This window comes from Telluria sp. LT2P34 (assembly GCF_059685915.1).
Genome location: NZ_JCASIN010000003.1, coordinates 1 through 224,666 on the forward strand (window position 1 = coordinate 1; position 224,666 = coordinate 224,666).

Sequence of the window (224,666 nt, forward strand, 5' to 3'; positions counted from 1 at the left end):
ATAGTCATCGAACTAAGGCAGCATTATCCCTTGCCCGGCCTGCTTAAGCTCGCTGGCCTGGCGCGCAGCACCTTCTACTACCAGCAAAAAGTGGCGCAGGTCGAGGATAAGCATCAGAGTGTGAAGAAGCAGATCGGTGCGATCTTCGCGCGCCATCAGGGGCGATACGGCTATCGACGCATCACCGAAACGCTCCGGCAACTGGGCCAGAAAATCAACCACAAGACGGTGCAAAGCTTGATGGGACAGCTGGGCCTTAAATCTCTCGTTCGACCCAAGAAATACCGCTCGTACAAGGGCGAAGTGGGGTGTGCTGCCCCGCACGTCCTGAAGCGGAAATTTGAAGCAACGCAGGCCAATCAGAAGTGGGTGACAGACGTCACTGAGTTCAATGTCGCCGGGGAGAAGTTGTACCTGTCTCCAGTCATGGATTTGTACAACGGTGAAATCGTCGCGTTCGAGACTGCCAGGCGTCCAGCGTTCGAACTTGTTGGTGCCATGCTCAACAAGGCACTAGCAAAGCTCAAGGCCGGCGAACGGCCGATGCTGCATTCGGATCAGGGGTGGCAATACCGAATGCCAGCATTTCAGCGGGCTCTGCGAGAAAAGAATGTCCAGCAAAGCATGTCTCGCAAAGGCAACTGCCTGGACAATGCAGCGATGGAGAGCTTCTTTGCCGTCCTCAAGTCAGAGTTCTTTTACCTGAACAAATTCAGCAGTTTCGACGAACTGCAAACCGGCCTCAGGAAGTACATCCACTACTACAATCACGACCGCATCAAGATGAAACTAAAAGGGCTGAGTCCTGTGCAATACAGAACCCAGCCCTTGGCCGCCTAGCAAACTTAACCGTCCAACTTTAGGGGGTCAGTTCATGCTGGCCCGGTTTTTTTTCGTCCCCGTTTTTTATCCTCGTTTATCGCAAGGGCAGGCGCCCGCCGAACGGCAGCCGCGCCGCCAGGCGCAGGAAGCAGGCCTCGAACCACCACTTTCGCTGTTCGGTTAGCTGGCCCGCCAGCCAGGTGCAGGCGACGATCGTCAGCGCCAGCGCCGCCACGTCCACGACGCTGTCGCGCGCATGCGGGTAATAGGTCATCCACAACTGCATCACCAGCGCATGCGCTAGGTAGAGCGTGAAGGTGTAGGAGGCGAGGGCGCGCACTGGACGCTCGATGCGCAGCAGGCTGGAAAACACCGCGCTCTTCGCGCACAGGAAGTTGACGACGACGAGCATGCAGACCAGGTAGTCGGCCAGGTAGCGGTCGGCGCTTTTCAGGGGCAGGCCGGGGAAGGGCCAGGTGGCATTGGCCAGCGAACGCAGCGCGAAGTCCGTGCCCGATACCTTGAACAGGACCAGCAGCGCCAGCGTGGCGCACCAGCCGGCCAGCGCCAGCGGGCGCTTGATGACCAGTGTTTTCTGCCAGCGGTACACCAGTACGCCGCTGCCCCATACCGGCAGCAGCAACCACAGTTTCGGGCCCATGAGCAGCAACAGCGAAGCGGCGACCAGGATGCGGCGTCGCCCGCGCAGGTAGAACAGCGCGCCGAACAGCACGTAATACCAGACCTCGTAGCCGAGCGACCAGTAGGGCCCCAGCAGCGGCGGCGGCTCGGAAATGGTCCACAGTTCGCCCATGAACAGCAGGTGCAGTGGCAGGTAGAGCCAGGGCTTGGCAAGCTGGTAGAAGTGGTCCCGGGGTATCACGCCGCTTGCGGCCATCACCACGGTGGCAAAAAAGGCCAGCAGCAGGACCGGCAGCGCCACCGAATAGATGCGGGTGCAGCGCGCCACGCAATAGGCGCCCAGCCCGCCGTCCTTGCGCTCGGTCGTGTAGGCGATCACGAAGCCGGACAGCACGAAGAAGATCACCACCGATTCACGGCCGAGATTGAGCAGCAGCGAAGCATGCCTGGCGTCGATCGCTCCGTAGTAGATGAAATGGCTGGCCACGACCAGCAGTGCCGCGAGCAGGCGGCAGCAGTCGAGGTAAAGCGACAGGGGTCGGGAGAGGGGTGGAACCGGGTGTGCCATAGGAGTGCCTGGTTATGCAGCTGCAATCATAGCGCATGCAGTACCGCAACATGCCAAAAAAACAACAACTCACTGGCAGCAGCTTACTGAAAGAAACGCTATGTGTGCAACTGTGCGCAGAATTCCCGCAGCATCTGCTCGCCTTCGGGCCAGTCTCCATAGCCGGCGTCGGTATTGACATGGTCGGCGGCGCCGATTTCGACATAGCGGCTGCCCCAGGCCGCGGCAAGGGCCTGCGCACGCTCGCGCGTGACGAAAGGGTCGTCGGTACTGGCGAGAACGATGCTGGGGAAGGGAAGGGGAGACAGCGGGATCGGGGCAAAGCCATTCGCGTCGATCGGATACGACGGCGCTTCGACGTCGCTCGGGGCGACGAGAAAGGCGCCGGCCGCGCGCAGGGGCGAGCTTGAAGCGGCCCAGTGCGCGGCCAGGATGCAGCCCAGGCTGTGCGCCACCAGTACCGGCGCGCCGTCGCAGCTGGCGACGGCGGCATCCATTTCGGCGACCCATTCGTCGCGGCCGGGATTGTTCCAGTCGCGGTGTTCGAGGCGACGCCATTGCGGATGACGGGCATGCCACAGCGATTGCCAGTGCCCCGGGCCGGAATTCCACAGGCCGGGCAAGATCAGCACATCCTTCATCGGGTCATCCATGGCAGCTCCGCATTATGTGTCAGGCCATTCTACGCGTGCTCACAGGGCGGTGCGCAGCGCGAACAGTTCCGGAAACAACACCACGTCGAGCATCTTGCGCAGGTAGCTCACGCCCGCGGTACCGCCGGTGCCGGTCTTGAAGCCGATGATGCGCTCGACGGTGGTCACATGACGGAAGCGCCAGAAGCGGAAAGCCGTCTCCAGGTCGACCAGTTTCTCGGCCAGTTCGTAGAGCGCCCAGTGCTTGTCCGGCGCCTGGTAGACCGCGAGCCAGGCCGCTTTCACCGATTCGTCGTGTTCGGTCGGCAGGGTCGGGTCGCGCGCCAGGCGTTCCTGCGAGATGCCGAAGCTGCTCCGCGCCAGCAGGTGAATCGCTTCGTCGTAGACCGAGGCGGTATGCAGCTCGCGTTCCAGGATGGCATGCGCCGCCGGGTTCTTCTCGTGCACGCCGAGGAGCGCGCCGTTCTTGTTCCCGAGGATGAATTCGAGTTCGCGGTACTGGTGCGACTGGAAGCCGGACGAAGCGCCCAGGTAGGGCCGGATCGCCGTGTATTCCGAAGGCGTCATCGTCGCCAGCACGTCCCAGGCATGCACCAGCTGGTCCATGATGCGGGCCACGCGCGCCAGCATCTTGAAGGCCGGATCGAGTTCGCCCGCGCGCAGGTGGACCCGCACCGCCGCCAGCTCGTGCAGCATCAGCTTGACCCAGAGTTCGCTGGTCTGGTGCTGGATGATGAACAGCATCTCGTTGTGGTTGGGCGAGAGCGGATGCTGGGCCGACAGGATCTGGCCGAGGCCCAGGTAGTCGCCATAGCTCATCGACTCCTTGAAATCCATTTTCGCGCCGTGCCAGTCGGCGGCCTTGTCCTGGTCGTCGTTCATGTCACGGCACCGCGCTCTGCGGCGACATCGTAATCTTCGCGCTCGAGGATGTCGTGCAGGATCGCGACCGCATCCCAGACGTCGACGAAACGCGTGTACAGGGGCGTGAAGCCGAAGCGCATGATCTGCGGCTCGCGGTAGTCGCCGATCACGCCGCGCGCGATCAGGGCCGCCATCACGGCGTAGCCGTGCGGGTGGGTGAAGCTGACCTGGCTGCCGCGGCGCGCGTGTTCGCGCGGGGTCACCAGGCCGAGCGGGTGGCCGGCGCAGACGGATTCGACCAGGTCGATGAAGAGGTCGGTCAGCGCCAGCGACTTGGCGCGGATCGCCGCCATGTCGGTTTCCTCGAACACTTCCAGGCCGCATTCCACCAGCGCCAGCGACAGCACCGGCTGGGTGCCGCACAGTGCGCGGCCGATGCCGTCGACGGGCGCAAACCCGGGCGCCATCGCAAACGGCGTGGCGTGGCTCCACCAGCCGGTGAGCGGGTGCCGGAAACCGGCCTGGTGGCGCTCGGGCACCCAGATGAAGGCCGGGGCGCCGGGACCGGCGTTCAGGTATTTATAGGTGCAGCCGACGGCGAAGTCGGCGTTCGCCGCGCGCAGGTCGAGCGGCACCGCGCCGGCCGAGTGGGCCAGGTCCCAGACGACCAGGGCGCCCGCGGCCTGCGCTTGGCGGGTCAGCTCCGTCATGTCGTGCTGGTAGCCGGTGCGGTAATTGACGTGGGTGAGCATGACGACGGCGCAATCGGCGTCGATCGCGCTCGCCAATTCCTCGCTTGAATCGACCAGGCGCACGCGGTAGCCGCGCTCGAGCCAGCTGGCCAGGCCTTCGGCCATATAGATATCGGTCGGGAAGTTGCTGCGCTCGGTGACGATGACCCGCCGCGCCGCCTGCGCACCCTCGGCCTGCATCCGCAGCGCGGCGGCCAGGGCCTTGAACAGGTTCAGCGAGGTGGTGTCGGTGACGACGACTTCGCCGGCGCCGGCGCCGATCAGGGGCGCCAGCCGGTCCCCCAGGCGTTTCGGCATGTCGAACCAGCCGGCCGTGTTCCAGCTGCGGATCAGGTCCTGGCCCCATTCGAAGGCGACCACCTCGTGGGCCCGGGCCAGCGCCGCGCGCGGACGCGCGCCAAGCGAATTGCCGTCCAGGTAGATGACGCCGTCCGGCAAGTCGAAGCGTTCGCGCAGGGGCGCCAGCGGGTCTTGCGCATCGCGCGCGAGGCAGTCGGCGCGCGAGCTGAGGCCACTGAGAATGCGGGTAACTGAGGTGTCGTTCATAGTCCCTTCGAGGATCGTGGGCGGGGAAGCCGTTCGGGCGGGAGTGTAGCAAGAAAATTATTTTGCCAACAAGCCTAAAGTTCCGGCGGCAGCGGCCGTTAAAGAAGTACAGGCGGTGCAGTAGAGGGCGATGAAAAAATATTCAAAAATATTTTCGAAAAACCCTCAAGTTCTTGCCAACGCTGCCGTTAAAGGTTCAGAGCGGCAGGAAACAAGTCTGAAAAATAGTTCGGAACAGCCCTAAAGTTCTTCGTTTGGTTGACGTAAACCAACACATGGGCAGGTCGCCGGAAAAGTCCGGGCAGGAAAAACGACCCAGCTTGCATCATCGAATTTGCCTCCGTTTCATAGGAGCGCCTCCTCCATCCGCCAGGGTTTGTCAGACAAACTCCTATGGCGGATTTCGTCTTTGGCGGACGCCAAATACAGCGTTCGTCCGATTCCGGAAAAGTTTCCATACAGTCAGAATCTATCTCACTGGCAACACACACGGTGCCAGAGATAACGATAGACGGAGAATGGAAAATGACTGCAAACGACATGATGGCTGAAATCCGCGATGCCAACCTGAGCTACCTGATGCTGGCCCAGCAAATGATCCGCAGCGACAAAGTCACCGCCATTTTCCGCCTCGGTATCTCGACCGACATCGCCGACCTGATCGAAGGCATGAGCAATGCCCAGATCCTGAAGCTCGCCGGCGGCAACATGATGCTGGCCCGCTTCCGCTTCGACGACACCGCCATCCTGTCGATGCTCACCAGTCACACCAAGGACCGCGCCCTGGCCCAGTCGCACGCCGCCATCCTGATGGCCGGTCAGCCAGCCGAAGAAATTGCCTAAAAGATCGCTGGGCGGGAGTCCGGTGGTGTAGGATGATCGGACTGAAGCGGAGCGGTAATGAGCAAAAAAAGCGTCGTATCTGAAGCGCAGGAAATCCAGCTTGCGATTGAACTGATCAACCTGGGAGCGCGCCTGCAGCTCCTCGAGAGCGAAGTCTCGCTGTCGCGCGAGCGCCTGATCAAGCTGTACAAGGAACTGAAGGGCATGTCGCCCCCAAAAGGGATGTTGCCGTTCTCGACCGACTGGTTCCTGACCTGGCAGCCGAACATCCATTCCTCGCTGTTCATCAACATCCACGACTTCCTGATCGAACATGCCGGCGCTACCGGTGTCCAGGCCGTGATGAAAGCCTACAAACTCTACCTCGAACAAATGCCGGCCGAGCCTGGCGAAGAGCCGCTGCTCTCGCTGACCCGCGCCTGGACCCTGGTGCGTTTCTTCCAAAGCAACATGCTGGCGCTGGCGTCTTGCAACAAATGCAAGGGCAAGTTCGTCGTCAACGCCTTCGACCTGAACGGCGATTACCTGTGCGGGCTGTGCCACATGCCTTCACGCGCCGGCAAGACGCGCAAGGCCAAGGATGCGGCCAATGCCGAAGCCGCCCGGGTCGAAGCCGAAGCCGAAGCCCGCCAGGGCGGCAGCCAGGGCCACGCGCCCGCGCCCGATTGTTGAACCCCGATTCCTGACGATGGCCGGTTTGCCCTCGCTGCGCGCCTTGCTGTGCCAGGCGGCAGCGTTTCCGCTGACCCTGGCCAGCGTCTACCTGCTGGCACGCGCCGGCGCCCAGCCTTCCTATCTCGCCGCTGCGCTGCTGCAGGGCGCGTTCGCCGCCTTGCTGACCTGGCGCTGGCGACTTGCCCCGTGGTGGATCGCGATCGGCGGCCTGTTTCCACTGGCGCTGTTCGGCGCCGCCACGCTCGCGCTGCCCCCCGGCCTGTTCCTCGGCATCTTTCTCTTCATGCTGCTGCTGTACTGGTCGACCTTCCGCACCCAGGTGCCGTATTACCCGTCCGGCAAGTCGGCCTGGGCGACCGTGGCGGAGCAGCTGCCGCAGGGCAGGCCGATCCGCGTGATCGATATCGGCAGCGGCCTCGGCGGGCTGGTGCTCGACCTGGCGCGGCGCCGGCCCGACGCCGAGGTCACCGGGATCGAGCTCGCGCCCCTGCCGTGGCTGGCAAGCTGGCTGCGCGCGCGTGCCGGCGGCAGCCGTGCCCGTTTCATCCGCGGCGACTACGACAGCCTCGATTTCGGCAGCTTCGACGTGGTCTTTGCCTACCTGTCGCCGGCCGCCATGAGCGCGCTGTGGCGAAAGGCGCAGCGCGAGATGCGCCCCGGCAGCATGTTGATGAGTTACGAGTTCGGCGTCGAGGGTCATCCCCCGACCTTATCGCTCTGTCATCACGATACGGGCCGGACTCTTTACATATGGCACTTTTAAGAGACACAAGCGGCCTTTTTACTTGCCCGTAGGCTATTCTCAAGCTATTGTTTCAGATGCAGTAGTTCCGCAAGTAAATATTTTTTCTGAGACAACTTTTCTCGAAAACGCGACTTCCCTGGCCCATGCCCAGGCCATGTACCGGTCACCATCGGCCGTCTTCTGGAGCACTATTTGTTAGTCATTATTGGTTACGTCATCGTGTGCGCCTCGGTGTTCGGCGGCTTCATCCTCGCCGGCGGCCACGCGGCCATCCTGTTCCAGCCGATCGAGCTGTTGATGATCGGCGGCGCGGCGGTCGGCGCTTTCTTTGTCGGTAACAATAACAAGTCGATCAAGGCGACCATGAAGGCGCTGCCGGGCCTGTTCAAGGGTTCGCCGTACACGCGCGAGATGTACATGGAGCTGATGTCGCTGCTGTTCGACATACTCTCGAAAGTGCGCAAGGAAGGCCTGATGTCGATCGAAGGCGACATCGAAGCGCCGGAAGCGAGCCCCCTGTTCTCGAAATACCCGCTGGTGCTGGCCGACCATCACATCATCGAATTCATCGCCGACTACCTGCGCCTGATGGTCTCGGGGAACATGGACGCGTTCCAGATCGAGAACCTGATGGACAACGAAATCGATACCCACCACCACGAAGGCGCGGTGCCGGCCCACGTGATTGCCAAACTCGGCGACGGTTTGCCGGCCTTCGGCATCGTCGCCGCCGTCATGGGCGTGGTGCACACGATGGAATCGGTGGGCATTCCGCCGGCCGAACTGGGTATCCTGATCGCGAAAGCCCTGGTCGGCACCTTCCTCGGCATCTTGCTGGCCTACGGTTTCGTGGCGCCGCTGTCGAGCCTGGCCGAGCAGAAGCTGGACGAATCCTCGAAGATGTTCCAGTGCGTGAAAGTCACGCTGCTGGCCAGCCTGAACGGCTACGCACCGGCGCTGGCCATCGAATTCGGCCGCAAGGTACTGTATTCGACCGAGCGCCCGACGTTTGCCGAGCTTGAAGAGCACATCAAGAAGTCGAAGAGCAAGTAAGGGGAGCATCTGATGGCCGATGAAGGAATGCGCCCGATTATCGTCAAGCGGATCAAGAAGACCGCTGGCGGGCACCATGGCGGCGCCTGGAAGATCGCCTACGCCGACTTCGTGACGGCGATGATGGCCTTCTTCCTGCTCATGTGGCTGCTGGGCTCGACCTCCAAGGGCGACCTCGACGGCATTGCGGAACACTTCAAGAACCCGCTGAAGGTGGCGATGGAAGGCGGCTCCGGCTCCGGCGACAGCTCCTCGGTCATCAAGGGCGGCGGCACCGACCTGACGCGCCGCAACGGCCAGGTCAACAAGGGCGATACCGAGACCAACAAGAAGACCTACGACCTGAACGCCGCCAAGGCCGCGCTCGAAAAGGCCGAGGGCGAGCGCCTGAAAACGCTGAAAGCAAAGATCGAGTCGGTCATTGAAGCGAATCCCCTGCTCAAGAAATACCAGAACCAGCTGCTGCTCGACATCACCAGCGAAGGCCTGCGCATCCAGATCGTGGACGAGCAGAACCGCCCGATGTTCGCGCTGGCCAAGGCGACGCTGCAGCCCTACACGGGCGAAATCCTGAACGTGCTCGGCTTCGTGCTGAACGACGTGCCGAACCGGATCGGCCTGTCCGGCCACACCGATTCCACGCCGTATTTCAGCGACGCCGGTTACAGTAACTGGGAGCTCTCGGCCGACCGCGCCAACGCCTCGCGGCGCGCGCTGGTCGTGGGCGGCCTGGCCGACGAGAAGATCCTGCGCGTGGTGGGCCTGGCGGCGGCGGCGCCGCTCGACCGGGCCGACCCGTTCAACCCGATTAACCGCCGCATCAGCATCATCGTGATGAACAAGCGCACCGAAGACGCGGTGATGCGCGACGCGGCCACGCTCGACGTGCCTGGCGCGGACGGCAAGGCGGCCGCGCGGGCGGTAGCCGCAGCGCTGCCACCGGCGACGAAATAAAGCGCGCGACAGGAATCGAGGAACATGATGGCAAGAAAAAAGATTTTAGGCTCGCACGTGAAGCGCCTGCTGTCGGGCGTGTCCACGCACGGCCGGCGCCACCTGAGCGAGGTCGAGACCGACCTGCGCCAGACCGAGCTGCTGCTCGAGGAAGCGGTCGACAAGCTGACCACGAGCTTCATGGCGATCCACCAGGCGGTGGGCGCGCGCCAGGAAGCGATCGACCGCCTGCTGGCCGGCGGCACGCCGAGCGCCGAGGATTCGGCGCAGCTGGCCGCGATGTCGGGCGAAATCGGCACCCACGTCAATTCGGCGATCACCAGCATGCAGTTCCAGGACATGACGAGCCAGCTCATCGACCGTACCCTGAAGCGCGTGACGGGCCTGCGCGAATTCCTCGGCACGCTCGACGAACACGGCGCGGACATCCGGCCCGAGACGGGCAGCGACGAAATCGTCGAGCGCCTCGGCAAGGTCAGCATGGCGCTGGCGATCCAGTCCCTCGAACTGCGCAGCGTCCTGCGCAAGTCGGTCGAACAGCAGCATCTCGAAAGCGGCGATATTGAACTGTTCTAAGAGCGTTCCAGCAGTGTTTGACAAATCGCGCGCAACCCACACTACGAAAAGAGCAGGAGCACAACATGGCTAAAACAATTCTCGCGGTCGACGATTCGAGCTCGCTGCGCCAGATGGTGGCGTTCAGCCTGAAAGCGGCCGGTTACCAGGTTCTTGAAGCGGTCGACGGCCAGGACGGCCTGGACAAGGCTAGAAACCAGGTGGTCGACCTGGTGCTGACCGACCAGAACATGCCGCGCATGGACGGCCTGACCCTGATCAAGCACCTGCGCGGCCTGCCCGAGTACCAGAAAGTGCCGATCCTGATGCTGACCACCGAGTCCTCCGACGAAATGAAATCGAAGGGTCGCGCGGCCGGTGCGAATGGCTGGCTGGTCAAGCCCTTCGACCCCCAGCGCCTGATCGAGGTCGTCAAAAAAGTCATCGGCTGATCGCATGCCGCAGCATCGAATGCACCAGGTTTTTTGCAGGGTTTCACCATGACGATCGACATCAGCCAGTTTTACCAGGTCTTTTTCGACGAAGCCGAAGAGCTGCTCGCCGAAATGGAGCGGCTGCTGCTGGCCGTCGACGTCGCCGCGCCCGATGCCGAAGACCTGAACGCCATCTTCCGCACCGCCCACTCGGTCAAGGGCGGCGCCTCGACCTTCGGCATCACCGACATGAGCGAAGTGACGCACGTGCTCGAGTCCCTGCTGGACCGTATCCGCAAGGGCGAAATGGCGCTCACGGCGCAGCACGTGGACGCTTTCCTGGCCGCCAAGGACACGCTCAAGATGCAGCTCGACGGCCACCGCAACGGCGCCCCCGTCGACCAGGACAGCGTCGCCAATGTGCGCATGATGCTGCACGACCTGTCGGAAGGCCTGGTGCCGGCCGCGACGATGGTGGCGCCATCCTTCCTGCACGCCGAGCCCAAGGCCCAGGCCGTGGCCGGCGAAGGCGCGCGCCGCTACCGGATCGAGCTGCCCGTGGTCGAGCAGCGCGACGTGAATGCGCTCGTGGACGAACTCGGCCTGATGGGCCGGGTATCGGTCACGCCGCTCGGCGGCGGGCGCAGCGCGCTGGTGATCACGACCCACGAGAGCCTGGACGACGTCGTCGCCATCTGCTCCTTCGTGCTCGACCCGAACGACCTCAAGATTTTCGAGGCGCCGCCCCTGACGCCGGAACAGCGGGCGCTGGAAGCGCTTGAGCGCGCGCGCATCGAGGACGAGCAGGGCTACGGCTTCTTCGACCTGGCCGACGAGCAAGCGGCGCCGCCCGCGGAAGTGTCCGACGACGAACGCGGCTACGGCTTCTTCCAGCCGATCGAGCAGATCCGCGCGCTGGCCGGCGTCGATGCCGCGCCGGCGCAGGCGCAGGCCAGCGTGGCCGACAAATTCGTCGAGAGTGTCGACATCGTCGAAAAGAAGGCGGCCAGGCGCGACGAGAAGGGCGCCGAGTCGTCCTCGATCCGCGTCTCGGTGGAAAAGGTCGACCAGCTCATCAACCTGATCGGCGAACTGGTGATCACCCAGGCGATGATCGAGCAGCGTTCGAGCGGGCTTGACCCGATGCTGCACGAGCGCCTGCTGTCCTCGGTCTCCCAGCTCACGCGCAACACCCGCGAGCTGCAGGAAGCGGTGATGTCGATCCGCATGATGCCGATGGACTTCGTGTTCTCGCGCTTCCCGCGCATGGTGCGCGACCTGGCCGGCAAACTCGGCAAGAAGGTCGACTTCATCACGCACGGCGCCGCGACCGAACTGGACAAGGGCCTGATCGAGCGCATCGTCGACCCGCTGACCCACCTGGTGAGGAACAGCATCGACCACGGCATCGAACTGCCGGAAATCCGGCGCGCCGCCGGCAAGTCCGACGCCGGGCGCCTGTTCCTGTCGGCCGGCCACCAGGGCGGCAACATCGTCATCGAAGTGGCCGACGACGGCGCCGGCCTGAACCGCGAGCGCATCCTCGCCAAGGCGGCGCAGAACGGTATTCCAGTCAGCGACAACATGCCCGACGCCGAAGTCTGGCAACTGATCTTCGCGCCAGGCTTTTCCACGGCCGACGTGGTGACCGATGTCTCGGGCCGCGGCGTCGGTATGGATGTTGTCAAACGTAATATCACTTCCATGGGCGGCTCGGTCGACATCCGCTCCGCCCGTGGTTTCGGCACCACGATTTCCATCTCTTTACCGCTGACACTGGCCATTTTGGATGGAATGACGATACGTTGCGGTACGGAAATCTATATCCTTCCATTAGGCTATGTCGTCGAGTCGCTGCAGCCGCGCCGCGAAGACCTGCGCGACATCGCCGGGCGCGGGCAAGTGCTGAAGGTACGCGGCGAATACCTGCCGCTGATCGCACTGCATGGCGTGTTCGGCATCGACGCCCGCGTGACCGATCCGGCCGAGGGCATTGTCGTCATCCTCGAATCCGAGGGCCGGCGCGCCGCCTTGCTGATCGACGACCTGGTGGGCCAGCAGCATGTGGTCGTGAAGAACCTGGAGGCGAACTACCGCAAGGTGGCCGGCATTTCCGGGGCGACGATCCTGGGCGACGGCGGCGTCTCGCTGATTCTCGACGTGGCGGCGCTGGTGCGCTCGTCGCGCCAGCTGGCCGGCGACGCCATCGCCTGAAATGCAATTGAAACTACGTTGAACTAAGTTACTAACCAGGAAAACACCATGTCCATGTCCATGAGCCAAACCATTTCGAATGCCACCGACGGCGCCGGCAGCGAATACCTTGCCTTCACGCTCGGCCTCGAGGAATACGGCATTGACATCCTGAAAGTGCAGGAAATCCGCGGCTACGAAGCGGTCACCCGCATCGCCAACGCGCCCGAATTCATCAAGGGCGTGATCAACCTGCGCGGCATCATCATCCCGGTGGTGGACATGCGCATCAAGTTCAAGCTCGGCACGCCGACCTACGACCAGTTCACGGTGGTCATCATCCTGAACATCGCCGGCCGCGTGATGGGCATGGTGGTCGACAGCGTCTCGGACGTCACCACGCTCACGCCCGAGCAGGTCAAGCCGGCTCCGGACCTGGGCACGACCTTCAGCGCCGACTACCTGATCGGCCTGGGCACGATCGACGAACGCATGCTGATCCTGGTCGACATCGACCGCCTGATGTCCTCAAGCGAAATGGGCTTGATCGATTCCAAGCTCGCTGCATAAGGGCACCGAGCAACCGCCGGCCCCTCTGGCCGGCAACAATGAAGGCAAACCACAGTGCCGTTACAGAAATCCGATACGGTCAAGGAATTTGACTTCAAGCGCGCCGACTTCGAGCGCGTGCGCGCCCTGATCTATAGCCGTGCCGGCATCTCGCTGGCCGACAGCAAGCAGGAAATGGTCTACAGCCGCCTGGCGCGGCGCCTGCGCGCGACCGGCATCCAGTCCTTCGCCACCTACCTCGACGAACTCGAAGCGGGCCGCATGAAGGAGGAGTGGGAGTCCTTCACCAATGCGCTGACGACGAACCTGACCTCGTTCTTCCGCGAAGCCCACCATTTTCCGCTGCTGGCCGAGCATGCGATGGCCGTGCGCGGACGCGAGAATGTGAGTGCGAACGCGCCTTTGACGATCTGGTGCTCGGCCAGTTCCACCGGCGAAGAGCCGTACTCGATCGCCATGACGCTGTGCGAGGCCTTCGATACCCTGACCCCGCCGGTGCGGGTGATCGCCACCGATATCGATACCAGTGTGCTGGCCACGGCAAGCGAAGGCATGTACGGGCTCGACCGGATCGAAAAACTGGCGCCCGAGCGCCTGAAGCGCTTTTTCTTGCGCGGCAAGGGACGGCACGAAGGCATGGTGCGCGTGCGGCCGGAACTGCGCCAGCTGGTCACCTTCCGCCAGTTGAACTTGCTTGGCGAGAATTGGGCCTTGAAGGAACCCTTCGACGCCATTTTTTGCCGCAACGTGATGATTTACTTTGATAAGGAAACGCAGCGCAAGATCCTGGCGCGCTTCGTGCCCCTGATGAAGCCGCACGCGCTGCTGTTCGCGGGCCATTCCGAAAATTTCCTCTACGTTTCCAACTCGCTGCGTCTGCGCGGCAAGACAGTCTACGAACTTAACGAAGGTCGCGGCTAGCGCCAGGCTCGGGCACTCCCTCATGCATCCCAATCACCAGTTCGCCACCAACGTCTATTACGACCGCACCTTCGATTGCGAAGCGGCGAAGATCCTGCCGGGCGAGTATTACTACACTGGCAGCAACATGCTGATCGTGACCGTGCTCGGCTCCTGCGTGTCGGCCTGCATCCGCGACCGCGTCACGGGTCTCGGCGGAATGAACCACTTCATGCTGCCCGACGGCGGCGGCGACGCCGGCAGTCCGGTATCGGCCTCGATGCGCTACGGCACCTTTGCGATGGAAATCCTGATCAACGACCTGCTGAAAGCCGGCGCGCGGCGCGAGCACCTGGAAGCGAAAGTGTTCGGCGGCGGCGCCGTACTGAGGGGCTTCACGGCAATGAATGTGGGCGAACGCAATGCCGCCTTCGTGATGCAGTTCCTGAAAACCGAACGCATCCCGGTGCTGGCCGAAGACTTGAACGACATCCATCCGCGCAAGGTGTATTTCTTCCCGCGCACGGGCAAGGTGTTGGTCAAGAAACTCATGCAAACCCGGAACGACACGCTCGCCAAACGCGAGCTCGACTATGCCAAGCGGCTCAAGGTCGAGCCGGTCGGCGGCGAGATCGATTTGTTCTGACAACCTGGGATATGACGATGAAAATTAAGGTCCTGATCGTCGACGACTCGGCCCTGATCCGCAGCGTGATGAGCGAGATTGTCAATTCGCAGCCGGACATGGAAGTGGTCGCCACGGCGCCCGATCCGCTCGTCGCGCGCGAACTGATCAAGCAACACAACCCGGACGTGCTGACCCTCGACGTCGAGATGCCGAAGATGGATGGCCTCGACTTCCTGGAAAAACTGATGCGCCTGCGTCCGATGCCGGTGCTGATGGTCTCCAGCCTGACCGAGCGCGGCTCGGAAATCACGCTGCGCGCGCTGGAGCTGGGCGCCGTCGATTTCGTCACCAAGCCGAAGCTGTCGATCCAGGCCGGCATGCGCGAGTACACCGAGCTGATCGCCGACAAGATCCGCGCCGCATCCAAGGCGCGCGTCAAGCGCGCCAGCGCCAGTTCCGCACCGACGACCGCCTTGCCGCAGCTGCGCAGCCCGCTGACTTCGTCGGAAAAACTGATCATCATCGGCGCCTCGACCGGCGGCACCGAGGCGATCCGCGAATTCCTGATGCAGATGCCGTCGGACTGCCCGGGCATCCTGATCGCCCAGCACATGCCGGAAGGTTTTACGACCTCGTTCGCGCGCCGCCTCGATTCGCTGTGCAAGATCCGCGTGATCGAAGCGGCCGGCAACGAACGTGTCCTGCCCGGCCACGCCTACATCGCTCCGGGCCACTCGCACCTGCTGCTGACCCGCTCCGGCGCCAACTACATGACCAAGATCGAGCAAAGCGAGCCGGTCAACCGGCACCGGCCCTCGGTCGACGTGCTGTTTCGCTCGGCAGCCTTGGCGGCCGGCAAGAACGCCGTCGGCGTGATCCTGACGGGCATGGGAAAAGACGGCGCTGCTGGTATGCTGGAAATGAAAAACGCAGGCGCGCAGAATTTCGCCCAGGACGAAGCGTCCTGCGTCGTCTTCGGCATGCCGCGCGAAGCCATTGCCATCGGCGCCGCCCACGAAGTGGCCCCCTTGACGGCGCTGCCGGGACTCGTGCTCGGCCATATGGCGGCGCACGGCGGCCGAGCGTTGCGTGTTTGATCCGGATCGACTCTTTTCCGCCGCTTTTATCGCCGTACGGCAACAAAACTGCTAGACTTGAGCTTGCTTGACTCAAGCCACACTAACCAAAGTAAGAGAATCAACGGAGTAATTCATGGCAGATCCAAAGATGCGTTTCCTGGTTGTTGACGATTTCTCGACGATGCGCCGCATCGTCCGGAATCTGTTGAAGGAACTGGGTTACGCGAACGTCGACGAAGCGGAAGACGGCGTCATGGCGCTGGCCAAGCTGCGCAGCGAGACTTTCGACTTCGTGGTCTCCGACTGGAACATGCCGAACATGGACGGCCTGACCATGCTGCAGAACATTCGTGCCGATCCGGCGCTGGCCAAGCTGCCGGTGCTGATGGTGACCGCCGAAGCGAAGAAGGAAAACATCATCGCGGCGGCCCAGGCCGGCGCCAGCGGCTACGTCGTCAAGCCGTTCACCGCGGCCACGCTCGACGAAAAGCTGAACAAGATTTTCGAGAAAATGGAAAAGGCGTAATCATGCTCCAGCCAAGCGCCGAGGCAGTGTCGCACGAGGAAGTGCTGTGCCGGGTAGGCCACATGACGCGCACGCTGCACGACAGCCTGCGCGGCCTGGGCCTGGACAAGCTGGTTGAAAAAGCGGCGAGCGACATTCCGAACGCGCGCGACCGCCTCGACTATGTGGCGCGGCTGTCGGAGCAGGCCGCCAAGCGCGTGCTCGACGCGACCGACACGGCCAGCCCGCTGCAGGACGCGATCGAAAGCCGCAGCGCGGAGATCGGCAGTGCCTGGCAGGCGTTGCTCGACAGCGGTACGGCCGGCGAGTCGGACTGGAAAGCCCTGGCTGAGCGCAGCGTCAAGGCGATGGCGGAAAACGAGCGGGCGGCAACGGCCACCCGCGCCGAGCTGATGAACATCATGCTGGCCCAGGATTTCCAGGATTTGACGGGCCAGGTGATCGGCAAGATCACCTCGATCGCGCAAGACCTCGAAAAACAGCTGGTGCAGGTGCTGATCGATTTCGCCCCGAGCGAAATCAAGCGCGACCTCGACAATGGCCTGTTGAACGGGCCGCAGATCAAGCCTGAGGGCAACGTCGAAGTCGTGGCGAACCAGGGGCAGGTCGACGACCTCCTCGACAGCCTGGGCTTCTAGGAGCGCCTAATAAAACCCTCATGACGGCGTTGCATCGTCTCGCCGTACTAGCGTACTGTCTTCGACGACGCGCCTTGCCCTGAGCATTTTCTTAGGCGCCCTGTTTTTTTCGCGACTGTATCCATGCAACACACTAATTACATTGTTCGCGAACCGCTGCTCGATTCTGCGCAGCGGGTCATCGGTTACGAACTGCTGTGGCAGCGGGGCGGCCTGCCGGTTCCCGACGCCGAGCTGGAAACCCTGGTCGGCTTCGTTGCCGAGCACGTCCAGCACGAGGAGCACGGCTGGCTGCTGCGCGACAAGCAGCTTTACCTCGACGCCGTCCCGGCCATGCTCTCGACCGACGCGCTGTTCGCGCTGCCGCCCGAGCACACCGTGCTGTCGCTGCAGGCACGCCACCTGATGGACCCGCAATCGCGCGCCGCGATCCAGGCCGTGCGCACCGGCGGCGTCGGCATCTCGCTGCGCGGGCTGGAACCGAAACACATCACCAAGGCGCTGGCGCCGTACGCCTCCCACGTCGAGATGCGCTTTGCCGGCATCAACGTGGCCGAGCAGGCGCGCAGCTATGCGGCGGCGAAGGGATCTAACCTGCGCATGCTGGGCCGCCCGGTGAGCAACTGGATCGACTACGACGCCTGCGCCACGCTCGGCCTGGACGCCTTCGTGGGCAAGCTGCACCTGACGCCGCGCCCCGGCAACACGGTCACGGGCCTGAACCCGGGCCAGACCATCATCCTGCAGCTGATGCAGATGGTGCAGAACAACGAGGACATCCCCAAGCTGGAAAGCGTGCTCAAGCGCGACCCGGCACTCACCTACAAGCTGCTGCGCAACATCAACTCGGCCGGTTTCGGCGCCGGGCGCGACGTGCAGTCGATCCGCCAGGCCATCAGCCTGATGGGCTATGCGCCGCTCTACCGCTGGCTGACCCTGCTGCTGGCCGGCGCCAGCGAAAGCGGCTATTCGCCGGTGCTGATGGAAACGGCCGTGGTGCGCGGCCGCCTGACCGAGCTGCTCGGCCTGCACACGCTGCCGAAAGGCGAGGGCGAAAACCTGTTCGTCGCCGGCATGTTTTCCCTGCTCGACCGCCTGCTCGGCCTGCCGATGCAGCAAGTGCTGGAAACCATCCCGCTGCCACCCGAAGTCGTGCGCGCCCTGCTGCGCCGCGAAGGCATGTACGGGCAGTATCTGGCCCTGGCGGAAGCCTGCGAGCTCAGTTCGAACCTGGTCGGCTCGCTGGCCGAGTCGCTCGGCCTGACTCCCTACGATGTCAACAAGGCGCACCTGTCGGCGCTGGCCTGGGCGCAGGCGGTGACGCAGTAGGGTTTGTGCTGTTCATGTGGGCATTGAACGCGTGAGCGGGGGACCGCCCACCCTACGTCGAGCTTGACTGTAGGGTGGGCGGCTCTGCCGCTCACGCGTTCAAGCACCGCCTGAACACCCGGCGCGCTCAACGCCCCCGATTCGACGTCACCAGCCGCTCCAGCGTCTGCCGCATCTGCATTTCGATGTTGTCGATGCTGCAGCCGACTTGCACCTGCTCGCCCAATAGAAAACTGCGGAAAGGCCGCAGCAGGCGAATCTCGAGGTCGGCAACGATCGCCAAGGCCGGGCCCAGTTGCAGGTGCACGCCTTTCAGTTTGCGGCCCAGGTGCAGCTCGGCGGCCTGCTCGGGGGTGGCGCGCAGGCCGACGCCGCCGACCGAGTAATCGCATAGCGGCAACTCGAATTGCTTGTTCATCAGCGTGAACGTGGCCGCATGGCTGCCGTTGACCGGGGTGTCGAGGCGGGGCGCGGCGCGCCGGTTCAGGACCAGGCAGGTGTCGGGGAACACGGCGGGCACCAGGTTCGGCTGGCCGGGCGCGCTGCCCCAGCCGCTGTCGAGGTCGAATTGCAGCTTGGCGTTGCCGCCCAGGGCGGCGACGAAAGTCGCGCGGCCGGGCGCGAGTACGCCATCGCTGGCAATGTCGAGCACGAAATGCGGCTCTTCCGGATCGACCGAGGCGATGCGCGCCAGCAGCGGCTCGACCTGGCCGGCGGGGAAGATGGTGATCGGCTCGCCCGACTCGGCCAGCGTCGCCAGCGTTTCGCCGATGTCGAAGGGGTCGCGCATTTCATGCGGCGACATGGTCGGCGCGATGCGCGCCAGCTGGTCGCCCGGGCGCGGCACGCCCTTGCGGGGCGGACGGGGAGGGTGGTCTGTCACGGCGGTAGTCATGGGCTGCATGGCCTCAGATTTCGAGGTTGTCGATCAGGCGCGTCGTGCCGAGCTTGGCGGCTGCGAGCACGACCAGCGGCGTGCCTTGCGCCAGGTCGCCGGCCGAGGGCGGCTGCAGGTCGATGCGCTTGCGTACCGAAATATAGTCCGGCTTCCAGCCCCGTGCGGCCAGTTGCGCCATCGCTTCGCGCTCGACCGAGAAGATGTCGAGGTGGCCGCCGCGGATCTCGTCGGCGACGAAGTTCAGGCCCCGGTACAGGGCCGGCGCCTCGGCGCGTTCCTCGGGCGACAGGTACATGTTGCGCGACGACAGGGCCAGGCCGTCCTCGGCGCGGTAGGTTTCCGCACCGATGATTTCGGTCGGCAGGGCGAACTGGCGCGCCATGTTGCGTACGATCATCAGCTGCTGGTAATCCTTCTTGCCGAACACGGCCACGCGCGGCTGGACGCAGGAGAACAGTTTCGTGACCACCGTGCACACGCCGCCAAAAAAGCCCGGACGGAATTCGCCTTCCAGGGTATTGCCCAGCATGTCCGGCGGCTGCACGCGGTATTCCTGCGGTTCCGGATACAGGTCTTTCTCGGTCGGCGCGAACAGCACATACACGCCTTCCTTTTCCAGCTTCTCGACGTCGGCCTGGAAGGTGCGCGGATATTTTTCGAAGTCTTCGTTCGGGCCGAATTGCAGGCGGTTGACAAAAATCGAGGCAACGACCGGGTCGCCGTGCTTGCGTGCCAAGCGCATCAGCGACAGGTGGCCTTCGTGCAGGTTGCCCATCGTCGGCACGAAAGCGGTGCGCAGCTGGCCGCGCATCTGGTCGCGCAGCTCCTCAATGGTCGTAATGATTTTCATGTGTGTGGAGGCTTAAAAGTGAAAATGTGCTGGACGGTCTGGCTGGCTCATGCCGGCGAGTATGCCAGTCGCACGTAAATCGGCGCGAACGGTTCGGCCTGGGTAATCTCGACCAGGGTTTCCTTGGCCAGCTCGAGCAGGGCAACGAAGTGCACGACGACGATCGGCACCGACGCTTGTCCTGCGAACAGCTCGCCGAACTCGACGAAGCGTTGCGACTGCAGCGTGCGCAGGATGGCCGACATGTGCTCGCGCACCGACAATTCCTGGCGCCCGATCCGGTGGTGCTGGGTCAGCTTGGCGCGGCGGATCACGTCGAGCCAGGCGCGCTGCAGGTCGTAGGGGTCGACCACGGGCAGGACCGGCGTCAGGCTCTGCTCCACGTGCAGCGATGGCCGCTGGAAATCGCGTCCTTCCTGGGGCAGCGTGCCGAGCGTCAGCGCGGCGGTCTTGATCTGTTCGTATTCCAGCAGGCGCCGCACCAGTTCGGCGCGCGGGTCGCCGCCATCGTCGACCAGCTCGTCCTGCCGCTTGGGCAGCAGCATCCTCGACTTGATCTCGATCAGCATCGCAGCCATCAACAGGTATTCGGCAGCCAGTTCCAGATTGCTCTTGCGGATCTGCTCGACATAAACCAGGTATTGCAGGGTGACCTGCGCCATCGGGATGTCGAGGATGTTGAAGTTCTGCTTGCGGATCAGGTAGAGCAGCAGGTCGAGCGGCCCCTCGAAAGCGTCGAGAAAGACCTCGAGCGCATCCGGTGGAATGTAGAGGTCGGTGGGCATGCGCAGCAGCGGCTCGCCGTACAGGCGCGCAGTGGCCGCCAACGTGGCGGCGGCGGCGACATCGTCGAGGCCGGAGGGATCGGATGGCAATGTTTCCGGCGCATCCGGCGCGGCCTGTTCCGGCAGCATGCCCGTCAGCCTTTACACCTTGTTCTGGTAGGGATAGGCCCCCTGGCGCAGGCGCGACTGCTTCAATCGCTCTTCTTCGTCGAGCGAGATCGGCAGCTTGTCCCACAGCAGCGAACGGCCTTCCTGCTGGCGCTCTTCGATGCCAGGGGTGGTCGATTTCAGTTCATCGATGAACTTGGTATGGTCGGACACGTATCCGTTAAATTTAGGCATGAGAGTAAGTAGTCAGTCGATGTGGGTTCAAGGATGCAGCGCGTTCAGCTGGCGCGCGATGATGTCATGGTTCAGCCACAGTACCGGCGCAATTTTTTCCGACGCGCCATGGAACATCAGCGGCCCGGCGCCTTCCAGCACGAGCGAGGACAGGTGATCGGTGATCAGGGCCTTGCGGTCCTTGTGCAGGTCGGTAATCGCTTCCGAGGTGCCGATCATGACGTCGGCCAGCGCCGGGGTATTGTCCATCGGCCAGGCTTCGAAATTGCGGAACTGGGCGCTGGTCGGGTCGTTGTTATAGCCTTCGATCATGTCGAGCAGCGACTGCAGGGAAGTGCCTTCGCCCAAAAGTTCCTGGCAGATTGCCCATTGCTTCTCTGCCCATTCTCCGCCGCCTTCTTTTTTGAGCGCGGTCAGCAGCGGGAACAGCGACAGTTCGACACCGACGAAAATGTCGGACGAATTGGTGCGGATTTCCGGGCAGTTGAAGACGGTGGCAAGCACACCGGACTTCCAGGCGGCCTGGGCGATGCTTTCCAGGCGCATCTTGGCATAGCCCTGGGTGTAATTCGTGTAGGTCTGCCACCGGTACTGCCCGCCGATCAGGATCTCGGTGCCGTGGTAGCCGTAGGCCGTGTAGCGCACTTCGCCGCCCGCGGCCGTCACGCGCTCGCGGATCGCGCTCGAGGCGTCGATCAGGTATTTCAGCGTGTTGGCGCTGACTTCGTCGAAGTTCATCAGGATCAGCTTGCCGAGATCGCTGTCGAGCAGGGCGCGCGAAGACATGAAGCGCTCACCGCGGCCTTTGTAGATGCGGTTGGCAATGGCGAGGAACGCCTTGATCCGGGGAATGCCGCCGGCCATGGTATGGGCGAAGAAGACATTCGCGCCTGCCGGGACCAGTTTGTCGACCTCGGCCATGACCTGGGCGGCCGAGCTGGTGAAGCGGCGCACGCCGGCTTCGCGGCAGCGCTCGATCTTTTCCCAGTCCAGCTTGTCTTCCTGCCAGCCCTTCAGGGTCACGCCGGACAGCATTTCGGTCGGGTTCTGCTCGCCTTCGGGAGCGTCCATGTCGAAGCCGGCCATCAGCGGCACATTGATGATGCGCCCGCCGAGCTTTTCTTCGGCTTCGAGCAGCTCTTCAGCGTTGAGCGCGCGCAGGGCGCCGGTCTCGTCGCGGCGGCCGACGGTGATGCCGACCATGGTCATGCCAGCCTTGCGCGCCTCATCGATCAGGCCGTTCACATAGCCGCGGCCGAACAATTCGCCGAACAGGACGAAGACGTCGCCCTTGCGAAACACGTTGGCCTGCGGGATGTGGCGGAGGGGAGACAATTCGGTCATTTTTTTGGCTACCTATCAAGGGTTTGAAGGGGCGTTAGTCTGAAAGCGTGTTTCTTTTGGGAACGCCCGCATTATAACGCCGCCGCAAGGGTGTCAGCGGATGCGCATGCCGGGAGTCGCGCCCGGCATCGGGTCGAGCAGGTACAGGCCCGGGTTGGTCTTTTCGTCCGCCGCCGAGGCGCACAGCACCATGCCTTCGGAGACGCCGAATTTCATCTTGCGCGGCGCCAGGTTGGCGACCATCACCGTCAGTTTGCCGATCAGGTCTTCCGGCTGGTGCGCCGACTTGATGCCCGAGAACACATTGCGGTGGCGGCCTTCGCCCATGTCGAGCGTCAGGCGCAGCAGCTTGCTCGATCCCTCGACGTGTTCGCAGTTGACGATCTTCGCCACGCGCAGGTCGATTTTCGTGAAATCGTCGATCGTGATTTCGGGAGCGAGTTCTTCGATCGTGTCCTCGTCACTGTCAACCGGGGCCAGGGCGGCGACCGCCAGCGAGGCGTCCGACACGACCGCGGCCGGCTTGTCGAACAGGCTTTCGACCATCTTGGCGTCGACGCGCTGCATCAGGTGGCTGTAGGCGCCGATGCTGCGGCCCAGCATCGTGCTGTGCACCAGCTCGCCTTCGGTGTCGGCCCAGCTGAAGGACGCGTCGCCCAGGAATTCGGCCACGCGCGCGGCCACTTGCGGCAGCACCGGCGAGAGCATGATGGTGAGCTGGCGGAACAGGATCAGGGCGGCGGTGCAGACATCGTGCAGCTCGGCCAGCCTGGTCTCGTCCTTGGCCAGGATCCATGGCTTGTTCTCGTCGACGAACTGGTTGGTGACGTCGGCGATCTCCATGATCTCGCGCAGTGCGCGGCCGTAGTCACGCGCTTCGAAGGCGGCGGCGATATTCGCCTGGCGCGCCGTGCCGTGGAAGTACAGCGCTTTCGCGATCCACGATTTGGCGTTGTCCGACAGGTCCGAAGCGAGCTTGCCGTCGAATTTCTTGGCGATGAAGCCGGCGCAGCGGCTGGCGATGTTGACGTACTTGCCGATCAGGTCGCTGTTCACGCGGGCGACGAAATCCTCGCCGCTGAAGTCGAGGTCCTCGACCTTGGCATTGAGCTTGAAGGCCAGGTAATAGCGCAGCCATTCCGGATTCATGCCCAGTTCCAGGTAGCGCAGCGGCGAGATGCCGGTGCCGCGCGACTTCGACATCTTTTCGTTGTTCACGGTCAGGTGGCCGTGCACCGCCACTTTCAGCTTGTCGATGATCGGGTGGCCGGAGAAATTCAGCATCGCCGGCCAGAACAGCAGGTGGAAGGAGACGATGTCCTTGCCGATGAAGTGAACCTGCTCGGACGCGGGATCGTTCAGGAAAGCGGCGAAGTCGAGACCCTGCCTGTCGAAATAATTCTTCAGGGACGCCAGGTAACCGACCGGCGCGTCCAGCCACACATAGAAGAATTTGCCCGGCGCATCGGGAATCGGGATGCCGAAATAGGGCGCGTCGCGCGAAATATCCCAGTCGGCCAGTTTTTCGCCGGACTCGCCCAGCCACTCGGAGACCTTGTTGACCATTTCAGGCTGCAGGCGGCCCGGGGTATTCAGCCAGTCCTTGAGGAAATGGAAGCAGCGCGGGTCGGACAGCTTGAAGAAATACTGCTCGGAGGGCTTCAGGATCGGGGTCGAGCCGGTGAAGACCGAGAAAGGATTGACCAGTTCGGTCGGCTGGTAGGCGGCGCCGCAGACTTCGCAATTGTCGCCGTACTGGTCTTTCGCGCCGCATTTCGGGCATTCGCCCTTGATGTTGCGGTCGGCGAGGAACATGCCCTTGACCGGGTCGAAGAAGCGGTCGACGGTTTTGGTGACGATCAGGCCGGCATCGCGCAGGCGGCGGTAGATGCCGTGGGACAGCTCGACGTTTTCCGGCGAATCGGTCGAATACCAGTTGTCAAAAGCAATATGGAAGCCGTCCAGGTACTGGGCGCGGCCGGCGGCGATCTTCGCCACGAATTCCTGGGGCGTGATGCCTTCCTTTTCGGCGGCGATCATGATCGGCGTGCCGTGGGTGTCGTCGGCGCAGACGAAGTGCACCTGCCTCTGAACGTCGCCGTCGCGCTGCATTCGCTGGAAGCGGACCCAGATGTCGGCCTGGATGTACTCCATCATGTGACCGATGTGGAAGGCGGCGTTGGCGTAGGGCAGTGCGGTAGTGACGAACAGCTTGCGGGTCATGGTCGAAACGCTCGGTAGGATAAAAAAGAAACCATTTTACCAGTGGATAGCCGCAAGAACCTATCCCAGCAGGGGCTGTGGCCGGGTTCGCGTCATCGGATAAAAGCGCGGCGCAGGAAAATCCTGCTTTTTTTGCTACACTGCGCTCATCACATTCGGAGAAACACATGAGCATCACTGCGGACGACGTCAAGGCGGCATTGTCGAAGGTTATCGATCCCAATACCGGCAAGGACTTCGTGTCCTCGCGGTCCATCAAGAACATCCAGGTCGACGGCGCCGATGTTGCGCTCGACCTCGAACTCGGTTACCCGGCCAAGAGCCAGATCGCCGCGCTGCGCGCTGCGGTCGTGAACGGCGTGAAAACCATCCCGGGCGTGGGCAACGTCAGCGTCGCCGTGCAGGTCAAGATCCTGTCGCATGCGGTGCAGCGTGGCCTGAAGACCATGCCGAACGTGAAGAACATCATTGCGGTCGCTTCGGGCAAGGGCGGCGTCGGCAAGTCGACCACCGCCGTGAACCTGGCCCTGGCGCTGGCTGCAGAGGGCGCCAGCGTCGGCATCCTGGATGCCGACATCTACGGTCCGTCGCAGCCGACCATGCTCGGGATTAACGCGCGTCCGGAAAGCCTGGACGGCAAGACCATGGAGCCGCTGGAAAACCACGGCGTGCAGGTGTCCTCGATCGGCTTCATGATCGATCCGGACGAGCCGATGGTATGGCGCGGCCCGATGGTCACCCAAGCGCTGCAGCAACTCCTCGACCAGACCAACTGGCGCGACCTCGATTACCTGATCGTCGACATGCCGCCGGGTACCGGCGACATCCAGTTGACGCTGTCGCAAAAGGTGCCGGTCACGGGCGCCGTGATCGTCACCACGCCGCAGGACATCGCCCTGCTGGACGCGCGCAAGGGCCTGAAAATGTTCGAGAAGGTCGGCATTCCGATCATCGGCGTGGTGGAAAACATGAGCACCCATATCTGCTCGAACTGCGGCCATACCGAAGCCATCTTCGGCCAGGGCGGCGGCGAAAAGATGTGCCGCGACTTCGGCGTCGACTTCCTCGGCGCGCTGCCGCTGACGATGGCGATTCGCGAGCAGGCCGATTCGGGCCGCCCGACCGTGGTGGCCGATCCGGACGGCGCCGTGTCGGCCGTGTACAAGGCCATCGCGCGCAAGGTGGCGGTCAAGGTCGCGGAAAAAGCGAAAGACATGACCAGCAAATTCCCTACCATCGTCGTCAAGAACGATTAAGTTCCCGCACAGCCCGACCGCCCGCCACCCTCTGCGGTGGGCGGCTCGACCCTTCAAGCCGCGTTCAAGCACAGCAAACACCGCGCGACGTGCCGTGTCGCCGACCCGCCACAACTTCGCCCGTCAAGCGCGCTGCATGATTTTCGTTCTTGTGTCTGCGCAAAAATAAAGTCTGTAGGAAACTTGCTTCCTACACTGGCGTTTGATCTCACTCGCCGGGGCCGCTTGCGGCCAGACCAAGCACACATGAACAGCACCTGCGCCAGGTGGAGCGACCGTTACCTGGCCGCCACCCATTGGTTCATTCCCGCCGACTGCCTTGGCGGCCCGGCAGCTGCCCGCCTGCGCGCCGAAAACGTCGTCAACGCCGCGCTGCTGGCGGGCACCGTGGGACCCTTCTATGCGCTCGCCTACCATCTGCTGGGCTTCAGCGCGGCGGCGCTCGAGATCCTGCTGTGCTGCGCCTGCATGCTGGCTTCGCCGCTGCTGCTGCGCGCCAGCGGCAGCGTGCGCGCCGCGCGCGAACTGTTCCTGTGCGCGCTGTTCTTCAACTTTACCTGGCTGAGCTATCACCTGGGCGGCATCGGCGCGCCGACCGCGAGCTGGCTGATCACGGCGCCGCTGGTGGCGATGTTCCTGGGCGGTGTCGCCAGCGGCCTGTGCTGGCTGGCGCTGAGCTGCGCCGCCGCGATCGCGATCTATGCTCTGCCCGGCGCAGGCCATGCGCTGCCCGGCAATCCGGTGTCGAACATGGCGCTGCTTTACCTGGCCTGCCACCTGGGGCTGTTCGTGGTGGTGCTGGTGTTCGCCTTGCTGGTCGAGCTGACCAAGACCCAGGGCTTCGTCAAGCTCGAGCAAGCGCTGGGCACCATTAACGAACTGGCGATCCGCGACGAGCTGACCGGCGTGCATAACCGCCGTTACCTGATGAGCCTGATCGACAAGGAAAAGGAACGCAGCGACCGCAACGGCCGGGCTTTTTGCCTGTGCCTGCTCGACATCGACTTTTTCAAGCGGGTCAACGATACCTGGGGCCACAGCGCCGGCGACGCCGTCCTGCGCGCCTTTGCCCGCACCGTGCAGGCGCAGGTGCGCGGCAGCGACTGTTTCGGCCGTTACGGCGGCGAGGAATTCATGCTGATGCTGCCCGAGACGCCGGTCGTCGACGCCCTGGTGCTGATCGAGCGGGTGCGCGACGCCATCGAGCAGCTGCGTTGCCTCGAGGGCGGCAGCGAGATCGCGCTGACGGTGTCGGTCGGCGTGGCCGAGTACCGCATGGGCGAAGCGGTCGCCCATGCGGTCGCGCGTGCCGACGAGGCGCTCTACCTGGCCAAGTCGAGCGGGCGCAACCGCGTGGTATGCCATGGGCGCGACGATGCCCAGGGTCTGCTGGCGCCATGCGGCAGCGCAGCTGGGGTATTCACCTTGCCCGATCGGCAGGACCTAGGCGCCAGTGTCGGACGCCTGCTCGACAACGTGCATTGCGACCAGTTGACGGGCCTCCTGAACCGGCGCCTGCTGCGCGACCGCCTGCGCCACGCGATGGACCGGGCCAACCGCAACCGGCGCCTGGTCGCGCTGCTGCTCCTGAATATCAACGGTTTCAAGGAAGTGAACGACGCCCTCGGCTACGAGGCCGGCGATGCGCTGCTGGTGCAGGCAGGACGCATGGTGCGCGAATGCCTGCGCGATTGCGACACGGTGGCGCGCTGGAGCGGCGACGAGTTCGTGGCCCTGCTGGAAGACCTGGGCGCCGAGACCGATGCGCGCCAGGTGGTGGAAAAGATCCTCGACCGCTTCGGGCTGCCGCTGACGCTGGGCGAGCGCGAATGCTTCATCACCCTATCGGTCGGGGTGGCCCTGTATCCGGCGGCCGACTGCGACCTCGACATGCTGCTCAAGCGCGCCGACATCGCCATGCGCGGCGCGCGCGCCTGGGGCGAAAACAGCGTGCAGGTGTATTCAAGCGCCGCCTGCGAGCCGAAAAGCGAGCGCCTTGCCCTGAAAAACGGCCTGCGCGATGCACTGGCGCGCGGCCAGCTCTTCCTCGAATACCAGCCCCAGGTCGATCTGGCCACGCGCCGCATCAATGGCGTCGAGGCGCTGCTGCGCTGGCAGCACCCGGCCTACGGGCGCATCGCCCCCGGCCGCTTCATTGCGCTGGCCGAGGAAACCGGCATGATCGTGCCGATCGGCGACTGGGTGCTGCGTACCGCCTGCGCCCAGAACCGGGCCTGGCGCGAGGCCGGCTTCCCCGCCGTGAAGATGGCGGTCAACCTCTCGGCGCGCCAGCTGCGCTCCCCCGGCATGGCGGCGCGCGTGATGGAGATCGTGCGCGAGGCGCGCATGCCCCCGGGCTGCCTCGACCTCGAGATCACCGAAGGCGTCCTGATCGACGACGTCGAGGCGAACCGCAAGGTGCTGGACGAACTGCGCGCGGCCGGGGTGCTGGTGTCGATCGACGATTTCGGCACCGGTTACTCGAGCCTGAACTACCTGTCCGAGCTGCCTGTCGACATCCTGAAAATGGATGGCATGTTCGTGCGCCGCCTCGGCGCCAGCCTGCGCGCCCGGCCGTATGCGATCGCCGAGACGATCGTGGCGATGGCGCACCGGCTCGAGCTGAAAGTGATCGCCGAATGCGTCGAGACCGCCGAGCAGCTGGCCGACCTCGACGCGATGTGCTGCGACGAAGCGCAGGGCTACCTGTTCCACCGCCCGCTGCCGGCCGAGGGGGTGGGCGCATTGCTGGCGCGCCAGGCGGCCGCTGCCGAGGGCCCGGCTGCCGGGCCAGCCGAAGCGCCGGCGGCGAGCCTGGCCTGAACTGTCTTACCCCTTCCTTATCCATCGTCGAGGAAACCACCGTGAACGAGCAAACAATCGTGTTCGAAGGCGCCGCCGACATCGCGGCGCTGCAGGCCTGCGGTGCGCTGCGCGGCAGCACCAAAGGGTTCGCGCAGCCGTGCGGCCCGGACCTGATGCGCCGGGTCGAGCCCCTGGATGACTGGTGCGCCCTGCGCGCCGCCTATGGCCTGTGGCAGAACGGGCGGTCGTTCGAGGGCGCGCCGGCGGCCGAGGCCTGCGTGCGCGATGAAGGCGCCGACTCCAGCACGGCCACGCGCGGCGTGAATTTCGCGTCCAGTGATTATCTGTCGCTCGCTTCGCACCCGGCCGTGCGCGAAGCGGCCGCCGCGGCGCTGCACGACGCCGGGCCGCACAGCGCCGGCGCCGCCGGCCTGCTCGGCAACGGCCGCCTGTCGCTGGCGCTGGAGGCGGCGCTGGGCGCGCTGCTGCAGCTCGAGCACCTTACCCTGTTCCCGAGCGGCTGGGGCGCGGTCTTCGGCGCCGTCACGGCGCTGGTGCATGCGCGCGACTACATCGTCATCGACGAGCAGGCCGGCGCTGCGCTGCGCCAGGCCGCCGGCGCGGCAACCCGCAACGTCGTGCCGCATCGCCACCTCGACACCGGCCACGTGCGCGAGCTGCTGGCGGCCATCCGCGCGCGCGACCTCGACAACGGCATCCTGGTGGTTGCCGAAGGCCTGTTCGGCGTGGATGCCGACGTGCCGGACCTGCCCCTGATGCAGCACCTGTGCCGCGAATACGGCGCCACCCTGCTGGTCGACGTGGCGCACGACCTGGGTGCGACCGGCCCCGGGGGCGCCGGCTCGCTGGGCCAGCAGAAAATGCTGGGCAAGGCCGACCTCGTGGTCGGCGCCTTCTCGAAAACCTTCGCCGCCAACGGCGGTTTCGTGGCGAGCAGGTCGCGCGCCGTGAAACGCCAGCTGCAGCTGTTCGCCGGACCGTATTCCGCCTCGAGCGCGCTGTCGCCGGTGCAAGCGGCCTGCGTGCTGGAAGCCTTGCGTATCGTTCGCAGTGCCGAGGGGGAGGTCTTGCGCGCGGCGCTGCTGAACAATGCCGTGAACCTGCGCGCGCACCTGGCGGAGACCGGCATGCGCTGCCTCGGGCTGCCGGCGCCGATCGTGCCGCTGTGGATCGGCAGCGAGCAGGTGGCGCGCCTGGCCGGGCGCGCGCTGGCGCGCGAGGGCGTGTTCGCCGACGTGCTCGAGTTCCCCGGTGCGGCGCGCCTGCGCATGCAGGTCATGGCCGGGCACCGGCCCGCCCAGCTGCGCCACGGCGCGCGCGCCATCGGCTCGGCCGTTGCCGGCGCCGGCGCCGCGCTGGGCGTCGAACCGGCCTGCGCACCGCAGGGCTACAGGCGGCGCGGCCCCTGAAAAAGAGGAGGGGAGCACCGGAAGCGCCACGGCGGCCGCACCCGGCACATCAAGGTAAAATGGCCGTTTTCTCATTTCGGCTTTCACCATGACCGTCCGCACTCCCGTCCGCACCCGCTTCGCCCCCAGCCCGACTGGCTATCTCCACCTCGGCGGCGCGCGCACCGCGCTGTATTCCTGGGCCTATGCCCGCCATTTCGGCGGCACATTCATCCTGCGCATCGAGGACACGGACCTCGAACGCTCGACGCCGGAAGCGGTGCAGGCGATCCTCGACGGTATGCAGTGGCTCGGCCTGGCGCACGACGAAGGCCCGTTCTACCAGATGCAGCGCATGGACCGTTACCGCGAGGTGGTGAAAGGCATGCTCGACGCCGGCACGGCCTACCTGTGCTATTGCTCGCCCGACGAAGTCGAAGCGATGCGCGAGCGGATGCGCGCATCCGGCGAGAAGCCGCGCTACGACGGCACTTGGCGTCCGGAAGCGGGCAAGACCTTGCCTGCCGTGCCCGAGGGCGTAAAACCCGTCGTGCGCTTCAAGAATCCGCTGGACGGCGAAGTGACCTGGAACGATGTCGTCAAGGGCCCGATCACGATCGCCAACAAGGAACTCGACGACCTGATCATCGCCCGTCCCGACGGCACCCCGACCTATAATTTCTGCGTGTCTGTCGACGACTGGGATATGCAAATCACGCACGTGCTGCGCGGCGACGACCACGTCAACAACACGCCGCGCCAGATCAACATCCTGCGCGCGCTCGGCGCCGAGCTGCCGGAATACGGCCACCTGCCGATGATCCTCGGCGCGGACGGCCAGAAACTGTCCAAGCGCCACGGCGCGGTCAGCGTGATGGATTATCCGGAGCAGGGCTACCTGCCGGAAGCGATGCTCAACTATCTGGCGCGCCTGGGCTGGAGTCATGGCGACGACGAGATCTTCTCGATGGCGCAGTTCACCGAGTGGTTCAACCTCGAGCACCTGACCGCCTCCGCCGCCCAGTTCAATCCGGAAAAGCTGGCCTGGCTGAACAACCACTACATCAAGGCCGCCGACAACGAACGCCTGGCCGGGCTGGTGCGTCCGAAAATGACGGGCGCCGATGTCGATGGCGCGCCAAACCTGCCTGCCGTGCTGGCCCTGGTGAAGGACCGCGCCAACACGATCAACGAACTGGCCGATGCGGCGATGCTGTTCTACCGCCAGCCGCAGCCGGATGCGGCCCTGCTGGCCCAGCACCTGACGGATGCCGTACGCCCGGCGCTGGCCGCTTTTGCCGAGCGCTGCCAGAGCGTCGAGTGGACCAAGGCGGCGCTCGCCGCAATGCTCAAGGAAGTGCTGGCGGCCCATGGTCTGAAGATGCCGCAGATCGCCATGCCGCTGCGCCTGCTCGTCACCGGCCAGCTGCAAACCCCGGCGATTGATGCGGTGCTGGAACTGTTCGGGCGCGAGGTCGTCCTGGCCCGCGTCACGAAAGGCATGTGATCGTCAAATCGGTATTTGCGTAATGCAAGAACCCCCGCTATAATGCTCGCACTTCAGCAGTACGGGGGGTATAGCTCAGCTGGGAGAGCGCTTGCATGGCATGCAAGAGGTCAGCGGTTCGATCCCGCTTACCTCCACCAATTCCTGAAGTGTTGTGAGTAGTAATAACGGTAGTTCCAGGGTCCCCATCGTCTAGAGGCCTAGGACATCACCCTTTCACGGTGAGTACCGGGGTTCGAATCCCCGTGGGGACGCCAAGGTTTTGGCAGAGTGTGTCAGAAGCTGCGCCAGCGGCAGCGGTAGTGGAAGTGAAGCGTTAAAAGCAGTATGTTATGATGTTGTTTGCCCGTGGGGGGTATAGCTCAGCTGGGAGAGCGCTTGCATGGCATGCAAGAGGTCAGCGGTTCGATCCCGCTTACCTCCACCACGTAGCCACAGTAGTCCAGCAAGATCGGCAGTCCAGGGTCCCCATCGTCTAGAGGCCTAGGACATCACCCTTTCACGGTGAGTACCGGGGTTCGAATCCCCGTGGGGACGCCAAGAATTTGGCAGGTGTAAGTTAACAGAGTAAAGTAGTGCAAACAGTTTTAGGTCCCCATCGTCTAGAGGCCTAGGACATCACCCTTTCACGGTGAGTACCGGGGTTCGAATCCCCGTGGGGACGCCAGTCAGCAGTAGCAGTACAAGCGATAGCAAAAGCCGCCTCGAGCGGCTTTTGCTTTTTTGCGTTGAATGTTCCTTTCCCCTTTCGTTTGCCTTACCAGCCCTGCGGCGGCATGCCGCCCATCGGGAAGCCGAGACCGAGCGATTGCAGGCCCAGCGGCGCCTGGCCGAACATCTGCGGCATGCCGGCGTAGACCCCGATGCCACCGTCTGCCCCCGGGCCACCCGCCATCGCGCCGATCATCGTCTGCCACGACATGGCCTGCTGGCCAGGTATCAGGGGCAGGCCAAGCGCGGACGGCGCATCGGGCAGGCCGCTGCCGATGCGGGCGGCGTCGCCCAGCGTGACCCTGCGCGCACTCATCCGGATCACCTGGAACAGCCGCTCCACCCGTTCCGGCGAGCGTGCCCGCGCCATTCCCTGGAATTCCGGCCGGTGCGCCAGGATCAGCGCCGCCAGTCCGGTGACATGGGGCGCCGCCATCGAAGTACCGTCCCAGGCCGCAAAATTATTCGGCGGCACTGCCGAAACGATCGCCACGCCGGGCGCGCATACATCCACCTGGGGACCGAAGCAGCTGAAGCGGGCTGTGAAGTAACCCTGGGCGTCGACGTCCGGTCCGATGGTCTCGCCGTGGTAGCTGTCGGCAGGAAATTCACCAAGCTTGCCGATGGCCGACACCGCCAGAACATGCGACGAAGCCGCCGGATACTGCACAGGGCCGCTGGAATTGCCCGCCGCCGCGATGCAGGCGACGCCGGCCTGTTTCGCCCGCACGATCTGGCGTTCGAGCGCTTCCGAGAATGCGCCGCCGCCCAGGCTCAGGTTGACCACGTCGATCTCGTGCTCGATGCAGTATTCAAGGGCCTCGATGAGTTGGCTGATCTGCCCGCCCGGGAAGAGCTTGCAGACATGGATCTCGGCGTCCGGAGCGAAGCCGCGGATGCCCCAGGCCGGATCGGCCGCGCCGATGACGCCGGCGCAATGCGAGCCATGGCCGAGCGTGTCCTCGGTCCAAGTGGTCGGGTCGACGCGCTTGTTGACGATGTCGAAGCCGGCGCCGATCCGGTTCAAACTGCCGTGGGTGGTGGCCGCGCCGGAATCGACGACCGCGATCTTGACGCCGCGGCCGCGGAACTGCGGCGGCAAGCCGTCGAGCCGCATGGCGCGCGCGCCCCAGCCCGTCGCGTTTTGCTGCGGGAAGTTCGGCAGCGTCGGCGAATCCGACAGCGCGTGCAGCAGCACGATGTTCGAGGCATTGAGGCCGATATCGGGGTCGCGCTGGTAGAAGCTCCAGTAATCGGCGCGCGGCTTTACGTACAGCCCGCTGATCGCGTGCGGATCGTCGCCGTACAGGCGCAGGCGCACGCTGCCGTCGGCGCCGGTCACGCCGGTGGCAGGCAGCATGCCGCCGAACAGCGAGACCTCGGCGTCGGCCAGCGGCGAGCCGTTCTGGCCGAGCACGACGAGCGTTACCTCGACGCTCGGGCCGTTATATGGCGTCAGCGAGGACACGAGGTCGGGCCGGCGCAGCATCGGGTCGGACAAGTACAGGTGCTGATCGCGTTCGACCAGCAGGCGCCCGCCGCCGCGCTGGAGCAGTTCGCCCGCCTTCTGGTCGGTCATGCGCGCGACAAGGATGCCTTCGCCGGCGCCATCGGCGGCGGCGGCGCCGATGGCGCTGCGTGCGCCGACGGTTTCCACCACGTCGATGTCGGGATTGGCCTGCAGCGCCTGTTCCACCACCGACAGGGACAGGGGCGCGATGCCGAGGGCGGCCATGTTCATGGGACTCAGGCTCGAGGCGAGCTGGCGCGGCGCAACCAGGTATTTTTTCTTGCGCTCGACGACGGCCCGGCCGGGTCCGTCAGGGGTGGGTAGGGAGCTTGCGCCCTCGCTGCCCTCCGGCGTTGAGGCGGGGCGGTCCGGCGCTTCTCCGGCCCCGCCAATGGGAGTTTTTGGCATGTCGATGTCCTTTCGATCACCTGCCGCCAGCGTCAGAACAGGGACAGCGGGCGGTCGGGTTCGATCATCAGTTGATGGAGGGTGCGCTGCCTGAGCAGCTCGATCGTCGTGGTGTCGCATTCGACGACGACGGTATGTGGCGGGCCTGAGGGCGGGCCAATCGTGTCCACCAGGCGCACGGCGGCGTCGTTGCGGATGCTGTCGATAAAACTGAGGAGCGCGCCGTTGTCTTGCGCGGCGCGCACGATATAGCGTTCCTGGGAAGCGGTGTCGCCGGAGATCGGCATCGGGCGGTCCTCCGTTATCCCCTTCCGCGCCCGAAGGCGGACGGGAGGGGGAGTCATTCATAAGGTGAGGGGTATGCGATCGTTGTCCCGCTTACCCGCCGCGGGCAGTGCCCGCCCGCGGCGGGCGCGTGCTCAATGGACGGTTTGCTGGCTCGCCAGCTGCGCTTGCTGCGCCTGGGCGTAGGCGCTCCACGGATCGGCCGAGAACGGCAGCATGCTGCCGAGCTGGCCGGCGATGCCGCCGATGGTGCTGCCGAGCTGCTGGTTGCCCAGCTGGCTGCCGATGAAGCCGCCAACCGGCTGTGCATACTGGCCGATCATGTTGCTCAGCCAGCCTTGTGGCGCCAGTTGGCCTTGCCCGGTCTGCTGCTGTGCTTGCTGGGACAATTGCTGCTGCAGGACGGCAGCCTGTTGCTGCACCTGTTGCAGCGCCTGTTGCAGCTGCTGGTGCTGCATCTGCAGTTGCTGCAGCTGCTGCATGATGGCGGCCTGCTGGCCTCCACCCTGTGCGTCGGCCGAGAATGGCAGCAGGCCGCCGAGGCCCGACAGCCCGCCGACAACATTGCCCAGGGTTGCGTTGCCGGTGACGCTGCCGAGCAGGTTGCCGGCCGGCTTGCCGTATTTCTGGATCAGGCCGCCGAAAAAGCCCTGCGGCGCCAGTTGCTGTCCTCCCTGCTGTTGTTGCAGCTGCTGCAGCTGTTGCATTTGCTGAAGCTGTTGCAGCTGCTGGAGCTGCTGGAGTTGCTGGAGCTGCTGCTGCTGCTGCTGCTGCTGCTGCTGCTGCTGCGCAGCAGGATCGGCGCCGAATGGCAGCAGGCTGCCGCCGATGCCGCCGGCGACTTCGCCGATGCGGCTGCCGAGGTTGGGATTGCCGAAGATACCGCCAATCCCGCGGCCGATCGCGTTGCCGATCGGTGCACCAAACATTCCGCCGAACAAGCCCTGAGGCCCGAACTGAGGCTGTCCCATTCCTGGTTGTTGAAATTCGTTCATGCTGCACTCCCTGGTTTCGGATGCGGCTGCCGGCAACAGTACCGGCGCTCGGCACGCGTCTGCGTGCCCGGCTGATGTTCATTCCCCTTACGCACCTGCTGCAAGCGGCCGCGTAGATGGCGTGGGCGTCCCGGTAAGGTCGGGCGCGCACGGAGGGCAGGGTAGTGGCGCGGAGCGCCCGTCTCCTGCAGGTAGCAATTGGACTAAGGTGGGGCAGCGAAGTTTGGGCGACAGCGACGCAATTCGTTCATCCGTCGTCTGCTTTGCGCTAGCGCAGAAAAAGGTGAAACAAGCCAGGTCCATCGCCGCCGCGACCCATCCAGGAACGCGGCCCGGATCGGTTAAAATGCGCTTCAGGCCGGCCCTACCGTCTTTCACCTTCACCACATGCACGTTTCCCACCATCCCCACCGCATTTCGCTGGCCATTTTCTGCACGGTTGTCGACAACTATGGCGACATCGGCATTTGCTGGCGCCTGGCGCGGCAGTTGCAGAGCGAGCACGGCGTCGCGGTCACACTCTGGGTCGACGACCTCGCCAGCTTCCGCCGTATCTGTTCCGAAGTGGACCCGGCTGCCGGCGAGCAAACCGTGCAGGGCGTGCTCGTGCGTCACTGGCATGGCCTGGAAGGAAGTTACACCCCGCAGGACGTCGCCGATATCGTCATCGAATTTTTCGCCTGCGATATTCCCCCCGGTTACATCGACGCGATGGCGCAATGCCTGCCACGGCCGGTCTGGCTCAACCTCGAAGGGCTGAGCGCCGAAGAATGGGTCGAAGGCTGCCACCGGCTCCCTTCGATGCATCCGCGCCTGAAACTGACCAAGCATTTTTTCTTCCCGGGTTATACGGCGCGCACCGGCGGCCTGCTGCGCGAGCGCGCGCTCGATACCGCGCGCCAGGCCTTCCTGTCCGATCCGCGCCAGGCCCGGTCCTTCCTGGCCGGACTGGGACTGGCGCAGTCCGAGACCGATGCGCTGAAAGTGTCCTTGTTTTGCTACCCGCATGCCCCGGTGGCCGCGCTGTTCGAGGTGTGGCGGGCAGGCGCGGAGGCGATCACCTGCCTGGTGCCCGAGGGCGTCGCCGCGCAGGCGGTGGAAGATTTTCTCGGCGCCGAAGGCGTCGCCGGCGTAGTAGCGACGCGCGGCGCGCTGACGGTACGCGTCTTGCCCTTCCTGGCACAGCCCGATTACGACCGCCTGCTCTGGGCCTGCGACCTGAACTTCGTGCGCGGCGAGGATTCCTGGGTGCGCGCCCAGTGGGCCGGCAAGCCCTTCGTCTGGCATATCTATCCGCAGGACGACCAGCTGCATCACAAGAAACTGCGCGCTTTCCTTGGCCGCTACAGCGCCGGACTCGACAGCGTGGCGGCGTTTTCGCTGCACTGGAACGGAGTGGTGGAGGAGGGCGACCTGGCCGCCCTGTGGCATGCCCTGCGCGCCGACGGCGCCGGCATCGAGGCGCGGGCTGCTGAATGGCACACCGAGATGGCCAAGAACGGCGACCTGGCCTCGAACCTGCTCTCCTTTGCCTCTTCACTATCGGCGTCACCCCGGTAGGCAGGCCAGGCGTTACGTGATATCATGCCCGGTTACTGCAACCCCTTTTTTTAGATTACTCAGACTCCTATGAAACCCGCAAAAGAGATCCGTGTCGGCAACATCATCATGGTTGATGAAAAGCCTTTTATCGTGCTGCGTTCTGACGTCAACGGCTCGAGCCGCACGGGCTTCACCTACAAGTGGAAGATGAAGAATCTTCTGACCGGCGCCCCGCTGGAAAACGTGTTCCGCGGCGACGACAAGTTCGACGTCGTCGTCCTCGACAAGAAGCCGGTCACCTACTCGTACTTCGCCGATCCGCTGTACGTCTTCATGGACGCCGACTACGAACAGTTCGAAATCGAAGAAGAGAACCTGGGCGACGCGATTCACTACCTGAAAGACAGCATGGAATGCGAAGCCGTGTTCTATGACGGCAAGGCCATCTCGGTCGAACTGCCGACCACGATCGCGCGCAAGGTCATCTATTCGGAGCCTGCAGTCAAGGGCAATACTTCGGGCAACGTCCTGAAGGAAGCGAAGATCGAGAACGCCATCGAAGCCCATCAGCACATCGTCATGGTGCCGCTGTTCGTGAGCCAGGATGACACCATCGAAATCGATACCCGCACCAACGAATACAAGCGCGTGGTCCGCAACTAATTTGCCACCAAGTCGCAACCAGGTCATCACTGACCGGCTTGCCCGCCGCCTGTAAAGAACGCTGCCCTCACCGGCAGCGTTTTTTTTCGTCCATGCATTGCCGCACTGCTATGCTAATGCTTTCATATAAAACAAGGGGAGACGCATGGACCGCAGGGATTTCGTTCGACTGGGTGTGGCCGCGGGAGCCGTTGCCGGCGCCGCCAGTTCTGCCGGCGCGGCGCCGAAACGGGCAGCCGCTGTTGATGACTTGCTCGATGCTGGCGTGCGCGAGCAGTCCGCCGCGATGGCCGCCGGCAAGCTGAGCTCGCAACAGCTGGTCAAGCGCTACCTGGCCCGGATCGCCGCCATCGACAAGGCCGGCCCGCGCCTCAATTCCGTCATCGAACTCAATCCCGACGCGCTCCGGATTGCCGCCGAACTCGACCGTGAACGCGGCGCCGGCAAGCTGCGCGGTCCGCTGCACGGCATCCCGGTCCTGCTCAAGGACAACATCGCTACCGGCGACCGGATGAGCACGAGCGCCGGGTCGCTGGCCCTGGCCGGCGTACGCGCCAACCGCGACGCCTTCATCGTCGAGCGCCTGCGCGCCGCCGGCGCCGTCATCATCGGCAAGACCAACCTGTCGGAATGGGCGAACATGCGCTCGACCCATTCGGTCAGCGGCTGGAGCGGACGCGGCGGCCAGACCCGCAATCCGCATGCGCTCGACCGCAACACCAGCGGCTCGAGTTCCGGTTCCGGGGCGGCCATCGCCGCCAGCCTGGCCACGCTGGCGGTCGGCACCGAGACCGACGGCTCGATCGTCTCGCCGTCCTCGAGCTGCGGCATCGTCGGCCTGAAGCCGACGCTCGGGCTGCTCAGCCGCAGCGGCATCATCCCGATCGCGCACTCGCAGGACACGGCCGGCCCGATGACGCGCAGCGTCGCCGATGCCGCCCTGATGCTGGCGGCGATGACCGGCGTCGACGCGGCCGATGCGGTAACCGGGGAAAGCCGGGGCAAGGTCGCCGACTATGCCGCGGCCCTGCGTACCGACGGGCTGCGCGGCAAGCGCATCGGCGTCGCCCGCAATTTCTTCGGCGGCAGCACGGCCATCGACGCGATCGTCGAAAAGGAACTCGCCGTGCTCAAGGAGCAGGGCGCGATCCTGGTCGAGGTCAAGGTGCCGAACACCGACAAGTACAACGAAACCGAAGTCGAAGTGCTGCTGCACGAATTCAAGCCGGACCTGGCGGCCTATCTGGCAGCCTACGCGCCGCACGCGCCAATCAAGAACATGGCCGACGTAATCGCCTTTAACATCAAGAATGCCGACCGCGAAATGCCGTATTTCGGCCAGGAGCACCTGATCGCCGCCGAAAAGCGGCCAGGTCTCGACGCCAAAGCCTACCGCGAAGCGCTGGCCAACAACCTGCGCTACTCGCGCGAGGAGGGCATCGACAAGGTCATGCGCGAGCACAAACTCGACGCGCTGGTGGCGCCCACCGGGGGCGTCGCCTGGCTGACCGACTACATCAACGGCGACCATTACGGCATGAGCTTCTCGTCGCCGGCCGCGGTGGCGGGCTATCCGCACATCACGGTGCCGGCCGGCTTCACGCGCGGCCTGCCGGTCGGGCTGTCGTTCGTCGGCGGCGCGTACAGCGAAGCGACGCTGATCGGCATGGCCTATGCCTACGAGCAGGCCAGCATGCGCCGGCGGGCGCCGGTGTATCCGGCCTCGGTGAACATCCGGGCGTAAAAAAAACGGCCCGGGAAATCCGGGCCGCTCGCCTGACCTTGCCGGCCGCCGGCTTACCCGCGCTTGGCCCGTTCGTAGGCCGGGCCCCACAGCGGGTGACCCTGTTCGCCCGACTCCAGCGTGAAATCCGGATCGATCTTGAAGGCCCGCTCGAAGGCTTCTTCGCACTGCTTCGGGCGCGAGGTCACGCAATAGCTGAAGGCCGTGTATTTCAACGCCGTCACCCGCGTGCGCGCCGGGGCGTCGCGCAGCTCGTTGGCGCCGAGGCGGCGGATCGCGCCATTGAAGTCGCCCTCGTTGTAGAGCCGGATGCCTTCGCGCAGCGCCACTTGTTCGGCCTGTGCTTCGGCACGCGTTTCCGCACGCGTTTCGGCGCGCGCGTTGCGCTCGCTGTCGCGCCGGATTGCACGGCTGTGCTCGCGCTCGGCCTCGCGCTTGACGGCATTCTTGTGATCGCGTTGCGGCTTGGTCTCGAACAGGGGTTCGAGCTGGGCGCAGCCGGTCAATGCGCCTGCCGCCAGCAGGATGCACAAGCAGCGTGCGTGGAGGGTGTGGGTCATGGCAACTCCCTGTTTGGCGCGGTCGTGAAGTCATGCGTGATCGTGGTCGATTCGCGCGATCCGGCGTCGACGGTCAGGACGTGATCCGGGAAATTCGGATTGACGATCTGGATCGTGTGCAGGCCCTTGCCCAGCGTCAGCCGCTTGACCGGCGGGCTGACGCCGCGGTCGATGCCGTCCACGTAGACCGTGCCCCAGGGCTTGATGACCAGCTTGTAGGTGGTGCCGTTGACGACGGCGTCGCCCGGCCTGGCCGGCGCCGCGGTGGGTGCCGGTGGCGGCGCGGAAGCCAGCGCTCCCGGCGCCGCTTCCGGCGCCGCTGCAGGCAGGGTGGGATCGCCCGGGACCGGAACAAGGTCGTCCGCGGGCGCAGCCTCGGTCGCGGCGGCCGTGGGCGCCACTACCGTCTCGCCCGGCTCCAGTCCGCGCACGGCGGGTTCGGCCGGCGGCAGCGACTGCGCCGCCACCTCGTCCGCCTTGCGCTGTTCCAGATAGGACACGAGGGCGGTGCCGCCTGCGAGCAGCACGATCGCGGCGCCTGCGACCCAGCCCCAGCGCTGCAGGCCGGACCTGGCGCGCGGCGGCGCCGATGGCGCGCGGGTACGGGCAGCTTCCTCGCTGAGCCGCGCGGCGGTAGCCGCTTCGAGCGTGGTGGCCGGCTTCGCGGATGCGGTATTGCCGAGCGGGCCGGGAACGGGGGCGCTGGCAGCGGCGGGCGTGCGCAGCAGCGGCTCGGTGGATGGGGCGGGGACCGCCCCGGCGCCGGGCAGGTTCGCCGGCGGCTCGGCGCGGCGCTCGGGAACGGCTGCCTGTGCTGCCGCGGCGCCGGTCACGGCGTCGGTGGCGGATGGGGTATGCAGGCGTGCCGGTTCGGGCGCAGGGGGAGCCTCGGGCGCCGGGCTCGGGGCCTGGGTCGACGCATGGACCGGCGCATCGCCGCTGCCGGCCTCGATGCCCAGCAGGGCGCGCATGTCGTCGGCCGTTTTCGGGCGCAGGCGCATGTTCGGCCCCAGGCAGCGGTCGAGGCCGTTCGTGAGCGTGCTGCTGTAGTTGTCGTAGAGGCGCGGGCCGAGCGGCCCGTCCGGCGGCAGTTCGGCGGTGATGGCGTAATGCACCACCAGCGCCAGCGCATGCAGGTCGGCCGCCAGGGTCGTGGCGCTCGCGGCGCCGACGTCTTCGGCGGCGGGCAGCAGCAGCGGCTCGTTATTGGCGAGCATCACGATCGTGTCCGGCGAGATCGGGCGATGCGGGGCGCCGGTCGCGTACTGCCGCTCGATCGAATCGAGGGTGCGGCGCAACAGGTCGCGGCACCAGGCCTCGTTGATCAGCGCCGGGCTGTGCTCGACAATATCGCGGACCGTGCGGCCGTCCGCGAAGGGAGTATAGATGGTGGTAGTTGGGCTGGTCATTTTGCTAAAGATTTATTTTTAGCAAATATGCCAGATTTACGCCAAGCGCGTCGCTTTTGAAGCAAACGTGCGCAACGGAGCGCCGGTTTTATACGTCGAGGAAGCGCATCTTGAAGCTTCGGCCTTTGAAGTTGCCGAAGTCCGGTCCCAGGCGGTTGCCGGCGTTGAGTTTCCGGAACGCGTCCTGGGCAACCTCGCGTGCGAGGGCGACATAGGTCTGGAATTCGGTGACGTTGATCTTGCCGACCTGCTCCTTCGTCAAGCCGGCGTCGCCGGTGAGGGCGCCCAGCACGTCGCCGGGGCGCAGCTTGTCCTTCTTGCCGCCGGCGATGATGAGGGTGGTCATCGGCGCCGGCTCAGCAGGCAGCACGCTGTCGCCCAGGTCGTCGACCTTGTACCAGTCGAACTCCGTATCCTGGTACTGCTCGATCAGGCGCACCCATTTCTTTTCGTTCGGCGCGCACAGGGAAAGGGCCAGGCCGGTTTCCTCGCCACGGCCGGTGCGGCCGATGCGGTGCACGTGGACTTCGGCATCCTTCGAGACGTCGACGTTGATGACGGCTTCCAGGTTGGCGATGTCGAGCCCGCGCGCGGCCACGTCGGTTGCCACCAGCACCGAGCAGCTGCGGTTGGCGAACAGGATCAGGATTTCGTCGCGTTCGCGCTGTTCGAGTTCGCCGTACAGGGCCAGCGCCGAAAAACCCTGCTCGCGCAGCGCGTCGGCCAATTCGCGGCAGTGCGCTTTCGTGTTGCAGAAGGCAAGCGTCGAGACGGGACGGTAATGGCGCAGCAGGCGCGCCACGGCTTCGTCGCGGTTGTCGAAACCGACTTCATAAAAGCGCTGCTCGATCTTGCTGGCGTCGTGCTGGGACTCGACCGCGATTTCCATCGGGTCGTTCAGGAAGCCGGCAGTGGCGTGGCGGATGTCGTCCGGATAGGTAGCCGAAAAGAGCAGGGTCTGGCGGCGCTGCGGGCAGGCGCTGACGATGCCGGCGATCTCGTCGAAGAAGCCCATGTCGGTCATGCGGTCGGCTTCATCGAGCACCAGGGTCTGCACCTTGGAGAGGTCGAGCGTGGCGCGGCCCAGGTGGTCGCGGATGCGGCCCGGCGTGCCGACCACGATGTGGGCGCCATGTTCGAGCGAAGCGATTTGCGGGCGCATGGAGGTGCCGCCGGTGAGCGTGAGGATCTTGACGTTGCCGACGCCGCGCGCCAGGCGCCGCAGTTCGCCGGCCACCTGGTCGGCCAGTTCGCGCGTCGGGCACAGCACCAGGCCCTGGATCGCGAACCAGGCTGGATTGAGCTTGTGCAGGATGCCGATGCCGAAGGCGGCGGTCTTGCCGCTGCCGGTCTTGGCCTGAGCGATCAGGTCGCGCCCTTCGAGGACGGCAGGCAGGCTGGCGGCCTGGATGTCGGTCATCTCGTGGTAGCCGAGGGCGCCGAGGTTATCCAGGAATGGCTGCGCCAGCGGCAGTGCGGAAAAAGAAGTGGTCGGTGTTGTCATCGGGAGTCCGGCGCCCAGACCGGCAGGCCGGTCAGATCAAGGTTATCGTCGCGGCGCCAGACTGGCAGGCCGGTGGTGTCGGTTTCTTCGAACAGGGACGTCTGTTCCTGTTTCATGGAGGTGCGTGGGGAACGTGCTGTGGTGCGCGGAACTTCCCCGGCGCCGGCTTCGAGCGGGGCGGCCGGTTCGAAACCCGGCAGATCGATCGTTGCGTTATCTTTCTTGTCTCTCATCCGGCGTCGCTAGGCCCAGAAAACAAAAGCCCAACTGCAAGAGTCGGGCTCGGGGTATTACTCAGTTCGAACTAGTGTTTGGTTGCGGGGACAGGATTTGAACCTGTGACCTTCGGGTTATGAGCCCGACGAGCTGCCAGACTGCTCCACCCCGCAGCGCTATTGTACTGCTTCGCGCGCCAGGATGCAAATGTCTGTGCAAATTAGTCGCTTGCGGGGCTTGATGCGCTCCGCAGCCGCCACAAGGAAGTGATTTCGCGCGAGCGTGCGGCGTGCAGCGGATCGTCCGCATCGGAGGCTTTGGCGTGCGTCGGGCGCACGTCGTCGCGGACGATCACGGCCAGGCCGGCGTCGGCGATCCATGCCGACAGCTGCGCGCGCGAGCGCAGGCCGAGGTGCTCGGCGAGGTCGGACAAAATCAGCCAGGCTTCGCCAGCGGGCGCCAGGTGCGCCTTCACGCCCGCGAGAAAGCCGCGCAGCATGCGGCTGTCCGGATCGTAGATCGCGTATTCGATGGCGGAACTGGGCTTGCCCGGCAGCCAGGGCGGATTGCAGACCACGATATCGGCCCGGCCCTCGGGGAACAGGTCCGCTTTGACTATCTCGACCTGGCCTGCCAGTCCGAGACGATCGATGTTTTCGCGCGCGCAGCCCAGGGCACGGTCGTCCATGTCGGTCGCGACGATGCGTTTGATCCCACGCCGCGCCAGCACGCTTGATAACACACCTGTACCGGCGCCGATATCGAAGGCGACGGCCGCTGTCGAAGGCAGCGGCGCGCGCGCCACCAGGTCGACGTATTCGCCGCGCACTGGCGAAAACACGCCGTACCAGGGATGGATCCTTGCGTCCAGCGCGGGAACCGGCACGCCCTTGCTGCGCCACTCGTGCGCGCCGATCAGGCCGAGCAGCTCGCGCAGGGAAATGACGAAGGGTTCGCTGGCCGCGCCATAGGCCTCGTTACAGGCCTGGCGCACGTCCGGCGCGCGGCGCAGTGGAATCGTGTAATCGGCATCGAAAGGAATCACCAGCATCGCCAGCGTACGGGCGCGCTGCAGCTGCGCCAGGCGGTGGCGGTGGAAAGACTCGGTCAGCGTCGGCGCGACTTTATCGCCCTTTGGACGTTTTGCGCGCGCGCCCTTGTGGTCGATCCGGCGCGCCAGCGCCTGCAGCAGCTGGCGCGCATTTTGGAAGTCGCCGCGCCAGAGCAGGGCAGTGCCGTCGAGGGCGAGGCGGTAGGCCGTGTCCGCGGCCATGGTGTCGTCGGCGATGACGACCTTTTTCGGCGCCGGCCAGCCACTCTCCGAGCGCCACAGGGCCGAGCGCTTGTCTGTGCCGGCTTCCCCGCCTTCGATCCACTCGATGCGCGTCATATTAATGGTGGTGCTGCCAGTTGGCGGCGTCGCCCGCTTCGAGGAAGGACTTGACCGCCTGCGGGCTGCCAGTGGCATGGCGTTTCACCTCGCCGCAGCCGCAGATGCCCTGGTAAGGCTGGATGTGCGAGCAGGCCGACACTTTTTGCAGGTAGACGGTGACGGGTTTGGCGCACTTGGCGCATTTGAAGGTGAGGGTGCGGGCGGGTTTCATGGTGTTTTGGCGTAGATGGGCAAAGGCGGCATTGTACAACGGCGCGTTTTTTGGCTTATACGCCCACGCTGACGGCGCTGCTGCCGCCGCCGGTCGGCCGCACCTGGATCTTGGCCGCGATCCGCTCCGTCATTTCATGCACGTGCGAGATCACGCCCACCTTGCGGCCCATCGACTGCAGCGCGTCGAGGGCGTCCATCGCGATGCCGAGGGTCTCGCTGTCGAGCGAGCCGAAGCCCTCGTCGATGAACAGCGACTCGACCCGCACCCGGTTCGAGGACAGCGAGGCCAGGCCGAGCGCCAGGGCCAGCGACACCAGGAAGGATTCGCCACCCGAGAGCGAATTGACCGAGCGGATTTCGCCGCCCATGTCCTGGTCGCGCACCATCAGGCCGAGCGAGGGCGCGCCGGCGTTGTCGACCCGCTCCAGGCGGTAGCGTTTCGCCAGTTGTCCGAGGTGGCTGTTGGCGTAGCCGAGCAGCACGTCGAGCGTGAACTGCTGGGCGTAGTTGCGGAATTTCTTGCCGTCGGCCGAGCCGATCAGCTCGGACAAGCGGCCCCAGCGCTGTTCGATGGCCTGCTGGCACTCGATTTCCGCCAGCATCGACTGCGCCCTGGTGCGCCGCTCGTCGTCCTGGGCCGCCTGCAGGCGTAGACCGGTGGCCCGTTCGTGGACGGCGCTGCGCTCTTCCAGCACCGCTTCGAGTGCGTCGGCGACGGCTGCTGCCTCGAGCATCATGCCATCGGGCGCCACACTTTCCTGGTGCAGGTCGCGCTGGGCCTTGCGCTCGGCCAGCACGGCCTGCGCCCTTGCCAGCGCCGCGTCGAGTTCGGCCAGCGCGCTGCGCTCCTGGGCCAGCCAGGCGGCGCCCACCGCCAGCAGGCTGGCCAGCTGCGCCTGGTTGGCGACCGGCTCCAGGTCGGCGTGGTGGGCGGCGTAGTCTTCCAGCCAGTCGGCCAGGCGCGCGCCGGCGTCGCGGGCGTCGTCCTGGAGTGCGCCGATGCGCTCCTGGGCCTGGCTCAGGGTGCTGCGCACGCGGGTCTCGCGCTGGGCGGCCTCGTTCGAGGCCGCCTGGCGCAATGCCAGGGCTTCGCGTGCGCCGGTCACGGTGCGGCGCAGGCTTTGCTCGACCTCGCCCACGGCGTGGCCGTCGAACAGGGCGGCGCGCGCCAGGCGCCGCTCGCGCAGTTCGGCGTCGCTGCGCTCGAAGGCCGCCAGGGCGGCGGCGGCGGCGGCGGCCGCGTGCTCGGCGCGCACGGCCGCTTCGCGCGCGTTCGACGCCAGTGCCGCCAGCGCGGCGCGCTGCTCGGCCAGCCCGGCCGCTTGCGTGCTCCATGCACCCGCTTCATTCGCGCGCGCCGCTTGCCAGCGGGCCGGATCGCGGCGCCAGGCATCCTGCCAGCCATCGCCGGCAAACCCGGCCACCACAGGATCGAGCTCGGCCAGCAGGGCGGCGAGCGCCGCGCGCTCGCGTTCCAGCTGGGCGGACAGGGTCTTGTGCTCGATCTCGAAGTTCGAGAGGCCGTTCTGGGCGGCTCCAGCCAGCTCGGCCAGGCGCAGCTGCTCGGCATTGGCCGCGTCGAACGCGGCCTGCGCGGCCTCGCGCGCGTGCACCGCCTGGCGCGCCGCCTGCTGGCGCGTCTCGATCGCGTCCAGGGCTTGCTGCACGGCGGCGTTTTGCGCTTCGAACCAGGGCTGGCGCGCGCCCGCGGGCGGCGCTTCCGGGGCCAGCGGGCCGGCGCTCCAGGCGGCGTCGAGCTCCTCGAGCTCAAGCAGCAGCGCGGCGCTTTCCTTGCCGAGCGCGGCCAGCCGCTCATCCAGGGCGTCAAGCTGCGTGCGCCGCCTGGCCTGGTCGCTCAGGTTGTTCTGGACCGCCGCGCGCCGTTCGGCCAGCTGGGCGCGCAGCATGTCGAAGACGGCATGCAGGCGTTCGTCCTGGTGCGCATACGGATGGGTTGCGCTGCCGCAGACCGGGCAGGGTTCGTCCTCGACCAGCGCGGCGCGCAGGTCTTCGACCTTGTCGGCGACCGCCCGTTCGGCCGCGCCGAGCGCAGCTTCGGCCTGGTCGGCGGCGGCGGCCAGCGCCGCGGTGGCGGCCAGCGTGGCGGCAAGTCCCGTGTCGGCCTCGCGGCGCGCCGCTGCCGTCTGTTCGCGTTCGGCATCGATGCGGGCCAGGCGTTCGCGCGCCAGGTGCAGCTGTTTCGCGATGCGCGCGGCGGCCGCCAGGGCTTCGCGCCGTGCATCGAGGCGCTGGCGTTCGGCGTGCAGGGCGTCGAGGTCGAAGCCGGCCAGGGTGGCGACGGCCCCCTGGCGCGCGGCATCGAGTGCGGCGATGCGGCTGGCGCCGTGGCGGGCGGATTCGAGCGCCGCTTCGAGCGTGGCGGCCGCGTTGACGCGCGCCCGCTCGAGCTTTGCCAGGGCGGCGATATTCGCCGCCTCTGCGCCGGCCGCCTGCGCCGCCTGGCCGAACAATTTGTCCCAGCGCGGCCATTGCGCGGCCAGGGCCTCGTGCTGGCGGTGCGCCGCCAGCCATGCAAGGCTGGCGTTTTCAGCGGCGCGGGTGCGTGCCAGCTGGGCGTCGGCCTCCAGCAGCGCCGCGCGCGTGGCGGCGGCTGCGCGCGCGGTGTCGTCGCGTGCTGCCGCCAGGGTGGAATGCGTCTCGAGCAGGGTGGCGACGGTGGCGTCGAGCGCCTTGGCCGCATCGAGTTGGGCGGCGGCCTGCGCCTGCGCGGCTTCCGCCGTTTCCAATGCCAGCGTCGCGGCCTGCACCCCCTGCGCGGCCTGGCGCGCCGCTTCCTGGACGCGCGCCAATTCCGCCTGGCCGTTCGCCAGCGTCGTCTCGAGCTGGACGCGCTCGGCCTCGAAACGCGCCAGTTCGGCCATCAGCGGGCGCGCAGTTTGCACTTCTTCGAGGGTGGACAGGCGCAGGCGGCGTTCATTCGCCGCCGCCACCGCCGCGCGCCCCTCCTGCAGCAGGTGTTCCGCCTGCGCTTCGTTCTGGCGCAGCCGTTCGCTTTCCTGGTGCCAGCGCAGCTGGGCTTCGAGCAGGGCGCGCCGGACGTCGACCGCCTGCAGCGCGGCGTCCGCCGCCGCGCGCTCGGCGTCGAGAATCTCGCGCGCCTCGAATGCCAGCGGCGCGTGGTCCGCCAGGCGCGAGGCCAGGCGCCGCACGGCGTCCTGCTCCAGCTTGTAGCGCTCGTAGGCGCGCTTTGAAATGGCGCTGTAGACGGCGCTGCCGGTGAGTGTTTCCAGCAGTTCGCCGCGCTCGTTCTCGTCGGTTTTCAAAAAGGCCGAAAACTCGTTCTGGGCCAGCAGCACCGAGCGCGTGAACTGCTCGAAGGACAAGCCGATGCGCGCCGCGATTTCGGCCTGGGTTTCGGTCTTGGTGCTGCCCAGCGGCGCCAGTTCCGGCAGCCGGTGCAGAGTCTGGTTCGAGGCCTGCAGCAGGCCGCTGACCTTGTTGCGCGAGCGCCGCACGCTCCAGCGCGCGCGGTAGCGGATGCCGTCGTTGCCGACGAAATCGACTTCGGCATGGCCCTCGGCGGCGCCGCGCCGCAGCAGGTTACGGGCGTCGGTGGTCGAGACGCTTTCGCCGCCGGCGTCGGGCAGGGCCCCGCGGCTGCTCTTCCATTGCAGGCGCGGCGTGTTGCCGTACAGGGCCAGGCAGAGGGCGTCGAGCAGGGTGCTTTTGCCGGCGCCGGTCGGGCCGCAGATCGCGAACAGGCCGCTCGAGGCCAGCGGCTCGCTCTCGAAGTCGACCGTGAACTCGCTGGCGAGCGAGGCCAGGTTGCGCCCGCTGATGCGCAGGATCTTCATGTGCGCTCTCCATCGCCCGGCAGCATCAGTTCGGCGAACGCCGACAACTGATCGCCCGGCGCATCCTCGCCGAAGCGCTGCTGCCACAGGCGGCGGAAGATGTCGTCCGGCTGCAGCTGGGCCAGCTGGTCGAGCGTCAGGGCGTCGTGGCCATCCTGCGCGGCGACGAGCTTGCGCGTCGGTTCGATCTTCGCCAGGCGCAGCGCCTTGCCGGCGATCGCCGCCTCGACCTGGGCGCGCAGGCTCGGCTCGGGGCCTTCGAGCAGCACCCGCACTTCCAGGTAGGGCCGGCGTTCGAGCGGCAAACCAGGCTCCGGCTCCAGGTTCTCGAGCGCGGCCAGCACCTCGGCCAGCGGCGCCGGCTTGGGCGGGACCCGCAGCAGCTCGACCGCGCGCGGCACGTACAGCGGCGTGACTTCCTTCGCCACCGCGCCGTCGAGGTCGATGCGCAGCACCTGGTGCTGGTAGCCGACTTCGGCGAAGGACAGCGGCAAGGGGCTGCCGCAATAGCGCAGGTGCTCCTTCTTGCCGACGCGCTGCGCCAGGTGCAGGTGGCCGAGCGCGGCGTAGGCGATGTCGGGATCGAACATCGAGGCCGGCAGCGCTTCGGTGCCGCCGATGACGATGCGGCGCTCGGAATCGACCGAGGACTGCCCGTCGACCATGTGGCAATGGCCCATTACCAGGATCGCCTGGCCGGGTTCGCGCCGCGCCTGCGCCAGTGCAAAGGCTTGCTGGTAGAGCAGGGCGATGCCATTCAGGTAGGCGTCGCCCTCGGCGTCGGCGCGCGGCACGTCGCCCGGGCGCAGGAAAGGAATGCCGAGGCACCAGGCCTTGACTTGTCCGGCGCGGTCGCGCAGCGGCACCACCAGGCGCTCGAGGTCGATCGCGCCGTCCGGCCCGCGCACCACGTTGCCGATCACGACGGTGCCGTGTGCTTCCAGCAGCGGACCGGGCGCTTCCAGCCGGCCCGGCGAATCGTGGTTGCCGGCGATCACGACAATTTGCAGGTGCGGCGTGCGCGACTTCGCCCGCTGCAGGAAACGGTAGAGCTGGCGCTGGGCGGCCGACGAGGGATTGGCGTTGTCGAAAATGTCGCCCGCGATCAGCAGTGCGTCGGCCTGTTCCCGCACGATGGTATCGAGCAACCAGTCGAGGAAGCACTCGTGCTCGTAGCTGCGGTCGTAATTGTGCAGGGTCTGGCCGAGATGCCAGTCTGAAGTGTGCAACAGCCGCATGGGAGTCGAAATCTGGGGAAATTGGGAGTCGGCTGCACTATAACGCAGCCACGACGCAGCTTCAAAAAAAATCCGGAACGGGCGCGGCCCGGCACGGGAATCTCATTAGAATCATTGCATGAGCGGATTAATCCTGTCGATCGGCGCCGCCCGCGCCCTGCACCTGGCGGCCCAGGGCCTGTTGCAGCCGCGCCGGTGCAAGGCGACCAAGGCCGATGTGCTGAATGCGATCCGGCGCATGGGCCTGTTGCAGATCGACACCATCAACGTGGTGGCGCGCAGTCCGTATTTCGTGCTGTGGAGCCGGCTCGGCGACTACGCCCCCGCGTGGCTGGACGAATTGCTGGCGGAGGGCAAGCTGTTCGAGTACTGGGCCCACGAAGCCTGCTTCATTCCGAGCGAGGATTATGGACTCTACCGCCACCGCATGCTCGATCCGGCCGCCATGGGCTGGAAATATTCAGGCGCCTGGATGCGCGAGCGCAGCGGCGAAGTGGCGGCGCTGCTGGCGCATATCCGCACCCACGGTCCGGTGCGCTCGTCGGATTTCGAGCGCACCGACGCCAAGGCAGGCGCCAAGGGGGAAAACTGGTGGCAGTGGAAGCCCGAAAAGCGTTCGCTCGAGGGTTTGTTTACTTCCGGCGCCCTGATGGTGGCGCGCCGCCACCATTTCCAGCGCGTCTACGACCTGGCAGAGCGCGTACTGCCGGGCTGGGACGACGCCCGCATGCCCGCATTGGCAGAGGTGCGGCGCGCTTTCGTGCTGCAGGCGGTCAAGGCGCTGGGCCTGGCGCGCGCAAGCTGGATTCCCGACTATCACCGTACCCGGCGCCCGCATGTCGACCTGGCGGCGCTGGTGACGCAAGGCCTGCTGTTGCGCGTCCGCGTCGATGGCTGGGACGAGCCGGTGTATATCCACCCGGATCACGCCGGGCTCGCCGCGCAAGCTGGCGCCGGCGCCTTGCGGCCGAGCCTCACGACGCTCCTGTCGCCCTTCGATCCGGTGGTCTGGGACCGGCGCCGGGCCCTGGAACTGTTCGGTTTCGATTACCGGCTCGAATGCTATACGCCGGCGGCGAAGCGCCGTTACGGCTATTTCACCTTGCCGCTGCTGCGGCGCGGCGTGCTGGTCGGGCGCGTCGACGCCAAGGCGCACCGGAAAACCGGCGTGTTCGAGGTGAAAACGGTGTGGTTCGAGCCGGGCCTGCGCATGAGCGACGCGCTGCTGCGCGACGTGGCGCAGGCCTTGCTCCGCTGTGCGCGCTGGCATGCCTGCCCGGCCGTGCAGCTGGGCCGCACCGAGCCTGCCGGGCTGGCGCCGGCCCTGGCCGCGGCCATCGGGATGGCTGAAAAAGCGCTAACGCGCGTGGCCGCAGCCGGTTGACTCACTGGCATCTCGCGATCGCGGAGTTTGCGCAAGATCAAACCCAGCATGTCGGCGCTCCCTAAACTACTAGTTCTTTCAGGCTGAAGAATAGAAAAACAAACAACGGCCTGTCCCAAAACCAGTATGTCCAGCCGGGCTGTGCCCCTTCCGGGGAGCATTTGCCTGCGTTGACGACGTCGAGAGGAGACTGAATGCTTACCGCCACCTACACGCTCATTGCCCTGTCTGTCGAGCAAACAAACATGCGCGTCGGCCTGCACGCCGTCGAGCAGCTCGTGCAAAAAGGCTACACACGCCGGAGCGCGCTCACCACTGGCCAGGCCGAGTATGTGTGCGACACGCTGCGCCGCCTGTATGAACAATGTCATCGCCGCAAGTTCGACAAATTCCTGATGCCGGCCCTGCGCCGCGCCGGGGCCGGCGCCAATCCGCTGCTGTGCGAACTCGACATGCTCAGCCGCAGTGCGGCCGAGGCGCTCGACACGGCGTGCAAGCTGCTGAGCGAGGGCGTCGACAATGAAGAGCGCGTCGATGCGTTCTGCCTGGCGGTCGAGCGTTTTTGCGCCGCGCTGACGGTGCGCTTTGAACGCGAAGAGCGCGAACTGTTCCCGGTCGCCCGTGCCGCAATCGCCGGCGACGCCTGGTTCGCGGTTGCCAACCAGATGCTGGCGCACGACGCGTATGCCGAGGAGCACCGCGGCCGGCCGGCGCCGCCGGCCAGCCGCCCGGCGCGGGTCGAACGGGTTCACCGCCAAGGTCCGCCCTTGAGCCTGGCGCACTGAGCTTTGCCCACCGAGCCGGGGCGCGCCTGCCGGGTGCGGTAGAAAAGCTGTCATCGTTCTTTGCTATGATGAGGGTTTTGAAACTGCGACTTCATCATGTTCGAATTCCTTTTCAAGCGTCAGGGCGACAAGACCGGTGGCAAGCCCGTGGGCAAAGTCCAGGGCAAGGCCGACGCCAGACCTGAAGGCAAGCCGGACGGCAAGCGCCCTGGCAAGCCCGAGGCCGCCGCCACTGCGCCGGTCGAGGCCGCAGCCGGCCAGCGCGATGCCAAAGCAGGACGCGAGCAGCAGGCCGAACAGCTCCAGCAGCTGAAGTCCCAGGGCGGCGACGAATCCGGCGTCGTCGACTTCATTCTCCATTCCGATTACGCCGAACTGCGCCTCGCCGCGGCCGAGCTGCTGCACAGCCGCAGCGCGCTCGAACGCGTGCACACGGCCATGCGCAACATCGACCGCCGTGTCGCCAAACTGACGCAGTCGCGCCTGGACGCGATCCGCCACCACGAAGCGGAACTCGCCCGTGGCCACGCGATGCTGGAACAGGCCAGGGCACTGCTGCAGGACGAACACCTGACACCGAACCAGGTCGCCGACCTCGACCGCAAGTGGGCAGTCATCGCCGCCCCCGAATTGCAGGACGCCTTCGCCCCGGTGCGCATGGCTCTGGGCGCGCGCCTCGAAGCGCAAGTGCAGCTGCAGCGCGCCATGATCGATCGCCTGGCCGCGCTGCGCCGCCTCGATCCGGACGCGCTCAATGCCGCCGAACTGGCAGCCATCCTGGAGCGCATGGCGCAGGAACAGGAAGCGGCGCTTGCTCACCCGGAACGGATTTCCCTGCCACGCGCGCTTGTCGCCGAGCTCGCCATCGAGCAGGCGCGCGCGCAAGGCCTGCTGGCGACGCTGGAACAGGCACGGGCGGCGCTGGCCGCACGCGAGGCCATGCTTGCCGAATGGCAGGCCCAGCCGGTAGAAGAGTTGAGCGCCGAGACCTTGCGCCGCGCCTGGCAGGCATTGCCGGCGCCGGCGCCAGCGCAAAACGCGGCCACGGCCGCACTCCAGGAACGCTTCGATGCCTTGCTGGCGAGTCTGCCGCAAGCAGCGCACAAGCCACACGACAAGCCACGCGCTCAGCCACGTGATCAGCCGCGCGAGGGCGCCCGTGCGGCGCGCGGCGCCAGGGCCACGGCCGACACGGTGCCTGAGGACGGCGACGCGGTGGACGCCAGCACGCACGAGGCGCATGTGGGCGCGGGCGAAGACGGCGCGCATGCCGCCGAGGCCCGGCCCGGCCAGGAAAAAAGACGCGGCGCCGACCAGGCCTTCCTCGACACGCTCGACGCGCTGGAAGCGGCCCTGCAGCAAGGCTCGCTGGCCCATGCCGCTGAACTCGACAAGGTGCTCAAGGAGAGCAAGGGCAAGGGCATGCGCCTCACAAGCGAGCAGTCCGACCGCCTGGCGCACCTGCGCGCCGAGCTCAAGCGCCTGTCGGACTGGGCGCGCTGGGGCGGCAATGTTTCGCGCGAGGAACTGATCAAGACCGTGGAAGCGTTGTCGACCCAGAAGCTGGCGATGGCCGAACTGGCGAAAAAGGTCGGCAGCATGCGCGAGCGCTGGAAGGCGCTCGACAGCCTGTCCGGCGCCGCCCCGAAAAGCCTTTGGGAACGTTTCGACCAGGCCTGCACGGTGGCCTATGCCCCGGCGGCCGCCCATTTCAAGCACCTGGCCGACGAGCGCCATGCGAATGCCGCGCTCGGCGAAGCGCTGGTGCTGGAAGCCAATGCCGAAATCGCGCGCCTGCAATCCGGGGACGCCGACTGGAAGCACGTGGCCGGCACCGTCCAGCGCCTGCGCCTGACCTGGAGCCATTTGGGCGCCATCGACCGCAAGGACAAGAAACGCCTCGACCAGCAATTCGCGGCCGCCCTCACCACGCTGCAGGGGCCGCTCGAAGAGCAGCGCAAGGCCGAGATGAGCGGACGCGAACAACTCATCGACGAGGTCGCCGCGCTCGACCCGCAGGACCGCCACGCCATCGACCGCCTGCGCGAAATCCAGGCACGCTGGCAAGAGCATGCACGCGCGCTGCCGCTCGAACGCAAGGCCGAGCAGGCGCTGTGGGCGCGCTTTCGCGCCGAATGCGACGCGCTGTTTGCCCGGCGCAAGGACAGCGTCCATGCGGCCGACATCGAACGGCGCGCCCACGAAACTGTCAAGGAAGCGATCAGCGCGCGTCTGGAAGCCGCCGCGCCCGAGGTCACCCCGGCCGGCGCCGGCAAGCTGCTGCGCGAGGCGGCCGCCGAATGGCAGGCCATCGGCCCGGTGCCGCGCGCCCACGAAGCACGCGTCGAAAAACGCTACCACGAGGCCGTCGCCCGGGTGCAGCACCACGCCGACCTCGCACGCCGCGCGGCCGGCTCCGCACTGGCCGGCGCCCTGCGCGACAAGCTGCGCGCCTGCCAGGAGCTGGAAGCCGCCGTCGCCGAGCTGGAGCAGGAAGTCTCAAGCAGCGCCTGGCGCCAGCGCTGGGCCGCCTTGCTGCCTGCCGGACCCGAGTACGACCCCGTGCTCGAGGCCCGCTTCGCAGCGGCCCTGTATGCCGTCGACAGCGACCGCACAGCCTATGCGCGCCTGCTCGAAGACAATCGCACGACCCTGCTGAACGAGTTGCTGCGCCAGGAAGTCGCGGCCGGGGTCGACAGCGGCGCCGAATTCGCACGCGAGCGCCTGAAACTTCAGGTCGAAGCCTTGCAGTCGACCCTGAAAAGCGGCGCGGTCAAACAACACGGCGCGCATGGGCCGGGCCAGCGCCACGACGGGCTGCATGCCGTGTGCGCGCTGCCGGCGCTGGCCGACGAGCGCACCGCGCTGCGCGTGGAGCAGCTGGTGATGCGGATGGGCGCCAAATGAGCGCCGTCAGGGTGCAAACCGGGGACTTCGACCTCGGCCTGGAACTGGCGCGCCTGCGCGAGGGCGATCCGCGCGTCGGCGCCGTGGTCAGTTTCGTCGGCACCGTGCGCGACATGAACGAGGGCGCTGCCGTCTCCACGCTCGAACTCGAACATTACCCCGGCATGACCGAACGGGCGCTGGAAGACATCGTCGACCAGGCCAGGGCGCGGTGGCCGCTGTACGACGCGCTGGTGATCCACCGGGTCGGCCCGATGGCGCCGATGGAGCAGATCGTGCTGGTGGCCTGCAGCGCGGCGCACCGCGGCGAGGCCTTCGCCGCCTGCGAATTCATCATCGACTACCTGAAGACGGACGCGCCGTTCTGGAAGAAGGAGCAAACGCCGCAAGGGGCGCGCTGGGTCGACGCCCGCATCTCCGACGACAGCGCCAAAGCCAAGTGGGCGGCAGCCTGAACTGGCTTGCGGTCGCGGCGGTGGGCGGCGGCGCGGCCGTCGGCGCCTGGCTGCGCTGGGGACTCGGCCTGTGGCTCGCCAGCGCGCACGCCCAGCTGCAGGCCGGCACCCTGGCGGCCAACCTTGTCGGCGGCTACCTGATCGGGATCGCACTCGGCTTTTTCTCGAGCCACCCGCATCTGTCGCCGGAGTGGCGCCTGTTGCTCGTCACCGGCTTCCTCGGCGGCCTGACCACCTTTTCCAGCTTTTCCGGCGAGTCGATGACGCTGCTGCAGCGCGGCGACTACGGCTGGGCGGTGGCCCACACGATACTGCACCTGGCCGGGTCGCTCCTGCTGTGCATCGCCGGTTTTGCGACCTGGCGCGCCCTGCGCGGCTGAAACGGGCCGGGCACGCTTCAGTTCGTCATTCGATTGAACACTTCGCGCGCCGCCAATCCACCGCCGCCGATCAGCAGGGTGAAATAGATGATCGTGACGATGTTGCTGATATGGCCCAGCAACACGCAGACGCCATCGCGCTGCAGCAGGCCGATGGCGAAGAACAGCAGCGCCACGGCCGGGAAGGTATTGCTGAACGGGATCAGGCCGAAGGGCATCATCAAGAGCACGGCGCCCAGGATCAGTGACGCGTTGTTCAGGTGCTGGATCGGGCCGTTGGCCACCAGCCAGTGGATGCGATTCGGGCGGCTCACGCGCTCGAGCTTTTGCAGCCAGGGCAGGGCCTTGCGCAGCAGCGGGCGCAGCTTTCTGGTGGCGATGGTGCGGTGCTTGATTTTCGACGGGATCCACAGGTCGCGTCCGGACAGGCGGCTCACCCCGATGAGCAGGATGGCGGCGCCGAACACCGTGCTTACGCCGGGAATCGACACGGGAATCAGGAACACCAGCGTCAGCAGGGCGGTCAGGATCAACAGGCCGTCGTTGCCGACCTGATGGATCAGTTCGCTGAGCGTGATGCCGCTGCGGGGCATCGAGCGGACCAGGGCGCGCAGCCGTTTAGAAACGGGTTCGTCCTGGGTGATGTTGTCGTCGTCGTTAGGCATGTTGTCGGTCCGGGGTTGCAGCTGGTGGAAGTCGGGCAACAGTATAACGAGCGCAGGCGCCTGACGCGGAACATTAGAAAAACACGAAGTTTCCTGACGCAAAAATGCGACGGCCCTTTGTAGGACGATGCTGACTGCGGCACGGCCGCATCTTGAAATGCGGCGCGCCATCCCAATTTGTTTCCTAGTTAAGATAATCCTCTAGGGAGCACAAAATGCGGCAAGACAAATTGACGACCAAGCTGCAGGAAGCGCTGGCGGATGCCCAGAGCCTGGCGGTCGGCAACGACAATCAATATATCGAACCGGTGCACCTGCTGGTCGCCCTGCTGAACCAGGACGACGGTGGCGCCCGCTCGCTGCTGCAGCGTGCCGGCGTGAATGTCGGCGCGCTCGGCACGGCGCTGAAGAACGCTGTCGAGCGCCTGCCGAAGGTCTCTGGCACTGGCGGCGAGACCCGGGTCGGGCGCGAGCTCGTGGCCTTGCTCAACCTCGCGGACCGCGAATCGCAGAAGCGCGGCGACCAGTTCCTGTCTTCCGAAATGATCCTGCTGGCGCTGACGGAGGATAAATCCGACGCCGGCCGCCTGGCGCGCGAGCACGGGCTGGCGCGCAAATCGCTGGAATCGGCCATTTCCGCCGTGCGCGGCGGCGAGAACGTCAGTTCGCAGGATGCCGAGGGCCAGCGCGAATCGCTGAAAAAATACACGCTTGACCTGACCGAACGCGCCCGCATGGGCAAACTCGACCCCGTGATCGGCCGCGACGACGAAATCCGCCGCGCCATCCAGGTGCTGCAGCGCCGCACCAAGAACAATCCGGTGTTGATCGGCGAGCCGGGCGTCGGCAAGACCGCCATCGTCGAGGGCCTGGCCCAGCGCATCGTGAACGGCGAAGTGCCCGATTCCCTGAAGGGCAAGCGCGTGCTCTCGCTCGACATGGCGGCGCTGCTGGCCGGCGCCAAGTACCGCGGCGAATTCGAGGAGCGCCTGAAAAGCGTGCTCAAGGAGCTGGCCCAGGACGAGGGCCAGACCATCGTCTTCATCGACGAACTCCACACCATGGTCGGCGCCGGCAAGGCCGAAGGCGCGATGGATGCCGGGAACATGCTGAAACCCGCCCTGGCGCGCGGCGAGCTGCACTGCGTCGGCGCCACCACGCTCGACGAATACCGCAAGTATGTCGAAAAGGACGCCGCGCTCGAGCGCCGCTTCCAGAAGATCATCGTCGACGAGCCGACGGTGGAGGCGACGATCGCCATCCTGCGCGGCCTGCAGGAGAAATACGAACTGCACCACAAGGTCGAGATCACCGACCCGGCGATCATCGCCGCGGCCGAACTGTCGCACCGTTATATCAGCGACCGCTTCCTGCCGGACAAGGCGATCGACCTGATCGACGAGGCGGCGTCGAAAATCAAGATCGAGATCGACTCCAAGCCGGAAGTGATGGACAAGCTCGAGCGCCGCCTGATCCAGCTGAAGATCGAGCGCGAAGCCGTGCGCCGCGAGACCGACGAAGCTTCGCAGCGCCGCATGGAGCTGATCGGCGAGGAGATCGCGCGCCTCGAGCGCGAGTACAACGATTTCGAGGAAATCCTGAAGGCGGAAAAGGCCGCGGTGCAGGGCACGACCCATATCAAGGAAGAGATCGAGCGCATCCGCTTCCAGATGGAGGAAGCCAAGCGCCAGAGCAACTGGCAGGTGGTCTCTGAGCTCCAGTACGGACAGCTGCCCCAGCTCGAAGCGCAACTCAAGCAGGCGGAGGAGGCGACCTTGCGGGCGGAAAGCGACGGCAGCGCCAAGCCCAAGCTGCTGCGCACCCAGGTCGGCGCCGAGGAAATCGCCGAAGTGGTGTCGCGCGCGACCGGCATTCCCGTGTCGCGCATGATGCAGGGCGAGCGCGACAAGCTTCTGCACATCGAGGAAAAGCTGCACGAGCGCGTGGTCGGCCAGGACGAAGCGATCGAGGCGGTGTCGGATGCGATCCGCCGTTCGCGCGCCGGCCTGTCGGATCCGAACCGCCCCTACGGTTCCTTCATGTTCCTGGGGCCGACCGGCGTCGGCAAGACCGAACTGTGCAAGGCCCTCGCGTCCTTCCTGTTCGATACCGAGGAGTCGATGATCCGCATCGACATGAGCGAATTCATGGAGAAGCATTCGGTCGCCCGCCTGATCGGCGCGCCGCCGGGCTATGTCGGCTACGAGGAGGGCGGTTACCTGACCGAAGCCGTGCGCCGCAAACCCTACAGCGTGATCCTGCTCGATGAAATCGAAAAGGCGCACCCGGACGTGTTCAACGTGCTGCTGCAGGTACTCGACGACGGCCGCATGACCGATGGCCAGGGCCGCACCGTCGACTTCAAGAACACGGTGATCGTGATGACCTCGAACCTCGGTTCGCACAAGATCCAGTCGATGGACACCGACGAGCCGGCGGTGGTCAAGATGGCGGTCATGGCCGAGGTGCGCGGACACTTCCGTCCGGAGTTCATCAACCGCATCGACGACATCGTGGTCTTCCATGCGCTGGACGAAAAGAACATCGGCGCGATCGCCCGCATCCAGCTGCGCAGCCTGGAAGAGCGCCTGGCGAAGATGGAAATGACGCTCGACATCGACGAGGACGCGCTGCAGAAAATCGCCGATGCCGGTTTCGATCCGGTGTATGGCGCGCGGCCTTTGAAGCGCGCGATCCAGCAGCAGATCGAAAATCCGCTGTCGAAAGCGATCCTGTCGGGCCGCTTCGGGCCGAAGGACAGGATCGCCGTGCGGGTGCGCGGCGGGCAGCTGGCCTTCGGCGACGAGCCGGTGGTGGAGTTGGCGAAGTAAGCCGCTTGTAAGCACAAGCAAAGGAGCGCAGCGATGCGCTCCTTTTTTTTTCGTCAAATCGATGCACCATTTTGGGGCGCACTGGAGTGTTTTAAAAAAAACAAGCAAATCCGGAACGTCATACAATCAATTCTGCATGTTTCGTCAGTGCTCCACTGCCGCTACGACCCATTTTTGAGAAGGAAAGACGATGCCCGACTTCGATTCAAACCGGCGCCAGCTGCTGAAAGCGTCCGCCGTGGCCGTCGGCGGCGTCGCCGCCGCCGCCCAGCTCGCGCCCAACGCCGAGGCTGCCGCCGTCGCACAGGTAGCAGCTCCTGGCGCTCCCGCAACGATGAGCATCCGGCTGCGCGTGAATGGCGCCGAACACCAGTTGATGGTCGACCCGCGCACCACCTTGCTCGATGCGCTGCGCGAGCGCCTGCACCTGACCGGCAGCAAGAAGGGCTGCGACCAGGGCCAGTGCGGCGCCTGCACCGTGATCGTCGACGGACGCCGGGTCACCTCCTGCCTGACCCTGGCCGTCATGCAGGAAGGCCACGAGATCACCACCATCGAAGGCCTCGGCAACGCCGCCAACCTGCATCCGCTGCAGGCGGCCTTCATCAAGCACGACGGCTTCCAGTGCGGCTTCTGCACGCCGGGCCAGATCTGCTCGGCCGTCGGCATGCTCGATGAAATGCGCGCCGGTGCCCCGAGTCACGTGACGGCGGACCTGAACGCGCCTGTGCAGGCCAGCCCGATCGAATTTCGCGAGCGCATGAGCGGCAACCTGTGCCGCTGCGGCGCCTACTCGAACATCCAGGAAGCGATCGCGGAAGTTGCCGGCGTCGCCTCGGGTGCACCATCGGCCGCGCCGCGCGGGGGGATGAAAGCATGAAATCATTCACCTACGAACGCGCCACTTCGCCGGCGCAAGCCGCGGCCACGGCCGCGCGCATCCCTAATTCGCGCTTCATTGCCGGCGGCACCAACCTGCTGGACCTGATGAAGCTGCAGATCGAAACGCCGGCCCACCTGATCGACGTCAACGACCTCGCCCTCGACCGGATCGAGCCGACATCGAACGGCGGCCTGCGCATCGGCGCTCTGGTGAGGAACAGCGACCTGGCCGCCGACGCCCGCGTGCGGCGCGACTACGGCGTGCTGACCCGCGCGCTGGTGGCCGGCGCCTCGGGCCAGCTGCGCAACCAGGCAACCACCGCCGGCAACCTGCTGCAGCGCACGCGCTGCCCGTATTTCTACGATACCAACCAGCCCTGCAACAAGCGCAAACCCGGCAGCGGCTGCGGCGCGCTGCAGGGCTTTTCGCGCCTGCACGCGATTGTCGGCCAGAGCGAGCTGTGCATCGCCACCCACCCGAGCGACATGGCCGTCGCCATGCGCGTGCTCGACGCCCAGGTGGAAACCGTGAGTCCGGACGGCGCCACCCGCGTGATCCCGATTGCCGACTTCCACCGTCTGCCCGGCAAGACGCCGCAGATCGACCACAACCTGAAACCGGGCGAGCTGATCACGGCTGTGACCTTGCCGGCGCCGATTGGCGGCATGCAGGTCTACAGCAAGGTGCGCGACCGGGCCTCGTATGCTTTTGCGCTGGTGTCGGTGGCGGCCATCGTGCAGCGCGACGGCAGCGGGCGCATGGCGCTGGGCGGCGTCGCCCACAAGCCCTGGCGCGTCGAAGCGGCCGAAGCGTCCATGCCGCGCGGCGCCGAAGCCTATGCGGCCGCCTTGCTGGCAGGCGCACGCACGACCGAGCACAACGCATATAAAGTACCGCTGGCGACGCGCGCGATCGCTTCAATCATCGCCGACGCAAAAAAAGGGTAAGCCATGAAATTCAACGATCCCGCAAGCACCAATCCGATCGACCAGTTGAAGGTCGTGGGCCAGCCGATCAGCCGCATCGACGGTCCCCTGAAAACCACGGGCACCGCGCCCTATGCCATGGACCGCCACGACGTGGTGCCGAACCAGGCCCACGGCTATATCGTCGGTTCGGCCATCCCCAAAGGGCGCATCGTCTCGATGGACATGACGGCGGCGAAAGCGGCGCCCGGCGTGATCGCCATCGTCAACGCGGCGAACGCCGGCAAGCTCCACAAGGGCAATTTCAACACGGCCCTGCTGCTGGGCGGCCCGCGCATCGAGCACTATCACCAGGCGGTGGCGCTGGTCGTTGCCGAAACCTTCGAGCAGGCGCGCGCCGCCGCCCACCTGCTACGCATCAATTACGAGCGCGACGCGGGCGTGTATGACCTGGAAGCGGTGCGCAACAAGGCCGCCGCGCCGAAAAAGGACAGCTCGGCCGAAACCAGGGTCGGCAACTTCACGGGCGCCTTTGCCTCGGCGCCAGTCAAGCTCGATGCCGAATACCATACTGCCCATGAGTCGCATTCGATGATGGAGCCGCACGCCAGCGTCGCGGCCTGGGACGGCGACCGGCTGACCCTGTGGACCTCGAACCAGATGATCGCCTGGGGCAAGGGCGACGTGGCCAAGACCCTGGGCATCCCGAAAGACAAGGTGCACCTCATGTCGCCGTACATCGGCGGCGGCTTCGGTTCCAAGCTGTTCGTGCGCGCCGACGCCGTTCTGGCCGCCCTCGGCGCGAAAGCGGCGCGACGCCCGGTGCGGGTGACGATGCAGCGCGCGCTGATCCCGAACAACACCACCCATCGCTCGGCCACCATCCAGCGCATCCGCATCGGCGCCACGCGCGAGGGCAAGATCACGGCCATCGCCCACGATACGGCGTCCGGCAACCTGCCCGAAGGCAGCCCGGAAAACGGCTCGACCCAGACCCGCACCCTGTATGCGGGCGAGCACCGCATGACCTCGAACCGCGTGGCCAGCATGGACCTGCCGGAAGCGAACGCGATGCGCGCCCCCGGCGAAGCGCCCGGCATGGCGGCGCTGGAAATCGCGATGGACGAGATGGCGGAAAAGCTCGGCATCGACCCGGTGCAGTTCCGCATCCTGAACGATACCCAGGTAGTGCCGGACAACCCGGAAAAGCCGCCGTCAAACGACCCGCAATCGAAGAAGCCCGAAGAAAAAAAGAAGCACAACCCGCATCCGCCGTTCTCGCAGCGCCAGTTCATCAAATGCCTGCAGACGGGCGCAGAGCGTTTTGGCTGGAACAAGCGCTCGGCCAAGCCGGGACAGGTGCGCGACGGGCGCTGGCTGGTCGGCGTCGGCATGGCCGCGGCCATCCGCGACAACATGCTGACCAAATCCGCGGCGCGCGTGCGCCTCGACCGGCGCGGTTTCCTGACCGTGGAAACCGACATGACCGACATCGGCACCGGCAGCTACACCATCATCGCGCAAACGGCCAGCGAGATGATGGGCGTGCCGATGGAGCGCGTGAAGGTGCGCCTGGGCGATTCCAGCTTCCCGGCGTCCTGCGGTTCGGGCGGGCAGTGGGGCGGGAATAATTCGACGGCCGGCGTCTATGCCGCCTGCATGAAGCTGCGCGAGGCGGTTGCCAAGGGCGCCGGCTTCGACCCGGAACGCGCCATCTTCGCCGACGGCCTGGTGCGCGCCGGCGACAAGAGCATGCCCCTGGCCCAGGCCGTGGGCGAGCGCGAACTGGTCGCGGAAGACATGATCGAATACGGCGACATCAGCGAGCGCTTCCAGCAGTCGACCTTCGGCGCGCATTTCGTCGAAGTGGGCGTCGACGCCGTCACCTGCGAAGTGCGGGTGCGGCGCATGCTGGCCGTCTGCGCGGCCGGGCGCATCCTGAACCCGAAAACGGCGCGCAGCCAGGTGATCGGCGCGATGACGATGGGCGTGGGCGCGGCGCTGATGGAGGAACTGGCGGTCGACAAGCGCCTCGGCTTCTTCGTCAACCACGACCTGGCCGGCTACGAGGTGCCGGTGCATGCCGACATCCCGCACCAGGAAGTCATTTTCATCGACGAGACCGATCCGATGTCGTCGCCGATGAAGGCCAAGGGTATCGCCGAGCTGGGCATCTGCGGCGTGGCGGCGGCGATCGCCAACGCCGTCTACAACGCCACCGGGGTACGTGTGCGCAGCTATCCGGTCACCCTGGACAAGCTGATCACGAAGATGCCGCTGTCGGTGTAAGCGTGACAAAGGGAGAGATTCTATCGGTTCGGTTCGAGTAAGATGTTGCAATTCTGAAATTACTCCACCACCCGGATCTCTCCATGCATCGACATCGTAGTCTGGCAGTGCTCGCCTGGGCCTGCCTGTCATTATTGGTCGCGTGCGGCGGCGGTGGCGGTCCGGTGGATCAGGTTCCCGTTGTTCCGCCGCCGATCGTCGTGATCAATCCGCCGCCGGCCCCGGGTGAAAGCTCGCTCATTCCTGAAGCCGGCCCGCTTGGGGCGGTCCTCCATGCTGACGCGGCGCCGCTGCGCGTCTTGCGCGCCGGTGCGGTGTGGTCTTATCGCGGACTGGACCAGACCGGTGGCAGTTCACCGGCCGACAACCTGATTTATTCCAACAAGGTCAGCCTGGCCGGTTCGGATGACCTGGGATATGTTTAGCATGGCACCAACGTGTTCAACGACGGCGTCGACCAGACTGAGGGCCTGCGCTTCGACCGAGGTGCGTACACGGCCAGCCTGATCGCGGAATTGTCGGAAAACGGCCCGCGAATCGCCGAAACGGTCGCCGAGTTGCGCAGTCCGGTCCGGGTCAACGACCTGTACGGAAGCTTCGAGCGCAAGAATGTCGATATCGGCAGTGACCTCGACGGCGACCGCCTGAACGAAACGGCCACACTCGCGATGTATTCGCGGGTCATGGGCAGGGAGAGTGTCGACCTGCCCAACCGCCGCGGCGTCGAGGCCGTTCGCGTGGACGCGACGCTGCGCGTTCGCCTGACGCCCAGCACGACCCGGATTGCCTTGCCCGTGTATGAGGTCGTTCAGAGCACCTGGTATGCGCCGGGAATCGGCGTCGTCAAGCGGCGGCTCGAAGAGCCGAACGACACCGACGGCCTGCCCAACAGAGTGGTCACGGAAGTGCTGGAAAACTGGGACGGGCTGACCGAAGGCCTGGGATACCTGCCGACGCAAGTGGCCGCGGCGCCGCCATCCTCGGCGCTGGCCGGCAGCGCATTGCAGTTTCCGATCGACGCCGTCGGCTTCGATACCCACGCGGTCGTGGCCGGCTACCTGCCAGAGCGGCCAAGCTCGCTCGGCATCGTGCTGGCCCAGATCGACGCACGCGGGGTGATGGTGGCCGCCCGCAGCTACGCGATGGGCGAGCTGTTCCCGGGCGCCCCCTGGGTGGTCCAGCCGCGCCTGGTGCGTAGCGGCAACGAACTGCGCTTGTTTGCGCAGCTGGGCAACAGCGCTGTGGGCATGCTGGCGCTCGACGCCACCGGCCAGCGCATCCTGCGCCCGCCTGTCACCCTGCTGACCGATTCCGCCATGACCCTCGACTACGACCGTATCGGCTACCGGGTAGTGGCTGACGGCGCCGGCTTCTGGCTCGCCTGGCTGCGCTCCACCCAGGAGCCGGACGGACGCTACTTGCGCTCGACCCTCGCTGCCCGCTTCGGCGACGATGGACAGGCGCGCGGTGCTCCGCTGGTCGTCATGGAGCCGGTCGCCGCCGACATCCACAACCTCAGCATGGCCATCGATGGCAAGCAGCTTGGCCTGTCGTGGTACGAGGGCAACCTGCCGGCGATCCGCCGCCGACTGGCCACGATCGACACCGGCAGCATGGTGCTGTCGCGCAGCACGCTCGACCTTCCCGAAGAAGCGTGTCTGGTGGCCAACATGATCAGTTTGCAGCCTGGACTGGCTATCACCTGCTGGAAGAACAATCTTTCGCCCCTGTCGGCCGCTCGCGTCGACGCCAACGGCCGGCTGCTGCTGGCCAATGGCACTGGATTGGCGGGGGAGGCGTTCAAGGCGCCCTGGCTTGACTCCCTCAACGGCGGTGCGTTCGGCTCCGGGGGTACTGGCGAACTGAACGTGGTTGCCAGGCAGTTTGCGCCCTATTGGCCGGGCGACTCCGCCGACGGCTTCAACACCGTCTTGCGTTCGAATAGTGGCGGCGGCCCGCTGGCGGCGAGCGAACCGGTGCTCCTGGCGAGGCTGCGAGAGCCGACCGGCGATGTGATCGCCACGCTGCAACTTGGCAATCGCCTGCTGCTGCTCGGCAATGGCAATAATGCTTACCTGACCACCACGCTTGTCTGGCTGGCGAAGTAAGCCCTGCTCGGCCGGCGCCTCGCCTGCAGGCGCGCCGGCTTTTGACTACACTGGCTGTCTTCGTCTTTTTAATTGGTCGGCAACCCCATGAGTACAACAAGCCTGCGCCAGGATGCGCGTGTGATCGGCCTGGTCGGTGTTTCGCACGGGGTGTCGCACTTTTTCCACCTGATCCTGGCGGGCTTGTTTCCCTGGCTGAAGACGGCGTTCGCCTTGTCGTATGCCGAGCTGGGCCTCTTGATGACCGTGTTTTTCGTGGTCTCGAGCGTCGGCCAGGCCTTGTCGGGCTTCGTCGTCGACCGCGTCGGCGCGCGCCGGGTGCTGTTTGCCGGGCATGCCCTGCTGGGGATCGCGGCGCTGCTGCTGGCGAGCGCGCCCAACTACGCGGTCTTGATGCTGGGCTCGCTCCTGGCCGGCTGCGGCAATGCCGTGTTCCACCCGGCGGGCTATACGCTCCTGAACCACAACGTGTCGAAGGAGCGCTTGCCCCATGCCTTTTCGGTGCACGGTATCGCAGGCAATATCGGCTGGGCCGCCGCGCCGCTGTTCCTGGCAGGTATCGCTACGCTCTCGAGCTGGCGCATCGCGCTGCTCTCAAGCGCCGCGATTCCGTTTTGCATGCTGGCGATCCTGCTGCTCAACAGCAAAGCCCTCGCGGCACGCGCCACGCCGCAGCCGCAAGGCCCGCAGGCGGCCGGTGGTTCCTTCGCTTTCCTGCGCCTGCCGCAAGTGTGGATGTGTTTCGGTTTCTTTTTCCTGACCTCGGTGGCGCTGGGCGGCATCCAGGCCTTTTCGTCGACCAGCCTGATTGCGCTGTACGGCATTTCCCTGGCGACGGCAGCCAGCGCCTACACCAGCTTCATGCTGTCCTCGGCGCTGGGCATGGTGGCCGGCGGCTTCCTGGCTACCAAAACCCACAACCACGGACGCACGATCGCCATTGCCTTCGTGGTCGCGGCCGCGCTCGCGCTGCTGCTCTCAAGCAGCAGCGTGCCGGGGCCGATGGTGGTGGTCGTGATGGGGGCGATGGGCCTGGCGATGGGAGTGGCCGGGCCTTCGCGCGATTTGCTGATCCGCGCCGCCGCGCCGCCAAACGCGAGCGGACGGGTGTTCGGCATCGTCTATTCGGGCCTGGACAGCGGCATGGCCCTCGGCCCCTTCCTGTTCGGCACCCTGATGGACGACGGGCAACCGGCTGCGCTCTTCATCGGCGTGGCGCTGTTCCAGACGCTGGCGATCGCCACCGCCGTGGGCGCGGGCGCGAACGGCCGCGCACCGCTGCCGCAGAAGGCCTGAGCAGCTTCAGCGGCGCCTGCGCCAGGCGATCAAGGCCAGGCCGGCCAGCATCAGGGCGAAGGTTTGCGGTTCCGGGATGGACGTTGGCGGCACTGTCCCGTCCGGCGGTGGCGGGGCGACACCGGCGGGAACATCCAGGGACATCAGGCTACCGATCTTGTCGCCCCTGCTGTCGAGGAAGTTGACTTTCAGGTGAGGCTGGTCCAGGTCCGGGGCGCCGGTGAAAGCAAAGCTGAACAGCATGTTGTCGGTCAGCCGGATCGGAGCACCATAGATACACAGCACTTTGTCGTCCGCATTCTTGCCGCCGCCCTCACAACCGTTCGCGTTGAGTTCGCTTGAATCCAGTTGCCATGCCGCGGCGCCTGCCGGTGCGCCGACGAGCGAAACGCTGTCGAAGCGGCCCACTTCCTTGACGCCGATGGCACCGAGCGTGCGGGCGCCGGCCCAGTCACCGCTGCGTTTTGCCGCATCGATTTCCAGGGTCAGGACGTTCTGGCTCCAGGTCGTCGTGAAGACCACGTCCTGGAAGCGCAACACGCCGGCCTGAGCCGAACTCACTAGGGTAGTGGCGGCAAGCGCCAGGATCAGCTTGCGAAAAGTCGTTTTCAAAATACATTCCCTCTGATTAGGCGCTGGTGTTCCTGCGCTCTGTTGTTGTAAGTACTAGCTAGAAACATGCTGCACGGAAAGATGCTGTAGGTCAACAAATTACAAAGAAAAGAAACTAAAAAGTTCGAATTGCAAGATTGTGCAAACCTTTCGTCTCGTTTCCGCACGAAAATTCGCCGTAATGCCCTGGACCATCATTTCACCATGTGAAATATAGCTTCCACTGGGTGACAAGCTGCAGCACGAATGCAGGTCCTGCGATTCTCATTCTGAGAAATTTCTTTCCGCATCGTGAAATATAAATTCCAAGTCATTGTTTTTAAATAGAATAAAAATAATCAGCTGTCTTATATAAGACCTATTGTGCTCTGCACAACCTGATCTATGATTTGTCTCAGGGATTTCATTTCGCAATTAAGCAGTTTTCACTATCAGGAGAATCAAATGGCAACTCGTGAACAGCAAATCGCAGCCCTGAAAACCGACTGGGAAACCAATCCACGCTGGAAGGGTGTCGTGCGCAACTACACGGCCGAGGATGTGGTGCGCCTGCGCGGCTCGCTCCAGATCGAGCACACCCTGGCCAAGCGCGGCGCCGAAAAGCTGTGGGATCTTGTCAACAACGAGCCCTTCGTCAACGCCCTGGGCGCCCTGACCGGCAACCAGGCGATGCAGCAGGTGAAGGCCGGCCTGAAGGCCATTTACCTGTCGGGCTGGCAAGTCGCGGGCGACGCCAACGTGGCCGGCGAGATGTACCCGGACCAGTCGCTGTATCCGGCCAACTCGGTGCCGCTGGTGGTGCGCCGCATTAACAATACCTTCCAGCGCGCCGACCAGATTCAATGGTCGGAAGGCAAGGACGACATTGATTACTTCGCACCGATCGTGGCCGATGCCGAAGCCGGTTTTGGCGGCGTGCTCAACGCCTTCGAGCTGATGAAGTCGATGATCGAAGCGGGCGCCGCCGGCGTGCACTTCGAAGACCAGCTGGCCTCGGTCAAGAAATGCGGCCACATGGGCGGCAAAGTGCTGGTGCCCTCGCGCGAAGCGGTCGAAAAGCTCACCGCCGCGCGCCTGGCGGCCGACGTGATGGGCACTTCGACCCTGGTCATTGCCCGTACCGATGCCGAGGCGGCCGACCTGCTCACGTCCGACGTCGACCCGATCGACCAGCCATTCTGCACCGGCGAACGCACCGTGGAAGGTTTCTACAAGGTGCGTCCGGGTATCGACCAGGCGATTTCGCGCGCGCTGGCCTATGCCCCGTTCGCCGACCTGGTCTGGTGCGAGACCGGCAAGCCGGACCTGGCCTTCGCCAAGCAGTTCGCCGATGCCGTGCACGCCAAGTTCCCGGGCAAGATGCTGGCCTATAACTGCTCGCCTTCGTTCAACTGGAAGAAGAACCTGGACGATGCGACCATCGCCAAGTTCCAGAAAGAACTCGGCGCGATGGGCTACAAGTTCCAGTTCATCACGCTGGCCGGCTTCCACTCGCTGAACTACGGCATGTTCAACCTGGCCCACGGTTATGCGCGCCGCGGCATGTCGGCTTTCGTGGAGCTGCAGGAAGCGGAATTCACCGCTGCCGAGAAGGGCTTCACGGCGGTGAAACACCAGCGCGAAGTCGGCACCGGTTATTTCGACGCCGTGACCCAGGCCATCCAGCAGAACCAGAGCTCGACCACGGCGCTGCATGGATCGACCGAGGACGAGCAGTTCTTCGACGAGAAGAAAGTCGCTTAAAGAGCGCTGGCACGTCACTCCATAGCGGCCCGGCGTCCAGCCGGGTTGCACCCCAGCCGCAGCGGCACACGCCCTGCGGCTTTTTACATTTACGCGCGATTATTTTGGCTGCGTGCGGTTGTAGTGGATAATGGCGACAATTGCGCCGCCCGCTCGGCGGCATCTGCATCTACCCTATTTTTTTGGAATTTCCCCTATGTTGAGCTACCGCCACGCCTTTCACGCGGGTAATCACGCCGACGTCCTCAAGCACTTCGTCCAGGTGCAGCTTCACCTGTACATGAACCAGAAGGACACGGCCTACACCTATATCGACACCCATTCGGGCGCCGGCGTGTATGCGCTCGACAGTTCGTTCGCGACCAAGAAGGCCGAGTTCGATACCGGTATCGGTCCGCTCTGGTCGCGCACCGATATCCCGCCGGCGCTGGCCGACTACCTCAACCTGGTCAAGGGCATGAACCCGAGCGGCAAGATGCGCTACTACCCGGGCTCCCCCTATGTGGCCGACCAGATGACGCGGCCCGACGACCGCCTGCGCCTGTTCGAACTGCATCCCGCCGACAGCAAGATTTTGGCGGAAAACTTCCGCAAGGTCGAAGCGCACAAGGCGGAGCAGGGCGAGCGAGCGCGCGGCCGGCGCGTGATGATCGAGCGCGGCGACGGCTTCCACAGCATGAAAGCCCTGCTGCCGCCGCCATCGCGCCGCGCGCTGGTGCTGATCGACCCGCCCTATGAAATGAAGGACGATTACCGCAAGGTGAAGGATGCGATCGAGGATGCGCTCGGGCGCTTCCCGGCCGGCATCTATGCCGTCTGGTACCCGCTGCTGCAGCGCATGGAATCGCGCCAGTTCGCCGACCGCCTCAAGCGCCTGCCGGCCAAGGAATGGCTGAACGTGACGCTGACGGTGTCGACCCCGGGACCGGATGGTTTCGGCCTGCACAGCAGCGGCATGTTCATCCTGAATCCGCCGTACACGCTCGAGCCGCTGCTGCGCGAGACCCTGCCTTACCTGGTCAAGGTGCTGGGCAAGGATGCGGGCGCTACCTTCGTGATCGAGCGCGGCACCCAGGTCACGGGTGCGGCATCGGGCCGGGTCGGCGCCGGCGGCGCGGCGCGCCAGCCGGTCGGCAATGCACGCCGCGCCAGCCCTTTGTCGGGCACGGGCAGCCTGCGCTTGCCAGGCCAGCCTTCGGTGCAGCGGATGGCCGAGGAAGCCGCGGCCGCGGCCGACGCGCGCCGCCCGATCGGCGCACCGAGCGCCAAGCTTGCCACGCCCAACACACGTGCCGACGCCAGCACCGCCTCCAAGGTGGAAGCGGCCTCGCGTGCCAAGCGCTTTTCACGCCCGGTGGCGGACGGGGCGGCTCCACGCGCACCCGCCGCACGGCCGCAGGCGAGCGGCGCGGCTGGCCGGCCGGCGACCCCGCGGCCCGCTGGCGGCGGCGCCGCTCCGGCGCGCTCGCGCAAGCCACGCTGAGCCGAAGCCTGTCAAGCGCCGGCTCTGCCGCTAGTCAGCTCCGTATAGTGCATCCGACACGGCGCGTGCGCGCAACAGCGCACGCCGGCCGCCCGCCCGATTTCGATGTAAAAATGTAAAGATTGACTATTTTGGTGTATAGTCGACGAGGTGTGCGAGTACGTGCGCCTGCTGTCGCGCCTGCCGCGCGACAATTGTTTTCAGGAGCTTCCATGCATGCCGAAGTAAGGGCAGTATCGGCCACGATACCGTCCGACGAATTTTTCCTCGCGCGTCAGCCGATTCTCGGCCGCGACCAGCATCTGGTTGCCTTTGAGCTATTGTTTCGCGCTGCAGGCGAGCACGATGACGCGCGCCTGACCGACGGCGCCGCCGCAACCGCCGCCGTCATTTCCCACGCCTCGCAGCTTGGGTTGTCGCAGGTGGTCGGGGAGAAATTGGCATTCGTGAACGTCGATGAAGTCGTCCTGATGAGCGATTTTGTCCGATTCCTGCCTCCGAATAAGGTTATCCTCGAAATCCTCGAGACCGTCAAGCCGACCCAGCCGTTGCTGGCCCGCGTGGCCGAGCTGAAACGGCTCGGCTTCAAGTTCGCGCTGGACGACGTGGTCGAGCACACCAGCGAGGTCGAGCAGCTGCTCCACCTCGTCGATGTCGTCAAGATCGACCTGCAAGGCGTGAGCGTCGAGGCCCTGGGCCCGCTGGTGGCGTCGATGCACGCGGCCGGCAAGAAGCTGCTGGCTGAAAAGGTCGAAACGCAGAGCGAGTTCCGCCTGTGCCAGGAGCTCGGCTTCGATTTTTTCCAGGGTTATTATTTTGCCCGGCCCGATATCCTCAGCGGCCGCAAGATTGCGCCTTCGAAACTGGTGATCCTGCACCTGCTCGAGCTGATCAACAGCCCGGCCGACAACAGCGTGATCGAAACGGCCGTCAAGCGCGATGCGCTGATCAGCCTGAACCTGCTACGCCTGGTCAACAGCCGCGCCGCGGGTCCGGAAGACCGGATCGAATCGGTCGCGGAAGCATTAAGCAAGCTCGGCCGCAAGCAGTTGCGCCGCTGGCTCGAGATCCTGATGTATACCACCTCGGGCAATCCGGACGAACTGGCCTCGCCGCTGCTGCAGCTGGCCACCACGCGCGGCAAGCTGCTCGAGCTGATGTCGCTGCAGGTGCGCCCGGGCGACATTGTCGGCGCCGAACGCGCCTTCACGGTGGGCATCATGTCCCTGGCCGACGCGCTGTTTTCGATGCCGATGGCCGAGGTGCTTGACAATGTCGAGCTGGCCGCCGACGTGCGCGCCGCGCTGCTGGAACGCGCCGGCGACCTCGGCACCATGCTCGACCTCGTCGAGCGCCTGGAAAAAGCCGATACCGACCGCCAGTTCACGGCCGCCCTGCGCAAGCTGCAGCTGAGCTCGAAACAGGTGCGCGAGATCGAGCTGGCGGCGTTTGATTGGGTCCGCGAGCTGGTGAGCGAAGCGTAGGGGTCATCGAGGCCACTGGCCTCGACCACCCCTACGCCAAAAACAGGAACACCGTCGGCTTCTTGTGAAAGTCCGGCGCCTTGCCCGCCGCCAGTTGCGCCTTCCACTTTGCCGCCGTCAGCGTGCGGATCGATTCGCTCGGCAGCGAGAGGTCGGTGGCCACGCACACGAGCGTGCCCGGCTGGCAGCTGCTGACCAGGGCCTCGAGCATCTGGCCGTTGCGGTAGGGCGTCTCGATCAGCAACTGCGTCTGTTTTTCGCTCCGCGAGCGGGTTTCCAGTTCGCGGATGCGCTTGCTGCGGGCGGCGGCGTCGGTCGGCAAATAGCCATTGAAGGCAAAACTTTGGCCGTTCAGGCCGCTTGCCATGACCGCCAGCAGCAACGAGGACGGCCCGACCAGCGGGCGCACCGTGATCCCGTTGGCGTGCGCCAGGCGCACCAGGTCGGCGCCGGGATCGGCCACGGCCGGCACGCCGGCCTCGGAGACCAGCCCGGCGTCTTCGCCTTGCAGCAGCGGCTGGAGCAATTGCTCCAGCATCGAGGCGGGTGTGTTGACGTTCAGTTCCGCGATCCGGATTTCCTGCAGCGCCGTGGCCAGCGGATGGTCGATGGCGACGAGTTTTAAAAAGGCGCGCGCGGTTTTCGCGTTTTCAGCGACGAAATAGCCGAGTTGCGAGGCAATTGCCTGCACCTGGCCGGGCAGGACGTGGGACAGGGCGCCGGGAACGGCGTCGGTGGGGCCAAGGGTATTCGGGATCAGGTAGAGGGTGCCGGGCATTGGTTCGTTAGTGAAGCTTGGTTAAGAGTTGCGGATGCCGAAGAAAGCGACCCCGGCGCGGCGCAGCATGCCGCTCAGGGCGATCAGGGGCAGGCCGGTGAGGGCGGTCGGGTCGCTCGATTCGATGCGCTCGAGCAGGGCGATGCCGAGCCCTTCGTTCTTGGCGCTGCCGGCGCAGTCATAGGGCTGCTCGATGCGCAGGTAGGCGTCGAGCTCGGCATCCGGCAGGTCGCGAAAGCGCACGAAGACCTGCACGTTTTCGCGCTGGGCCAGCCTGGCCGCCTCGACGGGATCCGTGACGCGTCCATCCCACAGGCACAGCGCCGTGTGGAACACGACTTCGCGCCCGCGCATGGTTTGCAACTGCCGCAGGGCGCGCGCGTGGTCGCCGGGTTTGCCGATCTGTTCGCCGTCGAGCGTGGCGACCTGGTCGGAGCCGATGACGAGCGCGCCCGGATGCAGGCGGGCGATCGCGCCGGCCTTGGCCTGCGCCAGGCGCAGCGCGGTCGCCTCGGGAGCTTCGCCCGGCGCCGGGGTTTCGTCGATCTGCGGCGCGATCGCCTCGAAGGGAAGCTGCAGGCGTTGCAGCAGTTCGCGGCGATAGGCCGAGCTCGATGCAAGGATCAGGCGCGGCTGGGTAGAACTTGGTATCATGTCGGACCGTCTCGGATCGATGCTTTGCAGGCCTGCAACGGCTGTGCCGCTGCGGGCCAAAAAAACGCGCCAAGCCTTTGACTAGGCGGGGATAAGCCTGTTATTATCGCAGGTTTTCCGGGGACGTTTTCTGCAATGAGCGCTTTTGTCATCGACGCCTTTGAGTTCTGCCGTACCAAAGGCTATCGCGAAGGAGTGACCCCGGTCACGGAAATGTCCCGCCTGGCAGCCGATTGCGCCAATAATACCGGCGAGATCTCCTGGTCGATCCAGGGCGGCAGTACCCCGCAAGGCTATCCGACCATGGTCCTGTCCGTGGCCGGTCCGGTCCAGTTGGTATGCCAGCGTTGCCTGGCCCCGTTCGACTACCATATCGATTCGTCGACCCAGCTGGTTTTGGGGCGCGACGATGCGGAAGCCGACAGCTTCGAGGAAATCCTCGACGACGACAGCGTCGACGTGATCGTCGGCAGCCATGCTGCCGATATCCGCGAGCTGCTCGAAGATGAAGCCCTGCTGGCCTTGCCGCAGGCGCCGAAACACCAGATTTGTCCCGACACCAGTGTGCTTGACACCCTGAAGTCTGAAAAGGTCTCGCCCTTCGCCGGCTTGAAGACCCTGAAATCCGAATAAGCCAATTGGCAGCAAGTAGTTAGCAGTTGTAGTCAACGCGTGCACAGTCGAGTATGTCAGGGCAGCGTTTTAAACATGCCGGTAATCGTGAGATTGCCGGTTGGATACTCGATGTGCATGTTTTTGCAAATCGATTGTGTTAGAATTTTCGAACTTTAGTATTAGGAGTCATCATGGCAGTTCAGCAGAACAAGAAATCCCCTTCGAAGCGCGGTATGCACCGTTCGCACGATTTCCTGGTTGCCCCCAACCTGGCAGTCGAGCCGACCACCGGTGAAACCCACCTGCGTCACCACATCAGCCCGAACGGCTTTTACCGTGGTCGCAAAGTCCTGAAGACCAAGAACGACGAGTAATCGCCGTCTTGTTTTTCGTACCATGAAAGCGGTGCAACGTATGTTGAGTGCGTGGCGCCGCTTTTTCTTTGTACCCGGTGCACCTTGTGCGCCCTCACGGCTGCCTCAGCGCTTGTCAGGCGCCGTCATCGCGTCCCGGCGCGCATGCACCCAGCCGCTCGCCACGTGCGATTCGCGGTTTTACCCCACAGATGACAATTAAAATATCCATCGACTGCATGGGCGGAGACCACGGTCCTTCCGTCACGATTCCCGCAGCGTTATCGTTCCTGAAACAGCAGCCCGAGGCCGAACTGATCCTGGTTGGCCTCGAAGACGTGCTGCGTGCGGAACTGAAAAAACACCATGCCGGCGCCAATCCGCGCCTCTCGGTCCGTCACGCTTCCGAAGTGGTGGCGATGGACGATCCGGTCGAAGTCGCGCTGCGCCGCAAGAAGGATTCCTCGATGCGCGTCGCCGTCGAGCTGGTCAAGGACGGCAGCGCCCATGCCTGCGTCTCGGCCGGCAATACCGGCGCGCTGATGGCGGTGTCGCGCTACGTCCTGAAGACGATGGCCGGCGTCGACCGCCCGGCGATCTGCTCGATCCTGCCGAACCAGAAGAATGGCCCGACCTACATGCTCGACCTCGGCGCCAACGTCGATTGCGAGCCGCACCACCTGCACCAGTTCGCGATCATGGGCTCGGTCCTGTTCTCGGCGATGGAAGGCGTTGCCAGGCCGACCATCGGCCTCCTGAACGTCGGCACCGAAGAGATCAAGGGCAATGAGGTCGTCAAGAATACCGCGGCCCTGCTGCGCGCCGATCATGCGCGCGGCGTGCTGAACTTTTACGGCAACGTCGAGGGCAACGACATCTTCAAGGGCACGACGAATGTCGTCGTCTGCGACGGTTTCGTGGGGAACGTTACCCTGAAAGCCATCGAAGGCCTGTCGCGTTTCATGAAAACGGTGTTCAAGCAAAGCGCACTGTCGATGCTGGGCGCGCTGATCGCCCGCGGCGCGCTGAAAAAGCTGAACCCGGAGCGCTACAACGGCGCTGGTTTACTGGGCCTGAAGGGCCTGGTCTTCAAAAGCCATGGCGGCGCGAATGCCTATGCCTTCGAATGGGCGCTGAAACGCGCTTTCGATGCGGCGAAAAATAATGTACAAGAGCAACTGTCGACGATGATCGCCGATTTGATGCCAGACACGCCCGGCGCCCAGCGCCAGGGTTGATCCATAACGGAATAACACCGAAACACGACGACGGATGGGTGGAGATGCAATGACTGTCTACAGCAAAATCATCGGCACCGGCAGTTATCTGCCGGCACGCAGGGTCAGCAACGACCAGCTGGCTGTGGAGCTGGCCGAACGCGGCATCGAAACCTCGGACGAATGGATCAGTTCGCGTAGCGGTATCTCTGCACGCTACTACGCCGCCGCCGACCAGAACTCGTCGGACCTCGCCGTCCTGGCCGCAGGGCGCGCGCTGGAAATGGCCGGCAAGACGGCGCAGGACGTCGACATGGTGATCGTGGCCAGCTCGACCCCTGACTTCCAGGGCAGTTTCCCGAGCACCGCCTGCATCGTCCAGCGCAAACTCGGCATGACCAACCACAGCGCAGCCTTCGACGTGCAGGCCGTCTGCAGCGGCTTCGTGTACGCGATGGCCACCGCCGACGCCTTCATCAAGGCCGGCATGCACCGCACGGTGCTGGTGATCGGCTCCGAAGTGTTTTCGCGCATCCTGAATTTCGACGACCGCACCACCTGCGTGCTGTTCGGCGACGGCGCCGGCGCCGTGGTGATGGCGGCCTCGAACGAGCCGGGCATCCTGGCGGCCAAGCTGCATGCCGACGGTACCCATTCCGACATCCTCTCGATTCCCCCGAATCCCGCCGGCAGCCCGGCCAGCGGCGGCTTCCTGCACATGGACGGCCAGGCCGTCTTCAAGCTGGCGGTCACGGTGCTCGAGGAAGTGGCGACCGAAGTGCTGGACGCGGCGCAGATGAAGGCGTCGGATGTGGACTGGCTGATCCCGCACCAGGCCAATATCCGCATCATGAAGAGCACCGCCAAGAAACTCGGCCTGCCGCTCGATCGCATGGTGGTGACGGTGGACGAGCACGGCAATACCTCGGCCGCGTCGATTCCGCTGGCGCTCGACCTTGCAGTGCGCGATGGTCGCGTCAAGCCGGGCGACAATGTCTTGATGGAAGGCGTCGGCGGTGGTTTCACCTGGGGCGCGGTGTTGGCACGCATGTAATCACGTACTAAAGGAAAAATAACAAGATGAGCACATTCGCATTCCTGTTCACCGGCCAGGGCGCGCAAGCGGTCGGCATGCTGAACGGCTTCGCCGGCAACCCGGTGGTCGCGCAAACGGTCGCCGAGGCGTCCGACGCGCTCGGCATGGACCTGGGCCGCCTGATCGCCGAGGGCCCGAAGGAAGAACTCGACCTCACCACCAACACCCAGCCGGTGATGCTGACCGCGGCCGTGGCCGTGTACCGCGCCTGGATCGCCGCCGGCGGAGCGGTGCCATCGGTCGTCGCCGGCCACAGCCTGGGCGAATATTCGGCGCTGGTCGCCGCCGGCGTCATCGATTTCAAGGATGCGGTGCCGCTGGTGCGCTTTCGCGCGCAGTCGATGCAGGAAGCGGTGCCGGTCGGGCAGGGCGGCATGGCCGTCGTGCTCGGTTTATCCGCGGACGAGGTGCGCGCTGTCTGCCTCGAAGCTGCCCAGGGCGAGGTGGTCGAAGCGGTCAACTTCAACGAGCCGACCCAGATCGTGATCGCCGGCCATGCCGCCGCGATCGACCGCGCCTGCGAAATCGCCAAGGCCAGGGGCGCCAAGCGCGCCATGAAGCTGTCGGTTTCCGCCCCGTTCCACTCGTCGCTGCTCAAGCCCGCCTCGGACCGCCTGCGCGATTACATGGCCGGCTTGAGATTCCACGCACCCCGCATCGATTTGATCAACAATGTCGACGTGGCGATCGTGAAGGATCCGGAAGCGATCAAGGACGCCCTGGTGCGCCAGGCGGCCGGCGCCGTGCGCTGGGTCGAGACGATGCAGAAGATGGCCGCCGCGGGCGTCACCCAGGTGATCGAATGCGCGCCAAGCAAGACCCTGATCGGCATGGCCAAGCGCATCGATCCGGTGCTGGCCGGGGAAGCGCTGCTCGACCAGGCTTCGCTCGAGCGGGTGCTGGCAAGTATCAACGCTTCGTAATAGAAAAGAACAGGAATCACATGAATCTGGATAAACAAGTCGCCCTCGTCACCGGCGCCTCGCGTGGTATCGGCAAAGCCATTGCACTCGAACTGGCACGCCAGGGCGCCACCGTCGTCGGCACCGCCACCAGCGACGCCGGCGCCGAAGCGATCAGCGCTTATCTCGCCGAATTCGGCGGCAAGGGCGTCGTGCTCGACGTCACCGACGCGGCGCGCTGCACGGCCGTCGTCGACGAGGTACAAAAGACCGTCGGCCCGCTTGCCATCCTGGTCAACAATGCCGGCATCACCCAGGACAACCTGGCCATGCGCATGAAGGATGAAGAGTGGGACAGCGTGATTGCGACCAACCTGACGGCCGTCGGCCGCCTGTCGCGCGCCGTCCTGCGCGGCATGATGAAGGCCAAGCATGGCCGCATCATCAATATCACCTCGGTGGTGGGCTCCTCGGGCAACCCGGGCCAGATGAATTACGCCGCCGCCAAGGCCGGCGTGGCCGGCATGACGCGCGCCCTGGCGCGTGAAATCGGCAGCCGCAACATTACCGTCAATTGCGTGGCGCCGGGCTTCATCGACACCGACATGACCAAGGGACTGGGCGAAGGCCAGCACGAAGCGCTGCTGACCCAAATTCCGCTGGGCCGCCTCGGCCAGCCCGAAGACATCGCCCATGCCGTGGCTTTCCTGGCCGGCCCGACCGCCGCCTACGTCACCGGAACCACGCTGCACGTGAATGGCGGCATGTACATGAATTAAGGATGAGCATTGCCGAACAGGAAAAATGGTGCGCACGCTTGAGCATGCCTCATTTTAATTGGCGGCAGGTTCTCATCTTTTAGCAGGAGTTTCGGCCGAATTAGCGTCAGACGCCGAAAATAGTTTTTCAGTGCGCAAACCTGATAAAATGCGCGCACTTTCCGCAACACATACCTAATGGAGCTATAACATGTCGGATATCGAACAACGCGTTAAAAAAATCGTCGCTGAGCAACTGGGTGTTGCAGAAGCCGACATCAAAATCGAGTCCTCGTTTGTCGACGACCTCGGCGCAGATTCCCTGGACACCGTTGAGCTGGTGATGGCCCTGGAAGACGAGTTCGAAATGGAAATCCCTGACGAGCAGGCTGAGAAGATCACCACCGTCAAGCAAGCGATCGACTACGCGACCGCACACGTCAAGGCTTAAGCTGTTATAGTTTCCGGGAGATTCGCTTGAGCCGTTCACGCAACCGCCGCGTTGTCATTACCGGCCTGGGCTGCATTTCACCAATCGGCAACACGATTGCCGAGGCGTGGGATGCAGCGCTGGCTGGCAAGTCAGGCATTGCCAACATCACCAAGTTCGATGCGACGCCGTTTTCGACCCGTTTTGCGGGCGAAGTCAAAGGCTTCAATATCGAGGATTACCTCCCCGCCAAGGAAGCCCGGAACATGGATACGTTTATCCATTTCGGGATGGCAGCGGGCATCGAGGCGCTGCAGGATTCGGGACTCGAAGTTACTGAAGAAAATGCCGACCGTATCGGCGTGATTGTCGGCTCCGGCATCGGCGGCTTGCCGCGGATCGAAGAGCAGAAGGACGAGTACGACAAGCGCGGCCCGCGCCGCATTTCGCCCTTCTTCGTACCGGCATCGATCATCAACATGATCTCGGGCGATCTTTCCATTAAATACGGCCTGCGCGGTCCGAACCTCGCCATCGTCACGGCCTGTACCACGGGCCTGCACTGCATTGGCGCGGCTGGCCGCCTGATCGAATACGGCGATGCCGACGTGATGATCGCAGGCGGCGCCGAATCGACCATCTCGCCGCTGGGCCTGGGTGGTTTTGCCTCGGCACGCGCACTGTCGTCGCGCAACGACGACCCGGCCACGGCCTCGCGTCCCTGGGACCGCGACCGCGACGGCTTCGTGCTGGGCGAGGGCGCCGGTGTCATGGTGCTCGAAGAGTACGAGCACGCCAAGGCGCGCGGCGCGAAGATCTATGCCGAGCTGCTGGGCTTCGGCATGAGCGCCGATGCCAACCACATCACCGCGCCGATGGAAGACGGCAGTGGCGCCAGCCGTTGCATGGTGTCGGCCATGAGCAATGCCGGCATCAATCCGGACCAGGTGCATTACGTCAATGCACACGGCACCTCGACGCCCCTGGGCGACCTGGCGGAAGTGCAGGGCATCAAGCGTACCTTCGGCGACCATGCGCACAAGCTGGTGGTCAACTCGACCAAGTCGATGACCGGCCACCTGCTGGGCGGCGCCGGCGGCATCGAGTCGGTGTTCACGGTGCTGGCGATCAAGAACCAGGTATCGCCTCCGACGATCAACCTGTTCAACCAGGACCCGGCTTGCGACCTGGATTTCGTGGCCAACACGGCGCGCGACATGCAGATCGATTACGCCGTCAAAAATTCCTTCGGTTTCGGCGGTACCAACGGTACCCTCGTGTTCGCCAAGGTGTAAGGGCCGGAACGGGAGCATGCTCCCGGTCTGAACCTGTCGCGCCCGGTCTTGTCTAACAAATCGGGCGCCTGACCCTGCCGCATCCCGCGCGCGGCAGGCGTTCCGCTTCTCCATTCTTCTCCTATGTCACTTGCCGTGTCCGCGCGCATCGCGCCGTCACGCAGCCTGCGCACGATGCTTGCGCTGTTTGCGCTGGCCAACCTCGTCGCAAGTCTGGTTGTCGCTTTCATCACACAGCAACAGTTCGTCGGCGCTAGCGTATCCGCCGTGTTTTTCCTCGTTGCAGGACTGCTTTCCCTGCACGGATGCCTTAGCGCGACAAAGACGCACCGGATTGATGTATCTGGAACCGGCGCCATCCGCCTGACGGTACAACAGGAGATGAGGGCCGAGGTTTTGGCCCCAAGCGGAATCGTCGTCATGCTGTTGCCTGAAACGCTGGTCTGGTCGCACATCCTGCTATTGCATCTGAGCGATGTGCATGGAAAAAGAACGGTGGTGCCGGTGCTGCACGACAGCCTGCCACCCTCCGACTACCGGGCACTGCGGGTCGCAATTGGCCACGTGTACGGGCGCGTCGCGCCGGCGGCAACGACGAACGAAATACTTTGAACTTATTGCAACCAGCCAACTCTTAGCATTGGGGAGGCCTCGAGAACCGTAGCGAGCGGAAGGGCTGCTGGTCAAGAAGCGCAGTCGTACGAAGGTACGACGAGCTATCGCCTTGGCAGCGCAGACCGGTAGACCGACGCGCAGTAGGTTATCGAGGTCTCCCCCGGGGTGGGGCGGCCGAGGGGCGTCTCAGTGACAACAGAACGCGAGGGTGATCAACTGCTGGTCGAACGCGTCCAGGCCGGTGACCGGCAGGCGTTCGATTTGTTGGTGGCAAAGTATCAGCGCAGGCTGATGCGTCTGGTGTCGCGCCTCGTGCACGACCCTGCCGAAGCGGAAGATGTTGTGCAAGAAACCTTTATTAAAGCGTTTCGGGCTCTGCGGCACTTTCGTGGCGAGTCGGCGTTTTATACTTGGCTATATCGCATAGGAATTAATACAGCAAAGAATTTTCTGGTCACGCAAGGCAGGCGCGCGCCGACCTCGACCGAGGCAGATTCGGAACGTGCTGAGGGGTTTGACGATGCGGACAGCTTGCGCGACATAAACACACCCGAATCGGTGTTGGCGAGCAAGCAGATCGCGTACACGGTCAATGCAGCAATGGAAGCGCTACCGCTGGAACTGCGGACGGCGATTGTCCTGCGCGAAATTGAGGGTTTAAGCTACGAGGAAATCTCCGAAGTGATGGCCTGTCCAATTGGCACGGTGCGCAGCAGGATTTTCAGGGCGCGCGAAGTCATAGCCGAGAAACTGAGGCCTTTGCTTGACTTTCCCACTGACAAACGTCGGTAGGTAGCGATGATCGCAAGGCGAAAACCTTGCTCTTTCAGGGTTTTCGGAAACCTGGGTATTTTTGGTAATTTTGGATCACGCAGCCACTGATGGAACCACCGATGGACACGAACAAGAAAAACCGCGAGCGTATCTCCGCCCTCTGTGACGACGCGCTGCCAAAAGACGACCACGAACTTGCCAGCGCCGCGCTCCTGACAAGCGAGGGGCGGGCAGCATGGGAAGTCTATCACCTCATCGGCGACATGCTGCGCACCGGAGAGTCCGCCGACTTGTCGCCGGGTTTTTCGAAGCGCCTGGCTGCCCGCCTTGCCGCCGAGCCGCTGCACCCGCGCCGCGCTGCCAGTACCGAAGCCGAACATGCTGGCAAGCCGGCGGTGCTGGCCGCATCCTCGCCATCCTCCTGAGGCGGTCCACGCTGCACAAGCGGCCGCGCTCCCCTGAGCGGGACAGGCATGGCGGCGATGCCTTGCCCGGGCTGGCGTGACCCGCATCTGACCCTTCCTCGCATCACAACTCTGCGCGACAAGCCATGGGGTTTCGGCTTACCATAAGGTCAATTTCCGTCCTTATTCCTGACTCCCATGACAAGCAAATTCCCTCGCCTAGTCCTGTCGGCCCTGCTGTTGGCGTGCGCCGGCCTGTCCACCCCTGGCGCCGCGATCGGCGCCGCACCCGTTCCCACGCCGGTGGTGACCGGCTTGCCGGACTTTTCCGACCTGATCGACAAGGCCGGGCCGGCGGTGGTCAACATCCGCACGACCGAGCGGGTGCGCAGCGGGCAGGGTGGTCCGGGCGAGGAGGAAATGCAGGAATTCCTGCGCCGTTTCTTCGGCCAGCCGATTCCGCGCCGGCGCTCGCCCCAGCCGCAGGGAGAGCAGGAGGTGCAGCGCGGCGTCGGGTCCGGCTTCATCATTTCCGATGACGGCTATGTGCTGACCAATGCCCACGTCGTCGATGGCGCCGACGAAGTGACGGTCACGCTGACCGACCGCCGCGAGTTCAAGGCCAAGGTGCTTGGCTCGGACCGCCGCTCCGATGTCGCCCTGTTGAAAGTCAGCGGCGCCAACCTGCCTTACCTGCGCACGGGCGACTCGAGCAAGATCCGGGTCGGCGAGTGGGTGATCGCCATCGGTTCGCCTTTCAACCTCGACAATACAGTTACTGCCGGCATCATTTCCGCGAAATCGCGCGATACCGGCGAATTCCTGCCCCTGATCCAGAGCGACGTCGCCGTCAATCCCGGCAATTCGGGCGGGCCCCTGATCAATATGCGTGGCGAAGTCATCGGCATCAATTCGCAGATCGCCACCCTGTCCGGCGCCTATAACGGCATTTCCTTCGCCGTGCCGATCGACGAAGTGATGCGCGTGGCTGACCAGCTCAAGAAAACCGGCACCGTCACGCGCGGGCGCCTTGGCGTACAAATCAGCGAGGTGACGCGCGACGTCGCCGAGTCGCTGGGCCTGGGCAAGGCGCGCGGCGCCGAAGTGTCGATGGTCGAGCCGGGCGGCCCGGCGGAAAAGGGCGGCATCAAGGTCGGCGACATCATCCTGAAATTCAATGGCCAGGCCATCGAAACAACGCGCGATCTGCCGCGCATCGTGGGCGCCTCGAAAATCGGCACGCGCGCCACCGTGACCGTGTGGCGCCGCGGCGCCCAGCTCGACGTGCCCGTCACCATCGTTGCCCTCGAGGACGAGAAAACGGCTGCTGCCAAGCCACAGCCGAACAAGCCTGCCCCGGGCGCTGCGACGAACGCGCTCGGCCTGCAAGTGACGAACCTGACGGCCGAGCAGCGGCGCACCTTGCGCGTCGAGGGCGGTGTCGCGGTCGAGGCGTCCGCGGGCAGGGCGGCCACGGCCGGCATCCGGGCGGGCGACCTGATCCTGCAGGTGAACAACGTCGAGATCAAGGACGCGGCCCAGTTCAACGCGCTGGCGGGCAAACTCGACCCGAAGAAGAGCATCGCGGTGCTGGTGCGGCGTGACAACGTCACGCAGTACATCGTCATCAAGCCTGCCAGGTAAGGGCGTTCGCCTTGACGTTTACCTTATATTCGCGCAGCTGGTGCCACCTTTGCGAGGACATGCTGGCCGCCTTGCAGGCCATGGCGCCGCCGGGCCGGCCCTTCGAGGTCGACGTCATCGACGTCGATGCCGACCCGGTGCTCGAAGCGCGCTTCAACGAGCTGGTGCCGGTGCTCTACGGCCGGCTCGACGAGCCTGAGCTATGCCATTATTTCCTCGACGAAGCCGCCGTGCGGCGGTATATCGGACAGAACCGCGGATAAAGCGCGGACCAAGCGCCGATGAACCGGGCTTTCTACCTCGAAATCCGGTAAAATGCAGGGTTGAAAAAAGCCCCCGTCGCTGTCGCGGCGGCTTCTCAGCTTAATATCCGTTGCACTCAGTTGAATTCAGGCGCTCGCCTGGGGTAGACACGACCCCCGATGGAGCGCTTTTTTCGTATTGCGCCGGCAGTTTCGGCGCCGGCCGGCCACCCGCCTGCGGCCTCGCCCCTTTTTGGTTTTGAGCTTTGTTAATGAACAACATACGTAACTTCTCCATCATCGCCCACATCGACCACGGTAAATCGACCCTGGCCGACCGCATCATCCAGCTGTGCGGCGGCCTGTCGGACCGAGAAATGGACGCGCAGGTGCTCGACTCGATGGACCTGGAGCGCGAGCGCGGCATTACGATCAAGGCGCAGACCGCCGCCCTGCAATACAAGGCGCGCGACGGCCAGGTCTACAACCTGAACCTGATCGACACCCCCGGCCACGTCGACTTCAGCTACGAAGTCTCGCGCTCGCTGTCGGCCTGCGAAGGCGCGCTGCTGGTCGTCGACGCGTCCCAGGGTGTCGAGGCGCAGACGGTGGCCAACTGCTACACCGCGCTCGACCTGGGCGTGGAAGTGGTGCCGGTCCTGAACAAGATCGACCTGCCGCATGCCGATCCTGACAATGCCAAGAAGGAAATCGAAGACGTCATCGGCATCGATGCTTCGGAAGCGGTCATGTGCTCGGCCAAGTCCGGCCTCGGCGTGGAAGACGTGCTGGAAGACCTGATCAAGCGCGTGCCGCCGCCGACAGGCGACGTCGACGCGCCGCTGCAGGCTCTGATCGTCGACTCCTGGTACGACCCGTATGTCGGCGTCGTGATGCTGGTGCGCGTCGTCAACGGCACGCTGCGCCCGAAAGACAAGATCCTCCTGATGGCGACCGAATCGGTGAACCTGGTCGAAAGCATCGGCGTCTTCACGCCGCGCTCGGTCTCGCTGCCTTCCCTCTCCGCCGGCCAGGTGGGCTTCATCATCGCCGGCATCAAGGAACTGAAGGCGGCCAAGGTGGGCGACACGGTCACCCTGGCGAATCGTCCCGCCGCCGCGCCGCTGCCGGGCTTCAAGGAAGTCCAGCCGCAGGTCTTCGCCGGTCTGTTCCCGGTCGAAGCGAACCAGTACGACGCGCTGCGCGATTCGCTCGAAAAGCTCAAGCTCAACGATGCTGCGCTGATGTACGAGCCGGAAGTGTCGCAGGCGCTGGGCTTCGGCTTCCGCTGCGGCTTCCTCGGTTTGCTGCACATGGAAATCGTGCAGGAGCGCCTCGAGCGCGAATTCGACATGGACCTGATCACCACCGCGCCGACCGTCGTGTACGAGGTCGAGATGCGCGATGGCAGCATCATCCGCGTCGACAATCCTTCGAAGATGCCCGAGCCCTCGAAAATCAACGAAGTGCGCGAACCGATCGTCGACGTCAATCTGTACATGCCGCAAGAATATGTGGGCTCGGTGATGACGCTGTGTAACGGCAAGCGCGGCCTCCAGATGGACATGGCCTACCACGGGCGCCAGGTCAAGCTGCATTACGAAATCCCGATGGCCGAGATCGTGCTCGACTTCTTCGATCGCCTGAAATCGACGTCGCGCGGCTATGCCTCGATGGACTACGAGTTCAAGGAATACCGTTCGGCCGACGTGGTCAAGGTCGACATGCTGATCAACAGCGAACGGGTCGACGCGCTGGCGATCATCGTGCACCGCGCCAACGCGCCTTACCGCGGACGCCAGGTGGCCGCGAAAATGCGCGAACTGATCCCGCGCCAGATGTTCGACGTGGCGATTCAGGCCGCCATCGGCGCCACCATCATCTCGCGCGAAAACGTCAAGGCGCTGCGCAAGAACGTGCTGGCGAAATGCTATGGCGGCGACATCAGCCGCAAGAAGAAACTGCTTGAGAAACAAAAAGCCGGTAAAAAACGGATGAAACAGGTAGGTTCGGTGGAAATTCCACAAGAAGCCTTCCTCGCCATCCTCCAAGTGGAAGACAAATAAACTATGCAATCGATCCTGGCGAATTTCGCGCTCATTCTGCTCGTGCTCATGGTGATCACGGGCGCCATCTGGTTCTGGGACGTCTTCGTGCTGTCCAAACAGCGCCGCGCCGCGGCCAACGCCGCACTGGCCGAGTACGATGCACGCGCCGCCAAGCTCACCAGCGAAGGCATCAAGGTCGAGAACAACAAGCGCGCCTCGATCGAAGCGGCCTTCCTGCGCCAGCCAACCTGGGTCGAGTACTCCGGCAGCTTCTTCCCGGTGATCGCCATCGTGTTCTTCCTGCGCTCTTTCCTGTGGGAGCCGTTCAAGATCCCGTCGAGCTCGATGGTGCCGACCCTGGAGATCGGCGACCTGATCCTCGTGAACAAGTACACCTATGGTATTCGCCTGCCGATCATCAACAAGAAGATCGTCGAGCTGAACAATCCAGAGCGCGGCGACGTCATGGTCTTCAAGTATCCGAAGGACATGACCCAGGATTACATCAAGCGCGTCATCGGCGTGCCCGGCGACACCATCACCTACGAAAACAAGCGCCTGACGGTGAACGGCAAGCCGGTCGAGTACACGCCGCTCGACGACTATCTCGATTCCGACAATCCGGTCTACCACAAGCATTTCATCGAAAAACTGCCGGGCAGCCAGCACCGCATCCTGAATTCGGAACCGGCGCGCGCCTTCAACCTCGACGCGGTGGAGAACTTCCCGCAACGCGAAGCCTGCGACTATTCGTACGATAAATTTACCTGTATCGTACCGGCAGGCAATTACTTCATGATGGGCGACAACCGTGACAACAGTGCGGACAGCCGTTATTGGGGTTTTGTTCCCGACAAAAATATCGTCGGCAAGGCTTTCCTGGTGTGGATGAACTTCAGCGATCCGAAGCGCATCGGCAGCATCCAGTGAAGCGCACCGGCGTCGCCAAGGAAACAATATGCGAACAAATATGATCAGCAGGCTGCGCGAGCGGAAACAATTGGGCCTGAACCGGCAGCGGGGTTTCTCGCTGAGCGGTCTGATCGTCGTGCTGATGGTGCTGGGCCTGTTCGTCGTGCTGGCCATCAAGATCGTGCCGTCCTTCCTCGAATACCGTTCGGTGCGCGACGGCATTGCCCGGGCCAAGGCCGCAGGCGGCTCGGCTGTCGAAATGCAGCAGGCTTTCGACAAGTTTGCTGAAATCAACGACGTCGATGCCGTGCGCGGCCGTGACCTGGTCATCAGCCGCGACGGCGCCAGCCCGGAAATCAGCTTCGCCTACGAGAAACGCATTCCCTTGCTGGAAAACGCGACCCTCGTCATCGATTACGAAGGCACGACCGACGCGAGCGGCGCCGTCGCGGCAAAGCCTGCTGCTGGCGACTGAGCACGCCAGGCGTCAAGGCCGCAGCGGCCGGCCTGTCCCTGCGACAGGCGCGTGCCTGCACGCCTGCACGCCTGCGCGCCCCCATACGCCACCAGCGCGGCCCAGCCCGCGCAGTCCACCGGACAGGCGCCGCCGACCGCGGCGTTCGTACTAGAATGAACCCATGATGAATCTTCAGCTATTGCAAACGCGCCTAGGTTATACGTTCCGCAGTGCCGCCCTGTTGCAGCAGGCGCTGACGCACCGCAGCCATAGCGCCTTGCATAATGAACGCCTCGAATTCCTCGGCGATTCCATCCTCAACTGCGTCGTCGCCTCGATCCTCTACGAGCGCTTCACCCACCTCGACGAAGGCGACCTGTCGCGCCTGCGCGCCAACCTGGTCAAGCAGCAGTCGCTGTTCGAGATCGCGCAGAAACTGGAACTGTCGCAGTTCCTGCGCCTGGGCGAGGGCGAACTCAAGTCAGGGGGCTTTCGCCGTCCGTCGATCCTGGCCGATACCCTCGAAGCCCTGCTCGGCGCGATTTTTCTCGACGCCGGCTTCGAGGCCGCGCGCGACACCATCCGCGCCTTTTATATTCCGCTGCTCGACACGGTCGATCCGCGCACGCTCGGCAAGGATGCCAAGACGCTGCTTCAGGAGTTCCTGCAAAGCCGCCGCATCGCGCTGCCGACCTATAACGTGATCGCTACCCACGGCGCCGCCCACAACCAGGAATTCGAGATCGAATGCCTGGTCCCGAAGCTGGGCATCCAGGTCTTCGGCCGAGGCGGCAGCCGCCGCGCCGGCGAGCAGGCCGCGGCCCGCCTTGCCCTCGAGACGGCCGAACTGGCGCTGCGCAAGACCCCGGCCGCCAGCCGCAAGGCCAAGCCGCGTGCCGCCCAGCTCAAGCTGGCCGGCATTGCCACCATCCAGGGCGACGAGAAGGACGATGCATCTGATGCAAGACCTGACGCTGCCGTTGCCGCTACCTCCGCCCCCATCAAACACGCATGAACGACGTTATGAATACCGAAAACAATCCTGCCGAGAACACGCCTGCTCCAAACGACATGCCTGACCATGGGGAAAGAGAACTCCCGGCGGTCGACATCAATTCCTTTTTCGCCGACCGCAAGGATGCCAGCGGCGGCACCTCGGTCGAGGGCTTTCGTTGCGGCTATATCGCCATCGTCGGCCGCCCGAATGTCGGCAAGTCGACCCTGATGAACCAGCTGATCGGCGCCAAGGTGTCGATTACCTCGCGCAAGGCGCAGACCACGCGCCACCGCATCACCGGCATCCAGACCGTCGACGATGCCCAGTTTATCTATGTCGATACGCCGGGCTTTCAGACGCGTCATTCGAATGCACTGAACAAAACCCTGAACAAGACTGTCTCGAACACGCTCACGGCCTCCGACCTGGTGCTGTTCGTCATCGAGGCCGGCAACTTCGGCCCGGCCGACCAGCAAGTGCTCGACATGCTGCCGAAGAACGTGCCGGTGCTGCTCGTGATTAACAAGTCGGACCGCATGAAGGACAAGGCGACGCTGATGCCGTTTGCCCAGAAAGTGGCGGCCCTGTGCGACTTCACCGCCATCGTGCCGGTCTCGGCCAAGATGCGTTTCCAGGTCGATTCGCTCGAGCGCGAGATCCGCAACCACCTGCCGGAAAATCCGCCCGTGTTCGGCCCGGACGACATCACCGACCGCAGCGAAAAATTCCTCGCCGCCGAAATCGTGCGCGAGAAGGTGTTCCGCCTGCTGGGGGATGAACTGCCTTACACCAGCACCGTGATCATCGAGCAGTTCCTCCAGGAGGGTAATCTGCGCCGCATTTTTGCTGCCATCCTGGTCGAGCGCGATACGCATAAATCGATGATTATCGGTAACAAGGGCGCCCGCCTGAAGGAAATCTCGACCCAGTCGCGCCTGGACATGGAAAGGCTGTTCGACGGCCCCGTGTACCTGGAGATCTGGGTCAAGGTCAAGTCCGGCTGGGCCGACAACGAAGCAGGCCTGCGTGCCTACGGTTACGAGTAAGCACCGGGCATCAGCCGCATGACGAGCCTCGACGCCGATACCGACAAGCCAGACGCCCCAAAGGTGCAGCCAGAGGTGCAGCCAGAGGTGCAGCCAGCGGGCAAGCTCGTCGTTCCTGGCGGCCCGCCGGCCCCGGTGCGGCGCCAGCGTGGGCCGGTGAGCCAGATTCGCATCAATGGCCAGCCGTCGTTCGTGCTGCACAGCTATCCCTACAAGGAAACCAGCCTCATCGTCGACTTGTTCACCCGCGACCATGGCCGCATCGCGGTGGTGGCCAAGGGCGCGAAACGGCCATTGTCGAAGCTGCGCGGGGTGCTGCAGACCTTCCAGCCGCTGTCGGTGTCGTGGAGCGGCAAGTCCGAACTGCGCACGCTGATCGACGCCGAATGGGTCGGCGGCATGCTGCCGCTCGAGCGCACCGCACTGTTATGCGGCTTCTACCTGAACGAATTGCTGGTCAAGCTGCTCGCGCGCGACGACCCGCACCGCGCCTTGTTCGACCATTACGTGTCCACGCTCAATGAGCTGGCGCATGGTGAACCGGCACAAATCGCCTTGCGAAAATTCGAACGGGCCTTACTTAAGGAAACAGGGGTCGCCGCCGACCTCGGCCGTTGCACGACCACGCGCGAGGCGGTGCTTGCCGCCAGCGACTACGTCGTCGACCCCGAGCGCGGCGCCCGTGAAGCGCGCGACTCCGATGTCTGGCCGGTGGTGTCCGGGAAAACCCTGCTCGACATGGAAAGCGAGGAGTATGGCGACCCGGCCACGCAGAGCCAGAGCAAGCAGCTGATGCGTTTCCTGCTGGCGCACCACCTGGGCGGCACGCCGCTCAACACGCGGCAGATTCTGATCGATTTGATGCAGTTATAAACCTTCTAATAAAACATGAGCTTCCTGCAACCCGCCGGCCCGGTCATCGACCTGGGCGTCAACATCGACCACATCGCCACTGTGCGCAATGCGCGCGGCACCGCCTACCCGGACCCCTTGCGCGCGGCGCTGCTGGCCGAGCAGGCCGGCGCCGACCTGATCACCCTGCACCTGCGCGAAGACCGGCGCCATATCCGCGATGCCGACGTCGTCGCGATGCGCCCGCAGCTGGCCACGCGCATGAACCTGGAAGCGGCGGTGACCCAGGAAATGATCGACTTCGCCTGCCAGGTGCGCCCGCAGGACGTCTGCCTGGTGCCCGAGCGGCGCGAGGAAGTCACCACCGAAGGCGGGCTGGATGTGATCCGCTATTTCCACGAAGTCGAAACGGCAGTAAAACAGCTGAAAGGCGAGGGCATCCGCGTGTCGCTGTTCATCGACGCCGATGCGGCCCAGATCGAAGCGGCCGCGCGCACCGGCGCCACCGTGATCGAGCTGCATACCGGGCGCTATGCCGAAGCCGAAGGATCGGCGGCGCTGCATGAACTCGAGCGCATCAAGGCCGGCGTGGCGGCGGGCAAGCGCCATGGCCTGGTCGTGAACGCGGGCCACGGCCTGCACTACACCAACGTGCAGCCGGTCGCCGCGATCCGCGACATCGCCGAACTCAACATCGGCCACGCGATCGTCGCCCACGCCCTGTTCGCCGGCTGGGAAAACGCGGTGCGCGAGATGAAGGCCATCATGGTGGCCGCACGCCTGGGCGTGTCGCTGGGGGCGCAGTGATCTACGGCATCGGCACCGACATCGTCCAGATCTCGCGGGTCGAGGCGGCGCTGGCGCGCAACGAGCGCTTTGCCGAGAAAATTCTGGGCCCCGAGGAACTCGACAAATTCCGGGCCCGGCGCGAGCGCAGCGAGGTGCGCGGCCTGCGCTTCCTCGCCACCCGCTTTTCGGCCAAGGAAGCTTTTTCCAAGGCCATTGGCCTGGGCATGCGCATGCCGATGACCTGGCGCTCGGCGCAAATGCTCAACGCGCCGAGCGGCAAGCCGGTCATCGTGTGCAGCGGGGCGCTGGAAGAATTCATGCGGCAAAATAAACTGAGCGCACAAGTGACGATCAGCGACGAGGCCGACTACGGAGTCGCCTTCGTCATCGTCACCCGCGACGAAACGACATCCTAAGCAAACACCAGGCAAGTGACAGACCAGTGACCCAGCAAGTGCCATCCCCCGAGCTGCCGGAGAACCCGGCGCCCAGCAAGGACGTCGCCCAGCAAGTGGCGGAAGCGCCCGTGGCCTATGTGGCGGCGGGCGGATCGGCCATGCCCGCTCCGCATCGCAGCGAGGACAAGCCGGCGCGCACCAGGCCGCCGAAGACCAAGCCAGCGGTGGAACCGCGCGCCCGTCCCGACACCTGGCAGGTCGTGAAGGAAGAACTCACCACGACCCTCAGGGCCGACAGCGCCGACCCGGTCCAGCCCGGCAGCTCGGCGCGCGAACAGGTGCTGGCGATCGTTGCGAAACTGCCGGACCTGCCCGGCGTGTACCGCTATTTCGACGCCAACCACAACGTGCTCTACGTCGGCAAGGCGCGCAACCTGAAGAAGCGCGTCTCGAGCTATTTCCAGAAAAACCTGTCCAGCCCACGCATCGCGATGATGGTGGGCCAGATCGCGCGCCTGGAAACCTCGGTGACGCACAGCGAGGCCGAAGCCCTGATCCTGGAAAACAACCTGATCAAGGCGCTCAAGCCCCGTTACAACATCCTGTTTCGCGACGATAAGTCTTACCCCTACCTGAAAATCACGGGCGGGGATTTCCCGCGCATGGCCTATTACCGCGGCGGGCTCGACAAGAAGAACCAGTATTTCGGTCCTTTCCCGAGCGCCTGGGCGGTGAAGGAATCGATGCAGATCCTGCAAAAGGTGTTCAACCTGCGCACCTGCGAGGACAGCGTCTTTGCCAACCGCACGCGGCCCTGCCTGCTGCACCAGATCGGCCGCTGCAGCGCGCCCTGCGTCAAGCTGATCGCCAAGGATGAGTACAAGGTAGACGTCGAAAACGCCGCCAAGTTCCTGCGCGGGCGCCAGACCGAGGTCATGGAAGACCTGCAGCAAAAGATGCACGGTTTTGCCGAAAAGCTGATGTTCGAGCAGGCCGCCGGCGTGCGCAACCAGATCCAGTCGCTCTCGCGCGTGCTGCACCAGCAGAGCATGGAAACGACCGGCGACGCCGACGTCGACGTGATCGCCGTGGTGGTGCAGGGCGGGCGTGCCTGCGTCAACCTGGCCATGGTGCGCGGCGGGCGCCACCTGGGCGACCGGGCCTACTTTCCGACCCAGGTTGCCGAAGCGATTGCCGAGGCCTCGATCGAATGCGAAGTGCTGGCCGCGTTCCTGGTCCAGCATTACACGGATAAATTTATTCCGGGCACGCTGATTCTGAACATCGAATTCGACCAGCCGGAACTGATGGTGGCGCTCGCCGAGCAGTGCGGGCACCGGATCAATCTGATCTTCCAGCCCCAGGGCCAGCGCCGCCAGTGGCTCGAGCTTGCGCAAAAGGGGGCGGAGATCTCGCTGGCGCGGCTGTTGTCCGAACAAGGGTCGCAGCAGTCGCGCACGCATGCGCTGGCCGAGGCCCTGTCGCTGGACGCGAGCGACCTCGACACCCTGCGCATCGAGTGTTTCGACATCAGCCACACGGCGGGCGAGGCGACCCAGGCATCCTGCGTCGTGTTCCATCACCACGCCATGCAGAATGCGGAATACCGGCGCTACAACATCAACGACATCACGCCCGGCGACGATTACGCGGCCATGCGCCAGGTGCTGATGCGTCGCTACGAAAAGGTGGCAAGCGGCGACGGCGTCATGCCCGACGTCGTGCTGGTCGACGGCGGCAAGGGCCAGGTCGAGATGGCGCGCCAGGTGCTGGCCGAACTCGGCCTGGACATCGGCCTCATCGTCGGCGTCGCGAAAGGGGAGGCGCGCCGGGTCGGCCTCGAGACCTTGATCTTCGCCGATGGCCGCGCCCCCCAGGAACTCGGCAAGGAATCGGCCGCCCTGATGCTCGTCGCCCTGATCCGCGACGAAGCGCACCGCTTCGCCATCACCGGCATGCGCGCCAAGCGCGCCAAGACGCGCCAGGCTTCGCGCCTCGAGGAAATCGAAGGCATCGGCGCCAAGCGCCGCCAGCGTCTGCTGGCGCGCTTCGGCGGCCTGCGCGGCGTGGTCGACGCCAGTGTCGAGGACCTGTGCCAGGTCGAGGGCATCTCGACGGCGCTGGCGGAAGAGATTTACCGGCAGCTGCACTAGCTCAACTGGTTTATAAAGCAATACCCATGTAGACTAGCGGCGCACGCATTTCTCAACGGTAAACCAGTTCAAGACCTTATGCCTTTTAACATCCCGATTCTCCTGACCTGGTTACGCGTAGCACTGATCCCCCTCGTTGTCGGCGTTTACTATCTCCCCACGCACTGGCTTCCGGTAGCCGACCGCAACCTCGCGGCGACCCTGGTCTTCATCGTCGCCGCCATCACCGACTGGTTCGACGGCTTCCTCGCGCGGCGCTGGAACGAAACCTCGGCCTTCGGCGCCTTCCTCGATCCGGTGGCCGACAAGCTGATGGTGGCCGGCGCCTTGCTGGTGCTGATCCAGCTCGACCGGGTGAACGCGATCATCGCCTTCATCATCATCGGCCGCGAAATCACCATCTCGGCCCTGCGCGAATGGATGGCCGAACTCGGCGCGCGCAAGTCGGTGGCGGTCAATTCGCTGGGCAAGGTCAAGACGGTCGCGCAGATGGCCGCGCTGCCGATGCTGCTGTTCCATGATCGCCTGTTCGGCCTGGACATGCATTACTGGGGCGTCGTGTTCCTGTGGATCGCGGGCGTGCTGACGGTGTGGTCGATGTTCTACTACCTGCGCCGGGCCTGGCCTTTGATCAAGGAAAAGAGCGGCAGCCTGGAAAATTAATGCTCTGTCATCCTTGACGTACGGATCAGATCATCTATAATGCTTGCCTGTTGTGACGAGATCGCGGCAAGCGAAGACGAAGCGGGAGTAGCTCAGTTGGTAGAGCGCAACCTTGCCAAGGTTGAGGTCGAGAGTTCGAGCCTCTTCTCCCGCTCCAGTGTTTGCAGTGAAGTCGGCAGTACCGGGTTAGCTTGGAAATTGACACAATTTCTGCGATAATCCTTTGTCTCCAGTAGGCGGGAGTAGCTCAGTTGGTAGAGCGCAACCTTGCCAAGGTTGAGGTCGAGAGTTCGAGCCTCTTCTCCCGCTCCAGTTATCTGGGGCAGTAGTAAAAATAGTCGTACAACACTCCGTGCGGGAGTAGCTCAGTTGGTAGAGCGCAACCTTGCCAAGGTTGAGGTCGAGAGTTCGAGCCTCTTCTCCCGCTCCAGTAAGGCGTGTCGATAGCAGGACTCCCCAGCGGGAGTAGCTCAGTTGGTAGAGCGCAACCTTGCCAAGGTTGAGGTCGAGAGTTCGAGACTCTTCTCCCGCTCCAGAATTCAGAGAAGACATTTTCTCATGTTGAGTTGGCATATAACCCGCCAGCGCAGCAGCAGTACCTTACCCCATGGCGAGGTAGCAAAGCGGTTATGCAGCGGCCTGCAAAGCCGTCTAGACGGGTTCGACTCCCGTCCTCGCCTCCAGAATGCTTCGACAAAATCGCCGCTTGCCGGCGATTTTGCATTTCTGCACTCATCGTGTACTTCGCGCAGGACATTGCTTCTTCTATTGACGTGAGACATGGTTCGCCGGCACCAGCATCATAAAATTGTTTCTGGCGAGGTAGCAAAGTGGTTATGCAGCGGCCTGCAAAGCCGTCCAGATGGGTTCGACTCCCGTCCTCGCCTCCAGACAACGAAACGCCCTGCATTGCTGCAGGGCGTTTTTTTTCGCACGTCGGTTACCCAAATTTCTGCTTGCATCAAACGCTCTAACGCGCGCCGTTTGCTATTTAATGCATGTATGAGTACGGGATTGTGCACGCACCGCTGTAAGTATTGATCTCGCTAGTTAGCCAAAAATTGGATTAGGCTATATATCGCCCGGTTAGGATCATAAAATTTGAGGTAGTGATGATGGATGTTGGTCGCTAAGTCAGGAGCATGCGCAGGCGAACCAGCAGGTGATTCATAACGGGCTACCAAAAGGCGAGCCTAAATCTGGGTTGAACAATTGATCGCGCTCGCCTATTGCGTGGAACGACACGTAAATTGGAGCAAGCGACCTATGGGGCTTTTCGTTCCGAAAGAGCTGAAGCAAAACGCACGAAGGCGAATGAGTCAAAGGATACATATATCAGACCCATGGCTAACAAAGCAAAAAGAAGGGCCGTTCGATAAGGCGCTTTTGTTTTGGAGCTACCCAGTGTTTTTCGTCGCGCTCGTATATACAAAAAATAAGCAGCAATAACCGAACAGAATGCCAAAATCGTACATATCCACCAAGGTACCCAAATATTAACTCTGGTCAGTAAGTCCATCTCTTTCCCTTAGTTTATAGCGCAGCATGATTTTCCGCCCTTACTCCATGCCTTTAGTTGATCACGAATAATCGCCTTCTCTTTAGCGATTTCTCGGTAATTGTGCTCGCGTAGACTTGGCGTCATTTTTGTTCCGACGCCAGGGCGGCTGTCGTATGAGCGCTGGAACTCGTCTGCTTTTGCTTGAGGCAAATACTTTACAAAATCGATGATCTGAGAATCGCTACATTTACTTAAGTCGAATCCGAATTCCTTCGCATGTTCCCTCGCAGCGCTCACAACCGTCGCGTTAGGGATATAGAACGGAATTTTTACCAAGCCAAGGGGATCACTAAAGGACAAGGGATTGGCTTCCACATAACTATATGTATTGATTCCACCAAGGAGGCCGGTCGGGTCGGACTGTATGTATCTGCCGCTTCGGGGATCGTAATCCCTGAAATAGTTGTAATGAAGCCCTGTCTCTGCGTCATAAATTTGCCCAGGAAAGCGCGGGTTGTACGTAAATTTTTCTAAGGGAAGCACAGGCGTTTCTGGTTGATATAGGCCAAACGGATCTGCACGATCCCAACGCCAGACGATCTTGTGGTCGGCGGCACGCGTAATGACACGGGGAGTATTTAAATGGTCGGAATATATATGGTGGATGCTAGAATGTGCCTCTAATGCTGTCGGAGGCGTGAGTATCGCAACTGGCAAATTGTCGAGATACACTGTTTCCTGAATTGCAGTGCCACTTCCGTTGTATTCACCTAACAGCTGTCCTCGCTCGTCATACATATAATAGACTGCACTTCCAGTTGGATTCGCCTTGGAAACACGTTCGCCCAAGCCGTTATATCGATATATGGTCGTGACACCATCTACACGTGCGCTGTCGAGTCGCCCACTTGCGCCGTAGTTATAGACAGCCGTGCCGTCGCTCGTAATATTACCGGCCGCGTCATACAAATAAGTCTTAGCCGGCGTGGGTCCGCTTGCCGCGTTGAGCCTGTTACTTGTGCTGCTGACAACGTATGCATGGGCCGCCGTGCTGAACCGGGCCCAGGTGCGGTTGCTGTTCCTGTCATAGCTAAATGACTGATTCATCCCAGCGGCGTTGACATGCGTAAGGCGGTCAACGTCATCGTAATAGTACCGCTGGTCACTTACGTAGGCTGCCGGACCGCCGCTGTGGGTAGCTGCGGTAATACGGCCCTCGGCATCATAGTGCAACGTGCGAATGACGCCGGCATTGTCGGATTGACCAAGCGGGTAGCTGACCAAGCGGCGCTGCAGGTCATACTGGCGCTGATAGGTGCGTTGGATGGCGGCTGTGCTATTACCCCATACCCAGCTTGCAACTGGACCGAAGGGCCGGTACTTGATATCGAACAGAAGTGGGACTGCCGAAGACGAATTCACGGCTACCAAGCTGAGGCTCTGGACTTTCCCACCAAGGCCGTACGCGAGCTTGATGATGTTCCCGCTCGGATAGGTGATAGACGTCAGATGGCCCGTTTCGTTGCCGCTATTGCCGTAGGCGTAAGTGACGCGGAGTGCGTGTGCGCCCTGGCCTGAACCGACGTCTTGCGTCCTTGACAGCAGGCGTCCGAATCCGTCATACGTGAAGACGGTTCGACCTGAGTTATCGTCTATTGAAGTTAATTGGCCTGCTGCGCCAGTGCCGGGAGGGCCGTACTCGAAACGCGTCGTGCCGTGTCGTGTCATCCGTCCTGAGGTATCGTAGTCGAAAGTGGTGGCGACACTGCGTGCATCGCGAACCGCCTCAACATTGCCCACGTTGTCAAAAGTGATCGAAGTGGTACCCGTGTCCGGACTAACTGTCTCTATCTTCTGGCCAAAGGCGTCATGCTTGTAGCGGGTAGTGAGGGAGCGCGGGTCCGTCACGCTTGTCAGCAAGTCCTGATGGTTGTAACCATAATCGACGATATGAGGCTTATCGTTCGGCGCTGCCGCAGGTGACAGTTCGCGTACCAGGCGGTCGAGGAAATCGTAGCTCCGCGTGGTCAGTCGTCCGAGGCGGTCGGTTCGCGCCGTAAGATTGCCATTTTTGTCGTACTGGATTGTTGCACCGGAGTCATGCGGATGAGCCTGTTCACTCTGTATGCGCCCTAGGGCGTCAAAAGAACGTGTCACCTGCCACGCCAAATTGCCGCCAGCGTCTCGGCCAATTTCCTTCGTAATGTTTCCGAGTCCATCGAGATCGTAATGTATGGTGTTGCCCACATCGTCGCTTACGTCAGTCAGGCGGTGCGCTGCGTCATATGTCCAGCGCATGCTAACGTCATCAGGCCCGGTTGCGCGGACCAAGTTTCCAACTCCGTCGTATTCGAAATCGTAGGACTCAGCAGCTCCGGCAGCGTCACTGGTAGTGGTGCTAAGCAGGCGCTGACGCGTGTCAAAGTGCCGGATGACGGTCTGTCCGTTTGTATTGAGGATACGGGTCGCTAGTCCATCGACGTTGTATTCGCGGTATTCAACTGTCCCAGTGCCGCTGCCGGTGACGGTGGCAAGATCGCCAGCGGCATGGGTTTCGGTGGTGTCAGAGTAATAGGTGAGCACCTTTTTGCTCGATTGGCCTTGCGCATCGGCAGGCCCCGTTTCTGACAGTAGCTTGCCCTGAGCATCGTATGTATAACGAGTAACGCGAGGCTGTCCGACCGGCGTCCCTCCAAAGCCGCGTTCGCCATTTACGTCTGAAGTCCCTTGTGCCGTGGTAGCGCATAGTAAAGGCAAAGGTTTGCCGCCCAGCAGCTGTGCGCCGGCTGCACAGTCGGCGATGCGGCCGTCTGAATCTAGCTGGCCATTGTACGTGTAGGTGGTAATCAGATTAGGTTCCGCTACAGCGGCGTGCATGCTGAAGTCTGGGTGCCACCGGGTAGATGTACGCCGAAGGCTCGGTTTTGTCAGCGCTAGACCTGCACTGATTGGACACGCGTCAGCAGCTGTGTAACCGCTAATTCGGTTCGTTTCGAGCCCCCGGGGTTTTTCATTAAGATAGCAGGTCTTGTTGCCGTTGAAGTCAATCTGGCTCTTTATTTGGCCAAGCGCATCTGGGGCCAAGGTTCGCACCCCTGCACTGCAGCCTGATCCGGCTGGCTGACTCTGGCTGGTGGCCAGATTAAATGAGCCCATGGTCATCAAACCTATCTTGCGTTCCGTACCTAATGGATCGGTAATAACGCGTGTTTGTGCGTCTGGATAAGAGAAATTATAACGATTTGCGCCGAGCGCATGTTCCGATAGTGTAGCGCGGCCATTCCCGTCATATGCATAGTTGGCAAAGCGGTTGCCATTTTCGTCGGTGATACCGGTTAGCAAATAGGGGTTTGAGGTCGTTTCATAGTGATACTCTCGAGTGCTAAGGCGAACGCCGGACTGGTCGAAATGCTCAACGGCGATCAAGCGTTGAAATCCAGCGAGCGAAGGAAAATTTGCCTGGGCTGGCGAATCGTATTTGTAGCGAACCGTACTGTTTGCCGAGGTAATGGAAGTGACAACATTTCCTTCTCCCCAGCTGAGCTCGAGCTTCCGACCGTACGCGTCCGAGATGGTCCTAAGTTGAAGGGTAGCGGGGTCGTATTCGTAACGCTCGGTGACGCCGTTTGACAATTGGGAAATAGTCAATAGATACGATATCTTGCTCCCGTCGCTGTTTTTCATCTGCACAAACCTGTCGGTCCTGCCATCTTTTGTTAGCAGCCACTCGTCATGGGCTGGGTTCACCGAAACCAGCGTTGCTGTCTTGTCGTGGCGCGACTGGAATGTATTCCCCACGCCAGGCAGGAACTCGAAAAACGAACCATCCCCTAGGGTGCCTTCGATCATTAACGGCGTACCGCCGTTTGCAGCACTTAATTTAGCGGTGATCGTGAGATAACGGTCAAACGGGAATGACCAGCCTAGGCCGCTCGAATGTCTTGCGCCTCCTGTACGCAGCGTACGGTACGTCCGGTTAATGTGTAACGCTCCCGCTGATGTACCTTTGAAATCAATATCAGTTTGAACCTTGGCGCCAGTTGACACGACAACAGGGTTACCGACGGCGAACCCTGGTGTGCCGGGAGTGCAACTCAAAGGAGCTGGCGGCTCCTCTGATATGTGGTCCCATCGGATACACACACCTGGCGATCTGGAAACATATCCCGGCTTGCAGATAAAGACGGTAGTACCATACCAACGAACATCTCCAGCATTCAAGAAATGAGAGTACTTGCATTCATACATTAATCCAGGGACCCCTACAGGACGTATGTCGACCAGTGGCGTACCCATATGATTCTTGGCAATTTGAGTGCATGCTTCTACCGGATTGGCTGCATAAGTGCGGTTGCCATTTCCAAAAAATGACCATCCCAGGACGCCGTCATTCTGTACACCAAGTGATTGCGCCGGCTTGGCTAGTCCTACCGCGACGACGATGCAAGCTTCCAGCACTGTCACGATTCGCCTGAACAAGCTGGCGAAAGGAAATGATAATTTCATAGAGTTCCCGAGATTAATTATCAGGCACTGATGTGCGAATAACTAACACTAAGCGAGGGAACAGACTTCGATATTGCGTATAGGCAACTAAAAGCTAGCCGAAAGCGGATGCGTTAATGATAATTACGGAAAGTTCCTGCGACGAATTGCTACATTGATCGTCGATCAAAGTTTTAACCCTGCCGTGCAGCCGCTCGGTTCCGTACACGTAGCAGGGCTTGTCTTCAACCATGAACAAGGTGGCTTTGCCCAGCGCGAAATCACACCAGCTCATAACGCCCCCGATAGGGACGAAACCCGATCCTGCGCTTGAATTCGCGCAGGCCGGGCTGCGCGCCGAGGAAAGTGTCGTACATGAAGTAATCGACCTCGCCTTCTTCGATCAGGCGGCAGACGATGGTCGATAACAGCAGGTACATGATGCCGTCGCTGTTCTTGTAGCCCATCAACTGATCGGTCGATACAAAATTACCGTAGCGAAGCGTGCTGCAATACGCGCTCAGGCGTCCTTGCGCATCGAAGACGCCGTAACACGCACCGTGGACCGGATTGTCGTAGCGCGTTTTCTTGACGAGATAAGCGCTGTCCATCGGCCGTCCCTGGCGCTCGTCGCACGAGGTGTGGATGGCATGGATCTCGTCGATATGCGCGTTGCGGTCGATCGGGCGCAAGCGGTAGCCGCGCGCCTGCGCCTTCCTGCTTTTATGCCCCGCATAATCCTTGCGGCGCACGGTGTCCAGGTAACGGCTCGCCTGGCCGGCAAATGCCCTCAGGTCGATCAAGGCAATGCCCATCGTCTTGTTGCGGAAAATTTTCAGGCGCGGGTGACGCCGCGTGAAGTTGGCATGGGCACGCCGGATCTCGTCCGGGTGCAGGCTCTGGTCGAAACGCAGGCGTGCTACCGGCAGGCGCACGAGTTGCGCCGCGACGCGGGCATGTTCCACCAGCTTTGTGACGAGCTCAGGCGTTTCCATAAGTGATCCTCATGTCGGGCATGCACGGTGCGCGCACTGCAATCGGCGAGGGGGAGGCGCGAAACTTGATCAGCCTGTCAAGTCAGAGTCGCAGGAAACTGAACAGTTCCCCGGCGACGCCTGATCTCACGCAAACGACGCCTGCTGCCCGGCCGGCACGCGGCGATCGGACGCAGCTGCCCGACATGTCGAGGAAGGGATGCTCATTGATAGGGGAAAGAGAAGGCGGCCGCAGCGGGCCGGCCGCATCGCCGCGGCCCGGACCGGGCCGCGGCGTGACGTCAGTAGGACATCGGTACCCGCAGCATCAGGCTGACGTCCGGCGTATCGCGCGTCAGGCCGGCGCCGACGGCGACGCTGAGCGTCTTCTTCTCGCTCAGCCGGTAGGAGTAGCCGATCAGCAGCGTGCCGAGCTGGGTGCGTACCGAGCCCGGCACCGTGCGTCCGGACTGCTTGGTGCGCGCCACCGAGTTGTGGTCGTAGCCGACGCTGAACGACGCCTTGTCGTTAAGCGCCAGGCCCATGCCGAAGTTGAAGCCGAACACGCCGCCCGGCGCGATTTCGCCGAGCGATTCCTGCTCGCCGCCAAGCACCGTGCGCGAGACCTCGCGCTTGAAGTTGTGCAGGTAGCTGAAGCTGCCGAAGAACACGGCCGGATCCGAGGGGAACAACCAGGTCAGGCTCGGCTGAATCGAATAAAAGCCGGAACCGGTCGGCAATTCGAGCGGCAAGCCGGTGCCGGTGATGTTTTCGCCGATGCAGCGCCGCTGGCAGTCGGTCGTGACTTCGAACGGGTCCTTGCCGGTGCGCGACTTGAAGCGCAGGCCGCCGATGAAATAGGGCATGTCGACGCCGCCATTGTTGAGCTGGTAGCGTGCCGCCAGTTCGACGTCGCCGAGCGCCTTGCCGCTGGTCTCGAAGGCGCGTTCGACGGCGGTCCCGGTGAACACTTCGCGGCTGACGGTGGCGTCGCTGCGGTAAACGTAAGGCAGCTTGGCTTCGACTTCGATACGGTTGGTGAGGCCGGTGCGCAGGGTCGCGGTGGCGGTGGTCGTGTTGCGCTTGACCTCGCGCACGTCGATCAGGCCGATCAGCAGGGCCGGGATTACCGTGTAGCCGACCAGGGCCACGCGGTTGCTCGACGAGTAGCCGTACTGGATGGCCGGCTCGAAGATGTATTTGCCGCGCTGCGTCAGTACGCCGGGCTGCTCGAAGATCGGGGCGACTTCGCGCGCGCGGCCATCGCCGCTGGGGGCGCGGCCGACGGCGGCGGCGCCGCTGGCGGGCCTCGGCGCGTTGGCTGGCGCGCCGGCGGGCGCAGCCGGGGGCGTCGGCGCCGCCAGGGCCGCCGTGGCCGGGGTTGCCTGCGGCGCCCCACCGGTGCCACGGGCCGCGGCCAGCGCTTCCTGCGAGAGAATCGGCGCGGTGCTTCCTGCAAGCAGCGGCGCCGGTGCAGCTGGCGCTGCCTGTGCTTCGCTACGGCGGGCCGTGCGCGCGTCGCGTTCGAGTTCGTCGATACGTGCACGTTGCGACTCGAGTTGCTGGCGCATCGCCTTGACCTGTTCGACCAGTTCCTCGACCGATTGCGCCTGCGCCGGGAAGGCGCACAGCGCCGCGCTGACGGCCATGGCGCCGATACATAGCGCCGGTTTGTTCTGCATAAATGACTCCCTGAAGGGCGCCGTCAGCGGGGTGCGACGGCTGTTGTCAAAACATTATTCAGGCTTGTGCCGAAATTGAGCGCACGTAACACTCCGGCGGTATTTACGGTGGCGTTGATGGCGGTCCGGTTCTGTATCAGCTGGTCGTTCAGGGTGTTCTGGATCAGCGTCCCGCCCAGCAGGCCGGACGCGTCCTGCGTCACGGAGCGCACGTCGCCATTCTGGATCAGGCGCAGCTGGCCGAGGGCCTCGCTGGAGATGCTGCCCTGGCCGCTGGCCAGTTTGCCGATGTCGCCCAGCTGCATTTCGGTACGTTCCACGACATTCCCGTTGATCGTCACCAGCCGCTCCAGCCCCAGGGTGACAACCAGTCCGCCGGGCGTGATGAAGCCGCCGCGCGCTTCGTCCAGGCTGGCCTCGGCGACGGCATTGGCGGCGGTGAACAGGCCGGCTGGCGCTCCGGGGGCCGGCGCTCCGGCGGGGACCGCGTCCGCTGCCAGGGCCGTGAGCGGCAGCAGCAGCAGGAAGGGCATGACAAGGTGGAGCCGCATGATGATGGTCCTCGCAAACTTAAAAATCGCCGGGGCCGAACTTCGGCAACCCGTAGGTGGACTCGAAGGCGCGGCTGGCGCCCTCGCCGAGCGGGGCGCGCGGCGCATTGCGCCAATCCGCCGCCTGGTTGAAGCCCGGTTTGATCGGTCCTTCGTGCACCACGAACAGGATCCGGTTGGCCCAGATCGATTCGAAACGTTCGCGCGCCATCACGCGGGTGCCGCGCGACGGGTCGCCGAGCAGGATGCGGCCTTCGTCGAAGCCCTTGATGACGACGAAGTGCTGGTAGCCGTTGTCGGAAATGAGGACGATGGCCGGCAGTTTCGCTTCGATCAGTTTGTCGAGCGGCAGCTGGAAGCCGTTGGCGGTAAAGCCGCGGCTCTTCAGGAAGCGCTGCATGTCGAGCAGCGAAAAGCCTTCGCGGCGGATCTTTTGCTGGTCGCCGCCCGTGAACATGTGCTGGAAAGCCTCCTGTTCGCTGGTCGGCGTGGCGTAATGGTGGGTCAGCAGCGTGGCCAGCGCGGCCGAGCCGCAGCTGAAGTCGTACTGCTGGCGCAGCGTCGCCTGGAAGCGCAGGTCTTTCATGCTCTTGACGGGCATGCCGACGCGCATCCCGCTCGGCAGCGACAGCTCGGCGGCGCTGGCGGAAGGGGCGGCGCCGGGTCCGAGCACGAGGGCCGCGAAAAAAACAAGCGTACGCAAGCTCATTGGAACTGCAGGTTGATGACGGTGGCGTTCTGGATCAGTACGTTGGCGCCGCTGTTCTGGATTACCACGGGAATGCCCGACATGTTCGCAAACGAACCGGCGTCGATGGTGTTTGATCCGGTGTTGACGTTGACCGCGCTGTTGTTGGCGACATCGCCGTTGAGCCTGGTATCGTTGAACACCGTGTCGGCGCGTCCTCGTTCGCCATCCAGTTTTCCGAGGTCGACTGCCTCGACGGTCTGGCCGCCGATGGACAGGACATTGGCGTTCTCCCTGGACGCCGGCGCGGACAATACCCCGATGGCGCCCGCTGCCGGCACGCCGGTCAGCTCGTGCGCGCCCAGCAGGGCGGGTCCGGCCGGTTCGATCGCCGCGGCCGGTACGCCCAGGCTGGCCGCCAGTGCAAATACAAACATCTTGTTCATTTTGTCTCCCTGAATCCGAAGACAGCCGCGCCGGAGGGCGTGGCCGTCTTCGGGATTGTGCTGCTCTAGGTCTTGCTCGCCATCAGAGAATTACGGGCCGACAGCCAGGTTGCTCTGGACGTTGACGCTCTGCTGGATCAGGGACGAGAAGCCGTTGTTCTGGCTGATCACCATCACGCCGGCAGCGGACTGGCCGACGCTGGTCATGGCGTTCGACATGTCGAAGGCGCCTGCGCTGACGGTGTTGGTGCCGCCCGCGCCGCTCGTTGCCGAGCCGCCTGCGCCGCCGGTGCCGGTGCCTGCGGTGTTGGCGCCGCTCGCGCCGCCCATGCCGCCGGTACCCGTGCCGCCCGCGCCGCCTGCGCCGCCGTCACCGGCAGTGGCCGCACCCGAAGTGGTGGAACCGTTGGTAGCGCTGCCCGAGGTCGCTGCGCCGCCGGACGAACCCGCGCCGCCGGTGTTCGATGCCAGGCCGGTCGAGCCGCCTGCGCCGCCCGTGCCTGCCGCTGCGCCGGCGCCGCCGGTGCTGGTGCCGGCCGTGGCCGAACCGCCGGCGCCGCCTGCACCGCTGGTGCCGGCGCCGGAGGCGCCGCCAGTGCTCGACAGGGCCGCGCCTGCGCCGCCGCTACCGCCGGTGGCGGTGCCGCCCGCCGCGCCCGAACCCGAGGTGTTCGTTGCCATCGCACCCGAACCTGCGGTGCCGCCGCTGCCACCGGCAGCGCCTGCGCCACCCGCGCCGCCAGCTGCGCCCGAACCGCCGGCGCCGCCGGTGCCGGTGCCTGCCGAAGCGGTGTTCGAGGCGCCGGTCACGGTGCCGCCGGTGCTGCTGGCGGTGCCGGAGTCAGCGGCGCCACTGGTGCCGCCGCCCGTATCCGAGGTGCCCGCGCCGCCTGCGCCGCTGCTGGCCATGTTGCCGCTGCCGGTAGCGCCGGCGCCGGCCGAGTCGCCGCGTGCCGAAGCATCGCCCACCGACACCATGCCGCCTGCCGCGCCACGGCCGCCGGATGCGCCTGCGCCGCCCATGCCGCCTGCTGCACCGGCTGCGCCGTCGCCGCCTGCCCCGCCCGACGCCATGCCGGTCGAGCCGCCCATGCCGCCATTGCCCGCCGCCACACGGCCCGAATTACCGCCGTTGCCGCCGGAGTTGCCATGGGCTGCGCCAGCCATGCCGCCGGTGCCGGCGCCGCTCATGCCGCCTTCGCCGCCGACGCCGCCGCCGGCGTTACCGCTCGAGCCACCCCGGCCGCCGTCGCCGCCTGCGCCGCCCGAAGCACCGGAACCGCTCGATGCGTTCGAAGCGAGGCCGCCCGCGCCGCCGGAACCCGCGCTTGCCGTGCCGGCCATCGCGTCGCCGGTGCTGGCGCTGCCGCTGCTGGCACGGCCGCCGGCCGAGCCGGTTGCTGCCTGGCCGCCGCGGCCTGCTGCGCCGGCGCCGCCGTCGCCACGTGCCGAGCCGCCCATGCCATCGGCGCCGCGGCCACCGCTGGCCGCGCCGCTGTTGGCATTGCCGGTGTTGGTGGCGACGTTGCCGATGTTGGTGATGTTATTGCCCGTGACCGTACCGTCGAGGGCGCTGGTGGCCGTGGCGCTCGAGGTGTTGAACGAATTCGAGAAATTCGAGGTGGCGGTGCCGCCGTTGTTCGCGGCGATGGCGCCGGCAGCGCTGGCGCGGGCGCCGCCGCTGCTGTTGTTCTGGCCCGAGCTGTCCCGGTTGTTCATGTTCTCACGGGTGCTGTTGTCGGAATTGTCGACGGTGCGGTTCGTCGTGGTGGTGCGGGTCGAGGAATCGTTGTTCTGGTTCGAGTTGTCGCGGGTCGACGAATCGTTGTTCTGATTCGAGTTGTCGCGGGTCGAGGAATCGTTGTTCATGTTCGAACGGGTGCTCGAATCGTTGTTGCGATTCGAGTTGTCGTCGGTGCGGGTGTCGGTACGTGTATCGGTACGGTTGACGGTGCGCGTGACGGTCGAATTGTCATCCATGCTGGCGTTGCCGCCATTGGCATTGGCTCCCGATCCCCGCTGGGTCACGGTGGTCGAGGAGTCGGTGGTCGGGTCCGTCGTTTGAGCCTGGGCGTTCAGGCCGAAAGCAAGCGACAGGGCGGTAACGAGCATGGTCTTGTTCATCAAAATTTCCCCTGGGGTAAAGTGGCTAAGGTCAAACTGGCGGTCGTACCAGCTGAAGTCCTTTACGCAAGATCAATGCCAGTTTCGATAAAGATGGGTTAAACCATTGATAAATCGTCACAAAACTTGGTGTAAATATGATGAAATTGCGCGTTGCCAATGTTATTAAGAAATAAACTATCGCGTGCTGTACCGCAACCGGCACACTTGTGTCCCTTTTGGCTGAGTTCGCCATGGACACTGTGTCCGGCACCACGCCGTCCAGGCAGCTTGTTCGCCTGTATCGACGGGCGGCAGCCCGCATGGCGCCGTCGTCATTGCCGATTCAAGGCAAGCACGGGGGCGTCGGGCAGGTTGTGGCTGAGCTGGGAAGGAAGAGGCTGGTACGGAAGAATCAGGAGCGCATGCCGTGCTTGGCCAGCAGGCGGTACATCGTGGTGCGCGACACGCCGAGGTCGCGCGCGGCGCGGCTGACGTTCTGGCCGCTGCGGTCGAGGCAGGTGCGGATTGCAAGCCGTTCCGAATTGCAACGCGCATCGTCGAGCGCCGCCTCGATCGGGGGCGAAGGCATGACAAGGTCGAGGTCGTCAGGTTCGATCCATTTGCCGTCCGCCATCACGAGCGCGCGCCGCACCCGGTTGATCAGTTCACGCACATTGCCCGGCCAGGGGTGCGCGGCGATCGACGCCAGCGCGCGGCTGCTGAAACCTTTCAGGCGCGGCGACTTGTCGGCCGAGTACAACTGGAAAAAGTGTTCGGCCAGCTCGACCAGGTCGTCGCGGCGCTCGCGCAGCGCAGGCACGGTGACCGGCAATACCGACAGCCGGTAATACAGGTCTTCGCGGAAATCGCCGCGCGCGACAGCCTGCTGCAGGTTCACGTGCGAGGCCGAAATCACGCGCACATCGACCGGAATCGGCCGCGTCGAGCCGAGCCGGATGATGGTCTTGTCCTGCAAAAAGCGCAGCAGGTTTGCCTGCAGGTCTTTCGGCAAGTCGCCGATTTCGTCGAGGAAGAGGGTGCCGCCATTGGCTGACTCGATCAGCCCGACCTTGTCGCGCGCGGCGCCGGTGAACGCGCCGCGTTCGTAGCCGAAGAGCTCGGAATGGATCAGGTTGGGGGAGATCGCGCCGCAATTGATCGGCACCATGGGCCCGAGCGCGCGCAGCGACTGGCGGTGGATCGCCTGCGCCGTCAATTCCTTGCCGCTGCCGCTTTCGCCCCAGATCAGCACCGGAGCGTCGACCTTCGCGACCCGATCGACCTGGCCACGCAGGCGCACCATGGCTTCGCAACTGCCGATCAGTGCCGAGGGCGCCGCGGCTGGGCGCGCCCGGGGGCGCCGCAGCTGGGCATGGCCATGCACGTGGCCGAGCATGTGAACGAGGCGCCGGGTATCGAGCGGCAGCGTGTGGTAATCGTGGAGGTAGTCGCCGACCAGTTCGCGGCAGCCTGGCGCAGCGAGCGCCTCGCGGCCGAACACGCCAATCCACTGGACGTCGCTGTGCTGGCGCAGGAAACGGTCGACCTCGCCATGGGGGCGCGATCCGATCACGTGCATCAGCAAGCCGACCAGCCACGTTTCCTGGCGCAAGGCCTGGCGCGCCTCGTCGAAACCGTTGACGGTGTGGATCTGCCATCCCGGCATGTCCTGGCGGAGCAGGTCGACGGCGCCGGTGCTGTCGGGTGCAATGCAGAGCAATCGTTTCGGAACCATCCATTCTCCCCGGTGTTGAATTGCGCAACTGCGGACCATCCCGAACCGGGCCGTCCGCTGGCCATCTCTTCTTTAATTGCGGATGAATAGCATAAGCATACTGCATGCCGATGTTGTACGGCAGACAATTGAATTTGGCGTGGGCTGTTACCAACTCGACAAGATGCGGGGCTTGACCTGAGCGCCGGACTAGGGCATGCCAAGCAGATCGGCACGTGGATAGCCCCAGCGCGGCAGCGCGGCCGGGCAGGGCGATCCGGCGCGCGCCGCGTAGGGCAGTGCCGAGAAGTTGGGCGCCCCGGGCAGTCCAAAGCGCACGTCGAGGGCAGTCCCGTTCGCCAGCGAAGGCGCACGGGCAAAGCGCAGCCAGGCGTCGACCCGGCAGTCGGCAGCGCGCAGGGCGCGCAAGCCGGCAAGCGATCCGCGCTCTTCCCAGGCCCAGGCCATGCCTGCCGACGCCGGCCCTGACGGGACGACGCGCATGCCGGCAATCGGAGCCGGGCAGCTGCCCGCCGGATTCCAGTCCGGCGCCAGGCTGAGCACGCCGCGCCGGACGCGGTAGCCGTTGCGCCCGTCGTTGGTAATCGCGATCGCGCCCCAGCACAGCGGATTGGCAGGGAAGGCCGACAGCGGCAGGTCGAGGATGCGCGCCGCCGGATCTTCGCGCGCGATCAGGGTGCGCAGTTCGGCACGTGCCAGCTGCGCCATCCCAGCCTGCAGCAGCACGAAGGCGGCCACCATGCCGACCCCGGCCACCAGCGCCGCGCGTTCGCCGGCACGGCGCGTGAGCAGCTGCGCCAGCGCCCACAGGGCTGCCAGGCCCGCAAACGATCCCCATTGCAGGTGCCCGGTGAAGACGAACAGCAGCGGCGCCGCGATCAGCAGACTCAGCAGGAGGCGGCGCCAGCGCGGCGCCGCCACGTGCGCGGCCAGCGGCGTTCCCAGCGCCAGCCAGAAAACCGGCTCGACGATGAAGACCATGTCGCCGTAATACCAGCGTGCGTCAAAAGGCGCGAACGGGTGGATGCCGTAGACGTTGAGCGCGTCCATGCCCAGATGCAGCAACAGGCCGAGCACGGCTGCGGCCGCGAGCCCGCGACGCGCCGCCGCGCTCGTACCCAGCAGGGTCCGCGCCTTCGGCCAGAAAGCCCACAGCGCCGCTAGCAACAGCAAGGCCTGCGGCAGCGCGTACAGCAGGGTATGCGTGTGGCCGCGGTGGTGCAGCAGGTAGCCGAGCGGCTCCGGGGCGAGGCCGGTCAGCACCAGGTCGAGGTCGGGGAAATTGCTGGCGAGGGCGCCGCAGCTGAGCAGCAGGCGGCGCCGGGTGGCGGCGCGCGCAGGATCGGGCTCGGCGCGCAGCACGCGGTGGGTCAGCTCGCCAAGCGCGAGCCCGACCAGGGAATGGGTGAGGTTGTCCATGAGGCAATGGTAGCACCGACCCCGGCCATGGTCCGCGCCACGGCATGGCCGGCATGGCGCCGCCGGCACGCTGCCGCAAGGGCAGGGTGCCGCCTTACATCGTCGGTCCGCGCCCGCCGCCGGCGTCCTTTTCGATCTGCTCCTGGCAGGCGATGCAGGTCTGCACCGTCGGCGTCGCCAGCAGGCGCGCTTCGGGAATCTCGCAGCCGCAGGACATGCAGACCCCGTAGCCGCCCGCCTCGAGGCGGCCGATGGCGGCGTCGATCTCGTTCAGCATGGCCGTCTCGTGATCGGCAAAACGCTGTTCGTCGTGGGCCGTCATTTCGGCTTCGGGCCCGTCGTCCCCGGTGACCATATGGGCGCCCGGGCCGATCTGCGGCGGGTCGCCGGCGTCGGCATCGAGGCGGCCGCGGACGGTGGCCAGGGTTGCCTCGCGGCTTTGCTGCAGGCGTTGGGCGACTTCTTCGTGGAGGGCTTGCGTGAGTGGCGGCATTCGATTTCCTGTTGTCAAATAAAGAGGGCTCTGGAAACGCATTCTGAAAACAGCCTAGCCGAAAAGGCGCGGCCTGCGCGCCAGCTTGCCTGGCGCGGCGCGCACGGCAGGCGTAAAGATTGTCGGCTTAGCTCTTCCATGTTAGATTTTGAAGACGGCGTTGCCGAAAATCAAACCATAGAAGAGACAAACATGCTTGCAATTTCCCAGCGCCCCCTGCGCGCCGCCCTCGCTTCCCTGTTCGTTCCGCTCGCGCTGGCGAGCGCCATGCTGCCGGCGCCCGTTCTCGCCGCGCCGGTCACCACCGCGGCAGCGGTAAAACCGAACGCCGCCTTCGACACCTGGGCCGAAAAATTCGCCGACGACTGGGTGCGCGCCAATCCGCAAGCGGCCACCAGCACCCAGTACTTCAAGGGCGCCGAGCAAGCCGCGCTGGACCGCCAGCTGACGCCGCAAACCCCGGCTCAGCGCAAGAAAATGATCGCGATGGCCAAAGCCGGCATTGCCCGCCTCGACAAATGGATGACCGGGCCGCTCGACGAGACCCAGCGCATCTCGGCCGCCGTGATGCGCTGGTCGCTGACGAACACGGTCGCCAACGAGCCCTTCGAAGACTATAACTTCGTGTTCTCGCAGTTCAGCGGAACCCAGGTCAGCCTGGTCAATTTCATGACCCAGACCCATCCGATGCGCAATGCCGCCGACGTCGACAGCTGGCTGGCGCGCCTCGAGCAGGTCGGCCAGCGCATGGACGATGCCCTGGCGCGCGCCAGGTCCGCCAGCGCGCGCAAGCTGATCCCGCCGCGCTTCATCCTCGAGCGCGCCCAGTTCCAGGTCGACACCTTCCTGAAGCCGGCGGCGCCGCAGAACGTGCTGGTGAGTTCGCTTGAGCAGCGCAGCGCAGCGCTGAAAGACCTGACCCCCGAAGCGCGCACCGCCGCCATCGCCCGCGCCACGAAAATCGTCGAGGACAAGGTGCGCCCGGCCTACGCCCGGGTCCAGGCCTTCATGGCCGAACTGCATCCGCAGACTGGCGACGTCGCCGGCATCTCGCGCCTGCCGAACGGCGCCGCGGCCTACAACCGCGCGCTGGCCAACTACACCAGCACCACCCTGAACGCCGAGCAGATCCACGCGATCGGCCTGCGCGAAGTGGCGCGCCTGGAAGGCGAGATGGACAAGCACCTGCGCGCGCTTGGCTTCACCGAAGGCAATATCGAGGCGCGCATGAAGGCGCTCGACGCGACCTTCCAGCCGAAGGGCGAAGGTGATCCACGTCCGGCGATCCTGGCCAAATACGTCGAAATGGTGAAGGACGCCGAGCGCCGCAGCGCACCGCTGTTCAACCTGAAACCGCGCGCCCCGGTGCAGGTGCTGCGCGAGCCGCCCCTGACCGAGGCCTCGGCCGCCGCCCATTATTCCCTGCCGGCGCCGGACGGCAGCCGTCCGGGCGTGTTCTGGGTGCCGATGCGCGGGCCGACCTTCGACATGATCCGCATGCGCAGCCTGTCCTACCACGAGGCAGTGCCGGGCCACCATTTCCAGCTGGCGATCCAGCAAGAGCTGACCGGCATTCCGAAATACCGCAGCCAGCGCATCTTCAGTGGCGGCAGCGCCCATAGCGAAGGCTGGGCGCTGTACACGGAACGGCTGGCGGTGGAACAGGGCTGGTACCAGGGCGACGTGCCCGGCCTGCTCGGCGCGCTCGGCTCGGAACTGTTCCGCGCCCGCCGCCTCGTCGTCGACACCGGCCTGCACACCAAGGGCTGGACCCGCCAGCAGGCGGTCGACTACGGCATCAATGTGCAGGAAGTGGACCGCTACGTCGTCTGGCCGGGCCAGGCCACGGCCTACATGATCGGCATGCTGCGCATTCTCGAGCTGCGCGACAAGGCGAAAACCGAGCTGGGCGCGAAATTCTCGCTCCCCGGCTTCCACGACATGGTGCTGGGCGCCGGCTCGGTACCGCTCGACGTGCTGGGCCAACTGGTCGATGCCTGGATCGCGAAGGAAAAGGCAAAGACGGCCTAAGGCAGCGCAACGAAAGCGTTGCGTTTTGGCGTCGCGGGCAAGCAGGTGTGCCCGTGACGCCTTTCCGGCTGCGGCATACTTCGGGCAGTACCGTGATCATCCTGACCGGGAGAATTTCATGGAAACCCAAGAACTGCACCGCGGCCGCCTGATCGACCATCTCCAGCTCGTGGTGCGCGACCTGGCCGCATCCCGTGCCTTCTACAGCGTCGTCTTCGACGTCCTGCAGGTGCCGCTCGGCGGGAGCGGCGACGATTATTTCTGGGCCGACGAGCTGTTCGTCTCGAGCGCCGCCAGCGCCGCCGCGCAAGGCGTGCTGACCGGGCGCCACCACCTGGCCTTCCAGGCCGCCAGCAGCGCGATGGTGGACGCGTTTTACGCAGCGGCGATGAAAGCCGGCGGCCGCGACAACGGCCCTCCGGGCGAGCGCCCCTATCACCCCGGCTATTACGCGGCATTCGTGCTCGACCCGGACGGCAACAATATCGAAGCCGTATACCACGGCGCGGCAAGCCGCAGCGCCCCGTCGGTGCGCATCACTTTTTAAACCGCCCACGGCCCTAGTCAGCGTACTGGGCCAAATCAGCGCCCGCGGCGTGTCGTGGCGCTGCATTGTGGCGCCATCCTCACAGCGTGCTTGTCCCTGTCGAGGTCACGGCGGCGCGCCAAGCGTGCGCGCCCCTTGCCCATGCTAGATTCCGAACACCGCATCCCAGCAGGAGTGCTCATGTTCGGCCTATCGGCATTGGATCTGGCGCGCATCCAGTTCGCGTTTACGATGTCTTTCCACATCCTGTTCCCGGCCGTCACCATCGGCCTGGCCAGTTACCTGGCCGTGCTCGAGCTGTCCTGGCTGCGCACCAAACGCCCCGTCTATGTCGACCTGTATCACTTCTGGCTGAAGATTTTCGCCGTCATGTTCGGCATGGGCGTGGTGTCGGGCATCGTCATGGCCTACCAGATCGGCACCAACTGGGGCTATCTGTCCGAGTTTGCCGGTTCGATCCTGGGGCCGGTGCTGGCCTATGAAGTGCTGACCGCCTTCTTCCTCGAGGCGGGCTTCCTCGGCGTGATGCTGTTCGGCTGGACCCGGGTCGGCCCCGGCCTGCATTTCCTCGCCACTTGCATGGTCGCGATCGGCACCCTGATTTCGTCGACCTGGATCCTGGCCGCGAACAGCTGGATGCAGACCCCGCAAGGCTATGCGATCGAAGGAGGGCGCATGGTCCCGAGCGACTGGCTGGCGATTGTCTTCAATCCCTCGTTTCCGTACCGGCTGCTGCACATGGTGGTGGCTGCCTATCTCAGCACGGCGCTGATCGTCGGCGCGGTCGGCGCCTGGCAGCTGCTGCGCAAGCGGGACAAGATGGGCGACAACCCGGCGGTGCGCAAGATGCTCTCCATGGCCCTGTGGATGATCCTGCTCGCCGCGCCGATCCAGGCCGTGATCGGCGATTACCACGGCCTGAACACGGCAAAATACCAGCCCGCCAAACTGGCGGCGATGGAAGGGCACTGGCAGAACGAACCGGGTCATGCGGTGCCGCTGCTGCTGTTCGGCGTTCCCGACATGGCGTCCGAACGCACCCGCTACGCCGTCGGCATTCCCCACCTGGGCAGCCTGATCCTCACCCACACCTGGTCCGGGCAGATTCCCGGCCTGAAAGAGTTCGCCCCCGAGGACCGGCCCAACGCGCTGATCGTGTTCTGGAGTTTCCGCCTGATGGTGGGACTGGGCCTGTTGATGATCGCGCTCGGCGCCTGGGGCTTCCTGCTGCGGCGGCGCGGGCGCATCTTCACGTCGCCCCGCTTCCTGCGCGCCGTTTTATGGATGGGGCCGGCCGGGCTGGTCGCGATCCTGGCCGGCTGGACCACGACCGAGGTCGGGCGCCAGCCCTGGGTGGTGTACGGCGTACTCAGGACGGCCGACGCAGTCTCGCCGCACGGCGCCGGCCCGCTCGCGCTCACGCTCGCCCTGTTCGTCGTCTCCTATTTCTTCGTCTTCGGCGCCGGCACCGCCTATGTGCTGCGCCTGATGCGCAAGGGCCCGCAACGGTTCGAGATGCACCGCGCCACCGAAGGCGGCCCGGGCGAGGCGCGCACCGCAATGCGCCCGATGTCGGCGGCCGACGTCGCCAACGACGACGAGGGCGATGAGGGCGACCCGGGCAACCCGGGCGACGCCAAAGGGACAAGGAACTGAGCCATGGGCATCGACACTTCGGTCATCTGGGCCGTCATCATCTATTTTTCCGTCTTCATGTACGTGCTGCTCGACGGTTTCGACCTCGGCATCGGCATGCTGTTCCCCTTCGCCAAGGACAAGCGCGACCGCGACACCATGATGAATACCGTGGCCCCGGTCTGGGACGGCAACGAAACCTGGCTGGTGCTGGGCGGGGAAGGGCTGCTGGCGGCCTTTCCGGTGGCCTATTCGATCATTCTGTCGGGGCTCTACCTGCCCTTGATCTTCATGCTCATCGGCCTGGTGTTTCGGGGCGTCGCCTTCGAGTTCCGCTTCAAGGCCAAGGAGCATGAGCGCCACCTGTGGGACAAGGCCTTCATCGGCGGCTCGGTGACGGCCGCTTTTTTTCAGGGCGTCTCGCTCGGCGCCTTCCTCAACGGGATCGCCGTGTCGGGGCGCAGCTACGCCGGCGGCCCGCTCGACTGGATCGCCCCGTTTCCGCTGCTGGCGGGCTTCGGCGTCATGATCGCCTACACCCTGCTCGGCAGCACCTGGCTGATCATGAAAACCGAAGGCGACCTGCACCGGCGCATGGTCCAGGTCGCGCGGCCGTTCGCGCTGCTGCTGCTCGGCGCCATCGTCGTGGTCAGCATCTGGACCCCGCTGCGCGATCCGCACGTGGCCGACCGCTGGTTCACTTTCCCGAACATCGTCTTCCTGGCGCCGGTGCCGGTGCTGGTGCTGCTGTTCATGGCGGTGCTGCTGCGCTCCCTGCGGCGCGACCCGCACCGCTGGCCTTTCGTCGCCTCGCTGGCGCTGATCTTCCTCGGCTATTCGGGCATGGCGATCAGCATCTGGCCGCACATCGTGCCGCCCGCGATCACGATCTGGGAGGCATCCTCGCCCCCGAGCAGCCAGGGCTTCGCGTTGGTCGGCACGCTCTTCATCCTGCCCATCATCCTGATGTACACGGTCTGGTCCTACTGGGTTTTCCGCGGCAAGGTGCAGGCCGACGCGGGCTACCACTGATGCGCGAACAACCGAAGAAATCAGGCGAACCAAGGCGCTGGCTGCGCCGCCTCGGCTGGCTGCTTGCGCTGTGGATGGGTGGGGTTGCGGCGCTCTGGCTGGTTGCCGGCCTGATCCGCACAATCATGCATGCGGCAGGGATGCACTAAATATATTCAAGCGTGCGCGCCATTAGAAGCCGAGCGAATACACTTTCGATATAGATTTACTAACGGAGCGCCGTCAGTGTCCATGCAGTCCGCAACCAGCATTCTTTCGACGCCGGCGACCGCCGACGAACTTCATTTTCCGGCCGCATCAAGCGCGCCCGCGGATACCAGCACGGTCGCCATCGTGCGGCCCCTGGCAGCCGAAGACCAGGCCCGGGCCGACCTCTATGCCCTGGCCGCGCGCCTGCTGCTGGCCCCACCCGACGAGACGCTGCTGGCCGGCCTTGCCGGCGCCGACCCCATCCTCTGCACCGGCGGCGAGCACGCCCTCGAAGACGCCTGGGAAAAGCTGGTGCTGGCCGCCAGCGTCATCGACGCCGCCGCTGCCGCCGAGGAATTCGACGCGCTTTTCGTCAGCAGCGGCACCCCGGCGCTCAACCCCTACGGCTCGCTCTACCTGTCGGGCTTCATGAACGACACGCCCCTGGCCGAGCTGCGCGCCGACCTGGCCGGCTTCGGCATCGGCCGCGTGCGCGGCGCCCTGGAGTCCGAAGACCACCTGGGCGCGCTGTGCGAAACGATGCGCGTCCTGATCGCCGGCGGCTCCGGCATCCGGCGCCAGCCCCTGAGCGTCCAGAAAACCTTTTTCGAAGCGCGCATCGGGCGCTGGTATGCCCGCTGCATGAACGACATGGCCAATGCCGAAGGCGCCAACTTCTACCGGCTGGTCGCGGCGTTCGTGTCGGCGCTGCTGGGGATCGAGGCCGAAGCCTTTGCAGTGGAAGACGGCATTCAAGATTAACCGAACCGAGGGGAATGCGATGGACCAGAAACACCTGGAGGGCGCAGCGCCCGGGGACAGCCCGGATACATCGCGCCGCAACTTCCTGAAGGCGGCGCCGCTGGTCACGCTCGCGGCGGTAGCCGCAAGCGCCGAAGCCAAACCCGAGCTTCCACCAGTCGAGGCCGCCAAGCCCGAGGTCAAGCGCGGCTACCACGAGACCGACCACATTCGTCGTTACTACCAAACCGCCGCCTACTGGTGAGCGTACCCGGAGACCAGCCATGTCTTTAGTGAAGAGTTCCAACGACAAGGGCGTCAGGCGGCGCAAGTTCCTGGTGGGCGCGGGCGTCGCTGCCGGAGCGGGCGCGCTGGCGCGCGGCTTGCCGCTCAACGTCATCGAGCCGGCGCAGGCCCAGGCGCCTTCGGCGGAAGCGGCCAAGACCGAACTGAAGCGGTCCGTCTGCACCCACTGCTCGGTCGGCTGCTCGGTCGACGCCATCGTCAGCAACGGTGTCTGGATACGCCAGGAAGCGGCTTTCGATTCGCCGATCAACATGGGCGCGCACTGCGCCAAGGGCGCTTCGGTGCGCGAGCACGGTTTCGGCGAGCACCGCCTGCGCTACCCGATGAAGCTGGTCAACGGCAAATACACACGCATTTCCTGGGACCAGGCCATCAACGAGATCGGCGACAAGCTGCTGCAACTGCGCCAGCAGGCCGGCCCCGACGCCCTGATGCTCATCGGCAGCTCGAAGCACAATAACGAGCAGGCTTACCTGCTGCGCAAGTTCTCGGCCTTCTGGGGCTCGAACAACTGCGACCATCAGGCGCGCATCTGCCACTCGACGACGGTGGCGGGCGTGGCCCAGACCTTCGGCTACGGCGCCATGACGAACTCGTTCAACGACCTGCATTACAGCAAGGCCGTGATGTTCATCGGTTCCAACCCGGCCGAAGCGCACCCGATCTCGATGCTGCACTTCCTGCATGCCAAGGAGCTCGGCGCCAAAATGATCGTGGTCGACCCGCGCTTCACCCGCACCGCGCGCTTCGCCCACCACTACGTGCGCGTGCGTCCAGGCACCGATATCCCCCTGGTCTGGGGCATGCTCTGGCACATCTTCAACAACGGCTGGGAAGACAAGGAATACATCGCCGCGCGCACCTACGGCATGGACGACGTGCGCAAGGAAGTCGCCAAATGGACGCCCGATAAAGTCTCGGACGTCACCGGCGTACCGGAATCCTCGGTGCGCATGGCCGCCGAGATGCTGGCCAAAAACAAGCCATCGTCCGTGGTCTGGTGCATGGGCATTACCCAGCACCACGTCGGCACCGCCAACGTGCGTGCGCTCGCGATCCTGCAACTGGCCCTCGGCAATATTGGCGTGGCCGGCGGCGGCGCCAACATCTACCGCGGCCACGACAACGTCCAGGGGGCGACCGACGTCGGCCCGAACGGCGACTCGCTGCCCGGCTATTACGGCCTGGCGGAAGGCTCGTGGAAGCATTTCGCCGCAGCCTGGGGTGTCGACTACAACTGGATCGCTTCGCGCTTCGGCTCGAAGGAGCTGATGGAAAAGCCCGGCATCACGGTGTCGCGCTGGTTCGACGCCGTGAATGAGCAAAATCAGTTTGTCGACCAGCCGAGCAATTTACGGGCCGTGTTCTACTGGGGCCACGCGCCGAACAGCCAGACCCGCCTGACCGACATGAAGGCGGCCATGCAAAAGCTCGACATGCTGGTGGTGGTCGATCCCTACCCGAGCATGACGGCCGCGATGCACGGCCGCACCGATGGCGTCTACCTGCTGCCGGCAGCCTCGCAGTTCGAAACGCAGGGCTCCTGCACTTCCTCGAACCGCTCGATCCAGTGGCGCGAGCGGGTGATCGCGCCGCTGTTCGAGTGCAAGACCGACCATGAAATCATGTACCTGTTCGCCAAGAAGCTCGGCTTCCACAACGAACTGTGCAAGAACATCAAGGTCGTGATGAACGAGCCGGTCATCGAAGACATCCTGCGCGAAATCAATCGTTCGTGCTGGACCATCGGCTACACGGGCTGCTCGCCGGAACGCCTGAAGCTCCACATGGAGAACAAGCACACCTTCAATCCGACCACGATGCGCGCCGAATCGGGCCCGTGCAAGGGCGATTATTACGGCCTGCCATGGCCTTGCTGGGGTACGCCGGAAATGAAGCACCCGGGGACGCCCATCCTCTACGACCTGAGCAAGACGGTGGCCGAGGGCGGCCTGCCGTTCCGTGCCAACTGGGGCGTCGAGCACAACGGCCAGACCCTGCTGGCGGCCGACGGCTCGACCAACAAGGCGTCCGAACTCGATACCGGCTACCCGGAATTCGACCATGTCTTCCTGAAAAAGCTGGGCTGGTGGGCCGAGCTGACTCCCCAGGAGCAGGCGGCGGCCGAGGGCAAGAACTGGAAGACCGACCCGTCCGGCGGCATCATCCGGGTCGTCATCGCCCACGGCTGCGCGCCCTTCGGCAACGCCCGGGCCCGCGCCAATGTCTGGAACTTCCCCGACCCGATCCCGACCCACCGCGAGCCGCTGGCCTCGCCGCGGCGCGACCTGGTCGCCAAGTACCCGACCTACGACGACAAGGCCAATTTCCTGCGCCTGCCGACGCTCTACAAGTCGGTGCAGGACATCGATTTCTCGAAGGACTTCCCGATGATCATGACCTCGGGCCGCCTGGTCGAGTACGAGGGCGGCGGCGAGGAAACGCGCTCGAATCCCTGGCTGGCCGAGCTGCAGCAAAACATGTTCGTCGAAGTCAACCCGCAGGACGCGGTGCAGATCGGCGCCCGGGTCGGCGAATACGTCTGGGTCGAAACCCCGACCGGCGCGCGCATGAAGATGATGGCGATGGTGACCGAACGCGTGCCGGTGGGCATGGTGTGGGCGCCTTTCCACTTCGGCGGCTGGTGGATGGGCGAGGACCTCGAGAAGCATTACCCGGAAGACGGTGCGCCGACCGTGCGCGGCGAGGCCATCAACACCGGCTGGACCTACGGCTATGACGCCGTCACGATGATGCAGGAAACAAAGGTATCGCTATGCCGGTTGGTACGCGCTTAGCGCGCTGAGTCATCACACCGGTGAACTGAACAGGAGACGACCATGTCCGCAAGGATGAAATTCATCTGCGATACCGAGCGCTGCATCGACTGCAACGGCTGCGTTACCGCATGCAAGAACGAACACGAAACGCCCTGGGGCGTGAACCGGCGCCGCGTCGTCACGATCAACGACGGCGTGCCCGGCGAGCGCTCGGTGTCGGTGGCCTGCATGCACTGCACCGACGCGCCCTGCCTGGCGGTGTGCCCGACCAACTGCATCTATCACACCGAAGACGGCATCGTCCTGCACAGCAAGGACCAGTGCATCGGCTGCGGCTATTGCCACTACGCCTGTCCGTTTGGCGCGCCGCAGTTCCCCGAGACCGGCATGTTCAACCACCGCGGCAAGATGGACAAGTGCACCTTCTGCGCCGGCGGCCCGGAACCGGACACCTCGGACGCCGAATTCAAGAAATACGGCCGCAACCGCATCGCCGAAGGCAAGCTGCCGGCCTGCGCCGAAATGTGCGGCACCAAGGCGCTGCTCGGCGGCGATGCCAACCTGATCGCCGACATCTACCGCCAGCGCGTCGAGACCCGTGGTTACGGCCCCGAACTGTGGGGCTGGAAAATCGCCTACGGGCCGAACAAGCGTGGCGGCGCCAGGCGGGCGCTGGGCGACCTGCCGCGCGAAAACCAGAACATCGGTGACAGCCAGAACACGCCAGGAAAGCTGCCGACATGAAGCCATTCAAACTCATCGCGGCGCTGCCGCTGGCGCTGGCATTGTCCGGCTGCCTCGAAGTGGAACAGTATCCGGCCTGGATCAAGGGCAAATACGCGGGCAAGGAAGATCCGCGCCACTTCCAGACGCTGTTTCATAACGACAAGCTCTCCTGGAATGCGGCGATCGTCAACCGCAACAACCAGCAGAACGAGTACAACCGCGCCAATCCCTAGGAGCCAGCCATGCCGACGCGAGCCACCCTGATTGCGATCCGCGCGATTCTTGTGCCGATGCTGGCGCTGCTCTGCGCGCTGGTCTTCACCCCGAGCTGGGCGGGCGTGCCGAACAAGGACGCCAAGCCGGCCTATGCCGAAGAGCAGACGATGCTGCAGATCGAAGGCGACTCCAACGTGCGCGAGCCGGGGCTGACCGATTCGGCCTCGGGCCGGGTCCACATCGACCGCCACTTCCTCGGCCAGTACGGCACCAACGAGGCCAATGTCATCGTCCAGCGCGGCGGCAACACATGGCGCCTGCTGCGCAACGGACCGGTCGCCACGATCACCGGCATCATCCTGCTGGCCGTGCCGCTGCTGCTGTTCGTGGCCTACCGCGTGTTCAGGCCGGGCCCGCTCCAGGAATCGGGCAAGCGCATCCACCGCTTCAGCAGCTGGGAGCGCACCGTGCACTGGGCCACCGCCTTTGCCTTCATCGCGCTGGCGATCACCGGCATCATCATCATGTTCGGCAAGGTCATCATGCTGCCGTGGATGGGGCACACGCTGTTCTCCTGGGTCGCCATCATCAGCAAGTACCTGCACAACGTCGTCGGGCCGCTGTTCATCGTGTGTTCGATCCTGATGTTCTTCACTTTCCTGCGCCGCAATTTCTACAACCGGATCGACTGGCAATGGGTCAAGCGCGGTGGCGGACTGATCGGGGGAGGACATCCTGCGGCCGGCTTCTTCAACGCCGGCGAAAAGACCTGGTTCTGGTTCGGCGTGGTGCTGCTGGGCCTGGTCATGTCGATCACCGGCCTGATCCTCGACTTCGTCAACTTCGGCCAGACCCGCTATGTGATGCAGGTGGCGAACGTCCTGCACATCGCCGGCGCCGCCCTGTACATCGCGGCGGCCATGGGCCACGCCTACATCGGTACGGCAGGTTCGCCGGGCGCTTACGACTCGATGCGCCAGGGCCATGTCGACGAAAACTGGGCCAAGACGCATCACGCGCTCTGGTACGACGAAGTCAAATCGGGCGGCGCGCCGGACGGCGCTCGCCCTGGCAAGCTGCCGCCGGTCGCACCACGGCCCGGCCCGGCACATTGAGGTCGACGATGAAAGCATCCAACTTCGCCAGCAGCGCCATCACCTTTGCCATCGCTTGCACCATGCTCGCCGGCTGCGACCGCGGCCACGCCGATGCAAAGGAAGGCGTGATCCAGACCAAGTTCCCGGGGCAGGTGACGGCCGGCGGGCTGACCAGCGGCCAGGTCATGGCGCGCAGCAGCAAGCCTGAAACGAATGCGGCCTATGCAGGCGGCACCCCGGGTATTGCCGGTGGCTCCGGCGGCACCACCGGCGGTGCGGCGCTGGGCGGCACGGTGGCGGAAACCGGCCAGGGCCCGTCGAGCGGTGTGACGACGCCGGCCAGCGCGGGGCAGGCCGGCAACAAGCCGACGGGAGACTATGGCGGACCGGCGGCCAATGCGCCGGCTGCCGGGGTCACGCCGGTCGGGGCGGGCACCGCCACCAACCAGAGCAGGACGCCGCCTGCCGTCAATCCGACCGCCACCACCGGCCTGGCCGGCCCCGCCGGCGCCCCCGGCCAGCCGGCCAAACCCGCGGCCGCGCCAGGCACACTGACAGGGGATAAATGATGGATATCCGCCAGATTCTCGGTAAGCCGCTGCCGTCGCTGCTCCTGATTGCCGGCATCGCTACGAGCGGCATGGCGCTGGCCGGCTTGCCCGCGCCGACCCCGGCGCAGCAGCAGGCGGCCGCCGCCAAGAAACTCGCCGCCGACGCCCAGGCCGAAGTGGCCAAGCAGAAGCTGGCAGCGGCCCAGGATGCGATCAGTTCACGCTGGCGTTCGCAGGCTTCCTCGAAAGGTTGGACGGTGCGTCCGCCGGTAGCCATCGCCGCCGCACCGGCGCCGGGCGCCGCGCCCGGCGTGGCTGCAGCGGCTGCGCCCGCCTCGGCCAACGCCGCGCCTGTCGTGCCGGCCTCGGGCGCGGTGCCGGCGGCGGTGCAGACCACCGGCGTGGCCATTACCGGCACGCCGATGCCCGGCGTCTCCCCGCGCGTCACCGGCGTGTCCGCCAACACCATCACCGGCACGCCGGCAGGCCAGTCGGCCGCGTCTCCCGGCGGCGGCGCGGCGCCGCGCAGCCCGCAGGCGCTGCAGTCGGCGAATGTGCCGATCAAGAGCGAGAAGCTCGGCACCGCCGCGCCCAGCCTGGACGTGAAAAAAGAGCAGACGCGCTCGGTCAAGGCCGGCGCCTCGCCGGGCGTGGACCGGGGCAATGCGAAAGAGGTCAAGAACCAATGAAGATGTCGAGCATGCCGATCGCGGTGATCATGCAGCGCCGCAAGGTCGAGCACAAGTGGGCGGACGAGGCCTGGGCCGCCGTCGGCGTGGTGCCCGACCGCGGCAACCTGCCGCCGCTGCAGGTACTCGGCGAAAGTCCCGAACGCGATTACTATATGGTGTCCGGGCTCGAACTCGAGCTGTACACCGATGAAAACGAAGGCTATTACGAAAACTGCATGGCGCCGGAATCGAAGGTATTCGTCCTCTGGCGCATGATCGACGGCCGTGCGATGCCGGCGCGCGCCTCGGTCAGCTATGTCGAGGGCACGCGCATGTTCGATTCGGGCGAAGCGGCCGACGGCGTGACCATGCCGGCCGAAATCTACGCCTGGCTGGCCGGCTACCTGCGCGAGCACTATACGCCGCGCCCGCGCCGCGGCCGCCAGCACGGGTAAGGAGTCACCATGCCCGAAGAAGGATTCCTGCGCCGCTGGGCGCGCGTCAAGGCGACCGGGGCCGCTCCCGGCGAGGAAGCCGTTGCAGAGAAGGAGGCAGCGGCGCCGGCACCCGCGGCCACGCCCGAGCCGGATGCGCCGCGCTGGGCCAGGGCAGGGGACACGCCGGCCACGCCGTTCAGGGCCGACGCCTGGGCACCTGCACAGGCCGAGCCGGCCGCTGCCGGCGGGCGGGCCGCGCCGACACTCGAGGACGTCGCCGGATTGACGCCCGACTCCGATTATTCCATCTTCGTCGGCCAGGGTGTCGACAAGTCCGTGCAGCGCCTCGCCCTGAAAAAACTGTTCGCCGATCCGCACTTCAACGTGATGGACCGGCTCGACATGTACATGGACGACTACAACATCCCGAGCCCGGTGTCGGAGGCGATGCTCGCCCAGCTCGACCATGCACGCAGCGCGCTGCGCCGCTTTGTCGACGAGGAGGAAACCCCCGCCGACATGCAGGCGGCCCAGCACATCGAACAGGATGCAGAACCCGATAACGAAGCCGCGCATGCGGAGTCACTGGCAGCGGACGACAGCTGCCAGGCGCCCGCGCATGAACCCGGCCCATTCCATTGTCCAAACCAGCAATTGCCTCAAGGCCAAGCATGAACATCCGATTTCTAGAAGGGCAGGCCGGCGATCCCTTGCAGGAACGCCGCAATGCCCTCGCCAAGACCGCCGCCATCCTGGCGGCCGAAGCCATAGCACCGGCCGAGCCGGGCGCCTCGGTCAGCTACCGGTCCAGTGGACGTACCCTGGTCGTCGGCAGCGCGGCCCAGGCGCTGCCCTGGGCCGACCACCTGGCGGGCGCGCTCCCGGTGACCTTGCTGCTGCTCGACAATGTCGACGTCGGCGAGCGTCCCTACCCGGTATTCATGGCGCGCGCCGTCGCCCTGGCCGGCTGGCTGGGCGCTTTCGAAGCGCGCTGGCAGGCGCCGGGCGCCAGCCCCGGCCAGGGCAAGTTCGACCTGGTTTTCGATTTGTGCCCGAGTCCGCTGATCGCCAGCCACCAGCCGCCGCACGGCTATTACGCGCCCGGCGTGGACGACAGCGCGCGCCGCGTGGCCGCTGCCGAGCTGCTGGAGATGGTGGGCGACTTCGACAAGCCGAAATATTTCGCCTACAAGGAGCGCCTCTGCGCCCACAGCCGCAACGGCCTGAAGGGCTGCACAGCCTGCATCGAGATTTGTTCGGCCAAGGCCATTTCCAGCGCCGGCGACCGCATCAAGGTCAATCCCTACCTGTGCGCCGGCTGCGGCGCCTGCAGCACGGTCTGCCCGTCGGGGGCGCTCGGCTACGCGTTTCCGACCGTGGACCACACCGGCAGCCGCCTCAAGGCCGCGCTGCGCGCCTACCGCGAGGCCGGCGGCCAGGACCCGGTATTGCTGCTGCATGGCGAAGGCGGCGCGCCGCTGATCGAAACGGTTGCGGCCGACCTGGCCACCGGCATCCCGGGACGCGTGATCCCGATGGCCCTGCACCACACCGCCTCGACCGGCATCGACGTCTGGCTGTCGGCCCTGGCTTACGGCGCGGCCGGCGTCACCGTGCTGATGACGGCCGAGGAAGCGCCGCAGTATGCCGCAGCGCTCGACACCCAGATGCGCATCGCCGAGACGGTGATGGAAGGCCTGGGCTACGGCGGCCCGCATTTCCAGCTCCTGCGTGTGACTGCCCCGGAAGAACTGGCCGTGGCCCTGCAGCATGCGCCGCGCGGCGAAGCCCCGGCCGAAATGGCGACCTTCAACCTGGCCAACGAAAAACGCAACACGCTCGACTACGCGCTCGAGCATCTGTTCCGGCACGCGCCGCAGCCGGCCAGGGAAGTGGCGCTGCCGCCGGGCAGCCCCTTCGGCGCGATTGCCGTCGACAAGGCGAAGTGCAGCCTGTGCATGGCCTGCGTCGGCGCCTGCCCGTCCTCGGCCATCATGGACACGCCGAACATGCCGCAGCTGCGCTTCGTCGAGCAAAACTGCGTGCAGTGCGGCCTGTGCGCGAATACCTGCCCGGAAAACGCGATCGCGCTGGTGCCGCGCATGGCCTTCGGCGACGTCCGCAAGCAGACCGTGGTGCTGAACGAGTCGCAGCCTTTCCACTGCATCCGCTGCAACAAAGCCTTTGGCACCGTGCACATGATCGAGAACATGCTGGGGCGCTTGTCCGGCCACAGCGCCTTCGCCGGGAAGCTCGACCGTCTGCGCATGTGCGCCGATTGCCGTGTGATCGACATGATGCAGCCGGAAGACGAATTCGCCGTGCCGCTGCGCCGCCCGAGCTAAGGAGGACACAATGACCCCGTACCAGCGTTTCGTCCAGGCGCGCGACTTCCTGCAGCAGCACCGCCTCGACTACGACACGGCCTACCGCGATTACCAGGCGCCCCGGCTCGACGCCTTTAACTGGGGCATCGATTTCTTCGACCAGGAAGCGAAGGACAACCACGCGCCTGCGCTGTGGGTCGTGGAAGAGGACGGCCGCGAGCAAAAGATCTCCTTCGCCGACATGGCGGCGCGCTCGAGCCAGGTGGCGCAATACCTGCAGCAATGCGGGGTCGAACGCGGCGACCGCGTGCTGCTGATGCTGCCGAACCGCGTCGAGCTGTGGGAAATCATGCTGGCCGGGATCAAGCTGGGCGCGGTGCTGGTGCCCACTACCATGCTGGTCTCGAGCGCCGACCTGCAGGACCGCATGGACCGGGGCCGGGTGCGCCACGTGATCGCCCAGACTTCCGAAGCCCACAAGTTCGAGGGCATTACCGGCAACTTCACGCGCATCGCGGTCGGCGGCAAGGGGGAAGGCTGGCACGAAGGATGGCACGATTACGACGACTGCCGGCGCGTGCTCTCCGTCTTCACCCCGAAAGGCGAAACGCGCGCGGCCGACCCGCTGCTGCTGTATTTCACTTCCGGCACGACCGCAAAACCGAAGCTGGTGCTGCACAGCCAGCAGAGTTATCCGGTGGGACACTTGTCGACCATGTACTGGATCGGCCTGCAACGCGGCGACGTGCACTGGAACATCAGTTCGCCCGGATGGGCCAAGCATGCCTGGAGCTGCTTCTTCGCGCCCTGGAATGCGGGCGCCACCGTGTTCGTCTACAACTATGAACGCTTCAGCGCCAAGGCCGCGCTCGAAACCGTGCAGCGCTGCAAGGTCACCTCGCTGTGCGCGCCGCCGACCGTCTGGCGCATGCTGATCAAGGAAGACCTGACGCAGTGGAAACCGCCGCTGCGCGAACTGGTGGGCGCCGGCGAGCCGCTCAATCCGGAAGTCATCGAGCAGGTCGAGCGCGCCTGGGGCATCCGCATCCGCGACGGCTTCGGCCAGTCCGAAACCACCGCGCAAATCGGCAACCCGCCCGGCCAGCCCTTGAAACCCGGTTCGATGGGGCGCCCGCTGCCGGGCTACGCCATCGCCCTGCTCGACGCCGACGACCAGCCGGCCAGGGAAGGCGAAATTTCGGTGCGCCTGCAGCCGCAGCCGCTCGGCCTGATGATGGCCTACGAGGGCGACGAGGAAAAAACCGCCGAGGTCATGCGCGCCGGCCACTACCACACCGGCGATACGGCATACATCGACGACGACGGCTATTATTTCTATGTCGGCCGCAACGACGACGTGTTCAAGTCTTCCGATTACCGCATCAGTCCCTTCGAGCTCGAAAGCGTGCTGGTCGAACACGAGATGGTGCTCGAAGCGGCGATCGTGCCGAGCCCGGACGCGCTGCGCCTGTCGGTGCCGAAAGCGTTCATCACCCTGCGCCAGGGCGTCGAACCGAGCCGCGAACTGGCGCGCGAACTGTTCGCCTTTGCACGCGATCGCCTGGCCCCGTACAAGCGCATCCGCCGCATCGAGTTCCGCGAGCTGCCGAAAACCATTTCGGGCAAGATCCGCCGGGTGGAATTGCGCAAGCAGGAAGCGACGCGCGACACGGTGCCGACCACGGGAATCGAGTTCCGCGAAGAGGACCTCGGCGACTGAGATCAGTGATCGAACTCGCTGCGTAACAAGCCATACACGAGGTGGTCGACAAAGACGCCATTCAGGTATTCCTCCTGGCGCAGCACGCCTTCGCGGGTAAATCCCAGGCGTTCGGCAAGGCGTACGCTGCCTTCGTTCGTCGACGCACAGCGCAACTCCACTCTGTTCAGGTGCAAGGGGCCGAAGCCATAGGCAAGGACGCTGCGCGCCGCGGAAGTCGCAATGCCTTTGCCGCCGAATTCGCTTCCGATGAAATAACCGATCTTCGCCTTGCGGTCGTCGGCGTCGATATCCCGCAAGCGAATCGACCCGCACAAGGCCTCGCCCATGAACAGATGCCACTCGAGGATCCGGCCAGCCTCGGCCGCCTCGAGGGCGGCCTCGAGATGGGCGCGCGCCGCCTCCGGCGACGACAGGCTCGACACCAGAGGCATATAGGCGTTCAGGTGGGCGAGATTGCGTCCGACCAGCGCTGCCAGCATGGGCGCGTGCTGTATGCTCACCGGAACGATGGCGATGCCGGAGCCGGTTTCGAGGGCAATGGTATTCACGGAGTTTCCTGGCAAAACGGTCATGCTGCCACGGCCTTCACGCAATTGCAAATAGTCAACAATTGCGTCTGGCGCGGCAGGCGAATCATGTGCGGCACAAAGCCGCAAAAGCTGCAACAATAACAAGAGTCCGCCGACGGCGCCCTTTGTGAATGCGCGTTCGCTTTTTGTTCTTCTACTTTCCCATTCCATGCCCAGCAAACCCGCAGCCAAGGCCGATCCAGCCTGTGAAGTAAAAAAATCCCCAGTCCACGGCAATGGCGTCTTCGCCCGGCGCTTCATCGATGCCGGCGAGCGCATCATCGAATACCGGGGCGAGCGCATCAGCTGGGACGACGCGACCCAACGCGCGCTGGACGCCGGCGGGCCGATCAACCATACCTTCTTCTTTACCCTGGCGGACGGCCGCGTCATCGACGGCGGCCGGCGCGGCAACGAGGCGCGCTGGATCAACCATGCCTGTTCGCCCAATTGCGAAGCCTACGAGGAAGCGGGGCGCGTCTACATCCACGCGTTGCACCCGATCGAGGCCGGCCAGGAACTGAACTACAACTACGCGCTCATCTACGACGAGCGCCATACGCCGGCGCTGAAGAAATTGTTTGAATGCCGATGCGGCACGCCTGATTGCACCGGCACCATGCTGGCGCCGAAAAAGCGCAGCAGAAAAAAAGCATGAAGCCCATCGTCCGCAGCCTGCTCGAAACCGACCTCTACAAATTCACGATGTGGCAGGCGCTGCTGCACCGCCATCCGAACGCCCATGGCGAATACGAATTTCGCTGCCGTAACGAGCCCGACTATCCGCTGGCCGAGCTGAAGGAAGAAGTCGAACGTGAACTCGACCACCTGTGCGAGCTGCTGTTCACGGACGAAGAAATCAGCTACCTGCGCGGCCTGCGTTTCATCAAAAGCGATTTCGCCGACTTCCTGACGGTGTTTCGCTTCCAGCGCAAGTTCATCACGGTCGAGACCGACGGACCGCACCTGCGCATCTGCGCCTGCGGGCCGGTGGTGCATGTGATGGGGTTCGAGATTTATGTGCTCTACATCGTCAACGAACTGTATTTCCGGCGCTTCGACCAGCACAAGGCGATCGAGGAAGCGCGCAAGCGCCTGGCCCTGAAGATCGAGCAGCTGCGCGCATTCGAGCGTGAACCGCAGCGTGCCAACCCCTTCGAATTCTTCGACTTCGGCGTGCGCCGGCGTTTTTCCGGCGAATGGCAGGACGAGGTGGTTTCCACCCTGGCGCGCGAACTGCCGCAGTTCTTCAAGGGCACCTCGAACGTGCACCTTGCGCGCAAGTACAAGCTGGTGCCGATCGGGACCATGGCGCACGAATACATGCAGGCCTTCCAGGCTTTCGGGATGTGCCTGCGCGACTTCCAGAAGGCGGCGCTGGAGGATTGGGTGCAGGAATACCGCGGCGACCTCGGTACCGCGCTGACCGACGTGGTCGGCATGGATGCCTTCCTCGCCGACTTCGACCTGTATTTCGCGAAACTGTTCGACGGCCTGCGCCACGATTCGGGCGATCCTGTCGCCTGGGGCGAAAAGGCGCTGGCGCATTATGCGAAGCTGCGCATCGATGCGCGCACCAAGCGCCTCGTGTTTTCAGATGCGCTGACGGTGCCGAAAGCGCTGGAACTGTATCGCCGCTTCGCCGACCGCACCATGACCGGTTTCGGCATCGGCACCCAGCTCACCAACGACACACCGTACAAAGCGCTGAACATCGTCATGAAGCTGGTGCGCTGCAATGGCCAGCCGGTCGCCAAACTGTCCGACACGGCCGGCAAGTCGATGAGCAATGACGAGACCTTCCTGGCCTACCTGCGCCAGGTGTTCAATCACGCCGAACCGACCTCATAGCGGGCACAGTTTCCAGAGTTCCGTCGGCAGCGCCGCCGGGGCGTCGGCTTTGAAGAAAGCCGAATCCTGGATGTGCGAGGTGGTCACGTAGACCGTGCCGTCCGGACCCTGGCTGAAGGTGTCGGGCCAGCGCAGCCGCTTGTCCTGGACCAGGGTGCGTACCGGGGCCTCGGGGCCTGCGTCGAGGTCGCGCAGCTTGATCGCGTCGTCCTGGAGGGCCGAGAGCAGCATCCGGTTCGTGCCGCGCAGGATCAGCAGGCCGTCGTTCACGCCATTCATGCCGAAGGGCTCGACGCTGGCGGCGAGGTCCTCGCCGCGCATGCCGGCGCCGACCAGCGCGTGCGTGGCGATCCGGTACAGGGTGTCGCCCTTGATCGCCTGCCAGTACAGCCATTCGCCGTCGCCGGAGAGCTCGATGCCGTCGGCCGAAAACTCGACGCCGCGCCCGTCCTGCTGGCGCAGCACCTTGCCGTCGGCCTTCACGTCGAGGCCCTTTTTCATCTGCGTCGACGGATCGCCGTCGAGCACGCGCACCGCGCGGCCGGCGGCCAGGTCGACCACGACGATCGCTCCCCGCACACCCGAATCGGTGATGAAGGCGAACTTGCCGTCGTTCGAGAAGCGCACGTCGTTCAGGTAAGAGCCCTGCGGCGCCGCGTCTTCGTCGAAAGCGATGGTCTGCGCGGCGCGGTTGGTGGCCAGGTCGATCCGCACCAGTTTCGGCCCGCCGTCGACGACATGGCTCTGGGCGGGTGCGGCCGGATCGAGCACCCACAGGTTGCCGCGCCCGTCGGCGACGACGCTCTGGACGCAAACCCAGTGGTCTGCGGGCGTCAGCTCGTCTTTCTTGGCATTGCGCCAGGCGTTCCATTTGGCGTCGGGGTAGGGCTGCAGTTCCCCTCCCGGCAGCAGTTCGGCCACCGAGACCGCCGTGTCCTCGGTCCAGCGCGGCAAATTCACGAAAATCCGCTTGTCTTCCGATACCGTCACGCCGGTCACCTGGTGCTCGAATCGGGCGACCAGTTTGATCGCGGTACGGCCTTCCTGCAGATCTGCTTGCGCTTGTTTTGCGGTCATTGTCCTGTCCTTTTCCGGGTGGTGGGAGTCTTACGCGGCCTTGCGCGGCATGTCCGCCTCGCGCGCCAGGCGCTGCTGGAGCATGGCCAGCACGGCCGCCTCTTCGGGCTGCAGCGAATGCAGGTCTTCGCTCAGTTCCTGTTCGGTACGTTCGCGCAAGGCGTCGAGCACCGCGCCGTCCATGTAGGCGTCGAGCACCGCCGGATGCACATAGCATTTGCGGCAGACCGAGGGCGTGTTGCCGAGCTTTGCGGCGACCGATTCGATGGCGCGCACGACGTTTTTCTTGGCCTGGGTTTCGGAATCGAATTTCTCGAATTCCTGCAAGGCGAGGGCGGCCAGTACCGTGCCGGACCAGGTACGGAAGTCCTTGGCCGTGTAGTCTTCGCCACTGATGGCGCGCAGGTAGTCGTTGACGTCGCTCGAGTCGACGCTGCGGGTTTCGCCGTCCTCGTCGATGTACTGGAACAGTTCCTGGCCCGGCAGGTCGCGCGTGTTGCGGATGATGCGCGCCAGGCGCCGGTCGTGCACGTGGATCTTGTGGTACACGCCGCTCTTGCCCCGGAACTTGAACTCGACATCGCTACCGTCCACCTTGACGTGGCGGTTGCGCAGGGTCGTCAGGCCGAAGGATTTGTTCGTGCGCGCATATTCCTCGTTACCGACCCGCATCATGGTCGCTTCCAACAGGTAGACGATGGTGGCCAGTACTTTTTCGCGCGGCAGGCCCGGCAGCTTGAGGCCGCGGTCGACCTCTTTCCGGATCTGCGGCAGCGCCTTGCCGAAGTTGATCATGCGCTCGAACTTGGCCTCGTCGCGCACGCTGCGCCATGTCGGGTGGTAGCGGTATTGCTTGCGCCCGCGCGCGTCGCGCCCGGTGGCTTGCAGGTGGCCGTTCGGCTGCGGGCAGATCCAGACCTCGGTCCAGGCCGGCGGAATCACGAGCGACTTGATGCGCTTGAGCGTCGCCTCGTCGTCGATCGCTTCGTTTTTCGCGGAATAATAACGGAAGCTTTCGCCCTCGCGCTCGCGGCGGATGCCCGGCCGGTCGTCGAGTACATAGCGCAGCCCGGCCGCCCTGGCGGCGTTGGGCGGGTCGCTGAGCGGCGCCGCGTCGGCGGCAGGTGCGGGTGCGGCTGGGGTCATGGCATCGGCATTCTGGAGTGGAATGCCGATCTTACGCCTCCGGCTTGGGCGCACCGTTCGGGAGCGCACGCAAGCGGGGCATGCCGCTCCTACCTCGGGTGCTTCTCCGCCGCCGCTTCCGCCAGCAGGTCCGACAGTTCCACCGTATTGACCGGCTTGACGATGTAATGGTCGAAGCCGGCCGCCATGGCGGCGTCGCGGTCTTGCTGGCGGCCGTAGCCGGTGGCGGCGATCAGCACGGCATTCGTCGCCTGGGGCAGGCGGCGCAGGCGGCGCGCCAGTTCGTTGCCGTCGAAGTCGGGCAGGCCGATGTCGAGCAGGCAGACGTCCGGCGCGAAGACCCGCGCCACGTCGACGGCGACGGCGCCGTTATAGGCGATCTCGACGTTGTGGCCGGCGGCGCTGAGGAAGAGCTGCAGCGTGTGCACCGCGTCCAGGTTGTCGTCGACCAGCAGCACCTTGAGCGAGCGCGCCGTTTGCGCCTGGCCGCCCCTGGTCTGGGCCACCGTCAAAGGCGCCTCCTGGGTATGGCGCGGCAGGCGCACCGTGAAGGTGCTGCCCTTGCCCGGGCCCGGGCTGGCGGCGCACACGGTGCCCCCATGCAGTTCGACCAGGCTCTTGGCCAGCGCCAGGCCCAGGCCCAGGCCGCCCTGGGAACGGTCGGGGGTACGCTCGGCCTGGGTGAACAGGTCGAACACGCGGGCGACCAGCTGCGGCTCCATGCCGATGCCGTCGTCGACCACCGTCATCACGTAATCCGGTCCGTCTTCGACCAGGCTCAGTTCGATGCGGCCGCCCTCGGGCGTGTATTTGGTGGCGTTGTTGAGCAGGTTTGCCACCACCTGCACCAGGCGCTTGTGGTCGCCCTTGACCGGCGCCGTGTTCGGCAGCAGGTCGAGCACGACGCTGTGGCGGCGGGTCGTGATCAGCGGCCGGATCTGCTCGGCCGCGTCGTCGATCACCTTGCGCAGGTCGAGCACCTGGGTCGAGATCGAGACCAGGCCGCGGGTGACGCGCGAGACGTCCAGCAAATCGTCCACCAGGCCGGTCATGTGCTCGACCTGGCGCGCGATGATGGCGCAGGTCTGCGTGATCTGCGCGTTGTCCGAGTGGAGCAGTTTCAGGAGGTGGGCGCCGGTGCTGATCGGCGCCAGCGGATTACGCAGTTCGTGCGCCAGCATGGCCAGGAATTCGTCCTTGCGCTGGTCGGCCGCGCGCAGTTCGCGCTCGGCCTGGCCGCGCGCCGCTTCCTTCTTTTGCAGCGTGGCCGCCATTTCGTCGAGCGCCTCGGCCAGCTGGCCGATTTCCTCGCGCTCGTAGGGGATGCCCGCGCGCGCGTCGAGGTTGCCGGCGGCGATGCTGCGCGCGGTGTCCATCAGTTTGCGCACGCGCTGCACGATCAGGACGTCGCCCGCCAGCCAGGCCGCCAGCAGTGCCAGCATGGTGGTGGCGGCCAGGCCGATCAGCGACATCAGCTGGGCGCGGCGTGCCCCGGCCGTGACCGTCTCCACCGGAATGCCGATGGTGACCGTGTAGTCCGACAGCGTGGGGGCGCCCACGCGCGAGAAGGTGTGCAGGCGCTCGATGCCGTCGGCCTCGCGCAGCACCAGCGCGTCGCGCCCGGCATTGCGCATCGCCTCGCGCATCATGGGCGAGACCTTCTGGCCGAACCAGCGTTCCGGGTCGGGACGACGCGAGATGATGCTGCCTTTGGCGTCGCTCGTGACCAGCACCGAGCCGGGCGGCAGGTTGATGTCGGCCACGAAGGTGTCGAGGCCGGCCAGGTCCATGGCCGCGAACACGACCGCGACGACATTGCCGGAGCGGTCGATCACCGGGTAGGTGAGATTGATCGTGTGGCGCCGGATCACGCGCCCGAAGACGTAGTCGCCGGCGATGAAGCGGCGCTCGAGAACGGCGCGCTTGAAGTGGGGCCGGTCGCCCAGGTTCACCGGATGCAGCATCGGCACCGCGCTGCAGCTGACGTCGCCGTTCATCTGGATCAGGCCGAAGTTGGCATAGCCTTCGTTGCGGTCCAGCACATCGGCCAGCAGCGCATTGCAGCGCGGCGTCGCGCCCAGCAGGTCGGGCACGCTGGCCAGGTCGACCAGGATCTGGCGCGCCCGCTCGACCGATTGCGCTTCGTTGGCCGCGGCCAGGTTGGTCAGGCGGCGCAGGTTGTCTTCGGACGCCTCGATCGCCTGCTGGCGCTCGCGGATGCCGCCCAGGATCGTCATCAGGGCCAGCGGCAGGATCGCCAGCGCCACCAGCAGCATCAGGCGGCTGCGCAGGCTCCGGACCCGGTAGAGCGGGGCGAAGCTCATTGGCTGGCCACCAGGCTGGATGCGCGATCGGCCCCATGATCGGCCGCATGATCATCCAAACGGGCAGCCGCCATGCGCTCGCCGAATGCCGCCAGCCGCCGCACGCCTTCCATCAGCGTATAGACGTCGTCGCAGATGTAGCCGATGCGGATGAAGCCGGGCATGCCGAGCGCGTCGCCCGGCATGATGGCCACGCCTTCTTCGGCCAGCAAGGCTTCGGCGAAGGCTTCCGTGTCGTGGGTGAGGGCGCGCACGTCGCCCCACAGGTAGGGGCCCGAATCCGGGCAGTGCATGCGCAGCCAGGGCAGTTGGCCGAGCTGGCGCAGCACCGTGTCGCGCCGCTCGCGGTATTCGTCGACCATGTGCCGCTGCACGCCGCATTCGAATGCGGCGACGGTCGCGATCTGGGCCAGGTGCGAGGCGGCGGCGGTGATCGGTCCCTGCAGGGTCTGCATCGCCCCCGCGATAACGGCCGGGGCCAGCGCGAAGCCGAGGCGCCAGCCCATCATCGCATAGCTTTGCGAAGCGGAGAACAGCGTCACCACGCCGATCGCGCGCCAGTCGCAGAGGGTGGCGAAGCTGGTGTGGACCGGGCCGAAACTGAGGTGTTCGTAGCTTTCGTCGACGATGGCCTGGGCGCCGGTCGCTTTTACCCAGTCGGCGAGGTGAAGCAGTTCCTCGCGCGCGAAGACCTTGCCGGTCGGGTTGTGCGGGTTATTCAGGATGACCAGGTCGGCGGCCGGGCAGGCGGCCAGCGTCTCGGCCGTAATGCAATCCGGGAGGTCGACCAGCAGCGGGCGCAGCCCGAGCAGAAGGCAGGTGGTGACGTAAGCCGGCCAGTGCGGCTTGAAGATCAGCACCGTGTCGCCGGGGTCGGTCATTGCATACAGCGCCTCGTACAGCGCCTGCTTGGCGCCGTTGGTGACGATGATTTCATTGGCCAGGGCAGGAATGCCGTTCTCGCGATCGAGCTTGCCGCACAGGCTGCGCCGCACGTCGAGCGCGCCGGCCACGCCCGTGTAGGGCATGGTGCGCTCGTCCTGCACGGCGCGGGTGACGGCGTCGAGAACCGGGGAGGGCGGAGAAAAATGCGAAATCGCAATCGAGAAATCGATGATGCCCATGCCCTCGTTGCGGAAGGCTTCGACGCGGCCATGCATGGCGGTCGTGGCGAGGGGACGGGATGCGGCGATTCGCTGCGAAATCTTCATCTTGTTATGTACCGTGAGTAATCGAGTCCAATGGTGTCCCGAGTAGCTGCTCCCCGCTACAAAGGTTTCTTGATTGTACTAAATATTTGCGCACGGGCGAGCGCAAACCGAGCCCGGCGGTCCGTTCCGTTTCCTGCGTGTCGGATTCGCCCACAGCGCGCCCACAGCAATATGTCCCATGCATGAAAGCGCGAGCGCCGCCGGGGCGGGGATTCTGTTACGGTAGTTGCAACTGAAACAATGGAGCGACCATGAACAATCAGATCGTACGCATGCTTCCGAGCTTCGAGGCAGCCGAGCAGGCGCGCAAGGGTTTGCTGGCAGAAGGGTTCGATGTCAATGGCATCGACATCAAGGTAACCACCGATGAAGCCGGTCCGGCCGAGAGCAATTTTTACGTTGGCGACTCGCCCCAGGTGAAAGGCGGGACCGACTACGAGGACGTGTTCAAACCGGCCGACCGCGGCGACCTGTGCGTGATGATCGTGACGGTCGCCAGCGCGTCCCAGGGGGAACGCGCGGCGGCCATCATGGAACACAATGGCGGCTTCGACGCCGATCCGGCCCATCAAGCGGCGCAGCGCAAGGCCACGCCGGAAACTTAAGTCCAGCTCAGGTCGGTCTTGCTCAGCGGAAGTTCGCGCACGCGCTTGCCGGTGGCGGCGAAGATGGCGTTGCAGACGGCGGGCGCCAGTGGCGGCAAGACCGGTTCACCCAGGCCCGTGACCGGGTAATCGGTCTTCAGGAAGTGCATGTCGATCTTCGTCGGCGTGTCCGGCATGCGCAGCAGCTTGTAGTCGTGGAAATTGCTTTGCACGATACGGCCCTTCTCGATGTCGAGCTCGGGGTACATCAGGGTCGACAGGCCATCGATGATCGAGCCCTGCACCTGGTTTTCCGCGCCGCTGAGGTTGACGATCTGGGCGCCGATGTCAGTCACCACGACCACCCGGTCCACCGTCAGCTGGCCGCTTTTCGACACCGTCACTTCGGCCACTTCGGCCACATAACCGCGGTGGCTGAAGTGGAAGGCGACGCCCGCACCCTGGCCGCGGGCGAACTTGCGCTTGCCCCAGCCTGATTTTTCCGCCACTTCCTGCAATACGGCGCGCATGCGCGCCACGCTGTAGGGCTGGCCGGGCCGCGCAAGGCCGCGCTCGCCGGTGCCCGGCATGATGTCCTTGTCGCCCAGCAGTTCGAGGCGGAAGGCAAGCGGATCGCGTCCGGCCGCATGGGCCAGCTCGTCGATGAAGCTGTGGATGACCCAGGAAAACACATTGCTCCCCGGCGCGCGCCATGGTCCCATCGGGATCCGGCATTCCAGCGCGGTTTGCTCGAGCAGGCAGTTGGCCAGCCAGCGGCCCGGGAATTCATCGCCCGACAAATTGCCGCCGCTGCCAGGCTGCAGGACGCTCTTGCCGTCGCGCTCGATGCGGTTGGCAAAGGTGACGAAGTGGTTGTGCCAGGCAACCAGCTTGCCCTTGGCATCGACGCCGCCGCGCAGGTGGTGGAAGCCGCCTGCACGGAAATGGTCGTGCTGCAAGTCGTCTTCACGGGTCCAGGTCAGCTTGACCGGCGCGCCGACCTTTTGCGCGATCGCCGTCGCTTCGACGACGAAGTCGGAACTCAGGCGCCGGCCGAAGCCGCCGCCGCTGCGAATGATGTGCAGCGTGATCTTTTCTTTCGGAATGCCGAAGGTGGTCGTCACCAGCGCCTGGCCGGAGCCCGGATTCTGGGTCGGCGCCCACAGTTCCAGGCTGCCGTCGGCCGGCTTGAACCAGGCCGTGCAGTTCTGCGGCTCCATGCTGGCATGCGAAATGAACGGGTAGCGATAGCTCGCCTCGACGGTCTTGGCGGCTCCCGCCAGGGCGGCGCGCACGTCGCCGTCCTGGCGCATGACTGTCGTGCCCGGCTTGCCGGCGGCGGCCTGGGCCTGGGCAGTGAAATCGGCCCAGCTGTGGTTCGCGCCGGGGCCGTCATCCCATTTCACTTCCAGCTGGCGGCGCGCCTTGAAGGCGGCCCAGGTCGAGGTGGCGACGATCGCCACGCCCGGACGCAGGCCGTTCAGGTTATTCGTGCCTTCGACGATGAAGGCATCCTTGATGCCCGGCAGGGCCTTGATCGCGTCGAGGTTGGCGCTGACCGGCTTGCCGCCCAGGGTCGGGCATTTCACGTAGACCGCGTACAGCATGCCGGGCAAGCGCACGTCGATGCCGAACAGCGGCTTGCCGCTGACGATGGCCGCGTTGTCGACGCCGCCGATACGCGTGCCCAGCAGCTTGTAGCTGGCCGGGTCTTTCAGGGTCACCGTGGCCGCATCGGGCACCTGCAGGCTCAGCGCGGCCGGCACCAGCGCGCCATAGCCGAGCTTGCGGCGGCTGGCGGCATGGTGGATGGCGCCGTTGGCCGCGCTGCATTCGGCGGCCGGCACTTTCCAGATCCCTGCTGCGGCCTGCACCAGCATGGTGCGGGCGACCGCGCCTAGACGGTGGAAATTGTCGTAATTGGTCGGGGTCGAGGTCGAGCCGCCCGCGCCCTGGCTGCCATAAGCCGGGTTCAGGTCGCCCTGGACGATGCGGACATCCTTCCAGTCGATCTCGAGCTCTTCGGCGATGATCATCGGCAGCGAGGTCTTGATGCCCTGGCCGATCTCCGGCTGTTTCGAAATCAGGGTGACGATGCCGTCGCGGCCAATACGGATGAAGACGCTCGGGGTGAAGCCAGCGTTGCCGGCGGGCGCGCTACCTGCATCGACCGCATTCGCCAGGGCCGCGGCCGGGGCGATGCCGATGAAGAGGGCGCCGGCGGTGCTGGTGCCGAGGAAGCGGCGGCGCGAAGGGGAGAGGGGTGCGCTCATTTCTTGCCTTTTCCGTTGCCGGCGATCTCGGCGGCGCGGTGGATGCCGGCGCGAATGCGGGTATAGGTGGCGCAGCGGCACAGGTTGCCGGCCATCGCCTCATCGATCTGGGCGTCGGTCGGGCGCGGGTGCTGCTTGAGCAGGGCGCAGGCGCTCATGATCTGGCCGGACTGGCAATAGCCGCATTGCGGCACATCGAGTTCCTGCCAGGCTTGCTGCAGCGGATGCCGGTGCTCCGTGTGCAGGCCTTCGATGGTCGTGATTTTCGCCTTGCCGACGCTCGACACCGGCATCAGGCAGGAGCGGGTGGGCGTCCCGTCGACGTGGACGGTGCAGGCGCCGCACTGGCCCGCGCCGCAGCCATACTTGGCGCCGACCAGGCCCAGCGAATCGCGCAAGGCCCACAACAAGGGCGTGTCCGCCTCGACCTCGACCGTCTGGCGCTTGCCGTTGATGCTCAATGTGTACTGACTCATGATTCTTCCTTGCCTGATGACAAACTTCTGCATCCTACCAAAATGGCGTGGATTAGCGGTGGCTGGAAGAAAGTTTATTGTTAGAGAATTGTTGCCGTACAACGGCGTGGACTCGAGAGTCCACCCTGCGAAGGCAGCCTAAATCCCTTCGGGATAGGTCTCCGGCGGCTCCCCTGAATGCCAGCCGCTGGTGGCGTCGAGCGGGGTCAGGGCACTGGTGCGGTCGATGTGGATGATCGCGTCGAACTGCTCGGCCAGCCGGGCGTCGAAATAATGGCTGTGGCGTTCGGTGCGCGGCAGGTAGAGCACGCCGATGGCGCGTTCCAGGCGCCGCTCGAGCAGGATGCGGCGCGCCGGGCTGTCGTCGCGCAGGTTCAGGTAGAAGCGCTCGCGTCCCACCGCGTGCAGCAATTCTTCGTAGCTGCCGGCCATGCCGGGCCGGACCCGCTTGTGTTCGGCCGGACCGTCCCATTCGGAGGCGGCCGTCACGTGGCCGTCGTAGGTCGAAAAGCCGACCAGGCAGGTTTCGCCGGGATAATTTTTGCGCGCCAGTTCGCCCACATTCCATTCGCCCAGGTGTTCCATATAGGTGGCGCGCGCGTCGCCGATGTGCGAGTTGTGTTCCCAGACGACGATTTTGGCCGGCATGCCATCGCGCGACAGATGGCGGTCGAGCGCGTCCAGCGTTTCGGCCATGTGGCTGTCGCGCAGGTTCCAGGAAGATACCCGGCCGCGGAACATGGTTCGGTAGTATTCCTCGGCGTTTTTCACGAGGCGCGCATTCTGCTGCGCGTAAAAAAAGGCGTCCTCGGACGAGGCGCCATCGAGCTGCATGTAGTCGAGCGCGCGCTGCTGCAACTGCTGCAGCTGGGTCAACACACCCTGCTGGCAGGATTCGGACAAGCCGACGCTGGTGGCATAGCCGTAGTGCTGGCTGTCTTCGTCGTAATGGTCGAAGCAGGCATAGCGCTGGCGCGCTTCCCTGGCAGCGGCGGGGTCGACCCGCTCGAGGTAGTCCAGCACCTCGCGCACGGAGGTAAACAGGCTGTACAGGTCCAGACCATAGAAACCCACCTGCGGCCCGGCCCGCACGCCCGCGTTGTGGCCGCGCAGCCAGTCGATGAAGTTCACAACATCGGTATTTCTCCACATCCAGGCCGGAAAACGCTCGAAGCCCGACAGGGCTTCGTTGGCATTCGTGTCCCGACCCTCGCCGCGCACGTAACGGTTGACGCGGTAGGCGTCCGGCCAATCGGCCTCGACCGCCACGGCCGTGAAGCCCTTCTCGCGGATCAGGCGCTGGGTAATGCGCGCCCGTTCTTCGTAGAATTCGTGGGTGCCATGGGTCGCTTCACCGAGCAGCACGAAGCGGGCGTCGCCCACGAGCGCGAGCAGGGCGTCGTAATCACCCGGGCCGCCGTCGAGCGGGTGGGCTGCAGCCGCCAGGGCGGCTGCGTTGATCTCGATCGCGACGCTCATGCTCGCCCGGGTGTTGTTGCCGGCCTTAGTGCAGGAAGCGGCTGCCCGATTTTTCGCGGCGCGCCGCATCGTGCGGAATGGCGCCCCGCTCGATGAAGTGCTTCATGCGTGCCAGGTCGTCATCGAGCTGGCGCTTCGGATCCGAACCGAGCAGGGATGCCACCGCATGGCCGAGCGCGCCGGCAGGCGGCGTGTACGACAGGCGCACCGTGGCGAGCGTGCCGCCGCGGTAGGGCTCGAGGCGCACCAGGCCGGAATTCTGGATCTCGGCGCCGGGCTCGCTGCGCCATCCCAGGCGGCGGCCCCTGACCTGTTCGGTCAGCATCGAGTCGAACTCGAACTGGGTGCCGGCCGGACCTTGCACTACCCAGTGCGAGCGGCGGCGGCCCAGGTCGCGCACTTCCAGCACATGCGACATGAAGCGCGGGAAGTTCTCGTAATGGCTCCACAGGTCATAGACTTCGTTCGGCGAGGCATCGATGCGGATCGATTTCTCCACGATGATGGGGTCGCCGCCGCTGTAGGTGCCGCGTCCGCCGCCGAAGAGGCTGGACAGGCCGCCGCCGCTGCTGCGGGCAGCCAGCGCCAGGCCCGCCACGCCGAGCGCCGCCGCCAGCGGCGAACGGCGCATCAGGCCGAACAGGCTGAGCAGGCCACCGCCGACGACGGCCGGGTTGCGCAGCAGCGCCGTGATGTCGTCGCGGTCCTCGAGATGCAGCGCGCCCATCGCCTTGCCGGCGGCCTGGCTGGCCATGCGGCTGAAACGGGACGCGGCGGCATCGGCGCGGGCGTTCGCTTCGTCGGCGGCGCGCGAGACGCTTCTGGACGCGCTGTCATAGGTATTTTCCAGTGCGCGGCCGGCGCTGCCGTTGGGCTTGGCCGATTCGTAGGCGCTCCTGGCGCGCGCGCTCGTTTCATCCATCATTTTGCTGGCCCCGGTGCCGGCGTCGTCGAGCAGGTGGCTGGCGGCGTCGCCGGCATCGCGCGCGGCTGCCCCGATGCGCTCGCCAATGCCGTGCAAGGCATTACCCAGTACATTGCCGGTACGCGAGCCGGCGGTGCGGATCGCTTCGGTGGAGTTGGAACGGCGGGCGCTGCCGCGGTCCGGGTCGAGCATGTACATCAACAGGGCGCCGGCGGCGGCGCCGCCCAACATCTTGGCCAGGTCGCCTGGTTCCAGCTCGAGGCTGCTGTCGGTGGGGGTGGTGTGTTGTCGCATATTATTACCTCTCCGTTAGTTGGGTGTGGAACCGGCAATCGCCTGGCTGCGCCAGGCCATCGCCAGCAAGTCCTGCACTTCCTCGTCGCTCGTCTGATCGAACGAGTCATACCACTGGCTGACCGCCCTAAAGCGCAGCGGCGCCGCCAGGCAGACGGTGGCGTCCACCAGGGGCGCCAGCGCCGCCAGCGTGTCCGGCGGCGCCACCGGCACCGCCACGATCACGCGCGCGGCGCCACGCCCGCGCGCCACCTGCACCGCCGCCAGCATTGTCGAACCGGTGGCGATGCCGTCGTCAACCAAAATCACTTCCTTTCCTGCCAATGGCGGCAGCGGCCGCTCGCGCCGGTACAGGCGTTCGCGCCGCTCCACTTCCGCCAGCTCGCGTGCGGCGATCGCGTCGACCTGCGCCTGCGTCACACCATGCAGGCCGGGCACGCCCGGCTGCAGCACCCGCACGCCGCCGCTGCCGACGGCGCCGATCGCGAACTCGGGCTGGCCCGGCATGCCGAGCTTGCGCACCAGCAGGACGTCGAGCTCCAGGGCAAGCGCCATGGCCACTGCAAAGGCCACCGGCACGCCACCGCGCGGCAAGCCCAGCACAAGCGTACCCGGCTTGCCTCGGGCAACAGGTTCCTGCGCCAGCACGTGCCGCGCGCGCAGCTCCTGCGCAAGCAGCTTGCCGGCCTGCGCACGGTTGCGAAAGCGTTGCGGCTCAGCCGACAAGGTCAAGCACCTTTACTGGATCTGGAGCCGCTTGACCGGGCTGCCCTGTTTCTTCGGCAGCGTCAGGTGCAGGACACCGTTCTCCAGCTTTGCCTGCGCCGTTGCGTCGTCGACTTCGGTTGGCAGGGTGAAGCTGCGCATGAACTTACGTGCTGAGCGTTCAGAATAAACCACGTGTTCACCCTCGCGTCGCTCGTTTGCCTTGCGGCACTCTCCTTCGATCGTGATCCGCTCATGGTCGATGGCGACTTTCAGGTCATCTTTTTCCACGCCCGGCATTTCAGCCTGGATTTCGTAGGCGCTTTCGCTTTCGGTGAGGTCGAGCCGGGGGATGCTGGCGTTGGTATCGAACCAGCGGCTGCCTCCCTGGGCCAGCGGTGCGAAGAAGTCCTCGAACATGGTTTCGACAAGACGGCCGAACTGGTCCTCGGCCGCGCCTGGCCGATAGGTCGACAGTGGCGTGGTGCCTCGCCTGATGAGATTCATGATTGGCCTCCTTTCCTCGCGATGAAATGCGCGGCATGACGCCGCACCTGATTTATAGGGCAGGGCAGGCAGGATTTCAAGGCGGACCCGAAGAGGCGGAGCGGCCCGGCCGGTGGTGCTTTGCGCAAGGGCAGAAAGCATGCAACCGGCCGGAACCGAAGGGGCTTGCAGTGGTCGTTTTTCGCTGGATTATCGCTGGACTGACTCAGCCGGCCTGGCGCAGCTGTTGCGCGTGGAAGCGCAGGTGGTCTTCCATGAAGGTCGAGATGAAGTAATAGCCGTGGTCGTAACCGGCATGGCGGCGCAGCTCGAGCGGCTGGCCGGCTGCCAGGCAAGCCGCTTCGAAGGCGTCCGGGTTGAGTTGCTCGGCCAGGAATTTATCCGCCAGGCCCTGGTCGACCAGGATGCCTTCCGGGAAGCGCACCGGGCCGTCGCCAACGAGCTCGGTGGCGTCGTGCGCGCGCCAGGCCGCCCGGTCCGCGCCGAGGTAGCCGTCAAACGCCTTTTCACCCCAGGGACAGCGCGAGGGCGCGGCGATCGGGGCAAACGCCGACACCGACCGGAACAGGTCCGGATTGCGCAGCGCGATCGTCAGCGCCCCATGCCCGCCCATCGAGTGGCCGAAGATGCCGCAGCGCGCCGCATCGAAGCCGAATTCGGCCAGCACCGCTTGGCGCAGTTCCAGGATGTAGCTGTACATCCGGTAATGGCGGGCCCAGGGTTCCTGGACGGCGTCGACATAGAAACCGGCCCCCAGGCCGAAGTCCCAGCTGTCGGCCTCGCCCGCCACGCCGGCGCCGCGCGGACTCGTATCCGGCGCCACCAGGGCGATGCCTTCCCGCGCCGCCACCCGCTGGGCGCCGGCCTTGGTCATGAAGGTCTCTTCGGTGCAGGTCAGGCCGGCAAGGTAGAACACGACGGGCAGCGATTTTCCTTCCGCACCGGGCGGCAGGTAGACCGAGAACCGCATCGGCAGGCCGATGGCAGCGGAATCGTGCTGATAAAAACGCTGGACGCCGCCGAAGCAGGCGTGTTCGCTGAGCAGTTGTAGCATACGAGTCTCCTGGTGGTCGATACCGTCAGTATGCCATTTCAGCGCGCGTTTCTAGACGATTCCGGACGCGCCCAGCAGTGCGCCCAGGGTCAGCACCCACAGCAGGTGCAAGCGGGTCCGCCAGATCACCAGGCAACTGCCCAGCGCCAGCAGCCACAGCGGCCAGCCGCTGCGTCCGTCGGCGGCGGAGGTCGCCAGGATCCAGCTCGTGGCCAGCAGCAGCGCGATGACCACCGGCGCCATGCCCAGTTTGAAGGCGCGCACCGCCAGCAGTTCGCGATTGCGGTGTCCCCATTGCGCGACCTGGTAGGTGATCAGGGTGGAGGGCAGCAGGATTCCCGTCATGGTCGTGATCACGCCAAGCCAGGCCGCAAGCAGGCTGCCCGCGTTCATGCCGACTTTCCAGCCCATCAGCGTGACGAACAGCACGTTCGGCCCCGGCGCCGCCTGGGCGATGGCGATCGCGTCGTTGAACTGGGCCTGGGTCAGCCAGCCCTGCTGCTCGACCAGGAAACGGTGCATTTCTGGCGTCACCGCGATGGCGCCGCCGAAGGACATCGTCGACAGCAGCAGGAAGTGACCGAACAGGTTGAGCCAGTCGGCCCAGCCGAGGGTAATCTGGAGGCTGGTCATTCCGGGCTCATTGCCTTGCTAGCCGCGCATGCGGCGCCAGGCCAGCACGCAGCCGAGGCCGCCCAGGCCGACCAGCACATACACCAGCGGCAGGCGCACCAGCGCCACCAGGATGAAGGCGGCCACGGCGATTGCGATGGAGACCGCGAGCGGGAGCGGATGGCGCAGCAGGCTGGCGGAGAGCTTGAGGCCGGCCGCGGCAATCAGGCCGCTGGACACGGCGGCCATGCCGCGCAGGGCGCCGGCCACTTGCGGGTTGTCGGCGAAGCGCGCGTGGATGCTGGCCAGCACCAGCACGACGAGCAGCGGTATCGCCAGCATGCCGGCCAGCGCCGCCAGCGCGCCGCGCAAGCCGAAATAGCGGGCGCCGATCATCATCGCCAGGTTGACGACGTTCGGTCCCGGCATGATTTGCGCCACGGCCCAGTCCTCGATGAATTCGTCCTCGGTCAGCCAGCGTTTCCGGTCGACCAGCTCGCGCTGGACGAGGGCCAGCACGCCGCCGAAGCCCTGCAGGGCCAGCAGCGTAAAGGCGACGAACAGGTCGAGCAAAGACCCGGGCCGGGGACGCTCGCCAGGCAATCAGCCGCCGCCGATCCCGCGCATGACCCGTCCGCTGCCGCCGCACATCGGACAGGATTTGCCGTCGCCGAGTTTGCCGCTGCCGGCGCAGGCTTCGCACACATCTTCGCCGGCGCCAGGCGTGCCGGGTGCGGCTTCATCGCCGGGATTGAGATCGGGTTCGGGCGTGTTGGTCATGTGTTCCTCGCAAGGTGGCGTTGGTGAGGGCGTTCAGGATGGAACCGGCTGCCCGACTATTCTAGGCCGGGTCGACGCACTGCGGCGCACCGGTTGCCAATACGGTAAGTGCGGCAGTATGTACAACTTTTTCGTGTTTTCGATAAGAAGTTGACATTGACATCGCAGGTGTTTCATGAATACTCAATGGCAATGGAATTTCACCATGACTGAGCGAGGTTAGAATGAGCTTATCCGCAGGCGACCCGGTTGCCTTTCCCGGCCCGGACTCCGCCATTACCAGCCCCAGCGCCACCACGGGCGAAGCCAGGTTCGATGCGCGCCAGCGCATGATCGTCGATGACGCCATTTCCGTGCTCGGCAGCACGAATACCATGTCCGCTTTCGAATACCTGCGCTCCCATGGCGTGCGCACCCAGGTCATCGAGCGCGTGCTTCTCGAGCCGCTGCGGCGCCGCGCACTGGTCTGAAGTTTCCCCGAATCTATACATTTCGATGTAAGAATGGCATGTTTGTGGCGTGCTGCTGACGCGGGTTATACACAATTATTTCTTTTTTTTAATAAAGTGCGTGATTCCGCTACCTCCGCGCAACTGCGCGCAAGTCCTTGATTTTTCGTCGTTTTGGCACTGCCCGTCGAATGGGCAACCTGTTGAAACCCGCATCCCGCCGCGTTTGCGCCATGTCAACCCCACCTTTGTCCACAAAGTTATTCACAGACTTTGTGGATATCTAAAAAAGCGCTTTGTTTCCGGTCACTTAGCGGCGAAGCATCGCGTGCTGTGTGAAGAGAACCCATGCACCGTGCATGAAAGGCCTGCTGATATTGCCGTTTGGGAATGCAAAATGGCCTTGCCTTTCGATACTGGACAAATGTACAGTTGCGCTGTTTCCAGACATCCTGTGCCCATGTCCACTGCCGCCGTCGCCATCTCTCCCGTTGCTCCCGCCGCTGCCGCTCCCATGGCGGCAAGCACCACCCCGGACGATCCCTTCGCCGCGCTCAATCCGGAACAGAGGGCGGCGGTCGAGCACGACATCGGCATTGAGGCGCCGCGCCCGCTGCTGGTGGTCGCCGGTGCGGGTTCGGGCAAGACGAACACGCTGGCGCACCGCGTGGCGCGGCTGATCCTGGACGGCGCCGACCCGCAGCGCCTGTTGCTGCTGACGTTTTCGCGGCGCGCCGCGAATGAAATGACCCAGCGTGCCGGAAATGTGTTGCAGCGCGTGCTCCTGCAGGGACGCCAGCCAGGGCGTGGCGGGCAGGGCGCCGCCACGCTGCCCTGGGCCGGCACCTTCCACAGCATCGGCGCGCGCCTGCTGCGCGAATTTGCCGGACGCATCGGCCTGGACGAATCCTTTACCATCCACGACCGCGGCGATTCGGAAGATTTGATGGGCATGGTGCGCCACGACATCGGCTTGACCGGCACCCAGAAGCGGTTTCCCCTGAAAGGGACCTGCCTGTCGATCTATTCGCGCGTGGTCAATTCGCGCGAGCCCCTGGGCCTGGTCCTGCAAAGCACGTTTCCGTGGTGCTGCGAATGGGAAGACGAACTCAAGCGCCTGTTCGGCGCCTATGTCGACGCCAAGCAGGAACAGAACGTGCTCGACTACGACGACCTGCTGCTGTTCTGGGCCGAGATGGCATCCGACCCGGAACTGGGACCCGAGATCGGCGCGCTGTTCGACCACGTGCTGGTCGACGAATACCAGGACACGAACCGGCTGCAGGCGGCGATCATCACCGGCATGAAGCCCGACGGGCGCGGCGTGATGGCGGTGGGCGACGACGCCCAGTCGATCTATTCCTTCCGCGGCGCCACGGTGCGCAACATCCTCGATTTTCCCGGACAGTTTTCCCAGCCGGCCGAGGTCATCACGCTCGACCGCAACTACCGCTCGACCCAGCCGATCCTGGACGCGTCGAACGCCGTGATCGCGGCGGCGCTGGAACGCCACGCCAAGACCCTGTGGACCGACAAGCCGGGCGCCAGCCTGCCGCAACTGGTGCTGATCCCGGACGAAGCCGAGCAGGCGCGCTGGGTGTGCAGGCGCATCCTCGAGCACCGCGAAGCGGGCATCGATCTCACCCGGCAGGCGGTGCTGTTTCGCGCCGCCAGCCACAGCGCGGCGCTGGAACTCGAACTCATGCGCCGGAATATCCCCTTCGTCAAATTCGGCGGCCTGAAATTCCTGGAAGCCTCGCACATCAAGGACGTGCTGGCCGTGCTGCGCTTTGCCCAGAATCCGAACGGGCGCATGGCGGGCTACCGGGTCGCCCAGCTGATTCCCGGCATCGGCCCGGCCACCGCAACGCGCCTGCTCGACGCCGTGTCGGAAGCGCCGGAAGCGCTGGCGGCGGTCGAGGCCTTCGAGGCGCCCGCCAGGAGCCGCGCCGACTGGGACGCCTTCGTGACCCTGTACCGGCGCCTGCGCAGCGCGGATCTGCGCTGGCCGGCCGACATCGAGCTGGTCCGGGACTGGTATGTGCCGCAGCTCGAGCGCCTGCACGACGACAGCCAGGCGCGCGCTGCCGACGTCGAGCAGCTGGCGCAACTGGCCGGCGGCTACGCCACGCGCGAAACCTTCCTCGCCGAGATCACGCTGGACCCGCCGGAAGCGACCAGCGACCGCGCCGGCCCGCCGCTGCTCGACGAGGACTACCTGATCCTGTCGACCATCCATTCCTCCAAGGGCCAGGAATGGACCTCGGTGCACGTGCTGAACGTCGTCGACGGCTGCATTCCCTCGGACATGAGCACCGGCAGCGCGGAGGAAATCGAGGAAGAGCGGCGCCTGCTGTACGTGGCCATGACGCGCGCCAAGGAGTACCTGCACCTGGTGCTGCCGAACCGCTTCTTCATCAAGCAGCAGGCGCAGATGGGCGACCGCCACGTGTATGCGGCGCGCTCGCGTTTCGTCACACCCGCCATGCTCAAGCATTTCGAGGAATGCGTCTGGCTCGACGCCGAGACGGTCCAGTCGAAAAAACCGATGCCGGAGAGTGTGCGCATGCTGGTGCGCGACCGCGCGCGCAATGCCTGGAAATAGGCGAGGGCGTAAATCAGAGAAATGACGGCAAGACCTTGCGGCTGAGGACTTATCCCCCGTTGTAGGAATTTGTAGGAATTTGCTGATGCCGACGTCGCAGGGGGCAGACTTGCGTGTGCAAGTCCTTGATTTATAAGGGCTTCATTTTTGCCTTCAGAATGGGCATTTTGTTGAAACCCGCATCAATACTGCCCTTGCGGCTTGTCAAGTGGCGCTTGTCCACATAGTTATCCACATTTCTTGTGGATATCGATCGAACTTCAATAAAATCAATAACTTAAGCCGGAGTCTTTGCGCTTGCGCAAACTCGACAGCAAGGCCGGGGTGCGCAGGTCGTGAGCGAAATTGCAACACCCGACGCGTTCAGCTTGCGCCGGCGATGTTTTCCTGTTCGTCCCCCAGGAGCCGTTTCAGGCGCGCCAGTTCGGTCAGGAAGCGTTCGCAGGCCAGCGCCGGCGGCCATGGTTCCCAGGGCGTGCCGCCGTAGACGCCTGCCAGGGGATCGTCCTCGAGCACGGCGGCGCGGATTTTCAGCGTACGCCGCACCTCCTCGCGCGACCAGCCGGCCACGTGCACGGCTTCGCTGGCCGCGGCCTGGCGGTCGGCGCGCTTGTGGCGCGCATGTTCGCCACTCGTCCAGGGCGCCAGGCCATAGCGCAGGAAGACCACGTGTTCGAGGCGTTTGCTCAGCGCGCGGAAGCCCTCGCCGAGGAAGGGCTTGATGACGGAGATCGCGTCGAAGCCGAGCAGGCCTTCCTCTGCGTCGTGCAGCAGTTCGCGCAGCTCGAGCAGGGGATCGATGCGGCCTCCCAGGGCCGCGCGTTGCAGAAGCATCACCGTGATCGAGTGCTGGGCCACCGACAGCGGCAGCGGCCAGGCCGAATGGCCGCCCCAGCGATAGGTGCGGGCCAGGCCGAGCGCGAGGTCGGCGTCGTCCCAGTCGAAGGGCGTCGGGTTCAGCAGGTCCAGCCGTTTGCCCGAGGGCATGCGCACCCAGGCGCGTTGTCCGATGGGGGCCGGGCTAGGCATACGCGGCGCTGACGCAAGCCTTGAGGTCCGTCGTGCGCAGCTTGACCGGTCCATACCACTCGTTCACCGGGACAAAGCCGCCGGTGCGCCGTATCCACGCGCGTTTGCCGGTCTTGTCGACCAGTGCCGCGTGCAGGAAGCCATCGGGCACGATGCCCTTCTTGTTGGGAAGGCGAATGACGACAAGCGCATCGATTCGCATGCCACGGATATCCGGCTGGGCGACACGTGCGATCTGTTTTTCGAACCCGGAAAAGCTGATGCCATAGTCGCGGATCAGGGCATCGGCCAGCGGGCAGGCCTGAACCGGCGCCATATGCATGGCAACTGCTGCGAAAGCTGATAATCGTTTCATCAAACGGTTTCTCTGGAAGATGTTTCCCTGCGTCCCAATCCAGCAATTTTACACCTCGGCTTGCAGGGTGTTGCCGCCCCGAGACGAAAGAAGCGCCGCCATGGGTCGGAACCGGGGCGTCTTGATTTGTGCGAACATGTTTGCGGGGCGTCGCAATAGACTGGATCGGTTCGATTCTTCAGGAGAACGCCGTGGATGGAGCGGTAAAGCGGTTCGATTGCGATGTCTTGATCGTCGGCGGCGGCATCAATGGCGCGGCGATCGCGCGCGACGCCGCCGGCCGCGGCCTGCGCGTCGTGCTGTGCGAGAAGGACGACCTGGCCTCGCACACCTCGTCCGCCTCGAGCAAACTCATCCATGGTGGCCTGCGCTACCTCGAGCATTACGAATTCGGGCTGGTGCGCAAGGCCCTGCTCGAGCGCGAAACCTTGCTGCGTTGCGCGCCGCACATCATGCGCCCGCTGCGCTTCGTGATGCCGCACGAGGCGGGCAGCGGGCCGGGAGCGCGCCCGGCCTGGCTGATCCGTGCCGGTCTGTTTCTCTACGACCGCCTGGCGCGGCGCGAATTCCTGCCGGGTTCGAGCGCGCTCGACCTGCGCGGCCACCCGGCCGGCGTGCCCCTGCAGGCGCGGTTCACGCGCGGTTTCATGTATTCCGATGGCTGGGTCGACGACGCCCGGCTGGTCGTGCTCAATGCGCTCGACGCCAGGGAGCGCGGCGCCACCATCCTGACCCGCACCCGCTGCGCGCCGCCGCGGCGCCACGGCGCGGGCTGGAGCGCGCTGCTGGAAGGAGAGGGCGCGCGCCTGCAGGTCACGGCGCGCTGCCTGATCAATGCCGCCGGCCCCTGGGCCGCGCGCTTCCTGAACGGCGTCAGCGGCGAAGCGAATCCGACCGCCGCCAAGCGCACGCTGCGCCTGATCAAGGGCAGCCATATCGTCGTGCCGCGCCTGTTCGAGCATCCGCACGCATATATCTTCCAGCACCCGGACGGACGCATCGTGTTCGCGCTGCCGTATGAAGGCGCGTTCACCCTGATCGGCACCACCGACATCGATTACCGCGGCGACCTCGACAATGTATCGATCAGCGCCGAGGAAACGGCGTACCTGTGCCAGCTTGCGAACCGCTTTTTTCGACGGCAGATTACGCCGGCCGACGTGGTCTGGAGCTATGCAGGCGTGCGGCCGCTGGTCGAGGAGTCTGCCGCATCGGCCTCGGCGGCATCTTCCATCACGCGTGATTACCGGCTCGAGCTCACGGAGCAGGGCGCGCCGCTGCTGTCCGTCTTTGGCGGCAAGATCACCACCAGCCGCAAGCTGGCCGAAGACGCCGTCGCGCTGGTCGGCGCCGCGCTCGGGCGCCAGGCGCCGGCCTGGACCGCCCATTCCTGCCTGCCCGGAGGCGACCTGTTCGGGGCCGCGCCAAACGCGCGCGGCGTGCTGGAATTCGGTTCATGGATGGCGCGCCAGGCGGCGCGCTACCCGTGGCTGCCGCCGCAACTGCTCGCACGCTACGGCCACGCCTACGGCACCCGCATCGACACCCTGCTGGCCGGCAGTGGCAGGCTGGCCGACCTCGGACGCGAGCTCTTGCCCGGCCTGTTCGAGGCCGAGGTCCGCTACCTGGTGCGGCACGAGTGGGCCTGCAGCGCGGCCGATATCCTGTGGCGCCGCACCAAGCTGGGGCTGCACCTGGCGCCCGGCAGCGCCGCGGTCCTCGACGCCTACCTGGCCTTGCGCGAGCCCTTGCCTGTGCCGTAAGCCGCGGCGAATGGGCTATTATTCTTCAGGATAACAACCACCTGAAGGCGACCAATGAAACTGTACCTCAGCCCGCACGCCCCGAATCCGCGCCGGGTCAGCATGTTCATCCTCGAAAAAGGCATCACCGGCATCGACACGGTGACCATCGACATCCTCACCGGCGAGCAGCGCAGCGAGGCCTTCCTCGCAAAAAACCCGCTCGGCCGGGTACCGGCGCTGGAATTCGAGAATGGACGGGTGCTGAGCGAAACGCGGGCAATCTGTACCTATCTCGAAGGCCTGCGGCCGGAGCCGAACCTGATGGGTGTCGACTACGAGGAGCGTGCCTTCATCGAAATGGCCGACCGCCGCATGGAACTGCACCTGCTGCTCGAAACCGCGCACAGCGCCCGCCACACGCATCCGGCGCTGGCGACCCTCGAACAGCCGCAGTTCAAGGAGTACGGCGCGGCGCAAGCCGAAAAGATGCGCATCACCGCGCGCTGGCTCGACGGCGTGCTGGCGCGCCAGCCCTATGTGGCCGGCGAGCGCTTCACGATTGCCGACATCACAGCCTTCTGCGCGCTCGAATTCGGCCGCGGCCTGCTGAGGTTCAGGCCGGGCGAGGAGGGCATGCCGCACCTGCAGGCCTGGCGCGACGAGATCGCGGCGCGGCCGTCGGCAATCGGGTCGAAATAAGCTATCCCACCCGCCGGTACCAGGGCAGCTCCCCCAGCAGCGGCTGGTAGGCCGCCGCATACGCGTCGCCTGGCGCCAGTTCGCGGTCGATCGCGAGTACGCCGAAGCGCGCCAGGCTGTCGTGGAACAGGCGCAGCACGCGCTGGCGCAGCACCGGGCCGAAGCCGGCCAGGGCGCGCCAGCAGACGATCGCCTGGAATTCGTTGAACGAGGCGTCCGTCACCAGGTTGTAGCCGGCCCAGGTGATGCGCGCGCGCAGGCGCGGCAGCAAGGTGGCGCGGCCGTCCTCCACTTTGAAATACTCGAGCAGGGTGCCGGCGCCGCCGCTCCTGAGGTAGTGCTCCTGCAGCGCCGGCAGTTGCGCGGCATCGACCGTGGCGTCGCGCGCCTCGGCCAGCAGCTCCTCGTTGCCGAGCGTGGCGAACACCTCGGTGCGCGCCAGCACGCCTTCCTCGTGCAGCAGGATCGCCAGGGTCCAGGCGTCGCCGACGCCGGCGCATTCGGGCAGCCACACCTTCGGCACCGCTTGCGAACGCAGGGCCGCGCCCAGCACTTCGCGCGCCTCGAGCGCACGTCCGGGCTCGGCGAACAGGGACACTGCCTGCACCGACAGCACCCGCAGCAGGTCCGCGGCCGCGCCGGGCTCGTGCAGCCCCCGTTCCTGCAGGGCCGACACCGTCTTGAGCCCGCGCGCTCCGATGAGCGCGAGGAGCGTGCGCCGCACCAGCTGGCGGTCGTAGCCGCGGAAATCGAAGCCGTGGCGCTGAACCAGGGCCTCGAGCAACAGATCGATTTCCAGTTCCTCGACCGCCACCGAAGCGGCAAACGACGCAAACGCCGTCAATGCAGCCACACCCGCATCAGCGACAGCAGCTGCGCCACATCGACCGGCTTGGTGATGTAGTCGGAAGCGCCGGCGGCGATGCACTTGTCGCGGTCGCCCTTCATCGCTTTCGCGGTCAGGGTGATGATCGGCAGCGACTTGAAGCGCGGGATGCGGCGGATGGCGCGCATCGTGTCGTAGCCGTCCATCTCCGGCATCATGATGTCCATCAGGACGATCTCGATGGTCGGATCCTTTTCCAGCACCTCGATGCCGTCGCGGCCGTTCTCGGCGAACAGCACCTGCATCTGCTGGCGCTCCAGCAAGGAGGACAGGGCGAAGATGTTGCGCAGGTCGTCGTCGACGATCAGCACCTTGCGTCCGGCCAGGCCGCCGTCGAGCGCGTGGATCTCTTCCAGCATCTTGCGCTGCAGTTCCGGCAAGGAGGCATGCGAGCGGTGCAGGAACAGCGCGGTCTCGTCCAGCAGGCGTTCCGGCGAGCGCGCATCCTTGATGACGATCGTCTTGGCGTACTTCTTGAGCTTCGTGACTTCCTTGCGCGAGAGTTCCTGCGCGGTGTAGATCACGATCGGCAGGTCGCGCAGGGCCGGCTTGCCGCCGATCTGGTCCAGCAGATCGAACCCGGAAATGTCGGGCAGGGTCAGGTCCAGCACCATGCAATCAAAATGCTGGGCGTCGAGAGCTTCCATGGCGGCCTTGCCGGTCTCCACGGTCACCATGTTCAGGTCGCTGTCGCCGATCAGGTTGACGATCAGTTCGCGCTGGGCCATGTCGTCTTCCACCACCAGCAAGGAACGCTTGCCGCCCACCAGGAACTTCTGGATGCGGTCGAATTCCTCTTCCAGCACGGTGCGCTCGACCGGCTTGTTCACAAAGGAGATCGCACCCTGGCGCAGGGCGCGTTCGCGCTCGCGCAGGGCCGACACCACATGCACCGGGATGTGGCGGGTGCTCGGGTCGCGCTTCAGGCGGTCGAGCACGGTGAAGCCGTCGATGTCCGGCAGGTCGATGTCGAGCAGGATCGCCGAGGGCAGGTACTCGCGCGCCAGCGACAGGGCCGAGTCGCCACGGTGGGTGACGATGCCCTTGAAGTTCTTCTCGCGCGCCAATCCCAGCACGGTCTTGGCGAAGCGGTCGTCGTCCTCGACGATCAGCACCGACGGGTCGCCCGGGGCGATCAGGCTGCGGTCGTCCAGCGTCGACGCGTATTCCACCAGGCTGTTGTTGGTTGGCGCCTGCACTTCGATGGTGGCGACGCCGCTTTCCTCGACTTGCGCCGCGGTGTAGACGATGGGCGCCGGCGCGGGCGCCGGCAGGCTCGGGGCCTGCAGGCGTGCCGGTTGCGGCTGGCGCGTCGCTTCGTAGTTGACGAAGCCGGCGCGGTTGTAGGGCAGGTACAGGGTGAAGGTCGAACCGACGTTGACGGTCGATTCCACCCGGATTTCGCCGCCCAAGAGGCGCGCCAGTTCGCGCGAAATCGACAGGCCCAGACCCGTGCCGCCGTATTTGCGGGCGGTCGAGCCGTCAGCCTGCTGGAAGGCCTCGAAGATCAGCTGCAGCTTGTCGGACGGGATGCCGACGCCGGTGTCGCTGACCGAGAAGGCCAGCACGGCGTCCGCATGCAGCAGGTGCGGGTGGTCGGCGGTCCAGCCGCTGGTGACGAGGCTGATGTTCAGCGCCACCTGGCCATGGCTGGTGAACTTGAAGGCGTTCGACAGCAGGTTTTTCAGCACCTGCTGCAGGCGCGTGGTATCGGTCATCACCGCGGTCGGCAAGTTGTCGCCGAGGTCGACCTGGAAGCCGAGGTGCTTGGCTTCGGCCATGTGGCGGAAGGTGCGGTCGACGTAGTTGCGCAGGGTGGCGAAGCGGTACTCGGAGACGTCCAGGGTCACGGTGCCGGACTCGATCTTGGACAGGTCGAGAATGTCGTTAATCAGGGTCAGCAGGTCGGAACCGGAGCCGTGGATGGTCTTGGCGAATTCCACCTGCTTGCCGGAGAGGTTGCCCTCGGGATTATCGGAGAGCTGCTGCGCGAGGATCAGCAATGAGTTCAGTGGTGTTCTCAACTCGTGCGACATGTTGGCCAGGAACTCGGACTTGTACTTCGAGGACAGCGCCAGCTGGGTCGCCTTTTCTTCCAGCGCCAGCTTGGCCTGCTCCACTTCGCGGTTCTTGCGTTCCACCTCGATGTTCTGCTCGGACAGCAGGCGCGCTTTTTCGGCCAGCTCCTGGTTGGTCTGCTGCAGTTCCTGCGCCAGCGACTGCGACTGGGTCAGCAGCGACTCGGTCCGGCTGTTCGCCTCGATCGTGTTCAGGACCACGCCGATCGACTCCATCAGCTGGTCGAGGAAGGACAGGTGGGTCTCGGTGAAACGGTCCAGCGAGGCGATCTCGATGACGGCCTTCACCTGCTGCTCGAACAGGATCGGCAGCACGACGATGTTGTTCGGCGGCGCCGAACCCAGGCCCGAGGACACGACGATGTAATCGCGCGGCACGTCGGTCAGCCAGATCCGCGATTTTTCGACCGCGCACTGGCCCACCAGGCCTTCGCCCGGCGAGAACGAGGTCGGAAGCTTGCGGTTGGAACGGTAACCGTAGGAGGCGATCATCCGCAATCTGGCGTCGAGCTCCTGCGAGTCCATCATATAGAACACGCCGTGGTGGGCCGAGACCAGCGGCGCCAGCTCGGACAGGATCAGTTTGGTCACCGCGCCAAGGTCGCGCTGGCCCTGCAGGAGCCGCGTGAAGCGCGCCAGGTTGGTCTTCAGCCAGTCCTGCTGCGCGTTCTTCTGCGTCGTCTCTTTCAGGTTGCGGATCATCTCGTTGATGTTGTCCTTCAGGTAGGACACCTCGCCGCGCGCTTCCACTTGAATGGAGCGCGACAGGTCGCCGCGGGTCACCGCGGTAGCGACTTCACCGATGGCGCGCATCTGGTTGGTCAGGTTCGCGGCCAGCTGGTTGACGTTCTCGGTCAAGTCTTTCCAGGTGCCGGCGACACCGGACACGTTTGCCTGGCCGCCCAGCTTGCCCTCGGTACCCACCTCGCGCGCCACGCGCGTCACCTCGGACGCGAACGAGGACAACTGGTCGACCATGACGTTGATGGTGTCCTTCAGCTCGAGAATCTCGCCCTTCACGTCCACCGTGATTTTCTTCGACAAGTCGCCGCGCGCCACCGCTGTCGTCACCGCCGCGATGTTACGCACCTGGCCGGTCAGGTTCGAGGCCATGAAGTTGACGTTGTCGGTCAAGTCCTTCCAGGTACCGCCGACGCCCGGCACGTAAGCCTGGCCGCCGAGCTTACCCTCGGTGCCGACCTCGCGCGCCACGCGCGTCACCTCGGAGGCGAACGAGGACAACTGGTCGACCATGACGTTGATCGTGTTCTTCAGTTCGAGAATCTCGCCCTTGACGTCCACCGTAATTTTCTTCGACAAGTCGCCGTTCGCCACCGCGGTCGTCACGTCCGCAATGTTACGCACCTGGCCCGTCAGGTTACCCGCCATCGAGTTCACGCCGTCGGTCAAGTCTTTCCAGGTACCGGCCACGCCTGGCACGTTCGCCTGGCCGCCCAGGCGGCCCTCGGTACCGACTTCGCGCGCCACGCGCGTCACCTCGGAGGCGAAGGAGTTCAGCTGGTCGACCATGACGTTGATCGTGTTCTTGAGCTCGAGAATCTCGCCCTTCACGTCCACCGTGATCTTCTTGGACAAGTCGCCGTTCGCCACGGCGGTGGTCACGTCCGCAATGTTACGCACCTGGCCGGTCAGGTTACCGGCCATCGAGTTCACCGAGTCGGTCAAGTCTTTCCAGGTACCGGCCACGCCCTTCACCTGCGCCTGGCCGCCCAGTTTTCCTTCGGTACCGACTTCGCGCGCCACGCGCGTCACCTCCGACGAGAAGGAAGACAACTGGTCGACCATGACGTTGATCGTGTTTTTCAGCTCGAGAATCTCGCCCTTCACGTCCACCGTGATCTTTTTGGAGAGGTCGCCGTTCGCCACCGCCGTCGTCACCGTCGCGATGTTGCGCACCTGGCCCGTCAGGTTCGAGGCCATGAAGTTGACGTTGTCGGTCAAGTCCTTCCAGGTGCCGCCGACGCCCGGCACGTAAGCCTGGCCGCCGAGTTTTCCTTCGGTGCCGACCTCGCGCGCCACCCGCGTCACCTCGGAGGCGAAGGAGCGCAGCTGGTCGACCATGACGTTGATCGTGTCTTTCAGCTGCAGGATCTCGCCGCGCACGTCGACCGTGATTTTCTTCGACAAGTCGCCGTTGGCGACCGCGGTCGTGACTTCCGCAATGTTACGCACCTGCGAGGTCAGGTTACCCGCCATCGAGTTGACCGAGTCGGTCAAGTCTTTCCAGGTACCCGCCACGCCCTTGACCTGCGCCTGTCCACCGAGCTTGCCTTCGGTGCCGACTTCGCGCGCCACGCGCGTCACTTCGGAAGAGAAGGAGGAAAGCTGTTCCACCATCGTGTTCGCAGTCGTTGCCGCGCGCAGATATTGCCCTTTTAACGGATGCCCGTCGACTTCGAGGGCCATGGTCTGCGACAGGTCGCCTTTCGCCACGGCGCCGATGACGCGCGCCATTTCCGTGGTCGGGCGCACCAGGTCGTCGATCAGGGTATTGACCGAGCTGATGATGGTGCTCCAGCCGCCGACCACGCCCGGCACGTCGGCGCGCTGGGTCAGGTGGCCTTCGCGGCCGACGACGCGCGACACTTCCGTCACCGCCTCGACCATTTTCGATTTGGTTTCGATGATGTCGTTCAGGGTGTCGGCGATCTTGCCTGACACGCCCGTCCAGTCGGAAGGCATGCGTACCGAAAAGTCGCCCTTTTTGAGGGCCATCAGCGTTGCCAGCAGGAGCTTGACGTCCAGCTGTTCGGCCATGTCGGTCATTGTGTTCATCGACGTGTGATCCTTGTTTTGAAAATTGAAACTGCGTTCTTGCGAGCGCGTCGTCAATACACGTGGTGTGTCGCGCGCCTGAGAAACTGTTAAACGGAAATATGAAACGATACCCTAGTGCGCAATCAAGTCAAGCTCTGCAATGCAATAAAACTTGCGACGCTAGAAACTTTATATGCGAGGGAATGATGCGAGGAAAAACCAGTGCAGATCTCAAGCGATGCGAACCGAGTATTGGTCAGCGTTGCATACTAACTACAAAAATACTTAACAAAAAATTTAGGAAGGTTGATAAAATTTCTAAAAAACATAGTTCATGTGCGCCATGCAAGTAGCATATGTTCCGTTCACATAAGCGAGCTAGCGCCATGATTGAAACAGCACAGTTGATGCAGCTGTTGGCTTCCAAAGATTCCGAGTCCTGGCGTCATTCAATGCTGGACTTAAGCGATTCGCTCGGTTTCGAACAGGTAATGTACGCGGTGGTCCATTCACGCCACGCGCAATATGAAAATGCTTTCGTGCAGACGAACTACGCGCCCGAATGGCGCGAGCGCTACGATGCCGAGCGCTTCGCTTATGTCGATCCCACCGTCGGCCATTGCCTGACCAGCACGCTGCCCATCATCTGGGAGCCAGACACCTTCGGCACCGCCGGCGGTCGTACCTTGTACGAGGAAGCCTGTGGTTTCGGCATGCGTACCGGCGTGACGCTGCCGATCCACGGGCCGAACGGAGAAGTGGGATTGCTCAGCCTTGCTTCCGACGCGGCGCCGGGCGAGCAATTCACGCGCGAGGTTGCGCACAGGATGGGCGCGCTCACGCTGGTACGCGATTATGCATTTGCCGCATCGATGCCGTTTGCGCACCCGAGCGGGGGCGATCCGGTGCCACGCCTGACCCGGCGCGAGCTGGAAGTACTTCAGTGGGTCATGGCAGGCAAGTCCTCATGGGAGATCTCGATGATCACCCGTTGTTCCGAGGCGACCGTCAACTTCCACCTGGCTAACGTGCGTCAGAAGTTCAACGTCAACACACGTCAGCAGGCGGTTGTGAAGGCGATTGCATTAGGCTTGCTTAACCCTGAAGATCGCCATCGTTGAGTTTGCCGTTCACGTAGAGCTTCAGCAGGATGGCAACCGGGGCCGGGATCGCCAGGCCCGTCTCGAAACGGCTGCCGCTCGACTGCGTTACGCCGAAACGTCCCCAGAACTTCTCCTGACTTTCCCGTTTGCTAATCCGGAACTGACGCAGGTCAACGTGCTGCGGCCGCACAGGTATCGGCATAGCGGTGTAAGCACTTGGACGAACAAGCATGGATTCGCTGATGAAGTCGTTTGGCATGGCCGGTCTCCTTATTGAACGAGTGAAAAACTTAGTATTCCACTGTGTCACTGTCTAGCCACCTATCAATACTACTAGTACCCATGTTGCGTAATTTGCTCGAGTCTTCATGCCTGTCGCATAGTTTTTTTCATTAACGAATACAGGGAGAACGACATGGCACTGCAAATTAATATCGCAGCACGGCGCGAGTTTCAGTCCCACGATTTACGCGAGATGCATACGCTTCGCGCAAAGGTGTTCCAGGGCCGTCTCGGTTGGGAAGTCCCGGTATTGTCGGGAATGGAAATCGACGGCTACGACGCGCTCGAACCGCATTACATGATGATGCGTGAGCCCGGCCAAGGCATCCTGCGCGGCTGCTGGCGCCTGTTGCCGACAGACGGTCCCTATATGCTCAAGGATTCGTTCCCTCAATTACTGCATGGACAGCCAGCGCCTTGCGACGAGCATGTATGGGAACTCTCGCGTTTCGCCATCGAGACCGGCGGCAGCGGCCAGTTCGGATTTTCGGAGATCACGATGGAGTCGTTCGCGGCGATCACCCGCTACGGCTACGAGCACGGCATCGAGCGCTATGTCACGGTCACCACGACCTCGATCGAGCGCCTGCTGCGCCGCGCCGGCATCGTTACCGAGCGCCTCGGTCCGCCGCTGGTGATCGGGATCGAGACGGCCGTCGCCCTGTATGTCGATATCGATGCGAGCTATCCCGCCGTCGTGCGCTTCGGGGCCGGCAAGCAGCGCTCCCTCAGCCTGCCGCAATAGGGCGCTTACAGCACCAGTTGCAGTAGCTGCTCCAGGCGCGCATCGCCGGGGCGCGCCGGCTGCGCCGCCCCGACCGGGCGAAAGCCGGCGCGCTCGTACAGGCGCCGAGCGGCGTCATTCCCTTCGATCACGCCAAGCTGCAGCGTGCGCGCCCCGCGCGTGCGTGCCCACGCGACCGCTGCCGCCAGCAGCGCCGCCGCCACACCCTGGCCGCGGGCTTCAAGCGCTACCCACATCTGGAACAGGTTCACGCGCTGCGTATCCCCGGCATCGACTTTGGCCCAGGCCAGGCCCAAGGCGGCGCCATCGCGTTCGGCCACCAGCGGCCGCTCGCGTCCCGAGCCGGCAGCCAGTCCCAGGCGCCAGGCCCAGTCAGCGTCCTCGAACGCCTGTTCGCGTGCCAGGGTGCTGCCGAATGCGCCCGGCGCGTCTGCCAGCGCGCGCAGGCGCAGCTCACGGTAGAGCTGCCACTCGGCGCCGGCCAGCGGACGCACCTCGATCGTGTTGCAGGATGGCGTCATGTGGTAATTTTTACACTATGCATAATGAGGGGTCATGTCAGCTGCCTGCGCAGGAACGCATACGTCAGCGCCCACATGCGCGCCTGCTGGGTGTTGTTGGCGGCGCCGGCATGTCCGCCTTCCATGTTTTCCCAGTACAGCAGGTCGTGGCCCTGGTCTTCCATCAGCGCGGCCATCTTGCGCGCGTGGCCCGGGTGGACGCGGTCGTCGCGGGTCGAGGTGGTAAACAGCACGCGCGGATACTGCCTGTCCCGGAACACGTTCTGGTAGGGCGAATAGCGGCCGATGCTGTCCCAGTCCGCAGCAAGGTCCGGATCGCCGTACTCGCCCATCCAGGAGGCGCCGGCCAGCAGCTTGTGATAGCGCCGCATGTCGAGCAGCGGCACCTGGCAGACGACGGCGTTGAACAGGTCGGGGCGCTGGGTGAGGGCGGCGCCGACCAGCAGGCCGCCATTGCTGCCGCCCATGATGCCGAGGTGGCGCGGGCTGGTGATCTTGCGCCGGATGAGGTCTTGTGCCACCGCCAGGAAGTCGTCGAAGGCATTCTGGCGCTTCTCCTTGAGCGCCGCCTGGTGCCAGCGCGGCCCGAATTCGCCGCCGCCGCGGATGTTGGCCAGCACGTAGGCGCCGCCGCCTTCCAGCCAGCCGGCGCCGATCATGCCGCTGTAGGCAGGTTTCAGCGATACCTCGAAGCCGCCGTAGCCGTACAGGAGCGTCGGCGTCTTGCCTTCGAAGCTGGCCTGGCGCCCCATGACGACGAAGTAGGGCACCAGCGTGCCGTCTTTCGAACGCGCCTCGAACTGCGACACGGTGTACGGCGCCGCATCGAACCAGGCCGGCATGGCTTTCAGGCGTTCGCGGGTGTCGACGCCGGCGCTGCCGAGGTAGAGCGTGGTCGGGTTCAGGAAGCCGGTGACGGTGAGGAAGTAGTCGTTTGAGCCGATATCGTCGAACGCGGATACGCCGAGCGTGCCGATGGCGGGCGCGGCGACGTCGCGGCGGCGCCAGCCATCGGGTTCGCGGCGCAGCTCGACGATGCGGTTCTTCACCTTGTCGAGCAGCGTCAGCAGGATGGCGCCGCGTACCACCGTCACGCCGTCGAGCGAGCTGGTGGCGGTCGGCGCGAACAGCATGTCGACATCGCGCTCGCCGCGCATGAAGCGGTCGAAGTCGATGGCCAGCAGTGCGCCCTGCGGCCAGGTGCGCTCTCCAAGCACCCAGTCCGAGCGCAATTCGATGAGTAACTGGTCGCGCACGGCATACGCGTTCGCGTCGTCCGGCTTGGGCACCCTGCGCAGCTCGCCCTTCTCGCGCAGGAACAGCTCGCTGCTGTAGAAGCCGATCTGGCGCGTCACGAATTCGCGTTCGAAGCCGGGCGTCATGTCCTTCCAGGCCGAGGCCGACAGGTCCTCGGGCCGGGCCTCGAACACAAGGCGGGCGGCGGACAGGGGCGTGCCGCGCTTCCATTCCTTCACCAGGCGGGGATAGCCCGAGGCGGTCATCGTCCCGGGGCCGAAATCGGTGGCGACGAACAGGGTGTCGCGGTCGATCCAGGCGGCGCTGCCTTTGGATTCGGGAAGGACAAAGCCGCCGGCGACGAACATGCGCCGCTCGAGGTCGAATTCGCGCACGACCTCGGCGTCGCCGCCGCCGCGCGAGAGCGACACCAGGCAAGGCGCGCCCTGCGGCTCGAGGAAGGTGGCGCCGGCCCAGACCCAGTTCTCGTTTTCCTCGCGCGCCAGCGCATCGAGGTCGATCACGGTTTCCCAGGCCGGCGCTTCCTTGCGGTAGTCGGCCAGCGTCGTGCGGCGCCAGATGCCGCGTTCGTGGCCGGCGTCGCGCCAGAAGTTGTACAGCCAGCCGCCGTGGAAGCGGACGTGGGGAATGCGTTCTTGTGCGTCGAGGATGGTTTGCAGGCGCGCGCGCAGGGCGTCGTGCACGGCGCCGCCCAGTTCACGTTCGGCAAGCGCGCTGCGTTCCCTGACCCAGGCAAGGGAGCGCTCGCTCTCCACCTCTTCCAGCCAGAGCCAGGGGTCGGCAGGGTCTGCGCTCGCCACTCCTGTGTCCGCTCCGCTCACGTCCTTTGCCGCCATCTCGTGCATTCGTTTTGTCCGCCGCTATCTATTGCCGAGCGCCACCGTGGCGTTCCGATCACGTATATAGTAGCAACAATCTTCCTGTCCTTTACCCAAGGGCCACCATGGGGCTATCGATTACCCGCAGCATCGGCGCGGCCGGCAGCGCGCGCGGCAGCACCCGCATCGGGCTCCTGTGTGCGGGCCTGGTGCTGGCCCTGGCGGTGGGTGCTGTGCTGCACATGGCGGCCGCGCGTGCGGTCGAAGAGGAAGCGCGGCGCCGCTTCGACAACCAGGCCCGCGTCACCCAGGAACGCATCGCCACCACCATCAAGTCGTACACGGAGATGACGCGTGCGCTGGGCGCGCTGTTCGCGGCCAGCGAGCAGTCGGTGACGCGCCGCGAGTTCCGGCGCTATGTCGACACCCTCGAGCTGCGCAACAACTTCCCGGCGATCGACGCCGTCTCCTATTCCGAGGAAGTCGCCGACGGCGAGCGTGCGGCCTTCGAAGCGCGGGTGCGCGCCGACGACAGCGTGCAGGCAGGCGGCTACCCCGGTTTCGCGATCCACCCTGCCGGGCGGCGCCCGCGCTATCACGTCCTGACCTATATCGAGCCGCCGGAGACGCTGCCGGAAAAATTTGGCAAGGACATCACGGCCAACCCGGTCATTGCCGCGGCCATGGACCGTGCGCGCGACACCGGCAGCATGAGCGTGTCGGGCCATCCGGTCCGGGTGCTGCATCCGGCGTCCCACCTGGCGCTCGCCATGCGGATGCCGGTGTACCGGGGCGGCGCCATTCCCGACACCCTGGCCGCGCGCCGCGCCGCCTATGTCGGCGGGGTCGGCATCGCGTTTTCGGTGCCGGCGCTGGTCGATGCCGCGCTGGCCGGCGTGGGCGAGGCCAGGGTGACGCTGTCGCTGTTCGTGGCCGGCACCAACGCCGGCCTGCCGACGCTGGCCCTGAGCGGCGCCGACCGCCTGCTTTACGGCGACGGCGCCGTCCGCACCCGCGCCGTCGATCCCGCCACCACGTTTACGACGGTGCTGCCGGTCGACTTCGGCGGCGCGCTGTGGAAGGCCCATTTCAGCGCGCCCAAGGACGAGCTTTACCTGCCGCTCGACCGCCGCTTCCCGTGGCTGGCCTTTGGCACCGGCGTGCTTGCCACGCTGCTCTTCTACAGCCTGTTCCTGACCCTGTACTGGTCGCGCCGCAGCGCCATCGAGCAGCGCACCTTGCTCGACACGGTGCTCGACAACCTCGACGCCTTCGTCTTCATGAAGGACCGCGAGCGGCGCTTCCAATACGTGAATGCGAAGATGGCGTCGGCGCTCGGGCGCAGCGCCGATGCGGTGGTCGGGCGCCTTGACCGCGAGGTGATGCCGGCCGGCCTGGCCGACGCCGCCTGGGAGCGCGAGCGTGCGGTGTTCGACGGCACCCGCCGCGCCAGCCAGGTCGAAGTGGTGCTGCCCGGCGGCGCAGCGCGCCAGATGTGGGAAGTGAAGGTGCCGGTGCAGCTCGACGGCGATGTCAGCGGGGTCTTGTGCGTGGCGACCGACGTCACCGAACTGCACCAGCTCAAAGCGCGGGCCGACGCCGCCAATCAAGCGAAAAGCGACTTCCTGTCGAACATGAGTCACGAGATCCGCACGCCGATGAACAGCATCATCGGCATGACCCACCTGGCCCTGAACACCGCGAGCGATCCGAAGCTGCGCGACTATCTGGAAAAGATCGACCACTCCGGCCGGCACCTGCTGGGGATCATCAACCACATTCTCGATTTTTCGAAAATCGAGGCCGGCCGCCTCGAGCTCGAACTGCTCGACTTCCGGCTCGATGCCTTGCTGGGCAACCTGGAAACCAAGCTTGGCGAAGCCGCCGCCGCCAAGGGCTTGCGCCTGCAGTTCGACCTGGCGCCCGAATTGAGCACGAGCTGGCGCGGCGACCCGCTGCGCCTCGAGCAGGTGCTGCTCAATTTTGTGGGCAACGCCATCAAATTTTCCGAACGGGGCGCCATCGCGATCCGCGCCCGCGCCCTGCGCGCCTTCGGCCAGGAAACGCTGGTGCGCTTCGAGGTGCAGGACAGCGGCATCGGCATCGACCCGGCAGAAGTGGCGCAGCTGTTCGCACCCTTTCACCAGGCCGATCCGTCGACCACGCGGCGCTACGGCGGCACCGGCCTCGGCCTGGTGATCAGCAAGCAGCTTGCCGAGCTGATGGGAGGGGAGGTCGGCGTCGAGAGCGAGGCCGGACGCGGCAGCACCTTCTGGTTCACGGCGCGCCTGGCGCATGGCGATGGTGCCGGCATCGAAGGCGGCCGCGCCCCGGCAGGGCTTGCCGGCCTGGCGCCGCAGGCCCGGCGGCTCGAAGGCAAGTCTATCCTGCTGGTCGAGGATAACGTCTTCAGCCAGCAGGTCGGGCGCGAACTGCTGGAAGCCGCGGGCGCCGCGGTCGTGGTGGCAAACAACGGCGCCGAGGCGCTCGCGCAGATGCAGGCGCGCCGTTTCGACTGCGTGCTGATGGATGTGCAGATGCCGGTGATGGACGGCTTCGAAGCCACGCGCCGCATCCGCGCCGACGCCGCCTTGAAGGAGAGCGTCGTCATCGCCATGACGGCGAACGCCGGTCTGATCGACCAGGAACGCTGCCTGGCCGCGGGCATGGATGAATTCCTGTCCAAGCCGGTCGCGCCGGAGCGGCTGGTGGCGACGATCCTGCGCGCATCCCGCCGCGCCGCCCCAGGCGCGGCTCCCTTGCTCGACACCGGGGTGCTGGCAGCGAGCTTCGGCGACGACCCCGGCAAGATGCGCAAGTTCGCCTTCATGTTCCTCGACAGCGCCCGCGATGGCCTGGCCGAGATCGACATCGCGCTGGAGGGCGGCGACCTGGCGCGCGCCGGCGCGGTCGCGCACCGGCTGAAGTCGTCGGCGCGCGCGGTCGGGGCGACGGGTTTCGCCGACGCCTGCTTCGCGCTCGAAAGTGGGTCCGAAGGGGACACGATCCACGGCTCAATTGCCCAGGCGCGCGTCCAAGCCGCGCTTCTGCGCAGCATCTTCGTGCGACTCGTTCAGCAGGTCCCGGCGGAACTTGGCGCGCGCGCCACGGACGGGTAAGAAGCGCCTCCGTCTTTCGGCGGCCGCCTTTCGCCGCGCCCCTAAAAAGAGTATCCTGTGGCACCCACCAGCTGCCCGACTATATAAACCCCGATGTCTTCCCCGATCACGCCCGGCCTGCTGATTTTGCACGGCAACCAGATGGAAATGCTGCGCGAAGCCGTGTTCGACTGGCTGCGCGGCCATCCGCTTGGACCGCTCGAGCAGGAAACCATCCTGGTGCAGTCGAACGGCTTTGCCGAATGGCTGAAAATCGCGCTGGCCGAAGAGCTGGGCGTGTGCGCGGCCACCCGCGTTGCGCTGCCGGCGCGCTTCCTGTGGGAAGCCTACCGCGCGATGCTGGGGCGCGAGCGGGTGCCGAGCCGTTCGCCTTTCGACAAGGACCCGCTGACCTGGCGCCTGATGCGCCTGCTGCCGACGCTGTTGAAGGAACCCGTGTTCGCCCCGCTGACGCATTTTCTCGGCGACGGCTGCCCCGAGCGCCGGCTGCAGCTGACCGGGCGCCTGGCCGACCTGTTCGACGGCTACCAGGTTTACCGCGCCGACTGGCTGACCGACTGGGAAATCGGGCGCGACCAGCTGCGCCGTCCCTTCGGCGATCCGCTGCCGCTGGCGCCGGACCAGCTGTGGCAGGCGCGCTTGTGGCGTGCGGTGCACGAGAGCGTGCCGGCCATGCAGCGCGGCACCGGGCGCGCCGCGATCCACGAAGTGTTTGTCGCCAAGATCCTGGCCGGCGGCGAACCGCTCGGCCGCCTGCCGCGCCGCGTGGTGCTGTTCGGGATGTCGGCGCTGCCCTACCAGACCTTGCAGGCGATCGCCGCGCTGTCGCGCCATACCCAGGTGCTGCTGGCGGTGCCGAATCCTTGCCAGTTCTACTGGGGCGACATCATCGAAGGGCGCGAACTGTTGAAAGCGGCGCACAAGCGCCAGCCGGCGCGCGGCGGGGTCGACCTGGCGGCGCTGCCGATGGAAGCGCTGCACGCCCACACCCATCCCTTATTGGCAAGCTGGGGGCGCCAGGGCCGCGATTTCGTGCGCATGCTCGACGAATTCGACAATGAAGAAGGTCGGCCCGAGACCGCCGGGCTGACGAAACTGCGCATCGACCTGTTCTCCGATGGCGAGGGCGACACCTTGCTGCAGCAGGTCCAGGCCGCCGTGCGCGACCTGCTGCCCCTGTCCGAGCACCCGCACCTGCCGCCTGCGCCGGGCGACCGCTCGATCGAATTCCACATCGCCCACAGCGCCCAGCGCGAGGTCGAGGCCCTGCACGACCAGCTGCTGTCGATGTTCGCCGCCGACCCCACGCTGCGCCCGCGCGACGTCGTCGTGATGGTGCCGGACATCGATACCTTCTCGGCCGCGATCCATGCCGTGTTCGACCAGCACCGCCGCAGCGACCCGCGCTACATCCCCTTCGAAATCGGCGACACCCGCGACCGCAGCGTCAACCCCTTGCTGGTCGCCCTCGAATGGCTGCTGCGCCTGCCGCAGCAGCGCTGCCGCCAGAGCGAAGTGCGCGACCTGCTGGACGTACCTGCGGTGGCCGCCCGCTTTGGCCTGATGGAAGAAGACCTGCATACGCTCGGCCAGTGGATCGACGGCGCCGGCGTGCGCTGGGGCCTGGACAATGAACACCGCAGCGGCCTCGGACTGGGCGCGGCGGGCGAGCAGAACGCCTGGATCTTCGGGGTGCGGCGCATGCTGCTGGGTTATGCCAGCGGCGCCGGTGCGCGCTTCGGCGAGATCGAGCCGTACGCCGAAGTCGGCGGCCTCGATGCCGCCCTGGCCGGTTCGCTGGCGCAGCTGGTCGAGTGCCTGCTCGAGTGGCGCGCGCGCCTGGCCGAAGCGCGCACGCCCGAAGAATGGGGCAAGCAGGCGCGCGCGCTGCTGGCCGCCTTTTTCGACGGCCGCGAGGAGGCCGACCGCCTGACGCTGGCGCAACTGGGCGAGGCGCTGCAATGCTGGCTCGAAATGACCGAAGCGGGCGGTTTCGACGAGCCCGTCCCCCTGGCCGTGCTGCGCGAAGCCTGGCTGGGCCAGATCGACCAGCCGACCCTGAACCACCAGTTCGTCTCCGGCGGCATCACCTTCTGCACCCTGATGCCGATGCGCGCCGTGCCGTTTCGCGCGGTCTGCCTGCTGGGCATGAACGACGGCGATTTTCCGCGCCGCTCGCCCCAGGCCGACTTCGATTTGCTGGCGCTGCCCGGCATGAGCCGCCCCGGCGACCGCTCGCGCCGCGACGACGACCGCTACCTGATGCTCGAAGCCTTACTGGCCGCGCGCGACAAGCTGTACGTGAGCTGGGTCGGGCGCAACGTGCGCGACAACAGCGAGCAGCCGCCGTCTGTGCTGGTGGCGCAGCTGCGCGACTACCTGCGCGCCGGCTGGGACCTCGACCTGTCGACCCTCACCGTCGAACATGCGCTACAGCCCTTCAGCCGCCGCTATTTCGAAGAAGGCGGCCTCCTGACCTATGCGCGCGAATGGCGCGTCGCGCACGGTGCCGACGACGGCGCCGCGGGCCCCGTCGACAGCCTGCCGCCCTACGAGCTGGAACCGGACTTTCGCCTGAAGCTCGTGGAACTGGCCAGTTTCCTGAGGCAGCCGGCGCGCTTCTTCTTCCGCCGCCGCCTGGGCGTGATCTTCGGCGAAGCCGAGGTGCTGGGCGAGGACGAAGAGCCGTTCGCGCTCGACGGCCTGGACCGCTACTTCCTGGAAGACAGCCTGCTCGACGATTCCGGCGAAGTCGAGGCAGAGGGCGACGTGCGCGCCGTGCTGACCAGCCGCGCCGAGCGCCTGGCGCGCGAAGGCGTGCTGCCGATCGGCCTGGTCGGTCGCCAGTGGCAGGCCCAGCTGGTCGATGGCCTGGTGCCGGTGCGTACCGCCTGGCTGAAGCTGGGCGGCTGCTTTCCGCAGGCCGCGCCCAAGCTGGCCGTGCGCCTCGAGTTCGACGCCGGTGGCCGTCCGGTCGTGTTCGAAGACTGGATCGACCGCCTGCGCAGCGACGGCCGCCAGACCGCCTGGCTGATGCAGAGCTCCTCGAAAGTGCTGGACAAGGCCGGCAAACCGCGCGGCGACAAATTGATCGCTCCCTGGCTGCGCCAGCTGGCGGCCAGCGCGGCCGGCGGCGCGGAAGCCGGCATCACCGGCTACCTGGTCGCGCGCGACGCGCTCGTCACCATGGCGCCGCTCGAGCCTGGCGACGCCCGGGCCACGCTGGCGTATATCGTGGCGCTGTGGCGCCGCAACCTGGACGCGCCGCTGGCGGTGGCCTGCCGGACCGCGCTGGCGCAGCTGGCCGAGGGCGACGCGCGCGCGGTCTACGAGGGCGGCTTCGACGTGGCGGGAGAGGTCGACACGGAACCCTGCCTGGCGCGCCTGTGGCCCGATTTCGCGGCGCTCACCGCCGGCGGCGACTGGCCCGAGCTGGCGCTCGACCTGTACGGCGGGCTGGCCGACTGGCTGGCCGGGCACATCAAGCTGACGCCGCACGCCGGAGCAGACGCATGAGCGGCGCATCATGAGCCAGCTTCTAGATCCCTTGAGCTTCCCGCTGCACGGCTCGCGCCTGATTGAGGCCAGCGCCGGCACCGGCAAGACCTGGACCATCGCCGCGCTCTACCTGCGCCTGGTGCTCGGCCATGGCGGGCCTGACGGCTTCCCGCGTCCGCTGATGCCGTCCGAAATCCTGGTCATGACCTTTACCCGCGCCGCCACGCGCGAATTGTCGAACCGCGTGCGCGAGCGCCTGGTCGGCGCTGCCGCCTACTTTCGCGGCGAGCACGCGAGCACCGATCCCTACCTCGACCAGCTCGCCGCCAGCTACGCCAGCGAGTCCGAGCGCCAGGTCGCCGCGCACCGCCTGGTGCTGGCCGCCGAAACGATGGACGAGGCGGCGATCTTCACCATCGACGCCTGGTGCCAGCGCATGCTGCGCGAGCATGCTTTCGACTCCGGCAGCCTGTTCGACGAGGAACTCGTCAGCGACGAGCGCGTGCTGTTCGAGGACGCCGCCCACGATTACTGGCGCCAGCATGTCTACCCCCTGAACAGCGCCGCGCTGAATGCGGTGCTCGGCGCCTGGCCCGACGTGCGCAGGATGAAGGCAGCCGTGCGCGACCTGGTGCAGCGCACCGAAACGCTCGGTGTGCCGGACCCGGAACCCTTGTCCACGCTGGTGGCGCGCGCCCAGCGCGAGCAGGCTGCGCAGCTTGGCGTCCTGAAGCAGGGCTGGCATGCGCGTGCCGGCGAAATGGAAGCCTGGATCGGCGCGCAGCAGGCCATCAACCCGAAATGCTTCAACGGGACGAAGATGCCCGCGGCCTCGCTGCCGAAGTGGTTTGCGGCCCTGCGGGCCTGGGCGCTGGACGAGGCGCAAGTCCATCCGGACATTAACGGCACCGCCTGGAAGCGGCTCGCCCCCGACGGGTTGGACGACGCCTTCAGCAAGACCTTCAGCGCCGAGATCCCGGCCTGCTTCGACGCCACCGACGCGCTGCGCGAAGCACTCGAAGGGATCGCTCCGCTGTCCCATGCGCTGCTGCGCCATGCGGCCGGCCACATCGCGCGGCGCACGGCGGAACTGAAGGCCCAGCGCCGCCAGTTCGGCTTTGCCGACATGCTGACGCGCTTGAAGCAGGCCCTGGCCGGCCCGAATGGCGAAGCGCTGCGCCGCCGTATCGTCGCCCAGTACCCGGTGGCGCTGATCGACGAATTCCAGGACACCTCGCCCGACCAGTACCGCATCTTCGACCTGCTGTACCGGGTCGACGCCAACGATCCGGAAGGGGGACTGTTCCTGATCGGCGACCCGAAACAGTCGATCTACGGCTTCCGCGGCGCCGACATCCACAGCTACCTGGCCGCGCGCCGCTCCACCGCCGGGCGCCACTACCAGCTCGGCACCAACTACCGCTCGACAAGCGCGCTGGTGGAGGCGGTGAACCAGCTGTTTCGCCACGCCGAGGGGCATGGAGAACATCCCGGACACGCCCATGGCGCCTTCCGCTTCCGGCGCGGCGAGCTCAACCCGCTGCCCTTCGAGCCGGTGGCGGCGCAAGGCCACAAGGCGCGCCTGGTCGGCGTCGACGGCCCCTACCAGGCACTGGCCTTGTGCACGACGGCGCGCGAGGACATGAAGACCGGCGAGTACCGCGAGTTCTTCGCCCAGCACTGCGCCGAGCACATCGTCGCACTGCTGAACAACCCGCGCGCCGGCTTCGAGGAGGAAGGCCGGTTCACGCGCCTGATCCCGGCGGACATCGCGATCCTGGTGCGATCCGGCAAAGAAGCGGCCGCCGTGCGCCAGGCACTGGCGCGGCGCCGCGTCGCCAGCGTCTACCTGTCGGACAAGGATTCGGTGGTCGAGAGCGAGGAGGCGCACGACGTGCTGCGCTGGCTGCGCGCGGTCGCCAATCCCCTCGATGGCGGCCTGGCGCGGGCTGCGCTGGCCACCCGCACCGCCGGACTGCCGCTGGGCGAACTGGCCCGGCTCTCGGGCGACGAAACCGTCTGGGAAGACCGGGTCGAGCAGCTCAAAGCCTTGCACGTGTCATGGCAGCGCCAGGGCGTGCTGGCCATGCTGCGCCGCTTCATCCACGAACTCGGCCTGCCGGCGCGGCTGCTGCGCGAGCCGGGCGGCGAGCGGCGCCTGACCAACCTGCTGCACCTGGCCGAACTGCTGCAGGAAGCGAGCGGCCAGCTCGACGGCGAGGGCGCGCTGATCCGCTGGTTCGCCGAGCAGGTGGAGGGCGCGGGCGAGGGCGGCGACGAGCGCGTGCTGCGCCTGGAGTCCGACGCCGAGCTGGTCAAGGTCATCACGGTGCACAAGTCGAAGGGACTGGAATACCCGCTGGTCTACCTTCCCTTCGCCGTAACCGCGCGCAAGACCGACCGGCGCAACCGCGCATTCTTCGACTACGTCCATGAAGACGGCAAGCGCCATATCGACCTGGCGCTGTCGGACGAGGCGCTGGAGGCGGTCGACCGCGCGCGCCTGGAAGAAGACTTGCGCCTGCTGTATGTGGCGCTGACGCGGGCGCGCCACTTCCTGTGGCTGGGCGTGGCGGCGATCGCTTCCAGAAAGAAGGGCGAAAACGCCTTGCACGAGTCGGCCCTCGGCTACCTGGTCGCGGGCGGAACGCCGGTGCCGGCGAATGGCCTGGACGAGCACCTGGGCCGGCTGCGCGGCGACTGCGATCACATTACACTGCACACCCTCGATCCGCTCGACGGCTGCACCATACTGGACCGGGTCGAGGAGCGTGCAGCCCTGGTGGAGCCGGCCGCTTTCGACGCCGAGTTCGAGCGCAACTGGGCGGTCGGCTCGTTCACCTCGATCACCCGCCACACCACCGCTGCGCCCGCAGCCACGCCGATGCGCGCGATCGAGGAAACGCTGCTGGAAGACGAAGAAGTGCAGGCCGCTTCACGGCGAGTCGAAGACACGCCCTGGCACCGTTTTCCGCGCGGCTCGGTGCCGGGCAACTTCCTGCACGAGCAGCTCGAGTGGATCGGCCAGGAAGGCTTCGACATCATCCACGCCGAGAATTTCGACGAGCGCCTGGCGCTGCGCTGCGAACGCGCCGGCTGGGGCCACCGCACGCTTGACACCATCGCCTGGCTGCGCGCCGTGGTCGGAACACCGCTGCCGCCGCTTGGGGCCAGCCTGAGCCAGCTGACGGAGACGGTGCCGGAGATGGAATTCTGGTTCCCCAGCGATGGCCTGGCCCTGGGCCAGTTTGATCGCCTGTGCCGGCGCCGCCTGCTGGGCAAGGCGCCGCGCCCGACGCTGCCCGAGCGCGCGCTGCACGGCATGCTCAAGGGTTTTGCCGACCTGGTGTTCGAACATGAGGGCCGCTACTGGGTGCTCGACTACAAATCGAATGCGCTGGGCCCGAATGACGCCGCCTATACCAAACGCGCGATGGAAGAGGGCATGGCCGGGCACCGCTACGACATCCAGGGCGCGATCTACATGCTGGCGCTGCACCGGCTGCTGAAAAGCCGCCTGGGGATCGAATATGACCCGGCGCGCCAGCTGGGCGGCGCCATCTTCCTGTTCCTGCGCGGGATCGCCAACACCGCGACGCACGGCTGCTGTCTGCTCGAGCCGGACCTCGAACTGCTGGACGGACTCGACCAACTGCTGGGACACGACGCATGAAGCACGACAAGCTCACAGTCTCAACGCCTGCCGCGCTGTGGGAAGCGATCAACCGCCTGGTCGAGGACGGCGAATTGCGCCGCCTGTCCGGCGCCTTTGCCCGCTTCGTCGCCTCGCTCGGGCCCGTCGCGCCGCCGGTGCTGCTGGCCGCCACCGTGCTGTCGGAACTGGAAGGCAATGGCCACAGCTGCCTGCAAGTGGCCGACCTGGCCGACGACCCGGCCCTGCTGCTGGGCTGGAGCGCGGAGCAATGGCAGGCGCTGGCAAGCAGCGTCGCGCCGCTGCCGAAAAACGCGAAAGCCTGGGCGGCGCAGTTGAACGCCTGCGAGGAAGTCTGGAAGGTCGGCGAGTTCGACTACGGCGAGCCGCTCGTGTTCGACGGCGAACGGCTCTACCTGCGCCGCTATTGGCGCGACGAAACCCTGGTCGCCGCCAGCATCCGCGCGCGCGCCGCCAACACCCGCCCGGTCGACCAGGAGGCGGTGCGCGCCTGGCTCGACCTGCTGTTCGCGTCCCAGCGCGCCTCCGAAAAACCGGACTGGCAAAAGCTGGCTTGCGCGGTTGCCCTGCGCGGCTCGGTGGCGATCATTACCGGCGGCCCCGGCACCGGCAAGACCTACACGGTCGCGCGCCTGCTGGCGCTGCTGTTCGCCACCGCCCCCAACGCCGACCAGCAGCGCATCGCCCTGGCCGCGCCCACCGGCAAGGCCGCCGCGCGCCTGAAGCAGTCGATCGACGAGGCGCTGAGCAGCCTCGCCGAGCGCGTCGGCGACAAGCTGCCGCTGCCCGAACTGCTGGCGCGCATGGGTCCCGCCCGCACCCTGCACAGCCTCCTGGGCGCGCGTCCCGACAGCCGCGCCTTTGCCCACCACGCCGGCAACCCGCTCGAGGTCGACGTCCTGATCGTCGACGAAGCCTCGATGGTCCACCTGGAGATGATGGCCAGCCTGCTCGACGCGCTGCCGCCCGGCGCCACCCTGGTGCTGCTGGGCGACAAGGACCAGCTGGCCTCGGTCGAGGCGGGCGCGGTGCTGGGCGACCTCTGCCACGACGCCCAGGCCGGCGGCTACACGCCGGACACCGCCGCCTACGTGCTGGGCGCCTGCGGCGAAGCGCTGCCGCCCGAATTCATCGGCAACGCCAGCGCCCTGGCCCAGCAAACCGTGATGCTGCGCCACAGCCGCCGCTTCAGCGGCCCGATCGGCCAACTCGCGCTGGCGGTGAACGCCGGCGACGCGGCGCGCGCGGAAAGCGTCCTGCGCGCCGGCGACCCGGCCGTGCGCTGGATCGAGAACGCGCGCCAGCACGAAGTGGTGGAGCTGGGCCTGAACGGCTACACGCCCTATCTGGAACGATTGAAAGCCGGACCCGATGGCGCCCACGAAGACTGGGTGCGCGCGGTGCTGCAGTCCTTCGAAGCCTTCCGCATCCTGTGCGCGGTGCGCGAGGGAGAATGGGGCGTGGGCGGCTTGAACACCGCGATCGAAGGCAGCCTGGAGTCGGCCGGCCTGCTGCGCCGCGCCGGTGAATGGTATGCCGGGCGCCCGGTGATGGTCACGCGCAACGACTACGGCACCGGCGTCTTCAACGGCGACATCGGCCTGACCATGTTCGACCCGGCCCGCCCGGGTTCGCTGCGCGTGTATTTCATGGAAGGCGACAAGGTGCGCAGCGTGCTGGCCACGCGCCTGCGCCACGCCGAGACGGCCTTCGCGATGACGGTGCACAAATCGCAGGGCTCGGAGTTCCGCCACACGGTGCTGGTCCTGCCCGAAGACCGCAACGCCATCCTCAGCCGCGAACTGGTCTACACCGGCATCACCCGCGCCAGCAGCCAGTTCACGCTGGTGTCGCCGGCCGGACCGGTGCTGGCCGAAGCCGTGGCGCGGCGCACCCACCGCACCAGCGGCTTGCGCCACCTGGTCGAGCGATAACGGCAACAAGCCGATGATAAAATATCCACTCGACAATACTTTGGACTTCGGGATGCGAACCTGCCTAACGCTGCTTTTATTCTCCATCGCTACGCTGGCGCAGGCAGCCGAGTGGCGCCACAGTCCGCAACTGGCCGAGCTGTTCAAGCGGCAAGGGGTAAATGGCACCTTCGTCGTCCATGATGTCGCTGCCGATGTCTACACGGTCCATGACCGTCAGCGCGCATTAAGGCGCTATGTACCGGCGTCCACCTTCAAGATCCCGAACAGCCTGATCGGCCTGGACGTCGGCGCCGTTGCCAGCGTCGATACCGTGCTGCCCTACGGCGGCAAGCCGACCCGGCGCCCGGAATGGGCGCAGGACATGGCGCTGCGCGAAGCGATCAAGGTGTCGAACGTGCCGGTCTACCAGGGACTGGCGCGGCGCATCGGCCTGGAGCGCATGCGCGATGGATTGCGCCGGCTCGACTACGGCAACATGGAACCCGGCGGCAGCGTCGACACCTTCTGGCTCGACGGACCTCTCAAAATCAGCGCGCTCGAGCAAACCGTTTTCCTCGGCAAGCTGGCTCAGGATGCGCTGCCGCTGCCGAAACCCGCGATGGCGGAGGTACGCGCCATCTTGCGCCAGGACGGCGAGGCCGAACTGTACGCCAAGACCGGCTGGGGCGTGCCGCCGAACGAAGGCGAGATCGGCTGGTGGGTCGGCTGGGTCAGGAAGGATGGCAGGCTGTACACCTTCGCCCTGAACATCGATATTCCCGATAACGAGACCGGCGCCAAGCGCGTGCCGCTGGGGAAGGCCGGGCTGCGGGCCCTTGGGCTGCTCTGATATGAAGAATATTCAGGTGATCGATGGCGCAGAGAATGCCGTCTATGACATTTTTGCAGTGACCGACGAGGAGTTTGCGCTCATCTTCGCACCGGGTACCGATATCGGCTTTATTGATGAGGTCTATCGGCGCGCTTCAACCAATGCCCTCGATCGCGCTTTCGCGGCAATATGGGAACGTCGCGTGGCGAAGTGCGACGCCATGGGAATCCACGGCCTTCTCTTTTACGGCAACGAGCACAAGAAAATCTACTATCCCACGCGCCGGGACAATGAAGCAGTCAATCCGGACGGATCGTTGCTCCGCTAAGCACGTCCGATCGGGTCAGAGCTCAGCCCAAAAAAGGGATTGCCGCGAACGGCAATCCCTTTTTTTTAATTCATTTTCCCGGCCGCCTCAACGGCTAAGCCATTAATTCCGGCGCGTACGCTTCACGGTCACTTTTTTCTTCTTCGCCACGACCTTGATCTTGGCGCGCGGCTGGACCTTGGCCTTCAGGCGGCTGCCGCCGGCCTTGATGCGCAGGCTCGGGCCGACGGCCTTGATGCGCAGGCTCGAACGGCTGGCCTTGATGCGCGGGGCACGGGCGGCGGCCGTCATCTTCACCGAGCGCGAGATCCGCATCACGCTCGGCTGTTCGCCGGTGATGTGGCGGCGGATGTTGAGCGCGTCGAGGATGCGTGCCGACGAAGCGCCGGCGTTGAGCAGCACCATGGTTGCGTTCTTGCCGGCGACCTTGATGCTCATGATCAGGCAGCGGCCCGCTTCGCGGGTGTAGCCGGTTTTCGACAGGCCGATATCCCAGCCCTTGGCGCCGACCAGGCGGTTCGTGTTGCGGTACTCGACGCCACGGCCGTTGATGTTGATGATGTTGCGGGCATCGGTGCTGCGGCTCGCGATTTCCGGATAGTCGGCGGCGGCGTTGGCCATCTTGATCAGGTCGCCGGCGGTCGAACGGTTGTTCGGCGACAGGCCGGTCGGCTCTTCGATGTGGGTCTGGCGCATGCCCAGCACCGCGGCCTTGCGGCGCACGGCTTCCTTGAAGGCCAGCTGGCCGCCCGGGTAGGTGCGTGCCAGCGAAGCGGCGGCGCGGTTGTCCGAGGACATCAGGGCCAGCTGCAGCACGTCGGCGCGCGGGATGTAGGCGCCCACCGGCACGCGCGAGGTGCTGTGCTTGAGGGTGTCGACGTCGCTGCGGTCGATCTGGATCATCTCGTTCATGTCCTGCTTGGCGTCGAGGATGACCATGGCGGTCATCAGCTTCGTCAGCGAAGCGATCGGCACGACGGCGCCGGCATTCTTTTCCAGCAAAATCTTGCCGGTGTCGTCCTCGACAACCAGCACCGATTGCGATCCGAACGGCACCGCGAAGGCGGCAACAGAGGAGATCGACAGCAGTACCGTGGCGAACAGTTTCTTGATCATGGGCTCGGGAAATGTGAAGTCGGGGTTGAAAGCAAAGCGCCAGGGTGGCGCGACATAATGGTGTCTAGCTTTAAGGCAACTACCGAAGTGATGAAAGATAGCATCATGATTTCCGCATGTCCATGCCGCACGAACAAAAACGAGCTCAAGTGTATGCATTTCCCCCATAAAAAAGCCCCGCACGCTGGCGGGGCCCGTTTTGTTCGGCGAAACCTTGGCAAAAGCGCATCAAATGCGCCGGCCCCGCCAGGAGGATCGCGCCGGGCTTATTTTGCCTGGTAGATCTGGTCGAACTCGCCGCCGTCGTCGAAGTGGCGCTTCTGGGCGTTGCGCCAGCCGCCAAACAGCTCGTCCACCGTGAACAGCGCGATCGGCTTGTAGTTGGCGGCATATTTTTTCATGACCGCCGCATTACGTACGCGCAGGAAGTGCTTGGCGCCGATTTCCTGGCCCTGTGGGGTGTACAGGAAGTTCAGGTAAGCCGTTGCCTGCTTGCGCACGCCGCGGCGGTCGACGACCTTGTCGACCACAGCCACTGGCGATTCGGCCAGGATCGAGGTCTGCGGGTAAACCACCTCGAAATTGTCGCCGAACTCGGCGCGCACCATGCTCACTTCGTTTTCAAACGTGACCAGGGCGTCGCCGATCTGGCGCTGGGTAAAGGTGGTGGTGGCGGCACGGCCGCCGGCGTCGAGGATCGGCACGTTCTTGAAGATGCCGCGCACCAGCTCGCGCGCCTTGGCTTCGTTGCCGCCCTTTTTCAGGACCGAGCCCCAGGCTGCGAGGTAGGTGTAGCGGCCGTTGCCGGCGGTCTTCGGGTTCGGGATGATGACTTGCACGCCCGGCTTGGCCAGGTCTTCCCAGTTGCGGATGGCCTTCGGATTACCTTTGCGCACCAGGAACACCATGGTCGAGTAGTAGGGCGCCGCGTTGTTCGGGAATTTCTTGGCCCAGTCTTTTACTACCAGCCCGCGGTCCGACAGCATATCGATATCGTTGGCCTGGTTCATCGTCACTACCGATGCTTCCAGGCCATCGGCTACCGCACGCGCCTGCTTGCTCGAGCCGCCATGCGACTGCTTGATCGTAACGGTCTCGCCTGCTGTTTTTTGCCAGCTTGCAATAAATGCCGGGTTAATCTCTTTGTACAATTCCCGCGCCACGTCGTAGGAGACGTTCAGCAGCTCGGGACTGGCGGCATGGGCCACGCCGGCCGACAGGGGCAGGGCGGCGCCGACAGCGAGCGCCAGCAGCCAGCGACGCAGGGGTAGGAGGGGGGTGGTCGGCATGTTCTTCTCACTTTTCGGGGCTAGGGTAACAGTTGCCATGTTCCGTAACTTGCGCCAAAAACGAAAGAATAGTTTCGTCATATGCTTAGATGCAGGCCGAGGATCGTGCTGCTTGCCGGTGGTCCATGTATGCATGCCGTCGGGCGGACTGAAGAGCTTTCGGTGTATAGTCCGAATCGCACTGGCGACAGAGGCTTCGCGAATTGAAGCTAAGTAGCAATAAAGCACGAGCAACGAATTACTGGGCAAGATGGTTATGGGTATCGACATTCGCAAAGCAGTACCACTCGATGCAGCCGGCGCCTGCAGCCTGCTGCGCCGCTCGATCGAGCAGGGATGCGAGGCGGACTACCGTGGTCATCCGGGCGTCCTCGCTTCCTGGCTCGGCAACAAGACGCCGGACAACGTCGCCGCCTGGTTCTCGTCGAGCAGCAATTTCGCCGTCGTCGCCGAACGCGAGGGGCAATTGCTGGGCCTGGCCTTGCTGACCCAGGCCGGCAAACTGGCCCTGTGCTACGTGCAACCCGAAGCGGTGCGCAGCGGCGTGGGGAGTGCCTTGCTGGCCGCGGTCGAGGAGCAGGCGCGCGCCTGGGAAATCCGCAAGCTGCACCTGCACAGTCCCAATGGCGCCACCCCCTTCTTCGAACGCCAGGGCTACACGAATGCCGGGATGGAAAAAGCCTGTTTCGGCCTGGAGTGCAATCTGTTGTGGAAAGCGCTCGACGTCGACCCGGCCGCCCTCGAGCCCGCCCGTAAACGTTTTTGCAACTGCAGCCAGTAGCACGCGCGCGCCGACAGAAAAGCAACAGAACACATCTTCTGTCGGGCAAGTCCTTACGCTATAGTACGGCTCTTCCCAAAGATGAGTGTTTTATGGCTTCCCGCAGAGATTTTCTTCAGCAAGGCATGCGCCTGTCGGCCCTCGGCGCCAGCGCCGCACTCGGCCCGTCCCTGATCGCACCAGCCCAGGCGGCGCCGCAAGCTGCCCCGGCCGAACTGACGCCACCGCCCGACCTGTTCGATGCCCAATTGCTCGACCTCGATTTCTGGGTCAAGCCGCGCACGCTGTCGGTCACCCGTCCGCAAAGTGGCGAGCGCGCAAGCGTCCTGTACTGGAAAGACGGCGAGATGATCGACTCGGCCTACGAGCAGTTATGCCACCTGCTGCGCGACGTCAACGGCCGGGAAACCGCCGCGATCGACCCCAAGCTGCTGGAACTGCTGTGGGGCACGCAAGCCTTCATCGCGCGCTACGGCCTCATGCAGCCGCTCGAAATCCTGTCCGGCTACCGCACCGCGGCCTCGAACGCGCGCTTGCAGGAAGCCGGCATTCCGGCGGCGCGCAAATCGCTGCACATGGTGGGCAAGGCGGCTGACATCCGGATTTCGAGCCTGAGCGAAGAAGTGTTGGGCGGGCTGGTGAGAAGCCTGCGCCAGGGTGGAGTGGGGTATTATTATCGCTCTGGTCCGCGCGGCGGCTGGATCCACGCCGATACTGGACTGAACCGTACCTGGAAGGGCTGACGGTCGTCCGCCGGCAAGTTAAACTTGCACGGATTTTTGCTGTCGTAAGGGCTGGAACGGCAACCCGCGCTTGCGTGCGCGCTTGCGCGATCACCGACTCATCTTCCCAAAGGAGAAACACGATGGCAACGATGAACGCACCCTCGATGGATCGACGCACCAGTCCCGAGCGGCGCACCGCCGCACGCGAAGGCCGCGGTTCGGCCATGTCGGCACTCGATTACCTCGCCATGTTCCTGCTGATCGTCGGCGGCCTGAACTGGGCCCTGGTCGGCCTGTTCGAGGTCGACATGGTCGCGACCATCTTCGGTACCGGCAGCCCGGCGGCGCGCCTGATCTATGTGCTGGTCGGCCTGGCCGCGCTGTATTCGATCTACACGACGGCCAAGATGGCCGGCGCCAAGCGGCATTGAGAGGGGATCATCCGATGCGGGTCGGCCTGCGCATCGGCCTGATCTCCGACACCCACGGCCTGCTGCGCCCGGAAGCGCTCGCCTTCCTCGCCGGCTGCGACCACATCGTCCACGGCGGCGACATCGGCAACCCCGGTATCCTCGAGCGCCTGGGCGAACTGGCGCCGCTGACCGTCGTGCGCGGCAACAACGACCGCGAGGCCTGGGCGCGTGCCATTCCCGTCAGCGCGCGCCTGGACTTCGGCGCCATCTCCCTGTACGCCATCCACGACCTGAAAGAGCTCGACATCGATCCGGTCGCGGCCGGCGTGCGGGTGGTGGTGTCAGGCCACTCGCACCGGCCGGCGCAGGTGCAACGGGCAGGGGTGTTGTACCTCAATCCGGGCAGTGCGGGCCGGCGGCGCTTCAGCCTGCCGATTTCGGCTGCCGAGCTGCTGATCGAGGGCGCCAGTGTGCAGGCGCGGATCGTCACCCTGGTCGGCGACGAGCCGATGGTCGCTTCGCGCAAAATGCCGTAGGATACTGGCCTTGTTGCTTCTCTTTTGGTACCGATGACCGATACACTCGAACAGCCGCGCTTTCGCCCGCGCCCCTGGAATCACCTCGAAACGCCGCAGGACGTCGAACTCTGGATTGACGAGCACAACCTCGCGATGCAGGACCTCATCAAGCCCCAGGAAACCGGCTATGGCATCTGCTTCACGCTGGGCGAAGGCGGCAACATCTACATGCAGACGCTCGATGACGCGATCGTGCTCGACGTCGAAGAAGAAGCGGCCTGGATCGCGCCGCTGATCGAGGCAGTCACCGGCGCCGAGAGCCCGCCCGGCGCCTACTGGCTGCTGCCGGCCGACAAGCTGACCCAGCTCGTCATCGGCCTGTCCAGCCTGGTGGCCAGTACGACGCTTGTCGTCGGCCACCGCTTCGGTTCGCGCGGCCGCCGCAACGTCTACTAAGAGCGCCTAACAAAACCTTCATAGCTGCGTTGCAGCTCCTCGCCGTACAGTCGTACTGTCTTCGTCGCCGCGCCTTGCTCTGAAGGTTTTGTTAGACGCTTTAAGTACTCCCCTCAATGAAAACAGCCCGCTGAAAGCGGGCTGCTGGTCGAGTTACATGTTCGGATAATTCGGCCCGCCGCCGCCTTCCGGCGTCACCCACACGATATTCTGGGTCGGGTCCTTGATGTCGCAGGTCTTGCAGTGCACGCAGTTCTGCGCATTGATCTGCAGGCGATCCTGGCCGGCATCGTTCTTCACATATTCGTAGACGCCGGCCGGGCAGTAGCGCTGCTCGGGACCGGCATACTTGGCCAGGTTGATGTTGACCGGGATGCTCGCGTCCTTCAGCGTCAGGTGGGCCGGCTGTTCTTCCGCGTGGTTGGTATTCGAGATGAACACCGAGGACAGGCGGTCGAAGGTCAGCTTGCCATCCGGCTTCGGATAGACGATCGGCGTGAACTCGGACGCCGGGCGCAGGGCTTCGTGGTCGGCATGCTTGTGGCGCAGGGTCCATGGCGCTTTTCCGCGGAACACCATCTGGTCGACGCCGGTCATGAAGGTGCCCAGGTACAGGCCCTTGCTCATCCATGGCTTGAAGTTGCGCGCCGTGTGCAGTTCCTTGTACAGCCAGGATTGCTCGAAGGCGGCAGGGTAACTGGATAGCTCGTCATGCTGGCGCCCGCTGCCGAGTGCCGCGAATGCGCTTTCCGCCGCCAGCATCCCGGTCTTGATGGCGCCGTGGCTGCCCTTGATGCGGCTGGTATTGAGGAAGCCGGCGTCGCAGCCGATCAGGGCGCCGCCCGGAAAGACGGTCTTCGGCAAGGATTGCAAACCCCCTGCGGTGATGGCGCGGGCGCCGTAGGAGATGCGCTTGCCGCCTTCGAAGTAGCCGCGGATCGCCGGGTGCGTCTTGTAGCGCTGGAATTCCTCGTAGGGCGACAGGTAGGGGTTCTGGTAAGCCAGGCCCACCACGAAGCCGACCGCGACCAGGTTGTTCTCGAGGTGGTACAGGAAGGATCCGCCATAGGTGCTCGAATCGAGCGGCCAGCCGGCCGTGTGGACCACCAGGCCAGGCTTGTGCTTGGCCGGATCGATTTCCCACAGCTCCTTGATGCCGATGCCATAGGTTTGCGGATCCTTGCCCGCGTTCAGGTCGTACTTTTCCATCAGCTGCTTGCCGAGGTGGCCGCGCGAGCCTTCGGCGAAGAAGGTGTATTTCGCATGCAGTTCCATGCCGAGCTGGAACGCGTCGGTTGGCTGGCCATGGCGGTCCACACCCATGTTGCCGGTGGCGACGCCCTTGACCGAGCCATCGGCGTTGTACAGGATTTCGGCGGCCGGGAAACCGGGGAATACTTCCACGCCGAGGGCCTCGGCCTGCTGGCCGAGCCAGCGCACCAGGTTGGCCAGCGAAATGATGTAGTTCCCGTGGTTCGTCAACATCTTCGGGATCATGAAGTTCGGCGTGGCGCGCGCCTTGGTCTCGGTCAGGAACAGCACCTGGTCTTCGGTCACTTCGGTGTTCAGCGGCGCGCCGAGCTCTTTCCAGTTCGGGAACAATTCATTGAGAGCAATTGGGTCCATGACAGCGCCGGACAGGATATGGGCGCCCAGCTCGCCGCCTTTCTCGAGCACGCAGACCGTCACTTCCTGGCCTTTCTCGGCGGCGAGCTGCTTCAGGCGGATCGCTGCCGACAGGCCTGCCGGGCCGCCGCCGACGACGACGACGTCGTACTCCATTGCTTCGCGCGGTCCGTATTGTTCGAGGATGTTGGTGGCGTCTGTCATGGTCTTGTATGAGATAAAAAAATTTAAGCACGAGTGTGCGTGTTTTCCCGCTTGAATGCAACGTGAGCAGCGGTTTTGGGGCCCTTTTGGCGGGATTTTAGATGAGGCAATCTAATACCGGCAATCTGTGACATCATTATGCCTTCGTCATCGTGCGCTCGTAGCACATGAGCTAACACATCCCTTAGCACGTCAGGACAGGAGCGAATGTGGGCATCGAAGTAAATTTTGAAGGCAAGATTGCCATGATTACCGGCGCCTCGAGCGGGCTCGGCGCCCGCTTCGCCAAGGCCCTGGCCGGCGCCGGCGCCCAGGTCGTGCTGGCCTCGCGCCGGACCGAGCGCCTGAAAGAGCTGCGCGCCGAAATCGAAGCCGACGGCGGCGCAGCCCACGTCGTGAATCTCGATGTGACCAGCCTCGACAGCATCAAGTCGGCGATCGCCCACGCCGAGACCGAGGCCGGGCCGATCGATATCCTGATCAATAATTCCGGCGTGCAGAGCACCCAGCGCCTGGTCGATGTGACCGAAGACGATTACGGCTACATCATGGACACGAATCTGCGCGGCGCCTTTTTCGTCGCCCAGCAGGCCGCCAAGCGCATGATCCAGCGCGCCAAGGGCGACCCGCGCAAGCAGCACCGCATCGTTAACATCGCCTCGGTGGCCGGCCTGCGCGTGCTGCCGCAGATCGGCGTGTATTGCATGAGCAAGGCCGGCGTGGTGCAGATGACCAAGGCAATGGCGGTCGAATGGGGCAAATACGGCATCAATGTGAATGCCATCTGCCCTGGCTATATTTCCACCGAAATGAACGAAGAATATTTCGGCACCGAGCAGGGCAAGCGCCTGATCGAAATGCTGCCGCGCAAGCGTCCCGGCAAGCCGGAAGACCTGGACGGCCTGCTGCTCCTGCTGGCCGCCGAGGAAGCGCATTTCATCAACGGCGCGATCATCACGGCGGACGACGGCATGATGGCGCAGTAAGCGTGCAGGAATGCGGCAGGCGGGCGCCGGCGACGGCGCTTTTTTTATTCGAAACGACACAGCTGAAAAAGTATGAGCAACAGGAAGTTGGTACACACGATGCGCATGGCGGTGCGCTGGGGCGACATGGACGCCATGGGCCACGTGAATAACACGGTTTATTTCCGCTACATCGAAACGGCGCGCATCGCCTGGCTGGAAGGGGTAGGGGCCTTGCCGGATCCGGCCGCCACCGGGCCGGTGCTGGTCAACGCCCAATGTTCGTTCCTGAAACAGCTGAAATACCCGGCCGAGATCGAAGTCAGTTCGTATGTCGGCCCGCCCGGGCGCTCGAGCTTCGAGGTCTCGCACGAGATTCGCCTGGTCGGCGCCGATGGCCAGGCGGGCGCCTTGCATGCCGAAGGCGCCGCGAAAATCGTCTGGGTCGATTTCGCGGCCGAGAAGTCGGTGCCGCTGCCGCAAGCGATCCGCTCGCTGCTGGCCGAAGGCTAGGACGCCATGCTGCCCGAACCCCCTGCAAGCACGATGCGTCCCGTATGTTTTGATCGCGGGCGCCTGGCGCTGGCCGACATCGTCGACATCGCCCGCGGCAGCGCGCAGCCGCTCCTGTCGAACGATCCGGCCTTTCGCGCGGCAATCCAGCGCGGCGCCGATTTCCTCGACCGCCTGCTGCGCGAGGATGGCGTCATCTACGGCGTGACTACCGGCTTCGGCGACTCCTGCACGACCACCGTGCCGCCCGGCCTGGTGCCGGAACTGCCGCACAATCTGTATACTTACCACGGTTGCGGCCTCGGCGCGTACCTGACGCCGGCCGAAACGCGCGCCGTCATGGCGGCGCGCCTGGCCTCGCTGGCGAAAGGCTATTCGGGCGTCAGCATGGCGCTGCTGGAGCAGTTCGTGCGCCTGTTCGAGGCCGGATTGACGCCGCTGATCCCGAGCGAAGGCTCGGTCGGCGCGAGCGGCGACCTGACCCCGCTGTCCTACCTGGCCGCCGTGCTCTGCGGCGAGCGCGAAGTGCTGCGCGACGGCCAGCGGGTCGATGCGGCCGTGGCGCTGCGGGCGGCCGGCATCGCCCCGCTGCGCCTGCGCCCGAAGGAAGGGCTGGCGATCATGAACGGCACGGCCGTGATGACGGGGCTGGCCTGCATCGCCTGGGACCGCGCTGCCTATTTGACGCGCCTGACCACGCGCATCACCGCGCTGGCCTCGTTCGCGCTCGACGGCAATGCCCACCATTTCGACGCCACCCTGTTTTCGGTCAAGCCGCATGCCGGCATGCAGGATGTGGCCGCGTGGCTGCGCCAGGACCTCGGCTACACTGGCCAAATCGAGCGCAACGGCAACCGGCTGCAGGACCGCTATTCGATCCGCTGCGCGCCGCACGTCATCGGCGTGCTGGCCGACGCCTTGCCCTTCTTCCGCGACGGTATCGAAAACGAACTCAATAGCGCCAACGACAATCCGATCATCGACGCCGAAGGAGAACGGGTGCTGCACGGCGGCCATTTCTATGGTGGGCACATCGCCTTTGCGATGGACTCGATGAAAAATGCCGTGGCCAACCTGGCCGACTTGCTGGACCGCCAGATGGCGCTGCTGGTCGACGCCCGCTACAGCAACGGCTTGCCCGCCAACCTGAGCGGCGCCACCGGCGAGCGCGCATCGATCAGCCATGGCCTGAAAGCCCTGCAAATCGGGGCGTCGGCCTGGACCGCCGAAGCGCTGAAACTGACCATGCCGGCCTCGGTGTTTTCGCGCTCGACCGAATGCCACAACCAGGACAAGGTCAGCATGGGCACGATCGCCGCCCGCGACTGCCTGCGCATACTCGAACTGACCGAGCAGGTCGCCGCGGCGCTATTGATCACGGTGCGCCAGGGCGTGTGGCTGCGCACCCGTCTCGATCCCGAACGCAGGCTGCCGGCGCCGCTGGCGGCCATGATCGAAGAGCTGGGGGAGGACGTGCAGCTGCTGGAGACGGACCGGCGGCTCGACCATGAACTGCAGGTGCTGCTGGGGCGGATCCGCGACCAGGCCTGGCGGCTGTACGAACAGGCTTAAGAGCGCCTAACAAAACCTCCATAGCTGCGTTGCAGCTCCTCGCCGTACAGTCGTACTGTCTTCGTCGCCGCGCCTTGCTCTGAAGGTTTTGTTAGGCGCTCTAAGTGTTGATCTGGTCGTCCGGCTCCCAAGGTCGGGATTCTGATCAGTTAACTAAATTGAGCAATGAAGGATTCGATCGTCTTCGCCGCCTGCGCAGGCACGACTTGCAGGAGCATATGCGGCGATTTGAACCTTGCAATTTGAATCTGCGGCCTGGACTTTTGCAGCAAAATGGCCGCGCTCTTGGGAACAAGTAAATCATCCGTCGCCTGCAGATAGAGCACCGGAACCATAATCTTCCTGGTCTCAGCCGTCACATCCACTGCGAGAACCTCGTTCATGCGCATCCGGAGAACCTCGGGCGACACCCTTCCGAGCGCGTCCGATAACAAGGTGCGCAACTGCCTTGATGACGACCGTCCGAACAGGGGTAGTGCGAGCAACCATGCAGGCATTACCCGGTAAGGGACAAGGCTGTTAAGACGGCCGAGCCGCTTTAAATGAGGCAAGGGATTGCGCATGAAGGAGGCACACAGGATTATTCCTTGCAGCCCTCCCGGCTGTTCAGCGGCGATAGAAAGCGCAATCGGTCCGGAGAAGGATTCACCCAAAAGGAAAAACGGTTCATCTGGCGGAAGGACGCTCCGAACATGGTCGAGCAGCTGTTGATATGTAAGCGGATCACCCACGGGATATCGGACAATTGCCACTGTGATGTGCTTGTCGAGTACGGCAACGAATGGTGCGAACAATTCGCCTGTTCCGTCCAATCCGGGAAGTAGTACAAGCGTCGTCACACAGCCTTTCGATGGCATCAACGAGCGTACTCAAGGCAAACATCCTCGGCGAGACTAAAGCTCAAGGCTACCGCATGGCTGTTTGCGGAGTATCGGGTGATGAGTAGCCCGGAGGATGTGTGATAGGTTCCGCCGTTCAGGGCGCGATCGATAAAGCAGACTTCCAGATCTTCGATTCCGTCGCCATTGACGTCCCTGCGAGAAACGACCTTCAGTTCGTAATACCAGCCGCCGGGGATTTCAAAGACAAGCTGGTCGTCGGTGGCTTTGCTCGGCTTCATACCGAAGTCGGCGAACGTACGCAGGGCCGGGGAGCGGCGAGGCCCGAATGAGCTTCGAATGCTGGCCAGGTCGAATTTCTCGGCCAGGAAGTTTCCCAGGTTTTTGTTCGGGAAAAAGCTCACAAGAGGCGCAGCTTGCGCGCAAGTCATCAGTGCCAGACTGGCGAAGACACTGGAAACGAAACGACGGTGCTTCATCGCGGCCTTTGTGATTGGGATGGAAAATGCCTCAGCGTGCCACGCCCACCAGCTTGTGCACCAGCTCCGACGAGGTCGACGCCGAAAACTTGCGCATCAGCTTGGCGCGGTGCATCTCCACCGTGCGCGGGCTGAGGTCGGTTTCGCGGGCGATCAGCTTGCTGGTCTTGCCTTGCACCAGCAGCGCCGCGATTTCGCGTTCGCGCGGGGTCAGCTCGGCCGTGACCGGGCGCTTTTCGCTGACGTCTTCGAAGGTCCAGACGCCGGCGCCCAGGGGCTCGGCGGCGTTCAGGGAGCGGCCCGTCACGTGGCACCAGAACAGCTCGCCGTCGCCGCGGCGCATGATGCGCTCGTCGGAATAGCGGCCCTTGGCGTTCATGATCGGCACGATGCGGTCGCCGGTACGCAGGAATTCGTCCATCGTGGGGTAGAGCACGGCGAAGGACTGGCCGTCGAGGCGGCCCTGGTCGTAGCCGAACATCGACGCCAGCGCAAGGTTGCCGGACTGGATCACACGGTTGCTGGAAATGCACATGCCGACCGGGGCATGCTGGAAAATCATCTCGTAATCAATGGCGTATGATGGCTTCATCGGGTAGCTAGGGGTTGGACTGGGCTGCGGCGATCTACGGTCTGGCGCAGCCTTGCCGGTAGTTCTACGGTATTGTACTTTCGCGAGGCGTATTCTATGCTCGCCTTCTCACCTCTGCAGTATTAAAAAAGCTCCACTTCGCAAGCTCTTCGGCTAATCCACAAAAGGGACGGGTATGAACAAAGTGTATCCTGATGCGACATCGGCGCTGGCCGGTATCGTTCAAGACGGCCAGACCATCGCCGTTGGCGGCTTCGGCCTGTGCGGCATTCCGGAAGCGCTGATCGCCGCGCTGCGCGACTCGGGCGTCAAGCAAATCACCGCCATTTCCAACAACGCCGGCGTCGACGGCTTTGGCCTGGGCCAGTTGCTGGAAACCCGCCAGATCAAGAAGATGATCGCTTCCTATGTGGGCGAGAACAAGGAATTCGCGCGCCAGTTCCTGGCCGGCGAACTCGAACTCGAATTCACGCCGCAGGGCACGCTGGCCGAAAAGCTGCGGGCCGGCGGCGCCGGGATCCCGGCTTTCTTCACCAAAACCGGCTACGGCACCATCGTCGCCGACGGCAAGGAAACCCGCGAATTCAACGGCGAGCATTATGTGATGGAGATGGCGCTGCTGCCCGACGTCTCGCTGGTAAAAGCGTGGAAGGCCGACAAGGCCGGCAACCTGGTGTTCCGCAAGACGGCGCGTAACTTCAACCCGAACGTCGCCACCGCCGGCAAGGTCTGCATCGCCGAAGTCGAGGAACTGGTCGAGATCGGCGAGATCGATCCGGACCAGGTGCACACGCCGAGCATCTTCGTGCACCGCATCGTCCACAATCCGACGCCGGAAAAGCGCATCGAACAGCGCACCGTCCGTCCAACCTAAGACTGCACCCGGAGAAGAACATGGCATGGACTCGTGATGAAATGGCCGCGCGCGCGGCGCAGGAACTGCAGGACGGCTTTTATGTGAACCTCGGCATTGGCCTGCCGACGCTGGTAGCGAACTACGTACCGAACGACATGGAAGTCTTCCTGCAATCGGAAAACGGCCTGCTCGGGATCGGCCCCTTCCCGACGGATGCGGAGGTTGACGCCGACCTGATCAACGCCGGCAAGCAGACCGTGACCGCCTTGCCGGGCGCCGCCTACTTCAGCTCGGCCGATTCCTTCGGCATGATCCGCGGCGGCAAGATCAACCTGGCGATCCTGGGTGCGATGCAGGTGTCCGAACACGGCGACCTCGCCAACTGGATGATCCCTGGCAAGATGGTAAAAGGCATGGGCGGCGCGATGGACCTGGTGGCCGGCGTCAAGCGCGTGGTCGTGGTGATGGAACATGTCGCCACCGCCAAGGATGGCTCGACCAGCCACAAGATCCTGAAGAAATGCGACCTGCCGCTGACCGGCGTGGCCGTGGTCGACCGCATCATCACGGATCTGGGCGTGATCGACGTCACCGGTAGCGGCCTGAAGCTGGTGGAACTGGCGCCCGGCGTGACCAGGGAACAGATTGTCGAAGCCACTGCTGCCGAACTGGACGTGTCGGCGGTCTGATCGCTTGCTGAATTAAAGAAGAAACGGGAAGCGTCGCTGGCGCTTCCCGTTTTTTTTACAGCACGTAGAAATAAATCGTGATGTAGTGCGCGACGCTTCCGGCCAGTACGAACAGGTGCCAGATGCCATGCGCATGGCGAAGGCGATCGTCCAGCGCATAGAACACGATCCCTGCGGTATAGGCGAGACCGCCCCCAAACAGCCAGGCGAAGCCTGCGGGACCCAGGCTGGCGTACAGCGGGCGCAGCATGGTGGCGGCCGACCAGCCCATTCCCAGATAGATCAGCATCGACAGCACCCGGGCGCCGCGGCGCGGCCGGCTTTCCTGCAGGACGCCCAGCAGCGCCAGACCCCAGACGACCGCGAGCAGGATCGCCCCGGCGCGCCCGTCCAGTATCAGCATGCAGAAAGGAGTATAGCTGCCGGCAATCAGGAGATAGATCGCGGCGTGGTCGAAACGGCGCAGCCGTTCCTTGAAAGCGCCGCTGGCGGCGTGGTAGGCAGTCGAGCAGGCGTACATCAGGACCAGGGCGGCGGCGTAGATGGCCGTGCTGACCAGACCGGGCCCGCCATGACCCTGCAGCGCCCGCGCCAGCAGCGGAAAGCTGGCGCCACAGGCGAGCAGGGCGCCGCCCAGGTGGGAGATGGTGTTGAGTTTTTCACCGGATTGCATGGCGCCTCCCGAACCGGGATCGGCGGCAGCTGCCGTCGCTGCCTTATTCTAGCGCGCATCGGTCGAAAACGGCCGGGGTTGAGACCCGACCGTTTTGGGTGGCGAAAAGCCTGCGCCGCGCAGAATCAGCGTTGCTGGCGGCGGCGGGCAGCCAAGCCGGCCAGGCCGAGGGCAATCAGGACCAAGGACGCCGGCTCAGGAACTTCGGCCGTTTTGTACTGCAGGTCGTCGAGCAGGTAAGCGCCGTTCGACGCGGCAGTCGTATCGATACGGACATTGTCAAAGACGATGTTCTGGAAGCCGTAGTAGGTACCACCGTAGCCAGTAGGCGCAGTAAAGGTCTCTACCAACAGATTGCTCAGGTATGCCGAAAAAGTAGTGCTTCCAGTATTGGTCACGAATGCGAATGCGACACCGGTCACCGATGTATCGAAGGTGAACGATGTTTGCTTCTGGCAGCAGGTACCGAAGTTTGCAATGGAACTGCCTTCGATGCGTGGGAAGCCATCGCGGTAATCGTTGTTGACAAAAACGCCGCTACCAAACTGCAGGTTCGCAAACTGGCTGCCGGCCACAGTTCCATTGCCCGCGTTCGTGTTGAAATCCTCGTGCGTGACAGTACCTGTCAGACCGGTGTCGTTGATCAGTGGCGTTGCTTGTGCCGAGAGCGACAGCAGAAGGGCGGAGGCAGTTGCCAGGAGGTGCAGGGTATTTTTCATATCATGTCCAAGTGAGATTAGGTAGCAACAATGATTTACTATAAGCAATACTCATGCCAGTAAAGAAAGTTGTTTAAAATCAATGACATGTGTAATAGAGAAATATTTACAGGAAAAAACTGTAAAGAATGTCGACACTGAAAAGGGAACCTCAGCAGGAGTCCAGCGGGGAACAGGCGCGGTCGGAGGTCTGAAAGCAACGGAACCTGATCCAGTACTCGAATCAGCCCAAACTGATTATTGCTGTCTTTAACGGCAAAGCTCCGCTTCGCGCCAGCATGCCTGTGACCCTAGCCCGAACATTATCGAACGAACGCTCGCCGGCGGCTTTGCATGTCGAGCGGCTTTGCCAGCTGCGCTCAGGGCTGGGCGGCAGGCGCAGCTGCCTTGCCCGCCGGTTCCAGGACCCATACGTACTGGACTGGAACCCATGCGCGCGCGGGCTGGCCGTCTTTGATGGCCGGTTTGAACTGACATTTGGCCAGTGCCGAGCGTGCTGCCTCGTCGAGCGAGGCGTCGCCGCTGGACTTCACGATGCTGGACTCGGCGACGTGGCCGTTGCTATCGATCAGGAAGCGTACCGTGGTAGTGCCCTGCGAAGCGCGGCGACGCGCGTCCTGCGGGTATTCTGGCCTGGCACAGGTCTCGGTCTTCAGGACAGAACCGGTCTTGCCAGTGCTGGCGCTGGCGCTGCTGGCCGTTGCGGGGCTGCCTGGCTGAGCGGTGGGAGTGTGGCCGCAGCCGGCGAGGGCGGCAAGGGCCAGTGCCGGCAGGGCGACGTTCCATTTGACACCTGAGTACGCGGCAATGGCCATTTGTTCGATATGGGACATGGTGCTCCTGAGCTTGGATAAAGGGGAAGTGAAGGGGGTGTTTTACTGGTGCGATTACTTCAGCGACCAGATGTACCGGACCGTGACCCAGTCGCGCACCGGTTTGCCCTCAGCCATCGCCGGCTTGAAAAGGCATTTGGCGATCGCGTCCCGCGCAGCCACGTCGAGCATCCGGTCTCCGCTCCCGGCCTGGATCGCCGCCTCGGCGACGGTCCCGTCGGTATTGATCAGGTAGCGCAGCGTGCTCATGCCCTCGGCGCCGCGGGCCTGCGATTCTTGCGGGTAGTTCGGTGTGTGGCAGGTATCGAAACGGGCAACTGGCCCGCTCGTGAGGCTTGGGGATTCCGGTGCGCCGCTCGTCGGCGTGCTTGCGGCGCAACCGGCAAGGCAGGCCATCGCCATTGCCAGCGCTGGTATTGCGGCCTTCCAGTTCGATGCGTGCTCTTCGGGACGAACCAATCGTTTAATGCGTGACATCAAATCTCCTCCGTTGGCCGCCTGGGCCAGGTGGTGGGTTGAGAACTGGAGACGTTCCAGTTCGGACAGCGCAAGGGCCAGGCGCCGCGGTTCGCCGAGTTGCCTTGCTGCGATATCGTCCGCGATCTGCTCGCGCTCGACACGTATCCGGTGCGAGAGCCACCAGACGATCGGGTGATAGAAGAGGATGGTTTCGATCAGGCTCTGCGCCAGGTTGACCAGGTAGTCGTGACGGCGCACGTGGGCCAGTTCGTGGGCCAGCAGGGCTTCGAGCAACTGCGGCGACATGCCGGACAGGAGTGAAGCCGGCACCAGCACGACCGGACGCCACCAGCCGGCGGTGACCGGGCTGGCCAGCGTATCGACCACGCGCAGGCGCACCGCGCGCGTGATGCCGAACTGGCCGGCCAGCGTCGCCAGGCGCGCATTCCAGTGCGCATCGACCCGATGGGTGCGCGCCGCGCGGCTGACCCATACCAGGCCCAGCGCCAGGCGCAGGCCGAGGGCGGCGGCGCAGGCGGCCCAGCAGGCAACCACCCAGGCCAGGTGGGCTTGCAGGAAGCCTTGCCAGCCGGCGCCCGCCGCGCCCTCGGCGGCCGGCAGCATCTGCAGCAGCATCGGCGTGCCGCTGGTGCCGCTGCTGGCGCCATACAGGCGCGCGAACAGCTGGGCGGCCGGCCACAGCAGGCAGGCCAGGAGGCCGGCACAGGCCGCGAGATAGCGCGCTTGCGGCCGTGCGCGGCGCAGGCCGAGCAAGGCGACCGAGGTCTCGAGGCCGACCAGCGCGCATTGCCACACCGAGTCGAGCAGGGTGGCGCCGATATGGCCGACGATTTCGTGGCCGGTCATGGCGCGTCATCCTTGAGCAGCTGTTCGATCTCCTCGCGTTCCTTGCGCGAGATGCCGCTTTTCAGGGCCGCCAGCACCAGGGCCTTGGCCGAACCGGCAAACGCCTTCTGCACCAGGTCCTTGAGCAAGCTGGTCTGCAGCGAATCCTGGGCCTGGGCCGGGGCATAGACGTGCGAGCGTTCGCTCTCGTCGCGCGTCAGCAGGCCCTTGGTGTGCATGATCTGCATCAGGCGCAAGACCGTGGCGTAGGTGACGTCGGGACGGCTTTTCCGCATCGCCTCGTGCACCTGGCGCGCTGTGGCCGCGCCGAGCGGCCACAGGGTCTGCAGGAGGTCGAGCTCGGCCGTGGTCGGCTTCGGTTGGTCGGGATGGCTGGGCATGGCGTTTCCGTCGAAAATGGCAAGCTTGTCTAAGTAGATTATCTTGTCTAGATAGAATTGTCTAGATAATTTCGACGCGCTTGCCTTGCCTTGCCTTGCCTTTGCCGGACAAGCCGGCCTAGACTATTTTTTCTCGATCTTGGCGTGCACCTCGTTCACCATCAGCAGCGCCGCCGAACCGTAGAACTTGTGGAACTCGGCCGCCATTTCGCCGTTGATGATGACCGGGTCGGTCGCGACCCAGGCTTTTGCCGCCTCGACGTCGGGGGTGTTGAGGACAAAGATCCCGCGCCGGCCTTCCTTGCCGTCCAGCGGACCGGCCAGCACCAGCTTCTTTTCGCCGGCGAGTTTGTTCATGTTGTCGAAATGGCCCTTGAACATGGCGTTGCGCGCATCCCCGGCCGTCATCTTGTTGGGGCCGGTTTTCAGGATCACGAGGACATACGGGCGCATGCCGCGTTCGTCGGCGCCGAGCGATGCGGCCAGCGCGGCGTCATACACGGGCGCCGCTGGCGCCGGCGCAGGCGCCGAACTGGCGGCGGCCGACAGGGCGAGCAGGGTGCAGGCGGCGAGGGCGTGTTTCCACATGGTGGTGTCTCCGGTAAAGTGCTTGGCCGGCCAGCCTAGCACGGCCTTGACGGAACGGCAACGAACGGGCTGGGACTGGGGATGCGCATGGCCACAAAAAAACCGCGCCGAAGCGCGGTTTCTCGCCGAGCCAGGAAGTTCAGGCCGCCTCACGCACCGGCGCCATCACTTTCGGGTCGGTGTCGCCATGCTTGCCCGACAGGACTGCGTCCATGCGCTCCTTGTCCAGTTCGTTCTCCCACTTCGAGACGACCACCGAGGCCACGCCGTTGCCGATGAAATTGGTCAGCGCGCGGCATTCGCTCATGAAGCGGTCGATGCCGAGGATCAGCGCCATGCCGGCCACCGGAATGGTCGGCACCACGGCGAGCGTCGCGGCCAGGGTGATGAAGCCGGCGCCGGTGATGCCGGAGGCGCCTTTCGACGTCAGCATCGCCACCGCCAAAATCGTCAGCTGCTGGGTGAGGCTCAGTTCCGTGTTGGTTGCCTGGGCCACGAACAGGGCGGCCATCGTCATGTAGATGTTGGTCCCGTCCAGATTGAACGAATAACCGGTCGGCACCACCAGGCCCACCACCGACTTCGAGCAGCCGAGGTTTTCAAGTTTACGCATCAGCGCCGGCAGGGCGCTTTCCGAGGAGCTGGTGCCGAGCACGATCAGCAGTTCTTCCTTGATGTAGGCGATGAACTTGAAAATCGAGAAGCCGGTGAAGCGTGCAATCGCGCCCAGCACGACGAATACGAACAGGGCGCAGGTCAGGTAGAACGAACCCATGAGCTTTGCCAGGGGCACCAGCGATTCGAGGCCGTATTTGCCGATGGTGAAGGCCATCGCGCCAAAGGCGCCAATCGGGGCCAGCTTCATGACGATGCCGACGACGCCGAAGATCACGTGCGAGAAGTCTTCGATGATGCGGGTCGTCGCCCGGCCGCGCTCGCCCAGCATCGACAGCGCCACGCCGAACAGGATCGCGATCAAGAGCACCTGCAGGATGTCGCCCTTGGCGAAGGCATCGACGAAGGTGTTCGGGATGATGTTCATCAGGAAGTCGGTGGTCGACTGCGACTTCGCCTTATCGGTGTACTGGGCGATGGCGCTGGCGTCGAGATGGGTGGCGTCGACGTTGAAGCCCGCGCCCGGCTTGGCGACATTCGCGACCACCAGGCCGATGACGAGCGCGAAGGTCGACACGACCTCGAAATAGAGCAGCGCCTTGCCGCCGACACGGCCGACCTTCTTCATGTCCTGCATGCCGGCGATACCGGCCACCACGGTACAGAAAATCACCGGGGCGATGATCATCTTGATCAGCTTGATGAAGCCGTCGCCCAGCGGTTTCATCTTCGTGCCCAGCTCGGGCCAGAACACGCCGAGCAGGACGCCCATCACGATGGCGAACAGCACCTGGACGTACAGGATTTTATAGAAAGGCTTTTTCATGACGACGCTTCTGGACAGGGATAGTGTCGTCATGATCACGAATCGTCCTGCTTGCGGCTATTGTGGATATCCGCAAGCGGGCCGGTCACGGCCTGCGGTACAACTTCCCGGCCTTCATCACGAAGCGGACATTGCGCAGGGCCGCGATGTCCACGGTCGGATCGCCCTCGACCGCGACCACGTCGGCGACCAGTCCCGGCGCCAGGCGCCCCAGCTCCTTTTCCTTGCCGAGGATGACGGCCGCCACCGAGGTCGCCGCGCGCAGCGCCTCTGTCGGCGTCATGCCGAGGCGGACCATCCACTCCAGTTCGCGCGCATTGGTGCCGTGGGTGAAGACGCCGACGTCGCTGCCGTTGCCGATGACGACGCCCACCTTGCGCGCGAGTTTGAAAGCGCGCGCCGCCTCCTGCATGCCCGGGGTCGGGGCGCCGCCGCGCACATGCTTCTGGAAGTATTCGCCGATCGCCTCCGGTGCGGTCAAGGTCGGAATGAAGGCGGTGCCGCGCTCCTTCATCAGGCGGAAGGTCGCTTCGCTGGCGCCGTAACCGTGTTCGATGGTGTCGACGCCGGCCAGCACCGCCATGCGGATCGCGTCGTCGCTGCTGGCGTGCGCCGCCACCTTGCGTCCGGTGACGTGGGCGGCGGCCACCATCGCCTTCATTTCTTCCAGCGTGAAGGTCGGACGGCTGCTGCCATCGATGCCGGTGCGGTAATCGGCATAGAACTTGATCCAGTCGGCGCCGCGCGACGCCTGTTCGCGCACCGCTTTCGTGACTTCATCGACGCCGGTCGCCGGCTGGGCGCCGTAGGGAATTTCCATGTCGGGGCGATAGCTTTTTTCGGCCGGGCCATAGCTGTAGCTGGCCACGATCGCGCGGGTGGCGATCAGGAGGCGCGAGCCGTCCACCACGCCGCCCTCGATGGCGCGCTTGATGCCGACGTCGGCGTAGTTGGCGCCTTCGGTGCCGAGGTCGCGTAGCGTCGTGAAGCCGGCCTGCAGGTTGTCGCCGGCGTGCTTGCCGGCCAACAGGGTGCGGTATTCGACCTGCTCCTTGATCACCTGGTCGTCCCAGGTGGTCTCGTTATACGGATGCAGCAGCACATGCGAGTGCAGGTCGATCAGACCGGGGATCAGGGTCTTGCCGGGCAGGGCGATGCGTTCGGCGTCGGGTGGCGCGGCGATGCGTTCGAGCGGCCCGACCTCCTTGACGCGCCCGTCGACCACCAGCACCGCCCAGCCGGCGTGGGGCTTGCCGTCGCCGGTCCAGACGCGGTCGGCGGTGATCAGCGTGCCGGGGGCGGCGGCGGCATGTGCCGCGGCCAGGGTGAGGACGATGCAAGCGAGTTTCCTGGTCCAGCGGCGCATGGCGATTCCCAAAAAATGATGAAGATGCAATGATAGCGAACCAGATCAGGAAAAACCGAAAGATGAGTGAGGAAAATCCGCAGGTGGCGCCGCTATTGAAAGCCGCGCTCGCACTGCACCAGGCAAACAGGCTGGACGAAGCGGGCGAGCGCTACCGCCAGGTGCTGGCGCTCGCCCCGCACCAGTTCGACGCGCTGCACCTGCTCGGCGTGGTGGCGCGCCAGCAGGGCGACGCGGCGACGGCGCTCGAGCTGATCGGACAGGCGCTGCGCCTCAAGCCGGCGCAGGCCATGGCGCAGGCCAATCTGGGTGTGGCGCTGCAGGACCTCGGGCGCAGCGCCGACGCACTGGCCAGCTACGACCGCGCGCTCGCGCTCGATCCCGGCTATGCCATGGCCCACTACAACCGCGGCAACGCCTTGCGCAAGCTGGGCCGGCCGCAGGAAGCGATCGCCAGCTACGAACGCGCGCTGGCGCTGCGCCCAGGCTACCCGGAGGCCTGGTGCAACCGCGCCATCGCCTTGCTCGACGCGGGCGAGCCGGCAAGCGCGCTGGCGAGCAGCGAGCGCGCTCTGGCCGCGCGCCGGCCGTATGCCGAGGCGTCCTGCGTGCGCGCCAACGCGCTGTTCGGCTTGCGCGAGTTCGAAGCGGCATTGCGCGGCTATGACGAAGCGATCGCGCTCGATGCGGCGTCGCCCGAGGCCCACACGGGGCGCGGCCTGGCGCTGCTGCGCCTGGAGCGTCCATCGGAGGCGCTCGCCTGTTTCGACAGCGCGCTGGCCCTGCGTTCCGACCACTTCCGGGCCTACCAGGGGCGTGGCGATGGCTTGCTGGCGCTCGGCCGGCGCGACGAGGCGATTGCGGCCTTGCAAACGGCGCGCGATCTGGCCCGGGGAGCAGGCATCGACCCGGCCCAAGTCGAATTCGCACTGGCGGCGCTCGGCGCCGGCGCCGCGCCGCCGCGGGCCCCAAGCGCCTATGTCGCCGCCCTGTTCGACGGTTACGCTGGCCATTTCGACCGCCACCTGACCGGGGTGCTGGCCTACCGCACGCCCGGCCTGGTGGGCGCCGCGCTGGCGCGCCACCTCGTCGCCGGCGGGCTCGACACCGTGGACCTCGGCTGCGGCACCGGCCTGTGCGCGCCGCACCTGCGCCCGTATTCGCGCAAGCTGGCTGGCGTCGACCTGTCGCGCAAGATGCTCGAGCAGGCGCGTGCGACGACGCTGTACGACGAACTGGCCTGCGCCGACATCGAGGCCTGGCTCGCCGATCGCGCGCACGCCTTCGACCTGGTCGTGGCGGCCGACGTGCTGGTGTATTTCGGCGACCTGGCCGCCCTGTTCGCGCGGGTGCGCGCCGCGCTGCGGCCAGGGGGCTGGTTCTGCTTCTCGACCGAAGCGCTGGAGGCCGGGGACTTTGCGCTGCTGCCTTCGAACCGCTATGCGCATTCGCTGGATTACCTGGGGCGCCTGGCCGCACAGCACGGCTTCGCCCTGATTGAAGCCGAACGCGCGGCTGTACGCAGCGAGCATGGCGCCGACGTGACGGGGAACCTGATGGTACTGCGCGCGGACGCGGACTAGTCCATCAGGAAGGGCAGCACCCTCTCCAGCAGCGCGTCCGGCGCTTCTTCCGCAATGTAGTGGCCGCAGGGCAGCGCCTCGCCCCTGACGTCCTGCGCCACCGCCGCCCACTCCTTCAGCGGGTCGAAGCAGCGCTGGATCACACCCTGCGCTCCCCACAGCACGAGCAGCGGCATGGCCAGGCGCAGGCCGCGCTCGCGGTCGGCCCGGTCGTGTTCCAGGTCGATCCCGGCCGCCGCCCGATAATCTTCGCACAGGCCGTGCGCCGCTCCGGGCAGCGCCAGGCAGCGCGCGTATTCGGCCAGCGCGCGCGGATCGAACACGTCGAGCCCGCCGCTTCGGCGGCCCATCACGTCGGCGACGTAGGCCGCCGGATCGGCTTCGATCAGGCGCTCCGGCAGCGGCGCCGGCTGGATCAGGAAGAACCAGTGCCAGTAGGCGCGGGCAAAGGCTTCACCGGTCTGCGCATACATCGCCAGGGTCGGTGCGATATCGAGCAGGACCATGCGCGCAACATGCTGCGGATGGTCGCCGGCGAGCCGGTGGGCCACCCGCGCGCCGCGGTCGTGGGCGAGCACGCTGAAGCGCTCGAAGCCGAGCGCTTGCATGACGGCCAGCGCATCGCCGGCCATGCTGCGCTTGCTGTAATTGGCGTGGTCAGGCTCGCCCGGCGGCTTCGACGAATCGCCGTAGCCGCGCAGGTCGCAGGCCACCACCGTGAAATGCTGCGCGAGGCGGGATGCGACCCGGTGCCAGATGGCGTGGGTCTGGGGATGGCCGTGCAGGAGCAGCAGCGGGGGGCCGCTGCCGCCAACAATGGTGTGGATGTCGACGCCGAGCGCGGTCGGGATGCGGCGCGCGCTGAAACCTGGGAAGAGCGTCGGAACTGTCATGGGATCGGCCATGCCTGCACCTCCGAAATAAGCTCCTTGCTCAAGATTTCATTATCGCCGCCGAAGCGGTCGCCGTTATGCAGCGTCACCGCCACGATACCGGAATCGATGTCCATTTCAACCTGGCTGTAGAAGTTGAAGACATAGCCGCCATGACCGACCAGGCGCTTGCCGTTGACCTTGCGCAGCCAGGTGCCGAGGCCATAGTCAAGCACATCTCCATTGGTCAGCCGGTAGGGGGTATTCATCCGCTGTACGCCCGCGGGCGACACGATTTTCCCGGCCTGGAGGGCCAGCATGAAGGCGGCAAGATCGTCGACCGTGCTCACCATGCCGCCCGCGGCATGCAGGTTGCTGCTCGCAATCGGCCAGGCCGGGCTGGGGCCGCTGCGGTAACCGGTCACGAGGCCGGCAATGAGCTGCTTGTCGCTGCCCTCCCTGGTGTGCTCCAGCGCGAGCGGCTTGACGATGCGCGCGTCGAGGAAAGCGAAATAGCCTGTTCCCGACACCTTTTCGATCACCATCCCGAGCAGGTTGTAGGCGGTATTGTTGTACAAGAAGCGGGTGCCGGGCGCGAAGTCGAGCGGCCGAGGGCGGATTGGCGCGATCAGTTCTTCCAGCGTATGGTCCAGCCGGACGGTTGTGCGCCAGTAACCCGAATCCATCGACAGGTTGGGAATGCCGCTGGTATGGGTCAGCAGGTGCTCGATCGTCACCTTGTCCCAATGGCGCGGGGCATCCGGCAGATAACGCGAAACGGGCGCGTCGAGGGCGAGCTTCCCTTCGTCCACCAGCAGCATGACGGCCGTTGCCGTGAACAGCTTGGTGGTGGAGCCGATCCGGAACACGTGCCCGGGCTGGACCGGCACCCCCAGCTCGATGTTCGCCATGCCGTAGGCCTTGCGCAGGATTGGACGACCGTCCTTGATCACCAGGGCAGCCACACCCGGCAATTCGGGCTTGAACCGTGTGGCGATGATCTTGTCGAGGGAATGCGCGAGCGTGGCGGCTTCACTCGGCACGGCCATGAGGCACAGCGGAAAAAAAAGCAGTAATCCGGATAGGTTCATCGACACGCCTTGTGGTGGGGAGTTCGTCATTTTCGGTAAGCAACCGATAGTCTACACCCGGCTTCGCTATACTTTGACCATGCCAGCCAATCAAGCCTATCCCGCCACGCCGGACGGCCGCTATTTCGTCGTATCGGGCCGCCTGTGGCGTACCAGTAATCCGAATCTGCCGCCAGCCGAGCGCCAGGAGCTGGTCAATGCGCTCATGACTGCGCGCCGGCAAGTCGGCGCCGCCAAAAAGGCAGGCGACCCCGATGCCGAGCGCAACGCCCGCGCGGCCGTCGACGCGGCCAAGCGTGCCCTGGGAGAACGCGGGCCCGTGTGGTGGACCGATGGCGCGCCGGACTACAACCGGCGCATGGTCGCACATACCCCGTATGCCGACTGGCATGCGGCGCTCGGGGCAGCCGCCAGCCGCTGAGCCCGCTCATGGCCGGGGCTGCTCCAGCGCATGCGCCGTGCATATTTTATGCGCCATGCTTGACTTGTGGCCCAGCGTCGCAGTCGGTCGCAATCGCTTGCCCTTGACGCTTCCACGCCGCAATTCATGTGCGGCCACCTGTTCAACGGAACTGCCCGGCTCCTCATGCCGGCGGATTGGAGGATTACCATGTCAACACGATGCGCTGGAAAACTGGCGGCCGTACTGCTCGGACTGGCCACGCCCTTGGCCGCGCCCTTTGCCGCAGCCGATACGATTCCGGTCGAGATACTGGACCCCAGCCTCCAGGTCACGACCTGGGTCGGCGCCGGGCTGGTCCAGCCGATCGGCATCGCCTTCATCGGTTCGAACGATGCCTTGATCCTGGAAAAAGGGACTGGCCGCGTCAAGCGGGTCACGAGCGGCGTGCTGCAGGCCGAGCCGGTGCTCGACCTTGCGGTGAATTCCGCGTCGGAACGGGGCCTGCTGGGCATTGCGCTGCATCCGAATTTCCCGGCCGTGCCCTTCGTCTACCTCCGCTGGACGGAAAGCTCGACCGGGAGCGATAGCAACGCCCTGGGCGAAGTGCCGCTGCTGGGCAACCGCGTCGACCGCTTCACCTGGGATGGCGCCCGCCTGATCCTGGACCCGAATTTCCGCACCGTGCGCCTGCGTGCCCGCCAGACCGACAACCTGCCGGTGCGCGGCCACGAGGACGCGGTCAACCCGGCCGAACGGGGCAACCATAACGGCGGCCCGATCCGCTTCGGACCGGACGGCAAGCTGTATGTGTTCACGGGCGATCTGGGACGGCGCGGGCAGATGCAGAACCTGCCCATCGGCCCCTTCCGCAGCCCATCCTTCCGCGACGATACCTATGGCGGCCCGCAGCCCGACAACGCGCACCTGTCCGGCGTGGTCCAGCGGTTCAACGACGACGGCAGCACCCCGCGCGACAATCCCTTCTACGGCATCGGCGGCCTGATCGGCGGCGACACCGGCAGGACGCTGCGCACTGTCTATTCCTACGGGCACCGTAACGGTTTCGGCATGGCCTTCGATCCCTACGGCCGCTCGCTGTGGCTGACCGAGAATGCGGACGATGCCTTCAGCGAATTGAACCGGGTGGTGCGGGGCATGAACGGCGGCTGGATCCAGGTCATGGGGCCGCTGGAGCGCGTCGCCGAATTCAAGCGCATCGAGTCCACGATGTTCGGCGGCTCCCTGCAGCAGCTGCGCTATCCGCCGACCCGCATCGCCGACACGCCGAGCCAGGCCAGGGCGCGCATGTTCATGCTGCCGGGCGCCAGGTATGTCGATCCGCAGTTCAGCTGGCGCTACGAGGTCGGACCGGCCGGCGCCGCCTTTGTGCGGGGCGACGCGCTCGGCGCCGGCTATCTCGGCACCCTGTGGATCGGTTCGTCGCGCGCCTTTGCGCAAGGGGGCGGCACTGGCGGCAGCCTGTACCGGCTGCGCCTGAGCCGTGACCGGCAGGCGCTCGACCTGGGTGCGGACGCACGCCTGGCCGACCGGGTGGCCGACAACACCGACAAGTTCGAGGCGACCGAAAGCGAAACCCTCCTGATCGGCCGCGGTTTCGGCGTCACGCCGGCCATCGAACAGGGGCCGGACGGCAACCTGTACGTGGTGTCGCTCAGTGATGGCGTCGTGTACCGGATCAGCCGGGCGACGCCGTCGCTAACGCAATAGCGGCCATAGCGGGACGTGGACCCGGGACGGATGTCTCCGTCCCGGTTTACTGCGCCGCCCAGCCTCCATCCATGTTCCACGCCACCCCGCGCACCTGCGCGCCGGCCGGGCTGCAGAAGAATACGGCCAGCGCACCCAGTTCGGCAGGGGTGACGAATTCGCCGGACGGCTGTTTTTCGGCCAGCAGGGCGCGCCTTGCCTCGTCGTTCGACAGGCTCTCGCGCGCGGCGCGGTCGTCGACCTGTTTTTGCACCAGCGGTGTCAGCACCCAGCCCGGGCAGATGGCGTTGCAAGTGACGCCGGTCTGCGCCGTTTCCAGCGCCGTCACCTTGGTGAAACCGACCAGGCCATGCTTGGCCGCGACATAGGCCGACTTCTGGCTCGAGCCGACCAGGCCGTGCACCGAGGCCAGGTTGATGATGCGGCCCCAGTTCTTCTGCTTCATGCCCGGCAGCGCCAGGCGCGTGGTGTGGAAGGCCGAGGTCAGGTTGATCGCGATGATCGCGTCCCATTTCTCGACCGGGAACTCTTCGATGCTCGAGACGTGCTGGATGCCGGCATTGTTGACCAGGATGTCGATTGCGCCGAACTTGTCCGCTGCAAAACGCATCATCGCCTCGATCTGGGCAGGCTGCGACATGTCGGCGTTATAGTAGGCGGTCTGCACGCCGAATTCCTGGCCGATGTCGGTGTACAGCTTTTCGATCTGCTGGGCGTCGCCGAAGCCGTTGAAGACGATATTGGCGCCCTGTTCGGCCAGCGAGCGGGCAATGCCCAGGCCAATGCCCGAGGTCGAGCCGGTGACCAGTGCTGTTTTACCACTCAACATATTGGCGTTCATTGTTTCCTCTGTAAGGTGGGTGTTCGGGAGACTTGCGCATAATTGGTAGAATTCTAATCGCAGGGCCAGTTAAAATGGTGAGCTGGACTTAAGTAAGCAACAATATTCTCAGGGCGGAACGCGAGCTTGGGGGCGAGGTGGGGGCAATGAGCAAGGAAGCGAGATGGAAAAGCGTGCAGTGCAGTTCGCCCGCCGGCCTGCATCGCATCGCCTACAAGGAGTGGGGCGACCCGGCCAACTCCCGCGTGCTGGTCTGCGTGCATGGCGTGACCCGCGTGGCCGACGATTTCGATGCCCTGGCGCGCGCACTGTCCGATGCCTACCGCGTGGTATGCCCCGACGTGGCCGGCCGCGGCCGTTCCGAGCGGCTGCGCGTCCCGCAACTGTATGCGCTGCCGCAGTACGTGGCCGACATGGTGACCCTGGTGGCGCGTGTCACCGCCGGCGGACCTGACCGGGTGGACTGGTTCGGCACGTCGATGGGCGGGCTGATCGGCATGGCGCTGGCGTCGCTGCCCGGCACGCCGGTCAGCAGGCTGGTGCTCAACGATATCGGGCCGACGCTGGACGCCGCGGCGATGGCGCGCATCGCCGACTACATCGGCCAGGACCTGCGCTTTCCCGACTTCGAATCCGGGGCGCGCTTCATCCGCGACGTATCGAGCTCGTTCGGCCCGCACTCGGACGAACAGTGGAACAAGCTGGCGGCCGACGTACTGCGCCAGGAACCGAGCGGCGCCTGGGTACGCCATTACGACCTGGCGCTGGCGGAACCGTTCAAGGCGATGAGCCTGGAAAGCGCCGAACATGACCAGGCTGCGCTGTGGCGCGCCTGGGATGCGATCAGCTGCCCGACGCTGCTGGTGCGCGGCGAACTGTCGGACCTGTTGTCGAAGGAGACGGCGCAGGCGATGACGACCCGCGGGCCGCGCCCGCAGCTGGTCGAGATACCCGGGGTCGGCCACGCGCCGACCTTCATGCACGCGGAGCAGATCGCCATCGCCCGCGCGTTTTTATTGAATTGAAAGAGATTATGCAAATTGAACGTCACCACGTCGGCAAGCGCCTGTCCGAAATCGCCATCCACAACGGCACCATCTACCTGGCCGGCCAGATCGCCGAAGACACCACCCAGGACATCGAAGGCCAGACCCGCGAAGTGCTGGCCCACGTCGACCGCCTGCTCAACGAAGCCGGCAGCGACAAGACCTGCATCCTGATGATGCAGATCTACATCGCCGACATGGCGCATTTCGCCGGCATGAACGCGGTCTACGACGAATGGGTCGCCCAGGGCCACACGCCGCCGCGCGCCACCGTCGAAGCGAAGCTCGCCAATCCGGCCTGCCTGGTCGAGATCGTCGTCACCGCCGCTCTGCGCTAAGCGAGCGCATGGTTTCCACCGCCGTCCTCGGCGACGCCACCAGCCAGCTGGTCCAGGGCCTCAGTCCTGACGAATGCGCGCGCGTGCAGCATGCGCTCGACTATGCCGCGGTCGCCTATGGCGAGCGCACCTGTAGCTCTGGCCAGAACGCCTTCGAGTTTTCGCTCGGCGTGGCCTGCACCCTGGCATATTTGCGCAGCGACGTCGAGACGCGCATCGCCGGCCTGCTGTTCGAGCTGGCGACCTTCGAGCCGCCGCTGATCGAAACGCTCGACCATCTGTTCGGCCCCGAGGTGGCCAGCCTGGTGCGCGGCGTGCAGCAGCTGATCCGCCTGCGTGACCTGACGGTCGGGCACGGGGTGGCGATCGGCCGGGGCAAGAACGCGGCCCAGCAGGCGGCGGCCCACGTCGAAACCCTGCGCAAGATGCTGCTGGCGATGGCCTCCGACATGCGCGTGGTGCTGATGCGCCTGGCGTCCTGCCTGACGACGCTGCGCTATTTCGCCGACCAGAAGCGTTTCGATGACCTGACCCGCGACTACGGGCGCGAGGTGATGGACCTGTACGCGCCGCTGGCGAACCGGCTCGGCATCTGGCAGCTGAAATGGGAGCTGGAAGACCTGGCCTTCCGCTTCCAGCAGCCCGACACCTACCGCCGCATCGCCAAAATGCTGGAAGAAAAACGCATGCTGCGCGAAGGCTTCGTCGCCTCGGCGATCGCGCGCCTGCAGACGGAGCTGGCGCAAGCCGGCATCCGCGCTGAAGTCAGCGGACGGCCGAAGCACATCTACAGCATCTACAACAAGATGCGCGGCAAGGAGCTGGATTTTTCGTCGCTGTACGACGTGCGCGCTTTCCGCGTGATCGTTGCCGACGCCAGGACCTGCTACACCGTGCTGGGCCTGGTGCACAACATCTGGACCCCGATCCCGAGCGAGTTCGACGACTACATTTCGCGCCCGAAGCCGAACGGCTACCAGTCGCTGCACACGGTCGTCACCGCCGAAGACGGACGTCCGCTCGAGGTGCAGGTGCGCACCCAGGAGATGCACAACTTCGCCGAATACGGTATCGCCGCGCACTGGCGCTACAAGGAAGAAGGCGGCTCGAATTTCAAGAGCCAGAAGTACGACGAAAAGATCGCCTGGCTGCGCCAGCTGCTGGCCTGGAAGAGCGATATCACCGGCAGCGCCGACGCCGTGGGCGACGACGAAGGCAGCAAGGAAGGCACGAAGGAATGGGTCGAAAAGCTCAAGGCCGCCTCGCTCGACGACCGCATTTTCGTGCTCACGCCGCAGGCGCGCGTGCTCGAGCTGCCGGTCGGCGCGACGCCGGTCGACTTTGCCTACCACCTGCACAGCGAAGTCGGCCACCGCTGCCGCGGCGCCAAGATCGACGGTGCGATGGTGCCGCTGAACACGCCGCTGAGGAATGGCCAGACCTGCGAGATCATCACCGCCAAGGGCGCGCCGGGCAGCGCCGGCCCGTCGCGCGACTGGCTCAGCCCCGGTTTCACGGTCAGCAGCCGCACGCGCTCGAAAATCCGCGCCTGGTTCCACGGCCAGGAGCTGGCCGAAACCCTGGCCCAGGGCAGGGCGCTGGTCGAAAAGTCGCTGCAGCGCGAGGGCAAGACCGCCGTCAACCTGGAAGCGCTGGCGCATAAACTCGGTTTCGCCAAGGTCGACGACCTGTTCGTCGCGGTTGGCAAGGAAAAATTCAGCCTGCGCCACGTGGAAGCGGCGCTGCACGAAGCCACCGAGGCGCCGCCCGTCGACGACGCGGCCGTGGTCAACAAGAGCCGCGCCTCGTCGGTGGAGCAGGGCGCCAAGTCCGGCGTGCTGGTGGTCGGCACCGAGGGTCTGATGACGATGCTGGCCCGCTGCTGCAAGCCGGCGCCGCCGGATCCGATCGTCGGTTTCGTCACGCGCGGCAAGGGCGTGTCGATCCACCGCCTCTCGTGCAAGAATTTCGCCGAGATGCGCAGCAAGGCGCCCGAGCGCGTGATCCAGACCGAGTGGGGCAAAGGCGTGATCGAGACCGTCTACCCGGTCGACATCTTCATCCTCGCCAGCGACCGCCAGGGCCTGCTGCGCGATATTTCCGAGGCTTTCCTGCGCGAGAAGATCAACGTGACTGGGGTGAATACGCAAACGACGAAAGGGCAGGCACGGATGGTGTTCACGGCCGAAATCGGGTCGACGGCGCAGCTGCAAAAGGCGCTGGGGACGATTGCCGAAGTGCCGGGCGTGCAGGAAGCGAGACGGTCGTAACAACGCACCGACCATGCCCCGACGCCTCCGCCTCCTCGTCCGCCCCAGCCTGTGGGGCCTCGCTTTCCTCCACTACCTGCACAGCTGGTGGTACATGTTCCATCTGGGCGCCATCGCGTTTGTCAGCGCCTTGTCGCCGTCGACCTATAACCGCGCCAACCGCCTGTCCACCGCGCGCTACATCCATGCCAGCACCTGGCAGGTGCTGCCCTGGTTCACCGTGCTCTCCGCCCTGATCAGCCTTGTCATCATCCGCATCGTGATGGTGACGGCGTCGAGCTATGGCCTGTCGCGCTATGCGCTGGAGATGGTGGTGCGGGTGCTGGTGCTGGAACTCATTCCGCTGTCGGCCGCGCTGTTCGCGGCGCTGCGTTCGAGCATGGCCTTCGACGCTTCGAGCCTGGGCCTGGCGCGCGCCGGTTTGCCGACGGCCGACATCAATGCCGAGGCCCTGCGCCGCCTGCGCCGCGACCTGGTGCCGCAACTGTTCGCGAATGCCTTTTCGGTGCTGTCGCTGGCGATGGTCAGCAGCACCGTGGTGCTGGTGCTGGCCTACCTCAGCCTGTATGGTTTGTCTCCCTTCGGCGTCCAGGACTATACGCGCACGGTCGGGCGCGTGTTCGATCCGGCCGTGACCTTCGGCTTCGTGCTGAAAACCGTGCTGTTCGGCCTGGCGGTGGCCGTGATCCCGACCGCCGCCATCCTCGAACTGCAGCGCTTTCCGCGCCGGCTGGCCTCGAACGTGCAGCCGGGCGCTCTGCGCCTGCTGTTCATGCTGCTGCTGATCGAAGCCTCCTCGCTTGCCCTCAAATACATCTGACACCATGAACGACACCATTCCGGACGAGCCGGCGAATATCGAAACCAAGGCGATGATCCTGCTGGGGCTCGTCTTCACGCTGCTGGTCGCCTTCGTCCTGTACGTGATGTACGCGCGCGGCGTGTTCGAGCCGACCCAGAAGCTGGTGCTGGTGACCGAAAACTCCGAAGGCGTCATTCCCGGCATGGACCTGAGCTTCGCCGGCTTTCCGATCGGGCGCGTGCGCCTGGTGGACCTGGCCGCCGACGGCAAGGTCAATATCGTGGTCGACGTCTCCAGCAGCGACGCCCGGTGGCTGCGTGCCTCGAGCGTATTCACGCTGGAGAGGAGCGTGGTCGGCGAGACGCGCCTGCGCGCCTTTACCGGGGTGCTGGACGACGCGCCGCTGCCGGACGGCGCGATGCGCCCGGTGCTGCGCGGCGACGTGACCGCCGAAATCCCCGGCCTGGTGGCCACGGCCCGCTCGCTCCTGAGTAACCTGGAAAGCCTGACCTCCGAAGGTTCCGCTGTCCAGGGCAGCCTCGAAAATGTGCAGGCGCTGACCGGACGCCTGTCGGGCAAGTTCGAGGGCAAGTACGGCCTGCTGAGCGGCGCGCTCGGCGACGAGGAGGCGCGCAAGTTCATCGGCACCCTGCAGCGCCTCGACGCGCTGCTGGCCAGGACCGACCAGCGCCTGTACGGCAAGAAGGGCGTGGTGGACGACGCCCAGGCCGCCGTGGTGGAGCTGCGGGGCGTGCTCCAGGATGCGCGCGGCACCCTGAAAAAAGTCGATGCGGTCCTGGTCGAGGCGCAGGCGGTGGGCGCCAACGCACGTGTCGCCACCGAAGACCTGGGCGCGCTGCGCGCCGAAGTCGACGCCAGCCTGCGCAAGGTGAACCGCCTGGTCGACCAGGTCAACCGCAAATGGCCGTTCGCCGGCAAGAACGAGGAGATCAAGCTGCCATGAAGATGCCTGTCCTGATAGCCGCGCTGCTGCTCGGCGCCTGCGCCAGCAAGCCGCCCGTGCCCGCCTGGCAGCCGAACGCGAAGGAAGCGCTCGACGCGTTCACCGAGAACTACCTGCGCGGGAGCACGGCGGCGGCCCAGTCCGATTTCGCGCGGGCGCGCCGCGAGACCTCCAGCACCGGCCGGCCAGAGCTGGCGGCCCAGGTGGAACTGGTGCGCTGCGCTACCCTGGCGGCCAGCCTGGAGTTCGACGATTGCCCGGGGTTTGCGGCGCTTGCCACCGACGCGACGGCGCAGCAGCGGGCGTATGCGGCGTATATCGGCGGGCGCTGGGAAGGCCTGGATGCGGGCCTGCTGCCGGAGCAGCACCGGCCCGTCGTCGCCGGCGCCTCGATCGCCGGCCTGCCTAACCCGCTGGCGCGGCTGGTGGCGGCCGGCGCCTCCTTCAAGGCCGGACGGATCCGGCCGGACGACATCGCGCTGGCGACGGACACGGCATCCGCCCAGGGCTGGCGCCGGCCGCTCCTGATGTGGCTGGGAGTGGCCGAGCGGCGCGCCCTGGCCGGCGGCGATGCGCTTGCCGTGGAGCGCATCCGGCGCCGGATTGCACTGGCGTCGGGCGCGAAGTAATCGGCGGGGCTCGCGCCCTGTTGGCTCGGCCCAACACATCCCTCATTCCTGAACGAAATTACAGTTGCGCTGTGGACATGTTCAGGTGCCTCTCGTACCCTGTCCATTCACCTTGCCTATACCGCATTCACACGATGCCGACTTCCAGTACTGATCCGCGCATCGTGCGCCTGACGGCGCGCAAGCGTCCCTTGGTTGCCTTCGCCGTCGGCATCCTCGCCGCCTCGCTCCTGATCCTGATTGCCGCCCAATCCTGGAACGCCTGGTCGGCGCGCCAGGATCGCCTGCGCGAAGCGCAAGCCTCCACCGTCAACATGGCCAAGGCGCTGGCGGCGCAGGGCGAGAGCGCGATCCGCATCGTCGACGCGGTGCTGGCCGACGTCGTCGAGCGCGTCGAGCACGACGGGACCGGCGGCGCCGCGCTGGGGCGCCTGCGCACGCACCTGCAGCGCAGCACCCAGGAGCTGCCGGAACTGCATGGCCTGTTCGTGTATGGCGCGGACGGCAGCTGGCTGGTCACGTCGCTGGCCGGGCAGATGCAGGGAAACAATTCGGACCGCGAATATTTTAAGTTTCATGCACGGGATACGGGGCGCGCCGTGCACGTCGGCCTGCCGATTCGCAGCCGCTCCACCGGCGTCTGGGTCCTGCCTGTGTCGCGCCGGCTGCAGCATCCCGATGGCAGCTTCGCCGGCGTCGTGCTGGGAACGATCGAGGTCGACTTTTTCGCGCGCTTGTATGACGAATTCGACGTCGGCCCGCACGGCACGATTTTCCTCGCGCTCGACAACGGCACCCTGATCTACCGGAGGCCGTTCAGCGACAGCGTGCCGGGCATGGATATCAGCGGCGGACCGGTCTTCACGCATTACCGCAAACAAGGGGGTGCGGGGACGGCGATGCTGGTCTCGCGGATCGACCAGGTCGAACGCCTGTACAGTTACCGGCGCATGAAATCGTTTCCCCTGGTGGTCGCATGCGCGCGCGCCAGCGACGAAATCCTCGGCGATTGGCAGCAAACCGTGCTGATGCTGACCGGCGCAAGCCTGCTCGCTGTCGGCTTCCTCGGCTTCCTGGGCAGGCGCCTGGTCAGGCAGATCGTGATCCGGGACAAGCTCGAACGCGAACTGCATCTCGCGCGCGAGTCGCTCGAAGACCAGAACAGCCAGCTCGCGACGCTGGCGCGCAAGGACGGGCTGACCGGCATCGCCAATCGCCGGCATTTCGAGCACGCGCTGGAACAGGAGCTCGGCAGGGCCGACCGCAACGGCACGGCGCTCTCGCTCATCATGCTCGACGTCGACCACTTCAAGAAGTTCAACGACCGTTACGGCCATGTGGCCGGCGACGAATGCCTGCGCCAGGTGGCCGCGGCCATCGAGCGCGCGATCAGCCGGCCGGGAGACCTGGCGGCACGCTATGGTGGCGAGGAGTTTGTCGGCGTCCTGCCTGAAACCGACGGCGCCGGGGGCTTGCGCGTGGCCGAGCGCATCCGGCGTTCCGTGGTCGGGCTGAAAATCGTACATGCGGACAGCGAGACCGGGTACGTGACCGTCAGCATCGGTGTCAACACCGTGCGGCGCACCAGCGGCGACAAGCTCACGATCAACGCGATCGTCGCCCAGGCCGACGCCATGCTCTACCAGGCAAAGCGCAAGGGGCGCAATACGGTCCTCGTCACCGAAGGCGCGGGACACGACGATCTGGCCGTGTGTATCTGAGGCTAGGCCGCTTTCTGCACCTCGACCTTCGGCCGCAAGGCCCAGGGCAAGGCGTTGTGAATCGTGGTCGCCGCAATCGCCGCCTGTCCCGCCGCCACCGCGATCTGGTTCAGGCCCATGACCACGTCGCCGATCGCGTACAGCCCCGGCACATTGGTGCGCTGGTGATCGTCGACGACCAGTTTGTCGCAGTCGGCAGTCTCGGCGCCCAGTTCGCAGGCCAGTTTCGAGCGCGCCGATTCGCCCAGCATCGGGTAGAACACGTCGAATTCACGGCTTTCGCCGTCGGCCGTGTTCAGGATCGGCTTCATGTCGGGGCTCAGCGTGACGCCCAGCAGCGGTGACTCGACGTAGCGCACGCCGGCTGCCTCGACCTGGCGCAGCTCGTCCTCGTTCAGCATCGATTCCTTGCCGCGGTCGAACAGGGTCACGTCAGCGCTGAACGAGCGCATGAAGAGGGCATGCCCGACCGGATTGGTTTCGTTGGTGACGACGGCGATGCGCCGGTCCATCACGTCGTAGCCGTCGCACACCGGGCACAGGCGAACCGCCCCGGACTGCACCGCCTCGTACCAGTTTTCGATCGGCAGGCCGGCATCGGCCACGCCGGTGGCCAGCAGCACGGTCAGCGCCCGCACCGTGCGCGTCTCGCCGGCATCGTTGACGTAATCGCCGACAAAGGCGCCGTCTTCCAGGCGCAGGCCCGTAATCTCGCCGGACTGTACGGCGCCGCCGTAGTTCTTCAGCTGGTGCTGCAGGTTGGTCAGCAGTTGCGTGCCCGGCACGCCTTCGGGAAAGCCGGGGTAGTTGTGCGAGACCGGGATCAGGCCAAGGCGGCTGTTGCCCTTGTCGACCACGAGGATATTGCGGGTAAAGCGGCGCAGGTAAATGGCCGCCGTCAGCCCGCCGGGACCGCCGCCAATGATGAGGGTGTCGAATACGCGTTCGGAAATGTCGTCCATTGCCGCATTGTCATCGATCGCCAGGCCTTGTCCTATCGGCGCGCGTGCCCAGGCAAGGTAAGCGCAGGCTTACACAGGCTCGCATCGAGGGGCTGGCCATCCGGCCCTTCCGGCTGCAGGGTCACATGGTCGATGCCGTGCCGGGCCAGCAGCATGTCCTTGACTGCGCGCAGCACGGTCGGCCACTCGGCCAGGCTGCGGATCTCGAGGTGGCCGATGAGGGCAGGGTGGCCGGGCGACATGTCCCAGACGTGCAGGTCGTGCACCGACAGCACGCCGTCGACCTCGGCCACGTCGGCGCCGACCTGCAGGTAATCGATCCCGTGCGGCACGCCCTCCATCAGGAAGTGATAGGACTCGCGCAGGATGCCCCAGGTCGAGCGCAGGATCAGCAGCGCCACGAAAATCGACAGGATCGGGTCGATCCGCACCCAGTTCGTCAGATAAATGATGCCGCCGGCGGCGATCGCGGCGACCGAACCGAGCAGGTCGCCCAGCACGTTGACCAGCGCCGCGCGCGTGTTGATGCTTTGCGCGCCGCGCGACAGGATCCAGGCCACCAGGATGTTGATGCCGGCGCCGATCGCCGCCACCACCAGCACCACGCCGCCCTGCACGGGTTCCGGATGCAGCAGGCGCTGCGCCGCTTCCCAGGCGATCCAGGCCACCAGCGCCAGCATCGCCAGGCAATTGACGAAGGCGGCGAGCGCCTCGGCGCGCACGAAGCCGAAGGAATGGCGGCTGGAAGGCGGGCGCTTGGCGATCAGTTGCGCCAGCAGGGCCAGGCCGAGGGCGGCGGCGTCGGTCACCATGTGGCCGGCATCCGAAATCAGGGCCAGCGAATTCGACATGAATCCGGTAAAGACCTCGATGACGGCGAACAGCAGCGTCAGCCCGAGCGCGCAGGCGAGCGCCTTCTGGCTGCGCGCCTCGATGAAATGCCCATGTTGAGCGTCGCCGTCGAGGTGGGCGTGCAGGTGTTCGGAGGTCGGTGCGGCGTGTTCGGACATTGTTATTCTGGTCAGCGTGCGGAACCCGAAGTGTAATGGATAACCTGCTCGTCACTAAATTTGGATCTACCCTTGCGCGCTCCCGGCGCACCCCCTATAATGCACGTCATTGGGCGGTTAGTTCAGCTGGTTAGAATACTTGGTCGACATCCAAGGGGTCGCAGATTCGAATTCTGCACCGCCCACCAGAATTTATTGAGTAAGAGCGAGAAAGGCACCTCGGTTATGACACCGCGAACTACAACCTGGTTGTGGGGGAAACGCTAGACGCGAGGGGTGTGCTTTTGCTCAACACAACGACATCAACGCGGCTAGCCCGCGTTTTTTTTCGTCCAGAATTTTCAAGTTTCAAGTATTCCAGCTAAATTTCAATTGGAGATCACTATGCTTAACGTGCGACTTCCCGATGGCTCCAGCCGTCAGTTCGACGGCCCCGTGACGGTCGCCCAAGTAGCGACGAGTATTGCCCCCAGCCTCGGCAAGGCCGCGCTGGCCGGCAAGGTCGACGGCAAAGTGGTCGATACCTCCTTCCTGATCGAGCAGGACGCCGATTTCGCCGTCGTCACCGACCGCGACCCGGAAGGCCTGGACGTGATCCGCCATTCGACCGCCCACCTGCTGGCGCACGCCGTCAAGGAACTGTTCCCGGAAGCCCAGGTCACGATCGGCCCGGTCATCGAAAACGGCTTTTATTACGACTTCTCGTACAAGCGTCCGTTTACTCCGGACGACCTGGCCAAGATCGAAAAGAAGATGGCCGAGCTGGCCAAGAAGGACGAGCCGGTGACGCGCAAGGTGCTGCCGCGCGACGAAGCCGTTGCCTATTTCAAGTCGATCGGCGAACACTACAAGGCCGAGATCATCGCCTCGATTCCGGCAAATGAAGACGTGTCGCTGTATTCGGAAGGCAGCTTCACCGACCTGTGCCGCGGCCCGCACGTGCCGTCCTCGGGCAAGCTGAAAGTGTTCAAGCTGATGAAGCTGGCCGGCGCCTACTGGCGCGGCGACTCGAACAACGAGATGCTGCAGCGCGTCTACGGCACCGCCTGGACCAAGAAGGAAGACCAGGAACACTACCTGCACATGCTGGAAGAAGCGGAAAAGCGCGATCACCGCAAACTCGGCAAGGCACTGGACCTGTTCCACTTCCAGGAAGAAGCGCCGGGCCTGATCTTCTGGCATCCGAAGGGCTGGACCATCTGGCAGCAGGTGGAGCAATACATGCGCCACAAATACCAGGTCAACGGCTACGACGAGGTGAAAGCGCCGCAAATCCTCGACGTCACGCTGTGGCAGAAGACCGGCCACTGGGACAACTATCGCGAAAACATGTTCACGACCGAGTCGGAAAACCGCTCGTACGCCCTGAAACCGATGAACTGCCCGGGCCACGTGCAGATCTATAACTCGGGCATGAAGAGCTACCGCGACCTGCCGCTGCGCTACGGCGAATTCGGCCAGTGCCACCGCAACGAGTCCTCGGGCGCGCTGCACGGCATCATGCGCGTGCGCGGCTTCACCCAGGACGACGGCCACGTGTTCTGCACCGAAGAGCAGATCGAGGCGGAAGTGACGGCCTTCCACGCCCAGGCAATGGAAGTCTATGACGACTTCGGCTTCACCAACATCGACGTCAAGCTGGCCCTGCGTCCCGACAGCCGTATCGGCACCGACGAAGTCTGGGATGCGGCCGAAGAAGCGCTGCGTTCGGCGCTGCGCGCCTGCGGCGTCGAGTGGACCGAACTGCCTGGCGAGGGCGCCTTCTATGGCCCGAAGATCGAATACCACCTGAAGGACAGCCTCGGCCGTCCATGGCAGGTCGGCACGATGCAGGTCGACTTCTCGATGCCCGGCCGTCTCGGCGCCGAGTATGTCGCGGAAGACAATACGCGCAAGGTGCCGGTCATGCTGCACCGCGCGATCGTGGGCTCGATGGAGCGCTTCATCGGCATCCTGATCGAAAACTATGCCGGCGCCTTGCCGCTGTGGCTGGCCCCGGTGCAGGTGGCAGTGCTGAATATTTCTGACGCTCAGGCAACGTATGTGAAAGAGGTGCAAGAGCGCCTGAAGAAGGCTGGTCTGCGCGTTCACGCTGATTTGCGGAACGAGAAGATTACCTATAAAATACGCGAACATTCCGTCCAAAAGTTGCCATATATTCTAGTTGTTGGCGACAAGGAACGTGAAGCAAACACCGTGGCCGTGCGCGCACGGGGCAATGTCGACCTGGGCACCATGTCCATCGACGCCCTGATCGAGCGCCTGCTTGGCGAAGTTGGTTCCAAAGCCAAATAAGCCCAAGTAAGCCGGCCGGTTATTCAGACATTAAAAGGAAACAACATAGCTACTGACAAGTCGTCGCATCGCATCAATGGCGAAATCAATCACCCGGAAATGCGTTTGTCCGGGGTGGACAACGAGCCGCTGGGCATTGTGAGCCTGGCTGAGGCCTTCCGTCTGGCCGAGGAAAAGAACGTCGACCTCGTGGAAATCGCGCCAACCGCGGTTCCACCGGTCTGCCGCCTGATGGATTACGGCAAGTTCAAGTACTCCGAGCAGAAGAAGGCCCACGAAGCCAAGCTGAAGCAGAAGATCATCCAGGTCAAGGAAGTCAAGTTCCGTCCAGGCACGGATGAGGGCGATTACAGCATCAAGCTGCGTAACCTCATCAAGTTCCTCGACGAGGGCGACAAGACCAAGATCACGCTGCGCTTCCGCGGCCGCGAAATGGCCCACCAGGACATCGGTTTTCGCATGCTGGAACGCCTGAAGGGAGACCTCGAGCCTTACGGCCAGGTCGAGCAGTTCCCGAAGATGGAAGGCCGCCAGATGATCATGATTATCGCGCCGAAGAAGAAGAAGTAATTCTTCGCTGTTGGATGGATGAAGGCCGGGCCGGTGTTGCAGCGATTGCTGCAGCCCCGGGCCGGCCTTTGTTGTTTTCGTTCAGCACGTGTGTTAGAATCTGCGGTTCCTGTTTTTCGAAGCAGGTTGTAGCGGGTTCACCTTCGCTGCAAAACAAGTGAAAGCAGGCATCTAAGCGCGACACCATGTTGCCACCTGCAATCCTGTTATATGAGGCTGTCCGTGAAAAGGACAGAAGACTATGCCAAAAATGAAAACCAAAAGCTCCGCGAAGAAACGTTTTCGCGTGCGTCCGGGCGGTACTGTGAAGTCGGGTATGGCGTTCAAGCGTCACATCCTGACCAAGAAGACCACCAAGAACAAGCGTCAGCTGCGTGGTACCCGTAACATCAATGCGTCGGACGTCACCAGCGTCATGCGTATGATGCCGTCTGCTTAATCTCACACTAAGGAGCTAATATGCCTAGAGTTAAACGTGGGGTTACCGCACGGGCCCGTCATAAGAAAGTTCTTGAGCTCGCCAAAGGCTATCGTGGCCGTCGCTCAAAAGTATACCGTGTTGCCAAGCAAGCAGTTATGCGCGCTGGCCAGTACGCATACCGCGACCGCCGCAACAAGAAGCGCGTCTTCCGCGCACTGTGGATCACCCGTATCAACGCAGCATCGCGTTCGCACGGCATGACCTACAGCGTGTTCATGAACGGCCTGAAAAAAGCCGCGATTGAACTGGACCGTAAAGTCCTGGCCGACATGGCTGTGCATGACAAGCCGGCCTTCGCCGCGATTGTCAGCGCCGTCCAGGCCAAGCTGGCTGCCTAAAGCAGTCCGCCAGTAATACCAGTGCCGCGGCAACGCGGTGCAACAAGAGCGGGGCAGAGGTTGATACCTGTGCCCCGTTTTTACTTGTGGCGCTCCCGCCACCATAAAAACAGGAAAAGAATAAGCATGAACTCGCTCGAAGAACTCGTCGTTTCGGCCCAGGCTGACTTTGGCGCCGCGCCCGACGCGGCTGCGCTGGAAAACGCAAAAGCGAAATACCTCGGCAAGACCGGCCAGGTTACCGAACTGATGAAGGGACTCGGCAAGCTCGATCCCGAGCAGCGCAAGGCGCAGGGCGCCCTTATTAATGCCGCAAAAGAAAAGATCGAAAGCGCATTGACGGGCCGCCGCGAAGCGCTGGCCATGGCCCAGCTGCAGGAACGCCTGAACGCCGAAAGTATCGACGTCACCCTGCCGGGCCGCGGCCGCTCGATGGGCGGCATCCACCCGGTGATGCGCAGCTGGGAGCGCGTCGAGCAAATCTTCCGCTCGATCGGTTTCGACGTGGCCGATGGCCCGGAAATCGAAAACGACTGGACCAACTTTACCGCCCTGAACAGCCCGGAAAACCACCCGGCGCGTTCGATGCAGGACACCTTCTATATCGAAGGCAATGACACCACCGGCAAGCCGCTGCTGCTGCGCACCCATACCAGTCCGATGCAGGTGCGCTATGCCCGCACCCACACGCCGCCGATCAAGGTGATCGCGCCAGGCCGCACCTACCGCGTCGACAGCGACGCCACCCACTCGCCGATGTTCCACCAGGTCGAAGGCCTGTGGATCGGCGAGGACATCAGCTTTGCCGACCTGAAGGGCGTGTACCTGAATTTCGTCAAGGCCTTCTTCGAGACCGACGACCTGCAGGTGCGCTTCCGCCCGTCCTATTTCCCGTTCACCGAACCGTCGGCAGAGATCGACATCGCCTTCGGTTCCGGCCCCCTGAAAGGGCGCTGGCTGGAAGTGTCGGGCGCCGGCCAGGTGCACCCGACGGTGGTGCGCAACTTCGGCCTCGACCCGGAAAAATTCATCGGCTTCGCGTTCGGCTCCGGCCTCGAGCGCCTGACGATGCTGCGTTATGGAATCAACGATCTCCGCCTGTTCTACGAAGGCGATCTCCGGTTCCTGAAGCAGTTCAACTAATAACAATCACCTGCAGCCGAAGGCAAGATTATGCAATTCTCCGAAAACTGGCTCCGTTCCATGGTCGATCCGAAGATGACTTCGGATGAGCTGTCCCATTTGCTGACGATGTCCGGCCTCGAGGTCGAGGAAGTCGAACCCGTTGCGCCGCCGTTTTCGAAGGTGGTCGTGGCCGAAGTGGTGGAAGTGGCGAAGCACCCGAACGCGGACCGCCTGAACGTCTGCCAGGTCGACGTCGGCACCGGTACGCTGCTGAACATCGTCTGCGGCGCGCCGAACGTGCGCGCGGGCATGAAGGCGATCTGCGCCCAGGCCGGCGCCGTGCTGCCGCCGGGTGCAGATGGCAAGCCCTTCGAAATCAAGGTCGGCCAGCTGCGCGGCGTCGAGTCGCAGGGCATGCTGTGCTCGGCCAAGGAACTGAAAATTTCCGAAGAAAGCAGCGGCCTGATGGAACTCCCGCTTGATGCGCCGGTGGGCACCAGCATCCGCGACTACCTCGGCCTGGACGACCTGAAGTTCACCATCAAGCTGACCCCGAACAAGGCCGACTGCCTGTCGGTACTGGGCGTGGCGCGCGAAGTCTCGGCCCTGACCGGTACGCCGCTGCACCTGCCGACGACGGTGCCGGTGCCGGTGACCCTGGATGAGATCCTGCCGGCGAAGATTTCCGCGCCGGACCTCTGCGGCCGCCTGACGGGACGCGTCATCCGCGGCCTGAACGCGAAAGCCATCACCCCGGACTGGATGAAGCAGCGCCTCGAGCGCTCTGGCCAGCGCAGCGTCTCGGCGCTGGTCGACATCTCGAATTATGTGATGCTGGAAGTCGGCCGTCCCTCGCACGTGTTCGATCTGGCAAAGATCCACGGCGGCATCGACGTACGCTGGGGCCGGAAGGGCGAAACGCTCAAGCTCCTGAACGGCAATACGGTGGAAGTCGACGAGTGGATCGGCGTGATTGCCGACGAGCGGCAAATCGAATCGCTGGCCGGCATTATGGGCGGCGACGCCACCGCCGTCACCCTGGACACGACCGACATCTACCTGGAAGCGGCCTTCTGGTGGCCGAATGCGATCCAGGGCCGTGCCCGCAAATTCAATTTCTCGACCGATGCGGCGCACCGCTTCGAGCGCGGCGTCGACTACGCCACGAACGTGGAACACATCGAGCGCATCACGGCCTTGATCGTGCAGATCTGCGGCACCGAGGCCACCCGCGTCGGCCCGATCGACGACCAGATCGCGAACCTGCCCGAACGTACACCAGTCGTGCTGCGTACCGCGCGTGCGCAAAAAGTCATCGGCGTGCCGATCACCGACGCGATGGTGGCCGACATTTTCACGCGCCTGCATCTGCCGTTCACCCATGAGGACGGGCAGTTCGCGGTCACCGCGCCGTCCTACCGCTTCGACATCGAGATCGAGGAAGACCTGATCGAGGAAGTCGCGCGCGTCTACGGCTTCGAGAACATTCCGGCCAAGCCGCCGGTCGCGCCGAGCGCGATGCTGATCGAACCGGAAAACACGCGTTCGCTGTTCGCGATCCGCCACCTGCTGGCCGACCTCGGCTACCAGGAAGTCGTCAACATGAGCTTTGTCGAGTCCGGCTGGGAGCAGGATTTCGCCGGCAACGTCGAGCCAATCCGGCTGCAGAATCCGATCGCCAGCCAGATGAGCGTGATGCGCTCTTCGCTGATCGGCGGCCTGCTGGCCAACCTGCGCTACAACCTGAACCGCAAGGCGGGCAGGGTGCGCGTGTTCGAAGTCGGCGCCGTCTTTAGCCGCAACCAGGAAACCGTGGACGGCCCGCTGTCGGTTGCCGGCTACAACCAGCCCAAGCGCGTCGGCGCCATGGCCTACGGCCCGGCTTTCGATGAGCAGTGGGACATGCCGACGCGTGCGGTGGACTACTTCGACCTCAAGGCCGACCTCGAAGCGCTGTTCGCGCCGCGCGTGCTGCGCTTTGCCAAGGCCGAGCACCCGGCGCTGCATCCGGGCCGCTGTGCTACCGTAGAGCTCGACGGCCAGGTGGTCGGCTTCATCGGCGAGCTGCATCCACGCTGGCTGCAGAAATACGACTTGCCGCAGGCGCCGGTGCTGTTCGAGGTCGATGCGGACGCGCTCCAGCAACGCGAAGTCCCGCGTTATACCGAGATTTCGAAGTTCCCGGGCGCGACGCGCGACCTCGCGCTGGTGGTCAAGGCCACGGTTGCGGCCCAGGCCGTGATCGACGCTTTCGATGCGGCGCTCGCTGCCCACCCGTTAGGCAAGATCGTGCAAGCCATTGTTTTGTTTGATGAATACCGCGGCAAAGGTCTGGAGGCGGACGAAAAATCGCTTGCTTTCCGCTTTGGGTTGCAAGATACTCAATCGACCTTGCAGGACGATGCCGTGGAGTCCGTGATGGCTGCAGTGGCAGAGGCCGCAAGAGAAAAACATAGCGCAAAGCTGCGCGGCTGAGTGTAAAACATGTCCAAATCGAAGGCAGGGCTGCAAAATTAATAATAACGACGTTGATTCGGCCGTATTCCAGGAGGCACTGGCGGCTGACCTGCATCGCGCCATGCAGGTGGCCCGGGTCCGCAAGGAAGCCGAGCAGGCCTTGCCTACCCTCACCAAGGCCGAGCTGGCCGAGCTGCTGTTCGAGCAGGTCGGGCTGAACAAGCGCGAAGCCAAGGATATGGTCGAGACTTTCTTCGACGAGATCCGCAATGCGCTCGAGCGCGGCGAGGCGGTCAAGCTGTCGGGCTTCGGCAACTTCCAGTTGCGCGACAAGCCGCAGCGGCCTGGCCGCAATCCAAAAACCGGGGAAGAGATCCCGATCACGGCGCGTCGCGTCGTGACTTTCCACGCGAGCCAGAAGCTCAAGGGCATGGTCGAAGAAACCAGCCCGCCGTCGTCATCGCTGGCGCGCGCTGCCTGAGTGCAGGCGCCGGTCGCAGATGCTGCTTGCAGATAAAAAAGTGAGTTATGAACGATCGCCCCAACAAGATTGAACTGACCGCGCTGCCGCCGATCCCGGCCAAGCGCTACTTCACGATCGGCGAAGTCAGCGAACTGTGCGGCGTCAAGCCGCACGTGCTGCGCTACTGGGAGCAGGAATTTACTCAGCTAAAGCCGGTCAAACGCCGTGGCAACCGCCGTTATTACCAGCACCACGAAGTGCTGCTGATCCGCCGCATCCGCGAACTGCTCTACGAGCAGGGCTTCACGATCAGCGGCGCCCGTAACCGGCTCGACAGCCGCGCAGGCAGCCTGTCCGGCGGCATTGCGGCGGCAAGCGTCGAGGAGGCGCCGGTCGTCGACACCGTCAAACTGCGCGAGGAGCTGCAAGGCATCCTTGCGCTGCTCAAGCAAAGCATTCCGCGTCCGGTCTGAGGACGCTGCCCAGGCAAAACCAGCTGCCGGGCGCTTCGATTGCTGTTCAGTTAGCCCAGCATGCGTGCAGCTCTGTTGTAGATGGGCGTCGGGGTGCTAAAATGTTACATGCGATGTAGGTAAATCAACGCATGACAGCCGGGCAGAGGTCCCCGGCTCTTTCCTGTGCAAGGAAAATTTAAGGGAAGATAATGATACGCGTTGCCATTTGTGACGATCACCAGATAGTTCGAGCAGGCTTCAAACAAATTTTTTCGTCGTCCGGCGACTTCGAAGTCGTGGCCGAAGGCGCCACCGGCCGCGAAGCGCTCGATATTGCCCGTCGCGAGATTTGCGACGTGCTGCTGCTCGACATCGCCATGCCCGACCAGAGCGGGATCGACATTCTGCGTACCATCCGCCAGGGGCAGCCGAACCTGCCGGTACTGATTCTCTCCGGCTATCCGGCGCAACAGTACGCACTGAACCTGTTCAAGATGGGCGCCAATGGCTACCTGAACAAGGAATGCGATGCCGACGAGCTGAAGACCGCCGTGCGCACCGTGTTCCAGGGGCGCCGCTACGTCAGCTCGACGGTCGGCGAATTGCTGGCGCAGAGTTTCGACCGCGATCCGAACACGGCGCTGCACACCGAGCTGTCGGACCGCGAGTTCCAGGTCTTCCTGCGGCTGGCAAAAGGCGCAACCGTGTCCGATATCGGTAACGCCCTGTCGCTGTCGATCAAGACCGTGTCCACCTACCGTACCCGCATCATGGAAAAGATGGGCTTGCAGTCGAACAGCGACCTGACTTACTACGCCATGAAAAACAACCTGCTCGACTGAGCGGGTTCGCGAACGCCTCCCGGCGTTCGCCTTTGCCGGCCCTTCGCGCCGGCACCGCGGATTCCTCCGCGCTGCATTTCCCCCTGGAAAAGACTATAATCGGCGCGCTCCGGTTAAGTTGCGCGAAAGGAACCCGATAGTGTTGTTCACCAGCGATCCTCGGCAGGCAAGGACGCGCGGATCGCCGCGCGCACTGCCTCGCAGTTTGCCACTCTATAAAACGCTGATCTGCCTTGCCTGCGTGCTGATACTGCTGGCAAACGGCTTCAGCCTGCTGCGCAACCTCGACGCCCTGAAAGCGGCAAACGGCCTGCAAGACCAGAGCACCCGCGTCAGCGACGACTTACAGCAGCTGAGCCTGCTTGTCACGGATGCCGAAAGCAATATGCGCGGCTATTTCCTGTCCGGAAATCCGACCTACCTGAGCGTGGTGAAGGGTGCCCCGGCCCAGATCGACAGCAAGCTGCGCGAATTGCAGGTCTTGCTGGCCGATAATCCATCGCAACAGAAAAACCTCGCGCAACTGCGCAGCCTGGTCGAGCGCCAGCTGCGCTTGATGAACGCCGCGCTGGGGGTCTACCGCGATGGCGGCCTGGACGAACTGCTCGCCGGGACGGCTGCGCCGGGCGACGGCGATAGCGATGAAATCCGCTTGCAGGTCGTCATCATGCTGAGCGAACAAAACGAATTGCTGAACGCCCACAGCGCCGCTTTTTACAAGCAATACCGCCATGCTGTCATGCTCGGCCTGGGCATCAATGCCGCCGCGATCGCGGTATTGCTGCTCTTTTACCGCCTGGTGCGGCGCAGTTTCGCGGCGCGCGCCGAAGCGGAATGGGCGCTGCAGGCCGTCAACGAACAACTCGAATCGACGGTTGCAAAGCGTACCGAGCAGTTGTCGGTGCTGTCGCGCCACCTGATCCATGTGGCGGAAGAAGAAAAAGCGCGCCTGGCGCGCGAGCTGCACGACGAAATGGGCGCCAACCTGACGGCAATCGGCATGGACCTGAACAGCGTCGGCGAAGCTTTGCACTCGAGCCGGCCGGACCTGGCGGCCATGCTGGCACGGGCGCGGGCGACCCTGGTCGATACGGTACAATTGAAACGCCGCATCGTCGAGGATTTACGCCCGAGCCTGCTCGACAACCTGGGCTTGTCCGCCGCGCTGCACAGTTACTGCGACGGTTACGCACGGCTCAGCCGCCTGGACTGCGATGTGCTGATCGAAGGCGACGTCGACAGCGCCGGCCCGATGCATGCAATCGCCCTGTTCCGGATCGTGCAGGAAGCACTGAACAATATCGCCAAGTACGCAGGCGCGCGTAATGTCATCGTGCACATCGAGCGCGAACTGGACGCGGTGACGCTGGAAGTGAGCGACGACGGCATCGGGATTGCCGCCGACGCGTTCGCGCGCGCGAAGTCGCACGGGCTGTTGGGAATGCGCGAAAGAGCCTTGCTGCTGGGCGGTCAACTCGAGGTCGGGCGCGGCGTCAACGACGTGGGCACCTGCGTCCGGGCGCGCATTCCGCTGGCGGCAACGGCGGCGCAGCTGGAATTGCCTGGCCCAAATGACGCGTCGCCGGACATGCCGGCGACGGGGGATGAAGATCGCGGCCTGCAACAGACCGCGTAATGCCTTGTTCAGTCCTGCTTAGCGCGCCACGTCCATCAGCAGGCGGTCATATTCGGTCTTGGCGACCTTGTAGCATTCGCCCGCATAGTCTTCCAGGCCGGTGCGGTCGAGCACCGTGATGTTGCCGCGGCGGTACTGGATCAGGCCTTCGTCCTGCAGCTTGCCGGCGGCGGCGGTGATGCTTTCGCGGCGCACACCCAGCATGATCGAAATCAGTTCCTGGGTCACTTTCAGCTCGTTGCCTGGCGAACGGTCCAGGCGATCGAGCAGCCAGCGGCACAGCTTCTGTTCGATCGAGCTGTGGCGGCCGCCGACGGCGTTCTGCGCCATCTGGGCGAACAGGGCATTGGTGTAGCGCATCATCAGCTGGGGCAGGGCGCCGCCCTTCATGAAGGCGTCGCGCAGGAACTGGGTCTTGAGGCGGTAGCCGTAGCCAGCGCTCTGGACGACGGCGCTGCACATGGCGCGCTCACCCATGAACAGGGACACGCCGACAACACCTTCGTGACCGACAACGGCGATCTCGGTGGTGGCGCCGTCTTCCATCACATACAACAGCGACACGATTGCGGTGGTCGGGAAATACACATATTCCAATTTGCTGCCATACTCGAAAAGTTCCTTGCCGAACGGCATTGGAACCAGTTCCAGGTGCTCGAACAGGGTTTCCAGATCTGGACGGGGAAGGGCGGCCAGCAGTTCGTTCTGCTGGGTGCCGCTGACACTGACTACTGGACGGGACGCAGTTTTGACTTCATCTTTGGTGGCAGGAATCCGGGTTACCGATTGCGATTTTTGCGTAACACCACCAAGTTGAGCGTTGTTCATTTTCTGTCCTCTTATCTGTACTGAATGCTTCGGGGGCGACTTGCAAAGACTGTTGACTTTGTTTCATCGCGATGTGTGTACATTAAGGCTTCCGTCTGTTGGCGAACATAAGACTTGGGGTTGCCCCCGTGTAGGCACTATGCATGGTGTCGTGTCAGTTCAGTCCTACTGGGAAAATTGCCCGAAATCAGGCTTTTTATATTCCTGACGCAAGTGTTTGTCGGATAATGACCCCCTGATTTCTCCATAATCGATCAAATCGACACCCTCGCGCGCATGCATGTCCTACTTGTGGAAGACGATACCGTCCTTGCCGACGGCCTGATTCGCAGCTTGCAGGGTCACGGCATGCAGGTCGAACTGGCCCG

At 64.9% G+C, this 224,666-nt stretch carries 202 protein-coding genes and 13 tRNA genes (1 of these 215 running past the window's edge); 137 read left to right on the forward strand and 78 right to left on the reverse strand.

Annotated features, from left to right (window positions below):
- The coding region (locus tag AC56KZ_RS10605) for an IS3 family transposase (RefSeq protein ID WP_497162140.1) at positions 1-840 on the forward strand (840 nt) is incomplete at its 5' end.
- A gap of 76 nt (positions 841-916) precedes the next feature.
- Here the strand turns inward: AC56KZ_RS10605 and AC56KZ_RS10610 are convergent.
- From AC56KZ_RS10610 to kynU, 4 genes are all read right to left on the reverse strand, one after another.
- A complete protein-coding gene (locus tag AC56KZ_RS10610) occupies positions 917-2,032 on the reverse strand; it encodes an acyltransferase family protein (protein WP_497162141.1) in 1,116 nt (371 codons plus the stop codon).
- 98 nt (positions 2,033-2,130) lie between these two features.
- Positions 2,131-2,685, reverse strand: a complete 555-nt coding sequence (locus AC56KZ_RS10615) for an RBBP9/YdeN family alpha/beta hydrolase (protein WP_497162142.1) — start codon at positions 2,683-2,685, stop codon at positions 2,131-2,133.
- 39 nt (positions 2,686-2,724) lie between these two features.
- Complete coding sequence (kynA, locus tag AC56KZ_RS10620) at positions 2,725-3,567, reverse strand: tryptophan 2,3-dioxygenase (RefSeq protein ID WP_497162143.1); 843 nt, start codon at positions 3,565-3,567, stop codon at positions 2,725-2,727.
- Complete coding sequence (gene kynU / locus AC56KZ_RS10625) at positions 3,564-4,847, reverse strand: kynureninase (protein ID WP_497162144.1); 1,284 nt, start codon at positions 4,845-4,847, stop codon at positions 3,564-3,566. The genes kynA and kynU overlap by 4 nt, the downstream gene beginning before the upstream one ends.
- Before the next feature lie 525 nt (positions 4,848-5,372).
- Between kynU and flhD the strand changes: the two genes are divergently transcribed.
- The 15 genes from flhD to AC56KZ_RS10700 all read left to right on the forward strand — a co-directional run bounded on the left by flhD (position 5,373) and on the right by AC56KZ_RS10700 (position 17,969).
- Entirely contained in the window at positions 5,373-5,690 is a 318-nt protein-coding gene (gene flhD / locus AC56KZ_RS10630) for a flagellar transcriptional regulator FlhD (protein ID WP_497162145.1), read from the forward strand.
- A 57-nt stretch (positions 5,691-5,747) separates the two neighbouring features.
- Positions 5,748-6,362 carry a flagellar transcriptional regulator FlhC gene (flhC, locus tag AC56KZ_RS10635; protein WP_497162146.1) on the forward strand — a complete coding sequence of 205 codons (615 nt, stop codon included), beginning with the start codon at positions 5,748-5,750 and terminating at the stop codon, positions 6,360-6,362.
- A complete protein-coding gene (locus AC56KZ_RS10640; RefSeq protein WP_497162147.1) occupies positions 6,280-7,128 on the forward strand; it encodes a class I SAM-dependent methyltransferase in 849 nt (282 codons plus the stop codon). Before flhC ends, AC56KZ_RS10640 begins: the two co-directional genes overlap by 83 nt.
- A 174-nt stretch (positions 7,129-7,302) precedes the next feature.
- Positions 7,303-8,163 carry a flagellar motor stator protein MotA gene (motA, locus tag AC56KZ_RS10645; RefSeq protein WP_497162148.1) on the forward strand — a complete coding sequence of 287 codons (861 nt, stop codon included), beginning with the start codon at positions 7,303-7,305 and terminating at the stop codon, positions 8,161-8,163.
- A 12-nt stretch (positions 8,164-8,175) separates the two neighbouring features.
- A complete protein-coding gene (gene motB / locus AC56KZ_RS10650) occupies positions 8,176-9,117 on the forward strand; it encodes a flagellar motor protein MotB (protein WP_497162149.1) in 942 nt (313 codons plus the stop codon).
- A gap of 27 nt (positions 9,118-9,144) precedes the next feature.
- Entirely contained in the window at positions 9,145-9,693 is a 549-nt protein-coding gene (locus AC56KZ_RS10655) for a chemotaxis protein (RefSeq protein ID WP_497162493.1), read from the forward strand.
- Between the two features lie 65 nt (positions 9,694-9,758).
- Positions 9,759-10,124: a response regulator gene (locus AC56KZ_RS10660; RefSeq protein WP_497162150.1), complete on the forward strand. Its 366-nt coding sequence runs from the start codon at positions 9,759-9,761 to the stop codon at positions 10,122-10,124.
- A 48-nt stretch (positions 10,125-10,172) separates the two neighbouring features.
- Entirely contained in the window at positions 10,173-12,320 is a 2,148-nt protein-coding gene (cheA, locus tag AC56KZ_RS10665; RefSeq protein ID WP_497162151.1) for a chemotaxis protein CheA, read from the forward strand.
- A gap of 48 nt (positions 12,321-12,368) precedes the next feature.
- Positions 12,369-12,869 (forward strand): chemotaxis protein CheW, encoded by a 501-nt coding sequence (locus tag AC56KZ_RS10670; protein WP_497162152.1) that lies wholly within the window; start codon positions 12,369-12,371, stop codon positions 12,867-12,869.
- 54 nt (positions 12,870-12,923) lie between these two features.
- Positions 12,924-13,790, forward strand: coding sequence for a CheR family methyltransferase (locus AC56KZ_RS10675; protein ID WP_497162153.1), 867 nt, complete (start codon positions 12,924-12,926; stop codon positions 13,788-13,790).
- Positions 13,791-13,812: 22 nt separating this feature from the next.
- Positions 13,813-14,415: a chemoreceptor glutamine deamidase CheD gene (gene cheD, locus AC56KZ_RS10680; RefSeq protein WP_497162154.1), complete on the forward strand. Its 603-nt coding sequence runs from the start codon at positions 13,813-13,815 to the stop codon at positions 14,413-14,415.
- 17 nt (positions 14,416-14,432) lie between these two features.
- Positions 14,433-15,494, forward strand: coding sequence for a protein-glutamate methylesterase/protein-glutamine glutaminase (locus AC56KZ_RS10685; protein WP_497162155.1), 1,062 nt, complete (start codon positions 14,433-14,435; stop codon positions 15,492-15,494).
- 115 nt (positions 15,495-15,609) lie between these two features.
- Positions 15,610-16,002 carry a chemotaxis response regulator CheY gene (gene cheY, locus AC56KZ_RS10690; protein WP_379785642.1) on the forward strand — a complete coding sequence of 131 codons (393 nt, stop codon included), beginning with the start codon at positions 15,610-15,612 and terminating at the stop codon, positions 16,000-16,002.
- Between the two features lie 2 nt (positions 16,003-16,004).
- Positions 16,005-16,640, forward strand: a complete 636-nt coding sequence (cheZ, locus tag AC56KZ_RS10695) for a protein phosphatase CheZ (protein WP_497162156.1) — start codon at positions 16,005-16,007, stop codon at positions 16,638-16,640.
- Positions 16,641-16,763: 123 nt separating this feature from the next.
- Positions 16,764-17,969 (forward strand): EAL and HDOD domain-containing protein, encoded by a 1,206-nt coding sequence (locus AC56KZ_RS10700; RefSeq protein ID WP_497162157.1) that lies wholly within the window; start codon positions 16,764-16,766, stop codon positions 17,967-17,969.
- A 127-nt stretch (positions 17,970-18,096) separates the two neighbouring features.
- On the opposite strand, the gene AC56KZ_RS10705 is transcribed toward AC56KZ_RS10700, so the two are convergent.
- From AC56KZ_RS10705 to metG, 6 genes are all read right to left on the reverse strand, one after another.
- Positions 18,097-18,852, reverse strand: a complete 756-nt coding sequence (locus AC56KZ_RS10705; protein WP_497162158.1) for a PilZ domain-containing protein — start codon at positions 18,850-18,852, stop codon at positions 18,097-18,099.
- Between the two features lie 25 nt (positions 18,853-18,877).
- Positions 18,878-19,717 (reverse strand): pantoate--beta-alanine ligase, encoded by an 840-nt coding sequence (gene panC, locus AC56KZ_RS10710; RefSeq protein ID WP_497162159.1) that lies wholly within the window; start codon positions 19,715-19,717, stop codon positions 18,878-18,880.
- 47 nt (positions 19,718-19,764) lie between these two features.
- Complete coding sequence (locus AC56KZ_RS10715) at positions 19,765-20,631, reverse strand: segregation and condensation protein A (protein ID WP_497162160.1); 867 nt, start codon at positions 20,629-20,631, stop codon at positions 19,765-19,767.
- A gap of 12 nt (positions 20,632-20,643) precedes the next feature.
- Positions 20,644-20,823, reverse strand: a complete 180-nt coding sequence (locus tag AC56KZ_RS10720) for a DUF3460 family protein (RefSeq protein WP_497162161.1) — start codon at positions 20,821-20,823, stop codon at positions 20,644-20,646.
- 48 nt (positions 20,824-20,871) lie between these two features.
- Entirely contained in the window at positions 20,872-22,188 is a 1,317-nt protein-coding gene (locus tag AC56KZ_RS10725; protein WP_497162162.1) for an enoyl ACP reductase FabMG family protein, read from the reverse strand.
- A 93-nt stretch (positions 22,189-22,281) separates the two neighbouring features.
- Positions 22,282-24,411, reverse strand: coding sequence for a methionine--tRNA ligase (gene metG / locus AC56KZ_RS10730; protein WP_497162163.1), 2,130 nt, complete (start codon positions 24,409-24,411; stop codon positions 22,282-22,284).
- Positions 24,412-24,578: 167 nt separating this feature from the next.
- On the opposite strand from metG, the gene apbC reads away from it, so the two are divergent.
- The 9 genes from apbC to AC56KZ_RS10775 all read left to right on the forward strand — a co-directional run bounded on the left by apbC (position 24,579) and on the right by AC56KZ_RS10775 (position 32,055).
- Complete coding sequence (gene apbC, locus AC56KZ_RS10735) at positions 24,579-25,667, forward strand: iron-sulfur cluster carrier protein ApbC (RefSeq protein WP_497162164.1); 1,089 nt, start codon at positions 24,579-24,581, stop codon at positions 25,665-25,667.
- 246 nt (positions 25,668-25,913) lie between these two features.
- Positions 25,914-28,490 carry a bifunctional diguanylate cyclase/phosphodiesterase gene (locus AC56KZ_RS10740; RefSeq protein ID WP_497162165.1) on the forward strand — a complete coding sequence of 859 codons (2,577 nt, stop codon included), beginning with the start codon at positions 25,914-25,916 and terminating at the stop codon, positions 28,488-28,490.
- 41 nt (positions 28,491-28,531) lie between these two features.
- Positions 28,532-29,902, forward strand: a complete 1,371-nt coding sequence (locus AC56KZ_RS10745; protein WP_497162166.1) for an aminotransferase class I/II-fold pyridoxal phosphate-dependent enzyme — start codon at positions 28,532-28,534, stop codon at positions 29,900-29,902.
- An 88-nt stretch (positions 29,903-29,990) separates the two neighbouring features.
- The gene (gene gltX, locus AC56KZ_RS10750) at positions 29,991-31,388 is read left to right on the forward strand and encodes a glutamate--tRNA ligase (RefSeq protein WP_497162167.1); all 1,398 of its coding nucleotides are present in this window, start codon (positions 29,991-29,993) and stop codon (positions 31,386-31,388) included.
- 64 nt (positions 31,389-31,452) lie between these two features.
- Positions 31,453-31,528, forward strand: a tRNA-Ala gene (locus tag AC56KZ_RS10755).
- A gap of 41 nt (positions 31,529-31,569) precedes the next feature.
- Positions 31,570-31,645, forward strand: a tRNA-Glu gene (locus AC56KZ_RS10760).
- Between the two features lie 94 nt (positions 31,646-31,739).
- A tRNA-Ala gene (locus AC56KZ_RS10765) sits at positions 31,740-31,815 on the forward strand.
- 37 nt (positions 31,816-31,852) lie between these two features.
- Positions 31,853-31,928 (forward strand) — tRNA-Glu (locus AC56KZ_RS10770).
- A 51-nt stretch (positions 31,929-31,979) separates the two neighbouring features.
- Positions 31,980-32,055 (forward strand) — tRNA-Glu (locus AC56KZ_RS10775).
- A gap of 90 nt (positions 32,056-32,145) precedes the next feature.
- Here the strand turns inward: AC56KZ_RS10775 and AC56KZ_RS10780 are convergent.
- From AC56KZ_RS10780 to AC56KZ_RS10790, 3 genes are all read right to left on the reverse strand, one after another.
- On the reverse strand, positions 32,146-34,017 hold the full coding sequence (locus AC56KZ_RS10780) for a S8 family serine peptidase (protein ID WP_497162168.1): 1,872 nt from the start codon (positions 34,015-34,017) through the stop codon (positions 32,146-32,148).
- A gap of 32 nt (positions 34,018-34,049) precedes the next feature.
- A complete protein-coding gene (locus tag AC56KZ_RS10785; RefSeq protein ID WP_497162169.1) occupies positions 34,050-34,304 on the reverse strand; it encodes a hypothetical protein in 255 nt (84 codons plus the stop codon).
- Positions 34,305-34,436: 132 nt separating this feature from the next.
- Positions 34,437-35,009, reverse strand: a complete 573-nt coding sequence (locus tag AC56KZ_RS10790) for a hypothetical protein (RefSeq protein ID WP_497162170.1) — start codon at positions 35,007-35,009, stop codon at positions 34,437-34,439.
- Here AC56KZ_RS10790 and AC56KZ_RS10795 point away from each other — a divergent pair.
- The 4 genes from AC56KZ_RS10795 (at position 35,004) to AC56KZ_RS10810 (ending at position 39,246) form a co-directional block, all read left to right on the forward strand.
- Complete coding sequence (locus tag AC56KZ_RS10795) at positions 35,004-35,372, forward strand: hypothetical protein (RefSeq protein ID WP_497162171.1); 369 nt, start codon at positions 35,004-35,006, stop codon at positions 35,370-35,372. The genes AC56KZ_RS10790 and AC56KZ_RS10795 overlap by 6 nt on opposite strands.
- Positions 35,373-35,684: 312 nt before the next feature.
- Entirely contained in the window at positions 35,685-36,857 is a 1,173-nt protein-coding gene (gene earP / locus AC56KZ_RS10800; RefSeq protein ID WP_497162172.1) for an elongation factor P maturation arginine rhamnosyltransferase EarP, read from the forward strand.
- A gap of 69 nt (positions 36,858-36,926) precedes the next feature.
- Positions 36,927-37,502, forward strand: coding sequence for an elongation factor P (locus AC56KZ_RS10805; RefSeq protein ID WP_497162173.1), 576 nt, complete (start codon positions 36,927-36,929; stop codon positions 37,500-37,502).
- 145 nt (positions 37,503-37,647) lie between these two features.
- Positions 37,648-39,246, forward strand: a complete 1,599-nt coding sequence (locus AC56KZ_RS10810) for an amidase (protein ID WP_497162174.1) — start codon at positions 37,648-37,650, stop codon at positions 39,244-39,246.
- Positions 39,247-39,299: 53 nt separating this feature from the next.
- On the opposite strand, the gene AC56KZ_RS10815 is transcribed toward AC56KZ_RS10810, so the two are convergent.
- The 9 genes from AC56KZ_RS10815 to AC56KZ_RS10855 all read right to left on the reverse strand — a co-directional run bounded on the left by AC56KZ_RS10815 (position 39,300) and on the right by AC56KZ_RS10855 (position 49,594).
- Positions 39,300-39,806, reverse strand: a complete 507-nt coding sequence (locus tag AC56KZ_RS10815) for a TssQ family T6SS-associated lipoprotein (RefSeq protein ID WP_497162175.1) — start codon at positions 39,804-39,806, stop codon at positions 39,300-39,302.
- Positions 39,803-41,215 (reverse strand): serine/threonine-protein kinase, encoded by a 1,413-nt coding sequence (locus AC56KZ_RS10820; RefSeq protein ID WP_497162176.1) that lies wholly within the window; start codon positions 41,213-41,215, stop codon positions 39,803-39,805. The genes AC56KZ_RS10815 and AC56KZ_RS10820 overlap by 4 nt, the downstream gene beginning before the upstream one ends.
- 88 nt (positions 41,216-41,303) lie before the next feature.
- Complete coding sequence (dbpA, locus tag AC56KZ_RS10825) at positions 41,304-42,719, reverse strand: ATP-dependent RNA helicase DbpA (RefSeq protein WP_497162177.1); 1,416 nt, start codon at positions 42,717-42,719, stop codon at positions 41,304-41,306.
- Positions 42,716-42,952: a hypothetical protein gene (locus AC56KZ_RS10830; RefSeq protein WP_497162178.1), complete on the reverse strand. Its 237-nt coding sequence runs from the start codon at positions 42,950-42,952 to the stop codon at positions 42,716-42,718. The genes dbpA and AC56KZ_RS10830 overlap by 4 nt, the downstream gene beginning before the upstream one ends.
- 79 nt (positions 42,953-43,031) lie before the next feature.
- Positions 43,032-43,108: transfer RNA gene (locus AC56KZ_RS10835), tRNA-Met, on the reverse strand.
- Between the two features lie 47 nt (positions 43,109-43,155).
- Positions 43,156-44,325: a methyltransferase gene (locus tag AC56KZ_RS10840; RefSeq protein WP_497162179.1), complete on the reverse strand. Its 1,170-nt coding sequence runs from the start codon at positions 44,323-44,325 to the stop codon at positions 43,156-43,158.
- Position 44,326: 1 nt separating this feature from the next.
- The gene (locus AC56KZ_RS10845; RefSeq protein WP_497162180.1) at positions 44,327-44,539 is read right to left on the reverse strand and encodes a hypothetical protein; all 213 of its coding nucleotides are present in this window, start codon (positions 44,537-44,539) and stop codon (positions 44,327-44,329) included.
- Between the two features lie 55 nt (positions 44,540-44,594).
- Positions 44,595-48,356 carry an AAA family ATPase gene (locus AC56KZ_RS10850; RefSeq protein WP_497162181.1) on the reverse strand — a complete coding sequence of 1,254 codons (3,762 nt, stop codon included), beginning with the start codon at positions 48,354-48,356 and terminating at the stop codon, positions 44,595-44,597.
- Complete coding sequence (locus AC56KZ_RS10855) at positions 48,353-49,594, reverse strand: exonuclease SbcCD subunit D C-terminal domain-containing protein (protein ID WP_497162182.1); 1,242 nt, start codon at positions 49,592-49,594, stop codon at positions 48,353-48,355. Before AC56KZ_RS10855 ends, AC56KZ_RS10850 begins: the two co-directional genes overlap by 4 nt.
- 118 nt (positions 49,595-49,712) lie before the next feature.
- Between AC56KZ_RS10855 and AC56KZ_RS10860 the strand changes: the two genes are divergently transcribed.
- The 5 genes from AC56KZ_RS10860 to crcB all read left to right on the forward strand — a co-directional run bounded on the left by AC56KZ_RS10860 (position 49,713) and on the right by crcB (position 55,505).
- Positions 49,713-50,978 (forward strand): winged helix-turn-helix domain-containing protein, encoded by a 1,266-nt coding sequence (locus tag AC56KZ_RS10860; RefSeq protein WP_497162183.1) that lies wholly within the window; start codon positions 49,713-49,715, stop codon positions 50,976-50,978.
- A 194-nt stretch (positions 50,979-51,172) separates the two neighbouring features.
- A complete protein-coding gene (locus AC56KZ_RS10865; RefSeq protein ID WP_497162184.1) occupies positions 51,173-51,763 on the forward strand; it encodes a hypothetical protein in 591 nt (196 codons plus the stop codon).
- A 96-nt stretch (positions 51,764-51,859) separates the two neighbouring features.
- On the forward strand, positions 51,860-54,670 hold the full coding sequence (locus AC56KZ_RS10870) for a DUF349 domain-containing protein (RefSeq protein WP_497162185.1): 2,811 nt from the start codon (positions 51,860-51,862) through the stop codon (positions 54,668-54,670).
- A complete protein-coding gene (gene moaE / locus AC56KZ_RS10875; RefSeq protein ID WP_497162186.1) occupies positions 54,667-55,125 on the forward strand; it encodes a molybdopterin synthase catalytic subunit MoaE in 459 nt (152 codons plus the stop codon). Before AC56KZ_RS10870 ends, moaE begins: the two co-directional genes overlap by 4 nt.
- Positions 55,122-55,505 (forward strand): fluoride efflux transporter CrcB, encoded by a 384-nt coding sequence (crcB, locus tag AC56KZ_RS10880; protein ID WP_497162494.1) that lies wholly within the window; start codon positions 55,122-55,124, stop codon positions 55,503-55,505. Before moaE ends, crcB begins: the two co-directional genes overlap by 4 nt.
- A gap of 17 nt (positions 55,506-55,522) precedes the next feature.
- Here the strand turns inward: crcB and AC56KZ_RS10885 are convergent, their stop codons facing one another.
- Entirely contained in the window at positions 55,523-56,170 is a 648-nt protein-coding gene (locus tag AC56KZ_RS10885; RefSeq protein WP_497162187.1) for an exopolysaccharide biosynthesis protein, read from the reverse strand.
- A gap of 215 nt (positions 56,171-56,385) precedes the next feature.
- Here AC56KZ_RS10885 and clpB point away from each other — a divergent pair, with 215 nt between their 5' ends.
- The 7 genes from clpB (at position 56,386) to AC56KZ_RS10920 (ending at position 66,503) form a co-directional block, all read left to right on the forward strand.
- A complete protein-coding gene (gene clpB / locus AC56KZ_RS10890) occupies positions 56,386-59,001 on the forward strand; it encodes an ATP-dependent chaperone ClpB (protein ID WP_497162188.1) in 2,616 nt (871 codons plus the stop codon).
- A gap of 190 nt (positions 59,002-59,191) precedes the next feature.
- Complete coding sequence (paoA, locus tag AC56KZ_RS10895) at positions 59,192-59,881, forward strand: aldehyde dehydrogenase iron-sulfur subunit PaoA (RefSeq protein WP_497162189.1); 690 nt, start codon at positions 59,192-59,194, stop codon at positions 59,879-59,881.
- Positions 59,878-60,831, forward strand: a complete 954-nt coding sequence (locus AC56KZ_RS10900) for an FAD binding domain-containing protein (RefSeq protein WP_497162190.1) — start codon at positions 59,878-59,880, stop codon at positions 60,829-60,831. The genes paoA and AC56KZ_RS10900 overlap by 4 nt, the downstream gene beginning before the upstream one ends.
- A 3-nt stretch (positions 60,832-60,834) precedes the next feature.
- A complete protein-coding gene (paoC, locus tag AC56KZ_RS10905) occupies positions 60,835-63,099 on the forward strand; it encodes an aldehyde oxidoreductase molybdenum-binding subunit PaoC (RefSeq protein WP_497162191.1) in 2,265 nt (754 codons plus the stop codon).
- Between the two features lie 83 nt (positions 63,100-63,182).
- Positions 63,183-63,524, forward strand: a complete 342-nt coding sequence (locus AC56KZ_RS10910) for a hypothetical protein (RefSeq protein ID WP_497162192.1) — start codon at positions 63,183-63,185, stop codon at positions 63,522-63,524.
- A 12-nt stretch (positions 63,525-63,536) separates the two neighbouring features.
- Positions 63,537-65,207 (forward strand): hypothetical protein, encoded by a 1,671-nt coding sequence (locus AC56KZ_RS10915; RefSeq protein ID WP_497162193.1) that lies wholly within the window; start codon positions 63,537-63,539, stop codon positions 65,205-65,207.
- Between the two features lie 87 nt (positions 65,208-65,294).
- Positions 65,295-66,503 carry an MFS transporter gene (locus AC56KZ_RS10920; RefSeq protein ID WP_497162194.1) on the forward strand — a complete coding sequence of 403 codons (1,209 nt, stop codon included), beginning with the start codon at positions 65,295-65,297 and terminating at the stop codon, positions 66,501-66,503.
- A 6-nt stretch (positions 66,504-66,509) separates the two neighbouring features.
- On the opposite strand, the gene AC56KZ_RS10925 is transcribed toward AC56KZ_RS10920, so the two are convergent.
- Entirely contained in the window at positions 66,510-67,115 is a 606-nt protein-coding gene (locus AC56KZ_RS10925; protein WP_497162195.1) for a PEP-CTERM sorting domain-containing protein, read from the reverse strand.
- Positions 67,116-67,559: 444 nt separating this feature from the next.
- Here AC56KZ_RS10925 and aceA point away from each other — a divergent pair, with 444 nt between their 5' ends.
- The 3 genes from aceA to AC56KZ_RS10940 all read left to right on the forward strand — a co-directional run bounded on the left by aceA (position 67,560) and on the right by AC56KZ_RS10940 (position 71,825).
- Positions 67,560-68,858 (forward strand): isocitrate lyase, encoded by a 1,299-nt coding sequence (gene aceA, locus AC56KZ_RS10930; protein ID WP_497162196.1) that lies wholly within the window; start codon positions 67,560-67,562, stop codon positions 68,856-68,858.
- 196 nt (positions 68,859-69,054) lie between these two features.
- Positions 69,055-70,341 carry a 23S rRNA (adenine(2030)-N(6))-methyltransferase RlmJ gene (locus tag AC56KZ_RS10935; protein ID WP_497162197.1) on the forward strand — a complete coding sequence of 429 codons (1,287 nt, stop codon included), beginning with the start codon at positions 69,055-69,057 and terminating at the stop codon, positions 70,339-70,341.
- Between the two features lie 212 nt (positions 70,342-70,553).
- Positions 70,554-71,825: an EAL and HDOD domain-containing protein gene (locus AC56KZ_RS10940; protein ID WP_497162198.1), complete on the forward strand. Its 1,272-nt coding sequence runs from the start codon at positions 70,554-70,556 to the stop codon at positions 71,823-71,825.
- Between the two features lie 31 nt (positions 71,826-71,856).
- Here AC56KZ_RS10940 and AC56KZ_RS10945 read toward each other — a convergent pair whose 3' ends face one another.
- Positions 71,857-72,603, reverse strand: a complete 747-nt coding sequence (locus AC56KZ_RS10945) for an SAM-dependent methyltransferase (RefSeq protein ID WP_497162199.1) — start codon at positions 72,601-72,603, stop codon at positions 71,857-71,859.
- 21 nt (positions 72,604-72,624) lie between these two features.
- Complete coding sequence (locus tag AC56KZ_RS10950) at positions 72,625-73,257, reverse strand: Maf-like protein (protein ID WP_497162200.1); 633 nt, start codon at positions 73,255-73,257, stop codon at positions 72,625-72,627.
- Positions 73,258-73,392: 135 nt separating this feature from the next.
- Here AC56KZ_RS10950 and AC56KZ_RS10955 point away from each other — a divergent pair, with 135 nt between their 5' ends.
- From AC56KZ_RS10955 to AC56KZ_RS11095, 29 genes are all read left to right on the forward strand, one after another.
- Positions 73,393-73,890 (forward strand): YceD family protein, encoded by a 498-nt coding sequence (locus AC56KZ_RS10955; protein WP_497162201.1) that lies wholly within the window; start codon positions 73,393-73,395, stop codon positions 73,888-73,890.
- Positions 73,891-74,063: 173 nt separating this feature from the next.
- The gene (gene rpmF, locus AC56KZ_RS10960; RefSeq protein WP_028104096.1) at positions 74,064-74,246 is read left to right on the forward strand and encodes a 50S ribosomal protein L32; all 183 of its coding nucleotides are present in this window, start codon (positions 74,064-74,066) and stop codon (positions 74,244-74,246) included.
- Positions 74,247-74,437: 191 nt separating this feature from the next.
- On the forward strand, positions 74,438-75,463 hold the full coding sequence (plsX, locus tag AC56KZ_RS10965; RefSeq protein ID WP_497162202.1) for a phosphate acyltransferase PlsX: 1,026 nt from the start codon (positions 74,438-74,440) through the stop codon (positions 75,461-75,463).
- A gap of 49 nt (positions 75,464-75,512) precedes the next feature.
- On the forward strand, positions 75,513-76,496 hold the full coding sequence (locus AC56KZ_RS10970; RefSeq protein ID WP_497162203.1) for a beta-ketoacyl-ACP synthase III: 984 nt from the start codon (positions 75,513-75,515) through the stop codon (positions 76,494-76,496).
- A 26-nt stretch (positions 76,497-76,522) separates the two neighbouring features.
- A complete protein-coding gene (gene fabD / locus AC56KZ_RS10975) occupies positions 76,523-77,461 on the forward strand; it encodes an ACP S-malonyltransferase (RefSeq protein WP_497162204.1) in 939 nt (312 codons plus the stop codon).
- Between the two features lie 20 nt (positions 77,462-77,481).
- Entirely contained in the window at positions 77,482-78,219 is a 738-nt protein-coding gene (fabG, locus tag AC56KZ_RS10980; protein ID WP_497162205.1) for a 3-oxoacyl-ACP reductase FabG, read from the forward strand.
- Between the two features lie 190 nt (positions 78,220-78,409).
- Positions 78,410-78,649 carry an acyl carrier protein gene (acpP, locus tag AC56KZ_RS10985; RefSeq protein WP_020653257.1) on the forward strand — a complete coding sequence of 80 codons (240 nt, stop codon included), beginning with the start codon at positions 78,410-78,412 and terminating at the stop codon, positions 78,647-78,649.
- A 26-nt stretch (positions 78,650-78,675) separates the two neighbouring features.
- Positions 78,676-79,923 carry a beta-ketoacyl-ACP synthase II gene (gene fabF / locus AC56KZ_RS10990; protein ID WP_497162206.1) on the forward strand — a complete coding sequence of 416 codons (1,248 nt, stop codon included), beginning with the start codon at positions 78,676-78,678 and terminating at the stop codon, positions 79,921-79,923.
- A 135-nt stretch (positions 79,924-80,058) separates the two neighbouring features.
- Complete coding sequence (locus tag AC56KZ_RS10995; RefSeq protein WP_497162207.1) at positions 80,059-80,535, forward strand: protein YgfX; 477 nt, start codon at positions 80,059-80,061, stop codon at positions 80,533-80,535.
- Positions 80,536-80,727: 192 nt separating this feature from the next.
- Positions 80,728-81,330, forward strand: coding sequence for an RNA polymerase sigma factor RpoE (gene rpoE, locus AC56KZ_RS11000; protein ID WP_497162208.1), 603 nt, complete (start codon positions 80,728-80,730; stop codon positions 81,328-81,330).
- A gap of 89 nt (positions 81,331-81,419) precedes the next feature.
- Entirely contained in the window at positions 81,420-81,737 is a 318-nt protein-coding gene (locus AC56KZ_RS11005; protein WP_497162209.1) for a sigma-E factor negative regulatory protein, read from the forward strand.
- Between the two features lie 177 nt (positions 81,738-81,914).
- Positions 81,915-83,360: a DegQ family serine endoprotease gene (locus tag AC56KZ_RS11010; protein ID WP_497162210.1), complete on the forward strand. Its 1,446-nt coding sequence runs from the start codon at positions 81,915-81,917 to the stop codon at positions 83,358-83,360.
- A gap of 11 nt (positions 83,361-83,371) precedes the next feature.
- Positions 83,372-83,623, forward strand: coding sequence for a glutaredoxin family protein (locus AC56KZ_RS11015; RefSeq protein WP_497162211.1), 252 nt, complete (start codon positions 83,372-83,374; stop codon positions 83,621-83,623).
- Positions 83,624-83,874: 251 nt separating this feature from the next.
- A complete protein-coding gene (gene lepA / locus AC56KZ_RS11020) occupies positions 83,875-85,668 on the forward strand; it encodes a translation elongation factor 4 (protein WP_497162212.1) in 1,794 nt (597 codons plus the stop codon).
- A gap of 3 nt (positions 85,669-85,671) precedes the next feature.
- A complete protein-coding gene (gene lepB / locus AC56KZ_RS11025; RefSeq protein WP_497162213.1) occupies positions 85,672-86,580 on the forward strand; it encodes a signal peptidase I in 909 nt (302 codons plus the stop codon).
- A 28-nt stretch (positions 86,581-86,608) separates the two neighbouring features.
- The gene (locus tag AC56KZ_RS11030) at positions 86,609-87,037 is read left to right on the forward strand and encodes a DUF4845 domain-containing protein (protein WP_497162214.1); all 429 of its coding nucleotides are present in this window, start codon (positions 86,609-86,611) and stop codon (positions 87,035-87,037) included.
- 166 nt (positions 87,038-87,203) lie between these two features.
- The gene (gene rnc, locus AC56KZ_RS11035) at positions 87,204-88,034 is read left to right on the forward strand and encodes a ribonuclease III (RefSeq protein ID WP_497162495.1); all 831 of its coding nucleotides are present in this window, start codon (positions 87,204-87,206) and stop codon (positions 88,032-88,034) included.
- Positions 88,031-89,062 carry a GTPase Era gene (era, locus tag AC56KZ_RS11040; protein ID WP_497162215.1) on the forward strand — a complete coding sequence of 344 codons (1,032 nt, stop codon included), beginning with the start codon at positions 88,031-88,033 and terminating at the stop codon, positions 89,060-89,062. The genes rnc and era overlap by 4 nt, the downstream gene beginning before the upstream one ends.
- An 18-nt stretch (positions 89,063-89,080) precedes the next feature.
- Complete coding sequence (gene recO, locus AC56KZ_RS11045) at positions 89,081-89,935, forward strand: DNA repair protein RecO (RefSeq protein ID WP_497162216.1); 855 nt, start codon at positions 89,081-89,083, stop codon at positions 89,933-89,935.
- A gap of 15 nt (positions 89,936-89,950) precedes the next feature.
- On the forward strand, positions 89,951-90,721 hold the full coding sequence (locus tag AC56KZ_RS11050) for a pyridoxine 5'-phosphate synthase (protein ID WP_497162217.1): 771 nt from the start codon (positions 89,951-89,953) through the stop codon (positions 90,719-90,721).
- Positions 90,718-91,119, forward strand: coding sequence for a holo-ACP synthase (gene acpS / locus AC56KZ_RS11055; protein ID WP_497162218.1), 402 nt, complete (start codon positions 90,718-90,720; stop codon positions 91,117-91,119). The genes AC56KZ_RS11050 and acpS overlap by 4 nt, the downstream gene beginning before the upstream one ends.
- A gap of 320 nt (positions 91,120-91,439) precedes the next feature.
- Entirely contained in the window at positions 91,440-93,254 is a 1,815-nt protein-coding gene (gene uvrC, locus AC56KZ_RS11060; protein WP_497162496.1) for an excinuclease ABC subunit UvrC, read from the forward strand.
- A 78-nt stretch (positions 93,255-93,332) separates the two neighbouring features.
- Positions 93,333-93,917, forward strand: coding sequence for a CDP-diacylglycerol--glycerol-3-phosphate 3-phosphatidyltransferase (gene pgsA, locus AC56KZ_RS11065; protein WP_497162219.1), 585 nt, complete (start codon positions 93,333-93,335; stop codon positions 93,915-93,917).
- A gap of 81 nt (positions 93,918-93,998) precedes the next feature.
- Positions 93,999-94,074: transfer RNA gene (locus tag AC56KZ_RS11070), tRNA-Gly, on the forward strand.
- Positions 94,075-94,153: 79 nt separating this feature from the next.
- A tRNA-Gly gene (locus AC56KZ_RS11075) sits at positions 94,154-94,229 on the forward strand.
- 42 nt (positions 94,230-94,271) lie between these two features.
- A tRNA-Gly gene (locus tag AC56KZ_RS11080) sits at positions 94,272-94,347 on the forward strand.
- A gap of 29 nt (positions 94,348-94,376) precedes the next feature.
- A tRNA-Gly gene (locus tag AC56KZ_RS11085) sits at positions 94,377-94,452 on the forward strand.
- A 74-nt stretch (positions 94,453-94,526) separates the two neighbouring features.
- Positions 94,527-94,600 (forward strand) — tRNA-Cys (locus AC56KZ_RS11090).
- Positions 94,601-94,733: 133 nt separating this feature from the next.
- Positions 94,734-94,807 (forward strand) — tRNA-Cys (locus AC56KZ_RS11095).
- 638 nt (positions 94,808-95,445) lie between these two features.
- On the opposite strand, the gene AC56KZ_RS11100 is transcribed toward AC56KZ_RS11095, so the two are convergent.
- The 10 genes from AC56KZ_RS11100 to AC56KZ_RS11145 all read right to left on the reverse strand — a co-directional run bounded on the left by AC56KZ_RS11100 (position 95,446) and on the right by AC56KZ_RS11145 (position 109,997).
- Positions 95,446-99,924 carry an RHS repeat-associated core domain-containing protein gene (locus tag AC56KZ_RS11100; RefSeq protein WP_497162220.1) on the reverse strand — a complete coding sequence of 1,493 codons (4,479 nt, stop codon included), beginning with the start codon at positions 99,922-99,924 and terminating at the stop codon, positions 95,446-95,448.
- A 260-nt stretch (positions 99,925-100,184) separates the two neighbouring features.
- Positions 100,185-100,898, reverse strand: a complete 714-nt coding sequence (locus AC56KZ_RS11105) for a hypothetical protein (RefSeq protein WP_497162221.1) — start codon at positions 100,896-100,898, stop codon at positions 100,185-100,187.
- Between the two features lie 281 nt (positions 100,899-101,179).
- Positions 101,180-102,559: an acetate kinase gene (locus AC56KZ_RS11110; RefSeq protein ID WP_497162222.1), complete on the reverse strand. Its 1,380-nt coding sequence runs from the start codon at positions 102,557-102,559 to the stop codon at positions 101,180-101,182.
- Positions 102,560-102,582: 23 nt separating this feature from the next.
- Positions 102,583-103,110, reverse strand: a complete 528-nt coding sequence (locus AC56KZ_RS11115) for a hypothetical protein (protein ID WP_497162223.1) — start codon at positions 103,108-103,110, stop codon at positions 102,583-102,585.
- Positions 103,111-103,129: 19 nt separating this feature from the next.
- Positions 103,130-103,819 (reverse strand): C39 family peptidase, encoded by a 690-nt coding sequence (locus AC56KZ_RS11120; RefSeq protein WP_497162224.1) that lies wholly within the window; start codon positions 103,817-103,819, stop codon positions 103,130-103,132.
- Complete coding sequence (locus AC56KZ_RS11125) at positions 103,816-104,244, reverse strand: hypothetical protein (RefSeq protein ID WP_497162225.1); 429 nt, start codon at positions 104,242-104,244, stop codon at positions 103,816-103,818. The genes AC56KZ_RS11120 and AC56KZ_RS11125 overlap by 4 nt, the downstream gene beginning before the upstream one ends.
- Positions 104,245-104,334: 90 nt before the next feature.
- The gene (locus AC56KZ_RS11130; protein ID WP_497162226.1) at positions 104,335-106,368 is read right to left on the reverse strand and encodes a hypothetical protein; all 2,034 of its coding nucleotides are present in this window, start codon (positions 106,366-106,368) and stop codon (positions 104,335-104,337) included.
- 394 nt (positions 106,369-106,762) lie between these two features.
- Positions 106,763-108,085 carry a sigma-54 dependent transcriptional regulator gene (locus AC56KZ_RS11135; protein ID WP_497162227.1) on the reverse strand — a complete coding sequence of 441 codons (1,323 nt, stop codon included), beginning with the start codon at positions 108,083-108,085 and terminating at the stop codon, positions 106,763-106,765.
- A gap of 189 nt (positions 108,086-108,274) precedes the next feature.
- A complete protein-coding gene (locus AC56KZ_RS11140; protein WP_497162228.1) occupies positions 108,275-109,504 on the reverse strand; it encodes a metal-dependent hydrolase in 1,230 nt (409 codons plus the stop codon).
- A gap of 94 nt (positions 109,505-109,598) precedes the next feature.
- Positions 109,599-109,997, reverse strand: coding sequence for a TraR/DksA family transcriptional regulator (locus AC56KZ_RS11145; RefSeq protein WP_497162229.1), 399 nt, complete (start codon positions 109,995-109,997; stop codon positions 109,599-109,601).
- Positions 109,998-110,189: 192 nt separating this feature from the next.
- Here AC56KZ_RS11145 and AC56KZ_RS11150 point away from each other — a divergent pair, with 192 nt between their 5' ends.
- The 17 genes from AC56KZ_RS11150 to AC56KZ_RS11230 all read left to right on the forward strand — a co-directional run bounded on the left by AC56KZ_RS11150 (position 110,190) and on the right by AC56KZ_RS11230 (position 127,003).
- The gene (locus AC56KZ_RS11150) at positions 110,190-112,028 is read left to right on the forward strand and encodes a DUF885 domain-containing protein (RefSeq protein ID WP_497162230.1); all 1,839 of its coding nucleotides are present in this window, start codon (positions 110,190-110,192) and stop codon (positions 112,026-112,028) included.
- A gap of 118 nt (positions 112,029-112,146) precedes the next feature.
- Positions 112,147-112,575, forward strand: coding sequence for a VOC family protein (locus AC56KZ_RS11155; RefSeq protein WP_497162231.1), 429 nt, complete (start codon positions 112,147-112,149; stop codon positions 112,573-112,575).
- A 180-nt stretch (positions 112,576-112,755) separates the two neighbouring features.
- Positions 112,756-114,231 carry a cytochrome ubiquinol oxidase subunit I gene (locus tag AC56KZ_RS11160; protein ID WP_497162232.1) on the forward strand — a complete coding sequence of 492 codons (1,476 nt, stop codon included), beginning with the start codon at positions 112,756-112,758 and terminating at the stop codon, positions 114,229-114,231.
- 3 nt (positions 114,232-114,234) lie between these two features.
- Entirely contained in the window at positions 114,235-115,242 is a 1,008-nt protein-coding gene (cydB, locus tag AC56KZ_RS11165; RefSeq protein WP_497162233.1) for a cytochrome d ubiquinol oxidase subunit II, read from the forward strand.
- Positions 115,242-115,391: a DUF2474 domain-containing protein gene (locus AC56KZ_RS11170; RefSeq protein ID WP_497162234.1), complete on the forward strand. Its 150-nt coding sequence runs from the start codon at positions 115,242-115,244 to the stop codon at positions 115,389-115,391. The genes cydB and AC56KZ_RS11170 overlap by 1 nt, the downstream gene beginning before the upstream one ends.
- 82 nt (positions 115,392-115,473) lie before the next feature.
- Positions 115,474-116,193: a TorD/DmsD family molecular chaperone gene (locus AC56KZ_RS11175; protein ID WP_497162235.1), complete on the forward strand. Its 720-nt coding sequence runs from the start codon at positions 115,474-115,476 to the stop codon at positions 116,191-116,193.
- 19 nt (positions 116,194-116,212) lie between these two features.
- The gene (locus AC56KZ_RS11180; RefSeq protein ID WP_497162236.1) at positions 116,213-116,437 is read left to right on the forward strand and encodes a twin-arginine translocation signal domain-containing protein; all 225 of its coding nucleotides are present in this window, start codon (positions 116,213-116,215) and stop codon (positions 116,435-116,437) included.
- Positions 116,438-116,456: 19 nt separating this feature from the next.
- Positions 116,457-119,276: a molybdopterin-dependent oxidoreductase gene (locus AC56KZ_RS11185; protein WP_497162237.1), complete on the forward strand. Its 2,820-nt coding sequence runs from the start codon at positions 116,457-116,459 to the stop codon at positions 119,274-119,276.
- Positions 119,277-119,318: 42 nt separating this feature from the next.
- Entirely contained in the window at positions 119,319-120,002 is a 684-nt protein-coding gene (gene fdh3B, locus AC56KZ_RS11190; protein WP_497162238.1) for a formate dehydrogenase FDH3 subunit beta, read from the forward strand.
- Positions 119,999-120,217, forward strand: a complete 219-nt coding sequence (locus AC56KZ_RS11195) for a hypothetical protein (protein WP_497162239.1) — start codon at positions 119,999-120,001, stop codon at positions 120,215-120,217. The genes fdh3B and AC56KZ_RS11195 overlap by 4 nt, the downstream gene beginning before the upstream one ends.
- Positions 120,218-120,226: 9 nt before the next feature.
- Positions 120,227-121,315, forward strand: coding sequence for a formate dehydrogenase subunit gamma (locus tag AC56KZ_RS11200; RefSeq protein ID WP_497162240.1), 1,089 nt, complete (start codon positions 120,227-120,229; stop codon positions 121,313-121,315).
- Positions 121,316-121,323: 8 nt separating this feature from the next.
- Positions 121,324-121,866, forward strand: coding sequence for a hypothetical protein (locus AC56KZ_RS11205; RefSeq protein WP_497162241.1), 543 nt, complete (start codon positions 121,324-121,326; stop codon positions 121,864-121,866).
- On the forward strand, positions 121,863-122,537 hold the full coding sequence (locus AC56KZ_RS11210) for a hypothetical protein (protein ID WP_497162242.1): 675 nt from the start codon (positions 121,863-121,865) through the stop codon (positions 122,535-122,537). Before AC56KZ_RS11205 ends, AC56KZ_RS11210 begins: the two co-directional genes overlap by 4 nt.
- Complete coding sequence (locus AC56KZ_RS11215; protein WP_497162243.1) at positions 122,534-122,974, forward strand: DUF3305 domain-containing protein; 441 nt, start codon at positions 122,534-122,536, stop codon at positions 122,972-122,974. Before AC56KZ_RS11210 ends, AC56KZ_RS11215 begins: the two co-directional genes overlap by 4 nt.
- A 9-nt stretch (positions 122,975-122,983) precedes the next feature.
- On the forward strand, positions 122,984-123,631 hold the full coding sequence (locus tag AC56KZ_RS11220) for a DUF3306 domain-containing protein (RefSeq protein ID WP_497162244.1): 648 nt from the start codon (positions 122,984-122,986) through the stop codon (positions 123,629-123,631).
- Positions 123,628-125,301, forward strand: coding sequence for a 4Fe-4S binding protein (locus AC56KZ_RS11225; RefSeq protein WP_497162245.1), 1,674 nt, complete (start codon positions 123,628-123,630; stop codon positions 125,299-125,301). Before AC56KZ_RS11220 ends, AC56KZ_RS11225 begins: the two co-directional genes overlap by 4 nt.
- 10 nt (positions 125,302-125,311) lie before the next feature.
- On the forward strand, positions 125,312-127,003 hold the full coding sequence (locus AC56KZ_RS11230; protein ID WP_497162246.1) for an AMP-binding protein: 1,692 nt from the start codon (positions 125,312-125,314) through the stop codon (positions 127,001-127,003).
- A 2-nt stretch (positions 127,004-127,005) separates the two neighbouring features.
- Here the strand turns inward: AC56KZ_RS11230 and AC56KZ_RS11235 are convergent, their stop codons facing one another.
- Positions 127,006-127,554 (reverse strand): GNAT family N-acetyltransferase, encoded by a 549-nt coding sequence (locus tag AC56KZ_RS11235; RefSeq protein WP_497162247.1) that lies wholly within the window; start codon positions 127,552-127,554, stop codon positions 127,006-127,008.
- Positions 127,555-127,744: 190 nt separating this feature from the next.
- Here AC56KZ_RS11235 and AC56KZ_RS11240 point away from each other — a divergent pair, with 190 nt between their 5' ends.
- Positions 127,745-128,233: an SET domain-containing protein gene (locus tag AC56KZ_RS11240; protein WP_497162248.1), complete on the forward strand. Its 489-nt coding sequence runs from the start codon at positions 127,745-127,747 to the stop codon at positions 128,231-128,233.
- Positions 128,230-129,426, forward strand: coding sequence for a nicotinate phosphoribosyltransferase (gene pncB, locus AC56KZ_RS11245; protein ID WP_497162249.1), 1,197 nt, complete (start codon positions 128,230-128,232; stop codon positions 129,424-129,426). The genes AC56KZ_RS11240 and pncB overlap by 4 nt, the downstream gene beginning before the upstream one ends.
- On the opposite strand, the gene AC56KZ_RS11250 is transcribed toward pncB, so the two are convergent.
- From AC56KZ_RS11250 to AC56KZ_RS11265, 4 genes are all read right to left on the reverse strand, one after another.
- The gene (locus AC56KZ_RS11250) at positions 129,421-130,503 is read right to left on the reverse strand and encodes an L-dopachrome tautomerase-related protein (RefSeq protein WP_497162250.1); all 1,083 of its coding nucleotides are present in this window, start codon (positions 130,501-130,503) and stop codon (positions 129,421-129,423) included. The two genes, pncB and AC56KZ_RS11250, sit on opposite strands and share 6 nt — an antisense overlap.
- Before the next feature lie 30 nt (positions 130,504-130,533).
- Entirely contained in the window at positions 130,534-131,649 is a 1,116-nt protein-coding gene (locus AC56KZ_RS11255) for a DNA topoisomerase IB (RefSeq protein WP_497162251.1), read from the reverse strand.
- An 89-nt stretch (positions 131,650-131,738) separates the two neighbouring features.
- The gene (locus tag AC56KZ_RS11260) at positions 131,739-133,973 is read right to left on the reverse strand and encodes a hybrid sensor histidine kinase/response regulator (protein ID WP_497162252.1); all 2,235 of its coding nucleotides are present in this window, start codon (positions 133,971-133,973) and stop codon (positions 131,739-131,741) included.
- Complete coding sequence (locus AC56KZ_RS11265) at positions 133,970-135,184, reverse strand: pyridoxal phosphate-dependent aminotransferase (RefSeq protein ID WP_497162253.1); 1,215 nt, start codon at positions 135,182-135,184, stop codon at positions 133,970-133,972. The genes AC56KZ_RS11260 and AC56KZ_RS11265 overlap by 4 nt, the downstream gene beginning before the upstream one ends.
- A gap of 251 nt (positions 135,185-135,435) precedes the next feature.
- Here AC56KZ_RS11265 and AC56KZ_RS11270 point away from each other — a divergent pair, with 251 nt between their 5' ends.
- Positions 135,436-135,789, forward strand: a complete 354-nt coding sequence (locus tag AC56KZ_RS11270) for a hypothetical protein (RefSeq protein WP_497162254.1) — start codon at positions 135,436-135,438, stop codon at positions 135,787-135,789.
- Here the strand turns inward: AC56KZ_RS11270 and AC56KZ_RS11275 are convergent.
- The 10 genes from AC56KZ_RS11275 to AC56KZ_RS11320 all read right to left on the reverse strand — a co-directional run bounded on the left by AC56KZ_RS11275 (position 135,786) and on the right by AC56KZ_RS11320 (position 144,873).
- On the reverse strand, positions 135,786-138,041 hold the full coding sequence (locus AC56KZ_RS11275; protein ID WP_497162255.1) for a xanthine dehydrogenase family protein molybdopterin-binding subunit: 2,256 nt from the start codon (positions 138,039-138,041) through the stop codon (positions 135,786-135,788). The genes AC56KZ_RS11270 and AC56KZ_RS11275 overlap by 4 nt on opposite strands.
- The gene (locus AC56KZ_RS11280) at positions 138,038-138,517 is read right to left on the reverse strand and encodes a (2Fe-2S)-binding protein (protein ID WP_497162256.1); all 480 of its coding nucleotides are present in this window, start codon (positions 138,515-138,517) and stop codon (positions 138,038-138,040) included. The genes AC56KZ_RS11275 and AC56KZ_RS11280 overlap by 4 nt, the downstream gene beginning before the upstream one ends.
- Before the next feature lie 138 nt (positions 138,518-138,655).
- Positions 138,656-139,996 carry an erythromycin esterase family protein gene (locus AC56KZ_RS11285; protein WP_497162257.1) on the reverse strand — a complete coding sequence of 447 codons (1,341 nt, stop codon included), beginning with the start codon at positions 139,994-139,996 and terminating at the stop codon, positions 138,656-138,658.
- 25 nt (positions 139,997-140,021) lie between these two features.
- Entirely contained in the window at positions 140,022-141,215 is a 1,194-nt protein-coding gene (locus AC56KZ_RS11290) for an SRPBCC family protein (protein WP_497162258.1), read from the reverse strand.
- 15 nt (positions 141,216-141,230) lie between these two features.
- Complete coding sequence (locus tag AC56KZ_RS11295) at positions 141,231-141,947, reverse strand: phosphoribosyltransferase (protein WP_497162259.1); 717 nt, start codon at positions 141,945-141,947, stop codon at positions 141,231-141,233.
- Between the two features lie 6 nt (positions 141,948-141,953).
- Positions 141,954-142,427: an Hsp20/alpha crystallin family protein gene (locus AC56KZ_RS11300; protein WP_497162260.1), complete on the reverse strand. Its 474-nt coding sequence runs from the start codon at positions 142,425-142,427 to the stop codon at positions 141,954-141,956.
- A 205-nt stretch (positions 142,428-142,632) separates the two neighbouring features.
- Positions 142,633-143,481, reverse strand: coding sequence for an S-formylglutathione hydrolase (fghA, locus tag AC56KZ_RS11305; RefSeq protein ID WP_497162261.1), 849 nt, complete (start codon positions 143,479-143,481; stop codon positions 142,633-142,635).
- 51 nt (positions 143,482-143,532) lie between these two features.
- The gene (locus AC56KZ_RS11310; protein ID WP_497162262.1) at positions 143,533-144,114 is read right to left on the reverse strand and encodes a chromate transporter; all 582 of its coding nucleotides are present in this window, start codon (positions 144,112-144,114) and stop codon (positions 143,533-143,535) included.
- Between the two features lie 18 nt (positions 144,115-144,132).
- Complete coding sequence (locus tag AC56KZ_RS11315; RefSeq protein WP_497162263.1) at positions 144,133-144,666, reverse strand: chromate transporter; 534 nt, start codon at positions 144,664-144,666, stop codon at positions 144,133-144,135.
- 30 nt (positions 144,667-144,696) lie between these two features.
- Entirely contained in the window at positions 144,697-144,873 is a 177-nt protein-coding gene (locus AC56KZ_RS11320) for a hypothetical protein (RefSeq protein WP_497162264.1), read from the reverse strand.
- A gap of 224 nt (positions 144,874-145,097) precedes the next feature.
- Between AC56KZ_RS11320 and AC56KZ_RS11325 the strand changes: the two genes are divergently transcribed.
- Positions 145,098-145,343: a hypothetical protein gene (locus AC56KZ_RS11325; protein ID WP_497162265.1), complete on the forward strand. Its 246-nt coding sequence runs from the start codon at positions 145,098-145,100 to the stop codon at positions 145,341-145,343.
- Between the two features lie 439 nt (positions 145,344-145,782).
- A complete protein-coding gene (locus AC56KZ_RS11330) occupies positions 145,783-147,927 on the forward strand; it encodes an ATP-dependent helicase (RefSeq protein WP_497162266.1) in 2,145 nt (714 codons plus the stop codon).
- A 363-nt stretch (positions 147,928-148,290) separates the two neighbouring features.
- On the opposite strand, the gene AC56KZ_RS11335 is transcribed toward AC56KZ_RS11330, so the two are convergent.
- A complete protein-coding gene (locus tag AC56KZ_RS11335; protein ID WP_497162267.1) occupies positions 148,291-148,956 on the reverse strand; it encodes a phosphohydrolase in 666 nt (221 codons plus the stop codon).
- The gene (locus AC56KZ_RS11340; RefSeq protein ID WP_497162268.1) at positions 148,949-149,311 is read right to left on the reverse strand and encodes a hypothetical protein; all 363 of its coding nucleotides are present in this window, start codon (positions 149,309-149,311) and stop codon (positions 148,949-148,951) included. The genes AC56KZ_RS11335 and AC56KZ_RS11340 overlap by 8 nt, the downstream gene beginning before the upstream one ends.
- A 191-nt stretch (positions 149,312-149,502) precedes the next feature.
- Between AC56KZ_RS11340 and glpD the strand changes: the two genes are divergently transcribed.
- A complete protein-coding gene (gene glpD, locus AC56KZ_RS11345; RefSeq protein ID WP_497162269.1) occupies positions 149,503-151,074 on the forward strand; it encodes a glycerol-3-phosphate dehydrogenase in 1,572 nt (523 codons plus the stop codon).
- A gap of 54 nt (positions 151,075-151,128) precedes the next feature.
- Entirely contained in the window at positions 151,129-151,755 is a 627-nt protein-coding gene (locus tag AC56KZ_RS11350) for a glutathione S-transferase family protein (RefSeq protein ID WP_497162270.1), read from the forward strand.
- A gap of 1 nt (position 151,756) precedes the next feature.
- Here the strand turns inward: AC56KZ_RS11350 and AC56KZ_RS11355 are convergent, their stop codons facing one another.
- Both AC56KZ_RS11355 and AC56KZ_RS11360 read right to left on the reverse strand, forming a co-directional pair.
- On the reverse strand, positions 151,757-152,608 hold the full coding sequence (locus AC56KZ_RS11355) for a CheR family methyltransferase (protein WP_497162271.1): 852 nt from the start codon (positions 152,606-152,608) through the stop codon (positions 151,757-151,759).
- Complete coding sequence (locus AC56KZ_RS11360) at positions 152,596-157,515, reverse strand: HAMP domain-containing protein (protein ID WP_497162272.1); 4,920 nt, start codon at positions 157,513-157,515, stop codon at positions 152,596-152,598. Before AC56KZ_RS11360 ends, AC56KZ_RS11355 begins: the two co-directional genes overlap by 13 nt.
- Before the next feature lie 368 nt (positions 157,516-157,883).
- On the opposite strand from AC56KZ_RS11360, the gene AC56KZ_RS11365 reads away from it, so the two are divergent.
- On the forward strand, positions 157,884-158,618 hold the full coding sequence (locus AC56KZ_RS11365; RefSeq protein ID WP_497162273.1) for a helix-turn-helix transcriptional regulator: 735 nt from the start codon (positions 157,884-157,886) through the stop codon (positions 158,616-158,618).
- On the opposite strand, the gene AC56KZ_RS11370 is transcribed toward AC56KZ_RS11365, so the two are convergent.
- Positions 158,593-158,802, reverse strand: coding sequence for a helix-turn-helix domain-containing protein (locus AC56KZ_RS11370; protein ID WP_497162497.1), 210 nt, complete (start codon positions 158,800-158,802; stop codon positions 158,593-158,595). The genes AC56KZ_RS11365 and AC56KZ_RS11370 overlap by 26 nt on opposite strands.
- A gap of 213 nt (positions 158,803-159,015) precedes the next feature.
- On the opposite strand from AC56KZ_RS11370, the gene AC56KZ_RS11375 reads away from it, so the two are divergent.
- Positions 159,016-159,627, forward strand: coding sequence for an acyl-homoserine-lactone synthase (locus tag AC56KZ_RS11375; RefSeq protein WP_497162274.1), 612 nt, complete (start codon positions 159,016-159,018; stop codon positions 159,625-159,627).
- A 5-nt stretch (positions 159,628-159,632) separates the two neighbouring features.
- On the opposite strand, the gene AC56KZ_RS11380 is transcribed toward AC56KZ_RS11375, so the two are convergent.
- Entirely contained in the window at positions 159,633-160,148 is a 516-nt protein-coding gene (locus AC56KZ_RS11380) for a GNAT family N-acetyltransferase (RefSeq protein ID WP_497162275.1), read from the reverse strand.
- A gap of 32 nt (positions 160,149-160,180) precedes the next feature.
- Positions 160,181-162,241, reverse strand: a complete 2,061-nt coding sequence (locus AC56KZ_RS11385; RefSeq protein ID WP_497162498.1) for a prolyl oligopeptidase family serine peptidase — start codon at positions 162,239-162,241, stop codon at positions 160,181-160,183.
- Between the two features lie 107 nt (positions 162,242-162,348).
- Here AC56KZ_RS11385 and AC56KZ_RS11390 point away from each other — a divergent pair, with 107 nt between their 5' ends.
- The 6 genes from AC56KZ_RS11390 to AC56KZ_RS11415 all read left to right on the forward strand — a co-directional run bounded on the left by AC56KZ_RS11390 (position 162,349) and on the right by AC56KZ_RS11415 (position 175,589).
- A complete protein-coding gene (locus tag AC56KZ_RS11390; protein WP_497162276.1) occupies positions 162,349-165,342 on the forward strand; it encodes a CHASE domain-containing protein in 2,994 nt (997 codons plus the stop codon).
- Between the two features lie 93 nt (positions 165,343-165,435).
- Positions 165,436-168,858 (forward strand): exodeoxyribonuclease V subunit gamma, encoded by a 3,423-nt coding sequence (gene recC, locus AC56KZ_RS11395; RefSeq protein WP_497162277.1) that lies wholly within the window; start codon positions 165,436-165,438, stop codon positions 168,856-168,858.
- Positions 168,859-168,868: 10 nt separating this feature from the next.
- On the forward strand, positions 168,869-172,513 hold the full coding sequence (recB, locus tag AC56KZ_RS11400) for an exodeoxyribonuclease V subunit beta (protein WP_497162278.1): 3,645 nt from the start codon (positions 168,869-168,871) through the stop codon (positions 172,511-172,513).
- On the forward strand, positions 172,510-174,447 hold the full coding sequence (recD, locus tag AC56KZ_RS11405) for an exodeoxyribonuclease V subunit alpha (protein WP_497162279.1): 1,938 nt from the start codon (positions 172,510-172,512) through the stop codon (positions 174,445-174,447). The genes recB and recD overlap by 4 nt, the downstream gene beginning before the upstream one ends.
- 52 nt (positions 174,448-174,499) lie before the next feature.
- Positions 174,500-175,279, forward strand: a complete 780-nt coding sequence (gene blaOXA, locus AC56KZ_RS11410; protein ID WP_497162280.1) for a class D beta-lactamase — start codon at positions 174,500-174,502, stop codon at positions 175,277-175,279.
- A 1-nt stretch (position 175,280) separates the two neighbouring features.
- Positions 175,281-175,589 carry a DUF8220 family protein gene (locus tag AC56KZ_RS11415; protein WP_497162281.1) on the forward strand — a complete coding sequence of 103 codons (309 nt, stop codon included), beginning with the start codon at positions 175,281-175,283 and terminating at the stop codon, positions 175,587-175,589.
- 102 nt (positions 175,590-175,691) lie between these two features.
- Here the strand turns inward: AC56KZ_RS11415 and AC56KZ_RS11420 are convergent, their stop codons facing one another.
- On the reverse strand, positions 175,692-176,705 hold the full coding sequence (locus AC56KZ_RS11420) for a serine hydrolase (protein WP_497162282.1): 1,014 nt from the start codon (positions 176,703-176,705) through the stop codon (positions 175,692-175,694).
- A gap of 266 nt (positions 176,706-176,971) precedes the next feature.
- Positions 176,972-177,994, reverse strand: coding sequence for a sulfate ABC transporter substrate-binding protein (locus AC56KZ_RS11425; protein ID WP_497162283.1), 1,023 nt, complete (start codon positions 177,992-177,994; stop codon positions 176,972-176,974).
- A gap of 256 nt (positions 177,995-178,250) precedes the next feature.
- On the opposite strand from AC56KZ_RS11425, the gene AC56KZ_RS11430 reads away from it, so the two are divergent.
- The 5 genes from AC56KZ_RS11430 (at position 178,251) to AC56KZ_RS11450 (ending at position 180,887) form a co-directional block, all read left to right on the forward strand.
- Positions 178,251-178,775, forward strand: coding sequence for a GNAT family N-acetyltransferase (locus AC56KZ_RS11430; protein ID WP_497162284.1), 525 nt, complete (start codon positions 178,251-178,253; stop codon positions 178,773-178,775).
- A 92-nt stretch (positions 178,776-178,867) separates the two neighbouring features.
- Positions 178,868-179,518 carry a YcbK family protein gene (locus tag AC56KZ_RS11435; protein ID WP_497162285.1) on the forward strand — a complete coding sequence of 217 codons (651 nt, stop codon included), beginning with the start codon at positions 178,868-178,870 and terminating at the stop codon, positions 179,516-179,518.
- Positions 179,519-179,640: 122 nt separating this feature from the next.
- Entirely contained in the window at positions 179,641-179,931 is a 291-nt protein-coding gene (locus AC56KZ_RS11440; RefSeq protein ID WP_497162286.1) for a DUF378 domain-containing protein, read from the forward strand.
- Positions 179,932-179,945: 14 nt separating this feature from the next.
- The gene (locus tag AC56KZ_RS11445; RefSeq protein WP_497162287.1) at positions 179,946-180,449 is read left to right on the forward strand and encodes a metallophosphoesterase family protein; all 504 of its coding nucleotides are present in this window, start codon (positions 179,946-179,948) and stop codon (positions 180,447-180,449) included.
- Between the two features lie 33 nt (positions 180,450-180,482).
- Complete coding sequence (locus AC56KZ_RS11450) at positions 180,483-180,887, forward strand: hypothetical protein (protein ID WP_497162288.1); 405 nt, start codon at positions 180,483-180,485, stop codon at positions 180,885-180,887.
- Positions 180,888-181,040: 153 nt separating this feature from the next.
- On the opposite strand, the gene AC56KZ_RS11455 is transcribed toward AC56KZ_RS11450, so the two are convergent.
- A complete protein-coding gene (locus AC56KZ_RS11455; protein WP_497162289.1) occupies positions 181,041-182,717 on the reverse strand; it encodes an electron transfer flavoprotein-ubiquinone oxidoreductase in 1,677 nt (558 codons plus the stop codon).
- Between the two features lie 209 nt (positions 182,718-182,926).
- Between AC56KZ_RS11455 and AC56KZ_RS11460 the strand changes: the two genes are divergently transcribed.
- The 3 genes from AC56KZ_RS11460 (at position 182,927) to AC56KZ_RS11470 (ending at position 185,767) form a co-directional block, all read left to right on the forward strand.
- The gene (locus tag AC56KZ_RS11460) at positions 182,927-183,703 is read left to right on the forward strand and encodes an SDR family oxidoreductase (RefSeq protein WP_497162290.1); all 777 of its coding nucleotides are present in this window, start codon (positions 182,927-182,929) and stop codon (positions 183,701-183,703) included.
- Positions 183,704-183,775: 72 nt separating this feature from the next.
- The gene (locus AC56KZ_RS11465; protein WP_497162291.1) at positions 183,776-184,195 is read left to right on the forward strand and encodes an acyl-CoA thioesterase; all 420 of its coding nucleotides are present in this window, start codon (positions 183,776-183,778) and stop codon (positions 184,193-184,195) included.
- Between the two features lie 6 nt (positions 184,196-184,201).
- Entirely contained in the window at positions 184,202-185,767 is a 1,566-nt protein-coding gene (locus tag AC56KZ_RS11470; protein WP_497162292.1) for an HAL/PAL/TAL family ammonia-lyase, read from the forward strand.
- 149 nt (positions 185,768-185,916) lie between these two features.
- Here AC56KZ_RS11470 and AC56KZ_RS11475 read toward each other — a convergent pair whose 3' ends face one another.
- Genes AC56KZ_RS11475 through AC56KZ_RS11485 form a run of 3 tightly spaced genes read right to left on the reverse strand, consistent with a single transcriptional unit; the run spans position 185,917 to position 187,677 of the window.
- Positions 185,917-186,606: an alpha/beta fold hydrolase gene (locus AC56KZ_RS11475; protein ID WP_497162293.1), complete on the reverse strand. Its 690-nt coding sequence runs from the start codon at positions 186,604-186,606 to the stop codon at positions 185,917-185,919.
- A 17-nt stretch (positions 186,607-186,623) separates the two neighbouring features.
- On the reverse strand, positions 186,624-187,085 hold the full coding sequence (locus AC56KZ_RS11480) for a hypothetical protein (RefSeq protein WP_497162294.1): 462 nt from the start codon (positions 187,083-187,085) through the stop codon (positions 186,624-186,626).
- Between the two features lie 31 nt (positions 187,086-187,116).
- On the reverse strand, positions 187,117-187,677 hold the full coding sequence (locus tag AC56KZ_RS11485; protein WP_497162295.1) for a LuxR C-terminal-related transcriptional regulator: 561 nt from the start codon (positions 187,675-187,677) through the stop codon (positions 187,117-187,119).
- 175 nt (positions 187,678-187,852) lie between these two features.
- On the opposite strand from AC56KZ_RS11485, the gene AC56KZ_RS11490 reads away from it, so the two are divergent.
- Together AC56KZ_RS11490 and AC56KZ_RS11495 are read left to right on the forward strand one after the other, a co-directional pair.
- Positions 187,853-188,551 carry a CoA transferase subunit A gene (locus AC56KZ_RS11490; RefSeq protein ID WP_497162296.1) on the forward strand — a complete coding sequence of 233 codons (699 nt, stop codon included), beginning with the start codon at positions 187,853-187,855 and terminating at the stop codon, positions 188,549-188,551.
- A gap of 20 nt (positions 188,552-188,571) precedes the next feature.
- Positions 188,572-189,222, forward strand: a complete 651-nt coding sequence (locus AC56KZ_RS11495; protein ID WP_497162297.1) for a 3-oxoacid CoA-transferase subunit B — start codon at positions 188,572-188,574, stop codon at positions 189,220-189,222.
- Between the two features lie 55 nt (positions 189,223-189,277).
- Here AC56KZ_RS11495 and trhA read toward each other — a convergent pair whose 3' ends face one another.
- The 8 genes from trhA to AC56KZ_RS11535 form a co-directional block, all read right to left on the reverse strand.
- Entirely contained in the window at positions 189,278-189,895 is a 618-nt protein-coding gene (gene trhA, locus AC56KZ_RS11500; protein ID WP_497162298.1) for a PAQR family membrane homeostasis protein TrhA, read from the reverse strand.
- A 125-nt stretch (positions 189,896-190,020) separates the two neighbouring features.
- Positions 190,021-190,614 carry a PEP-CTERM sorting domain-containing protein gene (locus tag AC56KZ_RS11505; protein ID WP_497162299.1) on the reverse strand — a complete coding sequence of 198 codons (594 nt, stop codon included), beginning with the start codon at positions 190,612-190,614 and terminating at the stop codon, positions 190,021-190,023.
- Between the two features lie 359 nt (positions 190,615-190,973).
- A complete protein-coding gene (locus AC56KZ_RS11510; protein ID WP_497162300.1) occupies positions 190,974-191,447 on the reverse strand; it encodes an energy transducer TonB in 474 nt (157 codons plus the stop codon).
- Between the two features lie 54 nt (positions 191,448-191,501).
- A complete protein-coding gene (locus tag AC56KZ_RS11515; RefSeq protein ID WP_497162301.1) occupies positions 191,502-192,773 on the reverse strand; it encodes a M56 family metallopeptidase in 1,272 nt (423 codons plus the stop codon).
- Positions 192,770-193,153 carry a BlaI/MecI/CopY family transcriptional regulator gene (locus AC56KZ_RS11520; RefSeq protein WP_497162302.1) on the reverse strand — a complete coding sequence of 128 codons (384 nt, stop codon included), beginning with the start codon at positions 193,151-193,153 and terminating at the stop codon, positions 192,770-192,772. Before AC56KZ_RS11520 ends, AC56KZ_RS11515 begins: the two co-directional genes overlap by 4 nt.
- Before the next feature lie 123 nt (positions 193,154-193,276).
- Positions 193,277-193,741: a YciI family protein gene (locus AC56KZ_RS11525; protein ID WP_497162303.1), complete on the reverse strand. Its 465-nt coding sequence runs from the start codon at positions 193,739-193,741 to the stop codon at positions 193,277-193,279.
- A gap of 139 nt (positions 193,742-193,880) precedes the next feature.
- Positions 193,881-195,182: a dicarboxylate/amino acid:cation symporter gene (locus AC56KZ_RS11530; protein ID WP_497162499.1), complete on the reverse strand. Its 1,302-nt coding sequence runs from the start codon at positions 195,180-195,182 to the stop codon at positions 193,881-193,883.
- Between the two features lie 85 nt (positions 195,183-195,267).
- Entirely contained in the window at positions 195,268-196,548 is a 1,281-nt protein-coding gene (locus tag AC56KZ_RS11535; protein WP_497162304.1) for a metal-dependent hydrolase family protein, read from the reverse strand.
- A gap of 62 nt (positions 196,549-196,610) precedes the next feature.
- On the opposite strand from AC56KZ_RS11535, the gene AC56KZ_RS11540 reads away from it, so the two are divergent.
- The gene (locus tag AC56KZ_RS11540; protein WP_497162305.1) at positions 196,611-198,131 is read left to right on the forward strand and encodes a tetratricopeptide repeat protein; all 1,521 of its coding nucleotides are present in this window, start codon (positions 196,611-196,613) and stop codon (positions 198,129-198,131) included.
- Here AC56KZ_RS11540 and AC56KZ_RS11545 read toward each other — a convergent pair.
- Positions 198,128-199,024 (reverse strand): alpha/beta fold hydrolase, encoded by an 897-nt coding sequence (locus tag AC56KZ_RS11545; RefSeq protein ID WP_497162500.1) that lies wholly within the window; start codon positions 199,022-199,024, stop codon positions 198,128-198,130. The two genes, AC56KZ_RS11540 and AC56KZ_RS11545, sit on opposite strands and share 4 nt — an antisense overlap.
- Positions 199,021-200,052 (reverse strand): serine hydrolase domain-containing protein, encoded by a 1,032-nt coding sequence (locus tag AC56KZ_RS11550; protein WP_497162306.1) that lies wholly within the window; start codon positions 200,050-200,052, stop codon positions 199,021-199,023. The genes AC56KZ_RS11545 and AC56KZ_RS11550 overlap by 4 nt, the downstream gene beginning before the upstream one ends.
- A gap of 121 nt (positions 200,053-200,173) precedes the next feature.
- Here AC56KZ_RS11550 and AC56KZ_RS11555 point away from each other — a divergent pair, with 121 nt between their 5' ends.
- Together AC56KZ_RS11555 and AC56KZ_RS11560 are read left to right on the forward strand one after the other, a co-directional pair.
- Complete coding sequence (locus tag AC56KZ_RS11555) at positions 200,174-200,515, forward strand: hypothetical protein (RefSeq protein ID WP_497162307.1); 342 nt, start codon at positions 200,174-200,176, stop codon at positions 200,513-200,515.
- Positions 200,516-200,704: 189 nt separating this feature from the next.
- Positions 200,705-202,225, forward strand: a complete 1,521-nt coding sequence (locus tag AC56KZ_RS11560; RefSeq protein ID WP_497162308.1) for a PQQ-dependent sugar dehydrogenase — start codon at positions 200,705-200,707, stop codon at positions 202,223-202,225.
- A 46-nt stretch (positions 202,226-202,271) separates the two neighbouring features.
- On the opposite strand, the gene AC56KZ_RS11565 is transcribed toward AC56KZ_RS11560, so the two are convergent.
- Positions 202,272-203,066 carry a 3-hydroxybutyrate dehydrogenase gene (locus tag AC56KZ_RS11565; RefSeq protein ID WP_497162309.1) on the reverse strand — a complete coding sequence of 265 codons (795 nt, stop codon included), beginning with the start codon at positions 203,064-203,066 and terminating at the stop codon, positions 202,272-202,274.
- Positions 203,067-203,212: 146 nt separating this feature from the next.
- Here AC56KZ_RS11565 and AC56KZ_RS11570 point away from each other — a divergent pair, with 146 nt between their 5' ends.
- From AC56KZ_RS11570 to AC56KZ_RS11600, 7 genes are all read left to right on the forward strand, one after another.
- Complete coding sequence (locus tag AC56KZ_RS11570) at positions 203,213-204,091, forward strand: alpha/beta fold hydrolase (RefSeq protein WP_497162310.1); 879 nt, start codon at positions 203,213-203,215, stop codon at positions 204,089-204,091.
- Positions 204,092-204,099: 8 nt separating this feature from the next.
- Complete coding sequence (locus AC56KZ_RS11575) at positions 204,100-204,450, forward strand: RidA family protein (protein WP_497162311.1); 351 nt, start codon at positions 204,100-204,102, stop codon at positions 204,448-204,450.
- An 8-nt stretch (positions 204,451-204,458) separates the two neighbouring features.
- A complete protein-coding gene (locus tag AC56KZ_RS11580) occupies positions 204,459-206,720 on the forward strand; it encodes a RelA/SpoT family protein (RefSeq protein WP_497162312.1) in 2,262 nt (753 codons plus the stop codon).
- A gap of 13 nt (positions 206,721-206,733) precedes the next feature.
- Entirely contained in the window at positions 206,734-207,540 is an 807-nt protein-coding gene (locus AC56KZ_RS11585; protein ID WP_497162313.1) for an MlaE family ABC transporter permease, read from the forward strand.
- 4 nt (positions 207,541-207,544) lie between these two features.
- Positions 207,545-208,486, forward strand: a complete 942-nt coding sequence (locus tag AC56KZ_RS11590; protein ID WP_497162314.1) for an MlaD family protein — start codon at positions 207,545-207,547, stop codon at positions 208,484-208,486.
- Entirely contained in the window at positions 208,483-209,115 is a 633-nt protein-coding gene (locus tag AC56KZ_RS11595; RefSeq protein WP_497162315.1) for a hypothetical protein, read from the forward strand. The genes AC56KZ_RS11590 and AC56KZ_RS11595 overlap by 4 nt, the downstream gene beginning before the upstream one ends.
- A 134-nt stretch (positions 209,116-209,249) precedes the next feature.
- Entirely contained in the window at positions 209,250-210,836 is a 1,587-nt protein-coding gene (locus AC56KZ_RS11600; RefSeq protein WP_497162316.1) for a sensor domain-containing diguanylate cyclase, read from the forward strand.
- A 2-nt stretch (positions 210,837-210,838) separates the two neighbouring features.
- Here the strand turns inward: AC56KZ_RS11600 and AC56KZ_RS11605 are convergent, their stop codons facing one another.
- Together AC56KZ_RS11605 and AC56KZ_RS11610 are read right to left on the reverse strand one after the other, a co-directional pair.
- Positions 210,839-211,798 (reverse strand): NAD(P)/FAD-dependent oxidoreductase, encoded by a 960-nt coding sequence (locus tag AC56KZ_RS11605; protein WP_497162317.1) that lies wholly within the window; start codon positions 211,796-211,798, stop codon positions 210,839-210,841.
- A 32-nt stretch (positions 211,799-211,830) separates the two neighbouring features.
- Positions 211,831-212,808: a cation diffusion facilitator family transporter gene (locus tag AC56KZ_RS11610; protein WP_497162318.1), complete on the reverse strand. Its 978-nt coding sequence runs from the start codon at positions 212,806-212,808 to the stop codon at positions 211,831-211,833.
- A gap of 111 nt (positions 212,809-212,919) precedes the next feature.
- Here AC56KZ_RS11610 and AC56KZ_RS11615 point away from each other — a divergent pair.
- The 11 genes from AC56KZ_RS11615 (at position 212,920) to AC56KZ_RS11665 (ending at position 223,470) form a co-directional block, all read left to right on the forward strand.
- Positions 212,920-212,996, forward strand: a tRNA-Val gene (locus AC56KZ_RS11615).
- A gap of 196 nt (positions 212,997-213,192) precedes the next feature.
- Positions 213,193-215,103 (forward strand): threonine--tRNA ligase, encoded by a 1,911-nt coding sequence (gene thrS / locus AC56KZ_RS11620; RefSeq protein ID WP_497162319.1) that lies wholly within the window; start codon positions 213,193-213,195, stop codon positions 215,101-215,103.
- Between the two features lie 21 nt (positions 215,104-215,124).
- A complete protein-coding gene (gene infC, locus AC56KZ_RS11625) occupies positions 215,125-215,673 on the forward strand; it encodes a translation initiation factor IF-3 (RefSeq protein WP_497162501.1) in 549 nt (182 codons plus the stop codon).
- A 241-nt stretch (positions 215,674-215,914) separates the two neighbouring features.
- Positions 215,915-216,112, forward strand: a complete 198-nt coding sequence (gene rpmI / locus AC56KZ_RS11630; protein WP_119811915.1) for a 50S ribosomal protein L35 — start codon at positions 215,915-215,917, stop codon at positions 216,110-216,112.
- A 20-nt stretch (positions 216,113-216,132) separates the two neighbouring features.
- Positions 216,133-216,492 (forward strand): 50S ribosomal protein L20, encoded by a 360-nt coding sequence (gene rplT / locus AC56KZ_RS11635; RefSeq protein ID WP_379784174.1) that lies wholly within the window; start codon positions 216,133-216,135, stop codon positions 216,490-216,492.
- A gap of 126 nt (positions 216,493-216,618) precedes the next feature.
- Positions 216,619-217,635 carry a phenylalanine--tRNA ligase subunit alpha gene (gene pheS / locus AC56KZ_RS11640; RefSeq protein WP_497162320.1) on the forward strand — a complete coding sequence of 339 codons (1,017 nt, stop codon included), beginning with the start codon at positions 216,619-216,621 and terminating at the stop codon, positions 217,633-217,635.
- A 30-nt stretch (positions 217,636-217,665) separates the two neighbouring features.
- The gene (gene pheT, locus AC56KZ_RS11645; RefSeq protein WP_497162321.1) at positions 217,666-220,092 is read left to right on the forward strand and encodes a phenylalanine--tRNA ligase subunit beta; all 2,427 of its coding nucleotides are present in this window, start codon (positions 217,666-217,668) and stop codon (positions 220,090-220,092) included.
- A gap of 103 nt (positions 220,093-220,195) precedes the next feature.
- Positions 220,196-220,555, forward strand: coding sequence for an integration host factor subunit alpha (locus AC56KZ_RS11650; protein WP_497162322.1), 360 nt, complete (start codon positions 220,196-220,198; stop codon positions 220,553-220,555).
- 47 nt (positions 220,556-220,602) lie between these two features.
- A complete protein-coding gene (locus AC56KZ_RS11655) occupies positions 220,603-221,010 on the forward strand; it encodes a MerR family transcriptional regulator (RefSeq protein WP_497162323.1) in 408 nt (135 codons plus the stop codon).
- Between the two features lie 191 nt (positions 221,011-221,201).
- Positions 221,202-221,834, forward strand: coding sequence for a response regulator (locus AC56KZ_RS11660; protein ID WP_056334485.1), 633 nt, complete (start codon positions 221,202-221,204; stop codon positions 221,832-221,834).
- Positions 221,835-222,039: 205 nt separating this feature from the next.
- Positions 222,040-223,470, forward strand: coding sequence for a CHASE3 domain-containing protein (locus AC56KZ_RS11665; RefSeq protein WP_497162324.1), 1,431 nt, complete (start codon positions 222,040-222,042; stop codon positions 223,468-223,470).
- Positions 223,471-223,488: 18 nt separating this feature from the next.
- On the opposite strand, the gene AC56KZ_RS11670 is transcribed toward AC56KZ_RS11665, so the two are convergent.
- The gene (locus AC56KZ_RS11670) at positions 223,489-224,298 is read right to left on the reverse strand and encodes a Crp/Fnr family transcriptional regulator (protein ID WP_497162325.1); all 810 of its coding nucleotides are present in this window, start codon (positions 224,296-224,298) and stop codon (positions 223,489-223,491) included.
- Between the two features lie 276 nt (positions 224,299-224,574).
- On the opposite strand from AC56KZ_RS11670, the gene AC56KZ_RS11675 reads away from it, so the two are divergent.
- On the forward strand, positions 224,575-224,666 hold the 5' end (the start) of the coding sequence (locus AC56KZ_RS11675) for a response regulator transcription factor (protein ID WP_497162326.1). It continues 601 nt past the right edge of the window; 92 of the gene's 693 nt are visible here — the first part of the coding sequence; it begins with the start codon at positions 224,575-224,577; its stop codon lies off the right edge, out of view.

What these genes read in the sequence shown, in the direction of transcription:
- AC56KZ_RS11370 (WP_497162497.1), bottom strand. Translation starts at nt 158,802, where the DNA reads ATGCCGATACCTGTGCGGCCGCAGCACGTTGACCTGCGTCAGTTCCGG.
- AC56KZ_RS11430 (WP_497162284.1), top strand. Translation starts at nt 178,251, where the DNA reads ATGGGTATCGACATTCGCAAAGCAGTACCACTCGATGCAGCCGGCGCC.
- AC56KZ_RS10940 (WP_497162198.1), top strand. Translation starts at nt 70,554, where the DNA reads ATGCATGCCGAAGTAAGGGCAGTATCGGCCACGATACCGTCCGACGAA.
- AC56KZ_RS11610 (WP_497162318.1), bottom strand. Translation starts at nt 212,808, where the DNA reads ATGTCCGAACACGCCGCACCGACCTCCGAACACCTGCACGCCCACCTC.
- AC56KZ_RS11530 (WP_497162499.1), bottom strand. Translation starts at nt 195,182, where the DNA reads ATGAAAAAGCCTTTCTATAAAATCCTGTACGTCCAGGTGCTGTTCGCC.
- AC56KZ_RS10785 (WP_497162169.1), bottom strand. Translation starts at nt 34,304, where the DNA reads ATGCCGATCTCCGGCGACACCGCTTCCCAGGAACGCTATATCGTGCGC.
- AC56KZ_RS11525 (WP_497162303.1), bottom strand. Translation starts at nt 193,741, where the DNA reads ATGTGGAAACACGCCCTCGCCGCCTGCACCCTGCTCGCCCTGTCGGCC.
- AC56KZ_RS10945 (WP_497162199.1), bottom strand. Translation starts at nt 72,603, where the DNA reads ATGCCCGGCACCCTCTACCTGATCCCGAATACCCTTGGCCCCACCGAC.
- AC56KZ_RS11180 (WP_497162236.1), top strand. Translation starts at nt 116,213, where the DNA reads ATGGACCAGAAACACCTGGAGGGCGCAGCGCCCGGGGACAGCCCGGAT.
- fdh3B (WP_497162238.1), top strand. Translation starts at nt 119,319, where the DNA reads ATGTCCGCAAGGATGAAATTCATCTGCGATACCGAGCGCTGCATCGAC.
- AC56KZ_RS10860 (WP_497162183.1), top strand. Translation starts at nt 49,713, where the DNA reads ATGAGCGGATTAATCCTGTCGATCGGCGCCGCCCGCGCCCTGCACCTG.
- trhA (WP_497162298.1), bottom strand. Translation starts at nt 189,895, where the DNA reads ATGCAATCCGGTGAAAAACTCAACACCATCTCCCACCTGGGCGGCGCC.
- AC56KZ_RS11590 (WP_497162314.1), top strand. Translation starts at nt 207,545, where the DNA reads ATGAACGACACCATTCCGGACGAGCCGGCGAATATCGAAACCAAGGCG.
- clpB (WP_497162188.1), top strand. Translation starts at nt 56,386, where the DNA reads ATGCGGCAAGACAAATTGACGACCAAGCTGCAGGAAGCGCTGGCGGAT.
- AC56KZ_RS11515 (WP_497162301.1), bottom strand. Translation starts at nt 192,773, where the DNA reads ATGACCGGCCACGAAATCGTCGGCCATATCGGCGCCACCCTGCTCGAC.
- blaOXA (WP_497162280.1), top strand. Translation starts at nt 174,500, where the DNA reads ATGCGAACCTGCCTAACGCTGCTTTTATTCTCCATCGCTACGCTGGCG.
- AC56KZ_RS11520 (WP_497162302.1), bottom strand. Translation starts at nt 193,153, where the DNA reads ATGCCCAGCCATCCCGACCAACCGAAGCCGACCACGGCCGAGCTCGAC.
- AC56KZ_RS11440 (WP_497162286.1), top strand. Translation starts at nt 179,641, where the DNA reads ATGGCAACGATGAACGCACCCTCGATGGATCGACGCACCAGTCCCGAG.
- recD (WP_497162279.1), top strand. Translation starts at nt 172,510, where the DNA reads ATGAAGCACGACAAGCTCACAGTCTCAACGCCTGCCGCGCTGTGGGAA.
- AC56KZ_RS11570 (WP_497162310.1), top strand. Translation starts at nt 203,213, where the DNA reads ATGAGCAAGGAAGCGAGATGGAAAAGCGTGCAGTGCAGTTCGCCCGCC.
- AC56KZ_RS10885 (WP_497162187.1), bottom strand. Translation starts at nt 56,170, where the DNA reads ATGCCTAACGACGACGACAACATCACCCAGGACGAACCCGTTTCTAAA.
- AC56KZ_RS11550 (WP_497162306.1), bottom strand. Translation starts at nt 200,052, where the DNA reads ATGGCCGTGCCGAGTGAAGCCGCCACGCTCGCGCATTCCCTCGACAAG.
- AC56KZ_RS11175 (WP_497162235.1), top strand. Translation starts at nt 115,474, where the DNA reads ATGCAGTCCGCAACCAGCATTCTTTCGACGCCGGCGACCGCCGACGAA.
- AC56KZ_RS11580 (WP_497162312.1), top strand. Translation starts at nt 204,459, where the DNA reads ATGGTTTCCACCGCCGTCCTCGGCGACGCCACCAGCCAGCTGGTCCAG.
- AC56KZ_RS11480 (WP_497162294.1), bottom strand. Translation starts at nt 187,085, where the DNA reads ATGAAGCACCGTCGTTTCGTTTCCAGTGTCTTCGCCAGTCTGGCACTG.
- AC56KZ_RS11375 (WP_497162274.1), top strand. Translation starts at nt 159,016, where the DNA reads ATGGCACTGCAAATTAATATCGCAGCACGGCGCGAGTTTCAGTCCCAC.
- AC56KZ_RS10640 (WP_497162147.1), top strand. Translation starts at nt 6,280, where the DNA reads ATGCCGAAGCCGCCCGGGTCGAAGCCGAAGCCGAAGCCCGCCAGGGCG.
- AC56KZ_RS10670 (WP_497162152.1), top strand. Translation starts at nt 12,369, where the DNA reads ATGTCCATGTCCATGAGCCAAACCATTTCGAATGCCACCGACGGCGCC.
- fghA (WP_497162261.1), bottom strand. Translation starts at nt 143,481, where the DNA reads ATGCTACAACTGCTCAGCGAACACGCCTGCTTCGGCGGCGTCCAGCGT.
- AC56KZ_RS11300 (WP_497162260.1), bottom strand. Translation starts at nt 142,427, where the DNA reads ATGAATCTCATCAGGCGAGGCACCACGCCACTGTCGACCTATCGGCCA.
- plsX (WP_497162202.1), top strand. Translation starts at nt 74,438, where the DNA reads ATGACAATTAAAATATCCATCGACTGCATGGGCGGAGACCACGGTCCT.
- AC56KZ_RS10850 (WP_497162181.1), bottom strand. Translation starts at nt 48,356, where the DNA reads ATGAAGATCCTGCGCATCAGCGGGCGCAACCTGGCCTCGCTCGCCAGC.
- fabG (WP_497162205.1), top strand. Translation starts at nt 77,482, where the DNA reads ATGAATCTGGATAAACAAGTCGCCCTCGTCACCGGCGCCTCGCGTGGT.
- AC56KZ_RS11445 (WP_497162287.1), top strand. Translation starts at nt 179,946, where the DNA reads ATGCGGGTCGGCCTGCGCATCGGCCTGATCTCCGACACCCACGGCCTG.
- AC56KZ_RS11505 (WP_497162299.1), bottom strand. Translation starts at nt 190,614, where the DNA reads ATGAAAAATACCCTGCACCTCCTGGCAACTGCCTCCGCCCTTCTGCTG.
- AC56KZ_RS11205 (WP_497162241.1), top strand. Translation starts at nt 121,324, where the DNA reads ATGAAAGCATCCAACTTCGCCAGCAGCGCCATCACCTTTGCCATCGCT.
- AC56KZ_RS10780 (WP_497162168.1), bottom strand. Translation starts at nt 34,017, where the DNA reads ATGCCAAAAACTCCCATTGGCGGGGCCGGAGAAGCGCCGGACCGCCCC.
- AC56KZ_RS10845 (WP_497162180.1), bottom strand. Translation starts at nt 44,539, where the DNA reads ATGAAACCCGCCCGCACCCTCACCTTCAAATGCGCCAAGTGCGCCAAA.
- AC56KZ_RS11320 (WP_497162264.1), bottom strand. Translation starts at nt 144,873, where the DNA reads ATGACCAACACGCCCGAACCCGATCTCAATCCCGGCGATGAAGCCGCA.
- flhC (WP_497162146.1), top strand. Translation starts at nt 5,748, where the DNA reads ATGAGCAAAAAAAGCGTCGTATCTGAAGCGCAGGAAATCCAGCTTGCG.
- AC56KZ_RS10970 (WP_497162203.1), top strand. Translation starts at nt 75,513, where the DNA reads ATGACTGTCTACAGCAAAATCATCGGCACCGGCAGTTATCTGCCGGCA.
- AC56KZ_RS10610 (WP_497162141.1), bottom strand. Translation starts at nt 2,032, where the DNA reads ATGGCACACCCGGTTCCACCCCTCTCCCGACCCCTGTCGCTTTACCTC.
- AC56KZ_RS11225 (WP_497162245.1), top strand. Translation starts at nt 123,628, where the DNA reads ATGAACATCCGATTTCTAGAAGGGCAGGCCGGCGATCCCTTGCAGGAA.
- AC56KZ_RS11510 (WP_497162300.1), bottom strand. Translation starts at nt 191,447, where the DNA reads ATGTCCCATATCGAACAAATGGCCATTGCCGCGTACTCAGGTGTCAAA.
- AC56KZ_RS11215 (WP_497162243.1), top strand. Translation starts at nt 122,534, where the DNA reads ATGAAGATGTCGAGCATGCCGATCGCGGTGATCATGCAGCGCCGCAAG.
- AC56KZ_RS11170 (WP_497162234.1), top strand. Translation starts at nt 115,242, where the DNA reads ATGCGCGAACAACCGAAGAAATCAGGCGAACCAAGGCGCTGGCTGCGC.
- AC56KZ_RS11540 (WP_497162305.1), top strand. Translation starts at nt 196,611, where the DNA reads ATGAGTGAGGAAAATCCGCAGGTGGCGCCGCTATTGAAAGCCGCGCTC.
- AC56KZ_RS10870 (WP_497162185.1), top strand. Translation starts at nt 51,860, where the DNA reads ATGTTCGAATTCCTTTTCAAGCGTCAGGGCGACAAGACCGGTGGCAAG.
- AC56KZ_RS11050 (WP_497162217.1), top strand. Translation starts at nt 89,951, where the DNA reads ATGAGCTTCCTGCAACCCGCCGGCCCGGTCATCGACCTGGGCGTCAAC.
- AC56KZ_RS11465 (WP_497162291.1), top strand. Translation starts at nt 183,776, where the DNA reads ATGAGCAACAGGAAGTTGGTACACACGATGCGCATGGCGGTGCGCTGG.
- panC (WP_497162159.1), bottom strand. Translation starts at nt 19,717, where the DNA reads ATGAAAATCATTACGACCATTGAGGAGCTGCGCGACCAGATGCGCGGC.
- AC56KZ_RS11600 (WP_497162316.1), top strand. Translation starts at nt 209,250, where the DNA reads ATGCCGACTTCCAGTACTGATCCGCGCATCGTGCGCCTGACGGCGCGC.
- pgsA (WP_497162219.1), top strand. Translation starts at nt 93,333, where the DNA reads ATGCCTTTTAACATCCCGATTCTCCTGACCTGGTTACGCGTAGCACTG.
- AC56KZ_RS10805 (WP_497162173.1), top strand. Translation starts at nt 36,927, where the DNA reads ATGAAACCCGCAAAAGAGATCCGTGTCGGCAACATCATCATGGTTGAT.
- AC56KZ_RS11380 (WP_497162275.1), bottom strand. Translation starts at nt 160,148, where the DNA reads ATGACGCCATCCTGCAACACGATCGAGGTGCGTCCGCTGGCCGGCGCC.
- pheS (WP_497162320.1), top strand. Translation starts at nt 216,619, where the DNA reads ATGAACTCGCTCGAAGAACTCGTCGTTTCGGCCCAGGCTGACTTTGGC.
- AC56KZ_RS11545 (WP_497162500.1), bottom strand. Translation starts at nt 199,024, where the DNA reads ATGACAGTTCCGACGCTCTTCCCAGGTTTCAGCGCGCGCCGCATCCCG.
- AC56KZ_RS10655 (WP_497162493.1), top strand. Translation starts at nt 9,145, where the DNA reads ATGGCAAGAAAAAAGATTTTAGGCTCGCACGTGAAGCGCCTGCTGTCG.
- flhD (WP_497162145.1), top strand. Translation starts at nt 5,373, where the DNA reads ATGACTGCAAACGACATGATGGCTGAAATCCGCGATGCCAACCTGAGC.
- AC56KZ_RS11660 (WP_056334485.1), top strand. Translation starts at nt 221,202, where the DNA reads ATGATACGCGTTGCCATTTGTGACGATCACCAGATAGTTCGAGCAGGC.
- AC56KZ_RS10920 (WP_497162194.1), top strand. Translation starts at nt 65,295, where the DNA reads ATGAGTACAACAAGCCTGCGCCAGGATGCGCGTGTGATCGGCCTGGTC.
- AC56KZ_RS11275 (WP_497162255.1), bottom strand. Translation starts at nt 138,041, where the DNA reads ATGAGCGCACCCCTCTCCCCTTCGCGCCGCCGCTTCCTCGGCACCAGC.
- AC56KZ_RS11105 (WP_497162221.1), bottom strand. Translation starts at nt 100,898, where the DNA reads ATGGAAACGCCTGAGCTCGTCACAAAGCTGGTGGAACATGCCCGCGTC.
- AC56KZ_RS10955 (WP_497162201.1), top strand. Translation starts at nt 73,393, where the DNA reads ATGAGCGCTTTTGTCATCGACGCCTTTGAGTTCTGCCGTACCAAAGGC.
- AC56KZ_RS11595 (WP_497162315.1), top strand. Translation starts at nt 208,483, where the DNA reads ATGAAGATGCCTGTCCTGATAGCCGCGCTGCTGCTCGGCGCCTGCGCC.
- AC56KZ_RS11535 (WP_497162304.1), bottom strand. Translation starts at nt 196,548, where the DNA reads ATGCGCCGCTGGACCAGGAAACTCGCTTGCATCGTCCTCACCCTGGCC.
- paoC (WP_497162191.1), top strand. Translation starts at nt 60,835, where the DNA reads ATGAAATTCAACGATCCCGCAAGCACCAATCCGATCGACCAGTTGAAG.
- AC56KZ_RS11560 (WP_497162308.1), top strand. Translation starts at nt 200,705, where the DNA reads ATGTCAACACGATGCGCTGGAAAACTGGCGGCCGTACTGCTCGGACTG.
- AC56KZ_RS11195 (WP_497162239.1), top strand. Translation starts at nt 119,999, where the DNA reads ATGAAGCCATTCAAACTCATCGCGGCGCTGCCGCTGGCGCTGGCATTG.
- AC56KZ_RS11160 (WP_497162232.1), top strand. Translation starts at nt 112,756, where the DNA reads ATGTTCGGCCTATCGGCATTGGATCTGGCGCGCATCCAGTTCGCGTTT.
- AC56KZ_RS10615 (WP_497162142.1), bottom strand. Translation starts at nt 2,685, where the DNA reads ATGGATGACCCGATGAAGGATGTGCTGATCTTGCCCGGCCTGTGGAAT.
- AC56KZ_RS10725 (WP_497162162.1), bottom strand. Translation starts at nt 22,188, where the DNA reads ATGACCGAATTGTCTCCCCTCCGCCACATCCCGCAGGCCAACGTGTTT.
- AC56KZ_RS11150 (WP_497162230.1), top strand. Translation starts at nt 110,190, where the DNA reads ATGCTTGCAATTTCCCAGCGCCCCCTGCGCGCCGCCCTCGCTTCCCTG.
- AC56KZ_RS11310 (WP_497162262.1), bottom strand. Translation starts at nt 144,114, where the DNA reads ATGACCAGCCTCCAGATTACCCTCGGCTGGGCCGACTGGCTCAACCTG.
- AC56KZ_RS10840 (WP_497162179.1), bottom strand. Translation starts at nt 44,325, where the DNA reads ATGACGCGCATCGAGTGGATCGAAGGCGGGGAAGCCGGCACAGACAAG.
- apbC (WP_497162164.1), top strand. Translation starts at nt 24,579, where the DNA reads ATGAGCATCACTGCGGACGACGTCAAGGCGGCATTGTCGAAGGTTATC.
- AC56KZ_RS10910 (WP_497162192.1), top strand. Translation starts at nt 63,183, where the DNA reads ATGCATCGACATCGTAGTCTGGCAGTGCTCGCCTGGGCCTGCCTGTCA.
- dbpA (WP_497162177.1), bottom strand. Translation starts at nt 42,719, where the DNA reads ATGACAACACCGACCACTTCTTTTTCCGCACTGCCGCTGGCGCAGCCA.
- AC56KZ_RS11335 (WP_497162267.1), bottom strand. Translation starts at nt 148,956, where the DNA reads ATGCCTAGCCCGGCCCCCATCGGACAACGCGCCTGGGTGCGCATGCCC.
- pncB (WP_497162249.1), top strand. Translation starts at nt 128,230, where the DNA reads ATGAAGCCCATCGTCCGCAGCCTGCTCGAAACCGACCTCTACAAATTC.
- AC56KZ_RS11285 (WP_497162257.1), bottom strand. Translation starts at nt 139,996, where the DNA reads ATGAGCGTCGCGATCGAGATCAACGCAGCCGCCCTGGCGGCTGCAGCC.
- thrS (WP_497162319.1), top strand. Translation starts at nt 213,193, where the DNA reads ATGCTTAACGTGCGACTTCCCGATGGCTCCAGCCGTCAGTTCGACGGC.
- AC56KZ_RS11325 (WP_497162265.1), top strand. Translation starts at nt 145,098, where the DNA reads ATGAGCTTATCCGCAGGCGACCCGGTTGCCTTTCCCGGCCCGGACTCC.
- AC56KZ_RS11005 (WP_497162209.1), top strand. Translation starts at nt 81,420, where the DNA reads ATGGAACCACCGATGGACACGAACAAGAAAAACCGCGAGCGTATCTCC.
- AC56KZ_RS11435 (WP_497162285.1), top strand. Translation starts at nt 178,868, where the DNA reads ATGGCTTCCCGCAGAGATTTTCTTCAGCAAGGCATGCGCCTGTCGGCC.
- AC56KZ_RS11490 (WP_497162296.1), top strand. Translation starts at nt 187,853, where the DNA reads ATGAACAAAGTGTATCCTGATGCGACATCGGCGCTGGCCGGTATCGTT.
- AC56KZ_RS10660 (WP_497162150.1), top strand. Translation starts at nt 9,759, where the DNA reads ATGGCTAAAACAATTCTCGCGGTCGACGATTCGAGCTCGCTGCGCCAG.
- gltX (WP_497162167.1), top strand. Translation starts at nt 29,991, where the DNA reads ATGACCGTCCGCACTCCCGTCCGCACCCGCTTCGCCCCCAGCCCGACT.
- AC56KZ_RS11250 (WP_497162250.1), bottom strand. Translation starts at nt 130,503, where the DNA reads ATGACCGCAAAACAAGCGCAAGCAGATCTGCAGGAAGGCCGTACCGCG.
- AC56KZ_RS11030 (WP_497162214.1), top strand. Translation starts at nt 86,609, where the DNA reads ATGCGAACAAATATGATCAGCAGGCTGCGCGAGCGGAAACAATTGGGC.
- AC56KZ_RS11255 (WP_497162251.1), bottom strand. Translation starts at nt 131,649, where the DNA reads ATGACCCCAGCCGCACCCGCACCTGCCGCCGACGCGGCGCCGCTCAGC.
- AC56KZ_RS11350 (WP_497162270.1), top strand. Translation starts at nt 151,129, where the DNA reads ATGAAACTGTACCTCAGCCCGCACGCCCCGAATCCGCGCCGGGTCAGC.
- rpmF (WP_028104096.1), top strand. Translation starts at nt 74,064, where the DNA reads ATGGCAGTTCAGCAGAACAAGAAATCCCCTTCGAAGCGCGGTATGCAC.
- cydB (WP_497162233.1), top strand. Translation starts at nt 114,235, where the DNA reads ATGGGCATCGACACTTCGGTCATCTGGGCCGTCATCATCTATTTTTCC.
- kynA (WP_497162143.1), bottom strand. Translation starts at nt 3,567, where the DNA reads ATGAACGACGACCAGGACAAGGCCGCCGACTGGCACGGCGCGAAAATG.
- AC56KZ_RS11565 (WP_497162309.1), bottom strand. Translation starts at nt 203,066, where the DNA reads ATGAACGCCAATATGTTGAGTGGTAAAACAGCACTGGTCACCGGCTCG.
- AC56KZ_RS10855 (WP_497162182.1), bottom strand. Translation starts at nt 49,594, where the DNA reads ATGCGGCTGTTGCACACTTCAGACTGGCATCTCGGCCAGACCCTGCAC.
- AC56KZ_RS10830 (WP_497162178.1), bottom strand. Translation starts at nt 42,952, where the DNA reads ATGAGAGACAAGAAAGATAACGCAACGATCGATCTGCCGGGTTTCGAA.
- AC56KZ_RS10900 (WP_497162190.1), top strand. Translation starts at nt 59,878, where the DNA reads ATGAAATCATTCACCTACGAACGCGCCACTTCGCCGGCGCAAGCCGCG.
- AC56KZ_RS11240 (WP_497162248.1), top strand. Translation starts at nt 127,745, where the DNA reads ATGCCCAGCAAACCCGCAGCCAAGGCCGATCCAGCCTGTGAAGTAAAA.
- rnc (WP_497162495.1), top strand. Translation starts at nt 87,204, where the DNA reads ATGAATCTTCAGCTATTGCAAACGCGCCTAGGTTATACGTTCCGCAGT.
- cheA (WP_497162151.1), top strand. Translation starts at nt 10,173, where the DNA reads ATGACGATCGACATCAGCCAGTTTTACCAGGTCTTTTTCGACGAAGCC.
- AC56KZ_RS11555 (WP_497162307.1), top strand. Translation starts at nt 200,174, where the DNA reads ATGCCAGCCAATCAAGCCTATCCCGCCACGCCGGACGGCCGCTATTTC.
- AC56KZ_RS11265 (WP_497162253.1), bottom strand. Translation starts at nt 135,184, where the DNA reads ATGAAGATTTCGCAGCGAATCGCCGCATCCCGTCCCCTCGCCACGACC.
- era (WP_497162215.1), top strand. Translation starts at nt 88,031, where the DNA reads ATGAACGACGTTATGAATACCGAAAACAATCCTGCCGAGAACACGCCT.
- AC56KZ_RS11390 (WP_497162276.1), top strand. Translation starts at nt 162,349, where the DNA reads ATGGGGCTATCGATTACCCGCAGCATCGGCGCGGCCGGCAGCGCGCGC.
- AC56KZ_RS11270 (WP_497162254.1), top strand. Translation starts at nt 135,436, where the DNA reads ATGAACAATCAGATCGTACGCATGCTTCCGAGCTTCGAGGCAGCCGAG.
- AC56KZ_RS11450 (WP_497162288.1), top strand. Translation starts at nt 180,483, where the DNA reads ATGACCGATACACTCGAACAGCCGCGCTTTCGCCCGCGCCCCTGGAAT.
- AC56KZ_RS11420 (WP_497162282.1), bottom strand. Translation starts at nt 176,705, where the DNA reads ATGATCAAGAAACTGTTCGCCACGGTACTGCTGTCGATCTCCTCTGTT.
- aceA (WP_497162196.1), top strand. Translation starts at nt 67,560, where the DNA reads ATGGCAACTCGTGAACAGCAAATCGCAGCCCTGAAAACCGACTGGGAA.
- AC56KZ_RS11485 (WP_497162295.1), bottom strand. Translation starts at nt 187,677, where the DNA reads ATGAAGCCATCATACGCCATTGATTACGAGATGATTTTCCAGCATGCC.
- recB (WP_497162278.1), top strand. Translation starts at nt 168,869, where the DNA reads ATGAGCCAGCTTCTAGATCCCTTGAGCTTCCCGCTGCACGGCTCGCGC.
- AC56KZ_RS11330 (WP_497162266.1), top strand. Translation starts at nt 145,783, where the DNA reads ATGTCCACTGCCGCCGTCGCCATCTCTCCCGTTGCTCCCGCCGCTGCC.
- AC56KZ_RS11185 (WP_497162237.1), top strand. Translation starts at nt 116,457, where the DNA reads ATGTCTTTAGTGAAGAGTTCCAACGACAAGGGCGTCAGGCGGCGCAAG.
- AC56KZ_RS11415 (WP_497162281.1), top strand. Translation starts at nt 175,281, where the DNA reads ATGAAGAATATTCAGGTGATCGATGGCGCAGAGAATGCCGTCTATGAC.
- AC56KZ_RS11385 (WP_497162498.1), bottom strand. Translation starts at nt 162,241, where the DNA reads ATGGCGGCAAAGGACGTGAGCGGAGCGGACACAGGAGTGGCGAGCGCA.
- AC56KZ_RS11115 (WP_497162223.1), bottom strand. Translation starts at nt 103,110, where the DNA reads ATGCGGCTCCACCTTGTCATGCCCTTCCTGCTGCTGCTGCCGCTCACG.
- AC56KZ_RS11365 (WP_497162273.1), top strand. Translation starts at nt 157,884, where the DNA reads ATGATTGAAACAGCACAGTTGATGCAGCTGTTGGCTTCCAAAGATTCC.
- cheY (WP_379785642.1), top strand. Translation starts at nt 15,610, where the DNA reads ATGGCAGATCCAAAGATGCGTTTCCTGGTTGTTGACGATTTCTCGACG.
- AC56KZ_RS11155 (WP_497162231.1), top strand. Translation starts at nt 112,147, where the DNA reads ATGGAAACCCAAGAACTGCACCGCGGCCGCCTGATCGACCATCTCCAG.
- AC56KZ_RS11495 (WP_497162297.1), top strand. Translation starts at nt 188,572, where the DNA reads ATGGCATGGACTCGTGATGAAATGGCCGCGCGCGCGGCGCAGGAACTG.
- AC56KZ_RS11130 (WP_497162226.1), bottom strand. Translation starts at nt 106,368, where the DNA reads ATGAACAAGACCATGCTCGTTACCGCCCTGTCGCTTGCTTTCGGCCTG.
- AC56KZ_RS11110 (WP_497162222.1), bottom strand. Translation starts at nt 102,559, where the DNA reads ATGCAGAACAAACCGGCGCTATGTATCGGCGCCATGGCCGTCAGCGCG.
- AC56KZ_RS11290 (WP_497162258.1), bottom strand. Translation starts at nt 141,215, where the DNA reads ATGCGACAACACACCACCCCCACCGACAGCAGCCTCGAGCTGGAACCA.
- AC56KZ_RS11455 (WP_497162289.1), bottom strand. Translation starts at nt 182,717, where the DNA reads ATGACAGACGCCACCAACATCCTCGAACAATACGGACCGCGCGAAGCA.
- recO (WP_497162216.1), top strand. Translation starts at nt 89,081, where the DNA reads ATGACGAGCCTCGACGCCGATACCGACAAGCCAGACGCCCCAAAGGTG.
- AC56KZ_RS11425 (WP_497162283.1), bottom strand. Translation starts at nt 177,994, where the DNA reads ATGCCGACCACCCCCCTCCTACCCCTGCGTCGCTGGCTGCTGGCGCTC.
- AC56KZ_RS11145 (WP_497162229.1), bottom strand. Translation starts at nt 109,997, where the DNA reads ATGCCGCCACTCACGCAAGCCCTCCACGAAGAAGTCGCCCAACGCCTG.
- AC56KZ_RS11340 (WP_497162268.1), bottom strand. Translation starts at nt 149,311, where the DNA reads ATGAAACGATTATCAGCTTTCGCAGCAGTTGCCATGCATATGGCGCCG.
- AC56KZ_RS11135 (WP_497162227.1), bottom strand. Translation starts at nt 108,085, where the DNA reads ATGGTTCCGAAACGATTGCTCTGCATTGCACCCGACAGCACCGGCGCC.
- AC56KZ_RS11230 (WP_497162246.1), top strand. Translation starts at nt 125,312, where the DNA reads ATGACCCCGTACCAGCGTTTCGTCCAGGCGCGCGACTTCCTGCAGCAG.
- AC56KZ_RS10810 (WP_497162174.1), top strand. Translation starts at nt 37,648, where the DNA reads ATGGACCGCAGGGATTTCGTTCGACTGGGTGTGGCCGCGGGAGCCGTT.
- pheT (WP_497162321.1), top strand. Translation starts at nt 217,666, where the DNA reads ATGCAATTCTCCGAAAACTGGCTCCGTTCCATGGTCGATCCGAAGATG.
- AC56KZ_RS10935 (WP_497162197.1), top strand. Translation starts at nt 69,055, where the DNA reads ATGTTGAGCTACCGCCACGCCTTTCACGCGGGTAATCACGCCGACGTC.
- cheD (WP_497162154.1), top strand. Translation starts at nt 13,813, where the DNA reads ATGCATCCCAATCACCAGTTCGCCACCAACGTCTATTACGACCGCACC.
- AC56KZ_RS11670 (WP_497162325.1), bottom strand. Translation starts at nt 224,298, where the DNA reads ATGAACAACGCTCAACTTGGTGGTGTTACGCAAAAATCGCAATCGGTA.
- AC56KZ_RS10950 (WP_497162200.1), bottom strand. Translation starts at nt 73,257, where the DNA reads ATGATACCAAGTTCTACCCAGCCGCGCCTGATCCTTGCATCGAGCTCG.
- kynU (WP_497162144.1), bottom strand. Translation starts at nt 4,847, where the DNA reads ATGAACGACACCTCAGTTACCCGCATTCTCAGTGGCCTCAGCTCGCGC.
- AC56KZ_RS10685 (WP_497162155.1), top strand. Translation starts at nt 14,433, where the DNA reads ATGAAAATTAAGGTCCTGATCGTCGACGACTCGGCCCTGATCCGCAGC.
- AC56KZ_RS11210 (WP_497162242.1), top strand. Translation starts at nt 121,863, where the DNA reads ATGATGGATATCCGCCAGATTCTCGGTAAGCCGCTGCCGTCGCTGCTC.
- AC56KZ_RS11200 (WP_497162240.1), top strand. Translation starts at nt 120,227, where the DNA reads ATGCCGACGCGAGCCACCCTGATTGCGATCCGCGCGATTCTTGTGCCG.
- AC56KZ_RS10790 (WP_497162170.1), bottom strand. Translation starts at nt 35,009, where the DNA reads ATGCAACAGCTGCAGCAGCTGCAACAACAGCAGGGAGGACAGCAACTG.
- AC56KZ_RS10700 (WP_497162157.1), top strand. Translation starts at nt 16,764, where the DNA reads ATGCAACACACTAATTACATTGTTCGCGAACCGCTGCTCGATTCTGCG.
- AC56KZ_RS11100 (WP_497162220.1), bottom strand. Translation starts at nt 99,924, where the DNA reads ATGAAATTATCATTTCCTTTCGCCAGCTTGTTCAGGCGAATCGTGACA.
- AC56KZ_RS10815 (WP_497162175.1), bottom strand. Translation starts at nt 39,806, where the DNA reads ATGACCCACACCCTCCACGCACGCTGCTTGTGCATCCTGCTGGCGGCA.
- moaE (WP_497162186.1), top strand. Translation starts at nt 54,667, where the DNA reads ATGAGCGCCGTCAGGGTGCAAACCGGGGACTTCGACCTCGGCCTGGAA.
- AC56KZ_RS11470 (WP_497162292.1), top strand. Translation starts at nt 184,202, where the DNA reads ATGCTGCCCGAACCCCCTGCAAGCACGATGCGTCCCGTATGTTTTGAT.
- AC56KZ_RS10740 (WP_497162165.1), top strand. Translation starts at nt 25,914, where the DNA reads ATGAACAGCACCTGCGCCAGGTGGAGCGACCGTTACCTGGCCGCCACC.
- AC56KZ_RS11650 (WP_497162322.1), top strand. Translation starts at nt 220,196, where the DNA reads ATGCAGGTGGCCCGGGTCCGCAAGGAAGCCGAGCAGGCCTTGCCTACC.
- metG (WP_497162163.1), bottom strand. Translation starts at nt 24,411, where the DNA reads ATGACCCGCAAGCTGTTCGTCACTACCGCACTGCCCTACGCCAACGCC.
- rplT (WP_379784174.1), top strand. Translation starts at nt 216,133, where the DNA reads ATGCCTAGAGTTAAACGTGGGGTTACCGCACGGGCCCGTCATAAGAAA.
- AC56KZ_RS11260 (WP_497162252.1), bottom strand. Translation starts at nt 133,973, where the DNA reads ATGAGCTTCGCCCCGCTCTACCGGGTCCGGAGCCTGCGCAGCCGCCTG.
- lepB (WP_497162213.1), top strand. Translation starts at nt 85,672, where the DNA reads ATGCAATCGATCCTGGCGAATTTCGCGCTCATTCTGCTCGTGCTCATG.
- earP (WP_497162172.1), top strand. Translation starts at nt 35,685, where the DNA reads ATGCACGTTTCCCACCATCCCCACCGCATTTCGCTGGCCATTTTCTGC.
- AC56KZ_RS11010 (WP_497162210.1), top strand. Translation starts at nt 81,915, where the DNA reads ATGACAAGCAAATTCCCTCGCCTAGTCCTGTCGGCCCTGCTGTTGGCG.
- AC56KZ_RS11585 (WP_497162313.1), top strand. Translation starts at nt 206,734, where the DNA reads ATGCCCCGACGCCTCCGCCTCCTCGTCCGCCCCAGCCTGTGGGGCCTC.
- AC56KZ_RS10865 (WP_497162184.1), top strand. Translation starts at nt 51,173, where the DNA reads ATGCTTACCGCCACCTACACGCTCATTGCCCTGTCTGTCGAGCAAACA.
- AC56KZ_RS11605 (WP_497162317.1), bottom strand. Translation starts at nt 211,798, where the DNA reads ATGGACGACATTTCCGAACGCGTATTCGACACCCTCATCATTGGCGGC.
- AC56KZ_RS11360 (WP_497162272.1), bottom strand. Translation starts at nt 157,515, where the DNA reads ATGAACACAATGACCGACATGGCCGAACAGCTGGACGTCAAGCTCCTG.
- AC56KZ_RS11140 (WP_497162228.1), bottom strand. Translation starts at nt 109,504, where the DNA reads ATGGACAACCTCACCCATTCCCTGGTCGGGCTCGCGCTTGGCGAGCTG.
- AC56KZ_RS11655 (WP_497162323.1), top strand. Translation starts at nt 220,603, where the DNA reads ATGAACGATCGCCCCAACAAGATTGAACTGACCGCGCTGCCGCCGATC.
- AC56KZ_RS11575 (WP_497162311.1), top strand. Translation starts at nt 204,100, where the DNA reads ATGCAAATTGAACGTCACCACGTCGGCAAGCGCCTGTCCGAAATCGCC.
- paoA (WP_497162189.1), top strand. Translation starts at nt 59,192, where the DNA reads ATGCCCGACTTCGATTCAAACCGGCGCCAGCTGCTGAAAGCGTCCGCC.
- AC56KZ_RS11280 (WP_497162256.1), bottom strand. Translation starts at nt 138,517, where the DNA reads ATGAGTCAGTACACATTGAGCATCAACGGCAAGCGCCAGACGGTCGAG.
- acpP (WP_020653257.1), top strand. Translation starts at nt 78,410, where the DNA reads ATGTCGGATATCGAACAACGCGTTAAAAAAATCGTCGCTGAGCAACTG.
- lepA (WP_497162212.1), top strand. Translation starts at nt 83,875, where the DNA reads ATGAACAACATACGTAACTTCTCCATCATCGCCCACATCGACCACGGT.
- AC56KZ_RS11120 (WP_497162224.1), bottom strand. Translation starts at nt 103,819, where the DNA reads ATGAGCTTGCGTACGCTTGTTTTTTTCGCGGCCCTCGTGCTCGGACCC.
- rpmI (WP_119811915.1), top strand. Translation starts at nt 215,915, where the DNA reads ATGCCAAAAATGAAAACCAAAAGCTCCGCGAAGAAACGTTTTCGCGTG.
- AC56KZ_RS10820 (WP_497162176.1), bottom strand. Translation starts at nt 41,215, where the DNA reads ATGACCAGCCCAACTACCACCATCTATACTCCCTTCGCGGACGGCCGC.
- AC56KZ_RS11125 (WP_497162225.1), bottom strand. Translation starts at nt 104,244, where the DNA reads ATGAACAAGATGTTTGTATTTGCACTGGCGGCCAGCCTGGGCGTACCG.
- AC56KZ_RS10715 (WP_497162160.1), bottom strand. Translation starts at nt 20,631, where the DNA reads ATGCTGCCGGAACAGGCCGCGCCGGATGCGCCGGAAACATTGCCATCC.
- AC56KZ_RS11220 (WP_497162244.1), top strand. Translation starts at nt 122,984, where the DNA reads ATGCCCGAAGAAGGATTCCTGCGCCGCTGGGCGCGCGTCAAGGCGACC.
- cheZ (WP_497162156.1), top strand. Translation starts at nt 16,005, where the DNA reads ATGCTCCAGCCAAGCGCCGAGGCAGTGTCGCACGAGGAAGTGCTGTGC.
- fabD (WP_497162204.1), top strand. Translation starts at nt 76,523, where the DNA reads ATGAGCACATTCGCATTCCTGTTCACCGGCCAGGGCGCGCAAGCGGTC.
- recC (WP_497162277.1), top strand. Translation starts at nt 165,436, where the DNA reads ATGTCTTCCCCGATCACGCCCGGCCTGCTGATTTTGCACGGCAACCAG.
- motB (WP_497162149.1), top strand. Translation starts at nt 8,176, where the DNA reads ATGGCCGATGAAGGAATGCGCCCGATTATCGTCAAGCGGATCAAGAAG.